The organism is Serratia sp. ID 25-353 (assembly GCF_054792795.1).
Window position 1 is genome coordinate 1 of the sequence record NZ_CM139236.1, and the last position, 230686, is coordinate 230686.

A 230686-nucleotide genomic window follows, 5' to 3' on the forward strand; every position below is an offset into this window, starting at 1 on the left:
GTGTCACTTTCGCTTTGGCAGCAGTGTCTTGCCCGATTGCAGGATGAGTTACCTGCCACAGAATTTAGTATGTGGATACGCCCATTGCAGGCGGAACTGAGTGACAATACCCTGGCGCTGTATGCGCCTAACCGCTTTGTGCTGGATTGGGTTCGCGATAAGTACTTAAACAACATCAATGGTCTGCTGAATGATTTCTGCGGCACGGACGCGCCTTTGCTGCGTTTTGAAGTCGGCAGCAAGCCGATCACGCAGGTGATCAGCCAGACCGTGACCGCCAGCGTCAGCAGCGCCCCTGCGGCCCCGGCGGCGCGCACGGCCGCGCCTTTGCGCCCGAGCTGGGACAACGCGGCGGCGCAACCCGAGCTCTCTTACCGTTCCAACGTCAACCCTAAACACACTTTCGACAACTTCGTCGAGGGTAAGTCCAACCAGCTGGCGCGCGCGGCGGCTCGCCAGGTGGCGGATAATCCGGGCGGCGCCTACAACCCTTTGTTCCTGTATGGCGGCACTGGCCTGGGTAAAACTCACCTGTTGCACGCGGTCGGCAACGGCATCATGGCGCGCAAGGCCAACGCCAAAGTGGTCTACATGCACTCGGAACGCTTCGTGCAGGACATGGTCAAAGCGTTGCAGAACAATGCCATCGAAGAGTTTAAGCGCTACTACCGCTCGGTCGACGCCTTGCTGATCGATGACATCCAATTCTTCGCCAACAAGGAGCGTTCGCAGGAAGAGTTCTTCCATACCTTTAACGCCCTGTTGGAAGGCAATCAGCAGATCATCCTGACCTCGGATCGCTACCCTAAAGAGATCAACGGGGTGGAGGATCGTCTGAAATCTCGCTTCGGCTGGGGGCTGACGGTGGCGATCGAGCCGCCGGAGCTGGAAACCCGCGTGGCGATCCTGATGAAAAAGGCCGACGAAAACGACATCCGCCTGCCGGGCGAAGTGGCGTTCTTCATCGCCAAGCGCCTGCGTTCCAACGTGCGTGAGCTCGAAGGGGCGCTGAACCGCGTGATCGCCAACGCCAACTTTACCGGCCGGGCCATCACCATCGATTTCGTGCGCGAAGCGCTGCGCGATCTGCTGGCGCTGCAGGAAAAGCTGGTCACCATCGACAATATTCAAAAGACGGTGGCGGAGTATTACAAGATTAAAGTCGCGGATTTGCTGTCCAAGCGGCGTTCGCGATCCGTTGCCCGCCCGCGCCAGATGGCGATGGCGCTGGCGAAGGAACTCACCAACCACAGCCTGCCGGAAATCGGCGATGCGTTTGGTGGCCGCGACCATACCACGGTGTTGCACGCCTGCCGGAAGATCGAGCAGCTGCGTGAGGAAAGTCACGACATCAAAGAAGATTTCTCCAATTTAATCAGAACATTATCTTCATAGCGCTATGAAATTTATCGTTGAACGTGAGCATCTGCTAAAACCGCTGCAACAGGTGAGCAGCCCGCTGGGCGGCCGCCCGACCTTACCGATCCTGGGCAACCTGCTGCTGCAGGTGACGGAAGGTTCCCTGCTGCTGACCGGCACCGATCTGGAGATGGAGATGGTGGCGCGCGTCGCCCTGTCCCAACCGCACGAGCCGGGCGCGACCACCGTGCCCGCGCGCAAATTCTTTGATATCTGCCGTGGCCTGCCGGAAGGGGCGGAGATCGCCGTCACGCTGGAGAGCGAGCGCATGCTGGTGCGGTCCGGCCGCAGCCGCTTCTCGCTGTCCACGCTGCCGGCGGCGGACTTCCCGAACCTGGACGATTGGCAGAGCGAGGTGGAGTTCAGCTTGCCGCAGGCGACGCTGAAGCGCCTGATCGAAGCCACCCAGTTCTCGATGGCCCATCAGGACGTGCGTTATTACCTGAACGGCATGCTGTTTGAAACCGAAGGCGAAGAGCTGCGCACCGTCGCGACCGACGGCCACCGCCTGGCGGTGTGCTCGATGCCGATCGGCCAACAGCTGCCGTCCCATTCGGTGATCGTGCCGCGTAAAGGGGTGATGGAGCTGGTGCGTCTGCTGGACGGCGGCGATTCGGTGCTGCAGCTGCAGATCGGCAGCAACAACATCCGCGCCCACGTTGGCGATTTCATCTTCACGTCCAAGCTGGTTGACGGCCGTTTCCCTGACTATCGCCGCGTCTTGCCGAAGAACCCGGATAAAACGCTGGAGGCCGGCTGCGATCTGCTCAAGCAGGCGTTTGCCCGCGCGGCCATTCTCTCGAACGAGAAATTCCGCGGCGTGCGGCTGTATGTCAGCCAGAACCAGCTGAAGATCACCGCCAACAATCCGGAGCAGGAAGAGGCGGAAGAGATCCTCGACGTCAGCTACGACGGCGCGGAGATGGAGATCGGTTTCAACGTCAGCTACGTGCTGGACGTGTTGAACGCGCTCAAGTGTGAAGACGTGCGCCTGCTGTTGACCGACTCGGTCTCCAGCGTGCAGATCGAAGACGGCGCCAGCCAGGCGGCGGCCTACGTTGTCATGCCAATGCGGTTGTGATCGATATCCGGGCTATCTTGCTTGCCATTTTACGCTTGGGCAGTGCTCGCAATCCTCACGTACTCTGTGTACGCTCCGGTTGCTGTGCGCTGTCCGCACGTAAACTGCCTGCGCCGATAACGCCCTTACATTGAGCGTAGTTTCCCGGTGATAGAGTTGGCATGGCATTAACGCGTTTATTGATTAAAGATTTCCGCAATATCGAGGCGGCGGATTTGGCGCTGGCGCCGGGATTCAACTTCCTGGTCGGTGCCAACGGCAGCGGCAAGACCAGCGTGCTGGAAGCGGTGTATACGCTCGGGCACGGCCGCGCCTTTCGCAGCCTGCAGGCCGGTCGGGTGATTCGCCACGACCAGCCGGAGTTCGTGCTGCACGGCCGCATAGAAGGTACGGAGCGCGAGCTGTTGGTAGGATTGAGCAAGAGCCGTCAGGGTGACAGCAAAGTACGCATCGATGGCAGCGACGGCCACAAGGTGGCCGAGCTGGCGCAGCTGCTGCCCATGCAGCTGATCACCCCCGAAGGTTTTACCCTGCTGAATGGCGGGCCGAAATTCCGGCGCGCTTTCCTGGACTGGGGCTGTTTTCATAACGAACCCGGTTTTTTCACCGCCTGGAGCAACCTGAAACGGTTACTGAAGCAGCGCAATGCCGCGCTGCGCCAGGTGAGTCGCTATGCGCAGATCCGCGCCTGGGATCAGGAACTGATCCCGCTCGCAGAGCGCATCAGCGAATGGCGGGCGGAATACAGCGACGCGATCGCCGCGGATATCACCGCGACCTGCGCGCAGTTTCTGCCTGAATTCGCCCTGAGCTTCTCCTTCCAGCGCGGCTGGGACAAAGAGAGCGACTACGGCGAGCTGCTGGAGCGCCAGTTCGAGCGCGACAGGGCGTTGACCTATACCGCGGTGGGGCCGCATAAAGCGGACTTCCGCATTCGTGCCGACGGCACGCCGGTAGAGGATTTGTTATCGCGCGGTCAGCTTAAATTGCTGATGTGCGCGTTGCGCTTGGCGCAGGGTGAGTTTCTCACCCGGCAGAGCGGGCGGCGTTGCCTGTATCTGATTGATGATTTTGCCTCCGAGCTGGACACCGGCCGTCGCCGGTTGCTGGCCGATCGCCTGAAAGCCACCCAGGCCCAGGTTTTTGTCAGCGCGGTCAGCGCTGAACAAGTGACCGACATGGCCGGTGAAAAGGGCAAGATGTTCCGCGTGGAACAGGGTAAAATAGAGGTTCAACCACAGGACTAAAATGAGCGAGAAACGTTGATGTCGAATTCTTATGACTCCTCAAGTATCAAGGTATTAAAAGGGCTGGATGCGGTGCGCAAGCGCCCGGGCATGTATATCGGCGATACCGATGACGGCACCGGTCTGCACCACATGGTATTCGAGGTTGTGGACAACGCTATCGACGAAGCGCTCGCGGGCCACTGTAGTGACATTCAGGTCACCATCCATGCCGACAACTCGGTATCGGTACAGGATGACGGCCGCGGCATTCCGACCGGCATTCACCCGGAAGAAGGGGTTTCAGCCGCAGAGGTCATCATGACCGTGCTGCACGCCGGCGGTAAATTCGACGACAACTCCTATAAGGTTTCCGGCGGCCTGCACGGCGTGGGCGTCTCGGTGGTTAACGCCCTGTCGGAGAAACTGGAGCTGGTGATCCGCCGCGAAGGCAAAGTGCACGAACAAACTTACAGCCACGGCGAGCCACAGGCGCCGCTGAATGTGGTGGGCGAAACCGAACAGACTGGCACCATGGTGCGCTTCTGGCCGAGCCACCAGACCTTCACCAATGTGACCGAATTCGAATACGACATTCTGGCCAAGCGTCTGCGCGAGCTGTCCTTCCTCAACTCCGGCGTGTCTATCCGCCTGAAGGACAAGCGCACCGACCGTGAAGACCACTTCCACTACGAAGGCGGCATCAAGGCGTTTGTCGAGTACCTGAACAAGAACAAAACCCCGATCCACCCGAACGTGTTCTACTTCTCGACCGTGAAAGACGATATCGGCGTGGAAGTGGCGCTGCAGTGGAACGACGGTTTCCAGGAAAACATCTACTGCTTCACCAACAACATTCCGCAGCGCGACGGCGGCACGCACCTGGTCGGTTTCCGTACCGCGATGACCCGTACGCTGAACAGCTACATGGAGAAGGAAGGCTACAGCAAGAAGGCCAAGGTCAGCGCCACCGGCGATGACGCGCGTGAAGGTCTGATCGCCGTGGTGTCGGTGAAGGTGCCGGATCCTAAGTTCTCTTCTCAGACCAAGGACAAGCTGGTCTCTTCCGAGGTGAAAACCGCGGTTGAAACGCTGATGAACGAGAAGCTGGTGGATTACCTGATGGAAAATCCAAGCGACGCGAAAATCGTGGTCGGCAAAATCATCGACGCGGCGCGCGCGCGCGAAGCGGCGCGTAAAGCACGTGAGATGACCCGCCGCAAAGGCGCACTGGATCTGGCCGGCCTGCCGGGCAAGCTGGCGGACTGCCAGGAACGCGATCCGGCGCTGTCCGAACTGTACCTGGTGGAAGGGGACTCCGCGGGCGGCTCTGCCAAGCAGGGGCGCAACCGCAAGAACCAGGCTATCTTGCCGCTGAAGGGGAAAATCCTCAACGTCGAGAAAGCGCGTTTCGACAAAATGCTCTCCTCGCAGGAAGTGGCGACGCTGATCACTGCGCTGGGTTGCGGCATTGGTCGCGACGAGTACAGCCCGGATAAGCTGCGTTACCACAGCATCATCATCATGACCGATGCCGACGTCGACGGTTCGCACATCCGTACGTTGCTGTTGACCTTCTTCTACCGCCAAATGCCGGAAATTATCGAGCGTGGCCACGTGTTCATCGCACAGCCGCCGCTGTACAAGGTGAAGAAAGGCAAGCAAGAGCAGTACATCAAAGATGACGAGGCGATGGATCAGTACCAGATCGCCATCGCGATGGACGGCGCCACGCTGCACACCAATGCCAGCGCACCGGCGCTGGGCGGCGAGCAGTTGGAGAAACTGGTGGCCGAGCACTACGGCGTGCAGAAGCTGATCGGCCGCATGGAGCGCCGCTACCCGCGCGCGCTGCTGAACAGCCTGATCTATCAGCCGACGCTGAACGAAAGCGACCTCAGCGATGAAGCCAAGGTGAAAACCTGGATCGCTTCGCTGGTGCAGGTGCTGAACGACAAAGAGCAGCACGGCAGCAGCTATGACTTCGTGATCTTCGAGAACCGCGAACGCCAGATGTTCGAGCCGGCGCTGCGCATCCGCACCCACGGCGTGGATACCGACTATAAGCTGGACTTCGACTTCATCCACGGCGGCGAATACCGCAAGATCTGCCAGCTGGGTGAGAAGCTGCGCGGGCTGGTCGAAGAGGGCGCGTTCATCGAGCGCGGCGAACGCCGTCAGCCGGTGGACAGCTTCGAGCAGGCGCTGGAGTGGCTGGTGAAAGAGTCGCGCCGCGGCCTGTCGGTGCAGCGTTATAAAGGTCTGGGCGAGATGAACCCGGAACAGCTGTGGGAAACCACCATGGATCCGGAAAGCCGCCGCATGTTGCGCGTGACCGTCAAGGACGCCATCGCTGCCGATCAGCTGTTCACTACGCTGATGGGCGATGCGGTTGAACCGCGCCGCGCCTTTATCGAAGAAAACGCCCTGAAAGCGGCGAACATCGATATCTGATGCGTTAATCGCTGTGAAATCCGCGCCGGGCGACCCGCGCGGATTTTTTTTGCGCCTTTTTTGGCGCTGACAGCCGAGGCTGAAACGCGTTAGCATGGGAAAAAACCACTGGGAGAAGCGTTGAATGGCTATTGAACTGATTGCGATCGACATGGACGGCACGTTGCTGGATCCGCAGCACCAAATCACGCCGGCGGTAAAGCAGGCTATCGCGGCAGCGCGGCGCAAAGGGGTGCACGTGGTGCTGGCCACCGGGCGGCCTTATGTCGGCGTGCAGGACTATCTGCGCCAGTTGGACATTCAGGGCCCCGGCGATTTTTGCATAACCTACAACGGCGCGCTGGTGCTGCGCGCGGCCGACGGCGCCTGCATCCTGCAGGAAACGCTGGGCTTCGAGGACTATCTGCACTTCGAGCAGATGGCGCGCGAGTTCGGCGTTCACTACCAGGCGTTCGATTTCGACACCCTGTATACCCCGAACAAAGACATCGGCAAATACACCATACATGAGGCGGCAATGACCGGTATCCCGCTGAAATACCGCAGCGTGGAAGAAATGGATCGCCAGATGCGTTTCCCGAAAGTGATGATGATCGACGAGCCGGAGTTGCTGGACCGCGCTATCGCGCGCATCCCGGCGGAAACGCGCGAGCGTTACACCATTCTGAAAAGCGCGCCTTATTTCCTCGAGATCCTGCACAAGAACGTCGATAAAGGGGCTGGGGTGAGAATGCTGGCCGAGCACCTCGGCGTGGCGCGGGAAAATATCATGACGCTGGGGGATCAGGCCAACGATACGGCGATGATCGAGTATGCCGGCGTCGGTGTGGCGATGGGCAACGCCATTCCCGAGCTGAAAGCGGTGGCGCAGTTTGTCACCAGCGCCAATACCGAAGATGGCGTAGCGCACGCCATCGAGAAGTTCGTGCTCAACGCCTGAGAACGCGGGGCGCTGCGGCGCCCCTTTATATTGCCGCCAACACCCCTTTGGCGATCTGCAGATCCTGAATCGCTAACCCGGTAAGATCGGCGATGGTGATATGCTGCGGCTCGCTTCGCAACCGCCCACCCTGTGCCAAGACGGCGCCCATTTCGACAATTGGCGTTGAAGTGAGCCTAGTTTGCCGATAAGCCGTCGCGATCTCGCCATAGTCAGCACATTGCGCCAGCGCATCGACCAGCAGCGCGTCTGCATTAGCCACCAGATCGGTCGCCAGCTCCTGCTTGCCGGGCGCGTCGGCACCCACGGCGGTGATGTGCGTGCCGGGCCGGATATCCGCCGCCTGCAAGATCGGTTCGCGGCTGGGCGTGGTGGTCACGATCAGCTGACAGTGCGCCGCCAGCTCTGCCGCGTCCTGCGTGGTCAGCACCCGAAAACCTTCGGCCTCGGCATCGCGCCGATACGCCGCCAGCGCCTGTTCGTTGCGGCCCCACACCCATACCTCGCGGCAATCGGTCACCGGTTTTAGACATTGCAGCTGTAGCCGCGCCTGCAGGCCGGTGCCGATCATGCCGATCGCCTGAATATGCGGCGGCGCGCACAGCTCGGCGGCGATGCGGCCGGCCAGGGCGGTGCGCAGTGCGGTCAGCCAGCCCTCATCCTGCAGCAGCGCCCGGGGTTCGCCGGTCTGGGCGGAGAACGCCATCACCAACCCCTGATTGCTGGCCAGGCCGCGTTCGGCGTTGCGATAAAAACCGGCGGACACCTTGACCACGAACAGCTCGTCGCCTTCCAGCCAGGCGGATTTGATGCAGCAATCGCCGGCGCCCTGTTCGAACAGGAAATGCTGCACCGGCGGCTGTTGCACCCGCCGCTGCGAATAGGCGATAAAACCCTGCTTCAGCAGCGGGGTTATAGCCTCGGCGTCGAACGCGGCGAGGATTTGCTGCCGATTAAAGATGTGCATCGGCGACGGCCTTGAGGTATTTCTCCAGCACGATGTTTTTACCGCACAGCACCACCGCCACTTTTTTCCCCTGGTATTCCGGCGCCAGCTTGATCGCCGCCGCCAGCGCCACGCCGGCCGCGCCTTCGATAATCCATCGATCGCTGGCGGCGATCCGGCGCATCGCGTGCTTGATCTCCGTTTCGCTGACCAGCACTTTGCGGTCGATCAGCTGTTGGCACAGTGGGAAGGTTATGGCGCCCGGCTCGACGCCACCGGCGGTGCCGTCGGACAGGGTTTCTTGCTCTTCCACCGGGAAGATGTGGCCCGCTTCCAGCGCGCTGTACATGCTGGTGGCGTTTTCCGGCCAGCAGGCGATAAGCTGTGTATTCGGCGACAATTGCCGCAGAACGGTACCGATACCGGCGATATAGCCACCGCCGCCCACCGCCACGAACACGGCGTCCAGGCCGGTGAGTTGTTCAACCAACTCCATGCCGCAGGTGCCCTGGCCGGCGATGACCTGCTCGTCGTTATACGGCGAGATATAGGTTTTTCCCTGTTCGCGGGCGGCCTGTTCCCCGGCCAGTTCGGCGTTCAGCGCATCGCCCGGCACCAATTCCACGGTGCCGCCCAGCGCGCGGATGGTGTCTAGCTTGATGCTCGCGGCCGTCTCCGGCGCATAAACCGTGACGCCAACGCCCATCAGTTGCCCCGCCAGGGCGACCGCCTGGCCGTGGTTGCCGGTTGAGGCGGCGATCACGCCGCGCCGGCGTTGCTCGCTATCCAGCAACCGCAGCTTGTTGCTGGCGCCGCGAAATTTAAAGGAGCCGGTGTGCTGCAGATGGTCACATTTCAGGTACAGCTCGCAGCCCAGCTGCTGTGAAAGCAGCACGCTGCGCTCCAATGGCGTGACCCGTACCTGAGGGCGCAGTTGCTGATGGGCAGAAACAATGGCATCGAAGAGGGGATTCATACCGACTCCAGAATATTTTGGACTTAAAAATCCAGTTTGTACTTTTTTGTATTTTTTGTAAACCCCGTCGCCCGACCGCCGGGCAACCCGGCCAGCCAGCGGCAACGGCTGGGGAAGATCATCGCGTTGGCGGTGAAAATAATCATTAACCTGTCGTTTAGCGACACGATTTTTTATTTATTTGCGTTAAGAAAGGTGCTGCCGCTGATTTATTTTGATGAAGGAAAAGATAATGAAAAAATAGCGCTCGTGGCATCCGCCGATACGGCATGGGCGCCGATGAGTTTCGCCGCCAGGAATGCGAGCGCCTAATCGGCCGCTTATTTCCTGCCGACGCCGTCGTTCGGCTTAAATGATAAGACGCTGAAAATAATTGCGTCATTTCGAACCGAAAAATCCTCCGGCCTTACCCTCGCAGGCCATGTGAAACGCTGCCGCCGATCCGGTAAGATGGCGACTCAGTGCCGGCATGCGCAGGAGAACCGCCATGAGCCATCGGGAAAAACAACTGACTTTCGACCCTCGCGGGCATCAGTTAACCAATATCAACGTCTGGACGCCGGACAGCCAATGGCTGGCTTATGACGTGCGCCCGCGCGGCGCCTCTTTCACCGGTCTGAGCATCGAGCGGGTCAACGTCGCCAGCGGCGCGGTGGAGGTGGTTTATCGCGCCCAGCACGGCGCCCACGTCGGTGTGGTCACGGTCAGCCCCGATGCGCCGGCGCGTTATGCTTTTATCCACGGCCCGGAGCACCCGGACAGCGCCTGGCAGTATGATTTTCACCACCGCCGCGGGGTGATCGTCAGCGAACCGGATCGCGAGTTGGCCATCACCCTCGACGCGCTGGATATCACCGTCCCCTATACGCCCGGCGCGCTGCGCGGCGGCAGCCATGTGCACGTTTTCAGTCCGGACGGCAGCCGCCTCAGCTTTACCTACAACGATCACGTCATGCATGAACGCGACCCGGCGCGCGATCTGCGCAACGTCGGGGTGGCCGTGCCGCTGCACGGAGTCAATCCGCCGAAACAACATCCGCGCGAGTATGACGGCAGCCACTATTGCGTGCTGGTCAGCGAGACGGTGCCGCAGCCGCAGCCGGGCAGCGATCAGATCAATCGCGCCTACGAAGAAGGCTGGATCGGCCGCGAAGGCTACCGTAAGGCCGACGGCAGCCGGCAGCGCTGGGCGCTGGCATTCATCGGCGATACGCTGTCCGCTGCCGGCGTGAAGCTGCCGGAGGTGTTTATCGTCGATCTGCCGGAGAACGATGCCGATTACGCCAGGGCGGGCGCTTTGCCGCTGCAGGGGACGGAAAGCGAGCTGCCGGCACCGCCGCACGGCGTCAGGCAGCGGCGAGTGACCTTTACCGGCGATCGTCGTTTTCCGGGCGTGGCCGGCGCGCCGCGCCACTGGCTGCGCAGCTCGCCGGACGGCAGCCAGATCGCTTTTCTGATGAAGGACGACGGCGGCGTGGTGCAGCTGTGGACGGTATCGCCGAACGGCGGGGAGCCGCGCCAGGTGAGCCGCAGCGAGCATGACATCCAGTCGGCGTTCAGCTGGCACCCGCAGGGCGGGACGATAGCCTTGGTGTGTGACAACAGCGTGATGCTGTGTGAGATCGCCGGCGGCCGCCTGCAGCGTTTAACGCAGCGCAGCGTGCAGCCGCCGTCGGGGGATGCCGTGGTGTTTTCACCGGATGGCAAGAAAGTGGCGTTTATGCGCGAGATAGCGGGTTTCAACCAGATCTTTGTGGTTGAGGTGTAAGGCGGGCCTGGCGGCCCGCTGCGTGCGTGATTAGTGGGTGGCGGTGCTGTCGTTGCCTTCGCCGGGATTGCCGGTTGCCGCCAGATTCTGCTGCTCGCTGCGCAGGATGCGCGCTTTTGGCGAGTCTGCGGTGGCGTCGTTGCCGGAACGCAGATAGTCGTAAGGCAGCAGTACGGTGTCCATCACCGCGGAGAACGGCAGATCCAGCGCCACCAACGGCATCATCGCCCAACTGGTGTTGTCGTCCTTCAGCATGTCCACGCTGGCGCGGGTGCCGGGATAGTAACCCTGATTCGGGCCGGTATGGCTCATCACGCTGGAGCAACCGCTGGTCGCCAACAACATGCAGCCCGTCGCTATCGCTTTCATCGTCGTCATTAATCCATCCTGCAGGGTTGCTGTTCCCCTAAATTAAGCTGATTTATAACATCCTGTTGCTGCTTTTAAAGAAGCAAAATCCCGCTCTGTGGCGGCTCTCTCACTTTAGTGTAAGTGGTAAAAAAACTTTCGCCTAATCGGTGCGAAGTTTTTTTGATCCTCGCCTGTTGAATTGATGAAATCAACCCCCATTTTATCATCAGAGCCGAATTGAGAATTCGCCGTAAGGGAATTCTGGCTTAATTAGCCTGTCCAGAGTGGAAGGCGTATTTATTTCAACCTCGCTGAAGTGCCTTAGGAGGCTGTTTTATGCGTAATTTTGATCTTTCCCCGCTATACCGTTCCGCCATTGGTTTCGATCGCTTGTTCAACGCGCTGGAAGCCGGTCAGAGTCAGGGCAACGGCGGTTATCCGCCTTATAATGTCGAGCTGGTGGACGAAAATCATTATCGCATCGCCATCGCGGTAGCCGGGTTTGCCGAGCAGGAGCTGGAGATCACCACGCAAGATAATCTGCTGATCGTGCGCGGGGCGCACAATAACGAACCGGCAGAAAAAACCTATTTATACCAGGGCATCGCCGAGCGTAATTTCGAGCGTAAATTCCAGCTGGCCGAACATATTCAAATTAAAGGTGCCAAACTGGAGAATGGCCTGTTGTATATCGACATGCAACGCATCGTGCCGGAAACATTAAAACCGCGCCGCATCGAAATTAAATAAATTTCCGTTTCGCCGGCAGGTACGCTGCCGGCAAATAATACCTAGCCTGCCGTCAGGGGGCTGAATAAACACATCTCGCTTAATGAAAGGAGTTGTTCCTATGCGTAATTACGATTTATCCCCACTTCTGCGTCAGTGGATTGGTTTTGATAAATTGGCCAGTTCAATGGGTGGCCAGGAACCCCAAGGGTTCCCACCGTACAACATCGAGAAAAGCGATGACAATCACTACCGCATTTCTCTGGCGCTGGCCGGTTTCCGGCAGAGCGAACTGAATATCGAGGTGGAAGGGCCGCGGTTGACCGTCAGCGGTAAACCTACGCCGCCGGAAAAACAGGTCGAATACCTGCATCAAGGCCTAGTGTGCAAAGAGTTCCAGCTGACCTTCACCCTGGCGGAGCATCTGCAGGTGTCCGAGGCCAAATTTGAAAACGGCCTGCTGCACATCGATCTGGTGCGTCAGGTGCCGGAAGCCTTGCAGCCGCAGCGCATCGCCATCGGCGCGACGCCGGAGCTGGAAGCCAAATAACCGACTGAAAAATGGTCATCATCATGCGGGGGAGATCCAGACGGGTCTCCCCCGTTGCGTTATGTGGCGCACGCCACAGTCCCCCTGACAGTCCGATGTCATAATCCTTGTTAATTGTGTGTCTTTGGCCGCAAATTCCCGATTCAACTTTGGCAAGGATGTGACCTATGAGCGATATCGCCCTGACCGTCAGCATGTTGGCGCTGGCGGCCGTCATTGGGCTGTGGATGGGGAACTGGAAGCTGTACGGCGTCGGGCTGGGCATCGGCGGCGTGCTGTTCGGCGGTATCCTGGTCGGTCACTTCGCCCAGAGCGGGCAAATCAGCCTGAACGGGGACATGCTGCACTTTATCCAGGAGTTCGGCCTGATCCTGTTCGTCTACACCATCGGTATTCAGGTCGGCCCCGGTTTCTTCTCTTCGCTGCGCGTCTCAGGTCTGCGCCTCAACGCTTTCGCGGTGCTGCTGGTGCTGACCGGCGGCGTCGTGGCGGCGGCGGTGCACAAGCTGTTCGACGTGCCGCTGCCGATCATCCTCGGCGTGTTCTCTGGCGCGGTCACCAACACCCCGGCGCTGGGTGCCGGTCAACAAATCCTGACCGATCTCGGTTCCGATCCGGCGTTGGTGGACGGGATGGGGATGGGCTACGCCATGGCCTATCCGTTCGGTATATGTGGCATTCTGCTGGTGATGTGGCTGATCCGGCTGTTTTTCCGCATCAATATCGAGCGCGAGGCGCAGGCGTTTGAAAACGGCCTGGGCAATCAGCGTGAGCTGCTGCACGCCATGAACGTGGCGGTGCGCAACCCCAATCTGCAGGGTATGGCGATCAAAAGCGTGCCGCTGCTCAACGGTGAAGCGATCGTCTGTTCGCGCCTCAAGCGCGGGGAGTTGCTGATGGTACCTGCGCCGCACGAGCGGCTGGAGCTTGGCGACTACCTGCACCTGGTGGGCAAACGCGAAGATCTGGAAAATGCCCGGCTGGTGATCGGCGAAGAGGTGGACGCCTCGCTGTCGACGCGCGGCACCGCGCTGCAGGTGGTGAGGGCGGTGGTGACCAACGAGCAGGTGCTGGGCAAGAAAATCCGCGATCTGAACCTGAAGCAGAAATATGACGTGGTGATTTCACGCCTCAACCGCGCCGGCGTGGAGCTGGTGGCCGGCAGCAACGTGACGCTGCAGTTCGGCGACATTCTCAACCTGGTCGGCCGGCCGGAGGCCATCGACGCGGTGACGGCAATCGTCGGCAACGCCCAACAAAAACTGCAGCAGGTGCAGATGCTGCCGGTCTTTATCGGCATCGGCCTCGGGGTGCTGCTCGGCTCCATTCCGCTGTTCGTGCCGGGCTTCCCGGCGGCATTGCGGCTGGGGTTGGCCGGCGGGCCGCTGGTGGCGGCGCTGATCCTGGGGCGCATCGGCAGCCTCGGCAAGCTGTATTGGTTTATGCCGCCGAGCGCCAACCTGGCGCTGCGCGAACTGGGCATCGTGCTGTTTCTGGCGGTGGTCGGATTGAAGTCGGGCGGCAACTTCATCGATACGTTGTTGCACGGCGAGGGGCTGACGTGGGTCGGATACGGCGCGCTGATCACCGCCATTCCGCTGCTGAGCGTCGGTATTCTGGCGCGCACGATGGGCAAGATGAACTACCTGACGCTGTCCGGCATGTTGGCGGGATCGATGACCGATCCGCCGGCGCTGGCCTTCGCCAACGGCCTGCATCCCACCAGCGGCGCCGCCGCGCTGTCTTACGCCACCGTGTATCCGCTGGCGATGTTCCTGCGCATCATGTCGCCGCAGCTGCTGGCGGTGCTGTTCTGGACGCTGTAGCGCTGCCCGACTACAGCCGGTAAGGCATTAACACGCCGTTGTCAGTGCCAAAATCTTTGGGGTTGCGGGAGATGAGCGTCCGGAACCCCACCTGCGCGGTGGCCCAGATAATGGCGTCCGGCAGCTTCACATGCTGTGAGTGGCGCAGTTCTACGGCGCGTTCGGCAACTTCATCGGTAATAGGCAGCAGCAGGAATTGCCCTAAAAACTGGCGCGTTTTCAGCTCCAGCGACGGCCCCTGCTTTTTGGCACCCACCATCACTTCCATCCAGGTGATGGCGCTAATAGCCGGGTTGATGTGGTATTCGGTCAGAACGTCTTTGGCTTGAGGAATGCCGTTGAGATAATCGATCAGGATATTGGTGTCGAATAACGCCCGTTGAGCCACCATTATTCCCACTCCTCGCGCTGACGATTTTCGTAGTCTACGCCATCGCCCATCGCCCCGGACCAGAGCCCGAAAGCACTGCTGGGATCTTCAACGTGGTTCTCCGTCAGATAACGGGATACGGCCTGACGGATGATTTCGGCCCGGGGAACGTGGCGGATATTTTTCAGATTGTCGAGCTGCCGCAGGTCTTCCTCAGGTAAATCGATCACGATGCGAGTCATCGCTAGCCCTCCCCAAAAAGATATACGATATATGCATCGTATATCTTTATCGGTCGATTTTCAATCAGCTGGCGTTAGCCTTCCTGATGCGCGCGTTCGATCTCTTCCGCCAGGATCGCCACGCCGCGCTCGATTTTCTCCGGGTCGGGCACGTAGTTCATGCGCATGCACTGGTGGGTGTGCGGCCAGTCGTGCTCCAGCCCCGGGAAGAAGTAGTGGCCCGGCACCATCAGCACGCCGCGTTTTTTCAGGCGCTGATACAGCACCTCGGTGGTGATCGGCAGATCTTTGAACCACAGCCAGAGGAAGATAGCCCCTTCCGGTTTGTGGATCAGGCAGCGCTCCGGCGACAGGTAACGGCGAATAATCTCGATGGTGTGCTCGACGCGCTGTTTGTAGAACGGGCGAATTACCTCGTTCGACAAGCGCAGCAGATCGCCGCGCGCGATCATTTCCGTCGCCATCGCCGGCCCCATGCTGCCCGGCGACAGGCTGATGATGCCGTTCATGTTGGTCAGCGCGGTGATCACCTTCTCGTCGGCGATCACGATACCGCAGCGTGAGCCCGGCAGGCCGAGCTTGGACAGGCTCATGCACAGGATGGTGTTCGGGTTCCACAGCGGCGTGGCGTCGCTGAAGATGATGCCGGGAAACGGCACGCCGTAGGCGTTGTCGATCACCAGCGGAATATCGCGCTGCTGCGCCAGCAGGTCGAGCTTCATCAGCTCTTCGTCGGTGATCACGTTGCCGGTCGGGTTGGTCGGCCGTGAAACGCAGATCATACCGATGTCGTCGCCGATAGTGAGGTGTTCGAAATCAACGTGATACTTGAACTGACCGTCCGGCAGCAGCTCGATGTTCGGTTTGGCGGAGACGAACAGCCCTTCGTCCAGCCCGGCGTCGGCATAGCCGATATATTCCGGCGCCAACGGGAACAGCACGCGGCGACGCGAACCGTCGGCGTAGCGGCCGGCGAACAGGTTGAACAAGTAGAAAAACGCGCTTTGGCTGCCGTTAGTCAGTGCAATATTCTGTGGCGAAATCTCCCAGCCGAGCTCGTCGCGCAGCAGATTGGCCAGCGCTTTCAGCAACGCGTCCTTGCCTTGCGGGCCGTCGTAGTTGCACAGCGCTTCGGTCAGTTTGCCCTGGTCGAGCATCTCCTGGCACAGCTGTTTGAAGTAGGCTTCCATCTCAGGGATCTGCGCCGGGTTGCCGCCGCCGAGCATGATGGCACCGGGGGTGCGCAGGCCTTCGTTCAGGTCGTCCATCAAACGGGTAATGCCCGCATAACGGGTAAATTTTTCGCCGAAAAGTGAGAAAGTCATAGGTGTAGCAGTACTGTTTCTTAGCAGGTAATCGCCCACCATACCGCCAGACAAATCCCGCTGCAATGCGGCCGACAAATCGACCAGTGGGCACAAATTTCTCTCCTTGGCCAATTTTCAGCATATTACGCTAGATTATTGTGACCGTTCGCCGGCCCATACCACCATCACCTTATCGTCGCCGAGCCGGCGGCTGAAGGCATAGTAGGCGGCGCCCGGCTGCGGGGTTTGCACGCCGCCGCCGATCGCCGGATGGCGAGCGCGGAACTGCCCCAACCGCTGCCAGTGGGCCAGCAGCGGGGCTTTTTCTCCCTGCAGCTCACGCCAGTTCATGTCGGAGCGGGTACCCTGCAGTGGATCGGAACCGGCTGGGCCGAGCGGACGGCCGCTTTCATCGCCGTAGTAAATCTGCACCGCGCCCGGTGCCAGCAACAACAGGTTCGCCGCCCGCTGTTGCAGCGGCAGCGAGCCTTTGGCGTCGCTGGCGAAGAACAGCCGGGTGTCGTGCGAAGAGAGGTAGCTCAGTACGTTGAAATCCTGCAGCCGTTCGGCCATCTGCCGGTAGGTGGCGTCGATATCGGCAAAGCAGCCCAACGCCTGCGACGCCTGATCCTGGAAATCGAAGTTGATCATCGCGTCGAAGCCGTTTTGGTAATAATCGCTTTTCATCACCCCGTGGCCCCAGGCCTCGCCGGTCATCCAAAACGGCGCATCATCCAGCGCCTGTTGCGGATGCTCCGCTTTCCACGCCGCCAATGCCGCCGTGGCACGCTGTTTCAACAGCGCCAGCGTCGGTTTTTCCACGTGCTTGGCGGTGTCGACGCGGAAACCGTCGATGCCGTAATCGCGCACCCACTGGCTGAGCCAGACGGTCAGGTAATCGCGGGTAGTGGCGCCGGGCATGTCGCGTGCGGCGGTGTCGGGCTTGTGGCGGTAGAACAGCGGCAGGCCGCTGGCGCCGGTCGCTTCGGTTTTGATGTCCGGCAGGAAGGCCAGCGACATCGTCAGATCGTCATAGCCCGGCGAGCCATAGTCGCCGATGTCGGTGCGGATCCAGTTTTTCCCCCACCATTGGCGCCAGCCCGCCTTGTCGCTGAAGTTGATGTAGTCGTTGAAGCTGTGCCAGTTTTGCCCTGGCCCGGGGCGCCAGTCGCCCCAGTTTTTCCCCAGGGTTTTCTCCACCTCCGCGCCTTGCAGATACAGCGAGCCGAAGTGGAACGCCTGCATATCCGCCAGCGTGGCGTAGCCGACGTGGTTCACCACCACGTCGAACAGAATACGAATGCCGCGCCGATGCGCCTGCTCGACCAGTGTGCGCAGCGCCTGTTCGGTGCCCATGTTGGCGTCGAGGCGAGTCCAGTCCAGCGCGTAATAGCCGTGATAGGCGTAATGCGGGAAATCACCTTTGGTGCCGCCGCCAACCCAGCCGTGGATCTGCTCCAGCGGCGAGCTGATCCATAAGGCGTTGACGCCCAGCTGCTGCAGATAATCCAGCTTCTGCGTCAGGCCGGCCAAATCGCCGCCGTGAAAGGTGCCTATTTCCTGCAGGCCGTCGCTGCGGCGCCCGTAGCTGTGGTCATTGGCCGGATTGCCGTTTTCAAAGCGATCGGTCAGCACGAAGTAGACCGTGGCGTTATGCCAGCTGAACGCCGCCGGTTTCGCCGTGGCGGCGGATTCCAGCAGCAACAAACCGCCGCTGGCGGCGGCGGGTTGCAGCGTGATTTTCCCCTGAGTCACCTGCGCCGTTTGGCCGGAATAGAAATCGCGCAGCGTTTCGCCTTCGGCGAAGGTGGAGGCGACGTCGACCGTGACCGGCTTGCCGTCCCAGCGCGGGCAGCTGCGGACGGCAACGGTGGCACTTTCCGGCGCGCTGTGCAGGCTGAGCTGCAGCGTCGGCGTGCCGCTGCGCGTGTCGATGCGCACCTGATAGTCGCCGGCGCGGAACTGCCGCCAGTTGACCGGCGGATGAGTGCCGCAGGGCTGCAGCGACAGCGTCTGGTTAAGTTTCACCGCCTCGGCCGGCTGCCAGCAGTGATTATCCTGATACAGCCGCAGCGGCAGCTGGCCTTTGGGCAGCGCGGCCTGGCTGGCGAACAGCCCGACGGCAGTTTCGTCGAAGGCCGGGAAACCCGGCAGCGTCCAGCCGGCCAGCGCCGAAGGCGACAGCAGTATCAACAAGGGCAGAGGTAACAGTTTCATGGCTCTCCTTACGCGCGGCAGGAAGCGTTTTTTCTCAGGGTAGCGCCCAGTGTGGCAAACGGTGAAAAAATGGCCTCCTCCCTGCGGGGGTTTTTCGGGGAGGAGAGGAAGGGCGGAGCGTTTTCGGATTGATTCGGCTTGGCTTTGCGCACGCGCTGCGGCAGATTAAACGATGAACATCAAAGGAGGTTAGCGATGACGGACAAAAACTGGCGAGAAGAGATCGTTCAGGCAATTCAGGATGCCGAATTGCAGCGCTTCGCCGAAGAACATCAGCTGCAGGCGCTGTTCGCGCCGCAGCAGGAAGAGCAACACGGCCGGTTATCTGCAGACCACCGGCCGCGCTGAGTTATTTCCGCAACAGCTGCGGGTTGACGCAGTTTTCTTTCACCGTGCCGGTCAGCGCGGCGATCAGGTTATCCACCGCGCAGGCGGCCATGCCGTAGCGCGTTTCATGGGTGGCGGAGCCGATGTGCGGCAACGCCACCACGTTCGGCATGCTGAGCAGCGGCGAGTTGGCCGGCAGCGGCTCTTTCTCGAACACGTCCAACCCGGCGGCGTGGATCACGCCGTTTTGCAGCGCTTCGATCAGCGCCTGCTCATCCACCACCGGCCCGCGGCCGGCGTTGATCAGAATGCCGCTTTTCTTCATTTTCGCCAGCTGATCGCGGCCGATCATGTGGAAGGTTTGTTCGGTCAGCGGCAGCGTGATGCACACGAAATCCGACTCGGCCAGCAGGGTATCCAGATCGCAGCGGCGCGCGTTAAAGCGCTGCTCCGCTTCTTCGTGCGTACGGCGGGCGTTGTACAGCACCGGCATGCCGAAGCCGAAATGCGCGCGCTGCGCCAGCGCCAGGCCGATACGCCCCATGCCGAGGATACCGATGGTTTTATGGTGCACGTCGACGCCGAACCAGTCCGGCCCGATGCTGCCGCGCCATTCGCCGGCCTTCACCCGCTCCGCCACTTCCACCACCCGGCGCGCGGTGGCCAGTACCAGGCTCATGATGGTGTCGGCGACGGTTTCGGTCAGCACCGTCGGGGTGTGCATCAGCAGCACGTTATGGGCGTTGAGCGCCTCGACGTCGAAGTTGTCGTAGCCGACGGAAACGGTCGAGGCCGCGCGCAGTTTGGGCGTCTGTTGCAGGAAGGCTTCGTCAATTTTACCGCCGGAACCGATGATCCCTTCGGCCTGCTGCAGCGCCTGGCGCAGTTCGTCGCGGTTCTCCGGCTGCAGGCCGTTGAAGGCGTGCACGGTGAAGTGCTGTTCCAGACGTTCATGCAGATCGGCGGGCAGGCTTTTGTACAATACGATAGAAGGCTTCATCACGAACTCCAGCTGGGCCAAAGGGGGCATGGCGCCCCCCCGGTTGGGTTAACAGAGAGAAAGTATAACCGGATCAAGCCAATTGCGGCTGGATCTCGTTGCGGGCGGGTTTGACGATCAGCGTCAGCACCACCGCCACCACCAGTGCGATGGCCATAAACATGTAAGAGGCCGCTGGGCTGCCTGTGGCGCCATTCAGATAGCCTACGAACCACGAACCGAAGAACGACCCCAGCGCGCCCATGCTGTTGATCAGCGCCATGGCGCCCCCGGCAACGTTTTTCGGCAGCATTTCCGGAATGATGGCGAAGAACGGCCCGTAGGGGGCGTACATCGCGGCGCCGGCGACCACCAGCAGGCCGTAGGAGATCCAGAAGTGGTTGGTGCCGACGGCGTAAGAGCCGAAGAACGCCAGCGCGCCGATCAGCAGCAGCGGCCAGACGAACAGCTTGCGGTTTTGCATTTTGTCCGACGCCCAGGAGACCACGATCATGGCGATGGTCGCCGCCAGGTAAGGCACCGCGGACAGCCAGCCGGCTTCCACCATGCCCATCTGCATGCCGCTGCGCAGGATGGAAGGCAGCCACAGCACGAAGCCGTACACGCCGATGCTCCAGGCGAAGTACTGCACGCACAGCAGGATCACGTTGCGCGAACGGAAGGCTTCGCCGTAGTTGCGCACGGCCTTGATGCCTTTCTGCTCTTCGTCCAGCTGCTGTTGCAGCGCCTGTTTCTCCTCGGCGCTCAGCCAGCCGGCCTGCGCCGGTTTGTCTTTCGCCAGCACCCACCAACAGAACGCCCAGATAACCGCCGGAATGCCCTCGATGATGAACATTTCACGCCAGCCGAAGGCGTGGATCAGGTAGCCGGACACCACCGACATCCACAGCACCGTCACTGGGTTGCCGAGGATCAGGAAGGTATTGGCGCGTGAGCGCTCCGATTTGGTGAACCAGTTGCTGATGTAGATCAGCATTGCCGGCATCACCGCCGCTTCCACCACGCCGAGGATAAAGCGGATGGCGGCCAGCATCGGGATATTGCTGACCACGCCGGTCAGCGAGGCGCAGCCGCCCCACAGGATCAGGCACCAGAAGATCAATTTCTTGACGCTGCGGCGTTCGGCGTAGATGGCGCCGGGAATTTGGAAGAAGAAATAACCGAGGAAAAACAGCGCGCCCAGCAGCGAGGCCATGCCTTTGGTGATGCCGAGATCTTCATTGATGCCGGCGGCAGAGGCGAAGCTGAAGTTGGCGCGATCGAGATAGGCCAGGCTGTAGGTGATAAACACGATGGGCATGATGTACCACCAGCGTTTGGCCGCGACAGTCGCTTTGTTCATGTTCAGTATCCTTCAGTGGTGTTGCATCCCCTTCGCCCGGCACGCTGGGCATGCAAGACGACGGGGCAGATGCTCTCCCGACGCGTCCCGGTTGTAGGGCCAGAGGCTGACGTCATGCGGAGAAGTCGTTTTTTTTATTGTTATTCGGCCAGCGCCGCGCGGGTTGGCAGGCCTTCGCTGTCGCCGATGGCCTGGATCGCCAGCGAGCCGATTTTGTTGCCGCGCTGCACCGCCTGTATCAGCGTTTTACCTTCCAGCAGGGCGCTGAGGGTGCCGACGGCAAAGCCGTCACCGGCGCCGACGGTATCCACCACGTTGTCGACCTTGACCGCGGCCACTGCCGCCTTGTCGCCGGCGGCGGTTTTAAACCAGGCGCCGTCCGGGCCGGTTTTGATGATCACCGCCTGCACGCCGCGTTCCAGATAGAAATCGGCGATGCCTTCCGGCGTCGATTGGCCGGTGAGGATCTGCCCCTCTTTCAGCCCCGGCAGCACCCAGTCGGCGGCGAACGCCAGCTGGTTCAGCTGCTCGATCATCACCTCGCGGCTGGGCCACAGCACCGGGCGCAGGTTGGGGTCGAACGAAATGGTTTTGCCCATGGCGCGCATCTCGCGCGCCGCATGGTGGCACAGCGCCAGCGACTGGCTGGACAGCGCCGCCGCCACGCCGCTCAGGTGCAGGTGGCGCGCGGAACCGAAATACTCACGGTCGAAATCGGCGACCGACAGGTGGCTGGCCGCCGAGCCTTTGCGGAAGTATTCCACGCTGGGATCGGTACCATCGGTGGTTTTGGATTTCACCTGAAAACCGGTGGGATAGTGGCCGTCGACCGTCACCTGCCGGTAGTTGATGCCTTCTTTTTTCAGCTGCTGCAGGGTGAAGCGGCCGAACGAATCGTTGCCGACGCGGCTGACCCAGCCGACGTTCATGCCCAGACGCGCCAAGCCGATCGCCACGTTCAATTCGGCGCCGGCGATGCGTTTGGTGAAGGTTTCCACTTCCGCCAAATCGCCGGTTTGCGCCGCCACGAACATCGCCATGGCTTCGCCCAGCGTGACCACATCCAGGGGCGCCTGCTGCGCCGTCGTTGCCGTTAACGTTGTCATCATGGGGTTACTCCGCACGCAAAATATTGACGTAATGGCGGGTGACGGCTTCCAGATCATCGCCCTGCAACGGGAATTCGATGCCGCGCGGCGCATCGTGCGGCAGGCGGGCCAGCAGATCGCGCCAGCTGCCGTCGGTATCGTCCAGCGCGACGGCGCGCCAGCCGCGCGGGCCTTGGGTGGCGGCTTTGACGTGCACGTAACCGACGTGGCGGGCCAGGCGCTCGGCGGCGGCGAAGGCGTCTTGCCCCACCCACAGCCAGTTGGCCATATCGAAGGTCATGCTGACCGGCAGGTGGCTATCTTCCGCGGCGTGGAAAAAGGCGTTCAGCATCGATAAAATGCCGCAGTCCGGCGTCTGATCGTTTTCGACCACCAGTTTGACCGGGTGTTGCTCCAGCGCCACTTTCAGCTCGGTAAAATCGAAGCCGGGGCGGAAATGGCCGAGGGACAGTTTCAGCTGGCGCGCGTTCAGCGCCTGTGCTTCTGCCAGCAGCGCCGGCAGGTTGGGGTTCAGCGTATGTTGCGGGGTGAACAGCGCCTCAGGGGCGGAGTAGACGGCGAACAGCTGTTGGCGTTCAATCTCTTGCGCCAGGGCCGGCAGGCTGTCCAATTCGCCGGCGGCGAACAGTTCGCGGCGGATTTCCACCCCGTCGGCGCCTGCTCCGGCGATGATGGGTAACAGCGCGCGCTGGCCGCCGTGTTGTTTGACGGTATCGATGCCGTAGGCGCCGGTGACCACGATGATTTCTGTTTTCATTTTGACTCCTGAGGCGGCATAGTCGCCGCCGCTGCTGTTACCGGTACGTTAAATGGAACCGGTTCCAGCGAAAAGCGACAGAGTGTAAAAATATGATCGCAATCACGAAGCTGAGCAAAAAACAGCCGATGAGGGCGGGGCGAGCAACGGCCCCGGAGAGGGTGGGTTAGCGGGTGGTGGAGCCGCGGACGATCAGCTCACCGGAGAACATCTGCTCGCCGCTGGGGGCGGCCAGGCCCTGAATGCGCTGCACCAGCCGCTCCAGCGCCGCGTGCCCCATTTGGTAGGTGGGCTGTCTTAGCGTGGTGATGCCGACGCCCGCCAGCTCCGCCCACTCCAGTTCGTCGAAGCCCAGCAGGCCGATGTCGTTGCCCCACTGGATGCCGAGCCGGCGCATGGCGCGCGCCACCTGCAGCGTCAGAGCGCCGTTGGCGGAGATCACCGCCTTGCGCATGCCGCGATGGCGGCCGCTGAAATCGCTCAGTACCTGCTCCAGCTTCTGCCGATCGTTGAGCGGCGTTTCGGCCTGCTCCGCCAACAGCGTGGGGTGCTGCGCCATGGTATGTCTGAAAGCGTGCAGGCGTTCGAGACGGGTATTGACCGTACCGAGCGGCTCGCTGAGGAACAGGATCGCTTCGAAACCTTGTTGCAGCAGGTGTTCGGTGGCGACGGTGGCGGCTTCGCGGTTGTTCAGGCCCACCACGTCGCAGGCGAAGTCGGGGATTTTGCGGTCGATCAGCACCATTGGCAGCATCGACTGTTGCAGTGTGGATAACGCTTCCTCGCGCATGCCGACCGCGTTGACCACGATGCCTTCCACCCGGTAACTGCTGAGCAGCTGCAGGTAGTGCTGTTCCTGATTGACTTCGTTGTTGGTGTTACACACCAGCAAGGTAAAGCCGTGCTGGCGGCAGGCGGCCTCGATGCCGCGCATCACGTCCACCGAATAGGGGTTGGTGATATCGGCGAGGATCAGGCCGATCAGGCGGGTCTGGCCGCCCTTCAGGCTGCGCGCCATTTGGCTTGGCCGGTAGTCGAGCTGCTGGATCGCCTGTTCGATGCGCTGTTTGAGATCGTCGGAAAGCAGGTGTTGTTCACCATTCAGATAGCGCGACACGCTGGTCTTGCCGGTTTTGGCGATGCTGGCCACATCGCTGATGGTGGCGCGCCCTGAGGCGCGCGTTGCCTTGCCTGTGCTCACAGCCGATCCCTCCTGCGGTTAATTGCCAAGGAGACTACCATACCCGATGTGCGGGCGGGAGTGTTGAAGGGTAAGGAGAAAATCGCAGGGAGGCGGCGGGGCGCCGGTGGCGCCCCGCACGGGATTACTGCAGCGGGCTGAGAGTGATCTCGACGCGGCGGTTTTGCGCCTTGCCTTCCGCGGTGCTGTTGGAGGCGATCGGGTTGTCCGGGCCGGCACCGGTGGTGCGGATACGGTTCGCCGCCACGCCCTGGGTGATCAGCGCGCTGGCTACGCCGTCGGCGCGCTGCTGCGACAGGTTCATGTTGAGCGAGCGGGAGCCGGTGCTGTCGGTGTAGCCGACAACGTTGACCGCGGTTTTCGGATACTCTTTCAGCACCATGGCGACGCCGGTCAAGGTGTTGGCGCCCGCCGGTTTCAACGTGGCGCTGCTGCTGTCGAAGGTCACGTTGTTCGGCATGTTCAGCACGATGTTGTCGCCCTGACGGGTGACGCTGACGCCGGTGCCTTTCATCTTGTCGCGCAGTTTGGCTTCCTGCACGTCCATGTAATAGCCTGCGCCGCCGCCGAGGGCTGCACCGGCCGCTGCGCCGATCAGCGCGCCTTTGCCGCGATCTTTTTTGGAAGAGGACAGCACGCCGACACCGGCGCCCAGTGCGGCGCCGAGGCCCGCGCCGATGCCGGATTTGCCGGCTTCGGATTCACCGGTGTAAGGGTTGGTGGTACAGGCCGACAGCGCGAGCGTGAGGCTCACGGCGCCGGCAATAATTGCAATGCGTTTTTTCATGTTCTTGTCCTTAATGGCATCAGAATCTGTACGCGCCGGCCCAAAACGGGGACGCAAAAAAAGTGGGTGACGCAGGGAGCCTGCGTCGCCGCGCTACCTATGACGCGCGCTTTCGCCGGCAGTTCCGGAGAAAAACGTGACAAATGATGAGCGCGGGAAAAGCTGGGGGAGTTATGCGGCAAAACGCCGGGCGGCGCTATGCAGCGGATTCCGAATTGTGCGCATCCGGGGTGCGGATGCGCCTTTTTTAAGCCTAATGGGTTGAATTTTCGACTGCCGACCAGTTCATGATCAGCGTATAGGCCTGGGTTTCTTCATTGAACAGGCGCTGTGTTATCTGAAAGCCGCGCCTGTGGTAAAACGCGCAGGCGCGCAGGTTCTGCTGGTACACCTCCAGGCTGAGCCGGCGGTAGCGCTGCTGCACGTGCGTCATCAGCGCCTGGGCGACGCCGCGACCGTGAAACGCCCGATCGACAAACAGGGCGCCGATGAACTGCTCATCCAACACGCTGATAAAGCCGACGATCTCGTCGTCATGCCAGCAGGCCCAGCTTTGTGCGCGCGGCAGGTAGTTTTCCCGCACCAGCGCGGCGCTCTCACGCCAGTACTTTTCCGCCACGAACGGATGGGCGGCGATGGTGCTGGGCAGCCACAGCGCCATCAGCCGTTCGATATCCTCCGGGCCACAGGGGCGGATCACCGTGGCTTTGGGTAGCACATGCACCCCGTCAGATGATCGTTCACCAGCCCGCTGGCCTGCATGAAGGCGTAACAAATGGTGGAGCCGATAAACTTGAAGCCGCGCTTCTTCAGCGCTTTGGACATGGCGTCGGACTGCTCGGTTTTGGCCGGCACCTGGTTCAGCGCCTGCCAGCGGTTGAGCTGCGGTTGGCCGCCGACGAAGTCCCAAATGAAGGTAACGAAATTCTCACCGGCCGCCTCCATCGCCAGATAGGCTTTGGCGTTGGTGATGATGGCTTCTATCTTGCCGCGGTGGCGGATGATGCCGCTGTCCTGCAGCAGGTTTTCCACGTCCTGTTCGGTCATGGCGGCGACCCGCTGCGGATCGAAACCGTGGAAAGCGCGGCGGTAGTTCTCGCGCTTTTTCAGAACGGTGATCCAGGAAAGGCCCGCTTGCTGCCCTTCGAGGCACAGCATTTCAAACAGCTCGCGCGCGTCGGTGGTGGGCGCGCCCCATTCCTTGTCGTGATACTCGAGATACAACGGATCGGCCGTCACCCAACCGCAACGTTCGTCTGCCATCCTGACTGTCCTTATGCTGTATTTATGAACAGTAATCATCGCTCGAAGCGCCGAACTTGGCAAGCCTCTGATTGTTTTGTCATCAGCCCGCTTGACGTGACGAAAAAGCCGACAATAGTTACTACATGGCCGGTGGAAAACCGGCCAACGATAAAAACGACATTGCCTTCATTTGCAGGCTCTCAGGAGTCGATTCATGCCTCTAAAAATAACGTGCATGCCCCGCCCGGCGGCGCTTGCAGTGGCGTTGCTTTGCAGTGTGACCCTTCCGGCTCAGGCGTACGATCAACTCTACGTCTTTGGCGACAGCCTGAGCGATACCGGCAACAACGGCCGGTTCACCTATGACGGCAGCCAGCACCTGCTGTACGACGAAGCGTTGGCGCAACGCATCGGGGCGGCGCTGGTGGCTTCGGACAACGGCGGTGAGAACTATGCCGCCGGTGGCGCCGTGGCGGTGCCGGGCCTGAACCCGGCCGACAACACCCAGGACCAGGTGCAGAGTTACCTGAACCGGGTCAACGGCCAGGCCGACGGCGACGGTTTGTATATTCATTGGATCGGCGGCAACGATCTGGCGGCGGCGGCACTGAATGCCGCTACCGCGCCCGGCGTGGCCTATAACAGCGCCGCCGCGGCTGCCGCGCAGGTGCATTCGCTGCTGAACGCCGGCGCCGGCACGGTGATCGTGCCGACGGTACCGAACATCGGTTCCACGCCGCAGCTGATGGAATTGATCATTCAACAGGCGCTGTCACCGGTGCAGGGGGCGGCGATTCAGGCGGCGTATGCCACGCTTAATTCGGTGGCGACACCGGACAACGCTTCACGCACGCAGGCGATCCATGCGGCATTGGCCGCTGCGGCGAAGCAGGGCAGCGCCATTCCTCAGGTGCAGCAGGCGATCGCCACGCAGCTTATCGCGGCGTATGACAGCCTGAGCGCGCAGGCCGCCCAGTTGACCGATTTCTATAATCAAAGTGAAGACCGTTTGTTGGCGCAGGGCGGCGGTAATATCGTGCGGGTGGACGTCAACAAGCTGTTCGCCGAAGCGATCGCCAATCCGGCGCAGTTCGGCTTCGCCAACACCGCCGGCATGGCTTGCCCGCCGGGCATTTCCTCGGCGGTCTGCCGCTCCGATATGCCCGGCTTCGACGCCAGCCAGTCCTATCTGTTCTCCGATCACTTCCACCCGAGCCCGCAGGCGCACCTGCTGATTGCGGATTATATCCAGGCGGTGTTGGATGGCCCGGCGCAGGTGGTGGCGCTGAATCAGGCGACGGCGGCGATGGCGCGCGACAGCCGCGCCACGCTCGACAGCCGCTTCCAGCAGCTGCGCCACGGCGACAACCCGCAGGGCTCGCTGGGCGTGTTCGGCGGTTATGCCGGCCAGCACTACGACTATGCCGATAACCGGGCAGCGGGGGACGGCAACGCCACTACCCACAACCTGACCGTCGGCGTGGACTATCAGTTGACCGACGGCTGGCTGATCGGCGCGTTGATCGCCGGTTCCAACGACGATCAGCATCCTTCCAGCCGCTTTGATTACAAGGCGCGCGGGCTGCTGCTGTCGGCTTTCAGTTCACTGGCGCTATTCGAGCATGGCTGGGTTAACGCCGATCTACACTATGCGACGATGGATTATGACGACATCCGCCGCAGCATGCGGCTGGGGCCGCTGACGCGCACCGAAACCGGTTCGACCACCGGCAAGCAGTGGGGCGCACGCGTGACCGCCGGCTATGACTTCCCGATCGCTTCTTACCTGACTACCGGGCCGGTGGCGCAGTTCGCCTGGGATTACAGCCGCGTTTCCGGCTACAGCGAAGACGGCGATGACAGCACCGCCATGCGCTTCAACGATCAAACCTACCACTCGCAGATCGGCGCGTTGGGCTGGCGGCTGGATACGCAATTCGGCGTGTTTAACCCTTATGCGGAAGTGAGTTATCAGCACCAGTTCGGCGACGACGTCTACCGCGCCGGTGGCGGCCTGAAATCGACGCAAACCTCGTTCACCCGCGACAGTGCGGGCCAGGACAAAAACTGGGTGGATGTCACGCTGGGGGCCAACATGCCGTTGACGGACAGGGTATCGGCCTTCGCCACCGTCTCGCAAACCGGCGGGCTGAGCAGCGGCGAGCAGTTTATGTATAACGTCGGCGTCAGCGCGCGTTTTTGAACGACTCGGACAGAGAATGGGGCTAATGGAAGGCGGGGTGGCAAGGCGGTGCCTGTGAGTGAGACTGTACTTTAGTACAACTATCATTTGTCGCTAAAAGCTCTTATCGTTGTTGCATAACGATAAATTATAGCGCCACAAAAAAAAACTGATCCTATAAAGGATCAGGTAGCCACTTGGCCAACACCAGGGAAAATTTTGGTTATTATTGTATATCCAAATCTCCACTGTCAATGGCTTTCTCCCTTCATCCTTGGATGAGGGGCGTTTTCGCCTGCCTGCCTTATCCCCCCATCCTCAACTCGACAGAGCACTTTTTGTCAGATTCATGTCATGATGCGGAGTTGTTATGGCTTTGTTTTGTTTATGTTTATTCGCTGTACCATGCCTTCTATCGGCCCTTCTTCAGTGAAGCGCTTATTTTACGATTAAATTAATTTCCCCTCCGAAATTATTTAAATTTACTCTTTAAGACGTATGGCCATTATTAACGCTTCCTATTATGCCTGCCAGATTAATTTACTTGGCAGCGCAACCGGGTTATACTCTTCTCCGTTTTATAGTATTGTTATTTCTTGAAGAGGATGGGTGAGTGTCTAACTTTTTTTTCAATAATGAAACCATTAATGCCTCTATAAAAGAAGAGTTAGAACGTGGTCTGAGTAAATACAATAATATAAAATATGCCTATGCTATAATGAATAAAAGAAATCCGGCTAGTTTCTCAATCATTTCCAATAGAACGGAGTGGTTTGAGTTTTATATTAAGAATAACTATCAGTTTATTGATCCTGTTTTGATTACCGCCTCACATAGAATTACCCCGTTTACCTGGGATAAAGATTTGGAAATAGGCGCAGGATTAAAGTTGCCAAAGATTTTTGATATGGCTAAGAACTACAATATTATTAATGGATATACTTTTGTCTTGCACGATCATCATCATAATCTGGTGGTGTTATCCATTATGCTAGATAAGCATTGCGATGCAGATGTTGAACAGCAGATTGACAATAATAAGGCCGAAATTCAAATGCTGCTGATCACCATGCACGGAAAAATGACGACGCTCTACCAGGAAATGAGCACGCCTGCTGACTTTGAAAAGATGAATCAGCGGGAGTTTTTCTCCAAGCGTGAAAATGAGATTATTTACTGGGCGAGCTTAGGTAAGTCCTACCAAGAAATTGCGCTTATCCTGGGAATAAAACTCACCACTGTAAAATATCACATTGGCAACGCCGTCAAAAAGCTTGGCGTCACCAATGCCAAACATGCCATCAGGTTAGGTGTGGAGCTGCAACTCATCCGGCCGCTTCTCGCTGACACGGAAGGATAATGGCCATGAATCCAAAGGGTTATCCCATTTTGTGGCGTGTTGATTGATGCGTGCTAGCAATCTGTTTCGGTTGGCATCGTCTATCGGCATGTAGATCAGGTAAATATTTTTATTCTTTTCGGAACATCCGGTTTTTACCACCGAGATATGCCAACCGGAACGTTGGAAAATGATGCGCATCGGGTGACTGATAATGGCGTAAATGCCTTCGTAGCCGCAGTTTCTTGCATAATTTATCATCGACAGAAAAAGCATGGCGCTAATCGGCGCTTGATGGAGTTGAAGTGCTTGAATGCGCGCCTTATCTATAAATAATCTGCTGGCTTCAACGTAATTTCCATCGGGGAGCTTTATATCGTTAAAATAAGTGTCGAACACGCCATCGCTGATCATGTTTGGGTATTTCGTTTCAATAAATCGCAAACTGCAAATGACGTGATTTTGGTAGGTGCCGAAAATATAGGTGGCGTGACGATTATCGTATTCGTCAAACTCCATGTTATTTTCACAATTAACGAGCCAGTCTAAACGGTCTTTAAACGTTTTTTTTCTTAAAGAGAACAGTTCTTTCGATCTGTTATCTGGCAGCAAATTATAGTCTACGTCAAAGAGCTCTATCATTTTCAATCTTTTTCCTAAGCGACTTAAATGGTTTTTTAGCTGCGGCTGTCATTTGTTCTCATTATACTACCAGAGTCACTATGGCAAGTAAATTTCAGCCGGTGCGGCATCGGCGAAAACAAAGTAAATATATAACACTGAATTATGTTTTTTTTCATTCCATTCACTTATTTGAATGTTTTTCAACACGTCTGTTGTATGGCGAAGAGGCGTTAAGCTGCCGGTAGTTAAAGCATGCAGGGTATGAAGCGGCATCTCTCTCAAGCAAGCCGATACCCGAGTCTGCCTCGCCCTCTGAGGACGGTGGCGGCGGTGCCGGGGATTTACCGCACTGATGTCGCCGGCGGTTTCCGTGGCTGAAGGGTGAAAATTCAGCGCTTCTCGCCCCGATTCGCACTTGTTGCCGGATTCTGGCTGTATATCTTACGGTCAAAGGGTATACTGGCGCATTCCATCTAAATCCACTTGTATCGCGTGCGAATTCAACATGCAAAAGTTTGATACCAAGACCTTCCAGGGCCTGATCCTGACACTGCAGGATTATTGGGCGCGCCAGGGCTGCACCATCGTTCAACCATTGGACATGGAAGTCGGCGCGGGAACCTCACACCCGATGACGTGCCTGCGCGCACTGGGGCCGGAGCCGATGGCTACCGCCTATGTGCAGCCATCCCGTCGCCCGACCGACGGCCGCTACGGTGAAAACCCGAACCGTCTGCAGCACTACTACCAGTTCCAGGTGGTGATTAAGCCATCGCCGGACAATATTCAAGAACTCTACCTGGGCTCGTTGAAAGAGCTGGGTCTGGATCCGACCATCCACGACATTCGCTTCGTGGAAGACAACTGGGAAAACCCGACGCTCGGCGCCTGGGGCCTGGGTTGGGAAGTGTGGCTGAACGGCATGGAAGTGACGCAGTTCACCTACTTCCAGCAGGTCGGCGGCCTGGAGTGCAAGCCGGTAACCGGTGAGATCACCTACGGTCTGGAGCGTCTGGCGATGTACATCCAGGGCGTGGACAGCGTATATGATCTGGTGTGGAGCAACGGCCCGCTGGGCGTTACCACCTACGGCGACGTGTTCCACCAGAACGAAGTGGAGCAGTCCACCTACAACTTCGAATACGCCGACGTCGACTTCCTGTTCTCCTGCTTCGAGCAGTACGAGAAAGAAGCCCAATCGCTGCTGGCGCTGGAAAAACCGCTGCCGCTGCCGGCTTACGAACGCATCCTGAAGGCGGGCCATACCTTCAACCTGCTGGATGCGCGCAAGGCGATTTCGGTGACCGAGCGTCAACGCTACATTCTGCGCATCCGCACGCTGACCAAAGCCGTTGCCGAGGCCTACTACGCTTCCCGCGAAGCGCTGGGCTTCCCGATGTGCAACAAGAAGAACGAGAACTAAGAGGCAGCCATGACTCAACAGACTTTCCTGGTGGAAATCGGCACGGAAGAGCTGCCGCCGAAGGCGCTTCGTTCCCTGGCGGAATCTTTCGCCGCCAACTTCACCGCCGAGCTGGACAACGCCGGCCTGGAACACGGTGACGTGAGCTGGTTCGCCGCACCGCGCCGCCTGGCGCTGAAAGTGGCCAACCTGAGCGCGGCGCAGGCCGATCGCGAAATTGAAAAACGCGGCCCGGCGATCGCCCAGGCGTTCGACGCCGAAGGCAAACCGAGCAAAGCGGCCGAAGGCTGGGCGCGCGGCTGCGGCATCACCGTCGATCAGGCTGAACGCCTGGTGACCGACAAGGGCGAGTGGTTGATGTACCGCGCCCACGTCAAAGGCCAGTCGGCGCAGCAACTGCTGGCTGGCATGGTCAGCACCGCGCTGGCTAAACTGCCGATCCCGAAACTGATGCGTTGGGGCGACTCCGACGTGCAGTTCGTGCGTCCGGTGCACACCGTCACGATGCTGCTGGGCGCCGATCTGATCCCGGGCACCGTGCTGGGCATCGACTCTGCGCGCACCGTGCGCGGCCACCGCTTCATGGGCGAAGCCGAGTTCACCCTCGACAACGCTGACCAATACCCGCAGATCCTGCTGGAGCGCGGCAAAGTAGTCGCCGACTATGAAGCGCGTAAGGCCCTTATCAAACGCGATGCCGAACTGGCGGCGCAGAAGATTGGCGGCAAGGCCGATCTGAGTGAAAGCCTGTTGGAAGAAGTGGCTTCGCTGGTGGAATGGCCGGTGGTGCTGACCGCCAAATTCGAAGAGAAATTCCTGGCGGTGCCGGCGGAAGCGCTGGTGTACACCATGAAGGGCGACCAGAAGTATTTCCCGGTGTACGACGCCGCGGGCAAACTGCTGCCGAACTTTATCTTCGTGGCCAACATCGAGTCGAAAGACCCGCAGCAGATCATCTCCGGTAATGAGAAGGTGGTGCGCCCACGTCTGGCTGACGCCGAGTTCTTCTTCAACACCGACCGCAAGAAACGCCTGGAAGACAATCTGCCGCGCCTGGAAACCGTGCTGTTCCAACAGCAGCTGGGCACCCTGCGCGACAAGACCGATCGTATTCAGGCGCTGGCGGGCTGGGTTGCCGGCCAGATCGGCGCCGACGTCAACCACGCCACCCGCGCGGGCCTGCTGTCGAAGTGCGACCTGATGACCAACATGGTGTTCGAATTCACCGACACCCAGGGCGTGATGGGCATGCACTACGCGCGCCACGACGGTGAGGCGGAAGACGTCGCCGTTGCGCTGAACGAGCAGTATCAGCCGCGCTACGCCGGCGATGCGCTGCCGCAGTCGCTGGTGGCCTGTTCCCTGGCGATCGCCGACAAGATGGACACCCTGGCCGGCATCTTCGGCATCGGTCAGCATCCGAAAGGCGATAAAGACCCGTTCGCGCTGCGCCGCGCCGCGCTGGGCGTATTGCGCATCATCGTCGAGAAAAACCTGCCGCTGGATCTGCAGACCCTGACCGAAGAGGCCGTGCGCCTGTACGGCAGCAAGCTGACCAACGCCAAGGTGGTCGACGAGGTGGTGGAATTCATGCTGGGCCGCTTCCGCGCCTGGTATCAGGAAGAAGGCCACGCGGTCGATACCATTCAGGCGGTGCTGGCGCGCCGTCCGACCAAGCCGGCCGACTTCGACGCGCGCGTCAAGGCGGTGTCTCACTTCCGTACGCTGGAAGCGGCGGCGGCGCTGGCTGCGGCCAACAAACGCGTCTCCAACATTCTGGCCAAGTCAACCGAAACGCTGAACGACAGCGTGCGCGCCTCGGTGCTGAAGGACGCAGCGGAAATTCAGCTGGCGACTCACCTGGTGGTGCTACGCGACAAGCTGCAGCCGTACTTCGCGGCGGGCAACTACCAGGAAGCGCTGGTGGAGCTGGCTGCGCTGCGCGAGCCGGTGGATGCGTTCTTCGATAACGTAATGGTGATGGCGGACGATGCGGAAGTGCGCGTGAACCGTCTGACGCTGCTGAGCAAGCTGCGCGAACTGTTCCTGCAGGTGGCGGATATCTCCGTGCTGCAGTAAGCGATTAACCGCTGTGAAAAGGCGCCTGCGGGCGCCTTTTTTTATTTCCGTTTCCTGGGTGCGAAGGCAAGGTCGCCTGGCGACTTGGGGGGCGACTTGACTTGGGGGGCGACTTGGGGAAATTGAAGCGTCCGGTCGCCGACGGCAATGAACCTCAGTGCGTTTTGCGCACGATTTTCAACCGCATCCGGCCGGGGCAATGCTCATCGCAAGCGGAATCGCGTATCGGAACGCCGCCAGTTGATCTATTCTTATAGGCGCACGGAGTGCGGAAAAAGGGGCGGAGTCCAATGAAAAAGCAGGTTTATAACAGGAGTTATGTCACATGGCGGTAGGGATCCAGAGCAGAGGTTTCGCGCGTTGGTTGGCACCGGTATTGGCATTGTTGGTGGTCATGCAATTGACCGCCTGCGGCGATAAAGAGCCGGAACAGCGCAAAGCATTTATCGATTACTTACAGAATACCGTGATGCGCAGCGGGGCGAACATCCCCACGCTGAGCGAAGATCAGAAGCAGAAGTTCGGCAACTATGCCGGTGACTACGCGATTTTGGTCGGTTTTTCTCAGCAGCTGTCCAAATCGGTCGGCGCCAGCCTGACCCCGGCGCTGGATCAGATTAATCAGATCCGCACCGCGCAGGACTACCTGAACAAACGCGACGCGCTGCAGCAATCGGTTGGGGCGTTGAACCTGCTGGGCCAGCAGATCCAGTCCGCCAAATCGCAGGCGGATACCGCCCGCGCGGCGCTGAAGCAGCCCGACGATCTGAAAGCGGTGTACAACCAGGCCTACGACAAGATCGTTACCGCACCGGCCAACGCCTTGATGCCGGCGATCCCGACCACTGCCAGCTTCGTGCAGGATCTGGTGCAGGTCGGCGATTTCCTGCAGAGCCAGGGCAATCAGGTCAGCTTCAACAACAACGGCGTGCAGTTCCGCACCGCGCAGCAGGTGGCGCAGTACAACACCATGATGTCGAATCTGGTGGCCAAACAGCAGAACCTGGTAAACGCGCAGAAAACCATTCAAAGCGTGACGCAATAACGCCTCCACGCACGCAGCAGGCCGGCATTGCCGGCCTGTTTTATTTCCCCTCAGCGTTTCCAATAGCTTGCTGGTTTATTGCTCAGGCTTCTGTACTACACTTCAATTAATCCATTCATTCGGCAATGTAGTTTTCTTTCATTCATCACTTCGCTAGTTCCCGGCGGGATGAGTGCTCACAGGGAAGATCAAACAGAGCGCCGCGATCGGGCGCTGCAGCCAAAAATAAATTGTGATGTTTATCACAATTTAAAAACAAACCACCAAGTTAAAAGTGTGATGTTTGTCACGTTATCTTGGGTTTTGAGGCGATTTTTTTCTCACTGTGCTTTTTTTACACGCCATAAATGTGATCTTAATCACTATAAAGGGTGGTTTGTTGGGGTGTTGTGTGTGATTTGTATCACAAAAAATTCGTGAAGTTCGCGTGACAAAAACAGCGTGATAGAGTCCGTTTCGCATACAGCGGCAACACGGCTGGATCGTCACAACAATAATCACGCGCTCTATTGTCAGCGCGTAACAATAGGGGTGTGTTTTATGTTTTCACCAGACATCAAGGTTAAAGTGCAAAACTTTGGCCGCTTCCTGAGCAACATGGTGATGCCCAACATCGGCGCCTTTATCGCCTGGGGGATTATCACCGCGCTATTCATTCCAACCGGCTGGCTGCCGAATGAAACCTTAGCCAAGCTGGTCGGCCCGATGATCACCTACCTGCTGCCGCTGCTGATCGGTTATACCGGTGGGCGGCTGGTGGGCGGCGATCGCGGCGGCGTGGTCGGCGCCATTACCACCATGGGCGTCATCGTCGGCGCCGACATGCCGATGTTCCTCGGCGCGATGATCGCCGGCCCGTTGGGCGGCTGGGCTATCAAGCACTTTGACCGCTGGGTAGACGGCAAGATCAAAAGCGGCTTTGAAATGCTGGTGAACAACTTCTCCGCCGGCATCATCGGCATGCTGCTGGCGATCCTGGCCTTCCTCGGCATCGGGCCGCTGGTGGAGGTGCTCTCCAAGCTGCTGGCGGCGGGCGTACACGTCATGGTGACGAACAACCTGCTGCCACTGGCGTCCATCTTCGTTGAGCCGGCGAAAATCCTGTTCCTGAACAACGCCATCAACCACGGCATCTTCTCGCCGCTGGGTATCCAGCAGGCCACGGAAGCCGGCAAGTCGGTGTTCTTCCTGATCGAAGCCAACCCAGGCCCGGGCATGGGCGTGCTGATGGCCTACATGTTCTTTGGCCGCGGCAGCGCCAAGCAATCCGCCGGCGGTGCGGCAATCATTCACTTCCTGGGCGGCATCCACGAAATCTACTTCCCTTACGTGCTGATGAATCCACGCCTGCTGCTGGCGGTGATCCTGGGCGGCATGACCGGCGTCTTCACCCTGACGATGCTGAACGGCGGCCTGGTTTCTCCGGCTTCTCCGGGTTCGATCCTGGCGGTGCTGGCGATGACGCCGAAAGGCGCCTACTTCGCCAACATTGCGGCGGTGTGCGCAGCCTTTGCCGTCTCCTTCGTGGTGTCCGCTTTCCTGCTGAAAACCTCCAAGGTGAAAGAGGATGACGATCTGGAAGCCGCAACCCGTCGCATGCAAGAGATGAAATCGCAGTCCAAAGGCGGCGCAGCGGCGCCGGCATCGGTCGATGGCGATCTGAGCACCGTGCGCAAAATCATCGTCGCCTGTGACGCGGGCATGGGCTCCAGCGCTATGGGCGCCGGGGTGCTGCGCAAGAAAGTGGCCGACGCCGGGCTGAAGAACATCTCGGTGACCAACAGCGCCATCAACAGCCTACCGGACGACGTGGATCTGGTGATCACCCACCGCGATCTGACCGAGCGCGCGATGCGCCACGCGCCGCAGGCCCAGCACATCTCGCTGACCAACTTCCTCGACAGCAAGCTGTACAGCGATCTGGTCGACCGTTTGCTGGCGGCCAACAAAACCAGCGACAACCAACAGAAGGTGCTGGGCGCGCTGGACGACAGTTTCGAAGCCGGTGAGCCTAACCTGTTCAAGCTGAGTGAGAGCAACGTGTTCCTCAACCTGCAGGCCAGCGACAAAGAGCAGGCGATCCGCTTCGCCGGCGAGCAGCTGGTGAAAGGCGGCTACGTCGAGGCGGAATACGTGCCGGCGATGCTGGAGCGCGAGAAACTCACCTCCACCTACCTGGGCGAGTCTATCGCCGTGCCGCACGGCACCATCGAGGCCAAAGACCGGGTGCTGCGCACCGGCGTGGTGTTCTGCCAGTACCCGCAGGGCGTGCGCTTCGGCGAGGAAGAGGATGAAGTGGCCCGCCTGGTGATCGGCATCGCCGCGCGCAACAACGAGCATATTCAGGTGATCACCAGCCTGACCAACGCGCTGGATGACGAGAGCGTGATTGAGCGGCTGGCGAATACCACCAGCGTCCAGGAAGTGCTGGACCTGCTCGGCGGCAAAAAAGCCGGATAACAGAATCATTTTAAAGGGTGCAGCTTGCTGCACCCTTCGACATTAAGAAGGTAGAGTTATGAAAGTATTACATTTTGGCGCAGGGAACATCGGCCGCGGTTTTATCGGCAAGCTGCTGGCGGACGCAGGGGCTGCGCTGACCTTCGCCGACGTCAATCAAACGGTGCTGGATTTGCTGAACAGCCGTAAAAGCTACGCGGTGCACGTGGTGGGTGAGCAAGAACGCGTGGAGAGCGTCAACAACGTCAGCGCCGTCAACAGCGGCAGCGAGGCGGCGGTGGCGCTGATCGCCGAGGCGGATCTGGTGACCACCGCCGTTGGCCCGCAAATTCTCGCCAAAATCGCCGGCACGATCGCTAAAGGGCTGGTGCTGCGTCATCAGCAGGGCAATGTGCAGCCGCTGAACATCATCGCCTGCGAGAACATGGTGCGCGGCACCAGCCAGCTGAAGCAGCATGTGTTCGCCGCGCTGCCGCAGGACGAGCAGGCATGGGTTGAGCAGCACGTCGGCTTCGTCGATTCGGCGGTCGACCGCATCGTGCCGCCGGCGGACAGTAACGACCCGTTGGAAGTGACGGTGGAAACCTTTAGCGAATGGATCGTCGATCAGACCCAGTTCAAAGGCCAGCCTCCGGCGATCGCCGGCATGGAGCTGACCGATAACCTGATGGCGTTTGTCGAGCGCAAGCTGTTCACCCTCAATACCGGCCACGCCATCACCGCCTACCTCGGCCAACAGGCCGGGCTGCAAACCATTCGCGACGCCATTCTCGACCCGGCGATCCGCCGCGTAGTGAAAGGGGCGATGGAAGAGAGCGGCGCGGTGTTGATCAAGCGCTACGGCTTCGACGCCGACAAGCACGCCGCCTACATCAACAAAATCCTCGGCCGCTTCGAAAACCCGTATCTGCACGACGACGTCGAGCGCGTAGGGCGCCAGCCGCTGCGCAAACTGAGCGCCGGCGATCGCCTGATCAAACCGCTGCTGGGCACGCTGGAATACGGCCTGCCGCACGCCAACCTGATCCAGGGCATCGCCGCCGCCATGAGCTACCGCAGCGAACAGGATCCGCAGGCGCTGGAGTTGGCGGAATTGCTGAACACGCTCGGGCCGAAAGCCGCGCTGGCGCAAATTTCCGGCCTGCCGGCGGAAAGCGAGGTTGTAGAAGAGGCCGTTGCTGTGTATAACGCCATGCACAAGTAGAATCGTGATGATGAACACCCGAGCGCAGCTTGCTGCGCTCCTGCAACCCGAGTTCGGCATCGACGGCCCTCCCCACGCCTTTCGAAAAGCGACGATGGAAGAAGCACAGGCATTTGAAAACCAGGTTCTGGAAAAGCTGAACGCGGGCAAAACGGTGCGCAGCTTCCTGATTGCGGCGGTAGAGCTGCTGGCGGAAGCGCTCAACGTGCTGGTGGTGCAGGTATTCCGCAAGGACGACTATGCGGTGAAATATGCCGTCGAACCGCTATTGTCCGGCAGCGGCCCGCTCGGGGAGCTGTCGGTGCGCCTGAAGCTGATGTACGGGCTGGGGGTGATCTCCCGCCACGAATATGAAGATGCCGAGCTGCTGATGGCGATGCGCGAAGAGCTGAACCACGACGGCTCGGAATACCGCTTCGTCGACGACGAAATCCTCGGGCCGTTCGGCGAGCTGCATTGCGTGGCCGCGCTGCCGCCGGTGCCGACCTTCCTGCAGCCGGGCGAAGCGGATGAAGCGCTGATCGCCATGCAGCGCCAGCGCTATCAGCAGATGGTGCGCTCCACCATGGTGCTGTCCATTACCGATCTGATCGCCGGTATCGGCGCCAAACAACCTTCCCGACTCTCTCCTCTCGGTCGCGGCTAAGCAAAGGCCGCGCGCCACTCGTCGAACAACAACCACAGCGCGGTGGCGGCCATCAGGCCGGACATCACGCCGTTGAAGGCGCGCAGCTTCCAGGTGACCCGCAGCGCGTTGCGCAACCGGTCGCCCAGCACCGCCCACAGCAGCACGCACGGCAGGTTCAGCAGCGCGAAGCCGGCGATGACCGACAGCGTATGGACAAAGGTGGCGCCTTCGCGCGGGGTGAACAGGATCGCCACGTTGATCACCATCAGCCAGGCCTTGGGGTTGACCGCCTGAAACAGCGCACCATTGAGCAGGCTCATCGGCTGCGCCTGCTCTTTGGCGTCCGGCGAGGCCGCCTGGAACAGTTTCCATGACAGCCACAGCAGGTAGGCGCAGCCGATCACCGCCAGCGGGAGGCGGATGACGCCGGCCCAGCTCAGCGCCAGCGCCAGCAGCGGGATAATGATCGCCAGCTGCACCGCACAGCCGACGCAGATGCCGAACAGCATCGGCAGGGTGCGGCGCAGGCCGAAGTTGACGCCCGACGAGGCCAGCAGCAGGTTGTTGGGGCCGGGGGTAATCGACATGACGGTGACGTAGCTGACAAAGGCGGAGTCCAGCATGACAGGTTCCTTGAAAATGGCGGTAATCACGAGAGGATCAGCATAATCGCTGCGATGGGATGGTGACAGAACCACAAATCGGATATTGTCATGGTTACAGTTGTGCAAAATGTAAACTGTACCCATTGCCTGGAGAGAAACTGTGACCCTGCTCGATGAAACCCCGGATACCCGTTACCTGCAGCTGGCGGATACGCTGGCCGAGGCCATTCGCCGCGGCACGCTACGGCCCGGCGACCGCCTGCCGTCGGTACGGCGCTGTGCGCAAACCCATCGCGTCAGCATCAATACGGTAGTGTCGGCTTACCGCACGCTGGAGGATCGCGGGCTGATCGAAGCGCGGCCGCAGTCGGGGTTTTACGTTCGCAGCACGCTGCCGGCGCTGAAGATGGCCTCGGCGCCCAGCGGGCGCATCGAACCGCCGGCGGACGATGTGCTGGCGCTGATCGACACCGTGTTTGCCGCCCAGCAAAACCCGGCTTTCACCAACATTGCGCTGGCCTGCCCGCAGACCAGCGATTTTTATCCCGGCGGCAAGCTGGGGCGCATGCTGTCCTCTCAGCTGCGCCGTCAGCCGGATCTGATCGGGCAGTATCCGTTGCCGCCCGGCAGCCTTCGGCTGCGTCAGCAGATCGCCCGCCGCTCGATGACGCTGGGCATGCTGCTGGAGCCGGGCGACGTGGTGTTGACCCACGGCTGCATGGAAGCGCTGCAGCTGGCGCTGCGCGTCACCACCAAACCGGGCGACTGCGTCGGGCTGGAGTCACCGACCTACTTCTACCTGCTGCCGCTGCTGGCCAGCCTGGGGCTGAAAGCGCTGGAAATCCCCACCGATCCGCAGCTGGGGCTGTCGCTGGACGCGCTGGAACTGCTATTGAACGAGAAGCGGCTGAACGCGGTGATCGCCATGCCGACGGTGCAAAACCCGCTGGGCTGCACTATGCCGCTGGCGGCGAAAAAGCGGCTGGCGCGGCTGATGAACGATCATCAGGTGCCGTTGATTGAAGACGGGCTGTATGCCGAGATCCAGTTCGGCGGCGCGCTGTCGCCGGCGGTGAAGGCGTTCGATCGCGACGGCTGGGTGCTGTTTTGCTCCAGCTTTACCAAAACGCTGGCGCCGGACTTTCGCGTCGGCTGGATCTGCGGCGGCCGTTTCCACGAGGCGTTGCGCAAGCTGAAAGCGGTGTCATCGATGTCCGAGTCGCAGCTGCTGTCGGAAACGCTGGCGACCTTCCTGGAGAGCGGCGGCTACGATCATCATTTGCGCAACCTGCGCAAGCGTTATGCGGCGCAGGTGGACGAGGCGCGGGCGCTGATCGCCCGGCATTTCCCGCGTGGCACGCTGGCCACGCAGCCGGCGGGCGGATTCGTGTTTTGGGTCGAATTTCCCCCCGGCGTGGACAGCGTGGCACTGTTCCATCAGCTGTTGGAGGAGCAGATTTGTTTGACGCCGGGCACCCTGTATTCCCCGAGCGGGCGCTACCGCAACGCGCTGCGGCTCTCCTGCTGCTACCCGTTCAACGCGCGCTACACCCAGGCGTTGGCCCGGCTCGGCGCCAGGGCCTGCGAGATGAGCGGCCTGCCGCCCGGCATTGCGCAGGACGGGTAACGGCGCGCGCCTTTTGCTACAATGCCGGTATCATTGATTAGCGTGCCATTTTGGGCACAACGGGCCAGAGACCATGAAAGAGAAAGAAAAGGCAGAGATCAAGCGCCTGAGCGACCTGCTGGACGCCTTGAACCACAAAGACGCCACCGTGATCCAACAGGGCAACCCTGAGTTGATCGCGCAGCACACCAAAGAGAAAGAGAAACTGGCGACGGAGATCGAACGCCTGAAAAACGTGCGTGGCGAGAAGCTGAGCGCCGAAGCGCAGAAGCTGAGCAAGCTGCCGTTCAGCCGCGAGATCACCAAGAAAGAGCAGGCCGATATGGGTGCGCTGAAGAAGAGCGCGCGCGGGCTGATCGTGGTGCACCCGATGACCGCGCTGGGCCGCGAGATGGGCCTGAAAGCGGTCACCGGTTACGCCAAGAAAGCGTTCTGAACCCCCGGGCATCAGACCTTGGTGGTGAAATACGCCTTGGTCTGATAGGGCACGGTGACCGTGTCCTGGCCCCGCAGTTCCTCTTCTTCCGCCACCAGCTGGCGCAACTGCTCGATAACCTGCTCCTGTTGCGGCTGCGGCAGCGCGGCGATAAAGCTGGTTGAACGCACCCGGTTGTAGATCACGTCCTCCACCGCGCCGCGGTGACCCAGCATAAACACCTGCTCCTGCAGCGGTTCAAAGCCTTTGAACGGGAAGAATTTGCGCCATTCGCCGGTATAGAAACGCGGCGCATCGCCTTCGTGGCTATCGACGATCTGATTCAATTTACGCACCCAACCGACGCGCGCATCGCGCATGTTCCACACCAGACCGAGTTTGCCGCCGGGCTTGAGGATGCGCTGGATTTCCGCCAGCGCCTGCGGCGTGGCGAACCAGTGGAAGGATTGGGCGCAGACCACCGCATCGACGGACTCGTCCGGCAACGGGATCGCCTCGGCGGTGCCCGCCAGCGTTTTCACCTGCGGCAGCGCCGCCGACAGTTTTTCCAGCATTTGCGGCACCGGTTCGACGGCGATCACCTGCGCGCCGGTTTCCAGCAGGCGCGGGGTAAACTTGCCGGTACCGGCGCCGAGATCGATGACCGTCATGCCGGCGTGCAGGCCGATAGTTTCACGCAGCCAGACGGCGATTTCCGGCGGGTAATCCGGCCGGCCTTTCACATAGCGATCGGCGTTGGCCTGATAGCCTTCGGCGGCGGCGTGATGAATCGAATGGATCGGGGTGGTCATTACCTGGCTCCTGGCTGAAAAAACGTGCGGCTACAGTATAGGCGGAAGAATAGGGTTAACGCGGCATTCGACGCACGTTTTTCATCTTTTCCGCCCGCGATTTCAACGGCCGAGCAGGCGGCGGTTGAAGTCTTCGAGGCGCCCTTCGGCAAGCCGCGTGAGCATGGTCTTGCTCCAACTGGCGGAGAGGCCGGCCACCGCCAACAGGCGGCGATACTGTTCCGCGTCGAACGGCATATGCCAGGCGATGGCGATGGCTTCGGCGACCGACACGTCGCTGTTGCGCGCCGCCAGCTCCAGCGGACGATCGCCGCTGACCGCGCCCGGCGACACCACCCAATACAGCCAGCCGCAGCGGCCGCTTTGCTGCATCAGCACCGAAATATCCTCGATGGCGAAGTGATAATTGAGCTTGAAGCACGGTGAGCGCGGCTGGGTGACCTGGATCAGCGCTTCGCCCCAGCGGAAGATGTCGCCCATAAACACATTGTGTTCGGTCAGCCCTTCGGTGGAGATGTTCTCGCCGAAGGCCGGGGCGCAAAACTGCTCTGCCTGTGCCGGAAACTGCTCGCGCCAGTGGGCGTAATGCTCGCGCGGGTAGTGGCACAGCGCGCGGTCCGGCCCGCCGTGGTAGCTTTTCTCGGCCTGTTCGTCGCCCTCCAGGCCGAGCGGCGTGAGCCGGATGGCGCCATCCACCTGGCGTTTGGCGATGGCGCTGGGGCGCCCGCCCTCATAGGGTTGAATATTACCGATGTAAACGTCTGGGTGATGCATGTGCGCCTCCGTGTCTCGCGTCGAGGGCTCAGCATAGCCTGAGTTGTGCCGGGGGGACATAACAACCCGCCCGAAAATCCTCGGGCGGGCGGCGGGGCGTCAGAAGGTGGTCCAGTTCTCTTCCGCTGCGGCGTTGGCGGCCGCGGGTTTTACCGCCGGCGCTTTCGGCGCGGCGGCTTTCACGGCGGCGGGTTCGGTCTGCTCCGCCAAACGGAACACCGAGACGCTCTGCAGCAGCATGTCGGCCTGTTCTTCCAGTGAGTCGGCGGCGGCGGCGGACTCTTCCACCAGCGCGGCGTTCTGCTGGGTGGTGTGGTCCATCTCGACGATCGCCTGGCCAATCTGGGCGATGCCGCGCGTCTGCTCATCGGAAGCGGCGGCGATCTCGGCCATGATGTCGCGCACGTGGGTGACCGAGCGGACGATCTGTTCCATGGTGTTGCCGGTGCTTTCCACCAGTTCGGTGCCGGTTTTCACCCGGCTGACCGATTCGGCGATCAGCCCTTCGATCTCCTTGGCCGCCTGGGCGCTGCGGCTCGCCAGGCTGCGCACTTCGCTGGCAACCACCGAGAAGCCCCGGCCCTGTTCGCCGGCGCGCGCCGCTTCGACCGCGGCGTTGAGCGCCAGGATGTTGGTCTGGAAGGCAATACCGTTGATCAGGGTGGTAATTTCGGCGATACGCTGCGAACTGCTGGAGATATCGCGCATGGTACTGACCACGTTTTCCACCAGCTTGCCGCCCTGCTGCGCCGTCTGCGAAGCGTCGGTGGCCAGCTGATTGGCGTGGTGGGCGTTGTCGGCGTTCTGTTTCACCGTGGCGGTCAGCTGTTCCATGCTGGCGGCGGTTTCCTCGACCGCCGCCGCCTGCTGCTCGGTGCGGGAAGAGAGATCGGTGTTGCCGGCGGCGATTTCCGCAGAGGCGGTGGAGACCTGGCTGACCCCCATCTGGATCTTCTCAATCATGGTGCGCAGGTTTTGGCTCATGGCCGCCACCGCGTTCAGCAACTGCCCCAGCTCGTCGCGGCGGGTGCTGGTCTGCGCCTGGCGCAGGTCACCGCCGGCGATGCGCTCCGCCATCGCCAGGGTGCTGTGCAGCGGACGGGTGATCTGCAGCGTGATGCGCCAGGCGATAAGCACCCCGGCGATGATGGCGATCAGGGTGGTGATGCCCATTTGCAGCTGCGCCAGATTGATGTTGTTGCGCGTCTGCACCAGCTCGTCCTGCATAAAGGCGTTGACCAGCATGCCGATCGCTTGCGCGCGTTCGCCGAGCTGCCGGCTGATCTGCTGCTCGTGCTCATAGGCCGGCAGGTAAGCCGCGATGCGGTTTTTGTAATCGTCCAGGGCGGCCAGCAGCGGCTGCAGCTGCGGGCGCTGCGCGTCGCTGACCCGGCGGCTCAGCGCGTTGGCCGCGTCGCGGGCGTCGTCGATGGCCGCCATCAGCGGGGCTTCGGTTTCCTTGTTCAGGCTCAGCAGCAGGCCGCGCGCGCCGTAGCGCACCTGGGTCAGCTTCTGGTTCAGTTGGATAAAGGCCAGCTGCAGATCGCCGTTGGTCAGTTGGCGTTCCACCTGGCTCAGGCTGGCCTGCACTTCCGACATGTTCCAGCTCTGGCGCACCGCGTCTTTCGCCGTGACCGCCTGCTCAAAGACTTTTTGCTGCTGTTGATATTCCCCGATCAGCGTCACCAGACGCTGCAGATCCTTGCGGCTTTGGGCGTCCCAGTCAAGCGCCTGCCCCTGGTCTATCAGTTTGACGGCGTTCTCAATATTGGCGCGGTTGTTCTGAATGTACTCCGGCCGGTAGGTCTGGCCGTACATGGCGCGGTTGTATTTGGCCTGGTTGATCTCCTCGTTCAGCCGGTTGCTGAAGTCGATGCGATCGGCGCGGGATTCGATGATGTGCAGATATTGCGCCCCGGTGCCGGCGATGACCACCGCCAACAGCAGCAACAACGCGAAGCCGAGACCGAGCTTTTTACCTACGGTGAGATGAGTGAACTTTCCTGCCAATGCTTGCAATGCCGCCATAGCGTTTTTCCTTCTCCGGGCGAACGTCAATTGAACAAACCATCGGCAAGAAGTGGTCAAACTTTAGCGGATTTCAGGCAAAAAAATACCCGCCGGTGGCGGGCATCTTCATCAACGGGGGCGAATTACTTCTTCGCGGCGAAGCGTGCGGCGGCTTCGTCCCAGTTGACCACGTTCCAGAACGCCTTGATGTAATCAGGACGTTTGTTCTGATATTTCAGGTAGTAAGCGTGTTCCCACACGTCCAGGCCGATGATTGGGAAACCGGAAGCACCGGCAACGGCTTCGCCCATCAGCGGGCTGTCCTGGTTAGCGGTAGACACCACGGCCAGTTTGCCGTCTTTCAGCACCAGCCAGGCCCAACCGGAACCGAAGCGGGTGGCTGCGGCTTTCTCGAACTCTTCCTGGAATTTCTCAACGCTGCCGAAATCGCGCTCGATGGCCGCTTTCAGATCGCCGCCCAGCGTGGTGCCGGTTTTCAGGTTTTTCCAGAAGAAGCTGTGGTTGGCGTGGCCGCCGGCGTTGTTGCGCATGAAGGTGCGTTTGTCGGCAGGCACTTTATCCAGATCCTGGATCAGCTCTTCAACGCTGTATTTGGCCAGCTCAGGGTAGGCTTCCAGCACGGTGTTGGCGTTGTTGACGTAGGTCTGGTGGTGTTTGGTGTGATGGATTTCCATCGTCTGCTTGTCGAAATGCGGTTCCAGTGCGTCGTAAGCGTACGGCAGGGATGGCAGTGAATAACTCATAATCATCATCTCCAGTGGTGTATGGGCGGCGCAAAGGGCGAGCACCGCGTAAGCAGTCGGATCATTATAGTTAATTAAATGATATTGAAAATGATTATCAATGCCCTGTGAACTGTGTGGTTAATGAGCGGGTCGCTGCGCTAACATACTGATAGAATAGGGCGGCGGGGGGCCGTGTCAAGCCGTCGATCCGGCGCGTGGGTTACTCTCTATACTGTAGGGAGCGCCAACGCCGAAATGTATCGAAATGTGCCAATGCGTTCACTGAATGAGCACGAGTGTGTAACAACCACAAGCACGCTGTGGTAATATGGCCGGCGTTCGTAGCAAGCATAACAACAGTGACATTCGCGTTTGCCGCGCTAGCGGGCAGGCGCATTTGAACAATGTGACAATCGAGAGTAAAGGAGACCCCCATGCAGGTCAGCAGAAGGCAGTTCTTTAAGATCTGCGCTGGCGGTATGGCAGGAACGACGGTGGCCGCGCTGGGCTTTGCCCCCGACGTGGCGTTGGCGGAAACCCGGCAGTACAAACTGCTGCGCGCCCGCGAGACCCGTAATACCTGTACGTATTGTTCCGTCGGCTGTGGGCTGTTGATGTACAGCCTTGGTGATGGCGCCAAGAACGCCAAAGAAAGCATTTTCCATATCGAAGGGGACCCGGATCATCCGGTAAACCGCGGCGCGCTTTGCCCGAAAGGCGCCGGTCTGGTTGACTTCATCCACAGCGAAAGCCGCCTCAAGTACCCGGAATACCGGGCGCCAGGGTCGGACAAATGGCAACGCATCAGCTGGGACGACGCCTTCACCCGCATCGCCAAGCTGGTGAAAGAAGACCGCGACGCCAACTTCATCAAAACCAACGATCAGGGCGTTACCGTCAACCGTTGGCTGACCACCGGCATGCTGTGCGCCTCGGCCGCCAGCAACGAAACAGGTTTTCTGTCGCAAAAATTTAGTCGCGCTCTCGGCATGCTTGCCGTAGACAACCAGGCGCGTGTCTGACACGGACCAACGGTAGCAAGTCTTGCTCCAACATTTGGTCGCGGTGCGATGACCAACCACTGGGTTGATATCAAGAACGCGAATTTGATTATCGTCATGGGCGGTAATGCGGCGGAAGCGCATCCGGTGGGGTTCCGCTGGGCGATGGAAGCCAAAATACACAACAATGCCAAGCTGATCGTGATCGATCCGCGCTTTACCCGAACCGCATCGGTGGCGGACTTCTACACGCCGATCCGCTCCGGGACCGACATCGCTTTCCTGTCGGGCGTGTTGCTGTATCTGATGACCAACAACAAGTTCAACCGCGAATACGTCGAGGCCTACACCAACGCCAGCCTGCTGGTGCGGGAAGACTTTGCCTTCGAAGACGGCTTGTTCAGCGGCTACGACGCGGAAAACCGCAAGTACGACAAAACCACCTGGAATTACCAGTTCGACGAGAACGGCTTCGCCAAGCGCGACGTCACGCTGCAGGATCCGCGCTGCGTGTGGAACATGCTGAAGCAGCACGTGAGCCGCTACACGCCTGACGTGGTGACCAACATCTGCGGCACGCCGAAGGACGATTTCCTCAAGGTGTGCGAATACATCGCCGAAACCTGCGTCGCGGATAAAACCGCTTCGTTCCTGTACGCCCTGGGCTGGACTCAGCACTCGGTCGGCGCGCAGAACATCCGCACCATGGCGATGATCCAGCTGCTGCTCGGCAACATGGGCATGGCGGGCGGCGGCGTCAACGCGCTGCGCGGCCACTCCAACATCCAGGGGCTGACCGATCTCGGCCTGCTGTCGCAGAGCCTGCCGGGCTACATGACGCTGCCGTCGGAGAAACAGACCGATCTCGAGACCTACCTGAAGGCCAACACGCCGAAGGCGCTGCTGCCGGGCCAGGTGAACTACTGGGGCAACTACCCGAAATTCTTCGTCAGCATGATGAAGACCTTCTACGGCGACAAGGCACAGAAGGACAACAGCTGGGGCTTTGACTGGTTGCCGAAGTGGGACAAAGGCTACGACGTGCTGCAGTACTTCGAGATGATGGCGCAGGGCAAGGTCAACGGCTACTTCTGCCAGGGCTTTAACCCGGTGGCGTCGTTCCCGAACAAAAACAAGGTAGTGGCTTCGCTGTCCAAGCTGAAGTTCCTGGTGACCATCGATCCGTTGAACACCGAGACCTCCAACTTCTGGCAGAACCACGGCGAGTTTAACGAGGTGGACCCTTCGCAGATCCAGACCGAAGTGTTCCGCCTGCCGTCTACCTGCTTCGCCGAAGAAAACGGCTCGATCGTCAACTCCGGCCGCTGGCTGCAGTGGCACTGGAAAGGCGCGGACGCCCCGGGCGAAGCGCTGAACGACGGCGAGATCCTGGCGGGCATCTTCAGCCGCCTGCGCGAGATGTATGCGCGCGACGGCGGTGCGGTGCCAGAACAGGTGCTGAACATGACCTGGGACTACCTGACGCCGGACAACCCGGCGCCGGAAGAGGTGGCGCAGGAAAACAACGGCAAGGCGCTGGCGGATCTACTGGATGCCGACGGCAAAGTGCTGGTGAAAAAAGGCGAGCTGCTCAGCTCGTTCGCGCAGCTGCGTGACGACGGCACCACCGCCAGCGGCTGCTGGATCTTCGCCGGCAGCTGGACGCCGGCCGGCAACCAGATGGCGCGGCGTGACAACGCCGATCCGTCCGGCCTCGGCAATACGCTGGGCTGGGCCTGGGCATGGCCGCTCAACCGCCGCATCCTGTACAACCGCGCCTCGGCGGACCCGCAGGGTAAACCGTGGGATCCGAAACGCCAACTGCTGGAGTGGGACGGCGCCAAGTGGGTCGGGGCCGATATCCCGGACTACAGCACCGCCGCGCCGGGCAGCGACGTCGGGCCGTTCATCATGCAGCCGGAAGGCATGGGCCGCCTGTTCGCCACCGACAAGATGGCGGAAGGGCCGTTCCCTGAACACTACGAGCCGTTCGAAACGCCGCTCGGCACCAACCCGCTGCACCCGAACGTGGTGTCCAACCCGGCGGCGCGCGTGTTCAAGGACGATCTGGCGGCGATGGGCAAATCCGACAAGTTCCCTTACGTCGGCACCACCTATCGTCTGACCGAGCACTTCCACTACTGGACCAAGCACGCGCGGCTGAACGCCATCGCGCAGCCGGAGCAGTTCGTGGAGATCGGCGAAAAGCTGGCGGAGAAGAAGGGCATCAAGCAGGGCGACACCGTGAAGGTCAGCTCCAACCGCGGCTACATCAAGGCCAAGGCGGTGGTGACCAAGCGTATTCGCACACTGCAGGTGCACGGCCAGGAAGTCGACACCATCGGCATCCCGATCCACTGGGGTTACGAAGGGGTGGCGAAGAAAGGCTTTATCGCCAACACGCTGACGCCGTTCGTCGGCGACGCCAATACGCAAACGCCGGAGTTCAAGGCGTTCCTGGTCAACGTGGAAAAGGTGTAACGGAGACGAATTATGGCCATGCAATCTCAAGACATCATTCGTAAATCCGCCACCAATGGTTTCACGCCGGCGCCGCGCGCCCGTGACCACCAGGAAGAAGTGGCCAAGCTGATCGATGTCACCACCTGTATCGGCTGCAAGGCCTGTCAGGTGGCCTGTTCCGAATGGAACGACATCCGCGACGAAGTGGGGCACAACGTCGGGGTGTACGATAACCCCGCCGATCTGACCGCCAAGTCGTGGACGGTGATGCGCTTCTCCGAGGTGGAGGAAAACGGCAAGCTGGAATGGCTGATCCGCAAGGATGGCTGCATGCACTGCGCCGATCCGGGCTGCCTGAAGGCCTGCCCGTCGGAAGGCGCGATCATTCAGTACGCCAACGGCATCGTCGACTTCCAGTCCGAGCACTGCATCGGCTGCGGCTACTGCATCGCCGGCTGCCCGTTCGACGTGCCGCGCATGAACAAGGACGACAACCGGGTGTACAAGTGCACCCTGTGCGTCGACCGCGTGGACGTCGGCCAGGAACCGGCCTGCGTGAAAACCTGCCCGACCGGCGCCATTCACTTCGGCACCAAGGAAGCGATGAAGCAGGTGGCGGCGGATCGCGTCAGCGAGCTGAACACCCGCGGCTACCAGAACGCCGGTTTGTACGATCCGGCGGGGGTGGGCGGCACGCACGTGATGTATGTGCTGCACCACGCCGACAAACCGCAGCTGTACCACGGTTTGCCGGACAACCCGAGCATCAGCCCGGCGGTGACCTTCTGGAAGGGCGTGTGGAAACCCCTGGCGGCCATCGGCTTTGCCGCCACCTTCGCGGCCAGCGTGTTCCACTATGTCGGCGTCGGGCCTAACCGCGTCGACGATGAGGACGAGCACGACGAGCCGCATGACGAGGAGACGCGCAAATGAGAAAGGAAAAGCCCATTCAGCGTTACAGCGCACCGGAGCGCATCAACCACTGGATCGTGGCGTTCTGCTTCGTGTTCGCCGCCATCAGCGGGCTGGGGTTCTTCTTCCCCTCCTTCAACTGGCTGATGAACATCTTCGGGACGCCGCAGCTGGCGCGCATTCTGCACCCGTTTGTCGGGGTGATCATGTTTGCCGCGTTCCTGCTGATGTTCCTGCGCTACTGGAAGCATAACCTGATCAACCGGGAAGATATCGTCTGGGCCAAGAACATCCACAAAATCGCCATGAACGAGGAAGTGGGTGACACCGGGCGCTATAATTTCGGCCAGAAGTGCGTGTTCTGGGCGGCGATTATCAGCCTGGTGCTGTTGCTGGCCAGCGGCGTGGTGATCTGGCGGCCGTATTTTGCGCCGTCGTTCTCCATTCCGCTGATCCGCATCGCGCTGCTGGTGCATTCGCTGGCCGCGGTCGGCCTGATTATCGTGATTATGGTGCACATTTACGCCGCATTGTGGGTAAAAGGCACCATTACCGCGATGGTGGAAGGCTGGGTGCCGGCGGCCTGGGCCAAGAAACATCATCCGCGCTGGTACCGTGAGGTCCGCGAGAAACGACAGGAAGATAAACCCTGATGAGTATCCGCATCGTTCCTAAAGAGCAGTTAGGGGCACAGCGTGAGAAGTCCACAACGGCGGAGAACATCCCGCCGTTACTTTTCGCCAACCTGAAAAGCCTGTACAGCCGCCGCGCCGATCGTCTGCGTCAGCTGGCGGTCGACAATCCGCTGGGCGACTACCTGAACTTCGCCGCCGAGCTGGCGCAGGCGCAGCAGCATGCGCTGCACGATAACCCGCTGCAGCTCGATCTGAGTGAAGCGCTGGCGCAGGGCGCCGCCAGCGGCAAACCGCCGCTCGATCTGAGCGTGTTCCCGCGCAGCGAACACTGGCGCAAGCTGCTGACGTCGCTGATCGCCGAGCTGCGCCCGCAGGCGCCGGAGCATATCCTGGCGGTGCTGGACAACCTGGAGAAAGCCTCGGCGCACGAGCTGGAGCTGATGGCCGACGCCTTGCTCAACCGCGAGTTCGGCAAGGTGGGCAGCGAGAAGGCGCCGTTCCTCTGGGCCGCGCTGTCGCTCTATTGGGCGCAGATGGCCAGCCTGATCCCCGGCAAGGCGCGCGCCGAATACGGCGAGCAGCGCCAATTCTGCCCGGTGTGCGGCAGCATCCCGGTCTCCAGCATGGTGCACATCGGCACCGTCAACGGCCTGCGCTACCTGCACTGCAACCTGTGCGAAAGCGAATGGCACGTGGTGCGGGTGAAGTGCAGCAACTGCGAGCAGACCCGCGATCTCAACTACTGGTCGCTGGACAGCGAACAGGCGGCGGTGAAGGCGGAGAGCTGCGGCGACTGCGGCACTTACCTGAAGATCCTCTATCAGGAAAAAGACCCGCAGGTCGAAGCGGTGGCCGACGATCTGGCTTCGCTGGTGCTGGACGCCCGCATGGAAGAAGAAGGCTTCGGCCGCAGCAGCATCAATCCGTTCCTGTTCCCGGCGGAGTAACCGCCCGGCCCCGTTCGCGCGGGGCCGGACCAGCAATTTCAGCACGGGCTTCTGGCATTCGCCCGGGCGAGTTGCTACGTTTAGGCCATAACGCGCCAAGCGAAAGGAACCACGATGTTAAACACCCTGGCAAAACTGACTGCGGTCGCCGTGTTGGCGGTTGGACTGGCGGCCTGCGACAACAAGGACGACACCAAACCGGCGGTGCCGCCACCGGACACCAAGCCGACCGTGACGCAGCCCGCGCCACCGCCGCCGCCTGCGCCGGTAGAAACCCCGCCCGCGCCAGCGGGGCTGAACGTGTCGCTGCAGAAGGGCAAAATCACCTTCGAGCTGCCGCCGGGCTTTAGCGATCAGACGCTGAACAGCGGCATCATCAACGACAGCACCTCCACCATTCAGCGCTTTCTCGACGGCAAGTCGCGCCAGAGCGCGGTCTCGTCCGAAGTGATCCCGCCGGACGGCATGAAGCTCAATACCAGCGACAAAATGCTGAAAGAGCTGGCGCAGAGCGCCATCACGGTGCTGGCCGAACGCTATCAGAATATCCAGACCACCAAAGAAGAGAACTTCAGCGTCGGCAAACAGAAGTTTCGCCGGGTGGATACCGAGCAGACCGTCAACGGGCAAAAGGTGGTCTCCACCCTGGTGTTGACGGTGTTCAACAAGCGGGTAGTGACGCTGCAAATGCTGTCGCCGGCCAAAACGCCGGAAGTGCATCAGGCGCTGGTGCAGCGGATTATCGATACCCTGGCGGTGAAGTAAGCGCATTGCGCCGTGGCCAGGACGAAGCGGAGGAGATCGGATGAAGCTTATCGGCAGTTACACCAGTCCCTTTGTGCGCAAGATTTCCGTGATGCTGCTGGAGAAGGGGATCGCGTTCGAATTCGTCAACGATCCGCCGTATGAGCCCGGCAGCCGGGTGAAGGAGCTGAACCCGCTCGCCAAGGTGCCGGTGCTGATCGCCGATGACGGCGAGGTGTTTTACGACTCGCCGGTGGTGGCCGAATACCTTGAGCTGCTGGCGGTGGAGCCGGCGTTTTTGCCGGCTGAACGCGCCGCCGCGCTGCGCGTTCGCCAGGTGGCGGCGCTGGCGGACGGCGTGACCGACGCGGCGGCGACCCTGTTTCGCGAAAGCCGGCGCGCGCCGGAAAAACAGGACGAAAACTGGATGCTGCGCCAGCGTGACAAGCTGACGCAGGGGTTGGATGCGCTCGAGGCGCTGGCGCGGGAAAAAACGTGGCTCAATGCCGAGCGGCTGACGCTGGCGGATATCGCCACCGGCTGCGCGCTGGGCTACCTCAATTTCCGCCGCATCCTGCCCAACTGGTGCGTCGAGCGCCCGGCGCTGGTCAAGCTGGCTGAACGCCTGTTCGCTCGCGAAAGCTTCGCCCGCACTGCGCCGCCCTGAACGTTCTTTTCTCCCCGCCGCGGCGGGGTTTTGCTATGCCGATACGTCTAAACTGAAAACCGAGCGACCATGAGCACTGAATCCCACCTTCTTTACAGCCAACTGCCCGCCATTGACCGCCTGCTGCGAGAACCCGCGATTGAACCGCTGGTGGCGCAGCATGGCCAGACGCTGATCGGCGAACTGCTGCGCCGGCTGCAGGCCGAGGCGCGCGCCGCTATCAAGCAACAGCAACGTTTACCCGCCTGGTGCGACGACTGGCCGCAGGCGCTGCGGGCGGAGCTGGCCCGGCAGCAACGCCCGGCTTTGCTGCCGGTGTTCAACCTCAGCGGCACCGTATTGCACACCAACCTCGGGCGCGCCCTGCTGGCGCAGCCGGTGAAGGAGGCGGTGAGCGCGGTGATGGGAGAGGCGGTGACGCTGGAGTACGATCTGGACGGCGCCGGGCGCGGCCATCGCGATCGGGCGTTGGCAGATCTGCTGTGCCGGCTGACCGGCGCGGAAGACGCCTGCATCGTCAATAACAACGCGGCGGCGGTGCTGCTGATGCTGGCGGCGATCGCCCCCGGCAAAGAGGTGGTGGTGTCGCGCGGCGAGCTGGTGGAAATCGGCGGTGCGTTCCGCATTCCCGACGTGATGCGCCAGGCCGGCTGCCAACTGGTGGAAGTCGGCACCACCAACCGCACCCATCTGAAGGATTACCGCCAGGCCATCAACGAGCAGACCGGCCTGTTGATGAAGGTGCACACCAGCAACTACAGCATTCAGGGCTTTACCGCGGCGGTCGACGAGGCCGAATTGGCGCAGCTCGGGGCCGAACAGGGCGTGCCGACCGCCACCGATCTGGGCAGCGGCTCGCTGATCGACATGGCGCAGTACGGCCTGCCCGCCGAGCCGATGCCGCAGAGGCTGCTGGCCGCCGGTATCGATCTGGTGACGTTCTCCGGCGATAAGCTGTTGGGCGGCCCGCAGGCCGGCATCATCGTCGGCAAAAAGGCGCTGATCGCTCGCCTGCAGCAGCATCCGCTCAAACGCGCGCTGCGCGTCGGTAAGCTGACGTTGGCGGCCCTGGAGGCCACGCTGCGGCTCTATCTGCAGCCGGAAAAACTGGCTGAACAGCTGCCGACGCTGCGGCTGCTGACCCGCCCGCAGCAGGAGATGCAACAGGCGGCCGAACGGCTGCTGACGGCGCTGGCGCCACGATTCACCGCCGATTTCGAGCTGCGCGCCGAACCGTGCTGGTCGCAGATTGGCAGCGGTTCGCTGCCGGTGGATCGCCTGCCCAGCTATGCGCTGACCTTCACGCCGCGCGACGGCCGCGGTGCCACGCTGGAAGCGTTGGCTGAACGCTGGCGCCGCCTGCCGCAGCCGGTGATCGGCCGCCTCGGCGACGGCCGGCTGTGGCTGGATCTGCGCTGTCTGGAACAGGAAGGGGCGCTAATCGACGCGCTGAGCGCCTCATGATCATCGCCACCGCTGGCCATGTCGATCATGGCAAAACCACCCTGCTGCAGGCGATCTCCGGGATCAATGCGGATCGCCTGCCGGAAGAGAAGCGCCGCGGCATGACCATCGATCTGGGCTACGCCTATTGGCCGCAGCTGGACGGCCGGGTGCTGGGCTTTATCGACGTGCCCGGCCACGAGAAATTCCTCGCCAATATGCTGGCGGGCGTCGGTGGTATCGACCATGCGTTGCTGGTGGTGGCCTGCGACGACGGCGTGATGGCGCAGACCCGCGAGCATTTGGCGATCCTGCGCCTGAGCGGTCGCCCGGCGCTGACGGTGGCGCTGACCAAGGCCGACCGGGTGGAGGCCGCGCGTGTCGACGAGGTACGCCGCCAGGTGCGCGACGAGCTGGCGCGCCAGGGCTGGCCCGATGCGCCGCTGTTTGTTACCGCGGCGGCGGCGGGAGAGGGCATCGAGGCGCTGCGCGCGCATTTGCTGGCGCTGCCCTCCGGCGAGCACGCGCTGACGCGCCGTTTTCGCCTGGCGGTAGACCGTGCGTTCAGCGTCAAAGGGGCGGGGCTGGTGGTGACCGGCACCGCGCTCGGCGGGCGGGTGCAGGTAGGAGATACGCTGTGGCTGACCGGCGCCGACGCGCCGGTGCGGGTGCGTGGCCTGCATGCCCAAAATCAGACCGTGGAGCAGGCGCAGGCCGGGCAACGCATCGCGTTGAACATCAGCGGCGATGTCGATAAAGACCGGATCGCGCGCGGCGACTGGCTGCTGGCGCAGCGTCCGCCGGAGGCGGCGGAACGCATTCTGGTGGCGCTGGAGACGGATCAGCCGATCCGCCATTGGCAGCCGCTGCATCTGCACCATGCCGCCAGCCACATCACCGGGCGCATTTCGCTGCTGAACGACGGGCTGGCGGAACTGATCCTCGATCGCCCGCTGTGGCTGGTGGAGAACGATCGGCTGGTGCTGCGCGATATCGGTGCGCGGCAAACGCTGGGCGCGGCCCGGGTGCTCAGGCTGAGCGCGCCCAAGCGCGGCAAGCGCCAGCCGGACTACCTGGCATGGCTGCAGGCCCTGGCGCAGGCGCAAGACGACGCGCAGGCGCTGGCGCTTGAGCTGCCGCACGGCGCGCTGTCGCTGCCGGCGTTCGCCTGGGCGCGTCAGTTGACCGACGACGGCCTGGCGGCACTGCTGGCGGACCGCGATCTGCTGATCGTCGGTGACCGGGCGCTGGCGCAGGAGCAGGTGCAACAGGCGGAGAGCCGCCTGTTGCAGGTGCTGGCGGAGTATCACCAACAGCACGCCGATCAGCTGGGACTGGGGCGCGCCCGCCTGCGGCGCATGGCGCTGCCTCAGCAACCTGAGGCGCTGGTGTTTATGATGATCGATCGGCTGCTGAAGGGCGGGGCGCTGCGCAATACGCGCGGCTGGCTGCACCTGCCGGAACACGGCCTGGCGTTCAGCGCCGACGAGGCGCCGCTGTGGGCGCGCATCGAACCGCTGTTTGGTGACGAGCCGTGGTGGGTGCGCGATCTGGCCAGCGAGCTGGGCGAAGAGGAGAGCCGGGTGCGAGCGCTGCTGCGCAAGGCGGCTCAGCTGGGCCATGTGACGGCGGTGGTGGTGGATCGCTACTACCTCAGCCGACGCATCGATCAGTTCGCGGCGCTGATCCGCGAGCTGGATGCGGAGCGGGGCGGCGCCAACGCCGCTGATTTCCGCGATCGGCTCGGCGTCGGGCGCAAGCTGGCGATCCAGGTGCTGGAGTTTTTCGATCGCAGCGGCTTTACCCGCCGCAAGGGCAACGAGCATCCGCTGCGCGACGGCGGGTTGTTCGGCAGCGAGTCCCCTAGCCGATAAATCTGACGGCGGCCCGGCTGACGTCGGGCGTTTGGGCGGCGAGAAACGCCTGTAAACGTTCGATCAGCGGCCGTTTCGCCGACTCCGCCGGCCAAACCAGATAGTAACCGTCGCCGGTGCGTACGGCGGCGTCACAAGGCAGCGCCAACACCCCTTCCTCAATGGTCCGCAGGCTCAGCGCCAGATCGCCGATCGAGATGCCGTGCCCGGCGATGGCCGCCGTATTGCCCTGTTCCAGCGAATCGAACACCTGGCCGCGCATGAGATCGATCGGGACTGCGGAACCGCTTTTTTGCAGCCAGCGCCGCCAGTCGCGCCGATCGGGCGAAGGATGGATCAGCGGGCAGGCGGCGAGATCGCACTGCCCGTCGGCGAGCAGCGCGGGGGCGCAAATTGGGATCAGCCATTCGTCGAACAGCTTGGCGGCGGCGGTGTTGGCGCCGAAATGGCCGTTGCCGAGCAGGATGGCGCAGTCGTAGGGTTCGCTGAAAAAATCCACGCTGTCGATGTCCATCCAGACGCTGGCTGCCTGCACCTCGAACGCCTGCGCCGTTTGCCGGAACCGGCTCAGGCAGTCCAGCAGCCAGCGCAGGGTCAGGGTGGAGGGCGCCTTCAGCCGCAGCAGATCGCGGTGGCTTCTGAACAGCTCGCAGGCTTGCTCGATGCGGCCAAACCCTTGCTGCAGCTCGGCGGCGAAGATTTTCCCCTGCGGCGTGACCTCGATACGCGGGCCGTTGCGCTGGAACAGCCGGCAGCCGAAGTGCTGCTCCAGCGTTTTAATGTGCTTGCTGACGGCGCTGGGGGTGAGATGCAGCTCGTCGGCGGCCAGCGTGAACGAGCCGGTGCGGGCGGCGCTCTCGAAGGCGCGCAGGGCGTAAAGCGGCGGAAGGGAACTGGCCATCGCGGCGTCTCTAATAATGAGTCTGATTCACAGTAAACGACAGGATTACTCCTTTTTCAAGGCGGGGGCGGCGGCATGATAATAGTGCGACGCCAACTGACTGAATGTGAGTGAAAAAAGATGAATCTGTCGTTACTGGCGGCGTATTTCGCCGCCATTTTTTTGCTGATCGCCACGCCGGGGCCGGTGGTGGCGATGGTGGCCAACACCGCGGCGCGCTTTGGCGCCCGGCGTGCGCTGTTGACCGCGCTGGGCAGCAACGGGGCCTCCTTGTTGCTGATCGGTACCGCCGCGCTGATTGTCACCGGGCTGTTCGCGGTGGATATGCGCATGCTGCAGTGGGTAGGCCTGCTGGGCTGCCTGTATATCGGCCGCTTGGCGATCGTCTCGCTGTATGAGGATTTATCCGCGCGAACCCCCGATGCGCAGCCCGTTGCGCTGCCGCAAAAACGCTCGGCGATCCTGAACGGTTTTCTGGTGGGCATCGCCAACCCCAAAGACATTATCTTCTTCGTCGCCTTTTTCCCGCAGTTCATTGCCGTCACCCCTTCGGTCGGCGCCAGCCTGACGCTACTGACCGCACTGTGGGTGCTGGCGGACTTCGCCATTTTGCTGGCCTATATCACCCTGCTGTCGGGAACGGCGCTGCAGCGCGCGCGGCGGGCGATCTCTGTCCTGTCGGCGTCGCTGCTGTTGGGGGTGGCGGTGATAGGGGTAGGATATGCGTTGTGGGCACTGTTTGGCTGAAGCCGCATAAAAAACGCCGGTCGGGAAACCGGACCGGCGTTTTATCGTGGCATTTAAGCCGCGCCGGTCGGCTGCGGCGTGGGGTCGCCGTTGCGGCGTTTGCCGATAAACAGCGCCACCAGCGTCAGCCAGCACAGGCCGCTGATGAGGTTGAACAGGTTGAACAGCCCGCTGCCGCCCCAGACGTAGGCGACCTTGGCCAGTTCGATGCCGACGGTGAACACCATCATGCTCAGCATGCCCATGGTGGCCGACACGGTGCCCTTGCTGACATTGCTGGAGAACAGCGTCAGACGGTACAGGCCGGCGTTGGCGAGGCCAATGCCGAAGGCGTACAGGCTCAGGCCGGCGGTCATCCACAGGTAGGCATGGCTGGAGAACTGGGTCGCCAGCGCGGCGATCAGCAGCCCCAGCAGCATCGGGCCTGCACCCAGCTTGATCAGGCGCTCCACGCTGTTTTTGCCGGTCAGGCGCGCCAGCGTCAGGTTGCCGAGGATCAGCGCGCCGAATACCGGGATTTGCAGCAGGCCGTAATCCAGCGTCGACAGCGACTCACCGCTGATCAGGATCACCGGCGACTGGGCGATCCAGGCCAGCAGCGGCAGGCTGGCGAAACCGATCGCCAGCGCGCCGCACAGGAAGCGGCGGTTGCCCAACACCTGGCGGTAGTCACGCCACAGGTTGGCGGCGGAAAACGCCTCGCCCTGCAGCGTGGCGGTTTCCGGCATCGCTTTCCACAGGCCATAGAAGGCGATGGCCGCCAGCGCGGCGAACAGCACGAACATGCTCTGCCACGGCGCGACGTGGATCAGCGCCGCGCCGGCCAGCGGCCCGAGCAGCGGGGCGATCAGCGCCACGTTGGCCATCAGTGCGGTGATCTTGATGCACACCGATTCTTCAAACGACTCCTGAATGGTGGCGTAGCCGACGGCGCCGATAAAGCACAGGCCGATGCCCTGCAGGAAACGCATGGCGATGAACTGTTCGATGGTGGTGACCAGCAGGATCGCCAGGCAGGCGACGATAAAGAACGCCACCCCGGCCAGCATCACCGGGCGACGGCCGCGGCGATCCGATAGCGGCCCGAGCAGCCACTGCAGGAAGATGCCGCCGGCCAGATAGGCGGTCATCGAGGTGGGTACCCACTCTTCGCCGGCGTTGAAATCCGCCACGACGGCCAGCATGCCCGGCTGAATCATATCGTTGCCGATATAGGTGGCGAACTCGAACAGCACCAGACAAAGAGGGAATAAAAGCGCCTGTCGGCCCAAACGTGCCGCAGGTGGTAATGTTGTTTTCATTTTATTGTACTGATAGTAAAAGAGAAAAAGTAACTGCCAGGGCGGGAGGCGCAAACTGAGCGAGTTGTGGCGGCTATTTTGCCGCCAATTGTTCACCTTCGCAATCATAAGGTGTTGTTTAAGTGCATTCTGATATTTCGCTTTTGGGTTGTCGCCGAACGCCGTGCCCGATAACCTCTTCTTAACCTATCAATATGACACAAGATCGGGCGAGCGTTTGAGCGAGAAAATCGGTTGGATAGACAATCTGCGGGCGATGGCGTGCATGATGGTGGTGATGATCCACGCCACCACCTATTACGTCACCAACGGCGCGGCGATAGGGCTGCACAACTGGGATATTGCCAACGTGCTAAACTCGCTGTCGCGCGTGTCGGTGCCGCTGTTTTTCATGATTTCCGGCTACCTGTTCTTCGGCGACAAGAGCGCCGGCCGGCGGCATTTCACCCGTATCGCCTGCTGCATTCTGTTCTACAGCGCCATCGCGCTGATCTATATCGCGGCCTTTACCAAGATCGGCTTCTGGCCGTCGCTGCGCGCCATCCTGCAAAAGCCGGTGTTCTACCATCTGTGGTTTTTCTATGCCATTGCGGTGATTTACCTGCTGTCGCCGCTGATCAGCGTCAAGCCGGTATCGCGCCGTTACCTGGCCGCCGCGCTGGTGGTGTTGGCGGCGATCGCCAACCCGAATACCGACAAGCTGACCTTCGGCAACGTGCACCTGCTGCCGGTTAACCTGTATATCTACGGCGATACCTTCTACTACCTGCTGTATGCGCTGGCCGGGCGGGCGATTGGCATGATGGGGGCGCGCGGGCGCGCCGTGGGCTGGCTGGCGGCGCTGGGATTTGTGCTGTGCGTAGCGCTGATCGCGCGCGGCACCAAACACCAGCTGTTCATCAACGGCAATTTCGCCGATACCTACTACATCTACAGCGGTCCGCTGGTGTTTATGGCGGCGGTGGCGCTGCTGGTGTGGGTGAAACACTGTTTGCCGCAGCCGATCGGCTGGCTGAGCGCGTTCTCCCGCCATTCGCTGGCGATCTACGGTTTTCACGCCCTGATCGTCAACGTGATGCGCAGCCGGCACCTGGATTTCACCGGCCACCCGCTGCTGGATATCTTCTGGGTGTTCGGCGTGGCGTTGGGTCTCAGCCTGCTGCTGTCTGTCGGCCTGCAGCGGCTGGATACCCGCCGGCTGGTGTCATAGTGGCGAGCGCTGACGCTGCTGGGCGCGGCGCAACTGCCGCCCGGAAGAAAAACCGGCCGCCAGCGCGGCCTTCTCCAACCCATATCCTTGCTGCAGGCGCTGTTGCGCCACCGCCAACCGCAGCTGCTCATGATATTCCCGCACGCTGATGCCGACGTGGCTGCGAAACAGCCGCGCCAGGTGGCGGCTGCTGACGTGCGCTTTTTCCGCCACCTGCGGCACCGACCAGTCGGCCTCCGGCTCGGCGGCCATCACGTCCTGCGCGCGGTGCACCGCCGGGTGCAGGTGGTTGCGGTAGCGCAGCCAGGGCGACAGCTGCGGATCGTCGCCGGCGCGGCGGAAATAGACCACCATATCGCGGGCGACGTCGCGCGCCCGGCCGGAGCCGCAGTGGCGGTGCACCAGGTGCAGCGCCAAATCGATGCCGGTGGTGATGCCCGCGCTGGTGTAGACGCCGCGATCTTCGACGAAGATACGGTTCTCTTTCACCTGCGCCGCCGGCGCCTGCCGGCGGATACGCTCGATGACGTCGTGGTGGGTGGTGCACTGATAGCCGTCGAGCAGCCCGGCCTGCGCCGCCAGCAGCGCGCCGGAACAGATGCACACCAGGGTGATGCGCTGCCGTTGCAGATCGGGCTGCAGCGTCGCCAGCCAGCGGCGCGCCTGCTCGGCCTCTTCCCCGGCGAAATAGCGCTGCGAATCGCCGACGCCCGGCAGCACCAGGATGGCGCCGTCTTCCAGGCATTCGGGCAACGGCTGCAGGCCGCTCAGCGTCATGCCGATGGAGCAGACGATCTGCGGCGCCGGGCTGAGATAACGCAGGCTGAACTGCCCCGCGAGACGCAGGGTTTCCGCCGGGCCGCTGACGTCCAGCGACAGCACGTTGGGCAACAGCAGAAAATAGACGGCCTGCGACATGGTTACTCCTGTGCGAGTTGCGCCAGCGCCTCATCCACGCTGGCGATGCGGGCGAAACGATCGACCAGTACGGTTTCAGTATGCCGCTTCAGCTGCGCGGGGGTAAAGACTTCGCCGTCGGGATGGCGCATCGGGAAGGTCAGCGTCGCCTCGGTGACGAAGGTCACCCGATAACCGAGATCGGACGCCACCCGTGTGGTGGTTTCGCAGCACTGCTCGGTGCGGATGCCGGAGACGATCAGGTGGTTGATATCCCGCTCGCGCAGCCAGGCGTCGAGGCCGGATTCGGTCAGCGCATTGTGCACATGCTTATGCACGGTGATATCCGCCTGGTGGGTGAGGAACGGCAGGCGCTGCACGTGGCCTGATGCCAGCGAGAACGGCCCCTGCGGCGAAACGTGCAGCACGTCGACCAGTGCCGCGCCGCGTTGTTGGCAGCCCGCGATCAGGCGGGTCAGCGCCTGCTGAAACGCCGGCAGATCGTCCTCCTGCCAGAATGGACGGTGCTGGAATGATTGCTGGACATCGATGATCAATAACGCGCTCTGTGACATTTTCGGCCCTCCGCCAGTGTGTGTAGCGACCATCTTGCGCCGCGCCTTACTCTGGCAGAAGGCCAAAAACGGCCATCATGATGACAACAGCGGACCGACCTTAGGCTTTGCTCACCTGGCCGGCCACCAGACGCCCCTGATGGAAGGTGGCGCTGCGCGCCGGCAGGCGGGCGACCGCCTCGGCGGAACAGCTGGCGTTGACCAGCACGAACTCGGCGGCGTCGCCGGCTTTCGGCCAGGCGCGCTGGCCCTTATCGTCCAGCGGCAGCACGCCGCCGGTGGAGATGGCCATGGCGCGCGACAGGTGATACTCGTCGGAGCCGCGGTACAGCTGGGCATACAGGTTAGCCTTCTCCAGAATGTCGCCGGTGCCGAACGGCGACCAGTGGTCGATCACGCTGTCGGTGCCGGTCATCACGAACACCCCTTTCTCGCTGAGCTGCGGCAGCGGCATCATCAGGCCGCCGATCGGCACCGTGGAGGCGATGGTGATCTGCTGCGCCGCCAGCCGGGTGGCGGTTTCCGCCAGTTCGCCCGGCGTCAGCGTGGTCAGGGCGAAAGCGTGGCTGATGGTGACTTTGCCGCGCAGCGCCGGGTTTTGCTCCACGGTGGCGATCATATAGGTGATGGCGGCGACCCCGGCCGGGCTGGTCTCATGCAGGTGGATATCCACGCCTTTGCCGGTATCGAGGGCGATCTGGAACATGGCGTCGAGCGATTTCTCCATCGCGCCGTCGACGTTGGTCGGATCCAGCCCGCCGACGTACTGCACGCCCATCTGCATCGCTTCGCGCATCAGCGCATCGACCTTGGAGTGCAACAGCCCGTGCTGCGGGAAGGCGACGATTTCACAGCTGAAGTCCGCCCGGTGGTTTTCCAGCGCGCGCTGCAGGTGTTCCAGGCTTTTCAGGCCGCTGATCGGATCGATATTGCAGTGGCTGCGCGCCACGGTGCTGCCTTTGGACTGCAGCAGGGCGATCAGATTTTCCGCCCGCTGCTGCGAGGTGGGTAGCAGTTTCGGGATCAGCGTCTGCTCCAGCGCGATCATGTCCATGATGGTCTTGCCCTGGCGCGGGCGCGGCGCCTGCCACGGGCCGCTGTAGAAGGTTTTGTCCAGGTGGATGTGCATATCGCGGAACGCCGGCAGCAACAGCTGGCCCTGCGCCTGATAGCGGGGCACGCCGGCGGGCAGGGGGGCGTTGGCGGCGTGAATGGCGGCGATCTTGCCGTCTTTGATCTCCAGTGTGTACAGCGCGGTGCGGGTGCCGATCACCGTTTCGCCGTCGTATTCAAAGCCGTCTTCCAGCCGCACCTCACTCAGGCAGTAGTGGCGATCGGTTAGGGTCATCGGTGCCGGTGCGCACTGCCCGTCGCCCGGTGACGTGGCCTGCGCCATGCCGCCCGTCAGGCCGATCACCGCGCAGGCGGTGGTGAGTTTGCCGGTTTGGCTGAGGAAGGCTCTGCGGCCCGGTTGTTGAGGGTTTTCCACGTTCGGTTCCTTAATCCAGAGGTGAGGGTGAAAACATCCCCCAATTTAGGAGAGGAATCGACCGGTTGGCAGCGACATTTGCCACTGGTGACTATTCGATTTGGTAATGATCGGCGTCTGCCGGCGTTTATTTCAACCCGCAAAACACCGCCAGCCGCTGGGCCAGCGCCAGCGTGGCGGCGGGGGCGCCGTCGCGGTAGTAGAGCGCCAGTTCGAAGCTGTCTATCGACGGCAATCCTTCGGCCTCGCCCAGCACCCGATGCGTGGGCAGACGGCAGCCGGCCGGCAGCAGGGTGACGCCCAGCCCGGCGGCGGAAGCGGCGGTTAGCGCCGCCAGACTGGCGCTGCTGTAGCCGATGCGCCAGCGTTTGCCGAGGTTGTCCAGCGCCTGGCACAGCTCGTCGCGGTACAGGCCGCTGAGCGGAAATACCGCCAGCGGCACCGGCGATTGCTCGATGGCCGGGAAGGCCAGGCTGTCCAACCACAGCAGCGGTTCCGGCCGTGCGGCGCGCGGCGGTTGCCGGCGGCGCTGCTTCACCAGGATCAGATCCAGCTCTTCACGCGCGTAGGCACTGTGCAGATCGGCGCTCAGGCCGCTGGCGACGTCCAGCCGCAGGTGCGGGTGCTCGCGGCTGAAATCGGCCAGCAGCTCGGTGGTGGGTACGGCGAAATCCTCCGGCATGCCGATCCGCAGCACGCCGTCGCGCCAGATGCCGGTCAGCGCGTCGTGGGCTTCTTCATTCAGCGCGATGATGCGGCGTGCGTAGCTCAACAGCTTGACGCCTTCTTCGGTCAGCAGCACCTGATGCGAGGAGCGCTCAAACAGCGGCTTGCCCAGCATCTCTTCCAGCCGGCGCACCTGCTGGCTAACGGTGGACTGCGACAAAAACACCCGCTCTGCGGCGCGGGTGAAGCTGTTGCTGTCGCATACGGCGACGAAGCTGAGCAGCAGCTGCGGATTGAACATCGGGTAGCGATTCATTTTCCCACTGTTGGCTATTTTATTATTTAATTTCCCAATACTAGCGGCGTTGCCTACAGTAACGCAACGCTGCGGCGATCGCGCTGTGACGCCGCACTCTTCATTTTGCAGTACCAGGAATATACCGTGTTAAATCATTCTGTTAATTCATCCTCTTCGCGCCGCTGGTTCAATCCCCTGCTGCTGGCGCTGGTGTTGATCGGCCTGAACATGCGGCCGCTGTTGACCTCGATTGGCCCGTTGCTGCCGACGCTGCGCCAGGCTACCGGGCTGAGCTTTGGCGGCGCGGCGCTGCTGACCACGCTGCCGGTGTTGATGATGGGCCTGATGGCGTTGGCGGGTGGCGCCATCAACCGGCTGTTCAGCGAACGCAGCGCCGTGGCGTTAAGTTTGTTGGCGATCGGGCTGGGCGCGCTCTGGCGCGAACTGGCCCCCGGCAGCGTGCAACTGCTGATGAGCGCGGTGCTGGGCGGGCTCGGCATCGGGGTGATCCAGGCGGTCATGCCCGGCATCATCAAGCATCATTTCCTCAAAAGCATGGCGCTAGTGGCCGGGCTGTGGTCGGCGGCGCTGATGGGCGGCGGCGGGCTGGGCGCGGCGATCACCCCGTGGTTGATGAGTGCGGGGCACGACTGGCACAGCGCGCTGGCCTGGTGGGCATTGCCGGCGCTGGTGGCGCTGCTGGCCTGGTGGCCGGTCAGTCGCGGGTTGTCGCGCCTGAGCGCGGCGGGTGAAAACCGCGGGCCAAGCCTGCTGCGCAACCGGCGCGCCTGGCTGCTCGGCGCCTATTTCGGCCTGATCAACGGCGGCTATACCAGCCTGATTGCGTGGCTGCCGCCGTATTACATGCAGCTCGGTTGGCAGCCGCAGGCCAGCGGTTCGCTGCTGGCGCTGATGACCTTCGGCCAGGTCGTGGGCGCGCTGCTGCTGCCGGCGCTGGCGCGCAATCATGACCGGCGGCCGCTGCTGCTGCTGGCGCTGATGATGCAATTGATCGGCTTTATCGGCCTGATTTACCTGCCGCAGACGCTGCCGTGGCTGTGGGTGCTGCTCTCCGGGCTGGGGCTGGGCGGCGCGTTCCCGCTGTGCCTGGTGCTGGCGCTCGATCACCTGCACCAGCCGGCGGCGGCCGGGCGACTGGTGGCCTTTATGCAGGGCGTCGGCTTCCTGCTGGCGGGCGTGACACCTTACCTTTCCGGCCTGCTGCGCGACTACAGCGGTGGCTTCGTGCTGGACTGGCAGATCCATGCGCTGCTGGTGGTGGTGCTGATCGCCATCACCTGGCGCTTCCACCCGCACAGCTACCGGCGGGCGTTCGCCGAATAATATTTCTGTCATTGCCGCTCCCTATAGTGACGTTGCTTTTACTTCTGGGCGATAACAACGAAAAGGGACAATGACATGCACAACACCAAAACCCGGCTGGCGCTGCTGGTCGGCTGCATGGCGCTGAGCGCCAACCTGTGGGCCGACGCGCAGCCGGTGCAAGCGACGTTGGCTGGGCATGCGCTGCTGCCGGTGAAATCCGCCGTTTCCACACCGAAGGACGCGCCGAGCGATCTGCAGCAGAGCGGCAAGTACACCAGCGGCAAACGCGTCACCGAGCTGGGCAGCGTGGCGGGCAAATCCGCCGATCGCCTGACCGGCCTCGGCCTGCCGATCGACGGTCAGCCGCTGCAGGGCCACTCCGGCATCAAACACATGCCCGACGGCACCTACTGGGTGCTGACCGACAACGGCTTCGGCAGTAAGGCCAATTCGCCGGACGCCATGCTGTACCTCAATCACTACAAGATCGATTTTAAAGACGGCACGGTCGCGCCGCTGAAGACGGTTTTCCTGCACGATCCGGATAAAAAGGTGCCGTTCCACATTATTAACGAGAGCACCGAGAAGCGTTATCTGACCGGCAGCGATTTCGATCCGGAAAGCTTCCAGTTTGCCGACGATGCCTTGTGGATCGGCGAAGAGTTCGGGCCTTACCTGATCAAGGCCGACCTGAACGGCAAGGTGCTGGCGGTGTTCGACACCCAGGTGGACGGCAAGGTGGTGAAATCGCCGGACAACCCGACGCTGACACTGCCGGGCGCGCCGGACGGCAAGCAGAACTTCCAGGTGGCGCGCTCCAAAGGCTTTGAAGGCATGGCCGCCTCGCCGGACGGCAGCAAGCTGTACCCGCTGCTGGAAGGGGCGCTGTGGGACGGCGAGCAGTTCGAGAACGTCGGCGGTAAACGCTACCTGCGGGTGCTGGAGTTCGACGTGAAACAGCAGGCCTGGACCGGCCGCAGCTGGCAGTACGTGCTGGAAGACAACCAGAACGCCATCGGCGACTTCAACATGATCGACGCCACCCACGGGCTGGTGATCGAGCGCGACAACGGCGAAGGTACGCCGGATAAAGCCTGCGCCGCCGGAGCGCCAACCGACAACTGCTTCAGCCAGGTGGCCAAGTTCAAGCGAGTGTATAAAATCGCTTTCTCGGACGCCAACGTCGGCAAACCGGTCGAGAAACTGGGCTATATCGACCTGATGAACATTCAGGATCCGCACAAGCTGGCGCGCAAGCCGCTGAACGACGGCGTGTTGACCTTCCCGTTCTTCACCATCGAGAACGTGGACGTGGTGGACGCCAACCACATCATCGTCGGCAACGACAACAACTTCCCGTTTTCCTCCAGCCGACAGCCCAATATGGCGGATGACAACGAGTTCATCCTGCTGGACGTGAAGGATTTCCTGAAGTAGCTCCCCCCGGCCGCCGAATCGCCGGCGGCCGCCATTTCCCGCTTAGCGCAGCGAACAAACTGCGCTATAATCAGCGCCTTGCTTCCCTCTTCTCCAAGGAAGATCCTCGTCCCCGGTGGGGCGGCCGGACTTCAAATCCGGTTGGGGCCGCCAGCGGTCCTGGGCAGGTTCGACTCCTGTGATCTTCCGCCAAAGTTTGTCCGGGTGGTTCCTGTAAAGTCCATTAAAATGCATAAAATCAATTGATTAAATTGTGTTTTTGTCCGCTGGTGTCCGAGTATAACCGCCTGAATCTGAGAAAAATGTGTATAATGTTGCGTATAATATTTTTATACACAGAATCCACTTATACACATGCTCCTAACTGACATACAAATTCGACGTTCCAAGCCGCAGGAAAAGCCCTACACCCTCAACGATGGTCAAGGCCTGTCTCTCCTTATAAACACTGACGGAAGTAAAGGCTGGCGTTTTCGCTATCGCTATGCCGGAAAAGCCAAGCTGATGTCCTTTGGTACCTACCCTTTGGTAACGCTGGCCGACGCACGAGAAAAGCGCGGAGAGGCCCGTAAGCAAGTTGCTAATGGCATTGACCCTATAGCAGAGAAAAAGGCGCAAAAGCTCGCTCAGAAGCTTTCTGTTGAGAATTCCTTTGAAGCTATTAGCCGTGAGTGGCACACGCACAAGGCTGACCGATGGACTCTGGCTTATAGAGAAGAAATCATGCGCACCTTTGAGCAGGATGTATTTCCGTATATTGGTCAACGCCCCATTGCCGAAATTAAGCCCCTGGAGCTGCTGGAAGTGCTGCGGCGCATTGAGAAGCGTGGGGCATTGGAGAAGACTCGCAAGGTACGCCAGCGCTGCGGAGAGGTCTTCCGCTACGCCATTATTACCGGTAGGGCAGAGTACAATCCTGCACCGGATCTCGCCAGTGCTCTGGCCGTCCCCAAACAAAAGCATCACCCGTTCCTTTCGGCCGAGGAACTACCTTACTTTGTTACGGACTTGGAAGGTTATACCGGCAGCATCATTACTAAAAATGCAGCGAAGATCGTTATGCTGACCGGCGTGCGCACGCAAGAAATGCGCTTTGCAACGTGGGAAGAGATCGATTTTGAGCGTGGTATTTGGGAAATTCCCGCCGAACGTATGAAAATGCGCCGCCCGCACATTGTGCCGCTCTCGACTCAGGTGGTTGAATTGCTTAAACAGCTACAACCGATAACCGGTCATTACCCTTACATTTTCATTGGACGAAACAATCGTAGGAAACCAGTCAGTAAGGAAAGTGTGAATCAGGTAATAGAGCTGCTGGGGTATAAGGGGCGAGCTACCGGTCACGGTTTCAGGCATACGATGTCTACTATTTTGCATGAGCAAGGGTTTGACTCTGCCTGGATAGAGATGCAGCTCGCCCACGTGGACAAGAACGGCATTCGTGGCACTTACAACCATGCTCAGTACCTTGAGAAGCGTCGTGACATGTTGCAGTGGTACGCCGATTTTATCGCGGGCTTGGCCCAACGGCCCCGCCGCCAATAAATCGTTAAACCCCCTGGCGCGCAATGCTACCCCCGCCTCGCCTGCGCGCTTTCTATGTCGCTTTTCATGCACCTGCATGAGGGGCCGCAGGCCGTGCCATTGCTGGGGCCACTGGGGGGTAAAAATGCAATTTTTTGCATGCAGATTCATGCACCCTATACATGCATGTGCTCTTTGGCGAAGGCTAGCCAGGAAAAGAGCTTATTTTCATAGTATCTGCGGCAGCATTTTCATCAGGTATCTCGAAAATGGATGTGCTGAGTAAAAGGTATCACTGCAGCAGTGATGACGTTTCATCCAGGCATGGTAGTAGATAAGGCTGTTTTTCAAATACCTCTCTATGAGCAATTCACAATGAAAGATTTTAGTTCCTGTAAAACTATTCACTACTGTTCACTTTCTTATAAAGATAATATAAATCAATAGATAAAGTGGTGATTAGTTGTTTTTTAGCTATTCACGAGTGTTCACTACTCTTCACCTATGAAGAAAAGTTCTCTTCTCTGGCTAGCCCCGTATTGCATGTTTTTCCCTCAACGTTTTTCTATACAAGCCCGTATCAGAATCACGGATTGTGGGTAATGCTGTTCTGAGGTTCGCCGTAAAAGACGCGACTACGAATGGCGTTCTATCAGGGAGTTTGAGCTGGTAGCTTTGTACGATACTTATCGGTATGCGGGGAGGGGGAGCGACGGATTTCCCCCCGGTCTATAAGGATGACAGGGGGAAATGTACTGTGAACTGCACGCAGTTAAACGGTTTCATCCCATAGAGTTAAACAGCTTTTGATAGGTTTCCATAATTCGCGCTTTATCCGAACTGATATAGCTCGCTTTTTCAATATACTGCAGCACTTCCCTGGCATGAACACCGGCTGCTGAGGCATAAAGGTCCGGCCATGCCTGGCTGAGCATCGCCATCCCCTTCAGCAACCTTAGCTGAACTTCTCGCATAGCGGCGCCATCGCGGGCAATCGGTGAGAAAAAGTCGTCAAGCAGGTTGAAGGTGGAAAGAGGAGAGATATGAATAGCCGGATAGCGAACGGTATTTTTCTGGTCTATATGTCGCCCATATTCCGACAGCACTCTTACCCCTCGTCCAATGACATCAATAGCTGTGCCCGGATCATTTACAGCCGGAGAGAGTGCTCGGCAGGCAATTTCTGCCAGTACGCATAGGCAGAATCTGGGATCCTGATTAAATGAACGCACATCTGAAATGCTGAGCGTTGACAATACATCAGGAATAAGTTTGCTGTTAGCGTTGTTGGTGACATACATCACGGGGTGCGAAGGATGCACAAAACTGCCAGGTTGGCCAACCAGATAGACATGAACGGGACTGTCGGAGAGTGCGGAGGCTAGCTTACCGATATCGATATGTTCAATGTAACCGATATCTTTCGGATAAACTGCAATCGTTCCCGCAGGTTGAGTGTCACTTTCAAGCCAGGGATACCCGCCTAAACAAGGATCCTGAGCCCGAGAAATGAAAGCTTCTATAGCGGTCCGCTCTACTCTGGCCGTTGTTTCTCCTACTCGGCCAAGAGATGTTAAATGCTGTATCCAGCGGAGAAGAGTTATTAAGATAAGGGCGATAACCACCAGAGTTACTGCAAATAAAATCACTCTGCCTCTTTCACCGTAAGCTCCCATGTTGAGTGCAATAATGCCGACAAGGCTGAAAAGAAAAGAACCAATGAACGTCGCCAGCACGTTTTGGGTCGTCACATCTTCGACAACCAGCCTGGTTGCTCGAGGAGTCACATTTGTTGTGGCAGAGCCATATGCTGTCACCATAATGCTCAAAGAGAACGTAGTAACTGCCAGCATACTGGACGCAAGAATGTTCAAGATATTGTCGACGGCTTCGGCCCCAACTTTTACTGAAAATGATGGTGGTATCATCGACTTAAAAAGGATCGAGATCAGTGCAGTGACAACGGCGGCTATGGCGAACAACGTCGCTCTAAACCAGAGCTTTTTAAAGGTTTGTCCCACTACCCATTGCCAGCGAGAAATCATTGCACGCTCCTTTTCGTCCTTTGTCAGAAAAGATTGCCCCAAGGGGCAATCTTTATCGAATTAGCGAACTAGATGCAGAAAATGAAGATGTTTTTCATACTGGTCAAGAATATCGTTGATTAATTGTTCCTGATTCCAGCCCATAACATCATAGTTCTGCCCACCTTCCTTCAGATAGACTTCGGCACGATAATACTTGTGTTGTTCGGCCTGTTGTTCATCATTATCCAGTGCGGCAAGCGCAAACGTGGGTGAATTATAGCCACGCAGTCTGACCTCATAGATGAAGTTGAGCTCATTTCCCAAATCAACTTCAAGATGAATGCGATCATCATGAGTGTCGTTGATGTGACTGAGTGTACCTTGCTTATTCAACTCTTCCTGGACCAGTCCCATTGCTGGTTGAATAACGTCATCCATGAAACGTTTGACGAGTGAGCGTTTAGGCAGGTAGGCAATATTACGCAATCTACGCTGCCATGGTATCGGATTACGCGCTGCCGTCGGCGCAATGGTAGCCATGCTTTGGCTCTCTTTTTTAGTAAGATCGCGGCGTAATGCCTTGAGCAATCCGTATATTGAAATCAGCAGGATCACCGAAAACGGCAGTGCGCTGGCAATCGTGACCGTTTGCAGCGCACTCAGCCCACCTGCGACCAGAAGTGCGATAGCGACAATACCCATCAACGATGCCCAAAAAATTCGCTGCCAGACCGGAGTATTGCTTGAGCCACCAGAAGCCAGAGTATCGACCACCATGGCGCCGGAATCGGCCGAGGTCACAAAGAAAACAATCACCATTGCCATGGCAATAAACGAAAGTACGGTAGAGAATGGAAAGTGCTCAAGAAAGTTAAACAGGGCCAGAGCCACATCCTGTTGCACGGTCGTTGCGAGGTCAGTTGCACCCTGAGTCATGATGAGATATATGGCGCTGTTGCCAAATACGGTCATCCACATAAGTGTGAACCCCGCAGGAACGAACAGGACACCAGTAACAAATTCTCGTATCGTTCTGCCACGAGAAACTCGAGCGATAAACATCCCCACAAAAGGAGACCAAGATAACCACCATCCCCAATACAATAATGTCCAACCGCCCAGCCAGTTGCTGGATTTAGGCTCATAGGCATACAGATTGAATGTTTTACTGACCAGCTCAGAAAGGTAGCCGCCTGTATTTTCGACGAAAGACTTTAACAACAAAACTGTTGGCCCTAATAGCAAGACCAGTGTCAGCAGCAATAAGGCCAAACCAAGATTAAGTTCAGAGAGTATGCGTATACCTTTATCCAGTCCGGAAACCACAGATATTGTGGCAAGCCCGGTAATGATAATGATCAATATAACCTGAACGGTTTCATTAATCGGAACGCCAAAGAGATGGTTAAGTCCAGCATTTACCTGCAATACACCATATCCTAAAGAGGTGGCCACCCCGAAGACGGTGCCAATAACGGCAAAAATATCGACAGCATGGCCGATGGGGCCATGTATGCGGTCACCAATTATAGGATAGAGAGCGGAACGAAGCGTGAGCGGTAGGCCATGACGATAGCTGAAAAAAGCCAGAATCAACGCTACAATTGCATAGATAGCCCAGGCATGAAGCCCCCAATGGAAAAACGTCAGGCGCATCGCTTGCTTGGCTGCTTCAATGGTTTCGGGCGATCCGACCGGAGGGGAAAGATAGTGCATGACAGGCTCCGCCACTCCAAAGAACATTAGCCCTATACCCATCCCGGCAGAAAAAAGCATCGCGAACCAGGAATGATAACTAAAATCAGGCTGAGCATGATCTGGCCCGAGTTTTATGTCACCATAACGTGATAGCCCGAGAAATGTTACGCTGAGAAGTATTAGTGCGACAGCCAAAATGTAAAACCAACTGGCATTTGTGAAGATTTGCTGTTGCAGGATTTTAAAATTCCTGTCAGCAATATCAGGGAAGATTGCTGCAAACGCGACTAGAAGAAAAATTAACAAAGCAGACGTGATAAATACCGCTTTGTTAATCTGGCTCTTTGACGTCTTTGGGATAGTATCGGTCTCACTCATATGTTTTGTTCATTCCATTTTGTGTAAACACGGCCCCAGATGAGAGGTGTAATCGACACTATTGTAGCAAGATTTCTCTTGTCTTTGCAGGTGACGTATCTATGGCGTGTGTGCCACAGTCGAGTGTTTTGTAATACAAAAACAGTTATAAGTAGATTGGTGGATTATATGGCTGAGGTGGCAAATAATAAGAAAACCCACTGAATATTGGGTTTTCTTATTGTCTTTACGTTATATTTTTCTATGGCATCAGTGATGTAAGGGTGAGTGGTGAACCGATTAATAGTATAAATAGCAGTAAGCTTCCAATGGTTATTGCAGTCGCTAAATCACTTTTCATAATGGATATCCCCGATGTTATTTGGTCAACGTGCCAACGAACTCTAAAGCGGTTCGATATAGCAGAAACTGATGGTTATCTGGCGTTTTTTCCATCTCTTTAACTAGCTGTGACAGGATGTTTGCTGTGTTGATAGTCCGTTTTCGAACGATGAGATCAATCACGCATCGACCGAGCACTTTCTCCATTTCATCCAACTGCTGTGCATCGTTGTCGGTAAGATAATGGATACTCATAATACCTCCAAAGCGAGCGACCTCGCTTCATTAGCCTGGGCAAGTACTTGAGTGTGGGCAAGCACTTGTCATAGGTTAAAGGATCTCCAACCAGTTGTTGTTTAATGGAAAGCCCGCTAGAGCGGGCTAAGAGAAGCCATTCCCACAAATCAAGTATTACAAGGGGGGACAACCCCGAATGACCCTTTTAGGTTAGGAGTATTCCTATTGTTGGGCAAGTTAGAATGAGGCTTGACTAGGAAGTTTGGGATAAACCTCATAAAAAAATCCCGCACTGAGGCGGGAAAGGTGATGATGCTAGCTACATGAATTTCCTGATTTTGACGATAAGAGGCTGTTTGTCGTCGATTGGCGACAGTACCCTACATAGAGAAGGTGAACAAGGATAAAGAGAGATGCTTAAGAAAATATAAGCTATGAAATTGGCAAAGTGAGAGCCATATACTAGCGGTGTTGGCCGCTAATGTGATGACTTTGCTAGTTTTTCAATGTTTTTTCGGCTGTTTTGACTCATTGGCTCGCAACGAAAGTAATGGCTGCGACCAGCAAGAAATGAAGAAGGATGCATCAATATAGACTGATTTGTCTTTTGGCCTAGCTTTCGAATAGCAGATGCAAAATGATTTCTGTACTAAACTAATCAGTAAATCCCGTTTACAACGGACGGTTTCGTGGGGCATTACTCTGAACTGGGTAAGGCAATCGGGAGGGCACCATGAGTTACCAACATATTGTGATTGCGGTTGATCTCAATGGAGAGAACCAGAGCATATTGGAAAAAGGCGCAGTGTTAGCCAATGCGTACAATGCGAAACTGTCATTAATTCATGTCGATATTCATCATGCGCCTTATTATTCGGCGTTGGGTCTCCAGACGAACCACTACAGCGGTGAAATGCCTGCTGAGGTTCAAATTAAAAAGCAGTTAGCGGATCTTGCACTCTGCTCATCTTATCCTATACCGGACGTCATTGTAGTTAGCGGCGAGTTGCTTCCTGAGTTGAAGAGAGAAATTCGTGAGCGAGGAATAGACTTACTCATTTTTGGCCACCATCATGATGTTTGGAGTAATATTTTTTCTACGACGCGTAAAGCGATTAATAATCTGGATGTTGATATTTTAGTCATTCCATTGCAAAGCGAATAGGAGGCTTTACGAACTATCAACACGTCGCCGTAGCAACATCACTGCTTGATGAGGAGCATATTCTTATCGGCAAAGGTGTTGAGCTCGCATCGACCCTAAGTGCAAAACTCTCTTTGATTTATGTCGACGAGAATCATTCATATTACTATTCTGAGCTAGGTCGCCCTGTGCAGAATTTTTCTGAGTCTCGCTTCGAGGAGAAGATAAGGCGTGAGATGATGCCTATTATTAAGGCTGCAAGTTATCCTATATCAGATATTATTATAAGACGTGGCGAGCTAACTTTTGAGTTGAAAGCTGCTGCGAAAGAGAAAGGTATCGATTTATTTGTTTTTGGTCATCACCAAGACATATGGAGTAATCTGTTCTCTTCCGCGAGAAATGCTATTAATGTACTTGGTACTGATGTTTTAGTTATTCCCTTGAAAAGTTAAGTGAAAACTGAGTGAATACGTCACTTTAAGACATAGAGAGACCTCACCGAGATATTCATTCTTGGTCGATATTATTATAGGTGGTTTGTGAACTTGCTTTAGGTCTCGAACGTTTCTCCCTATTAATTAACGAGCCATTCATCGTCGTTATACCTGCCGCGATGGCCAATAACGGTCAATATAGGTCAGCATGTCCATTTGATTGAAAAACAAACTAAAAAGCTCTCCCACCACACAACAACACCTTGTTGCCACCCCGGTAAATATTCACATAATAGGGCGCTACCGAAGTTCACACAGTCCCGGCCAGCGTTGGCCGGACACAAAGAGGTAGCGTTTTATGTTGACCGTTTCCACCCCCACTCCATCTACCCCGTCGCCGGTGCATCCTGGCGTCTATACCCCGCGCGAGCGCTTTATCCGTCTGCCTGAAGTGCTTTACGCCACCGGCCTGTCCCGCTCCACCGTGTACGAGATGATGAGCCGCCGGCAGTTCCCGGCTCAGGTCTCCCTCGGCGGTAAAAATGTTGCCTGGCTGGCCTCCGAGGTCGAACAGTGGATGGACGAACGTATTGCCAACCGTCATCAGGGGAGCGCCGAGTGATGCAGTTAACGCTGGGCCGATACAGTTTTACCCTGAGCGACAATGACGCCCGGTTTGTAGCGGAAGCCATCTTGTTGCAGCGCAAACACCCGGATATCGTTTTGCCTGAGCACCGCAGCGAAAAACACGGTGTGATTTGCCTGGCGAACCGGCAGGCTGAGCTGCGTCGTATCTGTGCCGACGAAGTGGTTGATCACAATGCGATCGATTGAACGTCCGGGGGCGTCTTACGGCTTGCCCCCACGTCCGGCCCTGCGCTATAGTCCTCCCGCTGCCGCAAAATCGGCAGCCGGGCGTAGGAACCCGTGTTTAATCTTGGCGACAAATGAACACGCGCCACGCGTGTTTTTTTATGTCACAGCCTTAGTGCGCTCATTTTTTGCGCGGTGGATGTTATGCTACCGCAGCAGTCAATCAATGGTGGCTCAGGCGGGGCAGCCTTCGGGCTGGCCGGTTTCCAAGGTTGCCGGTATTCCTACCCCCGTCTGGGCTACCACCATTGAGTGTAGGAACTCCGGTGGTAGCGGTAATTCGCTAACCTTGGAGGCTGCCGTTATGGCTACGACCCTCACCCCGACTCACCCTACATTCTGCTTTTTGTTTGCGGCCGTGCGCCGTTCTGCGTTGACGGCCACCCCGCGTATCGTGCGCACCGTGGCAGATAGCGAACGCAACGCCCGCCGTAGGCTTTCCCGTGATTACGTGTTGTCCTTTGCCGGTCGTCTGCCGGTTAAGGCGGTGGCATGAACACCCTGGCCGACCGTTACTACCGCGATACTCATTACCCTATCCCGCATGCCGATTTTCTGCGTCTCCAGCATGCGCACGCCACCGGCGTGCTGTTCCTTGACCTGCTGGATACCCTTGACCTCGGCGGGCAGCGCCCCGATGCCGTGCAACAGGCATCGTTTGCCTCGGTCATTGCCCTGCTGACTGACCAGCTCGGCCACGTCGTCAACACCTGTGAATCCCAAATCCTTGCCCGCATGGAGGCCACCGCCGCATGAACACTGCATCCTGTTTACCGATTGAAGTCCGTACCGCCGTTTTCCGCCGCGCCGTGGCGCAAGCCTACCTGGACACCTGCGCCTTTTACCGGGTGAGCCTCGGGTACACGCTGGACGAGCTGCAGATGACGATTGCCCTGCGCCTGGAAGGGCACTTTGTGCGTCAGTACGGTGCGGAGGATGGCATGGACATGGCGTGCACGATGTTGAGTGACATGGTGCAGCCGGACGTACTGGTGGCCGCGCCGCGCCTGACCGCGCTGGGGCAAAAGATGATGGACGAGCTGTGCTGTGAGCGCCTGTCGGCATCGCAGAACGCCACCGTACACTGAGGAGAAGAGCATGAGCGCCCAGTTCGTTTCCCAGACCGTACGCACCGCCACCGGCCACTGGCCGGTGATACTCCCGGCCCTCGGCATCGCCTTGCAGCCGAACGGCAAGCCGCAGCCGTGCCCGACCTGCGGCGGCAAAGACCGCTTCCGTTTCGACAACCAGGACGGGCGCGGCACCTGGTTCTGCAATCAGTGCGGGGCCGGTGACGGCCTCAACCTGGTGGAAAAAGCCCTGTCACTGTCTACCCGAGCTGCTGCCGAACAGGTGGCTGCCCTGATGGGGAATAGCGCCAGCGCCTTGCCACCGGCCGCTGAGAGCGGTCATTCACCACAAGACAAGGCCGAGGCCCAGCGCAAAGCCGCGCGACAGGCACAGGCTCTGGTGGCTGCCGCGCAACCTCAGACCGGCAATGCCTACCTGAGCGCCAAGGGCTGGCCGGAGGTGGACACTCTGACCTTGCAGGGCCAGCCGCTGCGCGTCGGCGGTATCACCTTCCAGCCCGGCGACCTCTTGCTGCCACTGCATAACGCCGGAGGCGAGGTGGTCAACGTGCAGTTGATTAACGCTAGCGGGGACAAGCGTATGTTGGCAGGCGGGCAGGTGAAAGCCGCTTGCCACACCCTGAGCGGCCCGGACAACGCGGTTATCTGGCTCACCGAAGGCTACGCCACCGGCCTCACCGTGCACCGCCTGACCGGTGAAACGGTGTGCGTGGCGCTGAGCGCCAACAACCTGGCGGCGGTGGCGGAGCAGCTGCGCAGCCACTACCCAGACGCACGGCTGCTGCTGGCGGCCGATAATGACCGCAGCGGCACCGGGCAGACCCGCGCCGCTGAGGCGGCACAATTGACCGGCGGTGTCCCGGCATTGCCGCCCACGGAGGGCGACTGGAACGACGTCTATTGTCAGCAGGGCGCTGAGTCCGCGCGCGCCCAGCTCCAGGCGTTCAGCCAGCCTTCGCAGCCGAGCCCGTTCGACACGCTGAGCGATGCTGACCTGAAAGCCATGAGCGCCAGCGAGAAAGCCGAGCTGTTGGCCGAGCACTACGGCAACACCCTGGCGGTGCCGCCGGTGGGAGAGGAGCTGTGCCGCTATACGCGTGGCGCCTGGCAGGTGCTGCCACACCGGCAACTGAGCCGGGAAATTGCCGCGCTGTTCCAGAAGGTGCGTGCGCCGTTCTCTGCCGCCGGTATCAACAGCATTTTGGACACCCTCAAACTGATGGTGCCGCAGATGGGCGACCCGGCCCGCCGGTTGATAGGTTTTCGTAACGGGGTGTTTGATACCGTCAGCGGCCAGTTCAGCGCCCACCGCCAGGAACACTGGCTGCGCACCGTCAACAGCGTGGACTACACCCCGCCGCGCGCCGGGGAGAACCTGGCCGACCATGCACCGCACTTCTGGCAGTGGCTGACGCGGGCTGCCGGGGGCAATCACGACAAGCAAGAGCGTATTCTCGCGGCGCTCTTTATGGTGCTGGCCAATCGCTATGACTGGCAGCTATTCCTCGAAGTGACCGGCCCGGGCGGCAGCGGCAAGAGCGTGATGGCGGCCATTGCCCGGCTGCTGGCAGGTAGTGATAACACCACCTCCGCCACCATCGATAACCTGGAGTCGGCGCGCGAGCGGGCCAGCGTGGTCGGTTACTCGCTGATACTCCTGCCTGACCAGGAGAAGTGGAGTGGTGACGGAGCAGGCATCAAGGCCATCACCGGCGGCGATGCGGTCGCCATCGACCCGAAATACCGCGACGCCTACGCGGCGCACATTCCTGCGGTGATTTTGGCGGTGAACAACAACCCGATGCAGTTCAGCGACCGCAGCGGCGGTGTCTCCCGGCGGCGGGTGATTATTACCTTCCCGGAGACGATACCGCTGGCCGAGCGCGACCCATTGCTGCTGGACAAAATCACCCAGGAGCTGGCGGTTATCGTGCGTCACCTGATGCAGCGCTTCGCCAAGCCGAACGAGGCCCGCACCTTGCTCCAGGCGCAGCAAAGCTCGGACGAGGCGCTGACCATCAAACGCCAGGCCGACCCGCTGGTTGATTTTTGCGGCTACCTGACGGTACTCGGCACCCCTGAAGGGATGATGATCGGCAATGCCAACATCACTCCGCCGAACCCGCGCCGCTACCTGTACCACGCCTACCTGTCGTTTATGGCGGCACGGGGCTATCAGCACGTGATGAACCTGACGGCCTTTGGCCTGGCGGTGCCGCAAACACTGAGAGAGTATGAGAAAACCCTGCTCAAGCGTAAAACCCGGCTGGGGATGCAGACCAATGTGGTATTGAGTGAAGAGTGCGAAGCGGACTGGCTGCCGAAGTGCGGTGCGGTGTGATGATCGGCCGGGCCGATCAATAGACCTTTATTGATCTGCCGAACCCATTGGACGCTCAATCGTTGCACCGCCTATAGTGACATTGAAAGATATGCAGCAACACCAGGGCATTACCTCGGTCGTCCTACGGCCGACCTCATAATGACAAGCGCTCCCCAAACCGGCTCAGGCCGGTTTTTTTGTGCCTGCATCTCTAGGTTACCATCAAAGCGTAGCACGGGGGTTACACCAAGTGAGATAAGGATGCTTATTTTTTTGTTTAAAATCAATGAAATGAATGGTGTTTATTGGTTGGCCTTTTGCAAGAAATCGGAAACATACTCTTGATTAAGAGGGTCTAAAAAATTTCGAAAGTATGCATTTAATAATCAACAGATTCCTTTGATGATGAGCGTTTTTATAGTGGCTGCAGTATTTGGCATTCAGCAAAAAAGTTCAAATATGCGAACCATTCCCCATAGTTATGCTTGCAAATGTCGATTTTTTACGACAGGTTACATATGTGTTAATTAGTTACGTGTTGTAACTATAAAACTTAACATAAAAAATCTCACGCTAGACGGCGCACCCCGGTGTTAAGCAGTTGAACAACTAACTTTACCGGGCATCAACGAAGGGGTTGGATTGCATGAATGAATTTGTCAATGCCGTCAACGGCGTGATCTGGAGCCAGGCGCTCATTTATCTGTGTTTGGGAACCGGCCTTTATTTTTCTTTGCGTACCCGTTTTTTGCAACTGCGTCATCTGAAAGGAATGGTACGTTTGATATTCCAGGGCAAAGCGAATGCCGCCGGGGTATCTTCATTCCAGGCGTTATCCATGACTCTGGCTGGGCGAGTGGGAACCGGTAACATTGCAGGGGTTGCGACCGCTATTACCTTCGGTGGTCCGGGGGCATTGTTCTGGATGTGGATGGTTGCGTTTTTGGGGGCCAGTTCGGCTTTTGTAGAGTCGACATTGGGTCAGGTTTATAAAGAGAAGTTGGATGGTGAGTATCGTGGCGGCCCTGCCTTCTATATTGAGAAAGGGCTGGGCATGAAGTGGTACGCCTGGATTTTTGCCCTCGCCACCATTTTCTCTTGCGGCGTGTTGCTACCGGGCGTACAGGCCAACTCCATCGGCGCCAGTCTGGATATTGCATTCGGTATCAGCCCAAATGTTACTGCAGCACTTATCGCTCTGTTGTTGGGGTTCATCATTTTCGGTGGGGTGAAGCGCATTGCGAGTTTTGCCGGTACCGTGGTGCCATTTATGGCACTGGGTTACATCATTGTGGCCTGCGTGATAGTAGCGCTCAATATTGACCAACTACCGGGTGTGATTCTGCTGGTCTGGAAAAGTGCGTTCGGTCTTGACGCCGGATTTGGCGCGATACTGGGGCTTGCGATCATGTGGGGTGTGAAGCGGGGTGTTTATTCCAATGAAGCCGCGCAGGGGACCGGCCCGCATGCGTCTTCCGCTGCTGCCGTCAGTCACCCGGCCAAGCAGGGGTTGGTGCAGGCGTTCTCTGTCTATATCGATACCTTGTTTGTCTGCTCCGCTACTGGCTTCATGTTGCTGATTACTGGCCTGTACAACGTTCAGGGGCCAGAGGGGGCAGCACTCTATACGGGAATTGCCGGTGTTGCCGCCGGACCAGGATATGTTCAGACTGCGATGGAAAGTATGATGCCTGGTTTTGGTAGCTATTTCGTTGCTATTGCGCTTTTCTTCTTCGCGTTTACGACCATCGTGGCTTACTACTATATTGCAGAAACCAATGTTGCCTACCTCAATCGTAAGATACATCGCCCCTGGCTTACCTTTGTGCTGAAAATCGGGCTGATGGCCTCGGCCGTTTACGGCACGGTCAAGACAGCGGATTTGGCATGGGGGTTGGGGGATATTGGTGTGGGGCTGATGGCGTGGCTGAACATCATCGCCATTTTGCTACTGCGTAAGACGGCGTTTACCTGCCTAAAGGACTATGAAAAGCAACTTGCCGAAGGTGTTGACCCTGTATTCAACCCTGAGACGCTCGGCATTGAACGGGCTGACTATTGGGTTAATAACCGCGCTGAGGTAAATCGGATTCGTGAAGCAACAGGCAACATTGATGAAAATGCAGGTTTTCCCGGAAGATAGTGCATCATGAGGGACTTACATCATCTGATTATGCTTTCAGTCAACCGGCTTAGGCCGGTTTTTATTGCCAACTGAAAACCACGTCCTGTGGGCGTGGTCATCAACGGGTTTTGGCTCTGCCTTATTGTCTTTGGATTTAAATCTCACAGAACTGGCATAGGCTTCTTTTTAAGGTTTTTGGTACGCCCTTCCAGGGTGAAATCAATGCCGCCTTCTATGAAGGCGGATTTTAACTTAAATTAAATGAATTAATTTCGAGCTGACTATAGTAAATAGTTTTGTGCCGTGTTCCGGCCAGGTACATCATGATGAATAAGTTAAGCATGTCCATAAGCTGCTCTGCTCATACTGCTGGGATGAAAACCGTACAGTGAATGGTTGGTTTCTGTGCAAGTTCGGATAGTTCGTCTTGGTATTAGATGTATTAGCCCAGACGTGAGCTGACAGCATTCTCTGGCAGCACACAATCAAGTCCAACAGTCCGCTCTGAGCGAGGAGCGGACGCCGGTGTGAAGTAAACAGGTGCCCGATAATATTAAGCGGAAAGATTACTTAACTCGTTTCCCCGTTTCGTCAATGACCTTTTCACCGTCCTCTTTGGTAAAAGAACCTTTCTGATCTTCAGGTAGAATATCCAGTACAATTTCTGAGGGACGACAAAGACGTGTGCCAAGTGGCGTCACTACAATCGGCCGATTAATTAGGATCGGATGCTGAAGCATAAAATCAATCAACTGCTCATCAGAAAATTTGTCTTCATCAAGACCCAACAGCTCATAAGGTTCAACGTTCTTACGCAGCAATGCGCGTACTGAAATCCCCATATCTGAAATCAGTTTGATCAGTTCTTTACGCGTCGGGGGCGTATCGAGATAATAAATAATGGTTGGTTCGTTACCGCTGTTGCGGATCATCTCCAGCGTGTTACGTGAGGTTCCACAGGCCGGGTTGTGATAGATGGTAATGTTGCTCATATCAATATCTCATTACAAAGTGACAGAGAGCCGCCATACCAGCGCGGCCAGAGTGATGAAAAGCACAGGCAGGGTCATGATTATGCCGGTGCGGAAGTAATATCCCCAGGTGATGGTCATGTTTTTTTGTGCCAACACATGAAGCCATAGTAAGGTTGCCAGACTACCTATCGGGGTGATTTTAGGACCTAAATCGCAGCCAATCACATTGGCATAAATCATCGCCTCTCTGACGATGCCGGTCGCAGCACTCCCGTCAATTGACAATGCACCAATAAGCACCGTTGGCATATTGTTCATCACAGACGACATGAACGCAGTCAGGAAGCCGGTACCGAACGTGGCAACCCATAAGCCTTTGTCTGCCAAAATATTGAGTACGGCAGAAAGATACTCAGTGAGTCCTGCGTTACGCAGGCCGTAGACGACCAGATACATACCCAGCGAGAAAATCACGATCTGCCAGGGCGCCCCGCGCAGCACCTTCCCGGTATTAATGGCACGGCCACGCTTTGCTACCACGAAAAGCACCGCAGCCCCAACTGCTGCTATCGCGCTTACAGGGATCCCCAGCGGCTCCAGAACAAAGAAACCGACCAGCAGGAACAGCAGAACAATCCAGCCCGCCCTGAACGTCTCAGGATCTTTAATCGCACTGGCAGGCATCTTGAGCAGTGAAACGTCATATCTGGCTGGGATATCGCGGCGGAAGAAGAGATGGAGCATAACCAGCGTGGCAGCTATGGCCGCCAGGTTCACAGGGACCATCACGGAGGCGTACTGTGTAAAGCCCAGGTTGAAGAAATCTGCCGAGACAATATTTACCAGGTTGGAAACTATCAGCGGCAGGCTGGCGGTATCAGCGATGAATCCTGCAGCCATGACAAAGGCCAGAGTCGTCGCCTGACTGAACCCCAGTGCGAGCAGCATCGCAATCACAATCGGCGTCAGTATCAGTGCTGCACCGTCGTTAGCAAACAGCGCAGCAACAGCAGCGCCAAGCATTACTATCCAGGTAAACAGCAGGCGGCCGCGCCCATTACCCCATCGGGAAACATGCAACGCGGCCCATTCAAAGAAACCGGACTCATCGAGCAGCAGGCTGATGATGATCACCGCAATGAATGCCGCTGTTGCGTTCCAGACGATATTCCAGACTACGGGGATATCATGAATGTGGATAACCCCTGTACCCAGAGCTAGTACGGCTCCGATACTTGCGCTCCAGCCAATGCTGAGGCCTCTCGGTTGCCAGATGACCAGGACCAGCGTCAGTATAAAGATACTCCCTGCCAAAATCATTTCAGGTTCCTTTGTATATGGTTATATGTATGTGATAAACATTTTCAACATGATGTGCATGCTGATTTTGACAACCATTCATCCACATCTTCTCTCATACACTGCCAGGACGTCGTGATCGTATCAGCCGCCCACGCCGGCATGTGGGGTGATAGGCGGTAGTGAATCCATTTGCCTTCCCGACGGTCAAGCACCAGCTCAGCTTCGCGCAGAATAGCCATGTGGCGAGAAATTTTGGGTTGTGACTCAGTGGTGGCCGCGCATATATCGCATACGCACAGTTCGCCGGACTCCCGGAGAAGCATGACAATGGCGAGGCGGGTTTCATCCGATAGGATTTTAAAAAGCTGAACAGGCCGTAGCATTTTTTACTCCGTTCCCTTTTGAATACACATATGATAAATCATATGTGTACATTTTGAAATCACCAGAATCTCCCGGAGGAGTAATAATGGAACACTTTCCTGCACTGAACGCTGATTGCTTCGATCAGCTGATTGCTGAACGCCTGCAGCTCCAGGAACCGCCACGCATTCTGATTCTGTATGGCTCGGTAAGAGAACGTTCTTACAGTCGTTTTGCAGCAGAAGAAGCGGGTCGCCTACTGACGGCGATGGGGGCGGAGGTCAGACTGTTTAACCCCTCAGGTTTACCCCTGCCGGATGATGCTCCGGAAACGCACCCTAAAGTCACCGAACTGCGCGGACTGGTCAGATGGTGTGATGGAATGGTGTGGAGTTCTCCTGAGCGGCATGGGGCAATGAGTGCGGTGATGAAAGCACAGATCGACTGGATCCCCTTAAGTGAAGGTGCGGTTCGTCCTTCACAGGGCAAAACTCTTGCGGTGATGCAGGTTTGTGGCGGCTCGCAGTCTTTTAATGCCTTGAACCAAATGCGTATTCTTGGACGCTGGATGAGGATGTTCACTATCCCCAACCAATCTTCAGTAGCCAAAGCTTGGCAGGAATTCGATGAGAACGGGCGGATGAAACCTTCGTCCTGGTATGATCGTATCGTCGATGTCGCCGAGGAGTTGTTTAAACTCACGCTGCTGCTCAAGGGGAAAACAGGTTACCTGGCCGATCGCTACAGTGAACGAAAGGAGAGCCATCAGGAGCTTTCATCCCGCGTCAATCAGGACAAAATATAACCTCTTTCTTATTGAGCTCAAAACGTCTGCTTTTGCACCGAGCTGACTTGTTGGCTTAGGCTAAGCTCTATGCTGTGACAATGCCAGCTCGAGTCTGAGCTAATACACGTTAGCATCATCAGCTACTTTATTAGGGGTAAATGCTCGTGGCTCGAATTGATGGACTTGAACTCGTTGGTAGGAGGGAAGATAGAAAATAATTTTACGTAGGTCTGCTGCATCAGACAGCTATACCAATAATTGGTAACAATCATGCCAGTACTGAGGGATAGATTTTTGTATCTGTCGTATCCTTATGCACTTAACATAGGCGGGTTCACTGCGGCAGGTAATTTGGACATAGTATGGTTAAAACCAAACAGATTTTAGTCGTCATTCATCTTTGTAGCTTTTTGGTTCTTCTTTATAGTCTGTCAATGATCCCACCACTGGCAGTAGCGCTATTGTATAAAGAAAAGAGCGTATTTTCCTTTTTCTATACGTTGGCGATCGCTGGCATTTCTGGTGCCTTGGGGTGGTTCACTACTCGGCAAGCGAAAGTGCAGCTACGCACCCAAGATGGTTTTCTGATTATCGTAATGTTCTGGTTACTGTTCTCTCTTATAAGTGCTTTGCCATTGTGGTTCGATAACACTCTGAACATTAGTTTGGCCGATGCGATGTTTGAAGGGGTATCCGGTATCACGACTACGGGGGCTTCAGTGCTTAACGATGTATCGGGCGTACCAAAGTCCTTTCTCTATTACCGTTCTCAACTCAATTTTATTGGAGGTCTTGGTGTCATTGTTCTTGCTGTGGCTGTATTGCCGTTGCTGGGGATCGGTGGCGCCAAACTTTACCAATCAGAAATGCCTGGCCCATTCAAAGAAGAGCGATTGACGCCTCGCTTGGCTGATACGTCGAAAAATCTATGGTTGATCTATCTCGGGTTGGGGTTAGCTTGTACCTTTGCATACCGAATGGCTGGTATGCCATGGTTTGACGCACTCTGTCATGGCCTTTCAACTGTTTCGTTGGGAGGCTTTTCCACTCGTAACGAGAGCTTGGGCTATTTCGATAGCTCTGCGGTAGAAATGGTCGGAGGCATTTTTTCTATCTTGGCTGCTATAAACTTTACCCTATATTTCGTTGTCGTTGGTCGCCGAAGCTTGAAGCCCCTATATCGTAATACGGAACTGCGTTTCTTCTTACTGGTACTATCTATTATTGCGGTGATCGTGTGTATTGAGCTTTATCGTTCCGGTATGTACGGTGTGAAAGATTCCTTTGTGCACGGTTTTTTTCTTACTAGTTCAATGATGACAGACAATGGCCTAGCCACTGCCGACTACGCTAAGATGCCTTCACATACCATCATGTTATTGCTGGCAGCCAGCTTTTTTGGCGGCTGCGTCGGTTCAACATGTGGAGGGATAAAAGCACTGCGCTTTTTGATCATGTATAAGCAAAGTAGGCATGAAATCAATCAACTAGTACACCCTAATGCAATTTTCACCATTAAGGTAGGCAATGTACCGATCCAAGATAGGGTTTTGCGTTCAGTATGGAGTTTTTTCTTCCTCTATATCTTATTCAGTTGTTTCTTTATCTGGCTGCTTAACCTGATGGGGTATGACATGATCACTTCATTCGCCACTGTTGCTGCCTGCATTAACAACATGGGGTTGGGATACGGTGAAACTGCTGCCGGATTTGGAACGATGAGCGATGCGGCCAAGTGGCTAATGTGTGCCGCGATGTTACTTGGGCGTCTTGAGATATATCCAATGCTTATCCTTTGCTCGCGGAATTTTTGGCGTTTCTGATTGTAGTGAGATTGAGTTATATATCCCAATAACTCTAATGCTTATCATGGTAAAGTCTTTTTCGTAAAGAGTGTTTTCGTTGAGGTTATATGATTATCTGGCGTGGCTTTACGTGGATGGATAATGTCGGTGACTGGTTGTGAGGCTATTCTATGAGCAAGGATGTAATTCAATGATATAAATTGGCCATCTAAGGTTTGGGCACCAAAGATGGCCATTTCATTTTTTAAATAATCGATTCTAATCTTTGTCTTGCCTGACTTGTCAGACGCTTAATACCTAGTGACTTTGCCATTTCCGAGACCTTGTTTTCACCTTCAATACTCAAAGCCAATGCGCGCAATTCTTCACTTGGTATTGCATCAACCTGGCGAACATCGGCATCGGTTGAAGGTAAACGGAAGGCATTCCAGTCGGCTCTTTGAGCTTCTGATAACCAGATAAAATCTTCACCAAAATGATCCGTCGCTACATGATAGTTTTGGTCAACAACCTCCATAACACGCTCTCGAATCAATCTACCTGCACGGCTAAAGCCATGTACACGCGCTATGCGCTGTACTAGCGTTTTATCTAGAAGAGGGGACTCAAGATTAATCACCTCTGCGATGAGTATTTTTAGCGTTTCATCGTACTCTGCGATATAGAATCTCTCTGGATCAATTTTTCCCTGCCACTCCTTCAATTCATTTATAACATACTTACATGTTTTTCCAACTTGAGCGGTTTCTAATGTCGCAGAATAAGCATATTTCAGTTCTGGCAATGGATCCTCTGCATCATCTTCCGCTGGTACTGGATGGATAATGGGTTTAATATGCTTACCAGAAACAGATCTTTCTTCATCATTAACAACCTGAATATATCCCTGCTCATCAGTTACGTCTGCACTACTATTTTCTATAGTGATTGGTTGATCCAGCTCATCTTTATCTGCGATTTTTTCTTCCGCAGTTCTGGATTCCTCCAACAGACCATTAATCGCCATATCTAGCCTTTCTAGTGCGCCTTCTTTATCAACCCACCATTCTGTTGACCATAGTCGAAGCAGTTTCCAGCCTAGCCCCTGCAGAATCGTACTACGAACTTTATCACGGTCACGAGCAGTGGCTGCGCTATGATAGGTAGCACCATCACATTCAATCCCCACTAAATAGTCTCCCGGTTTATCCGGATGCACGATACCCAAATCAATACGAAACCGTGATACGCCAATCTGTGGAACAACTTGCCATCCTTTTCTTCTTAGGCCATTTGCTACGGCCTCCTCAAACGGAGAGTCATAACTTCCTACCGAGCCGCGAACTGCTTGTGCCAGAGCTATCGGGCCGCGCTGAGCAAATTCAATAAAATGCTTCAGGTCAGCAACGGCTCGAGCGCTTGTACGATTGAGATCTATAAAGGAAGGCTCAAAAGAGCTAAACACCATCATTTCCTGACGTGCGCGTGTAACAGCAACATTAAGACGGCGCCAGCCCCCATTTCGGTTCAGTGGTCCGAAATTCATCGACATGGTATTAGCGCCCGGCTCTGTAGGGCCATATCCAATACCAAGCATAATCAGATCTCGTTCATCCCCTTGGACTGTTTCAAGATTTTTAACTACGACAGGCTCTTCCAGTTCAGGTTGGAAGAATGGCTCAATTTCAGGATGTATTTGTCTGGCGCGGTCTAATAGATCATTAATCAGTTTCTGCTGTTCCGTATTGAGAGTAATAATGCCAATAGATTTACCAGATGCGATAAATTTTTTATCCTTCAGACGTTTCACTGTTTCAGAGACAATTGCCTCTGCTTCGGCCTGGTTATGGCGTCCCTTACCTTTAGAATAGGTCCCTATTACTTTGCGCCACTGAACGGAACTTTGTTTGGTTTTAGATGAGGGGAAGGTGATCAGATTACCGTCGTAATACTGATGATTGGAGAATGCAATCAAACTTTCATGGCGGCTACGATAATGCCAACTCAGACTGTGGTTATACAGGCCTGCAGCCAGACATTCATCAAGAATGCTTTCCATATCTTCTTCAGTTTCATCGGTATCATTAGCCGCACGGTTGAAGAAACTGGTTGGTGGCATTTGTCGAGGATCACCTGCAATAACAACTTGTTTACCGCGGGCCATTGTACCAATCGCATCCCAAGGAGCTATCTGTGATGCCTCATCAAAAATCACTAGATCAAACAACGCCTGCTCTGAGGGCAAGAACTGAGCAACGGAGAGTGGGCTCATTAGCATGCAAGGAGCTAGCTTCGACATAGCATCGCCCATTTCAGCAGCCATTTGGCGAACTGGCTTATGACGCCGTGATTTCTGCAATTCATGTTTGAGCAGAGCAAAGCCCCCTTGCTTACTGACTTCATTTTTTGCAGGTATCACACCGCACAATCGTGCACGAATATAGCGAACCGAGAGCTTGGCAAGGCGGTCAGTGTGAATGCGGTACGCATCAATATCACTCATATGTTCTGCGGGTACAAAATTATGCAGCAGAGGTTCTGAGTCAATCACCCACGAAGCAAACCAGCGGCAATAAGCTGTCTCAAATAACTCCACCGCACTGATATCACTTGGGTCAAGTTGGATAATCGCATTGACCAGTGGCAATAAGCCTTCCCCAACGGCTTCTTCGCGAACTCGGCTCCAGTCACTCCAGGCTTTCAGAGATGATTGATGGTTCACGATGCCCAATGCGCAATCGCGAAGGGTTGCGATCTCCAAGTCATGTTCTAACGTTTTAATCAGATTACAGAATCTTGCTTTGGCTTCATTGAAAGCTGACACGGAGGCGAGCAGATTCTGGGTAAGCGTTGCAATAATGCCCTGAGAACCCAGTAAGTCATTAGCATCAATCAATAACGTTTTAACTGTGGAGCGAAGCTCTGCAAGTTGCTGAGGTGATGAAGCAAATCTACTTAATGCACTGCGAATGGTGTCGGCCAAGTCGAGGGTGTTCTGTAAGACGGAATAGTCAGTGTCAAGACCACGCCATCCCGGCATAGTAGAAGTCAAAGGTATGCTCTCTGACAATCTCTGAGATAGAATTTGAAGCTTTTCAATAATAGGAAGGTCAACGGATAGATCGGGAGTAGCATTAAGTAAATGTTGCCGGACCACCTCGAAAATAACTTTCTTACGGGCATGAGTTGCAAAAAACCAAAATTTCTTATCAGCCTCTGCAAGAGAGTTTCTGACCTGCAGAACATTTAAACTTTGCCAGTTATTTCCTGGATAAGTAACAGACAATTTTGATTTGGCTAATTCGATCTCTTTGAGAAGGCTGATTGCCATTTTCGTAGCTTCAATTCTACTAACAACATCTGGAGCGAACATAAAGCTCAGATCAGTACCTGCTGCTTTTGACAATGAATCGCAAAGAGATGCCAGTTGAACAAGTTTATCAGGTTCATTTGATTCTAAAATGATTCCTGTTGCTTTAATTAGGTCTCCTGCAGCATTTTCTAGGTGCTTAATGTTATCCGGAATGGTCAGAGCTTCAGCAATAAGCAACGATTGCCATCCATTAGTCCAGTCAGTCTGGTTTATGCTCCCAAAATGCAGGTGATGTTGCTTAAAGGCATTTCGATTGAGATCAAGACGTTTGGCGATTTCTCTGAATTCTGTCATTTGTTCAGAGGTATGCAATGTGCCTGTAACCCATGTGAATTGAGGTGTGACTATACTGGCATCTCTGATGACTCGTCCCATTGCTTGATGAAGTGTCAGTCCATTTGGCCATCGCTGATGCAATAGACGGACAACCTCATTTAACTTGTCACGTAGTCGTTGAACTTTGCTAGCTTCTTCTTCCCATTCACTGGTCGTGAGCATATCGCGGGCATCCCATGCTCGTTCCAGCTGTTTGAGAAAATCCATCTTTGACGTTTTACTGGAATGTAATTCCAGACAAAATTCGCCCAATCCTTGAGCTTCAAGTCTGCGATAGACCACATCAAGGGCCGCTTTTTTCTCGGCAACGAACAAAACACGTCTTCCTAGGGCCAGATTATGTGCAATCATGTTGGCAATTGTCTGAGACTTACCGGTGCCCGGAGGTCCATCCAAAACAAAATCGCGACCTTTTGCAGAAGCTACCACAGCGGCAATTTGCGAGGAGTCTGCGGGTAATGGCAGGAAAAGCTCTTGAGTGCTTATAGCATCATCAAGTCTATTGACCTCAATTATCTCCCCGTTCGTCTCAAGGGCAACATTTTCTTGACCCCGCTCGATAAGGTATTTTACTAGAGAACTTTGCATCAGTTGCGGTGCTCTATCGATGAGGTCTTTCCACATCAAATATTTTGCAAAGGAGAAAGTACCAATCACGACGTCACGAGTAACCTCAAAACCTGGCATATCACGTACAGCGCGACGTACCACATTCCAGATACCATCTACATCGATGCCACTTTCATCTGTAGGTAACTCGCCATCAAGGCCGTTGATAGTCAGTGCAAAGTCATTGTGCAATAACTCGAGTAAGGTAAGGTTAAAGCGCGGCTCTTCTTCCAGCAAACGCATAGTCACACCAGAAACTACACTTTTTCGGTCTAGCTGAATCGGTAATAGAATAAGTGGAGCTAAGTAATTTCTTGTATCTTCAGCTGATTTTTTCCATTTCAAGAAACCAATTGCAAGAAACAGGGTATTGGCTCCCCCTTCTTCCAAGTCGCTTTTTGACTTTCGATACAGATCAATAAGTGATGATTCCAGGCGTTCTTTTTCGAGAGGTGATACAACTTCACCACGCTCCAAAGCCTGTTGGGCATACTCCTCCCGGAGGTCTGCATTTGTTTGCTGGCGATATAATTCCGCATCACGCCCCCCCAACTCGAGGTCAGGTAATGAGACAATACGGATTCGTTTTCCCTCTGCCAGTTTGTCTTCTAGGTAACCGGGATTAGCGCATATCAGTCGAATACTTTTAGCACTGTCTGGTAAATGCAATAAGCGGTTACGGGTCGTCAAATCGAGTAGTTTACGTTGCCACTGTACGAGACGGCCAGCGGCATCTTTCGTACCTTCCATCTCTATGTCAAGTTCAAAAGAAGGAAGTACTGGTGCATCTTCAAAGCCATGTCGAACATTCGGTTCTGAATCTAACCGACTTTCTAAGCGAGTGCTCCCCAGAGCCAGAGGGCGAATCTTTTGCATACGTGCGCGACGGGTATCAATGGCTGCGTGAAACTCCTCTTCAGTAAGATGCTTTAAAGCTTCCTCGAAAGCTTGAGTAAAGGAAGGAGGCTGTGCTTTAGTAACCAACGTAGTTTCAAACACTACCATTTCTTTTAAATCAACACGTTTACGGACAGAAGATACGTCGTCAGTAACTAGTTGTGCAAACTCTTGCGGTTGAAGCCAGAAACCAGCGAAAGCATGCCCTTCGCTAAGGATTACCAGAGCATTGAGCCCCATTTGCTCCAGGGTAGAGGCAAATAATAGCGTTGTATCTAGGCAGGTAGCGACTTTACCTTCTAGAATTGCACCAGGTGTGCGAATTTTCTGACCGTTCCGCTCAAAACTGGCGGGGGGGAGTGCATAGCTGATATTCAGGTTACAAACAGCTGTCCATAGTGCAGAAGCCATTTCCCACACGCGCGTTCGGGATTTACTTTCATAGCCATCCAACGCATCTTTTTTCCCAGCACTGCGCAAGACATCAGATGTAGCTTTGATAAGGCGATCTACAGCAGGATCATTCGGCATAATGAAAGAGGGCAGCAGTTCGTACATTGCATTGCCACCCCATTCATTCTTCGCTAAAGCCTCGAGAGGATAATGAAGCGTGAAGAGCTCTTTGTCACTTTGCCGCAAAGTTAACGTGACTTCGCAAATCACACTTTCAGTAAGGTCAGCCAGCCATTCCGCATTGAGCCTTACATCTCGCTCACGAATATCAATCGATGAACCAGGCAGCAGGCAGTCAATATTCCATTGCTTTGCTTCCAGCACCGACGGCGCTGTTTGCAGGTGCAACGTTAGATTTTGGTAGGTTTGATCGGATTCGTTATGCAAGACAAGCTCACGTAACATCGGAACAGCATTCTGGTGGGAGGTGAAGCCCAATTTTTGCGCGATACTTACCTGCGCCGTGATGCTCATAATAGCGCCTCTTCTGCTGGAAAACTGTTAATATTCAATTTATTAAAGGTGTCATTCTTTTAAACAGGCAAAGGGGGGGGAAGTTGCTACGACAAAAATCAAAACCGCATAGCACAAAATCCAATAGCTGGATATTAATGCAAAATAAAAAGCAACTATATGTAAAATCCACCGTCAAGAATAACGCCATAAGAATAGTCTTAGCCTATTGATACCATAAAGTATAAAGCGTTACTAATCTATAGATGCAGCTGCGTTTGCTATGGAATGAAAGTCTTTTTTCTTCTATTTTATTGATATTAAAGTAAAAATGTTAATTGAGATTTATTGGTGTGATAATTGAAAAGCATTAATTTACTGATTTTATTAGAATATTTTTTCAACAAGTAGAACGATTTACAGACAAAATTAGCCACGTCTAATTTGGCGCTAAATAGTCGACGGAAAAACATATCTTGATAGCACGCTTAGGGGAACAAACATCTGTCTAGGGCAGTCAGACCCATAAAAACATAGACCTGATAATTGATTGATTTTTATTACTATTTTTCATTATCTAGCTATCAGAGCCTCATGAGCCTGATGATATTTGGATCACCACAGATACGAGTATGTAACTTCTGCAATCAGTACTAAGGGAAGTCAGAAGAGGGCGAATAGTCGAAGTGTTTCACCGCGAGATAATTACTTGCCCGATAATGTCGATTAAGACGCCATTATTGCTCCATCTAGCTCATTGGAAATATTATTAGAATAAATATAGTACCTCATGAAACCATATCGGTTGTGGGGTAGCTGTTATCACGAAACTAGCGTGTTACCCAATCGTTCAAGCCTGTTTTTGCGCGTATAGTTCAGGCTGTTCATCTGTAAATGAGCAGTAGTGCACACTGATGAGATGACTGCAAATGATGTAACTATATGAAATTAAATAATAAAAACAAAAAGTGAACAGGGTGTACAGTTTTCCTATAAATCATTTCTGCAGCGGGTTGAGCGTCTATTTAAATCTATACCCTAGAGTAGATTGGTGATTTCTGTGTATAGGTGAGTGTATATTATTACATGGTATATATATGTAATTTGTTAATAAACAATGTGTTGTGATTTTTTTTTCACTCCTGTGATCTTCCGCCATTCGACCTCTTCTGAACTCTCCCAGCGTCAACTAAATCCCCTTTAACCCCTTGTGTATAAAGCCTTCCTTGTATTCTTAAGCCAATAGGAATCTACTGGTATCAATATGCCCCTGGGGTCAGTCCATTACTAACTGAACGTTGTATCTAATCCTGGGGGCAGGTCAGCAAAAAGCGAACGTTTACAATATGGAAATACTGAAGTTAAGGAGGGTTGGCCAAAATAATTCAGCCAAGAAAATTATTTTTATAGCAAGGCCGAGTATATCGGCCTATTCAAGGATGGGGTTTGAAATAAAATTGTGTTACGAATCAAGGTTGTCTATAATAATGTTTTGATCTATAAATTTATATGTTTCAACATTAGGGTAAGGGCAAACAAAACGGAGTTTATCGTCAAGAATATCGCTGTAGAAATAAAATCCCATTATCTCACTTTCCGGTAAAGCCTCGCTCATTACCATCAAAGGGAATATTTTTGTTACAGCTATACTTTCGTTTTCCGTTAAATCGCTATGGGCAAGATACAGTTCACCAGAGATCATGGGTTCAGATGTCTTGATTTGTGCAGTCTTACTTGGATTAAGTCCTAAACCTTTTAGAATTTCCACCTCATTCATAAAAGTACTGCCATCAAATCTTGCTTTTATTGGTCTTATAAGTGTAGTCGCTTCAAAAAATTTCCGGTGTTCCAGTTGCATCGAATTGTTTAATCGCTGAACAGTTTCTTTTGCTGCTGTCACCGATGCGGCAGAAGGCAATCCTCTATGTGCAATATCATTTCTTAGGGTTGTAGCTTCACGAAGAAAATCAATCATATCATCGCAGCAAATTAAATTTACTATACCGCTATCAGGGGTGAGTGTTTTCTTATATTCTTTAAGTTGATAGTGTCCAAACCCCATAGTGATACTTGTTAATTCATTTCGACCTTTATAAAATATCTTTTTTGATGGTTTATTTTGTCCAAAAGCAAATGACAATAAATATAGTCCAAGATGTTCGAAAAACTTAATAAAAGCTTCACACTTTTCTCTTTCTTCAAATTTAGATTCAGCCAGCTCCCATAATATCGCTAGAGGTGTGGGCAACATTGAAGAGAACTCTTGCTCATATCGACTTGCTGCACTTAAATAAGGTAGTAACTGTTCTTGGGCTGATTTGAAATCAGAGAACACAGAGTTTTTGAGTAAAGACACTCGATTCAATACAGCCTCACACTCGATCCAAAACTCTATCAGCTTGGACTGATTTCCTACTGGAGGAAGTAAGAATCGGGCATTCAGCCATGATGACATACATATATTTAATGATAATCCAGATATGGACTTGAAATTACTTTCAAGCCAGTCTCTACCTTCTTCTTGCTGCAGGAATATATTGTAAAATTCAGGAATGAGTGTTTCGTGATGAAAGTCAAAGCGAGTAAGATTGGCCATTTTTCTTTTTTCGCTCAGTCCGGAGAATTCGGTTATTTTCCCTGTATATGTATCCAGGGTATAAAGTCCAGTGTCGTTTAATTTTACAATATCTTTAAAACGAACTAGACTTCCTTGAAGGGATTTATCTCTGGCATGATTCTTTTTAAAATATGATTGAAAGTTGATGTGATAGCCAACTGTCCCAACTTCACCATCTTTGCCGTCGCGCTTGTCGGCGTTAATCCATGCATCATTAACATGGGGTTGAACTTCGGTTTTAAAGTAACTCTCTATCAAGTTACTGGTAGCAATAGCAGAGTTTAAGGGCACGTTTTCGTTGTCACGTAAATCACCATCCTGCTCAAACTCCACCACTTCTCCTTTGTATGCAAATCGACCATATAGTGGCTGGGCTCTCTCTTTTAACAACGTTTTCACTACTGGCTCCGCCTCAGAGTTTTTAGTAGTGATAGCACTGATAAATTGTTTGTACTCTTTGGTCGTTAGCTTAACGCCTGCAGTGCTTATAGCGTCTTTCAGCGTAAACTTGAACTTATTAAAATCATTACTAACCAGCTCGTTACCACCTGCTTTAGAACTCAACGCCTTCTGAATTTGCTGTGCTTTCTCCATCAATGCGCGTTGGGCAAGCCATACATTGCTATCCAGTAGGCCTTTTATTTGCCCCTCTCTCAGCTCGGAAAACTCCGCTTTGATGATGGCACGGGCTTTTGCTCCGATCTCTGAGAAATCGCCGTAGTTATCGTTTTGCCACTGTGCAGAGAACTCTTCATACAAACGTTCCATTGGCGCATTAATTGGTTTTGTTGCAAAACGTAAAGTCGCAATGGCAGCGTCAGTAACCTGTGTAGACAAACGCAATGGGCGCTCAATGGTCAGGTGGCGATAGCCAAAATCGGTGTTGTTAAAGATTTTGCTGGCTAAGATTTTCGGCGCTTCGGTTTTAGCGGTGTCAGACTGACGGTTACGATTGGATTTTTGTTCGGGCGCTTTCTCAAGGTCTAACGCATCAAGATGAGTTGTATCGACTACTTCAAAATGGCCAAAAGTATGAGTGATTAGCTTGATATCCTCCTCACCCATCAGGTTACGCTTGGAGCCTAACGATTTACGCATCTTGCTACACAAGTTGGTGCTATCTATCAGTTGGACTTTACCTTTGCGCTCCGGTGTTTTTTTATTCGACAGAATCCACACATAGGTAGCAATACCGGTGTTGAAGAACATGTCCGTCGGCAGCGCGACGATGCCTTCCAGCAAATCAGCTTCCAGAATATAACGACGGATTTCACTCTCACCGCTACCTGCTCCGCCCGTAAACAGAGGTGAACCATTGAGGATAATGCCGATACGCCCGCCGCTATCGCGCATTTTGCTAATCATGTGCATCAGGAACAGCAACGAACCGTCAGATACGCGAGGAAGCCCGGGGCCAAAGCGCCCGTTATAGCCTTTATTTTGATGTTCGAGGTGAATATCGGCTTCAATTTTTTTCCAGTCCACACCAAATGGTGGGTGAGACAGCATGTAGTCGAACTGGTCCTGGGCTAATTGGTCATTAGAGAGAGTATTACCAAGCTTGATGCGGCTAACATCTTGACCTTTGATCAACATATCGGCTTTACATATAGCGTAAGACTCCGGGTTAAGCTCCTGACCAAATGCTTGTATTATCGCATTTGGGTTCAATTCGTGCACGTATTCCATGGCGGAAGAGAGAAAACCCCCGGTACCGACTGTCGGATCGTAAATGGAACAGACAATGCCGTCTTTACACAACGCGTTATCATCTTCCATAAGCACCAGCGATGTGGTTAAACGTACGATATCTCGTGAGGTGAAGTGCTCCCCAGCAGTCTCATTTGAGCTTTCGGCATATCGGCGTATTAGCTCTTCAAATACTAGGCTCATTTCATGGTCTGAAATAGTTTCCGCGCTAAGGTCGGTGGTTGCGAATTTCTTAACAACTTTGAACAGCAAGTTGGTTTCATCCAGTAGTCCAACAAACTCGCTAAATTTAAAGTGTTCAAAGATTTCGCGAACATTCTTCGAAAAGCAATGAACGTAGTTCTCTAGATTTGCTCTGACGCTACTATGATTCATTTGGCTGAGATCTGTCGGAGAGGTGTTGAAGAAAGGTAAACCACCTGGCAGAGCTGTCGTTTGAGTAGCACGGTATAAGAGCTTTTCCCGTTCTTCTTCCAGCATCTCTATATGTTTAATACGATTGAACTCGGCAACTATGATGTTTTTATTTGGCTCAAGCATGCACTCAAGGCGGCGAAGCAGAGTGAAGGGTAGGATCACTCGGCCATATTGAGATTGTTTGAAATCACCGCGAAGTAAATCAGCAATCGACCAAATGAAGGCCGCCGTTTGAGAGGAGTTGTAGTTGGCCATATAAAACTCTTAAATCAGTCCGATAAATAATGCACTGATTGTAATCTAATGTCTTCAAAGAGGAAGATCCATTCAACATAAATGTGCCCAATAGACGCGATCTGTGCCCCATTTGATTGATAAATCACAATATCAGTAGTGAATTGATTAGCAATCGATAATCATTTTTGTTCGAAAATTCAGTGTGTTAGATTCTCACTCATAGCTGTTTGAGCTCCTCCTTGAGGGGACTGGTTGCAAGGTGTGGCTATTAATCAGATCGACATGGGTGACTCGTTTCAGGCTAGTTGCAGTGCTCTGATTTTGTGGGCATTGGTGGCGTAAGGCGGCGAGAAGCATCACGCAGCTTGGCTAACCAGAGGAAAATTTATTCCTGCTCTGATACCGATTTTTCCTGTTGTTCATGGCTGGTTACTCTAGATTTCCGATAGCGAGCGAGTAGCCTGGCAGCTTGTTGGGCTAGATAGCGATCTAAATTGGTTATAAGTGTCTAGATTATCCGTGGCGATTCACACGCCCTCTTCCCGCCCAATTTCGAAATCTCATCGACGTTGCGGAAACCGTGGCTCAGGGAAATTTTAAGCAACAAGCCGAGCTGGTCCAGGCGTGTCCTGATGAAATCATCAGGTTCTCAATAAATTTCAATGAGATGGTCAATAAGTTCGCTTTATACGAACGTGAAATAAAAGCGTCACATGTGGCGTTGGCCCATGAGTTGCGTTCACCGTTGACCGGAGCTATGGGCCGCCTTCAGGGCATGATAGACAAGGTTTTTCCTGCGGGTCAGACACAGCTGAATATGGTGATGACGCAATTAAAAAATCTGAGTTATTTGACTGATTATCTGTATTTCCTTTCTCTGGCCAGTGCGGGCCAACTGAAATTAAGTAAAAACGTTTTTACTATCAATAGCGTGTTAAAGGAGAGAGTCGCCTGGCCCAAACCTCAATTGGAGGCTGCGGGCATATCCATCTTCATAGAGGAGGGTGGGCAGCTTCATTTTATTGGGGATGAATTCAGACTAGGTCAGGTATTCAGCATACTTATCGAAAATATGCTTCGTTATTGTAGCCAGGGCGATCGAATGTGCATTCGTCTCGAACAGACCGCACAGGAAATCGTGTTGGCTTTTCAAGATACGGGACCTGGAGTTGTACAGGATTATTTGCCGCAAATGTTTGAGCGCTTTACTCGCGGTGAGACTTCCCGCGCGCGCGATTCCGGCGGCAGCGGGCTCGGACTCTCCATTGCGAAAGCGATTTTCGCTGCCCATCATGGAACGATAAAGGCCAGTCTGCCGGCCGGCAAAGGGCTGTTAATCAAGATAAACTTGCCCCTGCCGGCGCAGGGAGCGGCTCACCGTTAGCGAGGCTTCTGGCGGCAGTGTCGTAATGCGCTGAAGGAGGAATTATGGGCGGTGAAGCCCCTCACTCCCTTTGCAAAAAGAACTGCTTGATGGTCTGCCGCAGCCAGCGGTGCGCCGGGTCGCGATCCAGGCGCGGGTGCCAGGCCTGCACGATAAACACCGATTCCAGCTCGAGCGGCAGCTCGATCTCCGCCAACGGCAGATGAATGTTGCTCACCCCCTGCAGCACGTGGCGCGGCAGCGGCAGGATAAAGTCCGATTTCATGGTCAACATCATCGCCGAATGAAAGCCCGGCAGGGTCAGGGCGACGTTGCGCTGTAGACCGAGATCGCGCAGCGCGTCGTCGATCGGCCCCTGCGTGCGCCCGCGGCGCGAGACGCTGATATGCGGGTAATGGGTCAGGGTTTCGGGCGTTACCCGGCCGATGATCGGGTGCCCAGGGCGCACCAGCGCCTGAAAGGTGCTGGTGAACAGGCTCTGCGTCTTAATTTCCGGGTGCCAGTCGCGCGAGGAACCGATCACCAGATCCACCTTGCCGCTGCGCAGCGCGTCATCTTCGCCGTCGCTTTCGGCGATAAACTTCAGGCCGCTTAGCGGCGCCATGTCCCGCAGCGTCTCCAGCAAGCCGCCCGCCAGCGAACCGATAAAAATGTCGTTGGCGCGAATGGTGAAGGTTCGGGTCAGCTTGCCGGGTTCGAATGCATCATTCGGTGCGATCAGCGCGGCGGCCTGTTCGATGATCTCGCCGAGCTGGCGTTTCAACTCCAGCGCACGCGGCGTCGGCACCAGATGCTTGCCGGCCCTGACCATGATCGGATCGTCGAACTGCCGGCGGATGCGCCCGAGAATGCGGCTCATCGCCGGCGCGCTCAGATTCATCTTCTCGGCGGCGCCGCTCACGCTACCTTCTTCCAGCAGCAGATTCAGCGCATAGATCAGGTTGAAATCAATTTTTTGCGGCATGGCCTCTCCGGTGGTGGTGCGCTCAATGGATTGCGTTTTGTGCAACTAGTTAATTACATGATTTCATTTTAAACAATCGAAATAAGTCCGGATACTGCCCACGACAACAAAGATTGAGGCTGAAACAGCAGGAGTGGGGAATGGTTGAGGTGTCTGTTACGCCGCACCACAAAAATCGATGGCTCGCCAGCGCCGGTGAAATCAACGGCCGCACCTGGCTGGGGCTGTTCGGCGTGTTTTTGGCGGTGATGGCCAGCGGCGTGGGGGAAAACGCCAGCAAGTTCGCGCTGGCGGATATACAGGGCGGCATGCTGCTGAGCTTCGATGCCGGCAGTTGGCTGACCACCTGTTACGTCACCGGCTTTGTGATCGGTTCCGGGTTCACGCCCTGTTTTTGGCCGACCTTTTCGCTGCGCCGGGTGGCGTTGACGATGTGCGGCATTTACCTGGCCGGTGGGCTGCTGACGCCCTGGTTGGGAGAACAGTATGGCGTGCTGCTGGCGGTGCGCAGTCTGCAGGGCTTCGCCGGCGGCGCGTTGCCGCCGATGCTGATGACGGTGGTGCTGCGTTTTATGCCGCCGCTGATCAAGGTGCTGGGGTTGGGCGCCTACGGCTGGGTCTCTGCCTGGAGCGCCACGTTGGGCGCCACCGCCGCCGCCTTCGCCTTTCACTGGGGCTGGAGCGGGTACTTCTACTGGAACCTGCCGCTGATGGCGATCGCCGCCGTGTGCATCGGCTACGGTCTGCCGCAGGATCCGCTGCGGCTGGAGCGCCTGCGGCAGTTCAACTGGCGCGGCCTGCTGCTTGGCGGCGTGGCGCTCGGCATGCTGACAGTGGGCATTTCTCAGGGGGAGCGCCTCGACTGGCTGAACTCGCCGCTGATCTACGTTTTATTATTGGGCGGCGGCGGATTATTGGCGTTATTTCTGATCAATGAATGGTATCACCCGCTGCCTTTTTTCAATTTGCAGCTATTAAGCAAAAGGAATTTGTCCTTCTCCTTAATTACGCTGGGTGGCGTACTGTTAATTATGGTGTCACTGGTTAATATCACGTCGGGATATTTATCCGCGATTCAGGGTTACCGTCAGGAACAAACCTCCGACTTAATGCTGTGGGTGGCGTTGCCGCAATTAATTACGCTGCCGATTGTCGCCATGATATGCAATACGCCGCGGGTGGATTGCCGCTGGGTACTGGCGATCAGCCTGCTGTTGATGGCCACCGCCTGCGTGCTGGCCGCCCAGCTGACGCCGGAATGGAACGGCGACACGTTTCGCGTCATCGCGCTGTTGCAGGCGATCGCTCAACCGATGGCGATCATCCCCCTGCTGATGCAGGCGACCGGTGGGCTGTTGCCGACCGACGGGCCGTTTGCGGCGGCCTGGTTCAACACGGTGAAGGGTTTCGCCGCCACCGCGGCCGGCGGCGCCATCGCGCTGCTCAGCCGGCAGCGCGGGGACTATCACGCCGGCACGATCGCCGACGGTTTTGGCTCGGCCTACAGCCGCGCATCGGGGTCGGCGGAGCAGTTGGCGCAGCTTGCCGCTCGGCAGGGCCACGTGCTGGCCAGCGCCGATCTTTATCTGTTGGTTGCCGGCCTGGCGTTATTACTGACCGCGCTGATTTTAGTTATGCCGACCCGTATTTATCCGCCGCGTTCGGTCGCTGCCTGACATTTTATCATCAGAAATAAATATTAAGTGGAGTCACTTTTATGGCTAACAAGAAAGTCGCCGTCGCCGTATTGGCGGTTACCGTCATTACGCTGGGGTTATTAATGAACAAATTCCTTATTAAAGAGACACAGCAGAATACCAACGACGCCTATATTCGCGCCGATATCTCGCGTATTTCTCCGCAGATTGCCGGTGAAATTGCGCAGGTGTTGGTCAGGGACAACCAGTGGGTCAAACAGGGGGAGTTGCTGGCGGTGATCGACCCGCGTGAATTCAACGTCGCGCTGGCGCAGGCAACGGCGCAGGAGCAATCCGCCCGCGCCCGGCAGGACGACGCCAGGGCCAACCTCACCCGGCAGAGCGCGCTGATCGCTGCCGCGCTGGCGGAGCGGCAGGCGGCGCAGGCGGAGCTGGCGTTTGCGCGCCAGGAGCAGAACCGCTATCAGAGAATGGCCAGCAGCGGCGCGGGTTCACAGCAGGCGGCGCAGCAGGCGACAACGCGGGTGCACACGCTTTCCGCCAATGTGGCGCAGGCGGAGGCGACGCTCAAAGCGGCGCGAAACATGGAGCAGGTGCTGCAAGCCAAGCTGGCGGACAGCGATGCCGAGCTGATGCTGGCGCAGGCGAAGAAAGCGATGGCTGAACTGAACCTGTCTTATACCCGCATCATCGCGCCGATCGGCGGCGTGGTCGGCAAGAAAAGCCTGCGGGTCGGGGAGTTCGTCAAACCGGGCGATGCGCTGCTGGCCATCGTGCCGCAGGACAAGCTGTACATCATCGCCAACTACCAGGAAACCCAGTTGGAAAACATTGCGCACGGGCAGTCGGTGGACATCCATATCGATACCTTTCCCGGACAAACGCTGAAAGGGCAGGTGGACAGCATTGCGCCTGCTTCCGGCGTCAGCTTCGCGGCCGTGGCGCCGGAGAACGCCACCGGCAACTTCACCAAGATCGTTCAACGCATCCCGGTGAAGATTGTGTTTGATATCAACAAAGAGCACGCCGCCTTGTTGAGCGCCCTGCGCGTCGGCATGTCCGCGGACGTCAGCATCAATACGCTGGACGGAGGCGTGCAATGAACAGGGCCGTGATCCCGCTGCTGTTGATGGCGCTGAGCGGCTGCCGGGCGGTAGGGCCGGACTACGCTCGGCCGCAGAACGCGTTGCCCGAGAGCTGGGGTGAGCAGGCCGGCGGCGGGGTGCTGCCGGTGGCTTGGTGGTCGATATTCAACGATGCGTCGCTGTCGCAACTGGTGCAGCGCGCGGCGGCCGGCAACCTGGATCTGCAGCTCGCCACGGCGCGCATGCAGCAAAGCCGCGCACTGCTGGGCGCGACAGAGGCGGCGCTGATGCCGGATCTGAGCCTGGACGGCGCCTATCAGCGCCAGCGTGCCACCTCGGTGGGCAGCATGGATCCGTCCGGCAACGGCGGAGAGGCGGATTATCATCTCTGGCGCGGCGGATTCAGCGCCACCTGGGAGCTGGACATGTGGGGCAAGCTGCGCCGCGCATCGGAAAGCGCGCGCGCCGGCTTCGCCGCTTCGCAGGAGAATCGGCGCGCGCTGCTGACGTCGGTGACGGCGGAGGTGGCGAGCGACTATCTGCGCCTGCGCGCCACGCAGCAGCAGCTGGCGGTAGCGCAGGAAAACCGCGCCACCGCGCTGCGTACGCTGCAACTGACGCAAAGCCGTTATCAAAGCGGTGCGGGCAACGAACTGGATATCGATCAGGCGCAGGTGCAATTGGCGCAGGTGGATGCCCTGCTGCCGGCGCTGTTCGGTAGGCAGGAACGCTTGATCAACGCCATCGGCCTGCTGCTGGGCGAGCGGCCGGGCGCGCTGAAAGCGATGTTGTCGCCAACGGGGCCGCTGCCGACGCTGGCGCACGCCGTGCCGATGGGCGTGCCGTCGGATCTGGCGCTGCGCAGGCCGGATATTCGCGAAGCGGCGGAGCGTTTGCATCAGGCGACCGCCGAGATTGGCGTCGCCACCGCCGACTACTATCCGCGCATCACGCTGACCGGCAACGCGGGCTATCAGGCGCTGGCGCTGGCGGATATGGGCAGTTGGTCCACGCATACCTTCGCCATCGGCCCCGCCCTGTATCTGCCGCTGTTCGACGGGGGGAAAATCACCCAGCGGGTGCGCCTGAGCGAATACCGGCAGCAGGAAATGGCCATCGCCTACCAGCAAACGGTGCTGCGCGCCTGGCATGAGATCGACGACGCGCTTTCCGGTTACCGCGCCCAGCAGCGCCGCCAGACGCACCTGGCCGAGGCGCTGGCCGCCAACCGACACGCGTTTGCGCTGGCGCGCGACAGCTATCTGAACGGCGCCAGCGATTTTATCCACGTTCTGAGCACGCAGCGCGCGCTGCTGGATCTGCAGTCCGCGCAAATTGTTGCTCAGGAGGAGACGGCGATCGCCGTGGTGAATATCTATCGAGCGCTGGGCGGCGGCTGGGAACACACCTACCCGTCTGCGGCGCCACAGGAGAAGGCTGATGCACAACACGCTGAATAAGATGGTCGACGAGATGCTGGAAAGGGATACCCGCCGCAAACGCGAGGCCCGGGTGAGCGCCGTGCGGCAAGTCACCGCCCGGATCCGCCGCATCACGTTGAGCGGCGACGATGTGGATAAGTTTATCGCCGATCCGCGCGCGCAGGAGCCGGCCTGCTGGGTCAAGGTGTTCTTCCCGTGGCGCGACACGCTGGCCGGGCGGGCTTATACCCTGAGCGGCATCGACAAACTCGCCCGCACCTTCGATATCGATATGGTGCTGCACGGCGAAGGCCCGGCGTCGAACTGGGCGCGCGACGCGATGCCGGGTGACAAGCTGGGGTTCGCCGGCCCTTGCTCCGGCGGCTTCCGGCTGTTGCCGCAAACTCGCTGGCTGCTGTTGCTGGGCGATGAGACCGCGCTGCCCGCCATGCGCACCATTCTCGCCTCGCTGTCTGCCCCGCTGCCGGTGCTGTGGTTCGCCGAAGTGGGCGATGCGCAGGAGATTCAGGATGTCGATTGCTCCTTTTTGCAGATGAACAGCTGGCAAATACGCACCCGGCATTTCGACAGCGTGATGAACAGCCCGCTGGTGCAGGCCGTCAGCCACTGCGAGCTGCCGGCCGGCGAAGGGCAGGTGTGGCTGGCCTGCGAACACCAGGTCGCCGCCTATCTGAAGGCGCGTTTTATCAACGAAATGGGCATCTCCCGCGCCGCCTTGTTTGCCAAAGGTTATTGGAAAAAGGGCGAAGCCAATTTCAAGGGCGCGATTTAACTCGGGCGAATGAGGATGGTTATGATTGAGAGAGTGTTATTGGCGGTGGACTGCTTTGAACACAGCGGCAACGCGCTGGATTTTATGGCGCGCCTGCAAGGCAGCATCGGCGGCGTGATCGTACTGACGGTGGTAGACAATGCCTTCACGCTTAGCCGCAGCGGCCTGCGTTTCGACAGCGACGAGCGTGAAGAATATCCCGCCGCCCAGCGCGAAGAGGCGCTGGCGGAAAAGCAGGTCGGGCAGGTGACGCGGGCGTTGAAACAGATGGGCTTCAACGCCCAGGGCCTGCTGGCTGCGGGGGCGCCCATCGAGGTGATCCCGGAACAGATGGCGTTGTTCAACTGCGATTTGCTGATCATCTCGCACCGCCACCTGTCTTCGTTGGGGCGCTGGCTGAACGCCTCCGTCACGCGCGGCCTGCTGGATGAGATTGGCCAACCGGTCTTGGTGATCCCGCGCTAAGCTATGGGTAAGGGCAGCCGCATGCGGCGGCGCGCGTTCGGCGACGAAGGCCGTACATACCGGAGGTCAACATGCGAAATCTGGAAGATCAACTTGCCGCTTATGCCGCCTATCACCGCGATGCGCGCAATATCGCCACGCATTTTATCGGCATCCCGTTGATCGTCATCAGCCTGCTGGCGCTGCTCTCCCGGCCGGCGTGGGGCGCGGGAGGGCTGCCGTTTTCGCCGGCCTGCGCGGTGGTTATTGTCGCGGCCCTCTATTACCTGCGGCTGAACCTGCGCCTTGGCATCATGATGCTGGCGTTGCTGCTGCTGTGCCTCGTGTTCGGCGCCTGGGTGGCGTCGCTGTCGACGGTGGCGTGGCTGAGCGTCGGTATCGGCGGCTTTGTCATCGGCTGGCTGTTTCAGTTTGTCGGGCATTTCTGGGAGGGGCGAAAACCGGCGTTTATGGACGACGTGACGGGCCTCATCATCGGCCCGCTGTTCGTGCTGGCGGAAGCCTGCTTCCTGGCCGGCGGGCTGCGCGAACTGCAGCGGAACATCGAAATGCGCTCGGGCAAAGTGCGCAATGAAAAGCGCTAAGCGATGCGGTGCCGATAGTCAGATAAAGAGCCTCTTTCATAGAAAGAGGCTGGATGGGCTCAGATTAGGCGTGTTGGATCAATTTCCAGGTGACGCCTTTGCCGCCATAGGGAGGCATGATATTGCCTTTAGCGATTGGCGCTGTGGTTGAGGGTTTGCCAACCACTTCCCACACACCGCTTTCCGGGCATTTCTGCCCTGTCGTGGCTGTAGTGCCAATAGGTGATTTAGACATACGATCTTTCCTTAATCAAAGCGGCGCCACCATAGCACCGCACATAAAGATATTTACATGTTCGCTTATATATTCAACCCATTGGTGTGAATATAGAGGATTGGTGTTTTCCCCATTCACTATTTGGATGCTTTGACTTTTTTATTTGTATTTTTAACTTTTAAGTATCAACTTATTTATAAATCAAATCCATGCTTGATAATTATTTTTAAATCTAATTGCTTTGATAATTTTTTATTAAATATTGTTTTATTTCATTGTGTTAGTTTTGTTTTCTGCACTCTGGTATTTATGGTGTTTATTTTTTCTTTATAATTCATATCCTAATTGTATAAAAATTAATTTGGTTGACCACTTTCATTACGCACCTCTTAGTCACGTCGTGAGGACTAACGTTTTCCACGCTATCGCCGATAACGCATAGTCAGTGAGTAATATCATAGGTTTTTCATTGGATTTACCCGAATATGGGATGCGGGGGATAAATAACCCAAATGCGGAGTGACTTTCCTGGTGCTTACCATTTAGACATACGATCGCCATTCTCCGTACGCATCACCGCGATCGTGGTAAAGCAATCTTGGTACCCTATGCCGATCTTGCCATGCACTTTTAACAAATTTGCAAAAGTCTTTTAGCCTCCCGCCTGCTTATCTTTGGTGTGATCAATGTCATACTTTCGGCATCTTAACTGTTCCCGCGCTTCGGCAGCGGTAAACCGGAGTTGTTGCATGAAAGTGAATTATCCCTTGTTAGCGCTAGCGGTAGGGGCGTTCGGCATCGGCACTACCGAATTCTCACCCATGGGCTTGCTGCCGACTATCGCCAAAGGGGTGGACGTCTCCATTCCGATGGCCGGCATGTTGATCAGCGCCTATGCCGTCGGTGTGATGGTCGGCGCGCCCCTGATGACGCTGCTGTTGTCGCACCGGGCGCGCAGAAGCGCGCTGATTTTCCTGATGGCGATCTTTACCCTGGGCAACGTGCTGTCGGCCATCGCGCCGGATTACACCACCCTGATGCTGTCGCGCATCATCACCAGCCTGAATCACGGCGCCTTCTTTGGCCTCGGATCGGTGGTGGCCGCCAGCGTGGTGCCGAAAGAGAAACAGGCCAGCGCCGTGGCGACCATGTTTATGGGGCTGACCATCGCCAATATCGGCGGGGTGCCCGCCGCGACCTGGCTGGGTGAAACCATCGGCTGGCGCATGTCGTTCCTGGCGACGGCAGGGCTGGGCGTGATCGCCATGCTGGGGCTGTGGTTCTCGTTGCCGAAAGGCAGCGCCGGCGCGCGCCCTGACGTGAAACGCGAGCTGTCGGTGCTGGTGCGGCCGCAGGTGCTGACCGCGCTGCTGACCACCGTGCTGGGGGCGGGCGCGATGTTCACGCTCTATACCTATATCTCGCCGGTATTGCAGCACATCACCGAGGCGACGCCGCTGTTCGTGACGACCATGCTGGTGCTGATCGGCGTCGGTTTCTCGATCGGCAACTACCTGGGCGGCAAGTTCGCCGACCGTTCCGAGAGCGCGACGCTGAAGGGCTTCCTGCTGTTGTTGGTGGCCATCATGCTGGTGATCCCGCTGCTGGCGCGCAGTGACATCGGCGCCGCGGTGAGCATGGTGATTTGGGGCGCGGCGACCTTCGCCGTGGTGCCGCCGCTGCAGATGCGCGTGATGCGCGTGGCCAGCGAAGCGCCGGGGCTGTCGTCTTCGGTCAACATCGGCGCTTTCAACCTGGGCAATGCGCTGGGCGCCGCCGCCGGTGGCGCGGTGGTCTCCGCCGGTTTGGGTTACAGCTTCGTGCCGGTGATGGGGGCGATTATCGCCGGGTTGGCGCTGCTGTTGGTGTTGTTCACCAGCCGCACCGCCGCAAAAGTCGCTTACGCCAACGGCTAAATACGCAGGTGCGGCGGGCCTGCTCGCCGCACCTACGCAAAGCCGAGCAGGCTGAACGCATCGTCCTGCGGGGCGTAACCCAGCAGGCGGCGGGTTTCTTCCAGCGATAAACGCGTGTAGCGGTTGTTGGAAACCCCGTGCACCACCGCATATTGCACCCCTTCGACGCGAATGCAGCGCTCCAGCAGATCGGCGGCGTCGCGATGGCTGAGAAACGCGCTCATGTCGCGGGCACTGAGCCGATCGTCCGGGCTGAGGGTGGTGAAGTTGGCGATACGCACCGACAGGGCGGAAAGCCCTTCCTGATGGGCGAAGTAGGCGGCAATGCCTTCGCCGAAGGCTTTGCTGGCGCCGTACAGATTCTTCGGCTTCGGCGCGTCGTCCGGGCGGATTTGATAATCGAGCGGATAGCCTTCCACCGCCTGTGCGCTGCTGGCGAACACCACCCGGCGGCAACCGGCGTCTTTCGCCGCGCGGAAGATATTGAAGGTGCCGAGAATGTTGTTGTCCATCAACGAGCCGCAGAAGTCGGCGTCGGGGGAGGGATCGGCCGCCAGGTGCAACACGGTGTCGATATTGGCGCAGGCCGCGCGGCAGGCGTCGAGATCGGCGATGTTGAAGCTGATGACTTCGTCGCCGGGCTGCAGATCGCGCAGCAGGCTGATATCCCGTTCCGCCAATCGTAGCGGGTAGCGATCGCCCATTGCCTGACGAAACGCCGTGGCTACCCGGCCGCCGGCGCCAGTGATCAGAATCCGTCCTACATCAGTACGCAACACCATGGTGACTGCCATCCCTACTTTCGATTAAGCGTTGACCAGTAATAATCCCCCGCGTGACTTTTGTCCAGTATTTATATTAGTCATGCTGATGCTTTATGCCGGCAATGGGCACGTTTTGCCGAGCGTTTCGACCAGGAAATTCATCACCGCGCGCACGGCGGCGGTGCGCGCCAAATCGGGATACGTCACCAGCCAAAGCTCGCGCGTTGGCGCGGCGCTCGCCGTGGGCAACGAAACCAGATTCGGATCGTTATCGGCGACAAACGTCGGTAAAACGGCGGCGCCTAACCCCGATCGTGCCGCTTGCTGCAATGAAAACAGATCGCTGGCCTGAAAGACCACGGGTCGCCCCTGTAACAGCTGTTGCAGCCATTGCTGATGCGGCTGCTGTTGGTAGTGATGGTCATAGGCGAGAAAGCGGCGCGCCGCATCGGGCAGTGCGGCGTGCTCTGGCGCGGCGTACAGCGCGTAGCGCATCATGCCGATGCGTTGCGTCAGCAGCTCCGGTTGCTGTGGGCGCACCATGCGCACGGCGATGTCCGCTTCGCCACGATCCAGCTCGGCGAGCGCGGACTCACCCGCCAGCGTCACGACGATTTGTGGGAAAGCCTGATTAAATTCGGTGATGCGCGGCGCGAGAATATGCGCGGCGATCGACGGCGGCGCACTGATGCGCACGTCGGCCTGGGGCATTGTGCCGGCGCTGCGCGCATGGCGGGCGATAGCCTGACTTTGCGCCTCGATCTCCGCCGCCAGCCCGGCAATCGCCTGCCCGTCCTGGGTCAACGGTGTGCTGCGCGGCAGCCGTACGATCAAACGCAGGCCGAGCGCCTGTTCCAGCGCCGCTACGCGTCGCCCGACGGTGGCGTGATCGCAACCCAACTCCCGCGATGCCGCCGACAACGAACCGGTGCGCGCCAGCGCCACGAAGTATTTTAAATCCTGCCAGTCAAACATCGGTGAATTCCTGCACATTGATGATGCGATTTTCGGGAATATTCACACGAATAACGGCGTGATTCAATGTGTGAACGTTTCCTTTTAAATTGAATTATTCAATTAGGATTTCTTATGAATTTGCGATTGCAGCAACGCACGGCATTGGTCACGGGCGCCAGCGAAGGGATCGGTGCCGGCATGGTCAGGGTATTGGCCGCTCAAGGGGTCAAGGTAGTGGCCACCGCACGACGCGGTGACCGGCTGCAGGTCTTGGCGGATGAGGTGGAACGGCAAGGGGCGGCGCGTCCGCAGGTGATCGTTGCCGATGTGACCGAGCCTGAGGCTCTCGCCCGTTTGGCGGCGCAGGCGCTGCGCCAAGTGGGGACCGTCGATATTCTGATCAACGCGGTCGGCGCGTTTCACCCCACGACGCTGAACGACAGCGATCGCAGCTGGGATGACGCCTTTGCTTTGAACTTCACGCCGGCTCGGCGGTTAACTCAGGCGCTGTTGCCGGCCATGCAGGCGCAAGGCTGGGGCCGGATTATCAACATCAGCGGCTCGATGGAGCCGCGCAACCTGAGCGCCGCCAGCGCCGCCAAGGGCGCATTGCATCTGTGGGCCAAAGGATTGGCCGGCGATGTGGCTGCGCAGGGGATTACCGTCAATACGTTACAGCCGGGGCGCATCAACAGTGAACAGATCCGCGAGCGCTTATACGCTTGTGATGAAGCGCGCCAGGCGTTCATTGCGCAACATATCCCGATTGGCTACTTCGGCGAACCGGAAGACATGGCCTATCTGGCGGCGTTTCTTTGTTCCCCGCTCGCGCGATATATCACCGGTGCGGTGATCCCGGTAGATGGTGGCATGCATTATTTCGCGCATTGAGGCCATTTTGTATAAGCGATCACAGTTCGGCAATTTGCCGGCGCAAAGCCTTGCCCCGGCAAAATCCGCGGTGTTAACGTCATAACTCAACCGATTTAGGGTTGTTACTGCTACGGCAGGCAAAACCTAAACCTCGCGTTTCTGTTCCCCGATGGGGCAGAGGCCGCGAGGTTTAGGTTTTTTTTTGCGCCGAATTCCGCCTCAGCGCCAGGCCAGCGCGGGGAGGGGAGCGGCAGAACGCGAAGTCTAAGGATAACCGTATGAAATATGACACATTAGCCAGTGAGATTTTGGCCGGCGTCGGTGGCCGCGACAATGTGAAAAGCCTGGTGCACTGCGCCACCCGCCTGCGTTTCAAGCTGCGTGACGACAGCCGCGCCAACGCGGCAGCGCTGAAGAAAAACCCCGGTGTCATCATGGTGGTGGAGAGCGGCGGCCAGTTCCAGGTGGTGGTGGGCAACCACGTGGCGGAGGTGTTCGACGCGGTCAATCGGGTCGGCGGGTTGGCCGAAGGTGCGTCGAACGGCAGCGATGCGGACGGTAAAAAAGACAACCTGCTCAGCCGCTTTATCGATCTGGTGTCCGGCATTTTTACTCCGCTGCTCGGGGTGATGGCCGCTTCGGGGATCCTGAAAGGTTTCCTGGCGCTGAGCCTGGCCTGCGGCTGGCTGCTGGAGAGCGGCGGCACCTTCAAAATGCTGTTCGCCGCCAGCGACTCGCTGTTCTACTTCTTCCCGATCATGCTCGGCTACACCGCCGGGAAAAAATTCGGCGGCAACCCCTTCGTCACCATGGCGATCGGCGGCGCGTTGACGCACCCGCTGATGATGGCGGCGTTCGAAGCGGCGCAGCAGCCGGGGGCGGTGCGCGAATACTTCTTCGGCATTCCGCTGACCTTCATCAACTACAGCTCGTCGGTGATCCCGATCATTTTCGCGGCCTGGGTATCCTGCCGCCTGGAGCCGCTGTTTAACCGGGTGATCCACAGCGCGCTGCGCAATTTCATTACGCCGCTGCTGTGCCTGGCGATCACCGTGCCGTTGACCTTCCTGCTGATCGGCCCGGCGGCGACCTGGCTCAGCCACCTGCTGGCCAACGGCTATCAGAGCATTTACGCCTTCAACCCGATCATCGCCGGCGCCTTTATGGGGGCGATGTGGCAGGTGTGCGTGATCTTCGGCCTGCATTGGGGGTTGGTGCCGTTGATGATCAATAACCTGAGCGTGCTGGGGCGCGACACCATGGTGCCGCTGCTGTTGCCGGCGGTGATGGGGCAGGTCGGCGCCACGCTGGGCGTGATGTTGCGCACCCGCGACGCCAAGCTGCGGGCGCTGTCCGCTTCGGCCATCGGCGCCGGGATCTTCGGCATCACCGAACCGGCGGTGTACGGCGTCACGCTGCCGAACAAACGCCCGTTCATCTTCGGCTGCATCGGCGGCGCGCTGGGCGGTGCGGTGATCGGCTACTTCCATACCTCGGTCTACTCGTTCGGCCTGGTGAGCGTATTCACCTTCGCGCAGATTATCCCCGGCGGCGGCATCGACGCCACGGTATGGGGCGCGATCGGCGGCACCCTACTGTCGTTCGTGTTTGCCGCGCTGGCCAGCTACCTGTTCGGCGTTGCGCCGGCGGAAGACGCGGCGCAGCCTGAAGCCGCCGCGCCGCTTAACCGCAAACAGGCCATTCTCAGCCCGATCGCCGGCGACATTGTGCCGCTGGATCAGGTGAACGACGCGACCTTCGCCAGCGGCCTGCTGGGGAAAGGGGTGGCGATCGCGCCGCAGCAGGGGCGCGTGGTGGCGCCGGTCAGCGGCAGCGTGGCGTCGCTGTTCAAAACCAAACACGCCATCGGCATCGAATCAGACGACGGCGCGGAGATTCTTATCCACGTCGGCATCGATACCGTGAAGCTGGACGGGGCGCATTTCACCGCCCACGTGCGGGAAGGTGAGCGGATCGCTCCAGGCGATCTGCTGATCGAGTTCGACCAGGCGGCGATCCATGCCGCCGGCTATGACACCACCACGCCGATCATCATCAGCAACAGCGATGACTACGTGGACGTGTTGACCAGCGGCCTGTCTCCGGTGCAGGAACAGGCGCCGCTGCTGACTTTATTACGCTAATTGAGGAGCAGGCGATGAACGGCAAGTTTCCGCAACATTTTCTGTGGGGCGGCGCGGTAGCGGCGAACCAGGTAGAAGGCGCGTATCAGGCCGACGGCAAGGGGCTGTCGACCTCCGATCTGCAGCCGCAGGGCATCTTCGGCGCCATTACGCCGCGCACGGCGGGCGACAGCGGCATCAAGGACGTGGCGATCGATTTCTATCACCGCTATCCGGAGGACATCGCGCTGTTCGCCGAAATGGGCTTCAAGTGCCTGCGCACCTCGATCGCCTGGACGCGCATTTTCCCGCAGGGCGACGAAGAGACGCCGAACGAAGCCGGGCTGGCGTTTTACGATCGGCTGTTCGACGAGATGGCGAAGTACGGCATTCAGCCGCTGATCACGCTGTCGCACTATGAAATGCCTTACGGCCTGGTGAAGCACTACGGCGGCTGGGGCGATCGCCGCACCATCGATTTCTTCGAGCGTTATGCGCGCACCGTGTTCGAACGCTACAAGCACAAGGTCAAACACTGGCTGACCTTCAACGAGATCAACATGTCGCTGCACGCGCCCTTCACCGGCGTCGGCCTGCCGCAGGAGAGCGACAAGAGCGCCATCTATCAGGCGATCCACCATCAGCTGGTGGCCAGCGCCAGAGCGGTGAAGGCCTGCCACGAGATCGTGCCGGAGGGCAAAATCGGCAACATGCTGCTGGGCGGCATTCTGTATCCGCTGAGCTGCAAGCCGGAAGATCTGCTGGAAACCCAGCGGCAAAACCGCGACTGGCTGTTCTTCGGCGACGTGCAGGCGCGCGGCTATTACCCGGCCTATATGCAGCGCTTCTTCCGTGAAAACGGCATTCAGGTGGCGATCACCGAGGAAGATCGGCAAACGCTGCGCGAAACCATCGATTTCATCTCGTTCAGCTATTACATGAGCGGCTGCGTCACCGCCGATCCGGCGCAGTACGAGACGGCGCGCGGCAACATTCTCGATATGGTGCCGAACCCGCATCTGGCCAGCTCGGAGTGGGGGTGGCAAATCGACCCGATCGGGCTGCGCTACCTGCTCAACGTGCTGTACGATCGCTATCAGAAACCGCTGTTCATCGTCGAGAACGGGCTGGGCGCCAAAGACCGCGTCGAAGCCGACGGCAGCATCCACGACGACTACCGCATCAACTACCTCAATGACCATCTGGTGCAGGTGGCGGAAGCGATCGACGACGGCGTCGAGGTGATGGGCTACACCAGCTGGGGGCCGATCGATCTGGTCAGCGCCTCGAAGGCGGAAATGTCGAAGCGCTACGGCTTCATTCACGTCGACAGGGACGATGCCGGCAACGGCAGCCTCGAGCGCCGCCGCAAGAAGAGTTTCTATTGGTATCGCGATGTGATCCACAGCAACGGCGCCAGCCTGAAAGACCGGCGCTAGCCTCTAAGCCCGGCGGCAAGCGCCGGGCGTTAACCTAACGTTATTCGCTGCTGTTCATGATGGGAAATTCTCTCCCAGGGAATGCTGTTGCCCGCAGTCAGCCGTTATGCGGAGAAATATAATAATGATGAAAAGCTTATTACCTCGTTCCATGACCCTGGCGGCGCTGGCGCTGCTCTGTAGCCAGGCGCAGGCGGAAACGCTGCAAACCGGCAAGGACGTCGAAGCCCCCACCGCCAAATGGGAAGGGGTGGCGCTCGGCTTTGAGCCGCCGCAGCCCGGGCTGTTGGGGGATATGCTGGGGATCAGGCCGATCCTGGAGGATCACGGCTTCCACTATAATCTCGGTTACCTCAGCCAGCTGTCGTATAACGCCGGCGGCGGTTACAACCACGACAAACAGGCGTCGTACATCGACCAATTCTCGTTGACCTTCAGCCAGGATTTGCAGGCGCTGACCGGCATTCCGGACGCGGCGATCGAAGGCAATATCGTCAACCGCAACCATGATAACAACCTGACCCGCGATCGCTTGCAGGATCCGCGCGTCGGCCTGACCGATCTGTCGCAGGAGAGCTTTGGCGGGCAGTCGATTACCCGGCTGGGCTGGTTGACCTTCAGCCGTTCCTTCCTCGATCGCCGGCTGCAGTGGCGCATCGGCATGATGAACAAGGTGCAGGATTTCGATCAGATCATTCCCTGCGATTTTCAGACGCTGACGCTGTGCGGCGGCAAGTCCGCCAACTCGTTGACCTGGTACAACTGGAACGTGCATTACTGGGGCACCACGCTGCAATACAAGCTGACCGACGGCCTGACCCTCAAGGGCGGCGTGATGGAGCAGAACCCGAGCGCCCCCAGCCGCAGCCACGCCTGGAGCTGGTCTACCAAGGGCAGCAAAGGCTTCCTGTTGCCGATGGAGCTGGAGCTGAAAACCCACGCCGTCAACCAGCTGCCGGGGGTGTATAACCTGGGCGTGCTGTTCACCAACGCGCGCCAGAGCGATCTCTATGAAGGGGTGTCCGGCGGGCCGGGCGCCAGCGATCCGCAGGGCTATCGCAGTCACGATCGCACCTGGTTCCTGTATACCGGTTTCAACCAGCAGGTGACGCGCCATGCGGATGACGTCAACCGCGGTCTGAGCGTGTTTTACAGCCTGGGGCTGGGAGATCAGCGCAGCAACTACCTGCACTGGTCTACCTCGACCGGTATTCGCTATCGCGGGCTGTTCGATGCGCGGCCGGACGACTGGCTGGGGCTCGGCGTCTCGGTGGTGAAGCTGAGCGACCGCTATAAAGACAATCAGCGTTATCTCAACCAGATGAGCGGCATCAGCGATTATCACGATCCGAACTACCGGCCGGTGCCGGGCCACTCGGTGACGGCGGAGCTGTATTACCGGGTTAACGTCACGCCGTGGTTGCAGCTGCAGCCGGGCCTGCAGTACTGGCATCACCCGGCGGGCGTCAGCGAGACGCAGGACGCCTGGGTGACGGCGTTGAAAACGGTGGTGACCTTCTGATCAGGCCGCGTCGCTCTCGCGGTAGCGCCGGCGGGCGTGTTCGAACCAGCTGGCGGGCACGTTGTGCGGTGGCTGCTGCAACCTGAGCAGCCCCTGTTCAACGATATGGCTGGCCTGGCGCCACAGCGTCGGGTCGCCTTCGGTCAGCACCTCCAGCAGGCGCTGTTTCTCGATCAGGTAGGTCTGGGCGAAGTGGCTGTCGTAGTCCAGCAGCGAGCGGGTGTTATCGATAAGGTCCGCCAGCTTGATGGTTTTGGCCTGCGGCGATGCGCCGGCGCTGTGGCGCCGATCGCGGTTTTTGCGCTCAAAGCGGTTGCCGTCCTCGGCGTGGCTGACGTTGGTTAACATCCGCACCAGCTCTGCCACCTTCGGCCCGAAATGGCTGTCGATATCGCCGAGGGTGGTGGGCGTGTCTTCTACCGTATCATGCAGCCAGGCGGCGGCCAGCATCTCTTCGGTGTGCGGTACGCTGCGCACCAGCTCCATCACCGCCTGCGGGTGGACGATGTACGGATCGTCGGTGTATTTGCGGCGCTGATCGATAGCCGCATGCGCCTTGGTGGCGTAGCGGCGCGCGCGTTCTGCAAGCGTGTTCGTCATTTCCTTTCCCTCCGAGCATCCTCTGCATGAAAAAAATGTAGCATACCTCACAAGAAATAGCTTGCGATTATATCGTGCGCTATCTATATTCACACACATGAAAAGCACCGAGACCGAACAACCCAAGGCGAAGAACCTGCTGCAGCTCGATCAGCAGCTCTGTTTCGCGCTGTACTCCGCCAATCTGGCGCTGCACAAAGTTTATCGCAAGCTGTTGAGCCAGCTCGAACTCACCTACCCGCAATACCTGGTGATGATGGTGCTGTGGGAGCGCGATCGGGTGACGGTATCGGATATCGGCGAGCGGCTGTTCCTCGATTCCGCCACGCTGACGCCGCTGCTGAAGCGGCTGGAAACCGCCGGTTTGCTGGTGCGTTATCGCGCCACCACCGACGAGCGGCAGGTGATCATCGCCCTGACCGAAGCCGGCCGCGCGCTGCGCGAGCGGGCGCAATCGGTGCCCGAGGCGGTGATGTGCGCCACCGACTGCAGCCTGGACGAGATCGTCTCGCTCAAACAGCAGCTGGAAAAGCTGCGCGGCAGCCTGATCGATCAGATTTGACCCGCCGCCGCCGGACGCAAGAACGGCGCGGGTGGTCTACACTGGTTAATAAGTGCCTAAAATAAGTAGTGCGCGATTTAATCGCAAAAGATAAATATGTGACCGGCTTTACCTCGTGGAAGCCGTAGTCATCTCGCCAACCAGCAAGAAGGAATGAACGATGTCTATTGAGAAAGTGGTTTACCGCGCTCACGCCACCGCAACCGGCGGCCGCGACGGCCGTGCGACCTCCTCCGACGGCGTGTTGGACGTGAAACTGGGCGTGCCGAAAGAGATGGGCGGCACCGGCGGCGAAGTCACCAACCCCGAGCAGCTGTTCGCCGCCGGTTACTCGGCCTGTTTCCTCGGCGCGCTGAAGTTTGTCGCGGCGAAAGAAAAGGTCAAAATCCCGGCCGAAGCCAAGATCGACGGCACCGTCGGCATCGGTGAAATCCCGAACGGTTTCGGCATCGAAGTGCAGCTGGATATCTCGCTGCCGGGCATCGAGCGCAGCGTGGCGGAAGATTTAGTGAAAAAGGCGCACGTGGTGTGCCCATACTCCAACGCCACCCGTGGAAATATCGATGTGACTCTGAACGTTAAGTAAGATTTTTGCCGAAATCTGGAAAAAATGGAGGGTTTATCCCTCCATTTTCTTGCGTGCCCTGCCTGAAAATCGCTCAAAAAAACGGTAAATTTTGTCCGTTTTGTGAGAATTCTCTTGATTATTACCCGCAAAATAACGCTTATTGCCGGTTGGCTGAACCAGAAGCCGCAATCAGTGTCTGACTGAGTCAGAACCGCTACACCGTCCCCGGAGCCACCGCGTTACATGAACAAAGTTAAATCGCTATCACAGCAGAATTTATCGTTATTGTTAGCGATCTATATCGGCATATTTCTAAACCTGTCCGTTTTCTATCGCCGTTTTGATTCGCTGGCGCACGGCATTCAGGGCATTAAGCTTATTTCGGCGGTGACGGAAGTCATCGCTATCGTCCTGTTTACGTTCTTCATCATGCGGCTGGTATCGCTCGGCGGCCGGCTGTTTTATCGCATCGTCGCCTCGCTGCTGGTGTTGATTTCGGTTGCCGCCAGCTACTACATGACGTTTTTCAACGTGGTGATCGGTTACGGCATCGTGGTGTCGGTGATGACCACCGACATCGATCTGTCGAAAGAGGTGGTTGGTCTGCATTTCGTGCTGTGGATGGTGGCGCTCAGCGCCTTGCCGCTGCTGCTGATCTGGAAAAACGGCCTGCGTTACACCCTGATCGAACAGCTGAAAACCCCTGGTCATCGCATCAAGCCGCTGCTGGTCTTGCTGGCGGTGGTGGCACTGGTCTGGCTGCCGCTGCGCATGCTGGACGACGAGCAAAGCGTGCAAGAGAAGCTCTCCAACGTCGATCTGCCGAGCTACGGCGGCGTGGTGGCGCACTCGTATCTGCCGTCCAACTGGCTGTCGGCGCTGGGGCTGTTTGCCTACACCCGTTATGACGAAAGTCAGGACCAGAGCACGATGTTCGATCCGGGCAAACACTTCACTTACGTACCGCCGGCGGATATCGACGATACCTACGTGGTGTTCATCATCGGCGAGACCACGCGCTGGGATCATATGGGCATGCTGGGCTATGAGCGCGATACTACGCCGCGGCTGTCTAAAGAGAAGAATCTGGTGGCGTTTCGCGGCGAGTCGTGCGACACCGCCACCAAGCTGTCGCTGCGCTGTATGTTCGTGCGCGAAGGCGGCACCGAAGATAATCCGCAGCGCACGTTGAAAGAGCAGAACGTGTTCGCGGTGCTGAAGGATCTGGGCTTCTCTTCCGAGCTGTTCGCCATGCAGAGCGAGGTGTGGTTCTACAACAACACCGAGGTGAACAACTATTCGTTCCGCGAGATGATCGCGTCCGAGAAGCGCAACGACGGCAAGGCGGTCGACGATATGCTGTTGGTGGATGAAATGAAGGAGTCGCTGGCGCGCTATCCGAAGGGCAAGCACCTGGTGATCCTGCATACCAAAGGCTCGCACTACCTGTACTCGCAGCGTTATCCGCGCAGCTATGCGCGCTATCAGCCGGAGTGTATGGGGGTGGATGATTCCTGCACCAAGGCGCAGCTGATTAATGCGTTCGACAATACGGTGCTGTATACCGACAGCTTTATCAGTAATGTGATCGACCAGGTGCGCGACAAGAAGGCGATCGTGTTCTATGCCGCCGATCACGGCGAATCGATCGGCGAGAACACGCACCTGCATGGTACGCCGCGCGAAATGGCGCCGCCGGAGCAGTTCCGCGTGCCGATGATCGTATGGGCGTCGGACAAGTTCCTCGAGAACCCGCAGCACCTCAGCGCCTTTGAGCAACTGCAGGCGCAGCAACGCATCGGCAAAACGCATCGCCACGTCGAGCTGTTTGACACTATCCTCGGCTGTCTCGGCTACACGTCTCCCGATGGTGGCATCGTGGATAAAAACAACTGGTGCCATCTGCCGCAGGATAAAACGGCGCCTGCCCGCCTGTAACCTCTCCCGCCGGGTGCCTGCCTTGCGCACCCGGTAATTTCACCCAATACATTCTCTTCATCAATTATTCCGGTGTGTGCATACGGTATACTTGCGCACTTCCCCTTCTAACCGGAGATTTCCATGACCCTGCGCGTGGCGTTTATCGACGATCATGACATTGTGCGTTCGGGCTTTGTGCAGCTGCTGTCGCTGGAGGCCGATATTCAGGTGGTGGGCGAGTTCAGCAGCGCAGCGCAGGCGCGCGCCGGCCTGCCGGGGCTGGAGGCGGAAATCTGCATCTGCGACATTTCGATGCCGGACGGCAGCGGGCTGGATCTGCTGGCGGACATTCCCTCCGGCATCCGCGTGGTGATGCTGTCGATGCACGATAACCCGGCGCTGGTGGAAATGGCGCTGGATCGCGGTGCCAGCGGCTTCCTCTCCAAGCGCTGCAAGCCGGAAGATCTGATCACCGCGGTGCGCACCGTCGCGGGCGGCGGCGTCTACCTGATGCCGGAAATCGCGCAGCAGCTGGCGCGGGTGAGGGTCGATCCGTTGACCCGCCGCGAGCGCGAGATCGCGCTATTGCTGGCGCAGGGCCAGGAGGTGCGCGAGATCGCCGCCGCCTTGGGGCTGTCGCCGAAGACGGTGCATGTGCACCGTGCCAATCTGTTCGCCAAGCTGGGCATCAACAACAACGTCGAGCTGGCCAGACGGATGCTGAACCTGTGACGCAGCGCCTGATCACCCAGCTGGCGCTGTTTTTCATCTACGCCGCCAGCGCGTTTTGCCTGTGGGGCATCGGCACCGCGCTGATCGACCCGCCCTGGCAGGCGCTGCTGCTGTTCCCGTTCGGCCTGCGCATGGGCATTTTGCTGCAGAGCCCGTACCGTTTTTGGCCGGGGATCCTGCTGGCCGATCTGCTGCTGATGGCGCTGCTGGCGGATCAGTTCGGTTACGGCCCGGCGCTGTGGGCGTCGGTGGCGGTGCTGGTGTTGACGGTGCTGCTCAGCCTGCTGGCCTCGCCGTGGCTGTTGTGCCATCAACAGAGCGACAGCGAATGGCGTTGGCCGCTGTTGCAGGGCGCGGTGGTCGCCGCCGCCGCCTTGCTGCAGGCGTTGGTATGGCAGCTGGTGAGCGGCGAAGGCGCCCGCGCCCTGCTGCTCGGCCTGACCGGCGGTTTCACCATCGCGCCGACCTGCCTGCTGTTGTGGCACTATCTGGCGCGCCAAATCTGGGTGCCGCTGGAACCGGGGCTGATCCACAAGCCGGTGGAGCTGCGTTTGGGCCACCTGGCCAGCTATCTGCTGCTGTTTGCGTTCAGCATCTGGCTGCAGCAACAGGTGAACGCCGCCGAGCTGCGGCGTTTCGCGCCGTTCTGCCTGGCCATTCCTATCGTGTTCATGTCTTACCGCTACGGCTGGCAGGGCGCGCTGTTGGCGACGCTGCTCAACGGCGTGGCGCTGATGGTCAACGAGCCGCCGCAGCCGGAGTCGCACCGCGATCTGCTGTTGTCGCTGCTGGCCCAAAGCCTGACCGGGCTGCTGCTGGGCGCCGGCATTCAGCGCCAGCGCGAACTGAATCAACAGCTGCGGCTGCGGCTGGCGGAGAATCGGCAGCTGGCGCGGGCGCTGGTGACGGCGGAGGAGCAAACCCGGCGCGAGGTGGCGCGCGAGCTGCACGATGAAGTGGGGCAGACCATCACCGTGATCCGCACCCAGGCCAGCATCGTCAAGCGCCTGGCGCCGGAACCGGCGGTGATCGGCTGCGCCGACACCATCGATGCGTTGGCGCTGCGGGTCTACGACGGGGTGCACGACGTGCTCACCCAGCTGTGGCCGGCGGCGCTGAACAACCTGCCGCTGTCGGCGGCGGTGGCGGCGATGCTGCGGGAGTCGCTGCCGCAGGACGCATCGCTGGTGAGCAGCCTGCAATGGCAGGTGCCGGACGAGCTGCTGGATGAAACGTTGAAAATCACGCTGTACCGGGTGTGCCAGGAGGGGGTGACCAATGTGTGCCGCCACGCCGGCGCCAGCCGCCTGGAGCTGGACGCGCGCCTGCAGCCGCGCAAAGGCGCCGCGCCGCTGATCGCCCTGACCATCCGCGACAACGGCGTGGGCTTCGAGGCGGAAAACCATCAGCCGGGGTATGGCCTGCGCGGCATGCAGGAGCGCATCAGCGCCCTCGGCGGCAGCCTGCGGTTCACCGCTGAACGGGGCGCCTGTTTGAGTGTGATCTTGCCCACAGTTTCACCGGCGCAAGCGCAAAACTAGGAAAAACTCCTAACCGCGTCGGGAATCCGGCGTAAGCCGCCCGCGCGCGCGAGGAGCATCATAGCGGCACTTTATTCAATCCTCTGAGGTTCCACATGTGGTCTTTCCTTAAAAGCCGCTCGGACGCGCCGCAGGTCACCGATCAACGGCAGATCGACGCCAGCTACAAATATTGGCGCATCCAGCTGATGTGCACCATGTACATCGGCTACGCCGCGTTTTACTTCACGCGCAAAAGCTTCAACTTCATCATGCCGGCGATGCTGAGCGATCTGGGCCTGACGATGTCCGACGTCGGCATCCTCGGCACGTTGTTCTACATCACCTACGGCTGCTCGAAATTCATTTCCGGCATGATCAGCGATCGCTCCAATCCGCGTTACTTTATGGGGCTGGGCCTGATCATGACCGGGGTGCTGAATATCTTCTTCGGCCTCAGCTCGTCGCTGCTGATGCTGGGCACGCTGTGGATCCTCAACGCCTTCTTCCAGGGCTGGGGCTGGCCGCCGTGCTCCAAAATCCTCACCAGTTGGTATTCGCGCTCCGAGCGTGGCGGCTGGTGGGCGATCTGGAACACCTCGCACAACGTCGGCGGCGCGCTGATCCCGCTGCTGGTGGGCTTTATCTCGCTGCACTTCAGCTGGCGTTACGGCATGATCATTCCCGGCATCATCGGCGTGGTGTTGGGGCTGCTGATGTGCTGGCGCCTGCGCGACAAGCCATCCACCCTGGGGCTGCCGAGCGTCGGCAAATGGCGCAACGACGCCATGGAGCTGGTGCAGGAATCGGAAGGCCAGGGGCTGAGCAACCGCGAGATCATCAAACGCTACGTGCTGACCAACAAGTACATCTGGCTGCTGGCGGTCTCTTACGTGCTGGTGTACATCGTGCGCACCGCGATCAACGACTGGGGCAACCTCTACCTGACGCAGGAAAAGGGCTATTCGCTGATGACCGCCAACTCGGCCATTTCGCTGTTTGAAGTGGGCGGTTTTATCGGTTCGCTGGTGGCCGGTTGGGGCTCCGACAAACTGTTCCGCGGCAACCGTGGCCCGATGAACCTGATCTTCGCCATCGGTATCTTCCTGTCGGTGGCGGCGCTGTGGCTGATGCCGGGCGTGACCTACCTGCTGCAGGCCTGCTGCTTCTTCGCCATCGGTTTCTTCATCTTCGGCCCGCAGATGCTGATCGGCATGGCGGCGGCGGAGTGCTCGCACAAGGATGCGGCGGGCGCGGCGACCGGTTTCGTCGGCCTGTTCGCCTACCTGGGCGCGGCGCTGTCCGGCTACCCGATTGCGCGGGTGATGGAGATCTGGCACTGGAACGGTTTCTTCGTGGTGATTTCCATCGCCGCCTGCCTGTCGGCGCTGTTCCTGCTGCCGTTCCTGCGTGCGCAGACGCCGGCGCTGAAACCGGCCAACGCCTGAGTAAAATACGCTGCGCAGCCCCCGGCGCAGCGCATTATGGCGCTTTTATCACCACTTGAAATGCAGGGGCAAAAAAGTGATTGACGCCTATAACCGCCAGCAGTAAGATGCGCCCCGCATCGGCGAGTAGCGCAGCTTGGTAGCGCAACTGGTTTGGGACCAGTGGGTCGGAGGTTCGAATCCTCTCTCGCCGACCACCATTCGAAAAACCTGCTTTTAAAGCAGGTTTTTTTTCGCCTGTCGTTTATGAGGATGAGTACCTCCGCAGGAGGTTCGAGCCTCGCGAAGCGAGACAACGTTGCTTTGGCAACGGCCCGCAGGGCGCGCATCAACGATGCGCGTAATCCTCTCTCGCCGACCACCATTCGAAAAACCTGCTTTTAAAGCAGGTTTTTTTTCGCCTGTCGTTTATGAGGATGAGTACCTCCGCAGGAGGTTCGAGCCTCGCGAAGCGAGACAACGTTGCTTTGGCAACGGCCCGCAGGGCGCGCATCAACGATGCGCGTAATCCTCTCTCGCCGACCACCATTCGAAAAACCTGCTTTTAAAGCAGGTTTTTTTTCGCCTGTCGTTTATGAGGATGAGTACCTCCGCAGGAGGTTCGAGCCTCGCGAAGCGAGACAACGTTGCTTTGGCAACGGCCCGCAGGGCGCGCATCAACGATGCGCGTAATCCTCTCTCGCCGACCACCATTCGAAAAACCTGCTTTTAAAGCAGGTTTTTTTTCGTCCGTCGTTTATGAGGATGAGCACCTCCTCCGACATTGCCGGCCTCGCTTTGTGGCGCGCGTCAATCCACCGTCCTCGTGAAATATATTTATCCTTTACGCTTAATTAATTCACACTCCTTATTCCCATTAGGTTCTTTTTCTCATATTTAAATAAATTCATGCTTGCCGAATAAAACCCGGTTGATAGCGCTCTTGTTTTCACGTTTTTTTACCTATAGTCTGAATGGACAACGCGGGATATGTTATTCCCGCCGCGTGGAAAATACCGTGACTATTTATTAATGTTAATCTTCGTGGATTATTGCGGAATCATTTCGCTCCGGCAATGCGTGGCGTCGATTAACTCTTTTATGTTTATCCTCTCGGAATAAAGGAATCAGTTATGCGCAAATTTAATAAACCGCTGTTGGCGCTGTTGATCGGCAGCACGCTGTGTTCCGCGGCGCAGGCCGCTGCGCCGGGCAAGCCGACCATCGCTTGGGGCAACACCAAGTTCGCCATCGTCGAAGTCGATCAGGCGGCCACCGCTTATAATAATCTGGTGAAGGTAAAAAATGCCGCCGACGTTTCGGTCTCCTGGAATTTATGGAATGGCGACACCGGCACGACGGCAAAAATTTTATTAAATGGCAAAGAGGCGTGGAGTGGTCCTTCAACCGGTTCTTCCGGTACGGCGAATTTTAAAGTCAATAAAGGCGGCCGTTATCAAATGCAGGTGGCACTGTGCAATGCCGACGGCTGCACCGCCAGCGACGCCACCGAAATTGTGGTGGCCGACACCGACGGCAGCCATTTGGCGCCGTTGAAAGAGCCGCTGCTGGAAAAGAATAAACCGTATAAACAGAACTCCGGCAAAGTGGTCGGTTCTTATTTCGTCGAGTGGGGCGTTTACGGGCGCAATTTCACCGTCGACAAGATCCCGGCGCAAAACCTGACCCACCTGCTGTACGGCTTTATCCCGATCTGCGGCGGCAACGGCATCAACGACAGCCTGAAAGAGATCGAAGGCAGCTTCCAGGCATTGCAGCGCTCCTGCCAGGGCCGCGAGGACTTCAAAGTCTCGATCCACGATCCGTTCGCCGCGCTGCAAAAAGCGCAGAAGGGCGTGACCGCCTGGGATGACCCCTACAAGGGCAACTTCGGCCAGCTGATGGCGCTGAAGCAGGCGCATCCTGACCTGAAAATCCTGCCGTCGATCGGCGGCTGGACGCTGTCCGACCCGTTCTTCTTCATGGGCGACAAGGTGAAGCGCGATCGCTTCGTCGGTTCGGTGAAAGAGTTCCTGCAGACCTGGAAGTTCTTCGATGGCGTGGATATCGACTGGGAGTTCCCGGGCGGCAACGGCGCCAACCCGAACCTGGGCAGCCCACAGGACGGGGAAACCTATGTGCTGTTGATGAAGGAGCTGCGGGCGATGCTGGATCAGCTGTCGGCGGAAACCGGCCGCAAGTATGAGCTGACCTCCGCCATCAGCGCCGGTAAGGACAAGATCGATAAGGTGGCTTACAACGTCGCGCAGAACTCGATGGATCACATCTTCCTGATGAGCTACGACTTCTATGGCGCCTTCGATCTGAAGAACCTGGGGCATCAGACCGCGCTGAATGCGCCGGCCTGGAAACCGGACACCGCCTACACCACGGTGAACGGCGTGAATGCGCTGCTGACGCAGGGCGTCAAGCCGGGCAAGATCGTCGTCGGCACCGCCATGTATGGCCGCGGCTGGACCGGGGTGAACGGCTACCAGAACAATATTCCGTTCACCGGCACCGCCACCGGGCCGGTTAAAGGCACCTGGGAGAACGGCATCGTGGACTACCGCCAAATCGCCAGCCAGTTCATGAGCGGCGAGTGGCAGTACACCTACGACGCCACGGCGGAAGCGCCTTACGTGTTCAAACCGTCCACCGGCGATCTGATCACCTTCGACGATGCCCGCTCTGTGCAGGCCAAAGGCAAGTACGTGTTGGATAAGCAGTTGGGCGGCCTGTTCTCCTGGGAGATCGACGCGGACAACGGCGATATTCTCAACAGCATGAACGCCAGCCTGGGTAACAGCGCCGGCGTTCAATAATCGGTTGCAGTGCGTTGCCGGGGGATATCCTTTCGCCCCCGGCTTTTTCGCCGCCGAAAGTTTTTTTACGCCGCACAGATTGTGGGCCTGCCCGGCGCAAAACGCGCTCATCGGACTCACCCTTTTGGGTAATCCCTCAGCATTTCCTCCTGTCTTTAACGGCGATCACAAAAATAACCGTTCAGATATTCATCATTCAGCAACAAAGTTTTGGCGTTTTTTAACGGAGTTAAAAACCAGTAAGTTTGTGAGGGTCAGACCAATGCGCTAAAAATGACCGCTTAGCATAAATTTTCATGCTGTAACTGTTAACAAAAGGTTTTTTTTATGTTTGTTTGCTGTTTCTCACAGTCTGCGTAAATCCCCACTGGTTATATTGACGACACCCCAAACAGTTGGCAACTTGATAGCCTCAGGGGTAAGAGCGAGAGTTGTTTGAGTGAATTCCACGCGCTCAGACGTCCCCGCCGCGATGCGTTCCATCCGGCATTCTCTCCTCGTACGCCTTCTGCCTTCGGGCGCCGATCGCACAGGCCACGCAATAAAAAATACAGGTCTGGCGGCAATTACACACATCACATCACACAATGGAGCACTAACGATGACACGTTCCTTGGGTAAATCGGGGATTCTGAAATTCGGTATTGGGCTGATCGCGTTGACCGTAGCGGCCAGCGTACAGGCCAAGACGTTGGTTTACTGTTCTGAAGGTTCCCCGGAAGGGTTCAACCCGCAGCTGTTTACCTCCGGCACCACCTATGACGCCAGCTCGGTACCGATCTACAACCGCCTGGTCGAATTCAAAATCGGCACCACCGAACTGCAGCCGGGCCTGGCTGAGAAGTGGGACGTCAGCGAAGACGGCAAAACCTACACCTTCCACCTGCGCAAAGGCGTGAAGTGGCAGAGCAACAAAGACTTCAAACCGACGCGCGATTTCAACGCCGACGACGTGGTGTTCTCCTTTGAGCGCCAGTTGGATGCGAACAACGCTTACCACAAAGTGTCCGGCGGCAGCTACGAATACTTTGAAGGCATGGACATGCCTAAGCTGATCGCCAAGATTGAAAAAGTGGACGACAACACCGTGCGCTTCGTGCTGAACCGCCCGGAGGCGCCGTTCCTGGCTGACCTGGGTATGGACTTCGCGTCCATCCTGTCCGCCGAATACGCCGACGTGATGATGAAAGCCGGCACGCCGGAGAAAGTCGACCTGAACCCGATCGGCACCGGCCCGTTCCAGCTGCTGCAATACCAGAAAGACTCCAAGATCCTGTACAAGGCATTCGACGGTTTCTGGGGCACCAAGCCGAAGATCGATCGCCTGGTGTTCTCCATCACGCCTGACGCCTCCGTGCGCTACGCCAAACTGCAGAAAAATGAATGCCAGGTGATGCCGTACCCGAACCCGGCCGATATCGCCCGCATGAAGCAAGACAAGTCCATCAACCTGATGGAACAGCCGGGCCTGAACGTGGGTTACCTGTCGTTCAACGTCGAGAAAAAGCCGCTGGATAACCTGAAGGTGCGCCAGGCGTTGACCATGGCGGTCAACAAGCAGGCGATCATCGACGCGGTTTATCAGGGCGCGGGCCAGGCGGCCAAGAACCTGATCCCGCCGACCATGTGGGGCTATAACGACGCGGTGCAGGATTACGCTTACGATCCGGTCAAGGCGAAAGCACTGCTGAAAGAAGCGGGCATGGCCGACGGTTTCAGCATCGACCTGTGGGCGATGCCGGTACAGCGCCCATACAACCCGAACGCGCGCCGCATGGCGGAAATGATCCAGGCCGACTGGGCCAAGATCGGCGTGAAAGCCAAAATCGTGACCTATGAGTGGGGTGAATACCTCAAGCGCGCCAAAGCGGGCGAGCACCAGACGGTGATGATGGGCTGGACCGGCGACAACGGGGATCCGGATAACTTCTTCGCCACGCTGTTCAGCTGCGCGGCGGCGAAAGACGGCTCCAACTACTCCCGCTGGTGCTACAAGCCGTTTGAAGATCTGATTCAACCGGCGCGCGCCGAATCCAACCACGACAAGCGTATCGAACTGTACAAGCAGGCGCAGGTGGTGATGCACGATCAGGCTCCGGCTCTGATTGTCGCACACTCCACCGTGTACGAGCCTGTACGTAAGGAAGTGAAAGGCTACGTCGTGGATCCGCTCGGTAAGCATCACTTCGAGAATGTCTCTGTAGACTGATTTCGACCGCTTTACCGGAGACGCACGAATGGACTTGCAGGGGCGCAACAGGTTTGCGCCCCTGCTGACCAGTCTCCGGCGTATGGCCGTCGAATCGTTCAAAGGCATGTGAGCGTTAATAAGCCTGGCGGACGATGAGCTGCCGGGCATTGATACAGAGAGTTCGGGATATGTTGCAGTTCATACTCCGACGTTTGGGGTTAGTTATCCCAACGTTTATCGGCATTACATTGCTGACTTTTGCATTCGTCCATATGATCCCCGGCGATCCGGTGACCATCATGGCCGGGGAACGCGGTATCTCCGCCGAGCGCCACGCGCAGCTGATGGCGGAAATGGGGCTGGACAAGCCGCTCTATCAACAATATTTCTCCTATGTGTCCAACGTGCTGCACGGCGATCTGGGCACCTCACTCAAAAGCCGCATCTCCGTCTGGAGCGAGTTCGTTCCGCGCTTTCAGGCCACGCTGGAGCTGGGCTTCTGCGCGATGCTTTTCGCGGTGCTGGTAGGCATCCCGGTCGGAGTGCTGGCGGCGGTCAAACGCGGCTCGGTCTTCGATCATACCGCGGTGGGCATCTCGCTGACCGGCTATTCGATGCCGATTTTCTGGTGGGGCATGATGCTGATCATGCTGGTGTCGGTGCAGCTTAACCTGACGCCGGTGTCGGGGCGCATCAGCGACACGGTATTCCTCGACGACAGCCAGCCGCTGACCGGCTTTATGCTGATAGACACCCTGATCTGGGGCGAGCCGGGCGACTTTATCGACGCGGTGATGCACATGATCCTGCCGGCCATCGTACTGGGCACCATTCCGCTGGCGGTGATCGTGCGCATGACCCGCTCCTCGATGCTGGAGGTGTTGGGTGAAGACTACATCCGCACCGCCCGCGCCAAGGGCGTGAGCCGCATGCGGGTGATCGTCGTTCACGCGCTGCGCAACGCGCTGCTGCCGGTAGTGACGGTGATCGGGCTGCAGGTCGGCACCATGCTGGCCGGCGCCATTCTGACCGAAACCATCTTCTCCTGGCCGGGACTGGGCCGCTGGCTGATCGACGCGCTGCAGCGCCGCGATTACCCGGTGGTGCAGGGCGGGGTGTTGCTGGTCGCCTGTATGATCATTCTGGTTAACCTGCTGGTAGACGTGCTCTACGGCGTGGTCAACCCGCGTATTCGCCACAAGAAATAAGGGGCGCTCTCATGTCTCAAATCACTGAGTCTGCAGTTAAAGGTGCGCCGAAGCCGATGACCCCGTTTCAGGAGTTCTGGCACTATTTCAAGCGCAATAAAGGGGCCGTGGTCGGCCTGGTGTATATCGTTCTGATGCTGGTGATCGCGCTCGGCGCCGGGGTGCTGGCGCCGCATGCGCCGGCGGACCAGTTCCGCGACGCGCTGCTCAAGCCTCCGGTGTGGCAAGAGGGCGGCAGCTGGCAATATCTTCTCGGCACCGACGACGTGGGCCGCGACGTGCTGTCGCGCCTGATGTACGGTGCGCGCCTGTCGCTGCTGGTCGGCTGCCTGGTGGTGGTGCTGTCGCTGATCATGGGCGTGATATTCGGCCTGCTGGCCGGTTACTTCGGCGGCGTGGTGGACGCGATTATCATGCGCGTCGTCGACATCATGCTGGCCCTGCCGAGCCTGCTGTTGGCGCTGGTGCTGGTGGCGGTGTTCGGGCCGTCGATCGTCAACGCCTCGCTGGCGCTGACCTTCGTCGCCCTGCCGCACTATGTGCGTCTGACGCGCGCAGCGGTGCTGGTGGAGGTGAACCGCGACTACGTCACCGCTTCGCGGGTGGCGGGTGCCGGCGCGCTGCGCCAGATGTTCGTCAATATTCTGCCTAACTGCCTGGCGCCTTTGATCGTGCAGGCTTCTCTCGGTTTCTCGAACGCCATTCTGGACATGGCCGCTCTCGGCTTTCTGGGCATGGGCGCGCAGCCGCCGACGCCGGAGTGGGGCACCATGCTCTCCGACGTGCTGCAGTTCGCGCAAAGCGCCTGGTGGGTGGTGACCTTCCCCGGCGTGGCGATCCTGCTGACGGTGCTGGCATTCAACCTGATGGGGGACGGTTTGCGTGACGCTCTCGACCCCAAACTCAAGCAGTAACAGAGGACGAGAGAGATGGCGTTATTGAATGTAGACAAGCTTTCGGTGCACTTCGGTGACGAAGGCACCCCGTTCCGCGCGGTAGACCGTATCAGTTACAGCGTGGAGCAAGGTCAGGTGGTCGGCATTGTCGGTGAATCCGGCTCCGGCAAATCCGTCAGCTCGCTGGCGATCATGGGCCTGATCGATTTCCCTGGCAAGGTGATGGCCGACAAACTGGAGTTCAACGGCCAGGATCTGCGCAAGATCTCCGAAAAAGAGCGCCGCCAGCTGGTGGGCTCCGAAGTGGCGATGATCTTCCAGGATCCGATGACCAGCCTGAACCCGTGCTATACCGTCGGTTACCAGATCATGGAGGCGCTGAAGGTGCATCAGGGCGGCAACCGCCGCACTCGCCGCCAGCGCGCTATCGACCTGCTGACCCAGGTGGGCATTCCCGATCCGGCCTCGCGGCTGGACGTGTACCCGCACCAGCTTTCCGGCGGCATGAGCCAGCGCGTGATGATCGCCATGGCCATCGCCTGTCGGCCGAAGCTGTTGATCGCCGATGAGCCGACGACCGCGCTCGACGTGACCATCCAGGCGCAGATCATCGAACTGCTGCTGGACCTGCAGCAGCGTGAAAACATGGCGCTGTTGCTGATCACTCACGATCTGGCGCTGGTGGCGGAAGCCGCACACCACATCATCGTGATGTACGCCGGCCAGGTGGTGGAATCCGGCAAGGCGGCGGAGATTTTCCGCGCGCCGCGCCACCCGTACACCCAGGCGCTGCTGCGCGCGCTGCCGGAGTTCGCCGCCGACAAGGCGCGGCTGGCTTCGCTGCCGGGCGTGGTGCCGGGCAAATACGATCGCCCGACCGGCTGCCTGCTCAACCCGCGTTGTCCCTACGCCAACGAGCGCTGCCGCAACGAGGAGCCGGAACTGCGCAGCATTCCCGGCCGTCAGGTTAAATGTCACACACCGCTGGATGATGCGGGGAGGCCGACCGTATGAGCCAGAATCAACCTTTACTGCAGGCGATTGACCTGAAGAAGCATTACCCGGTGAAAAAGGGCCTGTTCGCGCCGGAGCGGCTGGTCAAGGCGCTGGACGGCGTCTCCTTCACCCTGGAGCGTGGCAAAACGCTGGCGGTGGTCGGCGAGTCGGGCTGTGGCAAATCGACGCTCGGCCGTCTGCTGACGATGATCGAAGTGCCGACCGGCGGCGAGCTGTACTATCAGGGGCAAGATCTGCTGAAGCCGGACGTCTCGGCCGAGAAACTGCGCCGCCAGAAGATCCAAATCGTGTTCCAGAATCCTTACGGATCGCTCAACCCGCGCAAGAAGGTCGGGCAGATCCTCGAGGAGCCGCTGTTGATCAATACCTCGCTCAGCGCCGCCGAACGGCGGGAAAAAGCGCTGGAGATGATGGCGAAGGTCGGCCTGAAGACCGAGCATTACGACCGCTACCCGCACATGTTTTCCGGCGGCCAGCGTCAGCGTATCGCCATCGCCCGCGGGCTGATGCTGAACCCGGACGTGGTGATCGCCGATGAGCCGGTGTCGGCGCTGGACGTGTCGGTGCGCGCTCAGGTGCTGAACCTGATGATGGATCTGCAGCAGGAGCTGGGGCTGTCCTATGTGTTCATCTCGCACGATCTGTCGGTGGTGGAGCACATCGCCGACGAGGTGATGGTGATGTACCTCGGCCGCTGTGTGGAAAAGGGCAGCAAAGAGGCGATCTTCAACAATCCGCGCCATCCGTACACTCAGGCACTGCTGTCGGCAACGCCGCGATTGAACCCGGATATGCGCCGCGAGCGTATCAAGCTGACCGGCGAACTGCCCAGCCCGATGAACCCGCCGCCGGGCTGTGCGTTCAACGCCCGCTGCCGCCGCGCCTTCGGCACCTGCGTGCAGCTGCAGCCGCAGCTGAAACAGTACGGCGAGCAGATGGTGGCCTGCTTTGCGGTCGATCAGGACGAACATCCGGGGGCGTAAGGCGCCGAACGTCACCGCTTAAATTCACGCCGGCTTCACGCCGGCGTTTTTTATTATTCAATCAAAGGGTTAATAAGTAGAGGGCGCCATAGTCCGTTGTTTTAATTAATTCCCTAATTAAATCCTGATAAATGTTATTTTTTTAAGAATCTTCGCATGAGAATAATAATCGAATAATAGAATTTAACGGCTTGTTGTTAATAACATTCTATCGGTCGAGCGGCTTCACTGTTTTATTATAAGTAGCCCAATAAAAAAGCACGCCGCCGGCGTGCTTTGGGTGGATGAGGCCGCGTTTATTGCGGATAAGGCACCCAGTCGCCGCCATTCAGGCGAATGTAGGGCTTGCCCTGATACTGCATCACGATGGCGTTGTCGTTTTCGGAGATGACCGGGGTCTGCGGCAGCCCCTGGGTCAGCGCCTGCCAGTCGACGCTGGATTCGCTGAAGACCTTGCCGTCCACCAGGCGCGACACCAGTTCAGACAGCGCCAGATAGCTGCTCGGCGTTTTGATCTGCAGCGGGCTGCCCTGATGCGGCGCCTTCATGCCCACCAGTTTGATGCCGACCGGCGTATGGGTGATGTTCGGGCTGGGAATATCGCGCAGGCCAGACATCTGCATCTTGTCGCCTACCAACGCCGCACCGTGTTCCGGCACGATCACCACCACCACTTTGCGGCCGGATTTCTCCAGTTGCTCGAGGAAGGTGTTCAGCTGATCGAACAGCTTCTGGGCGCGCGGCTGATAGTCGGCGCTTTTGTTGGAACCGACGAAGCGATTGCCGTCGTGCAGCGGAATGATGTTGAAGAAGGTGGCTGTGCGGCCGTCACCGCCTTTTTGCTGCTGATCCAGCCAGCGGGTCAGCAATTCGAGATCGTTATAAATCGGCTCGCCGTCGAACGACGTCAGCTCGTTGCCGACGCCGGCCTGCGACATCAGCGGCGCCTGCATGTCGCCCTGTTCACGCAGTTCTTTCAGGAAGTTGCCGAATACCCCGGAGTGATCGAGCATCAGCTGTTCCTTGAAGCCGAGCTTCGCCAGGTTGTCGAACAGGTAACACTGCTGGTTCACCGGCTGATACAGATCGTGATGCGAAAGCTGGCCGCAGCTGGCGCGCAGCAAACGGATGGCCGCCGGGCCGCTGTAGGCGGTGGCCGAGTTGAAGCTGTCGAACATGATGTCCATTTTCGACCACAGCGGGTGATTCTGCAGGTTGACCGCGTCCATATCGGCCCAGGCCAGCGAACAGATGTTGATCACCAGCAGATCGAACGGCTGGGCGTCGGCGGGCAAGGTGGCCGGGAACGCGGTAGCGCGACCTTTTTCCCGCTCGTAGAACTGATTCAGGTAGGCCGTCAGGTTGGCGCTGGTCGGCGGCAGGCTGTCTGCCGGCGCAGCGTCTCCCGCCGCCGGCGCCGACGTGGCCGGCGTATTGGCGCCGCCGGCTGAGGCCGTGGAGGGGGCGGGCAGCAGTGAGACCGCCGGCCCGGCGATGTTGACGATATTGAGCCACACCAGCGCCGCCACGGTGAACACCGTGACGCGCACCCACTGCGCGACGAACAGGTAGGCGATAAGCAGCACGAAGGCGGCGCCGACCATCTGCCAGTTGATAAAGCGGTTGATCAGCTCCAGCAGATATTGGGCGCTGAAGCCGGCCAGCTGCGAACCCTGGCTGAGAATGCTGTTGATGCCCGGCAGCCAGGTGTCGTGGTAGAACAGCGCGATGCCGATCGGGATAGCGAGGTAGTGACGCCAGCGGTGCAGGCGCTGCGACGGGATCGGCATCAGCAGAAACGCCATGAACACCAGGTTCGGCAGCGCGTGGAAGTTCAGGTAGCCGAACCACAGCAGGCCGAATTTGGCCAGAAAATAGAGGTTCCAACCGCCCAGCCCACGCCAGTAGCGCCACAGAGCGTTATCGGGTTGCGTCTTCGAGTTTGGATTCATGGCTGCTTCTTACGTTTAATCTGAGATGAGGAGCCTGTGCGCACCCATAAACCGGCGGATTTCAAATAGCGCGGCGATAACAACAGGTTTTGCCAGTATTGACGCAAATGCGGAAAACGCCGGTGAAAGGCGTAGCCCAGCGGAATGAAGATCAGCGCGCACAGCAGGATCAGTTGCACGATGTCGTTAAGGTTCAGCATGCGGGGTCTCCTGCGGGCCGAGCGGCAGCGTGAGGGCGACCGGCTGCCGCCGTTCTGCGGGCACCTCGGCCGCTTTCACGCTGGGGCGCGGCGTGGCGCCGGCGGTGCCGGTGGCCGAAATCTGCCAGCGGCCCTGGGCCATGCGTTTGATTTCCGAAATGATATCGACGTCCTGGTGCCATACCACCCGGTTGCTGAAGGCTTCGTCCACCGGCAGGCGGAAAATGAACTTCAGCGCGGTATCCAAATCGTTGATGCGGCAGGTGGAGAGGAACAGCACCAGCCGCCCCTGCACCACGGTCATCACGTCGCCGAAACGCCGCAGGTGGCACAGGGTCATCGCCTGTTCGGCGCGCAGGCCGGTGGCCGGCCGCAGCGCCACCATCACCCCTTTGCCGTCCTCGGGCAGCAGCGTGTTGCCCATCAGCGACAGCACCGCCTGACTGAACGGTTCCGGCCGCATATAGCCTTTGAGCTGCAGCGGGCGCAAGCCGGCCAGCAGCGCATCGATGTCGGCGGGCACATGGCGTGAGAAGCGCTGCCCCTGAATGCCCTCGAGCATGGTCAGAAAACGCGACAGCGGCGCAACGTGCGGCACGATAAGGTTGGCGCCGCAGGCCAGCAGCAGGCGTTCGTCGCTGTAGCGCAGGCTGGCGCTCATCTCGCGCACCGCGATTTTCAGGCCACTACCGCGGCTGCGGCGCAGGGTGTGGATCTGGTGCGCCAGGTGATCGATTTGGTCGCTTTGGTACAACGCGAAAATCAACGTCGCCGAGAGCCTCAACATGCCGTGCTGCGCCAGTTCGTCGTTGTTCTCCAGCAGCTGCCAGTTGGCGGACAGCGGCGGCGCGCCTTCCAGGATGCTGCGCTCGGCCAGATACAGGCCTTCGTCGCTGCGCAAGGCGGTGGGGGAGGGTTGGCTATTTTCATCCTCGCCCTGCCAACCGCCTTCTGCGGCGTACAGCGTCAGCAGCTGATTGGCGTTGATGCCGTTTTCGGTGCTCCACCAGTTCACCAGGTATTGCGCGCTGTCCTGCTGCCATTGCAGGCTGGACAGGCCGTTCAGGATGCGATGCTGCGCGCTGAGCTGCCCCTTGAGCTTATTGATGCCGCCGCCGTGGCTGAGGATCAACAGCGTACACCCCTGCCGCCGCAGCCACGCGGCGAGGGCGCGGGTCCACTCGCGCAGCTCTTCGGTGGTGAAGGTTTGCCACAGGCTGGCGTGGGCCAGCAGGATAAGTAAGCGATTTTGCGGCCGCAGGGCGCGCATCAGATCGTCGCTCAGCTGCGTCAGCGCGGCTTTTTTCTCCGGTAATTGATACAGCGGCAGTTTCTGCAAAGCAGGCGAAGCCAGCTCGGCCAGCAAGCGATCGGGTTTATCGCCGCTGCAGATCAGGGCGACTTTGTGGGTGGCCGGCTGGGCGGCGATGACCTGGCGACACAGCAGCGCGGCGTCGCTTTGCCTGTCGATATTGATCCAATACAGCCCGGGGGCCTGCATCACCGACAGCTCTTCCCAAATCTGCCGAATGCCTAGAGAAAAAGAGTGCGCCATAGGATGTGTTCTACTTTCGTTGAAAGCCGACTAAAGGCGTTTATATTTAAAGATAGCCATTTTTGCTCTGGCAATAACAAATCTCCGACGCTCCACAACAATATTTGTTGAGAATCATCTTATTGCCTCTCTCTTTTTGTATCGTTGCTATAGTTAATTAACATAGCCTATTTTCGCCAAGGCGGAAAAATGAATAACGCATCCACCCATTTTCGTGCAGCGGCGCCTGGGGAGAGCCAGGATGACCTGCAGGCGCTCAGTCAGGCTTTTTCATTGCCGAAATTAAGCTATGTCGATATTTCGCGGCAGGAGCGGTTAACGCAAATGATGACGCGCTGGCCACTGTTGGCCGAATTGGCGCAGACCACGGGGAGCCACTGATCTATGCCGGTGATCGCGCTGCAAGGGTTGCGGGGTGGAATGGGGACGACGTCGGTCACGGCGGCGCTCGCCTGGGCGTTGCAGCAGCTGGGCGAGTCGGTGTTGGCGATCGATTTCACGTCGGACAATCTGCTGCGCCTGCATTTCAACACGCCGTTCGAGCTGGCGCGCGGCTGGGCCCGCGCAGAGCGGGACGGCGGGCGCTGGCAGGAAGGGGCGCTGCGTTATTGTGAAAACCTCGACTTTCTGCCCTTTGGCCGCCTGAATGCGCTGGAACGGCTGGAAGTGCAGAGTCAGTGTCGGGAGCAGCCGGAACGCTGGCGCGACAACGTGCGCCAACTGATCGCCGGCGATCCGCAGCGCTGGATCCTGCTGGATGTCCCGGTCGGGGACGGCGTTCTGGCGCAGCAGGCGCTGCAGCTTGCCGACAGCGTGTTCGTGCTGTTGAACCCCGACGCCAACTGCCAGGTACGGCTCCATCAGCAGACGCTGCCGAACGACTGCCGTTTCCTGGTCAATCACTACTCCTCCGCCAGCCAGCTGCAGCAGGATCTGCATCAGCTGTGGCTGCAAACCCTGAGCGGTCTGCTGCCGGTGGTGATCCACCGCGACGAAGCGTTGGCGGAAGCGCTGGCGGTCAAACAGCCGTTGGGCGAGTACCGCCCCGAGAGCCTGGCGGCGGATGAAGTGCTGACGCTGGCCAACTGGTGCCTGATCAACCTCAAACGGGGCGTTGCGCCATGAGCCGGGTGCTGAGCCTGCTGCTGGTGCCGCCGGTGCGTCAGGCGGTGCAGACGCGCTACCGCGGCTATCGGCGCAACGGCGCGTCGGCGCTGACCGCCTTTTTCGCCACGCTGCTGGTGGCGTTGGGCTGGCTGCTGCTGCGCTTCGAATCGCCGGCCTGGCAGCGCGTGCGCGCCGGCCGCGCTTATTGGTTCCCGCATCTGTCCGCCGATCGCCCGCGCCCGGCGGATGCGCTGCGTTATCTGCTGCAGGGGCTGTGGCTACTGCTGTTTCGCAGCGGCCGCGCGCCGGTGCAGCGCGACTATTTTGCTGGTTGGCGGCGGCTGCAGCAGCGCTACGCCGACGGGCTGCAAGGCCTGCCGCAACGGCTGAAGAACGCCGGCGTGGAGCAGCGCTCGGTGGAGCGCCTCGGCCGCATGAGCCGCGGTATGCGGCGCGCGCTGTTTATCCTGGTCAGCGTGCTGGCGGCGATCCTCGCCATGCTGTGCATCTCGCAGCCGTTCGATCTGCCGGCGCAGTTCGTGTTCGTTCTGCTGCTGTGGGGGATCGCGATGGTGGTGCGCCGGGTGCCGGGGCGCTTGCCGGGGTTGATGCTGATCGTGCTGTCGCTGACTGTATCCTGTCGCTACTTGTGGTGGCGCTATACCGCCACGCTGAACTGGGACGACCCGCTCAGCCTGGTCTGCGGCCTGTTGCTGCTGGTGGCGGAAACCTACGCCTGGGTGGTGTTGGTGCTGGGCTATTTCCAGACCGTCTGGCCGCTTAACCGCCAGCCGGTGCCGCTGCCCGCCGATAGCGCCACCTGGCCGACCATCGATCTGATGGTGCCGACTTACAACGAAGATCTCGGGGTGGTGAAGCCCACCATCTACGCGGCGCTAGGCATCGACTGGCCGAAAGAGAAGGTGAACATCTATATCCTCGACGACGGCAACCGCCCTGAATTCCGGGCGTTCGCTGACGAAGTGGGGGTGAAATACATCGCCAGGCCGACCCACGAACACGCCAAGGCCGGCAACATCAACAATGCGCTGAAGCAGGCCACCGGCGAGTTCGTGGCGATCTTCGACTGCGACCACGTGCCGACGCGCTCCTTCCTCCAACTGACCATGGGCTGGTTCTTCAAAGACAAAAAGCTGGCGATGCTGCAAACCCCGCACCACTTCTTCTCGCCGGATCCGTTCGAACGCAACCTCGGCCGCTTCCGACAGACGCCCAACGAGGGCACCTTGTTCTACGGGCTGGTGCAGGACGGCAACGACATGTGGGACGCCACCTTCTTCTGCGGCTCTTGCGCCATTCTGCGCCGCAGCGCGCTGGACGAGATCGGCGGCATCGCGGTGGAAACCGTCACCGAAGACGCCCACACCTCGCTGCGCCTGCACCGGCGCGGGCACACCTCGGCCTATATTCGCATTCCGCAGGCCGCTGGGCTGGCGACCGAGAGCCTGTCGGCGCACATCGGCCAGCGCATTCGTTGGGCGCGCGGCATGGTGCAGATCTTCCGGCTGGACAACCCGCTGCTGGGCAAGGGGCTGAAACTGGCGCAGCGCCTATGCTACGCCAACGCCATGCTGCACTTCCTGTCGGGCATTCCGCGACTGATCTTCCTCACCGCGCCGCTGGCGTTTTTGCTGCTGCACGCCTACATCATCTTCGCACCGGCGCTGGCGATCGCGCTTTATGTGCTGCCGCACATGATCCACGCCAGCCTGACCAACTCGCGTATCCAGGGGAAATACCGCCATTCGTTCTGGAGCGAAATCTATGAAACCGTGCTGGCCTGGTATATCGCGCGGCCGACGACGGTGGCGCTGTTCAATCCGCACAAGGGCAAATTCAACGTCACCGCCAAGGGCGGGCTGGTGGAGGAGGAGCACGTCGACTGGGTGATCACCCGGCCTTACATGTTCCTGGTGATCCTGAACCTGGCCGGGCTGGCATTCGGCGTCTGGCGGTTGGCCTATGGCCCGACGGACGAGGTGATGACGGTGATCATCAGCCTGGTGTGGGTGCTGTACAACATGACGATTCTCGGCGGCGCGGTGGCGGTAGCGGTGGAGGCCAAGCAGGTGCGTCAGGCGCATCGCGTGGAAATCGCCATGCCGGCGGCGATCGCGCGCGCCGACGGCCATCTGTATCCCTGCACGCTGCGCGATTACTCCGACGGTGGCGTGGGCATTGAGATGCGGGTGGAAAACGCGTTGAAAGACGGCGACAAAGTCTCGCTGCTGCTCAAGCGCGGCCAGCAGGAGTACAGCTTCCCCTGCGTGGTGACGCGCGCCTTCGGCAACAAGGTGGGGGTGCGCCTGATCGACCTCTCCACCCGGGAACACATCGATTTCATTCAGTGCACCTTCGCCCGCGCCGATACCTGGGCGCTGTGGCAGGACGGGTTCCCTGAAGACCGGCCGATCGAAAGTCTGCGCGACGTGCTGGCGCTGGGCTTCCGGGGGTATGTACGCATGGCGGACTACGCGCCGCCGCTGGTGCGCGGTCTGCTGGTCGGGGTCACGTCGCTGACCGCCTGGGTAGTGTCGTTTATTCCGCGCGGCGTCGGCAGGGATCCGACCTTGGGTCAACAAGAAACAGTGGGTTAGCTGCGAGTTCAACCGCCCGCTCACTCGCCCGGTGAACAGGCTCCAACATTGATGATGATACGATGACGAGAAAAATAACCTGGTTAACTGCTCTGGCCTTAGGCATCAGTACCCTGTCGCAGGCCGAAACCGCCACCGTGCCGACCGTGGCGGCCCAGCCGCCGATCGCCGCGGCGGCCGATACGACAGCCCCGCCACCGCCGGCCGCCGCGCCGCAAGATCCGAATGCGCCGGTGCGCGACGTGTCGCTGTCGTTTGCGCAGATAGCGCCGCCGCCGGGCACCTTTATCCTGCGCGGCACCCGGCCGGACGGACAGATCGAATTCGGCGTGCGCAGCGATGAAGTGGTCTCGCAGGCGATGCTCGATATGGAGTTTACGCCGTCGCCGGCGCTGATCCCGGTGGAGTCGCACGTCAAGGTCTACCTGAACGACGAACTGATGGGTGTGACCACCCTCGCCAAAGAGCAGCTGGGCAAGCCCAATCGCATCCAGATGGCGATCGATCCGCGCTATATCACCGATTTTAACCGCGTCCGGTTGGTGTTCGTCGGCCATTATCAGAACATCTGCGAAAACCCGGCCAGCACCTCGCTGTGGCTAGACGTCAGCAAATCCAGCGCGCTGAAGCTGCGTTTCCAGACGCTGCCGGTGAAAAACGAGCTGTCGCACTTCCCTGAGCCGTTCTTCGACAGCCGCGATAATCGGCCGCTGACGCTGCCGATGGTGTTCGCCGGCCAGCCGGATCTGGCCCAGCAGCGCGCGGCGGGCATTCTGGCGTCCTGGTTTGGCAGCAAGGCACAGTGGCGCGGGCAATCCTTCCCGACGCTGTACAACGCGCTGCCGACGCAGCACGCGGTGGTGTTCGCTACCAACTCGCAGCGCCCGGATTTCCTGCGCGATTATCCGGCGGTCAACGGCCCGACGGTGGAGATGATCAGCCACCCGGACAATCCGTACGTCAAACTGCTGCTGATTCAGGGACGTGACGACAACGATTTGATCACCGCGGTGAAGGGCATCGCGCAGGGCAACATCCTGTTCCGCGGCCAGAACGTGACGGTGGACAAGGTGGAGCAGCTCGCGCCGCGCCAGCCTTACGACGCGCCGAACTGGGTGCGCACCGATCGGCCGATGACCTTCGCCGAGCTGCAGCAATACGCCGAACAGTTGCAAACCAGCGGCATCGAGCCCGGCCCGATTTCGCTGACCATGAACCTGCCGCCGGATCTGTTCCTGATCCGCAGCACCGGCATCGACATGCACCTGAAATACCGTTACACCGCGCCGCGCATTCAGGACGGTTCGCGGCTGAGCGTCAGCCTGAACAACCAGTTCGTGCAGGCGTACTCGCTGGTGCCGGAACACGAGCAGGGCGCGCAGCTGCTGCGCCTGCCGCTGACGCAGGGGCTGCTCGACTCCGACAAGAACGTCAGTATTCCGGCGCTGCGGCTGGGCGCCACCAACCAGCTGCGCTTTGACTTCGATTACACCACGCTGCTGGCCAGCGGCGCGGAAGGGCGCTGCGAAACCTACTCCTTCACGCAAAACCATGCGGTGATCGACGGCGCGTCTACCATCGATTTCTCCGGCTACCGCCACTTTATGGCGATGCCGGACCTGCGCGCCTTCGCCAACGCCGGCTTCCCGTTCAGCCGCCTGGCGGATCTGTCGCAAACGCTGGTGTTGGTGAACCAGAAACCGCAGCCGGCGCAGGTCAGCGCGCTGCTGAACGCGCTGGGGGTGATCGGCGCGCAAACCGGCTACCCGGCGCTGGCCTTCACGCTCAGCGACGACTGGTCGCAGGCCAAGGATCGCGACGACGATATCCTGATGGTCGGCACCATCCCGCCGGAGCTGCGCGACGACAAGAAAATCAGCCTGCTGGTGGACGCGACCCAAAGCTGGGTGAAACAGCCGACGCGGCAGCCGCCGCTGCCCAGCGCGGAAGTGCTGGCAGAAGATACCAAACCGGACAGCAAGACCACCGTCAGCTCCGAGGGGGCGATGTCGGCGATCATCGGCGTGCAGTCGCCGTTTAACGACCAGCGCAGCATCGTGGCGCTGCTGGCGGACAGCCCGCGCGGCTATGAGCTGCTGAACAATGCCTTGCTGGACAGCGGCAAGCGCGCCGCGGTGTTCGGCTCGGTGGCGGTGATCCGCGAATCGGGGGTCAACAGCCTGCGCGTCGGCGATATTTACTATGTCGGCCACCTGCCGTGGTGGGAGCGGCTGTGGTATGCCCTCTCCACCCATCCGGTGCTGCTGGCGGTGATCGCGGTGGTGCTGGTGGTGATCCTGGGGCTGATGCTGTGGCGCGGCCTGAAGGCCTTCAGCCGGCGTCGTCTGGCGCCTGAAGATCGGGATTGACGGCGGTGAGCGCGATGTTGCAACGCCTGTCGCTCGGCATGCTGCTGCTGTGCGCGTTCAGCGCGGTGGCGGCCTGCGAGTGGCCGGGCTGGCAACAGTACAAGCAGTACTACATCAGCCCGCAGGGGCGGGTGATCGATCCGAGCAGCCTGAACAAAATCACCACCTCCGAGGGGCAGAGTTACGGCCTGTTCTTCGCCCTGGTGGCCAACGACCGGCCGACCTTCGATCGGCTGCTGGCCTGGACGGAGAACAACCTGGCGGCGGGCGATCTCAGCGCCCGTTTGCCTGCCTGGCTGTGGGGCGAGAGCGACGACAAGCAGTGGAAGGTGCTGGACGCCAACTCGGCGTCGGACGCCGATCTGTGGATTGCTTACAACCTGCTCGAGGCTGGCCGCCTGTGGAAAAGCCGGCGTTATCAAACCCTGGGGACGCTGCTGCTGCAACGCATCGGCCGCGAGGAAGTGGCCGACATTCCCGGCCTGGGCCTGATGCTGTTGCCGGGCAAAGTCGGGTTCGTGGCGGAAGATCGCTGGCGGTTGAACCCCAGCTACCTGCCGCCGCAGCTGCTGGCGCGTTTTGCGGCGTTGAACGGCCCGTGGCGCGCGATGCGCCAGGTCAACCAGCGGCTGTGGCTGGACACCGCGCCGCACGGTTTCTCACCGGACTGGGTGGTGTGGCGGGTCGGCGCCGGCTGGCAGCCGGATACCGTCAAGCCGAACGTCGGCAGCTACGACGCCATTCGGGTTTATCTGTGGGCCGGCATGCTGGCGGACGACGATGAGTACAAGGCGGCGCTGCTCGAACGCTTCCAGCCGATGGCGCAGCTCACCGCCAAACAGGGCGTGCCGCCGGAAAAAACCGATACCGCCAGCGGCAAAACCACCGGCACCGGCCCGGTCGGCTTTTCTGCCTCGATGCTGCCGATGTTGGTGACGCAGGCCGAGGCGCTGGCGACACAGCGGCAACGCATCAGCGAACATCCGCCGGGTGACGACGCCTATTTCAGCGCCTCGCTGACGCTGTTCGGTCAGGGGTGGGATCAACAACGTTATCGCTTTAATCGTCAGGGTGAATTGCAACCCTCGTGGGACGGCCAATGCACAACTTCAAAATAAACTGGCTGAATTTGATTCCGCTGAGCCTGGCGATGTTGCCGCAGGCGCGCGCTGCGGAGGCTGTGGCGCCGGAACAGTGGTTGCTGGAACAGGTGCGTATTGGCGAGGCCGGCAACAAGGACGATCTGGTGCGCCAGTCGCTGTACCGGCTCGAGCTGATGGATCCGAACAACCCGGACGTGATCGCCGCGCGCATGCGTTTGGCGCTGCGGCAGGGCAACATGGCGCTGGCGCAGCAGCAATTGGACAAGCTGAAAACCCTCGCGCCGCAGTCCAGCGCCTATCGCCAGGCGCAAATGAATATGCTGCTGACGCAGCCGGAAACCCGGCAAAAGCTGCAGCAGGCTCGCCTGATGGCGACCGCCGGCCGGTTGCCGGAGGCCAAGGCGCAGTACGATGCGCTGTTCCACGGCGAGCCGCCGACGCTCGAGTTGGCGGTGGAGTATTGGCGGCTGGTGGCGCGCTTGCCGGGGCAGGAAGCGAAGGCGTTGAAGCAGCTGCAGGCACTGGACCAGCAATATTCCGGCAACGTGGCGCTGCGCATGTCGCTGGCGCGCATGCTGTTCAGTCAGAACCAGGACGCGCAGGCCTATGAACTGCTGCAGAAGATCGCCGCCGATCCGGCCGGGCGCGGCGATGCCGCCGATCTGTGGCTGGATAAGGTCAAAGCGATACCGGTCAGCGCGCAAAGCGTGGCGGCGCTCAACCGTTTCCTCGGCGTGTTCGACACCGGCGATCAGGCGACCAGCGCCCGTGAAGAGCTGGCCAGGCAGCAGAAACTGTTGGCCGATCCGGCGTATCAGGCACGGGTGCGCGGCCTGGCGCAGGTGGATAAAGGCGGCAGCCGGGCGGCTATTCCGGCGTTGCAAACGGCGTTGGCGGCGACGCCGAACGACGCCGAGGTGCTGGGCGCGCTCGGCCAGGCTTATTCGCGCGCCGGCAACCGCCCGCAGGCGCTGAAACTGTTCCGACAGGCGCTGGCCGCCGACAAGAACGGCTACGACAGCGGCAAGTGGCAAAGCCTGATCAAGAGCACCGGCTACTGGCTGGCGATCGACGAGGGCGACAAAGCGCTGAAGGCCGGCAATCTCGCGCTGGCCCGGCAGAAATATCAGCAGGCGCGCCAGCTCGACGACAGCGACGGTGATGCGTTTATCGGCCTGGGCGATGTGGCGGTGGCGAGCAAGGATGACGCCGCGGCGGAAGGATTTTATCAGCAGGCGCTGCGGCGCGACCCCGGCAACGGCAGCGCGCTGCGCGGCCTGGTGAATCTCTATCAACGGCAGTCGCCGGAAAAAGCGCTGGTCTACCTCAACGGCCTGCCGCGTAGCCAACAGGCCAAGCTGCGCAGCACCCTCGACGGACTGCGGCTCGATATGTTGAAGCAGCAGGCGGAGACGCTGGCGGCGCAGCAGCAGTGGCAGCAGGCGGCGGACATCTACCGCCGTGCTCAGTCGATGGATCCCGACGACGTCTGGCTGACCTATCGCTATGCGCAGGCGCTGCGTCAGGCCGGGCAGCCGCAGCAGGCGGACGCTCTGTTCCGGCAGCTGGCGCAGCGTCAGCGTGCCAATCCGCAGCTGACCTACGCCTATGCGCTCTACCTTTCCGGCAGCGATCGCGACGACCAGGCGCTGGCGCAGCTCAATACGCTGCCCGCCGCGCAGTGGAACGACAACATGCGCGAACTGGCGCAGCGGCTGAAAATGCAGGCGGTGATCGCGCAGGCCGAACGGCTGCGGGCGGCCGGTGACGAACCGGCGGCGGAAGCCTATCTGCGCCGTCAGCCGGCGGACACCCGCCTCGATTTGCTGCTGGCCGACTGGGCGCTGGCGCGCGGGGAGTATGCGGCGGCGCTGGATGACTATCAGCGGGTGAAACGGCGTGAGCCGAACAACCCGGATGCACAGCTGGGCGAGATCGAAGCTTATGTGGCGCAAGGGGATCTGGACGCGGCGCGCCAGCGGCTGAAAACCGAACCGCAGCCGCAGGACGCTTCGCTCAACAGCCAACGTCGTGTCGCCAACGCCTGGGGCGCGGTCGGCGATCCGCAGCAGGCCGAAGCTATCTTCGACCGACTGAAAACGGCGGCGGCTTCGGAGCCCGTCGGGCAGACCAAGGCGCTTGTTTACCGTGACGCCGCCCGGCTGGAAAGGGCTCAGCAACAGCCTGAGCGGGCACAGCAGGATTATCGCCAGGCGATGGTAGCCGGCGGCATCACGCCGACGCTGCCGCAGGACAATGACAGCTACACCTATTTGACGCGCAATAATCCGAACGACGACTGGCTGAAACGCGGCATTCGTTCCGACGCCGCGGATCTGTACCGGCAGCAAGACGTGAACGTCACGCTCGATCACGATTACTGGCGCTCGAGCGGCACCGGCGGCATTTCCGACTTCAATGCACACGACACCATGCTGCAGGTGGACATGCCGCTGTATGACGGACGCGCCTTCTTGCGTACCGACACCGTGCAGCTGGATGCCGGGCGTTTCTCGACCGACGGCAGCGGCCACTATTACGAGACTTTCGGTACCTGCAACACGCAAGGGTGCCGCGGCGATGAACACCAGAAAACCACCGGCACCAGCGTGGCGGCCGGCTGGAAAAACGATCGCTGGGCCGCCGATATCGGCACGACGCCGATGGGCTTCGAGGTGGTCGACTGGACCGGCGGCCTGGCCTACAGCGGCGACTGGAACCACATCGGCTGGACGCTGGCGGCTTCGCGGCGGCCGATCTCCAGCTCGCTGCTGGCGTTTGGCGGCGCCAAAGACCCGAATACCGGCATTACCTGGGGCGGCGTGCGCGCCACCGGCGTCAGCCTGAGCGCCAGCTACGATCGCGGCGAGGCGAACGGCGTGTGGGCCGATCTCAGCGCGCACCAGATTACCGGCAAGAACGTGGCGGACAACCAGCGACAGCGGTTGATGGCCGGCTACTACTACAAGCTGATCAACGAAGACAATCGTCGTCTGAGCGTCGGGCTCAATACCATGCTGTGGCACTACCAGAAGGATTTGAGCGGCTATTCGCTGGGACAGGGCGGCTATTACAGCCCGCAGCAATATCTGTCGCTGTCGCTGCCGGTTAACTATCGCCAGCGCACCGAGAACTGGTCGTGGGAGCTGGGCGGTTCGGTTTCGCTGTCCCATTCGAAAACCGACAGCCAGCGCCGCTATCCGCTGCAGGGGCTGATCCCGGATTCACTGCCCGATAAGTTCGCCGTTGAGGACGGCGGCGCCTCGAGCGGCGTCGGTTATACCCTGCGGGCGATCGTCGAACGCCGTCTCAGTTCGCACTGGACGCTCGGCGCCGGTATCGACATTCAACAGGCGAAGGACTATACGCCGAGCCATGCGTTGATTTATCTGCGCTATTCCCTGGCCGGTTGGCAGGGTGATCTCGATTTGCCGCCGCAGCCGCTGACGCCTTACGCCGACTTCAAGTAACCGGGAGGGGAAAGATTCGGAGTGTCGGACGCCGGGGAGTTTTGTTACCCTGTGTCCGGGTCGCGTTTGTTCGCTTTAGGAAAAGACTGAAACCCGCGATTTTCTTGGTTTTGCCTGCGGCATAGCCAGATAAAAACAGCCGATGATCGAGTATACTCAGCCCGGTTCGAGGGGGCGGGTGAGAGTCAGCCCCCTTTTTTGTTTCAGCCCGATTTCACGGAGAGCAGGTTTGCGGGTCAGGCGTTCGTTAACGATTAAGCAGATGGCGACGGTGTCCGGTGTGGCGCTGGTCACGATCTGCATCTTTATCGTGATCCAGTTATTCCACTTTGTGCAGCAGCGCAGGGATGACTACGCCCAGCAACTGGAGAATATCGCTCACTCCGTGCGCCAGCCGCTGGCGGAAGCGGTGCTGCGCATGGACGTGCCGGAAGCCAAAAGGGTGCTGAACACGCTGTTGCCGGTCGGCATTCTCAGCCGGGCGGATATCGTCTTGCCGAACGAGTTTCAGGCGCTGCACGCCAATTTCCCGCCGGAGCGGCCGGTGCCGACGCTGATCGCCCGGCTGTTTGAGCTGCCGATCCAAATTTCCGTGCCGCTCTATTCGCTGGAGCGGGTGCCGGCCAATCAGCAGCCGCTGGCCTATCTGGTGCTGCAGGCCGACTCGTTCCGCATGTACCAGTTTATCCTCAGCATTTTGTCGACCATGCTCTCGACCTACCTGCTGCTGGCGCTGATCCTGTCGGTGGCCATCACCTGGTGCATGAACCGGCTGATGGTGCACCCGCTGCGCGCGATGGCCAAGGAGCTGGAAAACATCTCGCAGGACGAAGCGCCCTATCACCAGCTGATGCTGCCGGCGCTGCACCAGGACGACGAGCTTGGCCTGCTGGTGCGCAACTACAATCGCAATCAACAGACGCTGGCCAAGGCGCATGCCGACATGAGCCGCCTCAGCACCCGCCATCCGGTGACCGAACTGCCGAATCCGGCGTTGCTGAATGCGTTGCTGGAACAGCATATCGCTTCCAGCCTGCGCCCCGAGCGTTTTAACCTGCTGGTGATCGGCATCGAGACGCTGCATGAAGCCTCTGGAGTGATGAGCCCGGCGATGCGTGAAGCGCTGCTGTTGGCGCTGGCGAAGAAGCTGCGCGGCTGCATCGACGAAAACGGCGTGCTGGCACAGCTGAGCAATACCGAATTCGCCATTCTGGCCAAGGGCATCGAGCGGCCGTTCCACGCCATGCAGCTGGCGCGGCGCATCATGGCGGAGATCAACGCGCCGTTGACGCTGGAAGGTCTGGCGCTGCGGCCCAACGCCAGCATCGGCATCGCGCACTACCTCAATCAGGGGGAGAGTGCGGAACAGCTGCTGCGCAGCGCCACCTCGGCGATGATGTCCGCGCACCGCGAAGGAAAAAATCAGATCCTGTTCTTCGAGCCTAGCCTGACGGAACGCACGCAGAAGCGGCTGACGCAGGAGAGCGAGATCCTGCACGCCATCGAACAGCGGCATTTCACGCTGTTCCTGCAGCCGCAGATCGACATGCAGTCCAACGAGGTAATCGGCGCCGAAGCGCTGCTGCGTTGGCAGCAGTATGACGGCAGCTATACCTTGCCGGCCGACGTCATCCCGCTCGCGGAAGAGCTGGGCGTGATTGTGCCTCTCGGCAACTGGGTGCTGGAAGAATCCTGCCGTATCTTGGCGGACTGGCAGCTACGTGGCATTGCGCTGCCGCTGGCGGTCAACGTTTCCGGTATTCAGATGCAGGATGAAGCGTTCGTCCCGCATCTGAAAAACCTGCTGGCGCAGTATCGGATAGACCCGCGCAAGCTGCTGCTGGAGATCACCGAGACGGTACGCATCGACGATCTCGACCGCGCGCTGGCGCTGCTGCGCGAGCTGCACGATCTGGGGCTGTCGATCGCGCTGGACGACTTCGGCATGGGCTACTCCAGCCTGGAGTATCTCAATCGCTTGAAATCCCTGCCGATCGATTTGATTAAAATCGACCGCAGCTTCATTCAGGGGCTGCCGGCTGACGATGCGATGGTGCGCATCGTCAGTTCGATCTCCGAAGTGCTGGCGTTGCCGGTGATGGCCGAAGGCGTGGAAAACGCCGAGCAGCGCGATTGGTTGCTGCAGCACGGCATTCGCAGCGGGCAAGGATTCCTGTTCGCCCGTCCGTTGCCGCGCGAAGCGTTCGAAGCCGAGTTTTGCCGCGCGGCGCCGTAAGCGCCGCGTTTACCTTTCCGGTACTTTTCCCCGTCCGAAAATCGCTATCTCTCCTCTACCTCTTTTGCGTTAGTGCAAACAAAGGCTTACGCAATTTTCAGCTTTGCACCCGGACTGACGCGTTTCAGCTCTTAAATTCACATCAACTCCCAGGGGCGGGTGCAACAAATTATTTCCATGTTGTTAAGTGGGTGTTATTTTCCGCGCAAGCAATGAACAGGCTGGATTTTTAGACTGCTGCCTGGTGCGTGTCTTCCCCCCATAGGATGTTCATATGAAAACAACGATCTTTAAGAGCCTCTATTTTCAGGTGCTGACGGCGATTACGCTGGGTATCCTGCTTGGCCATTTCTACCCTGACCTCGGCGCCGAGATGAAACCTCTGGGCGATGGCTTCGTCAAACTGATCAAGATGATTATCGCCCCGGTGATTTTCTGCACCGTGGTAACCGGCATCGCCGGCATGGAAAGCATGAAGGCGGTGGGCCGCACCGGTGCCATCGCGCTGCTGTATTTTGAAATCGTCAGCACCATCGCGCTGATTATCGGCCTGGTGATCGTCAACCTGGTGCAACCGGGCGCCGGCATGAACGTCGATCCCGGCACGCTGGACGCTAAGGCGGTGGCCGTCTACGCCGAGCAGGCGCAGCAGCAGGGCATCATTCCGTTCCTGCTGGACATCATCCCCGGCAGCGTGATCGGCGCGTTTGCCAGCGGCAACATTCTGCAGGTGCTGCTGTTCGCGGTGCTGTTCGGCTTCGCCCTGCATCGTCTGGGTGATAAGGGGCAGCTGATCTACAACGTGATCGACAGCTTCTCGCGGGTGATTTTCGGCATCATCAACATGATCATGCGCCTGGCGCCGCTCGGGGCCTTCGGTGCGATGGCGTTTACCATCGGTAAATACGGCGTCGGCACCCTGGTGCAACTCGGCCAGCTGATCGTGTGCTTCTACATTACCTGTATCCTGTTCGTGGTGGTGGTGTTGGGCAGCATCGCCCGCGCCAACGGCTTCAGCATCTTCAAATTCGTCAACTACATCAAAGAAGAGCTGTTGATCGTGCTGGGGACCTCGTCGTCCGAGTCCGCGCTGCCACGCATGCTGGATAAAATGGAGAAGCTGGGCTGCAAGAAATCGGTGGTGGGCCTGGTGATCCCGACCGGGTACTCCTTTAACCTGGACGGCACGTCTATCTACCTGACCATGGCCGCGGTGTTTATCGCGCAGGCGACCAACACCCACATGGATATCATGCACCAGATTACTCTGCTGGTGGTGCTGCTGCTTTCCTCCAAAGGCGCGGCGGGCGTGACCGGCAGCGGCTTTATCGTGTTGGCCGCCACCATCTCCGCCGTTGGCCACCTGCCGTTGGCCGGGCTGGCGCTGATCCTCGGCATCGATCGCTTCATGTCGGAAGCCCGCGCGCTGACCAACCTGGTGGGTAACGGAGTGGCGACCGTGGTGGTCGCGAAATGGTGTAACCAACTGGATGAGAAACAGCTGAAAGACACGCTGAACAACAAAAACGCCGGCGCGGACAAAACGCAGCCTTCCGCCTGATATTGGCGGCAAATCACCGGCCGCAGCCGCGGCCGGTGAGGTACAACCCCTGCCTCGTAACGATTTCTTGCATTAAAAAACCCGCTATCTATTATTTTTCACTCTAATGAGTGACATCCGCAAAGGCGCGCGGTCTAACACGATGGTACACTTTCTGCTTTCCGCCCCACTGTGAAACTCAGGGCGTATTTTTATGATTCCATTGAATGGAATACACGCATTTGCATAAGAAATTGGATAGTCATTAAGTAGGGGTTCACATGCAGGGCACCAGAATTCATCTTATAGTTGGTGGGCTGCTATTGGCTGCCGCCAGTAGCAGCGTGCAGGCTGAAGCACTACAACCCGATCCTGCCTGGCAGCAGGGGGCGCTGGCCAACGGGTTTTCATGGCAGATTCTCGATACGCCGCAGCGGCCAAGCGACCGCGTGGAACTGCGGCTGATCGTCAATACCGGCTCTCTGGTGGAGTCTTCGCAGCAGACCGGCTTCGCCCATCTGCTGCCGCGGCTGGCGTTGGCGCGAAGCGAAAGCTTTACCGCGCCGCAGCTGCGCGCCCTGTGGCAACAGAGCGTAGATAACGAGCGGCCGCTGCCGCCGGCGATCGTCTCGTATGATTTCACCATGTATAACCTCAGCCTGCCGAACAACCGGCCAGACCTGCTGAAAGAAGCGCTGGCCTGGCTGGCGGACACCACCGGCAAACTGGCGATCGACGAGCATACGGTGCACGCGGTGATGAATTCCACCATCAATCCGGTCGGCACTTTCCCGCCCAATACCCAAGACGTCTGGTGGCGTTACCGCCTGAAAGGCTCGACGCTACTGGCGCACGATCCTGCGCAGCCGGCGAAACGGCCGGTGAACCTCGAGCAGCTGAAGAAATTCTATCAACAGTGGTATACCCCGGACGCCATGACGCTGTTCGTGGTCGGTAAGATTGACAGCCGCAGCTTGGGCGAGCAGATCAACAAGGCGTTCTCGCCGCTGCAAGGCAAACGTGAAACCCCGGCCCCGATGCCGACGCTGACACCGCTGCCGCAGCAGCCGGTGAGCCTGATCAGCGAGCAGGTGAAACAGGATACGCTGTCGATCATGTGGGATTCGCCGTGGCACCCGATTCGCGATTCACAGAGCCTGCTCCGTTACTGGCGTGGCGATCTCGCCCGCGAGGCGCTGTTCTGGCATCTTCAGCAGACGCTGGAAAAAAGCGACCAGAAGAGCCTGCATCTGGGCTTTGACTGTCGCGTGCAGTACCAGCGCGGGCAGTGCGCCATCCATCTGGATACGCCGAACAACAACCTGAACGGCAGCCTGGGCTTTATCGCCCGCGAGCTGGCCAACGTGCGTGACAACGGCCTGTCCAAAGAGGAATTCGATGCGTTGCTGGCGCAGAAAAACGATCAGCTGAGCAAGTTGTTCGCCACCTACGCCCGCACCGATACCGATGTGCTGATGAGCCAGCGCCTGCGTTCGCAGCAGAGCGGGGTGGTGGATATCGCACCGGAGTTGTATCAGAAGCTGCGCCAGGAGTTCCTGTCCAGCCTGACGCTGGAGACGCTGAATCAGGCGCTGAAGCTGCAGCTTTCTCAGGAGGCGACGCTGGTGCTGATGCAGCCGAAAGGCGAGCCGGAAATGAGCATGAAGCAGCTGCAGGAAACCTATGACGGCATCATGATGCCGGCGCCGGCGGTGGTGACGGAAGAAGCCAAACCGGCCGACACCGCGGTGGCAGCGCCGGCGACGGACGCCAGCGCGCAATAATTAGCCGCAGGCAGGGGGCTCAGGCCCCCTCAGTTGCGGTATAGCACCTTGATGATGTGGTAACCGAACTGGGTTTTGACCGGGCCGTAAGGTTTGAGCAGCGGGATGCTGAACACCGCTTTATCGAACGCTGGCACCATCGCGCCTTTGTTGAATTCGCCCAGCGAGCCGCCGTTGCGTTTTGACGGGCAGCTCGAGTATTTGCGCGCCAGCGTGTCGAAGCTGACGCCGCGCTTCAGCTTGGCCAGCAGCTCGTTGGCCAGCTTTTCATTGTCTACCAGAATGTGCAGGGCGCACGCCGTTTTTGCCATGGTATTGCCTTTGTCGATGCGAAAATTGCGCTGATTATACCCGCTAAATCTCATCGGCGCTTTCTGCTACAATTCCCTTCCACGTTTTACAGCCGAGCAAGCCAGCACCATGCGATTAAACCCCAGCCAACAACAAGCCGTCGAATTCGTTACCGGGCCCTGCCTGGTGTTGGCCGGTGCCGGTTCCGGCAAGACGCGCGTTATCACCAACAAGATAGCCCACCTGATCCACCATTGCGGCTATCAGGCGCGGCACATCGCCGCCGTAACCTTTACCAACAAGGCCGCGCGCGAGATGAAAGAGCGCGTGTCGCAAACCCTGGGGCGCAAAGAGGCGCGCGGGCTGATGATTTCCACCTTCCATACGCTGGGGCTGGAGATCATCAAGCGGGAATATGTGGCGCTGGGGATGAAGTCCAACTTCTCGCTGTTCGACGATCAGGATCAGCTGGCGCTGTTGAAAGAGCTGACCGAAAAATGGCTGGAAAGTGACAAAACGCTGGTGGCGCAGCTGATTTCGACCATCTCCAACTGGAAAAACGACCTGATCGATCCTCAGCGAGCGGCGGAGCTGGCGCGCTCGGAGCGCGACAAGCTGTTCGCCCACTGCTACGGCCTGTACCACGCCCATATGCGGGCGTGCAACGTGCTGGACTTCGACGACCTGATCCTGTTGCCGACGCTGCTGTTGCAACGCAACGAAGAGGTGCGCGAACGCTGGCAGCAGCGCATCCGCTACCTGCTGGTGGATGAGTACCAGGATACCAACACCAGCCAGTACGAGCTGGTGAAGCTGCTGGTGGGCAACCGCGCGCGCTTTACCGTGGTGGGTGACGACGACCAGTCGATCTACTCCTGGCGCGGCGCGCGGCCGCAGAACCTGGTGCTGCTGAAGGAAGATTTCCCGGCGCTGCAGGTGATCAAGCTGGAGCAAAACTACCGTTCCAGCGAGCGCATTCTGAAGGCGGCCAACATTCTGATCGCCAATAACCCGCACGTGTTTGAAAAACGGCTGTTTTCCGAGCTGGGATATGGCGAAGAGCTGAAGGTGGTGACCGCCAACAACGAGGATCACGAAGCCGAGCGGGTGGTGGGGGAGTTGATCGCCCACCACTTCGTGAAAAAGACCCACTACGGCGACTATGCGATCCTGTACCGCGGTAATCACCAGTCGCGGGTGTTTGAAAAGATGCTGATGCAGAACCGCATTCCGTACAAGATTTCCGGCGGTACGTCGTTCTTCTCGCGCCCCGAGATCAAGGATTTGCTGGCCTACCTGCGCGTGCTGACCAACCCGGAGGACGACAGCGCCTTCCTGCGCATCGTCAATACCCCCAAGCGCGAGATCGGCCCGGCGACGCTGCAGAAGCTCGGCGAATGGGCCAACCAGCGCAACAAGAGTTTATTCCACGCCAGTTTCGATCTGGGGCTGAGCCAGCACTTGACCGGTCGCGGGCTGGAATCGTTGCAGCGTTTCACCCACTGGCTGGGCGGCATCGCCCAACAGGCGGAACGTGAGCCGGTGGCGGCGGTGCGCGATCTGATCCGCGGCGTGGATTATGAGAGCTGGCTGTTTGAAACCTCGACCAGTCCGAAGGCCGCCGAAATGCGGATGAAGAACGTCAACACGCTGTTCGGCTGGATGACGGAGATGTTGGAAGGCAACGATCTGGACGAGCCGATGACGCTGACCCAGGTGGTGACGCGCTTCACCCTGCGCGACATGATGGAGCGCGGCGAAAGTGAAGAAGAGCTGGATCAGGTACAGCTGATGACGCTGCATGCCTCCAAGGGGCTGGAGTTCCCCTACGTGTTCCTGGTGGGCATGGAAGAAGGCCTGCTGCCGCATCAGAGCAGCATCGATGAAGACAATGTCGACGAAGAACGGCGTTTGGCCTATGTGGGGATCACCCGCGCGCAAAAAGAGCTGATTTTCACCCTGTGCCGCGAGCGCCGTCAGTATGGCGAGCTGGTGCGGCCGGAGCCGAGCCGCTTCCTGCTGGAGCTGCCGCAGGACGATTTGGCGTGGGAAACCGAGCGCAAAGTGGTGAGCCCGCAGGAGCGGATGCAGAAGGGACAGAGCCATCTGGCCAATATCCGCGCCCAGTTGGCCAAGGCTAAAGGCGGGAATTAAAAAGACAGGGCTAGATTACTGACAAAGGAGGAAAAAGCGTGGTTTTTCCTCCTTTGTGGTTATCAGCCGAAAATCAATGAATTGATTTTCCTTATTTTTTATATGCTGTCTTCTGAAACTTGGCAATGTCATCAGGTTTGCCATTAACCTCAGGCGCTCATCGCGCCCTGGTCATTTTAACGTTGTTCTTCCAACCGCAGCGTCCAGTGGACGTAGCTCTGCCAGTGGCTTTCCTGCTCCAGCGCCTCGGCGCGCAGCGGATGCTGTTCCAACCAACCCGGCGGCAAGATCACCGTCAGTTCATCGTCCTGATTGGCGCGTAAACGCACCGCCGGCAGCGTGTCGTCGCGGCGGCGGCTGGCGAAGATGATCGCCAGGCGCAAAATGCGGCACAGACGCTGCGCAGTACGCGGCGGCAGGGCGTTTTGCTGGTTCAACAGCGACAGGTCGAGAGGGTTGCTCTGGTTTTGCAGCAGGGTGGCCAGCAGTTTTTTCTGCGCCGGGGTAAAGCCGGGTAAGTCCAGGTGGCGGATCAGGTAGGCGGCGTGTTGCGGCGCCTGCTTGAAATCGACGCTAAGGCCGAGTTCGTGGATCAGGCTGGCGCTGTGCAACAGCTCGCGACATCGTGCGTCCAGCTGCCACTCGTTGGCGACCTGCTGTGAGAAATTGGCGGCGAGCTGGCTGACGCGCTCGGCTTGCTCGGTGTCGATCAGGTAACGGCGCTGCAGGTTGCGGATGGTGCGGATGCGAATATCCTGCTCCACCGGCAGATGCAGCATGCCGTAAACCAGGCCTTCACGCAGCGCCCCGCCGGCCAGCATCATGCTCTCGATGCCCAGCTCCTGGAAGATGGCCAACAGAATGGACAGGCCGCTCGGGAAGACCAGCGCGCGCTCCAGCGTCAACCCTTCGATCTCCAACTCTTCCAGCTTGCCGCACTGAATGGCGCGCTGTTTCAGCTGGCGCAGCTTGGGCAGGGTGATGCGTTCATCCATGCCTTGCGCCACCATGATTTCCTGCAGCGCTTGCACGGTGCCGGAAGCGCCGACGCAGATCTGCCAACCTTGCTGGCGCAGCTGCGGTGCGATCGGCCGCACCATTTCGCGTGCGGCCTGTTCGGCGCGCTCGAAGTTTTCTTGCCCAAGATTGCGATCGCTGAAGTAGCGCTCCAGCCAGGTGACGCAGCCCATCGACAGACTATACAGCTGCGATGCCTGTGCGCCGGTGCCGGTGACCAGTTCGGTGCTGCCGCCGCCGATGTCGACGACCAGCCGCTGCTCCGGCCCGCCGGTAGTGTGCGCGACGCCGTGATAAATCAGCCGCGCCTCTTCTTCGCCGCTGATCACCTGCACCGGGCAGCCGAGGATTTGCTCGGCGACCTGCAGGAACTCATTGGCGTTAGACGCCAGGCGCAGCGTGGCGGTAGCGACGACGCGGATCTGCTCGCGCGGGATGTCCTGCAGGCGTTCGGAGAACAGCCGCAGGCACTGCCAGCCGCGCTGCATGGCCTCATGCGACAGGTGATTGTTCTGATCCAGCCCGGCCGCCAGGCGCACCTTGCGCTTGATCCGCGCCAGAGTCTGAATGCTGCCGGCCACCTCGCGCACCACCAACATGTGGAAGCTGTTGGAGCCGAGATCGATGGCAGCATAAAGCGTGCTGGAGCTGAGCATGGCAATCAGCTCGGGCGTTTACGGTTGTTGCGCGGCGCGCCGCCGCGACGAGGCGCGGAGTTGCGACGTGGGCCGTTGCCGCCGCGCGGGCGCGACAGGCGCTTCGGCGCCGGCAAATCGGTCAGCAGCGCATCGCTGTTGTACTTGCTCACCGGAATGCTGTGGTCGATATAGGTCTCGATCGCCGGCAGGTTGAGCGCGTACTCTTCACATGCCAGGCTGATGGAGTGGCCGCTGGCGCCTGCACGGCCGGTACGGCCAATGCGGTGCACGTAATCTTCGCAATCGTCAGGCAGATCGTAGTTGAAGACGTGGGTGACGGCAGGAATGTGCAGACCGCGCGCGGCGACGTCGGTGGCGACCAGAATATCGAGGTTGCCTTTGGTGAAGTCGTCGAGGATGCGCAGGCGTTTTTTCTGCGCCACGTCACCGGTCAGCAGGCCGACGCGGTGACCGTCGGCGGCCAGATGGCCCCAGATGTCTTCGCAGCGGTGCTTGGTGTTGGCGAAGATGATGGCGCGATCCGGCCACTCTTCTTCGATCAGCGTCTGCAGCAGACGCATTTTTTCTTCGTTGGACGGGTAGAACAGCTCTTCTTTAATGCGGTGGCCGGTTTTCTGTTCCGGTTCCACTTCAACATATTCGGCGTTGTTCATCTGCTCGAAGGCCAGTTCGCGTACGCGATAGGACAGAGTGGCGGAGAACAGCATGTTCAGGCGTTGATCGGCCGTAGGCATACGGCGGAACAGCCAACGGATGTCTTTGATAAAGCCGAGATCGTACATGCGATCGGCTTCATCCAGCACGACGACCTGCATCGCGCCGAGATCGACATAGTTCTGCTTGGTGTAATCGATTAAACGGCCGGTGGTGCCAATCAGAATGTCCACGCCGCTTTCCAGCACTTTCAGCTGTTTGTCATAGCCGTCGCCGCCGTAGGCCAGGCCCAGTTTCAGGCCGGTGCTCTGGGAGAGCGCTTCTGCATCGGAGTGGATTTGCACCGCCAGTTCACGCGTAGGCGCCATGATCAAGGCGCGCGGCTGATTGGTCTGGCGATCCTGTTTCGCCGGGTGAGTCAGCAAATAGTGAAAAGTAGACGCCAAAAACGCCAGCGTCTTTCCGGTACCGGTTTGCGCCTGACCTGCAACGTCACGCCCGGAGAGCGTGAGCGGCAATGCTAACGCCTGGATGGGCGTGCAATTGTGAAACCCTTTTTTCTCAAGGGCTTCAAGGACTAACGGGTGCAGGGCGAAGTCGGAAAACTTCTGTTCGGTCAAGTGTGTTTTGCTCATAGTGTGGTAGAATATCAGCTAACTATTGCTTTACGAAAGCACATCCGTTGAAATAAACGCGGTGCATTAAAATCACCTTGAGTTGGTTAATGCTACACCAACAAGGTAGACATAATCCTGTGGAGTAGAACATGAGCGATAAAATTATTCACCTGACTGACAGCAGCTTCGAAGCTGACGTGCTGAAAGCGGAAGGGCCGATCCTGGTCGATTTCTGGGCTGAATGGTGTGGGCCGTGCAAGATGATTGCTCCGATTCTGGATGAGATTGCCGAAGAGTTCGAAGGCAAACTGACCATCACCAAGCTGAATATCGATCAGAACCCGGCTACCGCGCCTAAGTACGGTATCCGTGGCATCCCTACGCTGTTGCTGTTCAAGAACGGTGAAGTGGCCGCGACCAAGGTTGGCGCGTTGTCCAAAGGTCAGCTCAAAGATTTCCTGAACGCGAATCTGTAATCGGGCGGGAAGCCCCGTATCAGGCGCCTGGCGGTGATGTTCAATTCACCGCTAGACGCCTGCCAAGAAGCGTGTTAAGTTTAACCACACTGCATATAGAACTTGCCCGAAGTTTTAAATCTAAAGAGTTTGAATCTAAAGCTATACTCTGTGTCGAACCACTGGCGTTGAAAGTAAACTGAACTCAGCCCGTGTTTTGGCAATCAAACGGTTTTGCAAAAATCATTTTTAAGGTACCTTCGATCTTCAACCGTCAATGCGTGCGCCCGATGTAAGCCATTTCTTACCGCGACGGCTCTGCGCCCGGTGATCGAACGTCCAGTAAACAGGCACGCATTTCGCTGCCATACCATTCACGATACAAGTTCGAGACATACCCCGAGTTTAAGAACCCACCACTATGAATCTTACCGAATTAAAGAATACGCCGGTTTCTGAGCTGATTACTCTCGGCGAAAATATGGGGCTGGAAAACCTTGCCCGCATGCGCAAGCAGGACATTATCTTCTCCATTCTGAAGCAACATGCGAAAAGCGGGGAAGATATCTTCGGCGACGGCGTGCTCGAGATATTGCAGGATGGATTCGGTTTCCTCCGCTCTGGAGACAGTTCCTACCTCGCCGGTCCCGACGACATCTATGTATCCCCTAGCCAAATCCGCCGTTTCAACCTCCGCACAGGTGACACCATTTCCGGTAAGATTCGTCCGCCAAAAGAAGGCGAGCGCTATTTTGCCCTGTTGAAAGTCAACGAAGTCAACTACGACAAGCCGGAAAACGCCCGCAGCAAGATCCTGTTCGAGAACTTGACGCCGCTGCACGCCAATTCCCGTCTGCGGATGGAGCGCGGCAACGGCTCGACCGAAGACCTGACGGCGCGCGTACTGGACCTGGCGGCACCGATTGGCCGCGGCCAGCGCGGCCTGATCGTGGCACCGCCGAAAGCCGGTAAAACCATGCTGCTGCAGAACATTGCGCAGAGCATCGCTTACAACCACCCAGACTGCGTGCTGATGGTGCTGCTGATCGACGAACGTCCGGAAGAAGTGACCGAGATGCAGCGCCTGGTGAAAGGCGAAGTGATCGCATCGACCTTCGACGAACCGGCTTCGCGCCACGTGCAAGTGGCCGAAATGGTAATCGAGAAGGCCAAGCGCCTGGTTGAGCACAAGAAAGACGTGATCATTCTGCTCGACTCCATCACCCGTCTGGCGCGTGCCTACAACACCGTGGTACCGGCTTCCGGCAAGGTGCTGACCGGTGGTGTGGACGCCAACGCCCTGCATCGTCCGAAGCGTTTCTTCGGTGCGGCACGTAACGTGGAAGAGGGCGGCAGCCTGACCATCATCGCGACCGCGCTGGTTGATACCGGTTCGAAGATGGACGAAGTGATCTACGAAGAATTTAAAGGTACCGGCAACATGGAATTGCACTTGGCGCGTAAAATCGCCGAGAAACGCGTATTCCCTGCGATCGATTACAACCGCTCCGGTACCCGTAAAGAAGAGCTGCTCACCACCTCCGAAGAGCTGCAAAAAATGTGGATCCTGCGCAAGATCATTCACCCGATGGGTGAGATTGACGCGATGGAGTTCCTCATTAATAAGTTGGCGATGACTAAAACCAACGATGAATTCTTCGATATGATGAAACGCTCATAATTCGTTAAAAAATTCGCTGAACGCCACGCCTAGTCGTGGCGTTTTTTGCTTTTGGCGGATACGATAAGTAGCAGTAATGGAAAAGTAAGTTGTTTCCTCGACTTATTGAGAATTCATCTTGTTTGTCGGTCGGCTCTGCGCCGGTCGGCTTTGCTGCTGTCGTTTTGTCAGCTGATGCGAAGAAAATAGGCATGAATCACCGTTGTCATAGGAAATGACCGAAAGGTGGCGGGGGCCGATGGCACAAGCTATTGCCCGTGGTAAGCTGCCTTATCTTCTACAGAGATCTGTTAACTGTGAACTTACTCACTATGAGTACTGAAATTCTATTTGTTTTCCTGTTTTCTTTGGCTTTTCTCTTTGTTGCCCGCAAGGCGGCAAAACGTATTGGTCTGGTAGATAAACCCAATTATCGCAAACGCCATCAGGGGCTGATTCCGCTGGTCGGCGGTATTTCCGTTTATGCCGGATTGTGCTTCGCGTTTTGGATTTCGGAACAACCTATCGCGCACGCCAAGCTTTATCTTACCTGCGCCGGCATTCTGGTGTTTGTGGGCGCGCTCGACGATCGTTTCGACATCAGCGTTAAAATCCGCGCCTTGGTGCAGGCGTTGGTCGGCATTGCCATGATGGTGTTCGCCGGTCTGTATCTGCGCAGCTTCGGCCATGTGCTGGGCGACTGGGAGATGTTGCTGGGGCCGTTCGGCTATCTGGTGACGCTGTTCGCGGTATGGGCGGCGATCAACGCCTTCAACATGGTCGACGGCATTGATGGCTTGCTGGGTGGGCTGTCGTGCGTCTCCTTCGGCGCGCTGGGTCTGTTGCTGTACCTGAGTGGCCACCATGAGATGGCCTTCTGGTGCTTTGCGATGATCGCCACCATCGTTCCCTATATTTTGCTCAACCTCGGCATCCTCGGCCGCCGTTATAAGGTGTTCATGGGGGACGCCGGCAGTACCCTGATCGGCTTTACCGCCATTTGGCTGCTGCTGCAAAGCTCGCAGGGTAAGGCACACTCGATTAACCCGGTGACCGCGCTGTGGATCATCGCTATTCCGCTGATGGACATGATAGCAATCATGTATCGTCGTTTACGCAAGGGGATGAGCCCCTTCTCTCCCGATCGTCAACATATTCACCACCTGATCATGCGCGCCGGCTTTACGCCGCGGCAGGCTTTCGTGTTGATCACCCTGGCGGCCGCATTGCTGGCGGCGGTTGGCGTGATCGGCGAACGCCTGACTTTTATCCCAGAGTGGGTTATGTTGGCATTATTCTTGCTTGCTTTCTTCCTGTACGGTTACTGCATCAAGCGCGCCTGGCGGGTTGCGCGGTACATTAAGCGTATCAAGCGTCGCCTGCGGCGTTCGAGCGATAACAAGCAAGTATCTTAACCAGAGGCTTTTTGGCTGTGATGAATCCAGAAACAACGTCTGACAAGCATATCCCGACGGTGGATAACGAACTCGATATCCGCGGCCTGTGCTGCACCCTGTGGCGTGGCAAACCGTGGATTATCGGCATTGCGGTGCTGTTCGCGGCGGTCGCGTTGATCGTCTCTTATCTGGTTAAGCAAGAGTGGAGCGCGACCGCAATCACCGATAAGCCCACGGTGAATGCGTTGGGCGGTTACTACTCCCAGCAGCAGTTCCTGCGTAATCTGGACGTGCGCACGCTGCCGGCGACGGCCGGCGATCAGCCGAGCATCGCGGATGAAGCTTACAATGAGTTCATCATGCAGCTGGCGGCTTACGATACGCGTCGCGATTTCTGGCTGCAGAGCGATTACTACAAGCAACGTCAGGAAGGGGATGCCCGCGCCGATGCGGCGCTGCTCGACGAGCTGATCAACAACATCCTGTTCACGCCGCGCGACGACAAAAAAGTGCCGAACGACGGCGTGAAGCTGACGGCGGAAACCGCTGCGGACGCCAACCGCCTGCTGCGTCAATACGTGGCCTTCGCCAGCCACCGCGCTGCCCTGCACCTGAATGAAGAGATTCAGGGGGCGTGGGCCGCTCGCACCACCTCGATGAAAGCGCAGGTTAAGCGCCAGGAAGCGGTGGCGGAGTCGGTTTACAAGCGCGAGCTGAACACCACGCAGCAGGCGCTGAAAATCGCCGAAAGCCAAGGGATCAGCCGCACGCAAACCGACACTCCGGCCGAGCAACTGCCGGATTCGGATCTGTTCCTGCTGGGCCGGCCAATGCTGCAGGCGCGTCTGGAAGGCCTGCAGGCCTCCGGCCCGACCTATGACCTGGATTACGATCAGAACCGCGCGATGCTGGCGACGCTGAACGTTGGCCCGACCTTGGATGAGAAGTTCCAGACCTATCGTTATTTGCGCACGCCGGAAGAGCCGGTAAAACGCGACAGCCCGCGCCGGGTCTTCTGGCTGATTTTGTGGGGCGCGATGGGCGCCTTGGTTGGCGCGGGTGTTGCCTTGGCGCGTCGGCCGCGTAGTTAAAAAATAATATAATAATCTGATGCAGGGCGCGTGAGCGCCCCATTCGCAGGCGGGGCCTGCGATTAACCGACCAAAAGAGATTCGCTGTGAAAGTGTTGACTGTTTTCGGCACCAGACCTGAAGCCATTAAAATGGCGCCGCTGGTACATGCACTGGCCCAGGATGAGGCCTTTGACGCAAGAGTCTGCGTAACGGCACAGCATCGTGAGATGTTGGATCAGGTATTGCGGTTGTTTGAGATCACGCCGGATTACGACCTGAACATCATGAAACCCGGCCAGGGGTTAACGGAAATCACCTGTCGCATCCTGGAAGGGCTGAAAGGGGTGTTGGAAGACTTCAAACCGGACGTGGTGCTGGTGCACGGCGATACCACTACCACGCTGGCGACCAGCCTGGCGGCGTTCTATCAACGCATTCCCGTTGGGCATGTCGAGGCCGGGCTGCGCACCGGCAATCTGTATTCTCCGTGGCCGGAAGAGGCCAACCGCAAACTGACCGGCCATCTGGCGATGTACCATTTCGCGCCAACCGAAAACTCGCGACAAAATCTGTTGCGCGAGCTGCTGCCGGACAACCGTATTTTCGTGACCGGCAATACGGTGATCGATGCGCTGTTCTGGGTGCGTGACCGTGTGATGAGCGATGCCGCGCTGCGAGCTGACCTGGCGCAGCGTTACCCGTTCCTCGATGCCGACAAGAAACTGATTCTGGTCACCGGCCATCGCCGCGAAAGCTTTGGCGGCGGCTTTGAGCGAATTTGCAGCGCGCTGGCGGAGATTGCCCGCAACCATCCGGAAGTGCAGGTAGTGTATCCGGTGCATCTCAATCCGAACGTCAGTGAGCCGGTGAATCGCATCTTGAAAGGTATCGACAACGTCATGCTGATCGAGCCGCAGGATTATCTGCCGTTTGTCTATTTGATGACTCAGGCCTATATGATCCTGACCGATTCCGGCGGTATTCAGGAAGAGGCACCATCGTTAGGCAAACCGGTGCTGGTGATGCGCGACACCACCGAACGCCCGGAAGCGATAGATGCGGGCACGGTACGCCTGGTCGGCACCGATGTAGCCAAAATTGTTGAAGCGGTGACCCGGCTGTTGACGGACGAAAGCGAATATCACGCGATGAGTCGGGCGCATAACCCATACGGTGACGGACATGCCTGTCAGCGTATCCTCGAAGCTTTAAAGAATCATCAGGTGACACTATGAGTTTTGACACTATTTCGGTTATCGGCCTGGGTTATATCGGCTTGCCAACGGCGGCGGCGTTCGCTTCCCGCAAGAAAAAAGTGGTGGGTGTAGATGTTAACCAACATGCGGTAGATACCATTAACCGCGGTGCGATCCACATCGTCGAGCCGGATCTGGACAAAGTGGTCAAGGACGCCGTCGACGGCGGTTTCCTGCAAGCGGTGACCAAACCGCTGGCGGCCGATGCGTTCCTGATCGCGGTGCCTACGCCGTTCAAGGGCGATCACGAGCCGGATCTGGCCTATGTCGAAACGGCGGCGAAATCGCTGGCGCCGGTGCTGAAAAAAGGCGATCTGGTGATCCTGGAGTCCACCTCGCCGGTAGGTGCCACCGAACAGATGGCGGAATGGCTGGCACAGGCGCGCAGCGATCTCAGCTTCCCGCAACAAGCGGGCGAAGCGGCGGACGTGAATATCGCCTACTGCCCAGAGCGCGTACTGCCGGGGCAGGTGATGGTGGAACTGATTCAAAACGACCGGGTGATCGGTGGCATGACGCCGAAGTGCTCGGAACGTGCCAGCGCGCTGTACAAGATTTTCCTCGAGGGCGAATGCGTGATCACCAACTCGCGCACTGCCGAGATGTGCAAGCTGACGGAAAACAGCTTCCGCGACGTGAATATCGCCTTTGCCAACGAATTGTCGTTGATTTGCGCCGAACAGGGGATCAACGTCTGGGAACTGATCCGCCTGGCGAATCGCCATCCACGGGTGAATATTCTGCAGCCGGGGCCGGGCGTCGGCGGTCACTGTATCGCCGTCGATCCGTGGTTTATCGTGGCGCAGAACCCGCAGCAGGCGCGCCTGATCCACACCGCTCGCCTGGTGAACGACGGTAAACCGTTGTGGGTGGTCGACCGGGTGAAAGCGGCGGTGGCCGATTGCCTGGCCGCCACCGACAAGCGCGCGTCCGAGGTGAAAATTGCCTGCTTCGGCCTGGCCTTCAAGCCGAATATCGACGATCTGCGTGAAAGCCCTGCGGTGGAAGTTGCCCATTTGATCGCTGAATGGCACGTCGGCGAAACGCTGGCGGTGGAACCGAACGTCGAACAGTTGCCGAAGTCGCTGACGGGTCATGTGACGTTGACGCCAATCGCTGAGGCGTTGCAGCAGGCCGATGTGATCGTGATGTTGGTCGATCACCAACAGTTCAAGGCCATCCGGCCGGAAGATGTAAAACAAACATGGGTTGTTGATACCAAAGGAGTATGGCGTTGAAACGTATTTTAGTTACCGGTGGTGCCGGTTTCATTGGCTCCGCAGTTGTGCGGCACATCATCGAGGCCACCGGCGATAGTGTGGTGGTGGTGGATAAGCTGACCTATGCCGGTAACCTCGAGTCGCTGGCGGTGGTGGCCGAGAGCGAGCGCTATGCTTTCGAGCGGGTCGACATCTGCGATCGCGCCGAGCTGGATCGGGTATTTGCCCAGTATCAGCCGGACGTAGTGATGCACCTGGCGGCGGAAAGCCACGTCGATCGCTCTATCGACGGCCCGGCGGCCTTTATCGAGACCAACGTGGTTGGCACTTACACTATGCTGGAAGCGGCGCGCCATTACTGGCAGCCGTTGGCGGCGGAGAAGAAGCTGGCTTTCCGTTTCCATCATATCTCCACCGACGAAGTGTATGGCGACCTGCACGGCACCGACGATCTGTTTACCGAAACCACACCGTATGCGCCGAGCAGTCCGTATTCCGCCTCCAAAGCGTCGAGCGATCATTTGGTGCGTGCCTGGTTGCGCACCTACGGTCTGCCGACCCTTGTGACCAACTGTTCGAACAACTACGGCCCTTATCACTTCCCGGAGAAGTTGATTCCGTTGGTGATTCTGAATGCGGTAGCCGGCAAACCGCTGCCGGTATACGGCAACGGCGCGCAGGTGCGCGACTGGCTGTATGTCGAGGATCACGCGCGCGCGCTCTATCAGGTTGTGACCGAAGGCGTGGTGGGCGAAACTTACAATATCGGTGGCCATAACGAGCGCAAGAATATCGAAGTGGTGCAGACCATTTGCGATCTGCTGGAAGAACTCGCGCCGAATAAGCCGCAGGGCGTGGCGAACTACCGCGATCTGATCACTTACGTGAAGGATCGCCCTGGCCACGATATGCGTTATGCCATCGACGCCGGCAAAATCGATCGTGAGTTGGGCTGGCGGCCGCAGGAAACCTTCGAAAGCGGCATTCGCAAGACGGTGGCCTGGTATCTGGCTAACGAAACCTGGTGGCGCCGGGTGCAAGACGGTTCTTATGCCGGTGAGCGTTTGGGGCTGTCAGATTAATTTAACGCCGCGTCGCTTTGCGCCGGCGCGGCGGGTTTTGGAGTAAGTATGAAAGGTATTATTCTGGCTGGCGGTTCCGGTACGCGTCTGCATCCGATTACTCGTGGCGTGTCCAAGCAACTGCTGCCGATTTATGACAAGCCGATGATCTATTACCCGATGTCGGTACTGATGTTGGCGGGGATCCGCGACATTTTGATCATCTCGACTCCGGAAGATCTGCCGTCCTTCGAGCGTTTGTTGGGTAACGGCGAACAGTTCGGCGTCAATCTCAGCTACGCTGCGCAGCCTAAGCCGGAAGGTCTGGCGCAGGCGTTTCTGATCGGCGAGGAGTTTATCAACGGCGATTCTTGCTGCCTGGTGTTGGGAGATAACATCTTCTTCGGCCAATCTTTCAGCCCGAAATTAAAAACCGTCGCGGCTCGCACCGAAGGTGCCACCGTGTTCGGTTATCAGGTGATGGATCCCGAACGCTTTGGCGTCGTGGAGTTTGACGAAAATTTCCGCGCGCTGTCGATCGAAGAAAAGCCGAAGAAACCGAAATCCGATTGGGCGGTGACCGGCCTGTACTTCTACGATAGCCAGGTGGTGGAGTTTGCCAAGCAGGTGAAGCCTTCCGAACGCGGCGAGCTGGAAATCACCAGCATCAACCAGATGTATCTGGAGCGTGGTGAACTGACCGTCGAGCTGTTGGGGCGTGGTTTCGCCTGGCTGGACACCGGGACTCACGACAGCCTGCTGGAAGCCAGCAGCTTCGTGCAGACGGTAGAAAAGCGCCAGGGCTTTAAAATCGCCTGTCTGGAAGAGATCGCCTGGCGTAACGGCTGGCTGGATGACAAGGGGTTGAAACGCGCCGCCACCTCATTGTCCAAAACGGGCTACGGCAAGTATTTGCTGGATCTGCTGCATGCGCGTCCACGCCACTATTGAGCCTTTGTCATGGGAAAGCGAGTTTTTCGCACTAGACAGCGCGAAACTCGGCTTCTCCTCCTCGGCTCCGGTGCTTGTCGAAGCCGATCTGGCGGCTTATACCTTGGTGCAGGCCAAAGTCCCCGCTCAGCAGCTTGCATTGGCGGATAGTCTCGCCGGCTTGGGATTTCGTCTGGTTGAGGGTGAGGTCGATCTGGTCCTGGCTCTTGAGCGTGAACGAGCGGCGGAACCCGGCGACGGAGCCCAGACTTCCCGTCTGGCAACCGAGTCCGATATCCCGGCATTGCGTGCCGCGGCGGCTCAGGCGTTCACCGTCAGCCGCTTTCGCGCACCTTGGTATCAACCTGATGACAGCGGCCGGTTTTATGCTTTGTGGATTGAAAAGGCCGTTTTAGGCACGTTCGATCATCAGTGCCTGTTGGCTCTGGACAACCAGGGGCAACCCGAAGGCTTTGTCAGCCTGCGTGACATTGGCGGTCAGGAAATGCGTATCGGCCTGCTGGCGGCTTTCCCTGGCGCATCCGGCCGGGGCGTGGGCGCCAGGCTGATGGCCGCGGCGATCGCCGAATGTCGGCAGCAGGGGATGCAGCGCCTGCGGGTTGCGACCCAGATAAGCAATATCGCCGCATTACGACTCTATCAACGACAGGGTGCCGTGATTGAAAGCACCGCGTATTGGTTATACAGAGGTAGACATGATTCCATTTAACGCTCCACCGGTTGTTGGCACTGAACTGGAATATATGCAGGCTGCCATGGGCAGCGGCAAATTGTGCGGCGACGGCGGTTTCACCCGTCGCTGCCAGCAGTGGATGGAACAGCGTTTCGGCAGCGCGAAAGTGTTGTTGACGCCTTCCTGCACCGCGTCGTTGGAAATGGCCGCCATCTTGCTGGATATTCAGCCGGGTGACGAAGTGATCATGCCGAGCTTTACCTTCGTTTCTACCGCCAACGCCTTTGTGCTGCGCGGCGCTAAAGTGGTATTCGTCGACCTGCGTCCGGACACCATGAACATCGACGAAACCAAAATCGAAGCGGCGATCACCGATAAAACCCGCGCGATTGTGCCAGTGCACTATGCTGGCGTTGCCTGCGAGATGGATACCATCATGGCGCTGGCGAAGAAATATAACCTGTTCGTGGTGGAAGACGCCGCGCAGGGCGTGATGTCGACTTACAAAGGCAAGGCATTGGGCACCATTGGCCATATCGGCTGCTTCAGCTTCCATGAAACCAAAAACTACACCGCCGGCGGCGAAGGCGGCGCGACGCTGGTGAACGATCCGGCCTTGATCGATCGGGCGGAAGTCATCCGCGAAAAAGGCACTAACCGCAGCCAGTTCTTCCGTGGCCAGGTCGATAAATATACCTGGCGCGACATCGGTTCCAGCTATCTGATGTCTGACCTGCAGGCCGCCTACCTGTGGGGCCAGTTGGAAGTGGCGGAACGCATCAACCAGCGCCGTTTGGCACTGTGGCAGAAGTACTACGACAGCTTCCTGCCGTTGGCGCAGTCAGGGCGCATCGAGTTGCCGATCGTGCCGGCGGACTGCGTGCATAACGCGCATATGTTCTATATCAAGCTGCGTGATATCGAAGAGCGCACGGCCTTTATCGACTACCTGAAGGAAGCCGAAATCATGGCGGTGTTCCACTATATCCCGCTGCATGATTGCCCGGCCGGTGAACAGTTCGGTCGCTTTGCCGGTGAAGATCGTTACACCACACAGGAAAGCGCGCGCCTGGTGCGTTTGCCGCTGTTCTACAATATGTCTGATGTCAATCAGCGTACGGTAATCAATACCATTCTGAGCTTCTTCGCCTGATATGTCGTTGGCAAAAGCATCGATATGGACCGCCGGCTCCACGCTGATCAAAATCGGCGTGGGGCTGTTGGTAGTGAAACTGCTGGCGGTGGCGTTTGGCCCCAGCGGGGTGGGGCAGGCGGGTAACTTCCGCCAGTTGATTACCGTGCTGGGCGTGCTGTCCGGCGCGGGCATTTTTAACGGCATCACCAAATACGTGGCGGAGTACCACCAGGATCCGCAGCGTCTGCGTCTGGCGGTGGGCACCGCGTCGAGCATCGTGCTGGTTTTTTCGACCTTGCTGGCGCTGGTGTTTCTGTTCGCTGCCGAACCGATCAGCATTGGGTTGTTCGGGCATGCCGATTACGTCGATGTAGTGCGCGCCGTCGCCTTCATTCAGATGGGCATCGCCTACGCCAACCTGTTCATGGCGGTGCTGAAAGGCTATCGCGATGCGATGGGCAATGCGCTGGCGGTGATCGGCGGCAGCCTGATTGGCGTGGTAGCTTATTACCTGTGCTTCAAGCTGGGGGGCTATGAAGGCGCGCTGGCGGGGCTGGCGCTGGTGCCGGCGTTGGTGGTGTTGCCTGCCGGGCTGATGCTGTGGCGGCGCAAAACGCTGCCGCTGCGCTATCTGGCGCCGCGTTGGGACAAACTCGTGGCCGGCAACCTCGGCAAATTCACCCTCATGGCGTTGATCACCTCGGTGACGCTGCCGGTGGCCTACGTGATGATGCGTAACCTGTTGGCTGCCCATTACGGCTGGGATGAGGTGGGGATTTGGCAGGGCGTCAGCAGCATTTCCGATGCCTATCTGCAGTTCATCACCGCTTCGTTTACCGTCTATCTGCTGCCGACGCTGTCGCGGCTTACGGACAAGGGCGCTATCTCGCGGGAGATCGTGCGCTCGCTGAAATTCGTGCTGCCGGCGGTAGCGGTGGCGAGCTTTACGGTTTGGGTGCTGCGCGATTTCGCTATTTGGCTGCTGTTCTCGGACAAGTTTGTTGCCATGCGCGATCTGTTTGCCTGGCAGCTGGTGGGCGACGTGCTGAAAGTCGGGGCCTATGTGTTCGGCTATCTGGTGATCGCCAAAGCGTCGCTGCGCTTCTATATCCTGACGGAAGTCAGCCAGTTTCTGCTGCTGACGCTGTTCTCGCACTGGCTGATCCCGCTGCATGGCGCGCTGGGGGCGGCTCAGGCCTATATGGCAACCTACATCGTGTATTTCGCGCTCTGTAGCTGCGTGTTTCTTATTTATCGTAGACGAGTATGACCACACTGATTCACGTTCTGGGATCCGATATCCCGCATCATAACCAGACGGTGCTGCGCTTCTTCAACGACGTGCTGGCGCCGCGTCTGCCTGCTGAGCAAACGCGGCATTTTATGGTGGCGGCCAAGGATGTGGCGGCACTGGGAGATTTCCCCGCCCTGAACATTGAGCCCTACGCAGACAAGAAAAGCCTGGCGGCAGCGGTCATCGCCCGTGCCCAGGCCGATCGCGATGCGCGCTTCTTCCTGCACGGCCAGTTCAATCCGGGGCTGTGGCTGGCGCTGTTGAGCGGCAAGATCAAGGCGCGTCAGGTCAGTTGGCATATCTGGGGCGCCGATCTGTATGAAGACGCCACCAGCTGGAAATTCCGTCTGTTCTATCTGCTGCGCCGCATTGCGCAGGGGCGAGTAGGGAATGTGTTTGCCACTCGCGGCGACGTGATTCACTACCAGCAGCGCCATGCGCGGGTGCCAGCCTCGCTGCTGTACTTCCCGACCCGCATGGATCCGGCGCTGACCGACGTTCACGTCGAGAAAAACCTGGCCGGGCCGATGACGATTCTGGTGGGTAACTCCGGCGATCGCAGCAATCGGCATATCGAAGCGCTGAGGGCGATTCATCAGCAGTTCGGCGCCGACGTGCGCGTGATCCTGCCGATGGGTTATCCGGCCAACAACGATGCCTACATCGAGCAGGTACGCGCCGCCGGGTTGCCGCTGTTCGGCGAGAAAAACCTGCAGCTGCTCACGCAGCAGGTGGCGTTCGAGGACTACCTCAATATTCTGCGCGCCTGCGATCTGGGCTATTTCATTTTCAATCGTCAGCAGGGGATTGGCACCCTGTGCCTGCTGATTCAGTTCGGCGTGCCTTTTGTGCTCAGCCGGCAAAACCCGTTCTGGCAGGATTTGGCGGAACAGCATCTGCCGGTGCTGTTCTACGGCGATTCGCTGGACGAGGCGGTGGTGCGCGAAGCGCAGCGTCAGCTGGCGGCGGTGGTTAAACAGGCGATCGCCTTCTTCAATCCGAACTATGTCGACGGCTGGCAGCAAGCTCTGGCGTTGGCGGCGGGAGAAAGCTCATGACGTTGGCGCAATTCGGCGGCCTGTTTGTCGTCTACCTGGTCAGCCTGACGTTTATCCTGACGCTGACCTACCAGGAGTTTCGGCGCGTGCGCTTTAACTTCAACGTCTTCTTCTCGCTGCTGTATTTGCTGACGTTCTATTTCGGTTTTCCTTTGACCTGCTTGCTGGTGTTTCAGTTTGACGTCGAGGTGGTGCCGGTGGAGTTCCTGTTGTACGCCCTGCTGTCGGCGACGGCGTTTTACGCCATCTATTACGTCACTTACAAGACCCGGCTGCGCAAGCGCCGCGCCCAGCCGCGCGCGGCGCTGTTTACCATGAACCGGGTAGAGACTCATATGACCTGGGTGCTGCTGGCATTGGTGGCGATCGGTACCGTTGGGATCTTCTTCATGCAGAACGGCTTCTTGCTGTTCAAGCTCAATTCCTACAGCCAGATCTTCTCCAGCGACGTGTCTGGCGTGGCGCTCAAGCGGTTCTTCTACTTCTTCATTCCGGCGATGCTGGTGGTCTATTTCCTGCGGCAGGATCTGCGTGCCTGGTTCTTGTTCCTGGTGGCGACGGTGGCGTTCGGTATTCTGACCTACGTGATCGTCGGCGGCACCCGCGCCAACATCATCATCGCCTTCGCGCTGTTCCTGTTTATCGGCATCGTACGCGGCTGGATCACGCTGTGGATGCTGGCGGCGGCGGGCATATTCGGCGTGGTCGGCATGTTCTGGCTGGCGTTGAAGCGCTATAGCCTGGATGTCAGCGGCGCGGAAGCGTTCTATACCTTCCTCTACCTGACCCGCGATACCTTCTCGCCGTGGGAAAACCTGGCGCTGCTGCTGCAAAATTACGACAAGATCGATTTCCAGGGCCTGGCACCGATCTTGCGTGATTTCTACGTCTTTATCCCAACCTGGCTATGGCCGGGCCGGCCGGACGTGGTGCTGAACTCGGCCAACTATTTCACCTGGGAAGTGCTGAACAACCACTCCGGGCTGGCGATTTCGCCGACGTTGATCGGTTCGCTGGTGGTGATGGGCGGCGCGCTGTTTATCCCGCTCGGCGCGATTCTGGTGGGCATGATCATCAAGTGGTTCGACTGGTTGTATGAGTTGGGCAAAACCGAGCCGAACCGCTATAAGGCGGCCATTCTGCAGGGGTTCTGCTTCGGCGCGGTGTTCAACATCATCGTGTTGGCGCGCGAAGGGGTGGATTCATTCGTGTCGCGCGTGGTGTTCTTCTGCATTATTTTCGGCGCCTGTCTGGTGCTGGCGAAGTTGCTGTATTGGCTGTTCGATACCGCCGGGTTGATCAAGGCCAGAGTGACGCGCACTCGCGCGCTGACGTCTCCGCCTCGGGCCAACGGTCTTTTGTAAGGGTAATGAGAACGATGGAAGCAAAGATTTCGGTGCCGCAGTATGAGCTGCGCGGTTTCAGCCTGTGGGGCTTTCGCGATATGGCGCACTGCATGGACTTTTTGTTCGACGGCGGCCGGGTAAAACAGGGCACGCTGGTGGCCATGAATGCGGAAAAGATCCTGAAGGCGGAAGAGGACCAGTCGCTGCACGCGTTGCTGGATGAGGCGGAGTACAAGTACGCCGACGGCATCAGCATGGTGCGTTCGATTCGTCGCAAATACCCGGCGGCGGACGTTTCGCGCGTTGCGGGCGCCGATCTGTGGGAAGCCTTGATGCAACGCGCCGGCCGTGAAGGTACGCCGGTCTTCCTGGTCGGCGGCAAGCCCGAAGTCTTGGCGGAAACCGAGCAAAAGCTGCGCAACCAGTGGAATGTTAACCTGGTGGGCAGCCAGGACGGCTATTTTAAACCGGAGCAGCGAGAGGCGCTGTTCGAGCGTATTCGCGCCAGCGGCGCCGCTATCGTGACGGTGGCGATGGGATCGCCGAAGCAGGAGATCCTGATGCGCGACTGCCGCACAGTGCATCCGCAGGCGCTGTATATGGGCGTGGGCGGCACCTACGACGTCTTTACCGGCCATGTGAAGCGTGCGCCCAAGGTGTGGCAGAACCTCGGTCTGGAATGGCTCTACCGCCTGCTCAGCCAGCCCAGCCGCATCGGCCGGCAGTTGAAGCTGTTGAAGTTTGTCGGCTACTACTACAGCGGCAAGATGTAACCCCTCATCCGGGGCGGAAAGTGCTGTTCCGCTCCGGTCTGCTGTACCAATAATCTGCTTTTGCGCGTTTCTCCCGCATATCTATAACCCTCGGCCCTAAACGCCGTCGCATTTATTCCATAAAGTTTTAAATTGCGGTTTGCTTATAGCGGCGAAATGCGAAACGATACCGCCCGGAAATTATCCCTGGCCGCTGAAGCCTGATGCGACAGCGCTGAACGATGTCCTTCTCACGGTAACTTCGCTCCGACTACCCGTTGATGCCAACCCGATCGGCAGGGGATGATTTATTCTTTTAATAATGACAATAACGACCGGCAGCAGCCGGCAGGCAAACACAACCCGAGAAAAATTATTGAGGATTTATGGCACACAAAGAGAAACCGCAAGGGCTACACCGGGGCCTTGAGGCCCGGCATATCGAGCTTATCGCTCTGGGGGGCACCATCGGTGTCGGCCTGTTTATGGGATCAGCCAGTACGCTGAAATGGGCGGGGCCGTCGGTACTGCTGGCTTACATCATCGCCGGGCTGTTCGTGTTCTTCATTATGCGTTCGATGGGGGAGATGCTGTTCCTTGAGCCGGTCGCCGGGTCGTTTGCCGTTTACGCGCATAAGTACATGAATCCCTATTTCGGTTATCTGACCGCCTGGGGCTACTGGTTTATGTGGATTGCCGTCGGTATTTCTGAGATCACCGCCATCGGGGTGTATGTGCAGTTCTGGTTCCCGGAAATACCGCAGTGGGTGCCGGCGCTGATTGCCGTGGCGATGGTAGCGCTGGCCAACCTGGCGGCGGTGCGCCTGTATGGGGAGCTGGAGTTCTGGTTCGCCATGATCAAGGTCACCACCATCATCGTGATGATTCTGGTGGGGTTGGGGGTGATCTTCTTCGGTTTCGGCAACGGCGGTGAACCTATCGGTTTCGCCAATTTGACGGCGCACGGCGGTTTCTTTGCCGGTGGCTGGAAAGGCTTCCTGTTTGCGCTGTGCATCGTGGTGGCGTCCTATCAGGGGGTTGAGCTGGTGGGCATTACCGCCGGGGAAGCCAAGAATCCGCAGGTGACGCTGAAACGCGCGATCAACAATATCCTGTGGCGCATCCTGATCTTCTATGTCGGCGCGATCTTCGTCATCGTTACCATCTTCCCGTGGAACGGCATCGGCACTACCGGCAGCCCGTTCGTGCTGACCTTCGCCAAGATCGGCATCGTCGCTGCCGCCGGCATCATCAACTTCGTGGTGTTGACCGCCGCGCTTTCCGGCTGCAACAGCGGCATGTACAGCGGTGGCCGCATGCTGTACGCCCTGGCCAAGAACCGCCAACTGCCGGCGGCGCTGACCAAGCTTTCCGCCAGCGGCGTGCCGGTGAACTGCATCGCCGTCACCATCGCCTGTCTGTTGGTGGGTTCCGCGCTGAACTACATCATCCCTAATCCGGAGCAGGTGTTCGTGTATGTCTACAGCGCCAGCGTGCTGCCGGGCATGGTGCCGTGGTTCGTGGTGCTGATAAGCCAGCTCTATTTCCGCCGCGCCCATAAGGAAGCGATCAAAACCCACAGCTTTAAGTCGATCATGTTCCCGTATGTGAACTATCTGACTATCGCTTTTCTGGTTTGCGTGCTGGTCGGCATGGGAATCAACCCGGATACGCGAATTTCCCTGTTGGTCGGGGCGATTTTCTTAGCGGGCGTCAGCCTGTGCTACTTCGCTTTCGGCATGCACAAGAAACATCATCCGGCTGAAAATCGGGTAGAAACGCGGCAATAAACGGTGAAAAGGGGCTACGGAGTGCGCTTTCCTGCGCGGGAGTGAGCAAAGCGTAATCAAACGCAACATTTCTGCGAAAAAGCACTAGACAGAATTGGCGTAAATCCGTAGTATCCCCTCCCGCAACGGCGCTACGCGCCCGTAGCTCAGCTGGATAGAGCGCTGCCCTCCGGAGGCAGAGGTCTCAGGTTCGAATCCTGTCGGGCGCGCCATTAAGTTTGTGCGCAGGAGCTGCGGTGGTAACATCGTGAGTAAGAAGTAGTAATGGTGGCTATAGCTCAGTTGGTAGAGCCCTGGATTGTGATTCCAGTTGTCGTGGGTTCGAGTCCCATTAGCCACCCCACTTCCTAAGAAGTGAAGATTTAGCAGTATTTTGTGACAGTGCGAAGGTGGCGGAATTGGTAGACGCGCTAGCTTCAGGTGTTAGTGTTCTTACGGACGTGAGGGTTCAAGTCCCTCTCTTCGCACCACGCAAAATATCTGATAAATATAAGATTTATATGGACAACGGTCTGATAAATCGGGTAGTATGAGCAACACAAATCGGCGAGTAGCGCAGCTTGGTAGCGCAACTGGTTTGGGACCAGTGGGTCGGAGGTTCGAATCCTCTCTCGCCGACCACTTTCGAAAAACCTGCTTTCTAAAGCAGGTTTTTTTTCGTCTGTCGTTTATGAGGATGAGTACCTCCGCAGGAGGTTCGAGCCTCGCGAAGCGAGACAACGTTGCTTTAGCAACGGCCCGCAGGGCGCGCATCAACGATGCGCGTAATCCTCTCTCGCCGACCACTTTCAAAGAAACCGACGCAAGTCGGTTTTTTTACGCCTGTAGTTTATGAGGATGAGTACCTCCGCAGGAGGTTCGAGCCTCGCGAAGCGAGACGAGAAGGCAGGCCCGCGCAGCAATGCGCGGGCTTTTTGCGTATCTAAGGATGAGCATGTTGCCTCTGCCGACAAACGTGTTGGTTTTCAGCGACAACGGCATCCCGCGCTGTCGTCAGGTTGAGACAAATAATTCATTGATTTAAAAAGATAAAATTGGCTTTGGCTTAAGTCGTCGTTTTGAGGCGACAACTTGATAAAGGCCGTTAACAAGGAACGCCAGAGAGTAGTTTTTGACGGGAAAGGGAGAGTTAAATAAAAAATCAATATTTTCAATATATTGAACTCTATTTTCCTATGAGGGAGCCTCAATTTAAAAGTTGGCACGCCAAATGCAATATCTATAGCGTAGATGCTCATTCCACCTCTTATGTTCGCCTTAGGCCTCATAAACCCTGGGAATGACGCAGAGCCGATTTAGGGTGCCTATCGCCCACGAGAACGATGACTAACCCGTCATCACGCTCAGGGCAGAACGTTGAGTGAGGCACCGCCCCTGTTGTCCTAGACCTGATTGCTTCTTTATACACTTGCCCTACGGCAAGTGTTTTTTTTGCGCCACAGAAAACCCCGGGGCAAAAAAAAGCGCGGCATCGGGGCCGCGCTTTTCTCACTCACTCGGGCAGGGCGTTATTCGCCGCCGTTCTGTTTCAGCGTCAACATCAGCCCCTCACGGCGCATCTGCGCCGCCTCATCCGAACGATGCAGTTTCTCCAGCGTATCGGCTAACCAGGCGTAGTCGTAAGCATCCGGGCGCTGTTTCAGCGCTTCACGGAAGGCGTCGGCCGCTTGCTGCCACTCGCCGTGCTTCATCAACAGCTGCCCCAGCGTGCTGTTCAACAGCGGCGTCGCGCCGTGTTGTTTCATCTGCTGACGCAGCGCTCTTTCCAACTGCTCGGGGTTGCCGGATTTGAGCCGCGGCAGCAACAGCACCAGGCGCTCGTCGTATTGGCGCTTCAGGCTGTCGAGCACAATCTCCTGCGCCAGTTCGTGGTCGTTGCATTCGATCAGGTGTTCCACCATCGCGATTTGCAGCGGCACCTCGTGACGCGTCTTGCGGCTCTGATCTTTCCACCAGCGCTTCAGGCCTTCACTGCCTTCGTCCGCCATTGCCTGATTCATCAGACCGATGTAAGCCTGCTGCTGCAACGCCAGTAGTTGTTCTTCGCTGTGCAGTTCGATTTTACGCATCGACGGCAGCACTTCCAGCAGTGACGCGTAGGCGCCGGTGCGCAGATAGGCTTGTTCCGCCAGACGCAACACTTCCGGATGACGTGGCGCCTGATTCAGCAGGCGATCGACACCGTGGCGCGCGGCGTGGTTCTCGCCCTGCGCCAGCTGGATGCGAACCCGGGTGATATCCACCGGCAGTTGATCGGTGTCGGCCGCTTCGGCAGCGCGCTCCAGATACTGATTGGTGCGGAAGTCGTCGCCGCGTTGCTGTGCGGCCTCGGCGGCCAGCAGGTAGTTCACCACCGGCTGTTCGGCGTGGTCGGCGTTGCGCGTCATTAGCTTCTCAACCTGCTTGTAGTCGCCTTCCGCCAGCTTGATCAGCGCGGCTTTGGTTTGCTGGCGTGCGCGGGTGCGCTTGCGGCCGATAAACCAACCGCGCGTGCGGGCGCCGGTACGGAAGAGACGGCGCAGGATCCACTCGATCGCCAGCAGCACCACGAACAGCAGCACCAGCATAATCACCAGGCCGGTGACGCTGGTTTCGATATTGTAATTGTCGGTCTGGATCAGCACATAGCCCTGATGCCCGGCCAACATCGGCCCGAGCACCACGCTGGCGATCACCACCAGGAACAGAAATAACACGCGTAACATGGCTTAACCCTCCTGGTGAGCGGCAGGGGACTGGGTCATCAGGTTGCGCACCCGGGTCTGCATCACTTTTTCCAGCAGCGGCTGGCTTTTCAGCTGATCCGGCACGTCCATCGAGATCGACTGTTGGCTCAGGCTGTCCAGCTCTTCCAGGAAGGCTTTGGTCGCTGGATCGGTGGTGTCGAAGTAAGCGCGCACCCAGGTAGAGACAGTTTCCAGAGACTGCTTGTAGGTCTCGTTCTGGTGGCGCGGGATGGCCTGCGCGGCCACCAGCAGGCGCGAACGGATATTTTCGCGCAGGTAGATGTCCTGGTTCGGCGCCAGCAGCGGCTCGGCGCTGGTATCGCGGCGGCGGATGGTAATGAAGTCGGCCATGAAATTGCGCCAGCTCTTGGCTAGGTTCTGCCGCCATTCGCCGATCGAACCGGAGAGCTCGCTGCTGTTTTGATCCATCGGCGCTTCGTCGGTGTCGTTGTCCGCCAGACGCAGGTTATCCACCTGATTGGACAGCTGATTGACCTTGAGGATGATGCCGTCGTAATCGACCTGGGTCAGTGTAGCAAGTGTGCTGATGTCTTCGGTAATGGCGCGGCGTACCTCGAGCAGGCTCGGATCGTTCATGTCCGCCAGGCTGGCGTCGGCGCTTTTCAGCAGCGCGGCGGCGCTGGTCACGTCCTGATCGCTCCACAGCTTGCGGCCGGCCATTTTCACCAGAAAATCGGCCTGCGCCAGCAGCCAGGTTTTGGCGTCGCTGCCGGAGATGGTCGCTACTTTTTCCTGCAGTTCGCTCAGTTGGCGCGCCAGGTTCGCCTGCTCGCGATCGGCGGCGTCCAGGGTTTTACCCTGCTGCTGCAACAGGCCTTCCAGCGCATTTCTTTCCTGCTGCTGGCTCTGTTTCACGCCTTCAAGCTGCTGCTGCAGCGCCTGATTGGCGGCGATCAGCTGTTGCGCTTGCTTGTGCGTGTGGTAATAGCCGCCCGCGCCGAGGGCGATGACCAGCACGATAGCGATCGCGCCGAGCACCGGGCCGGTATTCTTGCCTTTGCGGCTGGCAGCGGCTGGCTGCTGGGAGCTCTCAACCGCGTTGGTTGGCTCTTCAACCGGGGCGGATGGGGTATTTTGTTCCGTCATAGTGGCACATCCCATAGTCAGATTATTGTAGCGCGCGGATCAGCGCGTCATTATCGGCGTTGTCAGCTACCCGAATCGTACGCCAGCCCAAGTCCCGGGCGAGGGTAGCCAGGCGTTCGCTCACTACTACCAGGCGGCAACGCAGCAGCCATGAAGAACGATAGTAATCAGGAACTAAAGTATAGAGCTGTTGTAACATTTCACCGCTGGTCACCACCAGCGTATCCACACCGGCACGCTGCCAGTGGGCGCTTTGCTCGCTGCCGTCGTAGTGCACCGGGCTGCGTTGATAGCATTCATAATAGCTGACGTCGGCGCCGCGCTCGCTCAGCGTCGTGCCCAGCAGCTCACGGCCGCCGTTGCCGCGCAAAATCAACGCGCGTTTGCCCGCCAGTTTTTGCAGCGCCGGCAGCAGCAGCAGCGTTTCGCTGATCTCGCGTTCGCGCGGGTATTCCACCGGCAAACTGCTGATGCGGTGCAGCGCCAGCCCGGTGGTGCGGCCGATAGCGTAATAGGCCAGGTGCGCGGGCCAGCTCAGCCCGGCGCGGCCGATGACAGAATCGGCGTAGTTCACCGAATGCTGCGACAGCACGAACACCAGATCGCCTGCGCCAAGCTGCTGCAACGCCTGCGGCAGCTTAGGCAGATCGCCGCCGGGGGCGAAGTCGATCAGCGGTGCATGATAGGCAACCCGGCCGAGTGCGCGCAGCCGGCTCACTAACCGCTCGCCCGAAGGCGATGGACGGGTTACCAGGATCGTCATGCCGGCGGATTTCCCTGGTAAACCTCGCGCAGGATCTCGCGCGCGCCGCGCGCCAGCAGCTCTTCCGCCAGCTCAACGCCCATCCGTTCGGCCTCGGTGGCCGGCCCGCGGCGTTCGCCGCGCACCATCTGGCTGCCGTCCGGCGCACCAACCAAGGCACGCAGCCACAGGCTGTCGCCATCCAGTTCGGCATAGCTACCGATCGGCACCTGGCAACCGCCTTCCAGACGGGTGTTCATCGCCCGTTCGGCGCGCACGCGGGTTTCGGTAGCTGCATGGTTCAGCGGCGCCAGCAGCGCGCGGGTGACGCTGTCGTCGAGGCGGCATTCAATGCCGACCGCGCCCTGGCCGACCGCCGGCAGGCACTCTTCGGCGCTCAGCGGGCTGCGGATGCGTTGCTCCAGCCCCAGGCGTTTCAGACCGGCCACCGCCAGAATAATCGCGTCGTAGTCGCCGTTGTCCAGCTTGGCCAGGCGAGTGCCGACGTTGCCGCGCAGGTCGCGCACGATCAGATCCGGGCGGCGTTCACGCAGCTGGCACTGGCGGCGCAGGCTGGAGGTGCCGACCACGCTGCCCTGCGGCAGTTGATCGAGCGAGGCGAAACGATTGGAAACAAAAGCGTCGCGCGGATCTTCGCGTTCGCAAATGGTGGTCAAACCGAGGCCGGCAGGGAAATCAACCGGCACGTCTTTCATCGAGTGCACGGCGATGTCGGCGCGGCCTTCCAGCAGCGCCAGCTCGAGTTCTTTAACAAACAGGCCTTTACCGCCGACTTTCGCCAGCGGCGTATCCAGAATAACGTCGCCGCGCGTCACCATCGGCACCAACTCGACCTGCAGGCCGGGATGGCTGGCCATCAGACGTTGCTGCACATAATGTGCTTGCCAGAGTGCAAGCGGGCTTTGTCGGGTGGCAATTCGAATAATTTTGTCTAACATGCTTGTTACCGTTTTTATATTTCGCCATCCATCCTACCACTGAGAGCCAATACTGTCAGTGCAAGAAGCCGGAGGCGGAAAAAGGACAACGGAATCAAAGGGACGTGTGATGTGCTTTGGGGCAGTTAACACTGCGGGTAAATCGTTTAGGGAAGCGCTACAATAATTGTGAAGCGTTACCTCCTTTACGGTCAATCAGCAAGGTGTTAAATTGATCACGTTTCCAGCAATAAGTCGCCAAATATTCTTCTTACACTAACGGCGCTTATGGAATACGGGTTTTTTTCTAAACACCGGGATAATCAGGCGAGACGTCTTGTACCTCTACATCGAGACATTGAAGCAGAGACTGGATGCGATCAATCAGCTACGCGTCGATCGCGCCCTGGCGGCTATGAAGCCCGCGTTTCAACGGGTATACAGTCTGCTGCCCACCTTACTGCACCACCACCACCCGCTGATGCCGGGTTACCTGAACGGTAACGTTCCCCACGGCATTTGCCTCTACACGCCTGATGAAACTCAACAAGATTACCTGAACGATTTAGAAGACAAATGGGGTAGCCCGTTTGACAAACCGGCCAGCGGCGAGCTGCCGATCACCGGCGTCTATTCGATGGGCAGCACCTCGTCTATCGGCCAAAGCTGCAGCTCGGATCTCGACATCTGGGTCTGCCACCAGTCCTGGCTGGACAACGAAGAACGCACCCGCCTGCAACAAAAATGCAGCCTGCTTGAGAAGTGGGCCGCCTCGATGGGGGTGGAAGTCAGCTTCTTCCTGATCGACGAAAACCGCTTCCGCCATAATGAAAGCGGCAGCCTGGGCGGCGAAGACTGCGGCTCGACGCAGCATATCCTGTTGCTCGACGAATTCTATCGCACCGCGGTGCGCCTGGCCGGCAAACGCATCCTGTGGAACATGGTGCCGGGCGAAGAAGAAGCGCACTACGATGAATACGTGCTGTCGCTGTACGCGCAGGGGGCGCTCACGCCGAACGAGTGGCTGGATCTCGGCGGCCTGAGTTCGCTGTCGGCGGAAGAGTACTTCGGCGCCAGCCTGTGGCAGCTGTACAAGAGCATCGATTCGCCTTACAAGGCGGTGCTGAAGACCCTGCTGCTGGAAGCCTATTCCTGGGAATACCCCAATACCCAGCTGCTGGCGACCGACATCAAACACCGGCTGCATCAGGGTGAGATCGTCAGCTTCGGGCTCGACGCCTACTGCATGATGCTTGAGCGCGTGACCCGTTACCTGACCGACATCAACGACACCACCCGCCTCGATCTGGCCCGCCGCTGCTTCTACCTGAAAGTGTGTGAAAAGCTGTCGCTGGCCAAGGCCTGCGTCGGCTGGCGGCGCGAGATCCTCAGCCAACTGGTCAGCGAGTGGGGCTGGAGCGAAGAGCGTCTGGCGATGCTGGACAACCGCGCCAACTGGAAAATCGAGCGAGTGCGCGAAGCGCATAACGAGTTGCTCGACGCGATGATGCAGAGCTACCGCAACCTGATCCGTTTCGCCCGCCGCAACAACCTCAGCGTCAGCGCCAGCCCGCAGGATATCGGCGTGCTGACCCGCAAACTGTACGCGGCGTTCGAAGCGCTGCCCGGCAAGGTGACGCTGGTGAACCCGCAGATTTCGCCGGACCTGTCGGAAAACGATTTAACCTTTATTCACGTGCCGGTTGGCCGCGCCAACCGCACCGGCTGGTACCTGTATAATCAGGCGCCGGCTATGGATTCGATCGTCAGCCATCAACCGCTGGAATATAACCGCTACCTGAACAAGCTGGTGGCCTGGGCCTATTTCAACGGCCTGCTGACCCCGCAGACCCGCCTGCACATCAAGAGCGGCAACCTGTGCGACACCGCCAAGCTGCAGGAACTGGTGGCCGACGTTTCCCATCACTTCCCGCTGCGCCTGCCGGCGCCGACGCCGAAAGCGCTGTATAGCCCGTGCGAAATTCGCCATCTGGCGATCATCGTCAACCTGGAAAACGATCCGACCGCCGCCTTCCGCAATCAGGTGGTGCACTTCGATTTCCGCAAGCTGGACGTGTTCAGCTTCGGCCAGCAGCAACAGTGCCTGGTGGGGAGCATCGATCTGCTGTACCGCAACTCCTGGAACGAAGTGCGTACCCTGCATTTCAGCGGCGAGCAGTCGGTGCTGGAAGCGCTGAAAACCATTCTCGGCAAAATGCACCAGGACGCCGCGCCGCCGGAGTCGGTGGAAGTGTTCTGCTACAGCCAGCATCTGCGCGGCCTGATCCGCACCCGTATCCAGCAGCTGGTGTCGGAGTGCATCGAGCTGCGCCTGTCCAGCACCCGCCTGGAGCCCGGTCGCTTCAAGGCGGTACGCGTCGCCGGGCAGACCTGGGGGCTGTTCTTCGAGCGCCTGAGCGTATCGGTGCAAAAGCTGGAGAATGCGGTGGAGTTTTACGGCGCCATTTCCAACAACAAGCTGCACGGCCTGTCTATCAAGGTGGAAACCGATCAGGTGCATTTGCCGCCGGTGGTGGATGGCTTCGCCAGCGAGGGGATCATCCAGTTCTTCTTCGAAGACACCTCAGACGACAAGGGCTTCAACATCTATATTCTGGATGAGTCGAATCGGGTAGAGGTGTATCACCACTGCGAGGGCAGTAAAGAGGAGCTGGTGCGCGACGTCAGCCGCTTCTATTCCTCGTCGCACGATCGCTTCACCTACGGCTCCAGCTTCATCAACTTCAATCTGCCGCAGTTTTATCAGATCGTGCAACTCGATGGGCGCACGCAGGTAATCCCGTTCCGCAGCAATGTGCTGTCCAGCCTGTGCGTGACGGTGGCCGATGGCGCCGCTCAGCCGCTGAAACAGCAGTTCCAGCTGCATTGACGCCGCAAGGGCTCGGTTGCCGAGCCCTGCTTAGCCTCAGGAAAAACGCAGTTCCTCGCCGGCCTGCGCGCTGGCCGCTTCGCTGAGCAGCTGATAAAACGGCTGCCCGCTGCGATCGCATAGCCAAACGCCGTCGCGGTAGTTGAAGTGGTAACCGCCGGCCTTGGTGGCGAGCCACACTTGGTGCAGCGGCTCCTGGCGGTTGATGACGATTTTGGTGCCGTTTTCGAAGCTCAGCGTCATTACGCCGCCATTGGTTTCGTAATCGATATCCGCATCGCCGTCAAAATCGTCCAGTGTCTCTTCAATATTCAACATCAGCTGGTCGGCCAACTGGTGAAACTCGCTGTCGTTCATATTCAATTCCTATTGCTTTTCATGATCCACCTGCGATTATAGAGACCTTGGACGCATGAATTACAGGCATTAATGCAAATGAAAAAACAACTACGCTATGCGCTGATGGCAGTTCTGGTTACCGGCCTCGTCGGCTGTGGTCTGAAAGGCCCGCTTTACTTCCCGCCTGCCGATCCCGCCAGCCAGAAACCGGCCAAGCCGCCGGTGCAAACGGGCGATCAGGTGCAAAAGAACCAGCAGGAGCAGTCTGGCTCTCAGCAAAAACCGTCGATGGTCGACCAGTAACACCCTGTTTGCGGTAGCGAACGCCGCCGCAAAATCAAGACGGATAGCGCGTCCAGATAGCGGAGTATGATATGCAGTTCTCCAAAATGCATGGTCTGGGCAACGACTTTATGGTGGTCGATGCCGTTACACAGAATGTCTATTTTTCACCTGAGCTGATCCGCCGGCTGGCCGATCGGCACCTGGGCGTCGGCTTTGACCAGATGCTGGTGGTAGAACCGCCTTACGATCCCGAGCTGGATTTTCACTACCGAATTTTCAACGCCGACGGCAGCGAAGTGGCGCAGTGCGGCAACGGCGCGCGCTGCTTCGCGCGCTTTGTGCGGTTGAAAGGGCTGACCAACAAACGCGACATCCGCGTCAGCACCCAAACCGGGCGCATGGTGCTCAGCGTCACCGACGACGATCGGGTGTGCGTCAACATGGGTGAGCCGAACTTCGACCCGCAGGCGGTGCCGTTCCGCGCCGCCAAGGCTGAAAAGACCTACATCATGCGCGCGGCGGAACATACCGTGCTGTGCGGCGTGGTGTCGATGGGCAACCCGCATTGTGTTCTGCAGGTGGACGATGTAAAAACCGCCAAGGTGGAGCTGCTCGGCCCGGTGCTGGAAGGGCATGAGCGCTTCCCGGAACGAGCCAACATCGGTTTTATGCAAGTGGTCAGCCGCGATCACATCAAGCTGCGCGTTTACGAGCGCGGCGCCGGCGAAACGCAGGCCTGCGGCAGCGGCGCCTGTGCGGCGGTGGCGGTGGGGATCCAACAGGAATTGCTGTCAGAAGAGGTGCATGTAGAACTGCCGGGCGGCAGCCTGCATATTCGCTGGAAAGGGCCGGGCAACCCGCTGTTTATGACCGGCCCGGCAACCCATGTCTATGACGGATTTATTCATCTATGAAAAGCGTAGAAGAACAGAGCGTCGCCGGCCTGGCGCTGGATGACGACACCGTGATGCAGTACCTGCTGCAGAACCCGGATTTCTTTATTCGCAACGCGCGCCAGGTTGAGCAGATGCGCGTGCCACACCCGGTGCGCGGCACCGTTTCGCTGGTGGAATGGCATCTGGCCCGCCAGCGCAATCACATCGAACGGCTGGAAGAAGAGATCACGCTGTTGATGGAGCAGGCCAGCGCCAACGAAGGGCTGTTCGCCAGGCTGCTGCACCTGCAGGCCGATCTGGCCACCGCCGACAGCCTGCAGGACATGCTCAACCGGCTGCAGCGCTGGGCGCGCGGGTTCGGTTTGGCTGGCGCCACGGTGCGCCTGTTCGCCGAGCGCTGGAATATCGGCGCGCCTTCCGATTTTACCCACCTGGCGCTGACGCGTTCGGCGTTCGAGCCGTTCCGCATTCAGCGGCTGGGCAGCGAACAACACTACCTCGGCGGCCTGAACGGCCCCGAACTGCTGCTGCTGTTGCCGCAGGCCAAACAGATTGGCCAGATTGGCTCGGTGGCGCTGTCGATGTTGGGCGACGACGGTGAACTGGGCATGGTGATCTTCAGCAGCCGCGATACGCAACACTATCAGCAGGGCATGGGCACGGTGATGCTCAATCAACTGGCGCGCATGCTGCCGGAGCTGCTGGAACGCTGGGTCGAACGCGCATGACGCCGATTGCGCCCAGCCTGCAGCAGCCGGTGGACGCTTTTCTGCGTTATCTCAAGGTAGAACGGCAACTCAGCCCGCTGACGCAGCTCAGTTATTCGCGCCAGCTGGCGGCGCTGATGCGCCTGGCGCAGGAGATCGGCGTCACCGACTGGGCGGCGCTGGACGCCGCCCGGGTACGCATGCTGGCGGCGCGCAGCAAACGGGCCGGCCTGCAGTCTGCCAGTCTGGCGCTGCGGCTCTCTTCGCTGCGCAGTTTCCTCGACTGGCTGGTCAGCCAGGGCGTATTGCACGCCAACCCCGCCAAAGGCATCCGCACGCCGCGCAGCGGCCGCCATCTACCGAAAAACATCGACGTTGATGAAATGAACCAGCTGCTGGAGATCGATCTCAACGATCCGTTGGCGGTGCGCGATCGCGCCATGCTGGAGGTGATGTACGGCGCCGGTCTGCGCCTCTCCGAACTGGTGGGGCTGGATTGCCGCCATGTCGATATGGCCGCCGGCGAGGTGTGGGTGATGGGGAAAGGCAGCAAAGAGCGCAAATTGCCGATCGGACGCACCGCCGTCACTTGGCTGGAACACTGGCTGGCGATGCGCGATCTGTTCGGGCCGGAAGATGACGCGATGTTCCTGTCCAATCAGGGGCGGCGCATCTCGACGCGCAACGTGCAAAAGCGCTTCGCCGAATGGGGCGTGAAACAGGGCGTCAACAGCCATATCCACCCGCACAAGCTGCGTCACTCCTTCGCTACCCACATGCTGGAGTCCAGCGGCGATCTGCGCGCGGTGCAGGAGCTGCTCGGCCACGCCAACCTGACCACCACGCAAATTTATACCCACCTCGACTTTCAACATCTGGCGAACGTGTACGATGCCGCGCATCCGCGTGCCAAACGGGGGAAATCCTGATGCATTTTTATCGCCCGCTGCGCCCGCTGGCGGCGCTGACTTTCGATCTGGACGATACGCTGTATGACAATCGCCCGGTGATTAGACAGACCGAACAACAGTCGGTGGCCTTCCTGCAGAGCTACCATCCCGGCCTGAACAGCTTCCAGTCGGCGGATTTCCACCGCCTGCGCCAGGAACTGCGTGAGCAGGATCCGGAGATCTACCACGATGTCACCCAGTGGCGCTGGCGCGCCATTCATCTGGCGCTGAGCCGGCAGGGGCTGCGCGATGCCGACGCGGCGATCGGGGCCGATGCGGCGATGCAGAACTTCGCGCTGTGGCGCAGCCGCATCGAGGTGCCGGAAGCGACCCACGCCACGCTGAAGGCGCTGGCCGCGCGCTACCCGCTGGTGGCGATCACTAACGGCAACGCCGATCCGGCGCAGTGTGGCCTGGACGGTTACTTCCAGTTTGTATTGCGCTCCGGGCCGGATGGGCGCGCCAAACCGTATCAGGACATGTATCACCTGGCCGTCGAGCGGCTGGGCGTGGCGCCCGAGCAGATCCTGCACGTGGGCGACGATCTGACCACCGACGTCGCCGGCGCGCTGCGCGCGGGGCTGCAGGCCTGTTGGATCAACGATCGGCAACGCTGCCTGATGCAGGCCGCCGACAGCCGTCTGCTGCCGCATATTGAGATTTCGCAGTTGGCATCGCTGACAGCATTGTTATAATCCCTGCCAGAACTCTGTATAAATTTCCAGTGAAAAACCCGTCACCGGCGGGTTTTCCCTTAACCATTAGTGGTGCCTATGGACGTCTCCGATCTGCTCGACAGCCTGAATGAAAAACAACGTGAAGCCGTGGCGGCGCCGCGCAGCAACCTGTTGGTTCTGGCCGGGGCGGGCAGCGGCAAGACACGGGTGCTGGTGCATCGCATCGCCTGGCTGCTGTCGGTGGAGAACTGTTCGCCGTATTCGATCATGGCGGTGACCTTCACCAACAAGGCGGCGGCGGAAATGCGCCACCGTATCGAACATCTGATCGGCACCAGCCAGGGCGGCATGTGGATCGGCACCTTCCACGGCCTGGCGCACCGTCTGTTGCGCGCCCACCACCTGGAAGCCAACCTGCCGCAAGATTTCCAGATCCTCGACAGCGACGACCAACTGCGGCTGCTCAAGCGCATCATCAAGGCGCTGAACGTTGACGAGAAGCAGTGGCCGCCGCGTCAGGCGATGTGGTACATCAACGGCAAGAAAGACGAGGGTCTGCGCCCGCAGCACGTCGAGACCTACAACAACCCGGTAGAGGCCACCTGGCTGCGCATCTACCAGGCCTACCAGGAAGCCTGCGATCGCGCGGGGCTGGTGGATTTCGCTGAGTTGCTGCTGCGCGCACACGAGCTGTGGCTGAACAAGCCGCATATCCTCAACCACTACCGCGAACGTTTCACCAACGTGCTTGTGGACGAATTCCAGGATACCAACAGCATCCAGTACGCCTGGATCCGCCTGCTGGCGGGCGGCAACAGCAACGTGATGATCGTCGGCGACGATGACCAGTCGATCTACGGCTGGCGCGGCGCGCAGGTGGAAAACATCCAGCGCTTCCTGAAGGACTTCCCCGGCGCGGAAACCATCCGCCTGGAGCAGAACTACCGTTCCACCAGCAACATCCTGAAAGCGGCTAACACCCTGATCGCCAACAACGACGGGCGCATGGGCAAAAACCTGTGGACCGAAGGCGGCGAAGGCGAGCCGATTTCCATCTACTGCGCCTTCAACGAACTCGACGAAGCGCGCTTCGTGGTCAACCGCATCAAGACCTGGCAGGACAACGGCGGTGCGCTGAACGACTGCGCCATCCTGTACCGCAGCAACGCCCAGTCGCGCGTGCTGGAAGAGGCGCTGCTGCAGACGGCGATGCCGTACCGCATCTACGGCGGCCAGCGCTTCTTCGAACGTCAGGAAATCAAGGATGCGCTGGCTTATCTGCGCCTCATTTCCAACCGCAACGACGATGCGGCCTTCGAGCGCGTGGTCAACACCCCGACGCGCGGCATCGGCGATCGCACCCTCGACGTGGTGCGCCAGGCGGCGCGCGATCGCCAGCTGACGCTGTGGCAGGCGACGCGCGAGCTGATGCAGGACAAGGTGTTGGCCGGCCGTGCCGCCTCGGCGCTGCAGCGTTTCATCGAACTGGTGGAGTCGCTGGCGCATGAAACCGCCGATATGCCGCTGCACGTGCAGACCGACCGGGTGATCCGCGATTCCGGGCTGTTCATCATGTATGAGCAGGAGAAGGGCGAAAAGGGGCAGGCACGTATCGAAAACCTTGAGGAGCTGGTGACGGCGACGCGTCAGTTCAGCTATCAGGACGAAGATCAGGATCTGATGCCGCTGCAGGCGTTCCTGTCGCATGCGGCGCTGGAGGCGGGCGAAGGCCAGGCCGACGCCTATCAGGACGCGGTGCAGCTGATGACCCTGCACTCCGCCAAGGGCCTGGAGTTCCCGCTGGTGTTTATCGTCGGTATGGAAGAAGGCATGTTCCCGAGCCAGATGTCGCTGGATGAAGGCGGCCGTCTGGAGGAGGAGCGCCGTCTGGCCTATGTGGGCGTAACGCGCGCCATGCAGAAGCTGACGCTGACCTACGCCGAAACGCGCCGTCTGTACGGCAAAGAGGTTTACCATCGGCCGTCGCGCTTTATCGGCGAACTGCCGGAAGAGTGCGTGGAAGAAGTGCGCCTGCGCGCCAGCGTATCGCGGCCGGTCAATCACCGCCGCATGGGCACGCCGATCAGCGAGAACGATACCGGCTACAAGCTGGGCCAGCGCGTGCGCCATCCCAAGTTTGGCGAAGGCACCATCGTCAATCTGGAAGGCAGCGGCGAGCACAGCCGGCTGCAGATCGCCTTCCCGGGCGAGGGCATCAAGTGGCTGGTGGCGGCCTACGCTCGCCTGGAAACGGTATAAAGAGAGGGGGGAGTTGCAGGGGCACGCCCCTGCAATCGTTCATTATCCGTGAGGGTAGCGATCGCCGACCTGCGCGGTGGCATACCAGCGCATCACCGTTTCGGTGCCTTCGCCGCCTTCCTGTGGCGCCCATTGCATGCAGTCCTCTTCGGTCAGCGCCTGATACGGGCCCTGCTTCACTTCGAACACCACGCCGCCGGCATCGACCGACAGCACCGCATGCCAGGTAAATGCCGGCATCTCCAGCACTTTGGTTTCTTCGCCGAGCAGGGTGCGCTGCGTCACCACGCCGTCATCGTTGAACTGCAACACGACAAAACGGCCGCGCAGCGGCGTCAGCAGCTCCCAGGTTTGCGGGTGGCGGTGTGGGCGGATATAGGTGCCGGGTTCCATGGCGATCGCCAGGCGTTGCACTGGGTCGCTCAGCTCTTCGTGTAAGGTGCGGTGCGCGCGCAGGCGGGCCACGCTGGCGGCCTGTTCGCTCATCGCGGTCAGTTCATGGGCGGTAATCTGTTTCATCGTTTAAATCCGCATGCTTGTCGTACCATCAGGGTGATGTCATCTTAGCAACATTCTTGGTGGCGGTAAGCGATCGCCGCGACTTTTTCAGTACGGTTTACGCGCCATTTCTGCCATTGATCATCGTGATGATTTGTTGCGCAATTATCCCGCCTAACGTGTTGACAGGCTTTTTCTTCTCGGCGTAACATGCGCGCACTATTATCATTGAGGACAGACGCCTTGGACACACCCAGTAGATACTGGCTCACTGACCTGCGCCGCAGGTATAACTTCTAAGGCTCTCCGTTTTTGCTGATAGCCTTCGTGGTTGTCGGCGACCCCGCAAAGCGTCGCTATGAGTCAGATCTCTTCATGGTCTGAAACAAATCGGTGATACGCATCCCCTCTGTTTCTGTGCTTCAACGCGTTGTCCACACCCGTTACCTTCACGGAGTTTTGGCACATGCTGAGCGCTTTTAAATTAGATAACCGCCGCTTGTCCCGTCTGGAGCTGGACGACTCGGATGATCTCACGTCATCGCTGTGGGTTGACCTGGTCGAGCCGGAAGAGGGCGAGCGTGAGCGCGTGCAGAATGAGCTGGGACAAAGCCTGGCGACGCGTCCCGAACTGGACGACATCGAAGCCTCCGCCCGTTTCTTCGAAGACGAAGACGGTCTGCATATCCACTCCTTCTTCTACTTTGAAGATGCGGAAGATCACGCCGGCAACTCCACGGTGGCGTTCACCATCCGCGACGGCCGCCTGTATACCCTGCGCGAGCGTGAACTGCCGGCGTTTCGCCTGTACCGCATGCGCGCCCGCAACCAGACCATGCTCGAAGGCAACGCCTACGAACTGCTGCTGGATCTGTTCGAAACCAAGATTGAACAGCTGGCGGACGAGATAGAGAACATCTACAGCGATCTGGAACAGCTCAGCCGGGTGATCATGGAAGGGCATCAGGGCGACGAATACGACGCCGCGCTGTCGACGCTGGCGGAGCTGGAAGATATCGGCTGGAAGGTGCGTTTGTGTCTGATGGATACCCAACGCGCGCTCAACTTCCTGGTGCGCAAGGCGCGTCTGCCAACCGGCCAGCTGGAGCAGGCGCGTGAAGTGCTGCGCGACATCGAATCCCTGCTACCGCACAACGAATCGCTGTTCCAAAAGGTGAACTTCCTGATGCAGGCGGCGATGGGCTTCATCAACATCGAACAGAACCGCATCATCAAGATCTTCTCGGTGGTGTCGGTGGTGTTCCTGCCGCCTACGCTGGTGGCTTCCAGCTACGGCATGAACTTCGAATTCATGCCGGAACTGAGGTGGTCATTCGGCTATCCGGGCGCCATCACCTTGATGATCCTGGCCGGTCTGGCCCCATACCTGTACTTCAAGCGCAAGAACTGGCTGTAACCCGGCGGCGCCGGGCTCAGCGCAGCTTGCGCTGGGTGTAGAGCGCGTCGAGGGTGAACAGGATCAGCGCCGCCCAGATAAAGCCGAAGGTCACCAGCTTATCCTGGCCGATGGTCTCACCGTAGAAGGTGACCGCCAGCAGGAACATCAACGTCGGGCCGAGATACTGGAAGAAACCCAGCGTCGACAGGCGCAACCGGGTAGCCGCCGCGGTGAAGCACAGCAGCGGTACGGTGGTGACGATGCCGGCGGCGACCAACAGCAGGTTCAGCGACCACGGGTTGGCGCTCAGGTGGCTGGTGGGGCTGTCGGCGAACAGGAACAGATAGGCCGCCGCCACCGGCAGCAGCCACAGCGTCTCAATCAGCATGCCGGTCTGGGCGTCGATGGCGATTTTCTTGCGCAGCAGGCCGTAGAAGGCGAAGCTGAACGCCAGCCCCAGACCGATGATCGGCAACGAGCCGAACTGCCAGAGCTGCACCAGCACCCCGGTGAACGCCAGCGCCACCGCCACCCACTGCATGCGGCGGAAGCGCTCGCCGAGAAACAGCATTCCCAACAGCACGTTAACCAGCGGGTTGATGAAATAGCCCAGGCTGGCTTCCAGCATATGGTGGTTGTTCACCGCCCAGATGAACAGCAGCCAGTTGCCGCCGATCAACAGCGCGGTGACTGCCAGCAGCAGCAGCCGTTTGCGGTTTTGGCAGGCGGCGCGCACTTTCGGCCAGTTGCGGCCCAGCGTGATCAGCGCCAGCATGAAGAAAAACGACCAGATGATCCGGTGGGTGAGGATCTCGTCCGCGGATACTTGCTGGATCAGTTTGAAATAGGCCGGGGCGATGCCCCACATAAAATAGGCGGCCAGGGCGAAGAAAATGCCCTGACGCGTTTGCTTTGCGTCCATGACGTCACTCGGGTGGGGAACGTAAGATGCGGTGAGTGTACTGAAGACGCTCACCGCACACAATCATCAGCCGACCAGATAGGTGGCGGTGGCGGTCGCGATATGCAGGCCGTCGTGGTTATGCAGTTCTACGCGCGCGACGGCGACCTTGTTGCCGCTGCGCAGCACGCTGGCGGAGGCGACGAAGTGCTCGCCGCGGCCGGGGCGCAGATAGTCGACGCGCAGATCGATGGTGCCCATGCGCGACAGCTTGGCGGCGATCTCTTCTTCGATCAGCGGCTCCATGCGCGTCAGCACGCCGCCGGCGCAGGCCAATCCGGCGGCGACGTCAAGCACCGCGGCGATCACGCCGCCGTGCAAAATCTCCTGTGCGGCGTTGCCCACCAGCTTGCGCTGGTTGGTGAAGCTCAACTCGACGTAATCATCGTCGAAGCGGCGCAGCTCCAGGCCAAGCTCGCGGTTGAACGGCATGTGGTAGACAAAGATTTCGCCGATCTTGCGGCGGGCGGCTTCCAGGGTCAGTGCTGTGGTCGACATAGCGGGTTTCCGTTTTTCTTTTGCGTTTTAAAGGAGCTAACTGGTCAGTCCAGGTTAATGGAATGTTGATTTTATGCTTAACCTTTGTTGCTTTCCAGACTATTCCAATAAAACCGGCCTGCGCTGCGGTAAAGCCTCCTTTGTGTGTAAAATGGCCTGATTTTTTCCGGGATTGCCCTTTTTCGTTGGAGTGAGGAGAGGTTATGCGCATTTTGTCAGGGATCGTTTCCGCCACGCTGCTGATGCCGGCGCTGGCATTGGCTGAGGAAGCCAAAGAGCAGCAGATTCACGATAAGCCGGCGGTGCGCGGCAGCATTATCGCCAACCTGCTGCAGGAGCACGATAATCCGTTCACGCTGTATCCTTACGATCCCAATTATCTGCTGTATACCGACACCAGCGATATCAACAAAGAAGCCATCAAGACGTACAACTGGGCCGACAAGGCGCGCAAGGACGAGGTGAAATACCAGCTTAGCCTGGCGTTTCCGCTGTGGCGGGGCATTGCCGGCGACAACTCGGTGCTCGGCGCGTCTTATACTCAGCGCTCCTGGTGGCAATTGTCCAACCGCGGCGAGTCTTCACCGTTCCGCGAGACCAACTACGAGCCGCAGCTGTTCGTAGGGTGGGCGACCGATTACCGCTTTGCTGGTTGGACGTTGCGCGATATTGAAATCGGCGTTAACCACCAGTCTAACGGCCGCTCTGATCCGACGTCGCGCAGCTGGAATCGCGGCTATGCGCGGCTGATGGCGCAAAACGGCAACTGGCAGGTGGATCTCAAGCCCTGGTTCCGCTTCTCGGAGAGCTCGAGCAACGATGACAACCCGGACATCACCAAATACATGGGATACTACCGGTTGAAGGTCGGTTACGCCTGGGGCGACAGCGTGTTCAGCGTCGACAGCCACTATAACTGGAACAGCGGCTACGGCGGCGCGGAGCTGGGCTGGAGCTATCCGATCACCCGCAACGTGCGTTTCTATACCCAGGTGTTCAGCGGCTACGGCGAATCGCTGATCGACTACAACTTCCGGCAGACACGGGTGGGCGTTGGTGTCATGCTGAACGATATTATGTAATCATACCCGGTGGGTGTGTACCGATGAAAAAATGGGGAAGTGTGTGTCAACCGCAGCAGTGATTAACAGAGAGTTGCTGGCCGAGCAGGTATTGCGCGATACCTTCGGCTACCAGCAATTCCGTCCGGGCCAACAAACGATTATCAACGCCGCGATCGGCGGGCAGGATTGCCTGGTGGTAATGCCGACCGGCGGCGGCAAGTCGTTGTGCTACCAAATCCCTGCGCTGGTGATGGACGGCCTGACGCTGGTGGTTTCCCCGCTGATCTCGCTGATGAAGGATCAGGTCGACCAACTGTTGGCCTACGGCGTTTCCGCCGCCTGCTATAACTCGACGCAAACCCGTGAGGAGCAGCTGGACGTCATGGCCGGCTGCCGCAACGGCACCATCAAGATGCTGTACATCGCGCCGGAACGGCTGATGATGGAAAGCTTCCTCAACCTGCTCGACCACTGCCCGCCGGCGATGCTGGCGGTGGATGAGGCGCACTGTATTTCGCAGTGGGGCCATGACTTCCGGCCGGAATATCGCGCGCTGGGTCAGCTGAAACAGCGCTTCCCGTCGATGCCGGTGATCGCGCTGACCGCCACCGCCGACGAGTCCACCCGCGGTGATATCGTGCGCCTGCTGTCGTTGCAGGACCCGCTGGTGCAGGTCAGCAGCTTCGACCGGCCGAACATCCGCTACACGCTGGTGGAAAAATTCAAACCGCTCGATCAGCTGTGGCGCTTCGTGCAGGATCAGCGCGGCAAGAGCGGCATTATCTATTGCAACAGCCGCGCCAAGGTGGAAGACACCGCCGCGCGTCTGCAAAGCCGCGGGCTGAGCGTCGGCGCCTACCACGCCGGGCTGGACAACGATCGCCGCGCGCAGGTGCAGGAAGCGTTCCAGCGTGACGATTTGCAGGTGGTGGTGGCTACCGTCGCCTTCGGCATGGGCATCAATAAACCCAACGTGCGCTTCGTGGTGCATTTCGACATCCCGCGCAATATCGAATCCTATTATCAGGAGACCGGCCGCGCCGGGCGCGACGGCCTGCCGGCCGAAGCCATCCTGCTGTACGATCCGGCCGACATGGCCTGGCTGCGCCGCTGCCTGGAGGAAAAACCCGCCGGGCAGCAGTTGGACATCGAGCGCCACAAGCTGAACGCCATGGGCGCGTTCGCCGAGGCGCAAACCTGCCGCCGTCTGGTGCTGCTCAACTACTTCGGCGAAGGCAAGCACGAGAACTGCGGCAACTGCGACATCTGCCTCGATCCGCCCAAGCGCTACGACGGGCTGGAGGACGCGCGCAAGGCGCTGTCCTGCGTGTACCGCGTCGGCCAGCGCTTCGGCCTCGGGTACATCGTGGAAGTGCTGCGCGGCTCCAACAACCAGCGCATTCGCGAATACGGTCACGACAAGCTGCCGGTGTACGGCATCGGCCGCGATCAAACCACCGAACACTGGACCAGCGTGCTGCGCCAGCTGATCCACCTGGGTTTTATCACCCAGAACATCGCCATGCACTCGGCGCTGCAATTGACCGAGGCGGCGCGTCCGGTGTTGCGCGGCGAGGTGGCGCTGCAGCTGGCGGTGCCGCGTATCCAGAGCCTGAAGTCGCGCGGCAGCGCCAACCAGAAATCCTACGGCGGCAATTACGATCGCAAGCTGTTCGCCAAGCTGCGCAAACTGCGCAAGTCGATCGCCGACGAAGAAAATATTCCGCCCTACGTGGTGTTCAACGACGCCACGCTGCTGGAAATGGCCGAACAGATGCCGATTAAGGCCGGCGATCTGCTGAGCGTCAACGGCGTCGGCCAGCGCAAACTGGAGCGTTTCGGCGCGCCCTTTATGGCGATGATCCGCGACCATCTCGACAATGATGAAGACTGAGGGCGATAAATCATGCTGATGCTGTTTCTCACCGTGGCGCTGGTGCATCTGATTGCGCTGATGAGCCCGGGGCCGGACTTCTTTTTCGTGTCGCAAACCGCCGCCAGCCGCTCGCGCCGCGAGGCGATGATGGGCGTAGTCGGCATTTCGCTCGGCATCGTGGTGTGGGCCGGCGTGGCGTTGATGGGGCTGCATCTGATCCTGCAGAAGATGGCCTGGCTGCATCAGATCATCATGGTCGGCGGCGGCATTTACCTGTGCTGGATGGGGTGGCAACTGCTGCGCTCCGCGCGGGCGCAGCAAGCGCAGCCGGCGGCGGAGGCCCAGGTGGCGTTGCCGAAGGCCGGGCGCAGCTTTATTCGCGGTTTCCTGACCAATCTGTCCAACCCGAAAGCGGTGATCTATTTCGGCAGCGTGTTCTCGCTGTTCGTCGGCGACAGCGTCGGCGCCGGGGCGCGCTGGGGGCTGTTCTTGCTGATCGTCGCCGAGACCTTCGTCTGGTTCAGCCTGGTGGCGGTGGTGTTTGCGCTGCCGGCGATGCGCCGCGGCTATCAGCGGTTGGCCAAGTGGATAGACGGGGTGGCGGGCGTGCTGTTTACCGGCTTCGGGTTACACCTGATCTTTACCCGTTGACCGGCAGTGAAACGCCAAAGGCCGAGCAGCGATGCCCGGCCTTTTTTGTCAGGCTTTGCGGGCGGTCGCCAGCAGCCCCGCCACCAAAATGAACAGCGAACCGAACACCCGGTTAAGCAGTTGCATCTGGCGCGGGGTTCTCAGCCAGCCGGCGATGCGCGTCGCCAGGGTGGCGTAACCGATCATCACCAGAATATCCACCACCACGGTGGTGACACCGAGCACCAGATACTGCTCGGCCTGCGGCTGATTAGGCAAGATAAACTGTGGGAACAGCGCGGCGAGAAACACGATGCTTTTCGGGTTGGTCAGGTTGACCAGCACCGCACGGCGGAACAGACGGCGGCGCGGCATGCTGCCCGCCAGCGCATGCAGATCCAGCGCCCCGGCGGCGCGCCATTGCTGGATGCCGAGCCACACCAGGTAGGCGGCGCCCAGCCATTTCAGCAGTTCGAACGCCAGCAGCGATTGAGAAATCAGCGCGCCGAGGCCGATGCCCACCAGCACGATGTGCGCGCTCAGCCCGACCTGCAGCCCGGCGATCGATGCGGCGGCGCCGCGATAGCCGTGGCTGATGCCGGTGCTCATGGTATTGATGGCGCCTGAGCCGGGGGACAGGCTGAGGATAAGCGTGGTCAGCAGGTAGGTTAACCACCAGTCCAAGGTCATGGTTCTCGGCTCCCTGAAAGTGTCGTTTTGTGCCACAATGCGCCGAGGCGGCGCCGTTTTTTGTAAGAATTGAATCACAATACGCTAGTATGATTTCTTGTGCCAGCGGTCACATTTTCCGCCGGCCCCACAGGGAAAACGCTCTCGATGACCTCGTTCACTCTCAGCTCCGATGACTGGTTAACGCGTGAAACGCAGTTCGCTGCCTTCGCCACCGGGCCGCTGCTGGACTTCTGGCGGCTGCGGGAAGAAGGCGAGTTCGGCGGCGTGGACGGCGTGCCGATCCGCTTTGTGCGTTTTCGCTCCGCACGGCATCAGCGGGTGGTGGTGGTCAGCCCCGGCCGCATCGAAAGCTACGTGAAATACCCCGAGGTGGCCTACGATCTGTTCCACTGCGGTTACGACGTGGTGATCGTCGATCATCGTGGCCAGGGGCGCTCCGGCCGTTTACTGGCGGATACGCACCGCGGTCATGTGGTAAACTTCGCCGACTACGTGGACGATTTCGAGCAGCTTTGGCAGCGCGAGGTCGAATCGCGCGCTTATCGGCAGCGCTTCGCGCTGGCGCATTCGATGGGTGGCGCGATCCTGGCGCAGTTCCTGCAGCGTCGGCCGCAGGCGTTCGACGCGGCGGCGTTTTGCGCGCCGATGTTCGGCATCCAGTTGCCGATGCCGGGCTGGCTGGCCGACCGCATTCTCGACTGGGCGGAGACCCGCCCGGCGATCCGCGACTATTACGCGGTGGGCACCGGCCAGTGGCGGCCGCTGCCCTATGTGGTTAACGTGTTGACCCACAGCCGCGAACGCTATCGGCGCAGCCTGCGCTATTATGCCGATTACCCCGAGCTGCAGGTGGGCGGGCCGACCTACCATTGGGTGCGGGAGAGCATTCGTGCCGGCCGGCAGATTATCGCTCAGGCCGGGGAGATAACAACGCCGCTGTTGCTTTTGCAAGCCGGTGAGGAGCGGGTGGTCGACAACCGTTCGCACCAGGCTTTTTGTCAGGCTCTGTCAGACGCGGGGCGCCCTTGCGAAGGGGGGCTCCCGTGGGTTATCAACGGCGCACGCCATGAGATCCTGTTCGAGCGGGACGCGATGCGCGCCGAAGCACTGAACGCAATCCTGCGCTTCTTTGCTCAACACTTAGGCGGCGCGCTGCCGCCGACAACTCCATCAGAGGTTAGAACATAACGCTATGTATCACGTCGTCGCTTCCGATTTAGATGGCACGCTGCTGTCTCCTGACCATACCCTGTCGCCGTACGCCAAAGAAACGCTGAAGTTGCTGACCCAACGCGGCGTGCATTTCGTGTTCGCCACCGGCCGCCACCATATCGACGTGGGGCAGATCCGCGACAGCCTAGAGATCAGCGCCTTTATGATCACTTCCAACGGCGCGCGGGTGCATAACACCGCCGGCGAGCTGATTTTCAGCCATAACCTGGACGGGGATATCGCCCGCGATCTGTACGGCATGCTGCACGACGATCCGGAGATCACCACCAACGTCTACCGTAACGACGATTGGTTTACCAACCGCGAAAGCCCGGAGCAGGAAGAATTCTTCCAGGAGTCGGTGTTCAAATATCAGCTGTTTGAGCCGGGCCTGCTGGAAACCGACGGCGTCTGCAAGGTTTACTTCACCTGTGAAGATCACGAGCGTTTGCTGCAGGTGGAAGACGCCATCAACGCGCGCTGGGGCGATCGGGTCAATGTCAGCTTCTCGTTCCCGACCTGCCTGGAAGTGATGGCGGGCGGCGTGTCGAAAGGGCATGCGCTGGAAGAAGTGGCCAAGATCATCGGCTATACGCTGCAAGAGTGCATCGCCTTCGGCGACGGCATGAACGATCTGGAGATGCTGTCGATGGCCGGCAAGGGCTGCATCATGCGTGATGCGCATCAGCGCCTGAAGGATATGCTGCCGGAGCTGGAAGTGATCGGCTCCAACGTCGATAACGCGGTGCCGCACTACCTGCGCAAGATGTTCCTCTGAAATAACCAGGGCGCCTTACGGCGCCCTTAAAGTAAATAATAAACCGGATGATATTGCCGAGCGTAAAGAAGGCAATATCTAAAAGAACAAGGAAAATTAATTTATTGATTTTCGACTGATATCCACAAAGGAGGAAAAACCACGTTTTTTCCTCCTTTGTCAGCAATCCAAGGGCGCCTTGCGGCGCCCTTGTTATTACTTGTGCTGGCCCTGCTTCTGCAAGAACTGCACGCCCTTGTCAGGGAAGTCGGTGAACACGCCGTCGACGCCGGCCTGGTTGTAGATCACGTCATACAGCTGGTTCACGTCGGTCACGTATTTCGGCAGCGCATCGGCGCGGATGGTGAACGGATGCACCGCCAGCTTGCTGGCGTGCGCTTCTTTCACCATGTCGGTCAGCACGATATGGCCCGGCTTGGATTTATCCGCTACCACCAGCATGTGGTAGTCCGGTCCGATACCGTCGGCATACTGAGCGATTTTCTTCATCGCGCCCGGTTTGAACATCCAGTCGTAGTCGTATTCTACCCACTTGCCGTCGGCTTTCTGCTCGTAGGTTTCCTGCCAGTCGTTATAGGCGATCAGCTGCACCAGCTTCAGGTCCATACCCAGCTTCGGCTCCAGCTCGTTCTTGATACGTTTGAGCTCGTTGGCGTCGAAGCACTGCAGGTAGACGTTGTCGTTTTTGCCGGTATAGCCGTACTGCTTGAGCACCGCCAGCACTTTGCTGGAGATGTCTTTGCCTTCCTGTTTGTGGAACCAAGGCGCCTTGATTTCCGGGTAGATGCCGATGTTCTTGCCGGTCGAATGGTTCAGACCCTGCACGAACTCGATCTCTTCCTGGAAGGTGTGTACGCGGAAGTCGGATTTGCCCATCGGGAAGCGGCCAGGATAACCCTGTACCTTCTTGCCGTTTTCGATTTCAAAGCCTTCGGTGAACTTCAGCGATTTGATCTCCGCCAGCGTAAAGTCGATGGCGTAGTAGCGGCCGTCTTTGCGCGCGCGGTCCGGGAAGCGTTCGGCGACGTCGGTGACGCGATCGAGGTAATGATCGTGCAACACCACCAGCTCGTTGTCCTTGGTCATCACCAGATCTTGTTCGAGGTAATCGGCGCCCTGGGCGTAGGCCATCGCTTTCGCCGGCAGGGTGTGTTCCGGCAGGTAGCCGCTGGCGCCACGGTGGGCGATCACCACTTTGTCCGCCGCCTGTGCGGCGCTGACCATCGAGGTGGCGAGAATGATCCCTGTCAGCAGGGCTTTGACTTGAGTCCGCATTCCGTTTTTCTCCGTGTTGTTGGGGGCAGGGTAGTAAAAAGGCCGCAGGGCGGCCTTTAAATCATGCAAAAGTCGTGTGACGCTTAACCGCGCTTGGCGGCGATTTCCGCGTGGTGTTTCTTTTCGTTCAGCATGGTCAGCAGCAGCAGGATAACCGCCAGCACGCCGCCGCCGATCATCACCATGAAGCCGCCGTCCCAACCGAAGAAGTCCACGGTGTAACCGACGATGGCGCTGGCCGCAACCGAGCCGCCCAGGTAGCCGAACAGGCCGGTGAAGCCCGCGGCGGTGCCGGCGGCTTTCTTCGGTGCCAGCTCCAGCGCGTGCAGGCCGATCAGCATCACCGGACCGTAGATCAGGAAGCCGATGACCAGCATACAGATCATGTCCACGGTTGGGTTACCGGCCGGGTTCATCCAGAACACCACGGTGGCGATGGTCACCAGCGTCATGAAGAACACGCCGGTGGCGCCGCGGTTGCCTTTGAACACTTTGTCCGACATCCAGCCGCACAGCAGGGTGCCCGGGATACCGGCGTATTCATACAGGAAGTAGGCCCAGGAAGATTTGTCCAGCGCGAAGTGTTTCACTTCTTTCAGGTAGGTCGGCGACCAGTCCAGAATGCCGTAACGCAGCAGATAGACGAACACGTTGGCGACCGCGATGTACCACAGCAGCTTGTTCGGCAGAATGTACTGCATGAAGATCTGCTTGGCGGTCAGCTCTTCTTCGTCTTTTTCGCTGTAGTCGTCCGGATAGTCGTTTTTGTACTCTTCAATCGGCGGCAGGCCACAGGATTGCGGGGTGTCGCGCATCAGGGCGAAGGCGATCAGGGCCACCAGGATGGCGCCGAAGGCCGGCATGTACAGCGCCGCGTGCCAGTCGTTGAACCAGGCCATACCCAGCAGGAACAGCAGCGGCGGCAGGCCGCCACCCACGTTGTGGGCGCAGTTCCAGATGGAAACGATGCCGCCGCGTTCTTTCTGCGACCACCAGTGCACCATGGTGCGGCCGCACGGCGGCCACCCCATGCCCTGGAACCAGCCGCACAGGAACAGCAGAACGAACATCACCGCGATGCTGGAGGTGGCCCACGGCACGAAGCCCATGAACAACATCACCGCCGCCGCCAGGATCAGGCCGGCGGGCAGGAACACCCGCGGGTTGGAACGGTCGGAGACCGAGCCCATGATGAATTTGGAGAAGCCGTAGGCGATGGAGATGCCTGACAGCGCGAAGCCGAGGTCGCCGCGGCTGAAGCCTTGTTCGATCAGGTAAGGCATGGCCAGGGTGAAGTTCTTACGCACCAGGTAGTAGGCGGCGTAACCGAAGAAGATCCCCAGGAAAATTTGCCAGCGCAGCTTACGGTAGAGCGGATCTACCTTATCGCTCGGCACACGGGCGGTGTGTGCGGCCGGCTTAAAAATACTCAACATGAGCGCCTCCGATGGCTTTATCTGTTATCACATCAATATGACCTTTTACGTTCATTTGATGATTGAGCGGATATCGAATGTGGTGTTTTTGTGTTCCATAACGAGCGCCATTGTCGACAAATACGCCTGGTGTCGCTGTGACGAATGGCGCAATTGTTACACTTTCATGAAACCACGGCGGATTTTGAGCGATTCGTTAACGTTATGAAATAGAAAAACGTCCAAAAATCGTGATTATGATCACATTGATGGTTTTTTGTGGTCATTTTTATTTCGTTTTATGTTCGTTATTGTTCCTTATCAAACAAAGACCCTAATAACCGTGGCTCAATAGGCTCATAACTACCGATCCTGAGGGAGCGACATGAGCAGCTATTTTGACGGCGGCGAAACGGATGTGATCATCATCGGCGGCGGCGCCACCGGCGCAGGCATTGCCCGCGACTGTGCGCGGCGCGGCTTGCGTTGCATTTTGCTGGAGCGCCACGACATCGCCACCGGCGCCACCGGCCGCAACCACGGTTTATTGCACAGCGGTGCGCGCTATGCGGTGACCGACGGCGAGTCGGCGCGCGAGTGCATCGAAGAAAACCGCATCCTGAAACGTATCGCTCATCACTGTATCGAGCGCACCAATGGGCTGTTCATCACCCTGCCGCAGGACTCGCTGGACTATCAGCAACAGTTTATCGCCGCCTGTCGCCAGGCCGACATCGACGCCGAGGCGATCGACCCGCAGCTGGCGCTGCGGCTGGAGCCGGCGGCTAACCCGGCGCTGATCGGCGCGGTGCGCGTGCCGGACGGCACCGTCGATCCTTTCCGGCTGACCGCCGCCAACATGTTGGACGCGCGCGAACACGGCGCGCAGATCCTGACCTACCACCAGGTGGTGGGATTGTTGCGCAGCGGCGATCGGGTGACGGGCGTGCGCGTTTACGACCATCAGAATCAGCGGCGTTATGAGCTGCATGCGCCGGTGGTGGTCAACGCCGCCGGCATCTGGGGCCAGCAGATCGCCGAATACGCCGACTTGCGCATCCGCATGTTCCCGGCCAAAGGGGCGCTGCTGATCCTCGGCCACCGCATCAACAACATGGTGATCAACCGCTGCCGCAAACCGGCAGACGCCGACATCCTGGTGCCGGGCGACACCATCTCGTTGATCGGCACCACCTCGACCCATATCGACTACGACCAAATTGACAACATGCTGGTGACCCCGCAGGAGGTGGACATTCTGATCCGCGAGGGGGCGCTGTTGGCGCCCATCCTGGCGCAGACCCGCATTCTGCGCGCCTACGCCGGGGTACGGCCGCTGGTGGCCAGCGACGACGATCCCAGCGGGCGCAACGTCAGCCGCGGCATCGTGCTGCTCGATCACGCCGCTCGCGACGGGCTGGAAGGGTTTATCACCATCACCGGCGGCAAGCTGATGACCTACCGCCTGATGGCAGAGTGGGCCACCGACAAGGTGTGCGACAAGCTCGGCGTAAACCGCCCGTGCACCACCGCGCAAGACGCGTTGCCCGGATCCCGACAGTCGGCGGAGGAAACGGTGCGCAGCGTGGTTTCACTGCCCGCCAGTATTCGCGGCTCAGCAATTTACCGCCACGGCGATCGCGCCAGCCAGGTGCCGGCGGCCGATCGGCTCGACACCAGCCTGGTGTGCGAATGCGAGGCGGTGACCGCCGGGGAAGTGCGCTATGCGGTCAACTCGCTGACCGTCAATAACCTGGTGGATCTGCGCCGCCGCACCCGCGTCGGCATGGGCACCTGCCAGGGCGAACTCTGCGCCTGCCGCGCCGCTGGGCTGCTGACGCGCTTTAACGTCAGCACGCCGCAGCAATCCATCGCGCAGCTGTCGCAGTTCCTCAACGAACGGTGGAAAGGCGTACGGCCGATCGCCTGGGGCGACGCGCTGCGCGAGAGCGAATTTACCAGCTGGGTTTACCAGGGGTTATGCGGGCTTGAGGCCCAGGTCGACAAAGAGCAGGAGGCGGATGATGCGATTTGACGTAGTGGTGATTGGCGGCGGCCTGGCGGGCCTGAGCTGCGCCATTGCCGTAGCCGAACAGGGCAAGCGCTGCGCGGTGGTCAGTTCTGGCCAGAGCGCGCTCTACTTCTCCTCCGGCTCGCTCGATCTGCTGGCGAGATTGCCGGACGGCACGCCGGTCGAGATGCCGCTGGCGGCGTTACCGCAGCTGGCGCAGCAGGCGCCGCAGCATCCGTATGCCCTGATCGGGCCCGGCCGGGTGGCGGCGCTGTCCGCCGCCGCGCAGCGGCTGCTGGAGCGCTGCGGGCTGAACCTGCAGGGCGAGGGAGCCAATAACCATCTGCGTATTACGCCGCTCGGCACACGCCGTGCCACCTGGCTCAGCCCGCAGGCGATCCCGACGCTGCCGCTGACCGGCCAACTGCCGTGGCGGCGCATCGCGGTGATCGGCATCGAAGGATTCCTCGACTTCCAGCCGCAGATGGCCGCCGACTCCCTGAGCCGCGAGCTCGGCGTAGAGACGGAGGTGGCCTATCTGCACATGCCGGCGCTGGACCGATTGCGCAATAACCCCAGCGAGTTCCGCGCGGTAAACATCGCCCGGGTACTGGATTTGATGGAAAGCCTGCCGCCGATGGCCGAAGAGCTGCGGCGGCTGGCGGGGGAAGCCGAGGCGCTCTTCCTGCCTGCCTGTCTGGGCCTGGAGGACGATGCGTCGCTGGCGGTGTTGCAGGATGCGGTCGGCAAGCCGATCCGGCTGCTGCCGACGCTGCCGCCTTCGGTGCCCGGCATGCGCTTGCATCAGGCGCTGCGGCGGCGTTTCCAACAGCTGGGCGGCGTTTTCATGCCTGGCGACAGCGTGCTGCGCGCCGAGTGTGAAGCCGGCCGCGTCACCGGCCTGTATACCCGCAACCACGGCGATATTCCGCTGCGGGCGCAGCAGGTGGTGCTGGCCAGCGGCAGCTTCTTCAGCAACGGGCTGGTGGCGAATTTCGACGGGGTGCGCGAGCCAATCTTCAAGCTGGACGTACACAGCCGCGCGGATCGCGCCGACTGGAGCCGGCGCGAGCTGTTTGCACCGCAGCCTTATCTGCAGTTTGGCGTGCGCACCGACGGCAGGCTGCGGGCGATGAAACAGGGAATGCCGTTCGACAATCTGTATGCCATCGGCGCGGTCGCCGGCGGCTACGATCCGCTGCAGCAAGGCTGCGGCGCCGGCGTGTCATTGATCGGTGCGCTGCACGTCGCGCAGCAGATCGCCGCGGAGGAAAACGCATGAGCCTGCATCAGGACCACAGCTTTGAAAGCTGCATCAAATGCACCGTCTGCACCACCTACTGCCCGGTCGCCAAAGTGAACCCGCTCTATCCGGGGCCGAAACAGGCGGGGCCGGACGGCGAGCGGCTGCGGCTGAAAGATCCGGCGTTGTACGACGAAGCGCTGAAATACTGCACCAACTGCAAACGTTGTGAAGTGGCCTGCCCGTCCGACGTCAAAATCGGCGATATCATTCAACGCGCCCGCGCCGACTTCGCCCAGAACAAGCCGACGCTGCGCGATGCCATCCTCAGCCACACCGACATCATGGGCTCGCTGTCGACGCCGTTCGCGCCGATCGTCAACGCCGCTACCGGGCTGAAACCGGTGCGCAAGCTGTTGGACAAGGCGCTGAAGATCGATCACCGTCGCGAACTGCCGAAATACTCGTTCGGCACCTTCCGCCGCTGGTACCGGCAACAGGTGCAGGCTCAGCAGCGTTATGCCGAGCAGGTGGCGTTTTTCCACGGCTGCTTCGTCAACTATAACCATCCGCAGCTGGGCAAGGATTTGATCCGGGTGTTCAACGCGCTGGATATCGGCGTGCAGCTGCTGAAACGCGAGAAATGCTGCGGCGTGCCGCTGATCGCCAACGGGTTTATCGAGCAGGCCAAAAAGCAGGCCAGGGTCAACGCCGAATCGCTGCATGAAGCGGTGCTGGAACGCGGCATTCCGGTGGTGGCGACCTCATCGAGCTGCACCTTCACCCTGCGCGACGAATACCCGCATCTGCTGGACGTGGACACTACCCCGGTGCGCGATCGGGTGGAGTTGGCGACACGCTATCTCTATCGCCTGATCAATCAGGGACGCAGCCTGCCGCTGCAGCACACGCCGCTGCGGGTGGCTTATCACACGCCTTGCCATATGGAGAAAATGGGCTGGACCGCCTACACCCTGGAGCTGCTGCGGCAGATACCGGGGCTGGAGCTGGTGGTGCTGGATTCGCAGTGCTGCGGCATCGCCGGCACCTACGGGTTTAAATCGGAGAACTACGCCACTTCGCAAGGTATCGGCGCGCCGCTGTTCCGGCAGATCGAAGAGAGCGGGGTGGATCTGGTGGTGACCGACTGCGAAACCTGCAAATGGCAGATAGAAATGTCCACCAGCAAGCGCTGCGAACATCCGATCACCTTGCTGGCGCAGGCGCTGACGTAAAAACGAAAGGGCCGGCAAGCCGGCCCTCTGTGGGATTACTGCTTCAGCTTCAGGGTGGAGATGATGCCTTCGGCTTCGGTCTGCGCCTGCTGCTGATTGTCCGCCGGCAGCGTCACCTGAATGGTCAGCATGTTGTTGTTCAGCGAACCGATCAGGACGGAGGAATAAGCTTTTTCACCGCCGCTGGTGATGATGCTGTCCAACTGACGCAGCGGCACGCCGTTGACGTCGAGCGCTTTGTTGGTGATCACCTGCAGGTTGGCGTCACGCGCGCGCTGGGTATTCTCCAGGCGCTTGGCCAGGGTCTCCAGGCTGTCGGCGGTCTTGTCGCCCAGGATGACGATCACCGCGCGCTGGCCGGTGCTGTCTGCGTAAACATGCATGTTGTTGGCCTGGTTGCCCAGCTTGCCGCTCTGATCCGCCATGCCAACCGGCAGGGTGAACGCCAGTTTACCGTCCAGCAGGCTGACCTGCTGCCCAGCCGGCGCGCTGGCCGCTGCGCCGTCTGGCGCTGCCTTGGTGTCTTTGGTGTTGCCGTCGCAGGCCGCGAGGCCAAGCGCCAGCAGGCTGATACCCATCAATTTCGCTACTTTACGCATCGGGCTTCCTTCTTCCTTTCCGGTAGGGATTCACTGTCGTATCGCAACCTATTCCAGGTTGAAATGCAAGGCAGATGTTGTCACAAGTTTTTTTCCAGTAATAGCCGATAATCAGCCACTTCGCCTATCTTTTCCAGCTGAACAATCTGATAGTGATGGGCGAGCAGCATCGTCAGCATGGCGCGGAACCGGTTACGGGTTTTGACCGTCAGTTGGCGATAGCCCTGCGCCCGCGCCCAGCGTTCCTGTTCGGCCAACAAGGCCTGCGCCACGCCGTGGCGACGGCATGTCGGCAGCACGCCACCCAGCCAGCTGTAAAACACCGTTTCCTGCCGTTGATAACCGAGTTTGAAACCGGCCGGCTGCCCGCCTATCTCGGCGATCAACAGGCTGGCGGGGGCGGCACCGATACGCCGCTGCAGATCGGCCAGGCTATGCAGGCCGCCGAATTCGGGGATGCGTTGGTAAAGGCGGTGGATTTCTTCGAGCGTGGCGGTGCGGACGATTGGGGTCATGAGCGGCCTCCAAAGGATAGGGCCGCCCAGAATAACACGACTCAGCTCGGCTGCAGGCTGCCGCTGCGCGCTGCGATGCGTTTGAGCAGCATGTTCAGCAACACGCCGTACATCGGCAGGAAGAACAGTAGGCAGATCATCACCTTGAAACTGTAATCCACCAGCGCGATCTCCACCCAGTTATTGGCCATGAAGGGATCGCTGCTCTTGTAGAAGGCGATGAAGAAGAACGCCAGCGTATCGCTGATGTTGCCGAAGAACATCGCCGCCGCCGGCGCCACCCACCAGGCGCTGCGCTGGCGCAGGCGGTTAAAGACGTGAACGTCGAGGATCTGGCCGAGTACGTAGGCCATAAAGCTGGCCACGGCAATGCGCGCCACGAACAGGTTAAAACTGCCCAGCGCCGCGAAGCCCTGCCATTCTCCCTGATAGGTGACGGTGGAGATCACGTAAGAGATGAACAGCGCCGGCACCATCACCGCCAGGATAATCCGCCGCGCCAGCGGCGCGCCGAAAATGCGCACGGTCAGATCGGTTGCGAGGAAGATAAACGGGAAGGTAAAGGCGCCCCAGGTGGTATGGAAGCCGAAAACGGTGATCGGCAGCTGCACCAGGTAGTTGCTGGAGGTAATGATGGCGATATGAAACAGCGAAAGCCAGACCAACGCCGTGAAGCGCTGCTGTGCGGTAAACGAATACATATTGTAGCCTTTTTAGCAGTGGGGTGAGGGAACCCAGTGTGTCTTGTCAAAACAGCAAAAAACGCTGCGCGGCGGCATGATACGCGTTTGCGCAACCAATGCAATGGTTAAATTTAACGCAAACGTTAACGCATCTTGCGCAGAAAAACTACCGGCGTAAACTAGGCGCTAATGAGATGCGGCGAGCGTTCGCCGATCGTTTTTGAACGAGAAAAATTGCATGACTGACTTATTTGCCCAGGCAGACCAGACGCTCGACGCGCTGGGCCTGCGTTGCCCGGAACCGGTAATGATGGTGCGTAAAACCGTGCGCCATATGGACAACGGCGAAACGCTGCTGATTATCGCCGACGATCCAGCCACCACCCGCGATATTCCGGGGTTCTGCCGCTTTATGGAGCATACGCTGGTGGCGCAGGAGACCGAGCAGGCGCCATACCGTTATCTGCTGCGTAAAGGTGTATAACGGCGACACGGTCGTGTTGATGAAGGAAAAGTCCCTTTCCCCGAAATGACAACGGGCGCGCTATGCCGCGCCCGTATTGCTTTCCGAACTTAGCTGCGCTTTTTCAACAGCCGCAGCGCGTTGGCGGTGACCAGCGCGGTGGCGCCGGAATCGGCCAGCACCGCCAGCCACAAACCGGTCAGCCCCAGCAGGCTGGTGATCAGGAAGACCCCCTTCAGCCCCAATGCGATGGTGATGTTCTGCCGGATATTGGCGTGGGTGGCGCGCGAGATGCGGATCATCTCCGCGACGCCTACCAGCCGGTTGTGGGTTAGGGCGGCGTCGGCGGTTTCCAATGCCACGTCGGTGCCGCTGCCCATGGCGATGCCGATGCTGGAGGCCTTCATCGCCGGGGCGTCGTTGATGCCGTCGCCGATCATCGCCGTCGGGCGCAGTTCGCTCAGTTCGGTGACCGCGCTGACCTTATCTTCCGGCAGCAGGCCGGCACGATAGTCGAGGCCCAGCTCGCCGGCGATCGCCGCGGCGGCGCGCGGGTTGTCGCCGGTCAGCATCACGCCGCGAATACCCAGCGCGTTCAGTTCGGCTATCGCCTGTTTGGCGTCGCCGCGCAGCGTATCGCGCAGCGCCAGCAAGCCGATGGGCGCGCCGTCTTCCAGCACCACCACCGCCGTTTTGCCGGCGTTTTCCAGCTTGTCTACCTGGCTCTGCCATTGAGCGTCGAGCTGGCCCGGTGCCAGCTTGCCCGGCGCGCTGATCAGCACGGTCTTGCCGTCCACGATCCCTTCCACGCCGACGCCGGCCAGCGCGCGGCGCGCCTGCGCCAGCGGCAGCTCAGTCCCGCTTTCGGCGGCGCGGTTGATGATCGCCTGCGCCAGCGGGTGATGTGAACCGGCTTCCACCGCGGCGGCAAGCTGCAGCAGCCGCTGTTCGGTGCGCGCGCCGATCGGCAGCACGTCGGTCACCGTCGGCTTGCCTTCGGTCAGGGTACCGGTTTTATCGAAGGCGATGGTTTGTATCTGGCCCAGCTGTTCCAGCGCCGCACCGCCTTTAATCAGCGCGCCGCGCCGCGTGGCGGCTGCCAGCCCGGATGTAATGGCCGCCGGAGTCGAGATCACCAATGCGCATGGGCAACCGATCAGCAGCAGCGTCAGGCCGCGATAGATCCAGGTATCCCACGGCTGCGAGAACAGCAGCGGCGGCAGCAGGATCACCGCGACGGCCAGCAGCATAATGGCCGGGGTGTAATAACGGCTGAACCGATCGAGGAAGCGTTCGATCGGCGCGCGGCGCTCTTCGGCCTCTTCAATCAGCTGCAAAATGCGGTCGATGGCGTTTTTGCCGGGCTCGGAGATCACCTTCATCTGCGCCGCCTGATCGACGGACAGGCTGCCGGCGGCCACTTTCTCACCCTGTTGGCGCTCGACCGGCACCGACTCGCCGGTCAGGGCGCTTTCGTCGAAGCTGGCGAACGGATTGAGCAGCTCGGCGTCGGCCGGCAGGCGCCCGCCGGGCGCGATTTCAATCACATCGCCCGGACGCAGGCTGGCGACCGGCACGCGTTTGCGCTCCGCACCTTGCAGCAGCAGCGCATCTTCCGGCACCAGCTCCATCAGCGCCGTCACCCCGCGCCGTGCGCGGTTGGCGGCGTAGGATTCCAGCAGCTCACCGACCATAAACAGCAGCAGCACCATCGCCGCCTCGGCGGTGGCGCCGATGAACAGCGCGCCGATGGCCGCCACGCTCATCAGCGTTTCGATGGCGAACGGCGTGCCGGAACGAATCAGACGCAGCGCCTTGGTGGCGACCGGCGCCAATCCGACCAGCGTGGTGGCGATAAAGGCGATGCGGCCCAGCTCCGGGTTAACCCGATCCAGCACCCAGCTGACGATCATCAGGGTGGTTAACAGCAGCAGCGGTGCGAATTCGCCGAAGCGTGAGGTTTTCGGCGCGGGGGCTTTGGCGGTCTGGGTGCCGAGCAGGGTAAAGCCGGCTTGGGCGACCGCGTCCTGGATCCGCAGGCTGATGTCGGACTGTGCGTCGACCACCAGTTTTTCGGTGGCGAACAGCACGCGCACGCTGTCGACGCCGGGGAGTGAAATGACGGCATTTTCGATTTTCTTGGCGCAGCTGGGGCAGTCCATGCCGGTGACTTTCCAGCTGAAACGTTGGCTACCGGAAGGGGGAGCGGCGGCCAGCCTGTCGCTTTCCTCGTCCGGATCGTCGGGTGCGGCGGTGCAGCTGCCGCTATCGCCATGATCGTGATGGTGGTGGGCGTGTTCGGCCTGTGCGGCGGCGTTTTTCGGCTCGCTGCTGCAGCCATGTTGAGTTTTGCTGTGGCTGTGGTTGCAGCCGCATCCGCCTTCGGCGTGGTGATGTTCCTGATGATTATGGTTTTGCTGATTGTGCATAACGTCCCCCTTCGGGCTGTTAAACGGGTTTGCTCAGCTGACTCTACACCCTGGAGTCAACTCCAGAGTCAAGCGCCGGATGAGAATTATTGCTAACGGCGTTCGGGCCTATAAAGGGGTATTCATTCAATAATGAATAATGCGAATTTTAATCTATCGGCTTTTCTTATCCTCTATTGGGATGAAAAGGCTCGCCTCCGTTAGTTTAAATAAGAAAATAATATTCCTATAGAAACTAAAAAATCGCGCGACCTAATAATAAAGAGTTATTAATCTATAACGCTTTAGCAAAATTTACCCTTTTCCCTGTGCGAAGCCAGCATGATTCGCTTGAGTCTGCAGGCCGCATTACTATTGAAGTTTGGTGCCAACTTATCCTCATCAAGTTTCATTTGTTTTGTAAATAATCCTAAAAAGCAGCATAACAAACTTTCGTTGCGATAATAAATGGTTGATTATTTTATGTGCAGTTTTGCGGCCCTGCCTATAATTGGAATCGATTACCATTTTTAATGGCGATCTTATTTGCTGATATATATGCATTAATTCTACCTAACACACTGCCGGTAACGGCGCATAAGCCCCTTCCAGCAAGCTTAAGGTTCATTAACCGTGGCTTACGGGGAGGTTATGTCTATCTGTCTGATTGATATCAATCAGGTAATGAGTGGAATCGAACCAATGCAATCTACTAAAAAGGCAATTGAAATTACTGAATCCAGCCTTGCAGCCGCAACAACCGGCTACGATGCTGTAGACGACCTGCTGCATTATCATGAGCGGGGTAACGGGATTCAGATTAATGGCAAGGATTCATTTTCTAACGAGCAAGCTGGGCTGTTTATTACCCGCGAGAATCAAACCTGGAACGGTTACAAGGTATTTGGCCAGCCGGTTAAATTAACCTTCTCCTTCCCGGACTATAAGTTCTCTTCCACCAACGTCGCCGGCGACACCGGGCTGAGCAAGTTCAGCGCGGAACAGCAACAGCAGGCTAAGCTGTCGCTGCAGTCCTGGGCCGACGTCGCCAATATCACTTTCACTGAAGTGGCGGCCGGTCAAAAGGCCAACATCACCTTCGGCAACTACAGCCAGGATCGCCCAGGCCACTATGATTACGGCACCCAGGCCTACGCCTTCCTGCCGAACACCATTTGGCAGGGCCAGGATCTGGGCGGCCAGACCTGGTACAACGTCAACCAATCCAACGTGAAGCATCCGGCGACCGAAGACTACGGTCGTCAGACGTTCACCCATGAGATTGGCCATGCGTTGGGCCTGAGCCACCCGGGCGACTACAACGCCGGTGAGGGTAACCCGACCTATCGCGACGTCACCTATGCGGAGGATACCCGCCAGTTCAGCCTGATGAGCTACTGGAGTGAAACCAACACCGGTGGCGACAACGGCGGCCACTATGCCGCGGCTCCGCTGCTGGATGACATTGCCGCCATTCAGCATCTCTATGGCGCCAATCTGTCGACCCGCACCGGCGACACCGTGTACGGTTTTAACTCCAACACCGGTCGCGATTTCCTCAGCACGACCAGCAACTCGCAGAAAGTGATCTTTGCAGCCTGGGATGCGGGCGGTAACGATACCTTCGATTTCTCCGGTTACACCGCGAACCAGCGCATCAACCTGAACGAGAAATCGTTCTCCGACGTGGGTGGCCTGAAGGGCAACGTCTCGATCGCCGCCGGGGTGACCATCGAGAACGCTATCGGCGGTTCCGGCAACGACGTGATCGTCGGTAACGCGGCCAACAACGTGCTGAAAGGCGGCGCAGGTAACGACGTGCTGTTCGGCGGCGGCGGGGCGGATGAGCTGTGGGGCGGTGCCGGCAAAGACATCTTCGTGTTCTCTGCCGCCAGCGATTCCGCTCCGGGCGCTTCAGACTGGATCCGCGACTTCCAGAAGGGGATCGACAAAATTGACCTGTCGTTCTTCAATAAAGAAGCGCAGAGCAGCGATTTCATTCACTTCGTCGATCACTTCAGCGGCGCGGCCGGCGAAGCGCTGCTCAACTACAACGCTTCCAACAACGTGACCGATTTGTCGGTGAACATTGGTGGCCATCAGGCGCCGGACTTCCTGGTGAAAATCGTCGGCCAGGTAGACGTCGCCACTGACTTTATCGTGTAACGCAGCAACGGAACGCCCGGCGCAGTCTCGGCCGGGCGTAATGCGGGAGCCCGGTATGAAAGGTACTTTAACGCGCACCGCTTTGGCGGCGGGCGGCATGATGATGACAAGTGCGGTCATGGCCGGCAGCCTGGCGTTGCCGACCGCGCAGTCGCTGGCGGGGCAATGGCAGGTGGCCGATAGCGAACGCCAATGCCAAATCGAGTTTCTGGCGAATGAGCAAAGCGAGACCAACGGCTATCAGCTGGTGGATCGGCAACGGTGTCTGCAAAGCGTGTTTGCGGCGGAAGTCGTGGGCTGGCGCCCGGCGCCGGACGGCATCGCGCTGCTGCGGGCGGATGGTAGCACCCTGGCCTTCTTCTCGCGCGACGGCGATCTGTATCGCAATCAGCTGGGCGCCGACGATGCCCTGACGTTGAAAGCGCTGGCTTAATGAAGAAACGGGTTCGGCGCACCGAACCCGTGGCAGAGAGTTACAGGTAGAGCGAACGCACGATCAGGAAGTGGCCGGAGAAGTAACAGAAGGCCACGATGGCGTCCGCCGCGCGGAAGGTGAAACGGTAGCGGTTGAGCAGCCAAACCACGTTGGCCAGCAGCAGCAGCGAGGTGCCGGTCAGCAACGAGAAGCCGAAATCGGTACTGCGCAGGAAATATTGCTCGCCCGCCAGCCAGACCATTAGCAGCGTCATCGCCACGTAGGTGGCGATCGGCCAACGCATCTCTTCCAGCCGGGTCCAAAGGGTGGCCAGCAGCAACGCGCCGATCGCCAGCAGCGCCAGCGGCAGCGGCCAGAACAGACTGAACGTCATCTGGCTGGCGAAGCTCAGGGTATACAGCAGGTGGGACAGGAAAAAGGCGCCGATGGCGTACAGCACCCGCTCGCGCGGCAGCAGGAGCAGCGCGTCACCGATCAGCGTCGCCAGCAGGCCGAGCACGATCAGATAACCTGCTGCGCCGAGCACCGGCGCCTGCCAGGCCAACAGCAACAGCAGCAGCAGCGTGACGGGTTTGAACACCCAGCGCTGCCAGCGCGGGCCACGGTAAGAGGCGTCGACGAACAGCCAACCGGAAAAGAATACGGCAAGGAACGGCCAACTCATTTATGTCTTCCTTATGCATGAGGGAGCCGCAATAACCGGCTCCAAACTGTCACCAATGTCACTTCTTCATTTCAGTGTAGGTAGCCTGCCGACGATCGACAATGCTTTCTTGAGAATGCTATGTTTACGCCGATTTGGCCGTGAAGGAAATGGGAAACCGATGAGCAAGCCACCGTTGTTTTTTGTCGCCGTGATTGCGTTGATTGCCGTGCTGGCCACGCAACGCTATTTCAAACAGCGCCAGCAGGAGGCGGAAAACGATCGTGCGCCGATGCGCAGTCTGCAGGTGACGGTGAGCGACAAGCGCAGCTTCCCGGTCGCCAAGACCCGTGCGCCGCAGCGCGAACCGCTGGTCAATGAGCCGATGTATTACGAGGTGGTGTTCAGCCCGAACCAGGGCGGTGAAGATATCCAGCTGCGGCTGAAACAGTGGCAATACAACCCGATAGAAAAAGGCGCGCAGGGCACGTTGAACATGCAGGGCACGCGCTTCGTTTCTTTCACCGTTCAGCCGTAGCGGTCACTTTTTCTTGATGGGTGGCTGTTTCTTCTGCCAGGCCAACAGCTCGAACACGCCAAAGATAAAGATCTTGGCTTCTTGCCAGTAGCTGATTGGCTGATCCTTCGGCTGGGTGGATTTCAACAGCACCAGCTGCAGGCCGTGCATCACCACCATAAAGAACAGCGCCACGTCGATGAAATACTTCAGCGGCTTGGGAAACGGGTGGAACAGGTTAGAGAGCAGGAAGCCCCATACGCACAGCATCAGCAGGCGGCCCAGATTAATCAGCATGGTCGGTTTTCTCTTGCGAACGAATATAAAGGCGATAAGCCACCTGGCCGGCGACCTTCTCCCGGTGCAGCTGCCAACTGGCAGGCACGTCCGCCGCGGCGTTTTCCACCTCGGCTTCTACATAGATCCAGGCCTCGTCGGCCAGCCAGCCTCGCTGCTCCAGCAGCAAGGCGGTCTCCGACAGCAGGCCTTTGCGAAACGGCGGATCGAGGAACACCACGTCGAACGGTTGGCCCTCGCCCGCCAGCCAGCTCAGCGCGTTGGTGTTGATAACCACCCCTTTGCCCTGCAGCAGCGCCAGATTTTTTTCCAGCTGCTGCGCCACCGGCCGTTCGAATTCCAGCAGCGTGGCGCTGCCGGCGTAGCGCGACAGCGCTTCCAGCCCTAATGCGCCGCTGCCGGCGAAACAGTCCAGACAGCGCGCGCCCTGAATCACCGGCGCCAGCCAGTTGAACAGGGTTTCACGCACCCGATCGGTGGTGGGGCGCAGCCCCGGGCTGTTCGGCACCGGAAGCTTGCGACCGCGCCATTGGCCGCCGATGATGCGGATCTGTCCGGCTGCGGCCTGGGGCGGTTTTTTGGCCGCCGCCCGTGGCGAGAGTCTTGTCATAAGCGTTGTTTGATTTCTTTTACGGCGCGGGGCCGCAGAGGTTAACGAAAAGTTGTCCCTATTCTACCGGTGACGGGCGTCGGGGGGAACGGTAAAACTTTGTTGTCTGATTTCACACCGGAAAGCATGCCGGATGCGTGTTGCTGCGCGAGGGAAAGTGATAGACTCGGCGGATTATTGTCAGCATATATCCTTCAGGTATGTAGGGTAAGCGAGCCTTCGGTACGGAGTAGAGTCATAACATGGCAAAAGATAAGAAACGTGGGTTTTTCTCCTGGCTGGGCTTTGGCCAGAAGGAAAAGGAAGAAGAGCAACAGCAACCTGAGCAGCCGGTAGAGCAGGCGGAGCCTCAGGCTGCGGAGACGCCGGCTGAACCGGCCGCCGCCAAGCTGGATGACAAGCTCCCCGCCCAGGAATCTGAACCTGCCGCCTCCGTCGACACCCCGGGAGAGTGGGATAACGGTCAGGCCGGCGAACCCATCGCGGAAAACCTGCCGGCGGCGGCTGAACATCCGGCGGCGCCGCACGCGTTGGCCGAAGAGATCGTCAGCGTCACCGAGCAGGTGGTGGCGCAACAGCAGCCGGTCGTCGAACCCGAGCCGGTTGCCGAACCCGAGCCGGTCGTTGAGCCTGAGCCGGTCGTCGAACCCGAGCCGGTTGTCGAACCCGAGCCGGTCGTTGAGCCCGAGCCGGTTGTCGAACCCGAGTCGGTCGTTGAACCCGAGCCGGTCGTTGAGCCCGAGCCGGTTGTCGAACCCGAGTCGGTCGTTGAACCCGAGCCGGTTGTCGAATCTGAGCCGGTCGTTGAGCCAGAGCCAGTTGTTGAGCCAGAGCCGGTCGTTGAACCTGAGCCGGTTGTCGAACCGGAACCGGAAGAAGAAAAGCCGCTTGAACCTGTAGCGCCGGCCGCTGCGCAAGAGCAGGAGCGCCCGACCAAAGAGGGCTTCTTTGCTCGCCTGAAACGCAGCCTGCTGAAGACCAAGCAAAACCTTGGCTCCGGCTTTATGGGGCTGTTCCGCGGTAAAAAGATCGACGACGACCTGTTCGACGAGTTGGAAGAACAGCTGCTGATCGCCGATGTCGGCGTGGATACCACGCGCAAGATCATCACCTCCCTGACCCAGCACGCCAGCCGCAAGCAGCTGAAAGACGCCGAAGCGCTGTACGGCAAGCTGAAGGAGGAAATGTCCGAAATTCTGGCCAAGGTCGATCAGCCGCTGGATGTCAGCGGGAAAACCCCGTATGTCATCCTGATGGTCGGCGTGAACGGCGTGGGTAAAACCACCACCATCGGCAAGCTGGCGCGCCAATTCCAGGCGGAAGGCAAGTCGGTGATGCTGGCGGCGGGGGATACTTTCCGCGCCGCGGCGGTGGAGCAGCTGCAGGTGTGGGGCGAACGCAACCGCATTCCGGTGGTGGCGCAGCATACTGGCGCGGATTCCGCATCGGTGATCTTCGATGCGGTGCAGGCCGCCAAGGCGCGCGGCGTCGACGTGTTGATCGCCGATACCGCCGGACGTCTGCAGAACAAATCGCACCTGATGGAAGAGCTGAAGAAGATCGTCCGCGTCATGAAAAAACTGGACGACCAGGCCCCCCATGAGGTTATGCTGACGCTCGATGCCAGCACCGGCCAGAATGCGGTCAGTCAGGCGAAATTATTTAATGAGGCCGTGGGCTTAACCGGCATCACGCTGACTAAACTGGACGGTACCGCCAAGGGCGGGGTGATCTTCGCCATCGCCGATCAGTTCGGTATCCCGATTCGCTATATCGGCGTCGGGGAAGGCATCGAAGATTTGCGGCCGTTTAAGGCTGACGATTTTATTGAGGCACTTTTTGCCCGAGAGGATTAATACGGATGATTCGCTTTGAACAGGTCAGTAAAGCTTATCTGGGCGGACGGCAAGCGCTGCAGGGGGTCGATTTCCATCTGCGCCCGGCGGAGATGGCGTTTCTGACCGGCCATTCCGGCGCGGGGAAAAGTACCCTGCTGAAACTGATTTGCGGTATCGAACGGCCCAGCGCCGGCCACATCTGGTTTGGCGGCCACGACATCAGTCGTTTGAAAAACCGCGAGGTGCCGTTCCTGCGTCGGCAGATCGGCATGATCTTCCAGGATCACCACCTGCTGCTGGATCGCACGGTGTATGACAACGTGGCGATGCCGCTGATCATCGCCGGTGCCAGTACCGAAGACATCCGCCGCCGCGTTTCCGCCGCGCTGGACAAGGTCGGTTTGCTGGATAAAGCGAAGAACTTCCCGATTCAGCTGTCCGGCGGCGAGCAGCAGCGCGTGGGCATTGCCCGTGCGGTGGTGAACAAGCCGGCGGTGCTGCTGGCGGATGAACCGACCGGTAACCTGGACGACGCGCTGTCGGAAGGCATTTTGCGCCTGTTTGAAGAATTCAACCGCGTCGGCGTCACTGTATTAATGGCGACGCACGACACCGGGCTTATCGCCCGTCGCAATTACCGCATCCTGACGCTGAGCCAGGGCCGCATGCAAGGGGGCGCTCACCATGGCCAATAACGCAAAAACCGCCAAGAGCAAGGCGCTGCGCGGCGGCTGGCGCGAACAGTGGCGTTACGCCTGGATGAACGCCATCAAAGACATGCTGCGCCAGCCGTTGGCGACGCTGTTGACGGTGATGGTGATCGCCATCTCCCTGACGCTGCCGAGCGTGTGCTACATCGTGTGGAAAAACGTCAGCACCGCGGCCAGCCAGTGGTATCCGACGCCGCAGCTGACGGTCTACCTGGATAAATCGCTCGATGACGACGCGGCGCTGAAAGTGCTCGACGCCATCAAGGCGGAAGCCGGCGTGGAGAAGGTGAATTACCTGTCGCGTGAAGAAGCGCGCGGGGAGTTCCGCAACTGGTCGGGCTTTGGTGGCGCGTTGGACATGCTGGAAGAGAACCCGCTGCCGGCGGTGGCCATCGTCACGCCGAAGATGAGCTTCCAGAGTTCGGATACCCTCAACACCCTGCGCGATCGCGTGGCGGCGGTGCAGGGCGTGGAAGAAGTGCGTATGGATGACAGCTGGTTTGCCCGCCTGGCGGCACTGACCGGGCTGGCGGGCCAGATCGCGGCGATCATCGGCGTGCTGATGATCGTGGCGGTGTTCCTGGTGATCGGCAACAGCGTGCGTCTGAGCATCTTCAGCCGTCGCGACACCATTAACGTGATGAAGCTGATCGGTGCCACCGACGGCTTTATTCTGCGGCCGTTCCTCAACGGCGGGGCGATGCTGGGCTTTGCCGGCGCGCTGCTGTCGCTGGTGCTGTCCGGTGCGCTGGTGTGGCAGCTGGAGTCGGTAGTCGCCGGGGTAGCCAAGGTATTCGGCACCACCTTCACCCTGCACGGGCTGGGCTGGGATGAGGCGCTGCTGCTGCTGATCATCTCCGCGATGATCGGCTGGATCGCCGCCTGGCTGGCGACGGTGCAACATTTACGCCGATTTACACCACAGTAAGATTTTTTTGGTATACTCTTCTCCTGCTGCTTTTGATCGCGTTGCGGGAGAAGAGTGACCTCAAGCGAAGTCAGCACCATCCCTCTCTTCTTAGCGCACAAATTCCCTATCGGCCTGCACCCTCGTCACGTATTGTCGGCAACAATGCTTGCGAAAAAGGGTGAACTTTTAGGGCGGAGTACGGTCAAAAATTGCAGCAAATGTTAAGGTGCCCGGCGTGTGGAACCGCTTTTGCTTCAGCAACTGCCGTAGAATCAATCATTTCCCCGCTGTAATAATCACCTGCATGATTTTGTATTCTCATAGAGAGGGTTTGAATGACCAAAGAAATGCAAACTTTAGCCTTAGTACCCCAAGGTAGCTTGGAAGCCTATATCCGGGCAGCCAACGCCTATCCGATGCTGACGGCAGAGGAAGAGCGGGAGCTGGCTGAACGGCTGCATTATCAGGGCGATCTGGATGCCGCTAAGCAGCTCATCCTGTCTCACCTGCGCTTTGTCGCTCATATTGCCCGCAACTATTCAGGCTATGGTCTGCCACAGGCGGACCTGATTCAGGAAGGCAATATCGGCCTGATGAAAGCCGTTCGCCGCTTCAACCCTGAAGTCGGCGTGCGTCTGGTTTCCTTTGCGGTGCATTGGATTAAGGCGGAAATCCACGAGTACGTATTGCGCAACTGGCGCATCGTGAAAGTGGCGACCACCAAAGCGCAGCGCAAGCTGTTCTTTAACCTGCGCAAAACCAAACAGCGTTTGGGCTGGTTCAACCAGGACGAAGTGGAGCTGGTGGCCCGCGAGCTGGGCGTAACCAGCAAAGACGTGCGCGAGATGGAATCTCGCATGGCGGCGCAGGACATGACGTTCGATCCGACTCCGGACGACGAGGCTCGCGATGGCCAGTCGATGGCGCCGGTGCTGTACCTGCAGGACAAGAGCTCGGACTTCGCCGAAGGCATCGAGGAAGATAACTGGGAAAGCAACGCCGCAGACAAACTGGCCTATGCGCTGGAAGGTCTGGACGAGCGCAGCCAGCATATCATCCGCGCCCGTTGGCTGGACGACGACAACAAGTCGACGCTGCAGGAGTTGGCCGATCAGTACGGCGTTTCCGCCGAGCGCGTGCGCCAGCTGGAAAAGAATGCCATGAAGAAATTGAAAATGGCGATCGAAGCCTGAGTCGATGCGATATTCGAAAAAAAGCCCGGCAAGCCGGGCTTTTTCATGCCTGAAATTCGGCGTTATGGCACCACGGCGGCGAAGTCCGGCGCCGGGCAGTCGTAGCCGAATTTCGCCGCCCACGGGTAGCGGGTGCCGGTGTTGATGTAGCGCTGATAAAGCGCCCGGCCGGTCTTGGCGTCGCGCTTGATAACCCAACTGGCGGCGTTACACAGCACGGCGGCGTAGGCCTGGCTTTTCGGCGGCAGCAGATCGGCCGCCTGTTGCGCCAACCCCACCGCCTGCCAACGGTAGTGCAGGAAACGGTTGTCCTGCGCCGGCAGCGCCGCCTTGGCGCGCGCCGCTTCTGCGCTGTCGATCCAGCTTTTATGCTTCAACTCGCGAGTATCGAACGCATCCCCCAGATAGGAATAGCCGGCGCCATAGATGGCGTAGTCCGGTGTCATCTCATAGCCGGTAAACTCCAGCCCCTGGGCGCGCAGCAGGTTGGCGGCGCGATAGTAAGCCTGCGCGCGCGTCAGCGGCGCGGCGGATTTATCCTGGGCGGCCTTCAACTCATCGGCGTACTGCTGCGCCGCTTGCCGGTAGTTGGGGATATCGAAATAGGCCTGCGCTTCCACGGCCCGCCCAGCGCGCATCAGCCGCCGCGCCAGCAGTTCGCGCAGCTGCACTTCCGGCGTGATTTGCTGGCCGTCACCGTAGTCGTCCGGGTTAACCGGTTTGAGCGGCGTCGTCGGCGCCGGGGCGTGCTTATCGACAAAGCCTTTCAACTCATCGACGGTCAGCACCCGCTCCGCCACATCGGCCACGTCGGCCCAGTAGATCGCCTTGCCGCGATACAGCAGGTCCATCGCCTGCAGATAATCGCCGCGGTTCAGCGCCAGGATGGCCTGTTCACCGGCCACCCGGCACTCGGGGACGATGGTTTCCGCGACAAAGTCGGCGTTGCGCTGTTCGCCCCAGCTTTCGTCGGCGGGGAACGCGCTTGCCGCCTTGGCGTAGGCGGCGGTGGCGGCTTTCACGTCACCGTCGCGCAGCGCCATTTTGGCGCGCAGCCACCACGCCAGGCCGCTGTCGCCGGCGTTTTTCAGCAGGCTTGCCGCCATCGGGTACTGCCCGGAACGGTAGGCCAATGCCGCCAGCCGATCGCTGCCGGCGAAGCCGCTTTTCACCGTGCCGTCCAGCAGCGTCAGGATCTGGCTGATGATCTGTGCGGAGCGGCCGTTGCCGTCGGTATCCGCCATTTGCAGGTTGCCGCTGCGGGCGAACAGTTCAATGGTCACCAGCTGTTGGATTAAGGGATCGCCGATAACCTGCTTCAGCGTTTCAAGATGGTCGGGATTGACCAGGAAGCTGGAGACGTACTGCAGCGACTGCCCGCCGCTCGGATCGCCCTGCGCCGCCTGTTGCGCGTACAGGTGGGCGGCGGGGGCGACGTCACCCAGCCACAGATGGATGCGCGCCTGCTGCCCGAGGCTGCTCAGCGCCAGCTGATCGGGATCGGCGGCGCCGCTTTTCACCCGATCGATCACCTGCTGGAACGCCGCCAGCGCCTGTTCAAGTTCGGCTTTAGGCGGATGCTCGGCGGCGGGAGCCGCTTCACCCGATTCATTCACCGGCGTACCGTGGTCAGCCATCAATACCCGCCCAAGCGAATACTGCGCCCGCAGCCCCCAGTCATCCTGCTCGGCGGCCGGGAGCTTCAGCACCTGCTGGAAATAGTCTGTGGCGCGCGGATCGTGGCTGGCGAAAGCGACGGCGCCCAGTTGATAGAGACGCGCGGCGTTGGACAATCCCTGCGTATTGACGGCGTCAGCTTCTTCCACCGTTTTGGCGGCGCGCATTTTACCGATCGCCACCGTTTCCGGCGATTGCGGCATCGGTTTCGGCGGCATCGGCGGCGGCGGGGCTTGCCAGTGCGGCAACTGTTTATCCGTCGGCACCAGCCGGCCGGCTTCGAAGGCGAAATTGCCCTCCGGCATATACAGCAGAGTACCGTTGCGGTCGATCAGCAGCCGGTTAGGGAAATCCGGGCCGCAGGCATAGCCGTTCAGCGGCAGCGCTAGCGCGGCGCCGATCAGCATGGCCAGCGGAAGAAGGCGGCGGGTGTTCCGTGCCGCGCGCGAATCAAGGTGTGACAAGGGTGCCTCCTGGCGTCAGTTGTTGGCAGCGCAGCCAGCCCAGCGGCCGGGATTGCCCGGCGCGCAGTTGGTCGCCGCTGATGCGGATAAAGCGTTGCCGTTGCGGTGCGGATTCCAGCCGGTAGTTGCCGACCGCGTCCGCGGCCAGGCAATCGTCGGCGCGGATGACCACCTCTTGCGGCAGCGGGGCGTCCACCGGCCCGTTGTTATGAATTATCAGATCATACAGCCCGTTTTGCTGTGGCTGAGGCCTAAATTTTACCTGCCAGTCGACGTTCAGCGGCTGCCGTTCGATCACCGTTCGCAGCGTGGCGAGCGACCAGGCGCGTCGATCGTCCGTCAGCGGCAAGCGGAACCAGATAATGCCGCGCAGTCGGGGCGGCGTTTGCTGCGCCAGCGTCTGCAGAAAATCGGCGATCTGCTGCGGTGCGACCGCCAGCTCGCGGCCGTTGCCCGCCACGCGCAGCGAGGATTCGCTCTCCACCTGCGCACCCTGTGCATCAAACCCCAGCAGCGCCATGCCATAGGCCGGCAGCGCGATGCGAAACGGCTTCGGTGTGACGGCGGCGTACTGCCGCACCCAGTGCAGCGCCAAGGGGCCGTCAAACAGCCCCTGCTGCGGCGAGAGCACGGCATGCACCTGCAGGACGGAGCTATCGGCCTGTTGCAGTACGCCGGGCAGGTCGGGTGAGCCGATCCAGGCCGGCAGGGCGGTGATGCCGAGTTGCAAAGCGGCGGGCAGCCGTTGGCGTAGCTGCTGCAGAAAGCGTTGGTAGCTCGGCAGGCGGGCGGTGGCGGCGTCATGATCGATCTCGACGCCGGTGACGGGCAGCCCGGCCGCCTGCCAGCGCTGGGTGAGCGCCAGCAGCCGCTGGATAATGGCTTCTTGGTCCAGCTGCGGCAGTTGGCCGTCGAGGCGGGCCACCAGCCAGAGCGGGCGGCCGTCCTGCCTCAGCAAGCTGAGATCGGCCGGGATCTCCCGCCAGCCCTCGCGCGGATGCACCTGCAGCGCCAGCACGCGTAGCCCACCGAACAGATCGCGGCTGTGCGCCAGCGCATCGGCGTGCTGCGGCGTCCAGACCCGCTGCCAGACATAAACCTGCTGATCCCAGCCTGCGGCCAGGCGCAGCGCCTGCTGGCGCCCGAGGAGCGCGGCCGCCAGCCCCAGCGCAATCAAGATCAGCGCCGCCAGCCGGCGTTTCATTTTTGCCAGAGATCGCCCTGCGGTGCGAAGCCGCAGGCGCGCATGAAGTTATCGACTTCCCCACGTTCGCGCGGTGCCAGGCCTGCGGTCGACAGCTGCCAGTGGGCGACCTGCGGCAGCTGACGCTGCGCATCCTGCACCAGATAAAGACCGACGCCGCGGCGGCGCGTCACTTCGCGTACCAGCAGGTCCTGCAGCTCGGCGCGGTCGTCCTGCAGCGCGATTTTCACCGCCCCCAGCAGCCGCTCGTTGAAGCGGGCGGCGAACAGCGCCTTGTCGTCGCTCAGCCAGCGCTGCCACTGTTCCGGCTGCTGGTGCGGCCAAATTTTACCGAGGTCGATAAGGTCTTGCGGGGACAGCGCGGTCAGGCGCTCGATGGTCAGTTTCATGCAGAATTTCCGCGCAGCTAAATGATGCCGACAGTGTAATAGATCTTGTGCAGAGCGTTGTGTAAGTTTTTCTGTACGATTACTGTGCAATATGTTTTTTGCACGGGGCATTTTCCGAGTAAATAGTTAGTAAACGGATTGTTAACCAGCACAACGCACTACGCCTCAAGGTAAAGAGCGCAGATTTAATTCGAATTTTATCCTGTTTACACCGCTTGTTTCTGCCGGATGAAGTTGATTTGCAGAAGAAAATTCCTGTTTAATGGCATGAAAAATAAAGTCTTATTAGAAAATAATGCCGACAAAACGCCTAAATCATTATTACTTATAACAAAAGCGGTCAATAACGATCGGGCGCAGGCAAACACAACAGGTACGTTCACAACGACAGATGGGGATTTGCGGATGAAATTAACAACAGGTAAGGCACTGCTGGCGGGTTGTATTGCGATGGCCATGAGCCAGACGGCCATGGCGAAAGACATCAAGGTGGCGATCGTCGGGGCGATGTCCGGCCCGGTCGCGCAGTATGGCGACATGGAGTTTACCGGCGCGCGCCAGGCGATTGCCGACATCAACGCCAAGGGCGGCATCAAGGGCGACAAGCTGGTCGGCGTGGAATACGACGACGCCTGCGACCCGAAACAGGCGGTTGCGGTCGCCAACAAGGTGATCAACGACGGCATTCGCTACGTGATCGGCCACCTGTGCTCCTCGTCCACCCAGCCGGCGTCCGATATCTATGAAGACGAAGGCGTGATCATGATTACCCCGGCGGCCACCAACGCCGATCTGACCACCCGTGGCTACAAGATGATCATGCGCACCACCGGCCTGGACTCGGATCAGGGCCCGACCGCCGCCAAATATATCCTCAGCGACATCAAGCCGAAGCGCATCGCCGTGGTGCACGACAAGCAGCAATATGGCGAAGGCCTGGCGCGCTCGGTGCGCGACAGCCTGAAAAAACAGGGCACCGAAGTGGCGATGTTCGAAGGCATCACCGCCGGCGACAAAGACTTCTCCACCCTGGTGGCGCGCCTGAAGAAAGAAAATATCGACTTCGTGTACTTCGGCGGTTACTACCCGGAAATGGGCCAGATCCTGCGTCAGGCCAAGCAGGCCGGGTTGACCACCCGCTTCATGGGGCCGGAAGGCGTGGGCAACTCCTCGCTGTCCAACATCGCCGGAGCCGCTTCGGAAGGCATGCTGGTGACGTTGCCGAAACGCTACGATCAGGTGCCTGCCAACCAGCCGATCGTCGATGCGTTGAAAGCCAAGAAGCTGGATCCGACCGGCCCGTTCGTCTGGACTACCTATGCCGCGCTGCAGTCGCTGACCACCGGCATGGCGCGCAGCGGCAGCCAGGAACCGGCGGACATCGTCAAGGATCTGAAAACCGGCAAGCCGGTGGAGACCGTGATGGGGCCGCTGAGCTGGGATGACAAGGGCGATCTGAAAGGCTTCGAGTTCGGCGTGTTCGAGTGGCATGCCAACGGCACGTCCACACCGATCAAATAAGCCATAATGATTAGGGTGGGGCGCGGCTCGCTGCGCCCGGCGGGTCGGCTTGCCGGCCCCGTCTCCCTTTACCCGTCGGTTCTCCGCCGGCGGGTTTCGCAGCCAAGGGTTCAGAGTATGTCAGAGCAACTCCTCTATTTTCTGCAGCAGATGTTCAACGGCTTAACGTTGGGCAGTACCTATGCATTGATCGCCATCGGTTACACCATGGTTTACGGCATCATCGGCATGATCAACTTCGCCCATGGCGAGGTGTACATGATCGGCAGCTATGTCTCCTTTATCGTGATCGCCGCCCTGATGATGCTCGGCATCGACGTCGGCTGGTTGCTGATCGGCGCCGCGTTCCTGGTCTCGATCGTCATCGCCAGCGCCTACGGCTGGAGCATCGAGCGGGTGGCCTACAAGCCGGTGCGCAACTCCAAGCGCCTGATTGCGCTGATCTCGGCCATCGGCATGTCGATATTCCTGCAAAACTACGTCAGCCTGACGCAGGGCTCACGCGATCTGGCGCTGCCCAGCCTGGTGACCGGCCAGTGGGTACTGGGGGAAAGCAACGGCTTCGCCGCCACCATCAGCACCATGCAGCTGACCATCTGGCTTGTAACCTTCCTGGCGATGCTGGCGCTGACGCTGTTTATCCGCTATTCGCGCATGGGGCGCGCCTGCCGCGCCTGTGCGGAAGACCTGAAGATGGCCAGCCTGCTGGGCATCAATACTGACCGAGTGATCTCGCTGACCTTCGTCATCGGGGCGGTGATGGCGGCGGTGGCCGGAGTGTTGCTCGGCCAGTTCTACGGCGTCATCAACCCTTACATCGGGTTTATGGCCGGCATGAAAGCCTTCACCGCGGCGGTTCTGGGCGGCATCGGCAGCATTCCCGGCGCGATGATCGGTGGCCTGGTGCTGGGCGTGGCGGAAGCGCTGACCTCCGCCTACCTGAGCACCGAATACAAAGACGTGGTGTCGTTCGCGTTGCTGATCGTGGTGCTGCTGATCATGCCGACCGGCATCCTCGGGCGTCCGGAGGTTGAGAAAGTATGAAACTCAATCTGCTCAATGCGCTCATCGCCACGGCGGTGCTGTTCGTGATGGCGTCGTTCCTGATGGGCATGCAGCTCAGCCTGGATGGCACCAAGCTGGTGGTGCACGGCGCGGCGGAAGTGCGCTGGATGTGGATCGGCATCGGCTGCGTCATCGTCTTTTTCTTCCAGCTGTTGCGCCCACTGCTGCAGCAGGGATTGAAAAAAGTCTCCGGCCCGGCGTTCGTGTTGCCGAGCTTCGATGGCACTACGCCGCGGCAAAAGCTGCTGGCGGCTCTGCTCATCGTCGCGGCGGTCGCCTGGCCGTTCCTGGTGTCGCGCGGCACGGTGGATATCGCCACCCTGACGCTGATCTACGTGATGCTGGGCCTCGGCCTCAACGTGGTGGTGGGTTTGTCCGGTCTGCTGGTGCTCGGCTACGGCGGTTTCTACGCCATCGGCGCCTACACCTACGCGCTACTGAATCACTACTACGGCCTCGGCTTCTGGGAGAGCCTGCCGCTGGCGGGCATCGTCACCGCCGCCTTCGGCTTCCTGCTTGGTTTCCCGGTGCTGCGGCTGCGCGGCGATTATCTGGCGATCGTGACGCTCGGCTTCGGTGAGATCGTGCGTATCCTGCTGCTGAACAATACCGAGATCACCGGCGGGCCGAACGGCATCAGCCAGATCCCGAAACCGACCTTCTTCGGCCTGGAGTTTAACCGCAGCTTGCGCGACGGCGGCTGGGATACCTTCCATAACTTCTTCGGCCTGAAATACGATCCGAGCGATCGCATCGTGTTCCTGTACCTGGTGGCGCTGCTGTTGGTGGTGCTGACGTTGTTCGTCATCAACCGCCTGCTGCGCATGCCGCTGGGGCGCGCGTGGGAAGCGCTGCGCGAAGACGAGATCGCCTGTCGCTCGCTGGGCCTCAGCCCGACGCGCATCAAGCTGACCGCCTTTACCATCAGCGCCGCTTTCGCCGGGTTTGCCGGCACGCTGTTCGCTGCGCGCCAGGGGTTCGTCAGCCCGGAATCCTTCACCTTCGTCGAGTCGGCCTTCGTGTTGGCGATCGTCGTACTGGGGGGCATGGGCTCGCAGTTCGCGGTCATTCTGGCGGCGATCCTGCTGGTGGTGTCGCGCGAGCTGATGCGCGACCTGAATGAATACAGCATGTTGCTGCTGGGTGCGCTGATGGTGTTGATGATGATTTGGCGGCCGCAGGGACTGTTGCCGATGAAACGGCCGCAGCTGAAGCTGCAGGCGGCGGACATTCACGCGGGCAAGGGGGAGCAGGCATGAGCGTTCAACCTTTACTGCAGGTGGAAGGCCTGTCGATGCGCTTTGGCGGGCTGCTGGCGGTCAACAACGTGGCGTTGACGCTGAACGAGGGCGAAATCGTGTCGCTGATCGGCCCCAACGGTGCCGGTAAGACCACGGTGTTCAACTGCCTGACCGGTTTTTACCGCCCGACCGGCGGCACCATCAAATTGCGCGATCGCCACCTGGAAGGGTTGGCGGGGCAGGCCATCGCCCGCATGGGCGTGGTGCGCACCTTCCAGCACGTGCGGCTGTTCCGTGAAATGACGGTGATTGAGAACCTGCTGGTGGCGCAGCATCAGCACCTGAAAAGCGGCGTGTTCGCCGGGCTGTTGAAAACCCCGGCTTTCCGCCGCGCCGAAGCCGAGGCGCTGGCGCGAGCAGCGGAGTGGCTGGAGCGCGTCGGCCTGCTGGAGATGGCCAACCGTTCGGCGGGCAACCTAGCCTATGGGCAGCAGCGGCGGCTGGAGATCGCCCGCTGCATGGTGACCCGGCCGGAGCTGCTGATGCTGGATGAACCGGCTGCCGGCCTCAACCCGAAAGAGACCGACGAGCTGGACCACCTGATCGCCGAGCTGCGCGATCGGCATAAGGTATCGGTGCTGCTGATCGAGCACGACATGAAGCTGGTGATGGGCATCTCCGACCGCATTTACGTGGTGAATCAGGGCACGCCGCTGGCGCAGGGCACACCGGCGGAGATCCGCAACAACCCGGACGTGATCCGGGCTTATTTGGGCGAAGAATAATATGTTGTCATTCAATCAGGTATCCGCCCATTACGGCAAAATTCAGGCGCTGCATCAGGTCAGTTTAACGATCAAGCAGGGTGAAATCGTGACGTTAATCGGCGCCAACGGCGCCGGTAAAACCACGCTGCTCGGCACCCTGTGCGGCGAGCCCCGCGCCAGCGAAGGCAGCATCGTCTTTCAGGACCAGGACATCACCCAGTGGCAAACCTCGCGCATCATGCGCGAAGCGGTGGCGATCGTGCCGGAAGGGCGGCGCGTCTTCTCGCGCATGACGGTAGAAGAAAACCTGGCGATGGGCGGCTTCTTTGCCGATCGCCAGCAGTATCAACAGCGTATCGAACGGGTGTTCACTCTGTTCCCGCGCCTGCTGGAGCGCCGAAGCCAGCGCGCCGGCACCATGTCCGGCGGCGAACAGCAGATGTTGGCCATCGGCCGCGCGCTGATGAGCCAGCCGAAGCTGCTGCTGCTCGACGAGCCCTCGCTCGGGCTGGCGCCCATCATCATCCAGCAGATCTTCGACATCATTCAGCAGCTGCGGGAAGAGGGCATGACCATCTTCCTGGTGGAGCAAAACGCCAATCAGGCGCTGAAATTGGCGGACCGCGGTTATGTGCTGGAAAACGGCCGCGTGGTGTTGGAAGATACGGGGGCTGCATTGTTAGCCAACGAAGCAGTGAGGTCGGCGTATCTGGGCGGTTAATCCGCCCCCCTACGAATTAAAATAATCAGGTACGAGAAGAAGAAATGAAGACAGAAGGGTTACTCGCGCAGCGCATCGTTAACGTAAAAAGTTCGGCCATCCGTGAATTGCTTAAGCACAGCAAGATGGAACACGTCATTTCGCTGGCGGGCGGCATCCCCTCTGATGCGCTGTTCGATTTCGAAGGATTGCGCATTGCCACTCAGCAGGCGATCACCGAACAGCCGAAAAGCGCGTTCCAGTATGGCCTGACCGAAGGCAGCCCGCTGCTGCGTGAGCGTATTTGCGCGCTGTGCGCCGAGCGCGGCGTCACCGCTGGCGCGGACGAGGTGATGGTCACCGCCGGCTCTCAGCAGGCCCTGGATTTGGTGATGCGCGCCATCGTCAATCCCGGCGACGTGTTCGTGGTGGAGCGCCCGACCTACCTGGCGGCGCTGCAAACGCTGGAACTGGCGGAAGCCCACATCATGTCGGTCTCGTCCGACAGCGACGGCATGGTGGTGGAAGAGCTGGCCGAGCTGCTGAAAACCCAGCGCATCAAGGGCGTGTACGTGGTGCCGAACTTCGGCAACCCCAGCGGCATCACCCTGAGCGCCGCGCGCCGCGAACTGCTGGTGAAGCTGGCCGCCGAACATAACTTCCTGATCATCGAAGACGATCCTTACGGCGAGCTGCGTTTCACCGAAGAGCGCCACCCGACGCTGCATCAGGTGTCGCAGCAGGTGCTGGGCAACACCGACCACATCATCTATACCTCGACCTTCTCCAAGATCCTGGCGCCGGGCCTGCGGTTGGGCTGGGCGATCCTGCCGCCGTTCCTGCTGCATAAAGTGGCGATCATCAAGCAGGCGGCGGATCTGCACGCCAGCGCGCTGTCGCAGAGCATCGTCGAATGCTACCTTGGCCTGGATCGCCTGCCGGCGCAGATCGACAAGATCCGCGCCGCCTACAAGCAAAAGGGCGAGATCCTGGCCGGTTTGGTGGAGCAGGAGTTGGGCGACTACATCACCTTCGATAAGCCGAAGGGCGGCATGTTCCTGTGGGCGCGTTTCCGCCAGCCGTTCAACGCCACCGAATGGCTGAACACGACCTTGCAGCAGGGCGTGGTGTTCGTGCCT

The 230686-nt window shown here is 59.1% G+C and carries 190 protein-coding genes, 6 tRNA genes, 4 other RNA genes and 1 pseudogene (1 of these 201 cut by a window edge); 134 read left to right on the top strand and 67 right to left on the bottom strand.

Annotation, left to right across the window (positions count from 1 at the left end; genetic code table 11):
• From dnaA to yidA, 5 genes are all read left to right on the top strand, one after another.
• Entirely contained in the window at window positions 1-1395 is a 1395-nt protein-coding gene (gene dnaA, locus ACYF6X_RS00005; RefSeq protein ID WP_071826153.1) for a chromosomal replication initiator protein DnaA, read from the top strand.
• A gap of 4 nt (window positions 1396-1399) precedes the next feature.
• A complete protein-coding gene (gene dnaN, locus ACYF6X_RS00010; RefSeq protein ID WP_107227539.1) occupies window positions 1400-2500 on the top strand; it encodes a DNA polymerase III subunit beta in 1101 nt (366 codons plus the stop codon).
• A gap of 161 nt (window positions 2501-2661) precedes the next feature.
• A complete protein-coding gene (gene recF / locus ACYF6X_RS00015) occupies window positions 2662-3747 on the top strand; it encodes a DNA replication/repair protein RecF (protein WP_130018606.1) in 1086 nt (361 codons plus the stop codon).
• Between the two features lie 18 nt (window positions 3748-3765).
• The gene (gene gyrB / locus ACYF6X_RS00020) at window positions 3766-6180 is read left to right on the top strand and encodes a DNA topoisomerase (ATP-hydrolyzing) subunit B (protein WP_107227537.1); all 2415 of its coding nucleotides are present in this window, start codon (window positions 3766-3768) and stop codon (window positions 6178-6180) included.
• Between the two features lie 124 nt (window positions 6181-6304).
• The gene (yidA, locus tag ACYF6X_RS00025; protein ID WP_063989169.1) at window positions 6305-7120 is read left to right on the top strand and encodes a sugar-phosphatase; all 816 of its coding nucleotides are present in this window, start codon (window positions 6305-6307) and stop codon (window positions 7118-7120) included.
• A 25-nt stretch (window positions 7121-7145) separates the two neighbouring features.
• Here yidA and ACYF6X_RS00030 read toward each other — a convergent pair whose 3' ends face one another.
• The gene (locus ACYF6X_RS00030; RefSeq protein ID WP_130018607.1) at window positions 7146-8087 is read right to left on the bottom strand and encodes an ornithine cyclodeaminase family protein; all 942 of its coding nucleotides are present in this window, start codon (window positions 8085-8087) and stop codon (window positions 7146-7148) included.
• The gene (locus ACYF6X_RS00035; RefSeq protein WP_130018608.1) at window positions 8074-9042 is read right to left on the bottom strand and encodes a threonine/serine dehydratase; all 969 of its coding nucleotides are present in this window, start codon (window positions 9040-9042) and stop codon (window positions 8074-8076) included. The genes ACYF6X_RS00030 and ACYF6X_RS00035 overlap by 14 nt, the downstream gene beginning before the upstream one ends.
• 36 nt (window positions 9043-9078) lie before the next feature.
• Here ACYF6X_RS00035 and ACYF6X_RS00040 point away from each other — a divergent pair, with 36 nt between their 5' ends.
• Both ACYF6X_RS00040 and ACYF6X_RS00045 read left to right on the top strand, forming a co-directional pair.
• Window positions 9079-9354, top strand: coding sequence for a hypothetical protein (locus ACYF6X_RS00040; protein ID WP_130018609.1), 276 nt, complete (start codon window positions 9079-9081; stop codon window positions 9352-9354).
• A gap of 175 nt (window positions 9355-9529) precedes the next feature.
• Window positions 9530-10810 carry a DUF3748 domain-containing protein gene (locus ACYF6X_RS00045; protein ID WP_130018610.1) on the top strand — a complete coding sequence of 427 codons (1281 nt, stop codon included), beginning with the start codon at window positions 9530-9532 and terminating at the stop codon, window positions 10808-10810.
• 30 nt (window positions 10811-10840) lie between these two features.
• On the opposite strand, the gene ACYF6X_RS00050 is transcribed toward ACYF6X_RS00045, so the two are convergent.
• Window positions 10841-11188, bottom strand: a complete 348-nt coding sequence (locus ACYF6X_RS00050; RefSeq protein ID WP_016929593.1) for a YceK/YidQ family lipoprotein — start codon at window positions 11186-11188, stop codon at window positions 10841-10843.
• A 309-nt stretch (window positions 11189-11497) separates the two neighbouring features.
• Here ACYF6X_RS00050 and ibpA point away from each other — a divergent pair, with 309 nt between their 5' ends.
• The 3 genes from ibpA (at window position 11498) to ACYF6X_RS00065 (ending at window position 14266) form a co-directional block, all read left to right on the top strand.
• Entirely contained in the window at window positions 11498-11911 is a 414-nt protein-coding gene (gene ibpA, locus ACYF6X_RS00055; protein WP_004933919.1) for a small heat shock chaperone IbpA, read from the top strand.
• A 100-nt stretch (window positions 11912-12011) separates the two neighbouring features.
• Window positions 12012-12440, top strand: a complete 429-nt coding sequence (ibpB, locus tag ACYF6X_RS00060) for a small heat shock chaperone IbpB (protein ID WP_004933922.1) — start codon at window positions 12012-12014, stop codon at window positions 12438-12440.
• 167 nt (window positions 12441-12607) lie between these two features.
• Window positions 12608-14266, top strand: a complete 1659-nt coding sequence (locus ACYF6X_RS00065; RefSeq protein WP_130018611.1) for a putative transporter — start codon at window positions 12608-12610, stop codon at window positions 14264-14266.
• Window positions 14267-14276: 10 nt separating this feature from the next.
• Here the strand turns inward: ACYF6X_RS00065 and ACYF6X_RS00070 are convergent, their stop codons facing one another.
• The 4 genes from ACYF6X_RS00070 to ACYF6X_RS00085 form a co-directional block, all read right to left on the bottom strand.
• Window positions 14277-14657: a type II toxin-antitoxin system VapC family toxin gene (locus ACYF6X_RS00070; RefSeq protein ID WP_063989163.1), complete on the bottom strand. Its 381-nt coding sequence runs from the start codon at window positions 14655-14657 to the stop codon at window positions 14277-14279.
• Complete coding sequence (locus tag ACYF6X_RS00075; protein ID WP_063989162.1) at window positions 14657-14878, bottom strand: ribbon-helix-helix domain-containing protein; 222 nt, start codon at window positions 14876-14878, stop codon at window positions 14657-14659. Before ACYF6X_RS00075 ends, ACYF6X_RS00070 begins: the two co-directional genes overlap by 1 nt.
• A gap of 74 nt (window positions 14879-14952) precedes the next feature.
• Entirely contained in the window at window positions 14953-16203 is a 1251-nt protein-coding gene (locus ACYF6X_RS00080) for a valine--pyruvate transaminase (RefSeq protein ID WP_004933935.1), read from the bottom strand.
• A gap of 135 nt (window positions 16204-16338) precedes the next feature.
• Complete coding sequence (locus tag ACYF6X_RS00085) at window positions 16339-18402, bottom strand: alpha-amylase (RefSeq protein ID WP_107227532.1); 2064 nt, start codon at window positions 18400-18402, stop codon at window positions 16339-16341.
• A gap of 195 nt (window positions 18403-18597) precedes the next feature.
• Here ACYF6X_RS00085 and ACYF6X_RS00090 point away from each other — a divergent pair, with 195 nt between their 5' ends.
• Window positions 18598-18750, top strand: coding sequence for a hypothetical protein (locus ACYF6X_RS00090; RefSeq protein ID WP_165384406.1), 153 nt, complete (start codon window positions 18598-18600; stop codon window positions 18748-18750).
• 1 nt (window position 18751) lies between these two features.
• Here ACYF6X_RS00090 and ghrB read toward each other — a convergent pair whose 3' ends face one another.
• The 8 genes from ghrB to ACYF6X_RS00130 all read right to left on the bottom strand — a co-directional run bounded on the left by ghrB (window position 18752) and on the right by ACYF6X_RS00130 (window position 26188).
• On the bottom strand, window positions 18752-19729 hold the full coding sequence (ghrB, locus tag ACYF6X_RS00095) for a glyoxylate/hydroxypyruvate reductase GhrB (RefSeq protein ID WP_063989160.1): 978 nt from the start codon (window positions 19727-19729) through the stop codon (window positions 18752-18754).
• A 73-nt stretch (window positions 19730-19802) separates the two neighbouring features.
• The gene (locus tag ACYF6X_RS00100) at window positions 19803-21071 is read right to left on the bottom strand and encodes an MFS transporter (protein ID WP_055317378.1); all 1269 of its coding nucleotides are present in this window, start codon (window positions 21069-21071) and stop codon (window positions 19803-19805) included.
• A 140-nt stretch (window positions 21072-21211) separates the two neighbouring features.
• The gene (locus tag ACYF6X_RS00105; protein WP_063989205.1) at window positions 21212-22177 is read right to left on the bottom strand and encodes a sugar kinase; all 966 of its coding nucleotides are present in this window, start codon (window positions 22175-22177) and stop codon (window positions 21212-21214) included.
• A 7-nt stretch (window positions 22178-22184) separates the two neighbouring features.
• Window positions 22185-22937, bottom strand: a complete 753-nt coding sequence (locus ACYF6X_RS00110; protein ID WP_130018612.1) for a sugar phosphate isomerase/epimerase family protein — start codon at window positions 22935-22937, stop codon at window positions 22185-22187.
• Between the two features lie 166 nt (window positions 22938-23103).
• Window positions 23104-24138 (bottom strand): LacI family DNA-binding transcriptional regulator, encoded by a 1035-nt coding sequence (locus tag ACYF6X_RS00115; protein ID WP_130018613.1) that lies wholly within the window; start codon window positions 24136-24138, stop codon window positions 23104-23106.
• Window positions 24139-24262: 124 nt separating this feature from the next.
• On the bottom strand, window positions 24263-24925 hold the full coding sequence (locus ACYF6X_RS00120; protein ID WP_033631402.1) for an OmpA family lipoprotein: 663 nt from the start codon (window positions 24923-24925) through the stop codon (window positions 24263-24265).
• Window positions 24926-25178: 253 nt separating this feature from the next.
• Window positions 25179-25625 carry an N-acetyltransferase gene (locus ACYF6X_RS00125; RefSeq protein ID WP_063989158.1) on the bottom strand — a complete coding sequence of 149 codons (447 nt, stop codon included), beginning with the start codon at window positions 25623-25625 and terminating at the stop codon, window positions 25179-25181.
• Window positions 25622-26188 (bottom strand): DNA-3-methyladenine glycosylase I, encoded by a 567-nt coding sequence (locus tag ACYF6X_RS00130; protein ID WP_033631404.1) that lies wholly within the window; start codon window positions 26186-26188, stop codon window positions 25622-25624. Before ACYF6X_RS00130 ends, ACYF6X_RS00125 begins: the two co-directional genes overlap by 4 nt.
• 196 nt (window positions 26189-26384) lie before the next feature.
• Between ACYF6X_RS00130 and ACYF6X_RS00135 the strand changes: the two genes are divergently transcribed.
• Together ACYF6X_RS00135 and ACYF6X_RS00140 are read left to right on the top strand one after the other, a co-directional pair.
• Window positions 26385-28373 carry an autotransporter outer membrane beta-barrel domain-containing protein gene (locus ACYF6X_RS00135; RefSeq protein WP_063989157.1) on the top strand — a complete coding sequence of 663 codons (1989 nt, stop codon included), beginning with the start codon at window positions 26385-26387 and terminating at the stop codon, window positions 28371-28373.
• 592 nt (window positions 28374-28965) lie between these two features.
• Window positions 28966-29712 (top strand): helix-turn-helix transcriptional regulator, encoded by a 747-nt coding sequence (locus tag ACYF6X_RS00140; protein ID WP_063989156.1) that lies wholly within the window; start codon window positions 28966-28968, stop codon window positions 29710-29712.
• On the opposite strand, the gene ACYF6X_RS00145 is transcribed toward ACYF6X_RS00140, so the two are convergent.
• A complete protein-coding gene (locus ACYF6X_RS00145) occupies window positions 29659-30333 on the bottom strand; it encodes an acyl-homoserine-lactone synthase (protein ID WP_063989155.1) in 675 nt (224 codons plus the stop codon). The two genes, ACYF6X_RS00140 and ACYF6X_RS00145, sit on opposite strands and share 54 nt — an antisense overlap.
• Window positions 30334-30820: 487 nt before the next feature.
• Between ACYF6X_RS00145 and glyQ the strand changes: the two genes are divergently transcribed.
• The 6 genes from glyQ (at window position 30821) to ACYF6X_RS00175 (ending at window position 39172) form a co-directional block, all read left to right on the top strand.
• The gene (gene glyQ, locus ACYF6X_RS00150) at window positions 30821-31738 is read left to right on the top strand and encodes a glycine--tRNA ligase subunit alpha (RefSeq protein WP_043140757.1); all 918 of its coding nucleotides are present in this window, start codon (window positions 30821-30823) and stop codon (window positions 31736-31738) included.
• Between the two features lie 9 nt (window positions 31739-31747).
• Window positions 31748-33817, top strand: coding sequence for a glycine--tRNA ligase subunit beta (glyS, locus tag ACYF6X_RS00155; RefSeq protein WP_107227529.1), 2070 nt, complete (start codon window positions 31748-31750; stop codon window positions 33815-33817).
• A gap of 325 nt (window positions 33818-34142) precedes the next feature.
• On the top strand, window positions 34143-34862 hold the full coding sequence (locus tag ACYF6X_RS00160; protein WP_126178836.1) for a DUF3053 domain-containing protein: 720 nt from the start codon (window positions 34143-34145) through the stop codon (window positions 34860-34862).
• A gap of 540 nt (window positions 34863-35402) precedes the next feature.
• Window positions 35403-37322: a PTS mannitol transporter subunit IICBA gene (locus tag ACYF6X_RS00165; RefSeq protein ID WP_038875977.1), complete on the top strand. Its 1920-nt coding sequence runs from the start codon at window positions 35403-35405 to the stop codon at window positions 37320-37322.
• A 58-nt stretch (window positions 37323-37380) separates the two neighbouring features.
• Window positions 37381-38526 carry a mannitol-1-phosphate 5-dehydrogenase gene (locus ACYF6X_RS00170; protein WP_107227526.1) on the top strand — a complete coding sequence of 382 codons (1146 nt, stop codon included), beginning with the start codon at window positions 37381-37383 and terminating at the stop codon, window positions 38524-38526.
• Between the two features lie 94 nt (window positions 38527-38620).
• On the top strand, window positions 38621-39172 hold the full coding sequence (locus ACYF6X_RS00175; RefSeq protein ID WP_016929575.1) for an MltR family transcriptional regulator: 552 nt from the start codon (window positions 38621-38623) through the stop codon (window positions 39170-39172).
• Here the strand turns inward: ACYF6X_RS00175 and ACYF6X_RS00180 are convergent.
• Window positions 39169-39777 carry a LysE family translocator gene (locus tag ACYF6X_RS00180; RefSeq protein WP_025304783.1) on the bottom strand — a complete coding sequence of 203 codons (609 nt, stop codon included), beginning with the start codon at window positions 39775-39777 and terminating at the stop codon, window positions 39169-39171. The genes ACYF6X_RS00175 and ACYF6X_RS00180 overlap by 4 nt on opposite strands.
• Window positions 39778-39919: 142 nt before the next feature.
• On the opposite strand from ACYF6X_RS00180, the gene ACYF6X_RS00185 reads away from it, so the two are divergent.
• Together ACYF6X_RS00185 and ACYF6X_RS00190 are read left to right on the top strand one after the other, a co-directional pair.
• On the top strand, window positions 39920-41386 hold the full coding sequence (locus tag ACYF6X_RS00185; protein ID WP_038875970.1) for an aminotransferase-like domain-containing protein: 1467 nt from the start codon (window positions 39920-39922) through the stop codon (window positions 41384-41386).
• A 73-nt stretch (window positions 41387-41459) separates the two neighbouring features.
• On the top strand, window positions 41460-41822 hold the full coding sequence (locus ACYF6X_RS00190; protein ID WP_004933989.1) for a YibL family ribosome-associated protein: 363 nt from the start codon (window positions 41460-41462) through the stop codon (window positions 41820-41822).
• Window positions 41823-41833: 11 nt separating this feature from the next.
• Here ACYF6X_RS00190 and ACYF6X_RS00195 read toward each other — a convergent pair whose 3' ends face one another.
• From ACYF6X_RS00195 to sodA, 4 genes are all read right to left on the bottom strand, one after another.
• Entirely contained in the window at window positions 41834-42613 is a 780-nt protein-coding gene (locus ACYF6X_RS00195) for a class I SAM-dependent methyltransferase (RefSeq protein ID WP_060424323.1), read from the bottom strand.
• A gap of 102 nt (window positions 42614-42715) precedes the next feature.
• Window positions 42716-43387 carry a 6-hydroxyaminopurine reductase gene (gene yiiM / locus ACYF6X_RS00200; protein ID WP_460924878.1) on the bottom strand — a complete coding sequence of 224 codons (672 nt, stop codon included), beginning with the start codon at window positions 43385-43387 and terminating at the stop codon, window positions 42716-42718.
• A gap of 99 nt (window positions 43388-43486) precedes the next feature.
• Entirely contained in the window at window positions 43487-45415 is a 1929-nt protein-coding gene (locus ACYF6X_RS00205; protein ID WP_060424318.1) for a methyl-accepting chemotaxis protein, read from the bottom strand.
• A gap of 125 nt (window positions 45416-45540) precedes the next feature.
• The gene (sodA, locus tag ACYF6X_RS00210; RefSeq protein ID WP_004934003.1) at window positions 45541-46161 is read right to left on the bottom strand and encodes a superoxide dismutase [Mn]; all 621 of its coding nucleotides are present in this window, start codon (window positions 46159-46161) and stop codon (window positions 45541-45543) included.
• Between the two features lie 416 nt (window positions 46162-46577).
• Here sodA and fdnG point away from each other — a divergent pair, with 416 nt between their 5' ends.
• The 8 genes from fdnG (at window position 46578) to selB (ending at window position 56829) form a co-directional block, all read left to right on the top strand.
• The gene (gene fdnG, locus ACYF6X_RS00215; protein WP_107227524.1) at window positions 46578-49625 is read left to right on the top strand and encodes a formate dehydrogenase-N subunit alpha; all 3048 of its coding nucleotides are present in this window, start codon (window positions 46578-46580) and stop codon (window positions 49623-49625) included.
• Window positions 49626-49637: 12 nt separating this feature from the next.
• Window positions 49638-50540 (top strand): formate dehydrogenase subunit beta, encoded by a 903-nt coding sequence (fdxH, locus tag ACYF6X_RS00220; protein ID WP_073532632.1) that lies wholly within the window; start codon window positions 49638-49640, stop codon window positions 50538-50540.
• Window positions 50537-51172 carry a formate dehydrogenase cytochrome b556 subunit gene (fdoI, locus tag ACYF6X_RS00225; RefSeq protein ID WP_004934017.1) on the top strand — a complete coding sequence of 212 codons (636 nt, stop codon included), beginning with the start codon at window positions 50537-50539 and terminating at the stop codon, window positions 51170-51172. The genes fdxH and fdoI overlap by 4 nt, the downstream gene beginning before the upstream one ends.
• On the top strand, window positions 51172-52101 hold the full coding sequence (gene fdhE / locus ACYF6X_RS00230; RefSeq protein ID WP_033639080.1) for a formate dehydrogenase accessory protein FdhE: 930 nt from the start codon (window positions 51172-51174) through the stop codon (window positions 52099-52101). The genes fdoI and fdhE overlap by 1 nt, the downstream gene beginning before the upstream one ends.
• 114 nt (window positions 52102-52215) lie before the next feature.
• The gene (locus ACYF6X_RS00235; RefSeq protein WP_130018614.1) at window positions 52216-52866 is read left to right on the top strand and encodes a DcrB-related protein; all 651 of its coding nucleotides are present in this window, start codon (window positions 52216-52218) and stop codon (window positions 52864-52866) included.
• 40 nt (window positions 52867-52906) lie between these two features.
• Window positions 52907-53512 (top strand): glutathione S-transferase, encoded by a 606-nt coding sequence (locus ACYF6X_RS00240; RefSeq protein ID WP_063989145.1) that lies wholly within the window; start codon window positions 52907-52909, stop codon window positions 53510-53512.
• A 69-nt stretch (window positions 53513-53581) separates the two neighbouring features.
• On the top strand, window positions 53582-54976 hold the full coding sequence (gene selA / locus ACYF6X_RS00245; protein ID WP_130018615.1) for an L-seryl-tRNA(Sec) selenium transferase: 1395 nt from the start codon (window positions 53582-53584) through the stop codon (window positions 54974-54976).
• Window positions 54973-56829 carry a selenocysteine-specific translation elongation factor gene (gene selB / locus ACYF6X_RS00250; protein WP_130018616.1) on the top strand — a complete coding sequence of 619 codons (1857 nt, stop codon included), beginning with the start codon at window positions 54973-54975 and terminating at the stop codon, window positions 56827-56829. Before selA ends, selB begins: the two co-directional genes overlap by 4 nt.
• On the opposite strand, the gene ACYF6X_RS00255 is transcribed toward selB, so the two are convergent.
• Window positions 56819-57730, bottom strand: coding sequence for a LysR family transcriptional regulator (locus ACYF6X_RS00255; RefSeq protein WP_130018617.1), 912 nt, complete (start codon window positions 57728-57730; stop codon window positions 56819-56821). The two genes, selB and ACYF6X_RS00255, sit on opposite strands and share 11 nt — an antisense overlap.
• A gap of 120 nt (window positions 57731-57850) precedes the next feature.
• On the opposite strand from ACYF6X_RS00255, the gene ACYF6X_RS00260 reads away from it, so the two are divergent.
• A complete protein-coding gene (locus ACYF6X_RS00260) occupies window positions 57851-58477 on the top strand; it encodes a LysE family translocator (protein WP_130018618.1) in 627 nt (208 codons plus the stop codon).
• A 53-nt stretch (window positions 58478-58530) separates the two neighbouring features.
• On the opposite strand, the gene ACYF6X_RS00265 is transcribed toward ACYF6X_RS00260, so the two are convergent.
• Complete coding sequence (locus tag ACYF6X_RS00265; RefSeq protein WP_063989204.1) at window positions 58531-59778, bottom strand: MFS transporter; 1248 nt, start codon at window positions 59776-59778, stop codon at window positions 58531-58533.
• A 217-nt stretch (window positions 59779-59995) separates the two neighbouring features.
• Between ACYF6X_RS00265 and ACYF6X_RS00270 the strand changes: the two genes are divergently transcribed.
• Entirely contained in the window at window positions 59996-60988 is a 993-nt protein-coding gene (locus ACYF6X_RS00270) for an acyltransferase (protein ID WP_130018619.1), read from the top strand.
• Here the strand turns inward: ACYF6X_RS00270 and ACYF6X_RS00275 are convergent.
• The 4 genes from ACYF6X_RS00275 to ACYF6X_RS00290 form a co-directional block, all read right to left on the bottom strand.
• Window positions 60983-61906 (bottom strand): GlxA family transcriptional regulator, encoded by a 924-nt coding sequence (locus tag ACYF6X_RS00275; RefSeq protein WP_130018620.1) that lies wholly within the window; start codon window positions 61904-61906, stop codon window positions 60983-60985. The genes ACYF6X_RS00270 and ACYF6X_RS00275 overlap by 6 nt on opposite strands.
• 2 nt (window positions 61907-61908) lie before the next feature.
• Window positions 61909-62460 carry an isochorismatase family protein gene (locus tag ACYF6X_RS00280; protein WP_060441240.1) on the bottom strand — a complete coding sequence of 184 codons (552 nt, stop codon included), beginning with the start codon at window positions 62458-62460 and terminating at the stop codon, window positions 61909-61911.
• 100 nt (window positions 62461-62560) lie between these two features.
• On the bottom strand, window positions 62561-63949 hold the full coding sequence (locus tag ACYF6X_RS00285) for an amidohydrolase family protein (RefSeq protein ID WP_130018621.1): 1389 nt from the start codon (window positions 63947-63949) through the stop codon (window positions 62561-62563).
• A 127-nt stretch (window positions 63950-64076) separates the two neighbouring features.
• Complete coding sequence (locus ACYF6X_RS00290; RefSeq protein WP_130018622.1) at window positions 64077-64931, bottom strand: LysR family transcriptional regulator; 855 nt, start codon at window positions 64929-64931, stop codon at window positions 64077-64079.
• 210 nt (window positions 64932-65141) lie between these two features.
• Between ACYF6X_RS00290 and ACYF6X_RS00295 the strand changes: the two genes are divergently transcribed.
• From ACYF6X_RS00295 to ACYF6X_RS00310, 4 genes are all read left to right on the top strand, one after another.
• Window positions 65142-66257: a cyanate transporter gene (locus ACYF6X_RS00295; protein WP_063989203.1), complete on the top strand. Its 1116-nt coding sequence runs from the start codon at window positions 65142-65144 to the stop codon at window positions 66255-66257.
• 75 nt (window positions 66258-66332) lie between these two features.
• Entirely contained in the window at window positions 66333-67676 is a 1344-nt protein-coding gene (locus ACYF6X_RS00300) for an esterase-like activity of phytase family protein (protein ID WP_130018623.1), read from the top strand.
• A 97-nt stretch (window positions 67677-67773) separates the two neighbouring features.
• Window positions 67774-67868 (top strand) — tRNA-Sec (locus ACYF6X_RS00305).
• 162 nt (window positions 67869-68030) lie between these two features.
• Complete coding sequence (locus ACYF6X_RS00310) at window positions 68031-69221, top strand: tyrosine-type recombinase/integrase (RefSeq protein ID WP_130018624.1); 1191 nt, start codon at window positions 68031-68033, stop codon at window positions 69219-69221.
• A 761-nt stretch (window positions 69222-69982) separates the two neighbouring features.
• Here ACYF6X_RS00310 and ACYF6X_RS00315 read toward each other — a convergent pair.
• From ACYF6X_RS00315 to ACYF6X_RS00325, 3 genes are all read right to left on the bottom strand, one after another.
• On the bottom strand, window positions 69983-71245 hold the full coding sequence (locus ACYF6X_RS00315) for a DUF2254 domain-containing protein (RefSeq protein WP_060431162.1): 1263 nt from the start codon (window positions 71243-71245) through the stop codon (window positions 69983-69985).
• A gap of 60 nt (window positions 71246-71305) precedes the next feature.
• A complete protein-coding gene (locus tag ACYF6X_RS00320; RefSeq protein ID WP_021504134.1) occupies window positions 71306-73303 on the bottom strand; it encodes a BCCT family transporter in 1998 nt (665 codons plus the stop codon).
• 357 nt (window positions 73304-73660) lie between these two features.
• On the bottom strand, window positions 73661-73879 hold the full coding sequence (locus tag ACYF6X_RS00325) for a biofilm development regulator YmgB/AriR family protein (RefSeq protein WP_021504133.1): 219 nt from the start codon (window positions 73877-73879) through the stop codon (window positions 73661-73663).
• A gap of 715 nt (window positions 73880-74594) precedes the next feature.
• On the opposite strand from ACYF6X_RS00325, the gene ACYF6X_RS00330 reads away from it, so the two are divergent.
• The 9 genes from ACYF6X_RS00330 (at window position 74595) to ACYF6X_RS00370 (ending at window position 81872) form a co-directional block, all read left to right on the top strand.
• Window positions 74595-75026 carry a universal stress protein gene (locus tag ACYF6X_RS00330; protein ID WP_126191878.1) on the top strand — a complete coding sequence of 144 codons (432 nt, stop codon included), beginning with the start codon at window positions 74595-74597 and terminating at the stop codon, window positions 75024-75026.
• Between the two features lie 65 nt (window positions 75027-75091).
• Window positions 75092-75460, top strand: a complete 369-nt coding sequence (locus tag ACYF6X_RS00335) for a universal stress protein (RefSeq protein ID WP_242512582.1) — start codon at window positions 75092-75094, stop codon at window positions 75458-75460.
• A gap of 340 nt (window positions 75461-75800) precedes the next feature.
• Window positions 75801-76064, top strand: a complete 264-nt coding sequence (locus tag ACYF6X_RS00340; protein ID WP_130018626.1) for a helix-turn-helix transcriptional regulator — start codon at window positions 75801-75803, stop codon at window positions 76062-76064.
• Window positions 76064-76276 (top strand): hypothetical protein, encoded by a 213-nt coding sequence (locus tag ACYF6X_RS00345; protein ID WP_233091110.1) that lies wholly within the window; start codon window positions 76064-76066, stop codon window positions 76274-76276. The genes ACYF6X_RS00340 and ACYF6X_RS00345 overlap by 1 nt, the downstream gene beginning before the upstream one ends.
• Complete coding sequence (locus ACYF6X_RS00350; protein WP_130018628.1) at window positions 76263-76811, top strand: host cell division inhibitor Icd-like protein; 549 nt, start codon at window positions 76263-76265, stop codon at window positions 76809-76811. Before ACYF6X_RS00345 ends, ACYF6X_RS00350 begins: the two co-directional genes overlap by 14 nt.
• The gene (locus ACYF6X_RS00355) at window positions 76808-77071 is read left to right on the top strand and encodes a hypothetical protein (RefSeq protein WP_015376559.1); all 264 of its coding nucleotides are present in this window, start codon (window positions 76808-76810) and stop codon (window positions 77069-77071) included. Before ACYF6X_RS00350 ends, ACYF6X_RS00355 begins: the two co-directional genes overlap by 4 nt.
• The gene (locus ACYF6X_RS00360; RefSeq protein ID WP_043147841.1) at window positions 77068-77403 is read left to right on the top strand and encodes a DUF5375 family protein; all 336 of its coding nucleotides are present in this window, start codon (window positions 77068-77070) and stop codon (window positions 77401-77403) included. Before ACYF6X_RS00355 ends, ACYF6X_RS00360 begins: the two co-directional genes overlap by 4 nt.
• A 10-nt stretch (window positions 77404-77413) precedes the next feature.
• The gene (locus ACYF6X_RS00365) at window positions 77414-79747 is read left to right on the top strand and encodes a primase-helicase zinc-binding domain-containing protein (protein ID WP_130018629.1); all 2334 of its coding nucleotides are present in this window, start codon (window positions 77414-77416) and stop codon (window positions 79745-79747) included.
• A gap of 628 nt (window positions 79748-80375) precedes the next feature.
• Entirely contained in the window at window positions 80376-81872 is a 1497-nt protein-coding gene (locus tag ACYF6X_RS00370; RefSeq protein ID WP_130018630.1) for an alanine/glycine:cation symporter family protein, read from the top strand.
• Window positions 81873-82420: 548 nt separating this feature from the next.
• Here ACYF6X_RS00370 and arsC read toward each other — a convergent pair.
• The 3 genes from arsC to ACYF6X_RS00385 are packed head-to-tail and all read right to left on the bottom strand — an operon-like array spanning window position 82421 to window position 84513.
• On the bottom strand, window positions 82421-82846 hold the full coding sequence (gene arsC / locus ACYF6X_RS00375; RefSeq protein ID WP_076741158.1) for a glutaredoxin-dependent arsenate reductase: 426 nt from the start codon (window positions 82844-82846) through the stop codon (window positions 82421-82423).
• 12 nt (window positions 82847-82858) lie between these two features.
• The gene (locus tag ACYF6X_RS00380) at window positions 82859-84148 is read right to left on the bottom strand and encodes an arsenic transporter (RefSeq protein WP_130018631.1); all 1290 of its coding nucleotides are present in this window, start codon (window positions 84146-84148) and stop codon (window positions 82859-82861) included.
• A 44-nt stretch (window positions 84149-84192) separates the two neighbouring features.
• A complete protein-coding gene (locus tag ACYF6X_RS00385; RefSeq protein WP_076741156.1) occupies window positions 84193-84513 on the bottom strand; it encodes a transcriptional regulator in 321 nt (106 codons plus the stop codon).
• Window positions 84514-84599: 86 nt separating this feature from the next.
• Between ACYF6X_RS00385 and arsH the strand changes: the two genes are divergently transcribed.
• Window positions 84600-85298, top strand: a complete 699-nt coding sequence (gene arsH, locus ACYF6X_RS00390) for an arsenical resistance protein ArsH (RefSeq protein ID WP_076741155.1) — start codon at window positions 84600-84602, stop codon at window positions 85296-85298.
• Window positions 85299-85642: 344 nt separating this feature from the next.
• Window positions 85643-87103, top strand: coding sequence for a TrkH family potassium uptake protein (locus tag ACYF6X_RS00395; protein WP_076741154.1), 1461 nt, complete (start codon window positions 85643-85645; stop codon window positions 87101-87103).
• A gap of 226 nt (window positions 87104-87329) precedes the next feature.
• On the opposite strand, the gene ACYF6X_RS00400 is transcribed toward ACYF6X_RS00395, so the two are convergent.
• Entirely contained in the window at window positions 87330-93206 is a 5877-nt protein-coding gene (locus ACYF6X_RS00400; protein WP_130018632.1) for a DUF3320 domain-containing protein, read from the bottom strand.
• A 2722-nt stretch (window positions 93207-95928) separates the two neighbouring features.
• A pseudogene (locus ACYF6X_RS00405) lies at window positions 95929-98184 on the bottom strand (type I restriction-modification system subunit M); the annotation flags it as partial.
• 562 nt (window positions 98185-98746) lie between these two features.
• Between ACYF6X_RS00405 and ACYF6X_RS00410 the strand changes: the two are divergent.
• A complete protein-coding gene (locus ACYF6X_RS00410) occupies window positions 98747-99550 on the top strand; it encodes a sensor histidine kinase (RefSeq protein ID WP_242512575.1) in 804 nt (267 codons plus the stop codon).
• A gap of 61 nt (window positions 99551-99611) precedes the next feature.
• Here ACYF6X_RS00410 and ACYF6X_RS00415 read toward each other — a convergent pair whose 3' ends face one another.
• Window positions 99612-100514: a LysR family transcriptional regulator gene (locus ACYF6X_RS00415; protein ID WP_130018482.1), complete on the bottom strand. Its 903-nt coding sequence runs from the start codon at window positions 100512-100514 to the stop codon at window positions 99612-99614.
• Window positions 100515-100654: 140 nt separating this feature from the next.
• Between ACYF6X_RS00415 and ACYF6X_RS00420 the strand changes: the two genes are divergently transcribed.
• From ACYF6X_RS00420 to ACYF6X_RS00445, 6 genes are all read left to right on the top strand, one after another.
• Complete coding sequence (locus ACYF6X_RS00420) at window positions 100655-102190, top strand: MFS transporter (RefSeq protein ID WP_130018481.1); 1536 nt, start codon at window positions 100655-100657, stop codon at window positions 102188-102190.
• A 41-nt stretch (window positions 102191-102231) separates the two neighbouring features.
• Window positions 102232-103275 (top strand): HlyD family secretion protein, encoded by a 1044-nt coding sequence (locus ACYF6X_RS00425; protein ID WP_063989120.1) that lies wholly within the window; start codon window positions 102232-102234, stop codon window positions 103273-103275.
• Window positions 103272-104717, top strand: coding sequence for an efflux transporter outer membrane subunit (locus ACYF6X_RS00430; protein ID WP_063989119.1), 1446 nt, complete (start codon window positions 103272-103274; stop codon window positions 104715-104717). Before ACYF6X_RS00425 ends, ACYF6X_RS00430 begins: the two co-directional genes overlap by 4 nt.
• On the top strand, window positions 104698-105471 hold the full coding sequence (locus ACYF6X_RS00435; RefSeq protein ID WP_130018480.1) for a siderophore-interacting protein: 774 nt from the start codon (window positions 104698-104700) through the stop codon (window positions 105469-105471). The genes ACYF6X_RS00430 and ACYF6X_RS00435 overlap by 20 nt, the downstream gene beginning before the upstream one ends.
• A 21-nt stretch (window positions 105472-105492) precedes the next feature.
• Window positions 105493-105936, top strand: a complete 444-nt coding sequence (locus tag ACYF6X_RS00440) for a universal stress protein (protein WP_033636596.1) — start codon at window positions 105493-105495, stop codon at window positions 105934-105936.
• Window positions 105937-106007: 71 nt separating this feature from the next.
• A complete protein-coding gene (locus tag ACYF6X_RS00445) occupies window positions 106008-106520 on the top strand; it encodes an Mpo1 family 2-hydroxy fatty acid dioxygenase (RefSeq protein WP_130018479.1) in 513 nt (170 codons plus the stop codon).
• A gap of 64 nt (window positions 106521-106584) precedes the next feature.
• Here ACYF6X_RS00445 and ACYF6X_RS00450 read toward each other — a convergent pair whose 3' ends face one another.
• Entirely contained in the window at window positions 106585-106755 is a 171-nt protein-coding gene (locus tag ACYF6X_RS00450) for a hypothetical protein (protein WP_165384400.1), read from the bottom strand.
• A 731-nt stretch (window positions 106756-107486) separates the two neighbouring features.
• On the opposite strand from ACYF6X_RS00450, the gene ACYF6X_RS00455 reads away from it, so the two are divergent.
• On the top strand, window positions 107487-108653 hold the full coding sequence (locus ACYF6X_RS00455; RefSeq protein WP_063989117.1) for an MFS transporter: 1167 nt from the start codon (window positions 107487-107489) through the stop codon (window positions 108651-108653).
• A gap of 32 nt (window positions 108654-108685) precedes the next feature.
• Here the strand turns inward: ACYF6X_RS00455 and ACYF6X_RS00460 are convergent, their stop codons facing one another.
• Window positions 108686-109435, bottom strand: a complete 750-nt coding sequence (locus ACYF6X_RS00460; protein ID WP_063989116.1) for an NAD-dependent epimerase/dehydratase family protein — start codon at window positions 109433-109435, stop codon at window positions 108686-108688.
• A gap of 93 nt (window positions 109436-109528) precedes the next feature.
• Complete coding sequence (locus ACYF6X_RS00465) at window positions 109529-110392, bottom strand: LysR family transcriptional regulator (protein WP_130018478.1); 864 nt, start codon at window positions 110390-110392, stop codon at window positions 109529-109531.
• A 114-nt stretch (window positions 110393-110506) separates the two neighbouring features.
• Between ACYF6X_RS00465 and ACYF6X_RS00470 the strand changes: the two genes are divergently transcribed.
• The 4 genes from ACYF6X_RS00470 to ACYF6X_RS00485 all read left to right on the top strand — a co-directional run bounded on the left by ACYF6X_RS00470 (window position 110507) and on the right by ACYF6X_RS00485 (window position 116331).
• The gene (locus ACYF6X_RS00470; RefSeq protein WP_130018477.1) at window positions 110507-111265 is read left to right on the top strand and encodes an SDR family NAD(P)-dependent oxidoreductase; all 759 of its coding nucleotides are present in this window, start codon (window positions 110507-110509) and stop codon (window positions 111263-111265) included.
• Window positions 111266-111525: 260 nt separating this feature from the next.
• Entirely contained in the window at window positions 111526-113391 is a 1866-nt protein-coding gene (gene bglF, locus ACYF6X_RS00475) for a PTS beta-glucoside transporter subunit IIABC (RefSeq protein ID WP_107227506.1), read from the top strand.
• A 14-nt stretch (window positions 113392-113405) separates the two neighbouring features.
• A complete protein-coding gene (locus ACYF6X_RS00480; protein WP_038875902.1) occupies window positions 113406-114809 on the top strand; it encodes a glycoside hydrolase family 1 protein in 1404 nt (467 codons plus the stop codon).
• 151 nt (window positions 114810-114960) lie between these two features.
• Window positions 114961-116331, top strand: coding sequence for a carbohydrate porin (locus ACYF6X_RS00485; protein ID WP_369803993.1), 1371 nt, complete (start codon window positions 114961-114963; stop codon window positions 116329-116331).
• Here the strand turns inward: ACYF6X_RS00485 and ACYF6X_RS00490 are convergent, their stop codons facing one another.
• Window positions 116332-116931, bottom strand: coding sequence for an HD domain-containing protein (locus ACYF6X_RS00490; protein WP_049274352.1), 600 nt, complete (start codon window positions 116929-116931; stop codon window positions 116332-116334).
• A 97-nt stretch (window positions 116932-117028) separates the two neighbouring features.
• On the opposite strand from ACYF6X_RS00490, the gene ACYF6X_RS00495 reads away from it, so the two are divergent.
• The 16 genes from ACYF6X_RS00495 (at window position 117029) to dppF (ending at window position 132780) form a co-directional block, all read left to right on the top strand.
• Window positions 117029-117493, top strand: coding sequence for a MarR family winged helix-turn-helix transcriptional regulator (locus ACYF6X_RS00495; protein ID WP_049202597.1), 465 nt, complete (start codon window positions 117029-117031; stop codon window positions 117491-117493).
• Between the two features lie 160 nt (window positions 117494-117653).
• Window positions 117654-118079: an organic hydroperoxide resistance protein gene (locus tag ACYF6X_RS00500; RefSeq protein ID WP_460924899.1), complete on the top strand. Its 426-nt coding sequence runs from the start codon at window positions 117654-117656 to the stop codon at window positions 118077-118079.
• 225 nt (window positions 118080-118304) lie between these two features.
• Window positions 118305-119999, top strand: a complete 1695-nt coding sequence (gene eptB / locus ACYF6X_RS00505; RefSeq protein WP_063989111.1) for a kdo(2)-lipid A phosphoethanolamine 7''-transferase — start codon at window positions 118305-118307, stop codon at window positions 119997-119999.
• A gap of 123 nt (window positions 120000-120122) precedes the next feature.
• A complete protein-coding gene (uhpA, locus tag ACYF6X_RS00510) occupies window positions 120123-120713 on the top strand; it encodes a transcriptional regulator UhpA (protein ID WP_038875895.1) in 591 nt (196 codons plus the stop codon).
• Window positions 120710-122254, top strand: a complete 1545-nt coding sequence (gene uhpB, locus ACYF6X_RS00515; protein WP_130018476.1) for a signal transduction histidine-protein kinase/phosphatase UhpB — start codon at window positions 120710-120712, stop codon at window positions 122252-122254. Before uhpA ends, uhpB begins: the two co-directional genes overlap by 4 nt.
• A 95-nt stretch (window positions 122255-122349) precedes the next feature.
• Window positions 122350-123681 carry an MFS transporter gene (gene uhpC, locus ACYF6X_RS00520; RefSeq protein WP_107227505.1) on the top strand — a complete coding sequence of 444 codons (1332 nt, stop codon included), beginning with the start codon at window positions 122350-122352 and terminating at the stop codon, window positions 123679-123681.
• Between the two features lie 120 nt (window positions 123682-123801).
• Window positions 123802-123878, top strand: a tRNA-Pro gene (locus ACYF6X_RS00525).
• 35 nt (window positions 123879-123913) lie between these two features.
• Window positions 123914-124042: non-coding RNA, RtT sRNA (locus ACYF6X_RS00530), on the top strand.
• A gap of 35 nt (window positions 124043-124077) precedes the next feature.
• Window positions 124078-124206, top strand: a non-coding RNA gene (locus ACYF6X_RS00535) — RtT sRNA.
• 35 nt (window positions 124207-124241) lie between these two features.
• Window positions 124242-124370: non-coding RNA, RtT sRNA (locus ACYF6X_RS00540), on the top strand.
• 423 nt (window positions 124371-124793) lie between these two features.
• Complete coding sequence (chiA, locus tag ACYF6X_RS00545) at window positions 124794-126485, top strand: chitinase ChiA (protein WP_063989108.1); 1692 nt, start codon at window positions 124794-124796, stop codon at window positions 126483-126485.
• Window positions 126486-127086: 601 nt separating this feature from the next.
• Window positions 127087-128694, top strand: coding sequence for a dipeptide ABC transporter periplasmic-binding protein DppA (gene dppA, locus ACYF6X_RS00550; protein WP_063989107.1), 1608 nt, complete (start codon window positions 127087-127089; stop codon window positions 128692-128694).
• 170 nt (window positions 128695-128864) lie between these two features.
• Window positions 128865-129884, top strand: coding sequence for a dipeptide ABC transporter permease DppB (dppB, locus tag ACYF6X_RS00555; protein WP_038630050.1), 1020 nt, complete (start codon window positions 128865-128867; stop codon window positions 129882-129884).
• Between the two features lie 11 nt (window positions 129885-129895).
• On the top strand, window positions 129896-130798 hold the full coding sequence (gene dppC / locus ACYF6X_RS00560; protein WP_063989106.1) for a dipeptide ABC transporter permease DppC: 903 nt from the start codon (window positions 129896-129898) through the stop codon (window positions 130796-130798).
• Between the two features lie 15 nt (window positions 130799-130813).
• Window positions 130814-131794: a dipeptide ABC transporter ATP-binding protein gene (gene dppD / locus ACYF6X_RS00565; protein WP_004934132.1), complete on the top strand. Its 981-nt coding sequence runs from the start codon at window positions 130814-130816 to the stop codon at window positions 131792-131794.
• Window positions 131791-132780 carry a dipeptide ABC transporter ATP-binding subunit DppF gene (dppF, locus tag ACYF6X_RS00570; protein ID WP_015376237.1) on the top strand — a complete coding sequence of 330 codons (990 nt, stop codon included), beginning with the start codon at window positions 131791-131793 and terminating at the stop codon, window positions 132778-132780. Before dppD ends, dppF begins: the two co-directional genes overlap by 4 nt.
• Before the next feature lie 296 nt (window positions 132781-133076).
• Here dppF and bcsG read toward each other — a convergent pair whose 3' ends face one another.
• Genes bcsG through bcsE form a run of 3 tightly spaced genes read right to left on the bottom strand, consistent with a single transcriptional unit; the run spans window position 133077 to window position 136487 of the window.
• Window positions 133077-134732 (bottom strand): cellulose biosynthesis protein BcsG, encoded by a 1656-nt coding sequence (gene bcsG / locus ACYF6X_RS00575; protein WP_063989105.1) that lies wholly within the window; start codon window positions 134730-134732, stop codon window positions 133077-133079.
• Window positions 134729-134932, bottom strand: coding sequence for a cellulose biosynthesis protein BcsF (bcsF, locus tag ACYF6X_RS00580; RefSeq protein WP_004934139.1), 204 nt, complete (start codon window positions 134930-134932; stop codon window positions 134729-134731). Before bcsF ends, bcsG begins: the two co-directional genes overlap by 4 nt.
• On the bottom strand, window positions 134919-136487 hold the full coding sequence (gene bcsE / locus ACYF6X_RS00585; protein ID WP_063989104.1) for a cellulose biosynthesis protein BcsE: 1569 nt from the start codon (window positions 136485-136487) through the stop codon (window positions 134919-134921). Before bcsE ends, bcsF begins: the two co-directional genes overlap by 14 nt.
• A gap of 189 nt (window positions 136488-136676) precedes the next feature.
• On the opposite strand from bcsE, the gene bcsR reads away from it, so the two are divergent.
• The 9 genes from bcsR to ACYF6X_RS00630 all read left to right on the top strand — a co-directional run bounded on the left by bcsR (window position 136677) and on the right by ACYF6X_RS00630 (window position 152714).
• The gene (bcsR, locus tag ACYF6X_RS00590) at window positions 136677-136868 is read left to right on the top strand and encodes a cellulose biosynthesis protein BcsR (protein ID WP_063989103.1); all 192 of its coding nucleotides are present in this window, start codon (window positions 136677-136679) and stop codon (window positions 136866-136868) included.
• A 3-nt stretch (window positions 136869-136871) separates the two neighbouring features.
• Entirely contained in the window at window positions 136872-137612 is a 741-nt protein-coding gene (bcsQ, locus tag ACYF6X_RS00595) for a cellulose biosynthesis protein BcsQ (protein WP_063989102.1), read from the top strand.
• Window positions 137609-140212 (top strand): UDP-forming cellulose synthase catalytic subunit, encoded by a 2604-nt coding sequence (gene bcsA, locus ACYF6X_RS00600; RefSeq protein ID WP_130017543.1) that lies wholly within the window; start codon window positions 137609-137611, stop codon window positions 140210-140212. Before bcsQ ends, bcsA begins: the two co-directional genes overlap by 4 nt.
• Before the next feature lie 62 nt (window positions 140213-140274).
• A complete protein-coding gene (bcsB, locus tag ACYF6X_RS00605) occupies window positions 140275-142581 on the top strand; it encodes a cellulose biosynthesis cyclic di-GMP-binding regulatory protein BcsB (RefSeq protein ID WP_130017542.1) in 2307 nt (768 codons plus the stop codon).
• Window positions 142582-142586: 5 nt separating this feature from the next.
• Window positions 142587-143699 (top strand): cellulose synthase complex periplasmic endoglucanase BcsZ, encoded by a 1113-nt coding sequence (gene bcsZ, locus ACYF6X_RS00610; protein ID WP_130017541.1) that lies wholly within the window; start codon window positions 142587-142589, stop codon window positions 143697-143699.
• Window positions 143681-147154 (top strand): cellulose synthase complex outer membrane protein BcsC, encoded by a 3474-nt coding sequence (gene bcsC, locus ACYF6X_RS00615; protein WP_130017540.1) that lies wholly within the window; start codon window positions 143681-143683, stop codon window positions 147152-147154. The genes bcsZ and bcsC overlap by 19 nt, the downstream gene beginning before the upstream one ends.
• A 229-nt stretch (window positions 147155-147383) precedes the next feature.
• A complete protein-coding gene (gene hmsP / locus ACYF6X_RS00620) occupies window positions 147384-149390 on the top strand; it encodes a biofilm formation regulator HmsP (protein ID WP_207221078.1) in 2007 nt (668 codons plus the stop codon).
• A gap of 274 nt (window positions 149391-149664) precedes the next feature.
• Window positions 149665-150951: a dicarboxylate/amino acid:cation symporter gene (locus tag ACYF6X_RS00625; RefSeq protein ID WP_063989097.1), complete on the top strand. Its 1287-nt coding sequence runs from the start codon at window positions 149665-149667 to the stop codon at window positions 150949-150951.
• 260 nt (window positions 150952-151211) lie between these two features.
• The gene (locus tag ACYF6X_RS00630; protein WP_063989096.1) at window positions 151212-152714 is read left to right on the top strand and encodes a M16 family metallopeptidase; all 1503 of its coding nucleotides are present in this window, start codon (window positions 151212-151214) and stop codon (window positions 152712-152714) included.
• Window positions 152715-152743: 29 nt separating this feature from the next.
• Here the strand turns inward: ACYF6X_RS00630 and ppiC are convergent, their stop codons facing one another.
• A complete protein-coding gene (ppiC, locus tag ACYF6X_RS00635; protein ID WP_004934175.1) occupies window positions 152744-153025 on the bottom strand; it encodes a peptidylprolyl isomerase PpiC in 282 nt (93 codons plus the stop codon).
• Between the two features lie 109 nt (window positions 153026-153134).
• Between ppiC and rep the strand changes: the two genes are divergently transcribed.
• Complete coding sequence (gene rep, locus ACYF6X_RS00640; protein ID WP_063989095.1) at window positions 153135-155159, top strand: DNA helicase Rep; 2025 nt, start codon at window positions 153135-153137, stop codon at window positions 155157-155159.
• 176 nt (window positions 155160-155335) lie between these two features.
• On the opposite strand, the gene ppx is transcribed toward rep, so the two are convergent.
• Complete coding sequence (gene ppx / locus ACYF6X_RS00645; protein WP_063989094.1) at window positions 155336-156832, bottom strand: exopolyphosphatase; 1497 nt, start codon at window positions 156830-156832, stop codon at window positions 155336-155338.
• 5 nt (window positions 156833-156837) lie between these two features.
• Window positions 156838-158124: an ATP-dependent RNA helicase RhlB gene (gene rhlB, locus ACYF6X_RS00650; protein ID WP_063989093.1), complete on the bottom strand. Its 1287-nt coding sequence runs from the start codon at window positions 158122-158124 to the stop codon at window positions 156838-156840.
• Window positions 158125-158255: 131 nt separating this feature from the next.
• Between rhlB and trxA the strand changes: the two genes are divergently transcribed.
• The 20 genes from trxA to ACYF6X_RS00750 all read left to right on the top strand — a co-directional run bounded on the left by trxA (window position 158256) and on the right by ACYF6X_RS00750 (window position 176012).
• On the top strand, window positions 158256-158582 hold the full coding sequence (trxA, locus tag ACYF6X_RS00655; protein ID WP_004934187.1) for a thioredoxin TrxA: 327 nt from the start codon (window positions 158256-158258) through the stop codon (window positions 158580-158582).
• A gap of 400 nt (window positions 158583-158982) precedes the next feature.
• Window positions 158983-160242 carry a transcription termination factor Rho gene (rho, locus tag ACYF6X_RS00660; protein WP_004934188.1) on the top strand — a complete coding sequence of 420 codons (1260 nt, stop codon included), beginning with the start codon at window positions 158983-158985 and terminating at the stop codon, window positions 160240-160242.
• A gap of 296 nt (window positions 160243-160538) precedes the next feature.
• Window positions 160539-161636 (top strand): UDP-N-acetylglucosamine--undecaprenyl-phosphate N-acetylglucosaminephosphotransferase, encoded by a 1098-nt coding sequence (gene wecA / locus ACYF6X_RS00665; protein ID WP_049233749.1) that lies wholly within the window; start codon window positions 160539-160541, stop codon window positions 161634-161636.
• A gap of 20 nt (window positions 161637-161656) precedes the next feature.
• Window positions 161657-162709, top strand: coding sequence for an ECA polysaccharide chain length modulation protein (gene wzzE, locus ACYF6X_RS00670; RefSeq protein ID WP_063989092.1), 1053 nt, complete (start codon window positions 161657-161659; stop codon window positions 162707-162709).
• 86 nt (window positions 162710-162795) lie between these two features.
• The gene (wecB, locus tag ACYF6X_RS00675; RefSeq protein WP_063989091.1) at window positions 162796-163926 is read left to right on the top strand and encodes a non-hydrolyzing UDP-N-acetylglucosamine 2-epimerase; all 1131 of its coding nucleotides are present in this window, start codon (window positions 162796-162798) and stop codon (window positions 163924-163926) included.
• Window positions 163923-165185 (top strand): UDP-N-acetyl-D-mannosamine dehydrogenase, encoded by a 1263-nt coding sequence (wecC, locus tag ACYF6X_RS00680; RefSeq protein ID WP_130017539.1) that lies wholly within the window; start codon window positions 163923-163925, stop codon window positions 165183-165185. Before wecB ends, wecC begins: the two co-directional genes overlap by 4 nt.
• Window positions 165176-166249 carry a dTDP-glucose 4,6-dehydratase gene (gene rffG, locus ACYF6X_RS00685; RefSeq protein WP_172837467.1) on the top strand — a complete coding sequence of 358 codons (1074 nt, stop codon included), beginning with the start codon at window positions 165176-165178 and terminating at the stop codon, window positions 166247-166249. Before wecC ends, rffG begins: the two co-directional genes overlap by 10 nt.
• Window positions 166250-166297: 48 nt before the next feature.
• Entirely contained in the window at window positions 166298-167179 is an 882-nt protein-coding gene (rfbA, locus tag ACYF6X_RS00690) for a glucose-1-phosphate thymidylyltransferase RfbA (RefSeq protein ID WP_063989089.1), read from the top strand.
• Window positions 167157-167888: a dTDP-4-amino-4,6-dideoxy-D-galactose acyltransferase gene (gene rffC, locus ACYF6X_RS00695; protein ID WP_130017538.1), complete on the top strand. Its 732-nt coding sequence runs from the start codon at window positions 167157-167159 to the stop codon at window positions 167886-167888. Before rfbA ends, rffC begins: the two co-directional genes overlap by 23 nt.
• A complete protein-coding gene (gene rffA, locus ACYF6X_RS00700; protein ID WP_063989087.1) occupies window positions 167875-169005 on the top strand; it encodes a dTDP-4-amino-4,6-dideoxygalactose transaminase in 1131 nt (376 codons plus the stop codon). The genes rffC and rffA overlap by 14 nt, the downstream gene beginning before the upstream one ends.
• A gap of 1 nt (window position 169006) precedes the next feature.
• Entirely contained in the window at window positions 169007-170257 is a 1251-nt protein-coding gene (gene wzxE / locus ACYF6X_RS00705) for a lipid III flippase WzxE (protein ID WP_107227497.1), read from the top strand.
• Window positions 170254-171339, top strand: a complete 1086-nt coding sequence (locus ACYF6X_RS00710; protein WP_130017537.1) for a TDP-N-acetylfucosamine:lipid II N-acetylfucosaminyltransferase — start codon at window positions 170254-170256, stop codon at window positions 171337-171339. The genes wzxE and ACYF6X_RS00710 overlap by 4 nt, the downstream gene beginning before the upstream one ends.
• Entirely contained in the window at window positions 171336-172703 is a 1368-nt protein-coding gene (gene wzyE, locus ACYF6X_RS00715) for an ECA oligosaccharide polymerase (RefSeq protein ID WP_130017536.1), read from the top strand. Before ACYF6X_RS00710 ends, wzyE begins: the two co-directional genes overlap by 4 nt.
• A 14-nt stretch (window positions 172704-172717) precedes the next feature.
• Window positions 172718-173458 (top strand): lipopolysaccharide N-acetylmannosaminouronosyltransferase, encoded by a 741-nt coding sequence (gene wecG, locus ACYF6X_RS00720; RefSeq protein ID WP_130017535.1) that lies wholly within the window; start codon window positions 172718-172720, stop codon window positions 173456-173458.
• Between the two features lie 365 nt (window positions 173459-173823).
• Window positions 173824-175227 carry a bifunctional threonine/serine APC transporter ThrP gene (gene thrP, locus ACYF6X_RS00725; RefSeq protein ID WP_025304867.1) on the top strand — a complete coding sequence of 468 codons (1404 nt, stop codon included), beginning with the start codon at window positions 173824-173826 and terminating at the stop codon, window positions 175225-175227.
• A 135-nt stretch (window positions 175228-175362) separates the two neighbouring features.
• Window positions 175363-175439 (top strand) — tRNA-Arg (locus ACYF6X_RS00730).
• 55 nt (window positions 175440-175494) lie between these two features.
• Window positions 175495-175570 (top strand) — tRNA-His (locus ACYF6X_RS00735).
• Between the two features lie 40 nt (window positions 175571-175610).
• A tRNA-Leu gene (locus tag ACYF6X_RS00740) sits at window positions 175611-175697 on the top strand.
• 74 nt (window positions 175698-175771) lie between these two features.
• Window positions 175772-175848 (top strand) — tRNA-Pro (locus ACYF6X_RS00745).
• Between the two features lie 35 nt (window positions 175849-175883).
• Window positions 175884-176012: non-coding RNA, RtT sRNA (locus tag ACYF6X_RS00750), on the top strand.
• A gap of 723 nt (window positions 176013-176735) precedes the next feature.
• On the opposite strand, the gene hemY is transcribed toward ACYF6X_RS00750, so the two are convergent.
• Genes hemY through hemC form a run of 4 tightly spaced genes read right to left on the bottom strand, consistent with a single transcriptional unit; the run spans window position 176736 to window position 180761 of the window.
• Window positions 176736-177932 carry a protoheme IX biogenesis protein HemY gene (gene hemY, locus ACYF6X_RS00755; protein WP_063989082.1) on the bottom strand — a complete coding sequence of 399 codons (1197 nt, stop codon included), beginning with the start codon at window positions 177930-177932 and terminating at the stop codon, window positions 176736-176738.
• Window positions 177933-177935: 3 nt separating this feature from the next.
• Window positions 177936-179060: a uroporphyrinogen-III C-methyltransferase gene (hemX, locus tag ACYF6X_RS00760; RefSeq protein WP_063989081.1), complete on the bottom strand. Its 1125-nt coding sequence runs from the start codon at window positions 179058-179060 to the stop codon at window positions 177936-177938.
• Window positions 179061-179082: 22 nt separating this feature from the next.
• Complete coding sequence (hemD, locus tag ACYF6X_RS00765; protein WP_063989080.1) at window positions 179083-179823, bottom strand: uroporphyrinogen-III synthase; 741 nt, start codon at window positions 179821-179823, stop codon at window positions 179083-179085.
• Complete coding sequence (gene hemC / locus ACYF6X_RS00770; RefSeq protein WP_063989079.1) at window positions 179820-180761, bottom strand: hydroxymethylbilane synthase; 942 nt, start codon at window positions 180759-180761, stop codon at window positions 179820-179822. The genes hemD and hemC overlap by 4 nt, the downstream gene beginning before the upstream one ends.
• Window positions 180762-181077: 316 nt before the next feature.
• Between hemC and ACYF6X_RS00775 the strand changes: the two genes are divergently transcribed.
• Window positions 181078-183630: a class I adenylate cyclase gene (locus tag ACYF6X_RS00775; protein ID WP_019452546.1), complete on the top strand. Its 2553-nt coding sequence runs from the start codon at window positions 181078-181080 to the stop codon at window positions 183628-183630.
• A gap of 36 nt (window positions 183631-183666) precedes the next feature.
• Here the strand turns inward: ACYF6X_RS00775 and cyaY are convergent, their stop codons facing one another.
• On the bottom strand, window positions 183667-183987 hold the full coding sequence (gene cyaY / locus ACYF6X_RS00780; protein WP_015376263.1) for an iron donor protein CyaY: 321 nt from the start codon (window positions 183985-183987) through the stop codon (window positions 183667-183669).
• Window positions 183988-184065: 78 nt separating this feature from the next.
• Here cyaY and lptM point away from each other — a divergent pair, with 78 nt between their 5' ends.
• The 6 genes from lptM to uvrD all read left to right on the top strand — a co-directional run bounded on the left by lptM (window position 184066) and on the right by uvrD (window position 189743).
• Window positions 184066-184272 (top strand): LPS translocon maturation chaperone LptM, encoded by a 207-nt coding sequence (lptM, locus tag ACYF6X_RS00785; RefSeq protein ID WP_301336322.1) that lies wholly within the window; start codon window positions 184066-184068, stop codon window positions 184270-184272.
• A gap of 71 nt (window positions 184273-184343) precedes the next feature.
• Window positions 184344-185168: a diaminopimelate epimerase gene (gene dapF, locus ACYF6X_RS00790; RefSeq protein WP_063989077.1), complete on the top strand. Its 825-nt coding sequence runs from the start codon at window positions 184344-184346 to the stop codon at window positions 185166-185168.
• Window positions 185165-185878 carry a DUF484 domain-containing protein gene (locus ACYF6X_RS00795; RefSeq protein WP_049203609.1) on the top strand — a complete coding sequence of 238 codons (714 nt, stop codon included), beginning with the start codon at window positions 185165-185167 and terminating at the stop codon, window positions 185876-185878. Before dapF ends, ACYF6X_RS00795 begins: the two co-directional genes overlap by 4 nt.
• Entirely contained in the window at window positions 185875-186786 is a 912-nt protein-coding gene (xerC, locus tag ACYF6X_RS00800) for a tyrosine recombinase XerC (protein WP_016929495.1), read from the top strand. The genes ACYF6X_RS00795 and xerC overlap by 4 nt, the downstream gene beginning before the upstream one ends.
• A complete protein-coding gene (yigB, locus tag ACYF6X_RS00805; RefSeq protein WP_038874105.1) occupies window positions 186786-187502 on the top strand; it encodes a 5-amino-6-(5-phospho-D-ribitylamino)uracil phosphatase YigB in 717 nt (238 codons plus the stop codon). The genes xerC and yigB overlap by 1 nt, the downstream gene beginning before the upstream one ends.
• Before the next feature lie 78 nt (window positions 187503-187580).
• Window positions 187581-189743 carry a DNA helicase II gene (uvrD, locus tag ACYF6X_RS00810; RefSeq protein ID WP_033649640.1) on the top strand — a complete coding sequence of 721 codons (2163 nt, stop codon included), beginning with the start codon at window positions 187581-187583 and terminating at the stop codon, window positions 189741-189743.
• Between the two features lie 42 nt (window positions 189744-189785).
• On the opposite strand, the gene ACYF6X_RS00815 is transcribed toward uvrD, so the two are convergent.
• A complete protein-coding gene (locus tag ACYF6X_RS00815; protein ID WP_063989075.1) occupies window positions 189786-190262 on the bottom strand; it encodes a WbuC family cupin fold metalloprotein in 477 nt (158 codons plus the stop codon).
• A gap of 445 nt (window positions 190263-190707) precedes the next feature.
• On the opposite strand from ACYF6X_RS00815, the gene corA reads away from it, so the two are divergent.
• Entirely contained in the window at window positions 190708-191658 is a 951-nt protein-coding gene (corA, locus tag ACYF6X_RS00820; protein ID WP_063989074.1) for a magnesium/cobalt transporter CorA, read from the top strand.
• A 16-nt stretch (window positions 191659-191674) separates the two neighbouring features.
• Here the strand turns inward: corA and rarD are convergent, their stop codons facing one another.
• Both rarD and ACYF6X_RS00830 read right to left on the bottom strand, forming a co-directional pair.
• Window positions 191675-192562 (bottom strand): EamA family transporter RarD, encoded by an 888-nt coding sequence (rarD, locus tag ACYF6X_RS00825; protein ID WP_025304876.1) that lies wholly within the window; start codon window positions 192560-192562, stop codon window positions 191675-191677.
• 66 nt (window positions 192563-192628) lie between these two features.
• The gene (locus ACYF6X_RS00830; protein ID WP_004934267.1) at window positions 192629-193099 is read right to left on the bottom strand and encodes a thioesterase family protein; all 471 of its coding nucleotides are present in this window, start codon (window positions 193097-193099) and stop codon (window positions 192629-192631) included.
• 203 nt (window positions 193100-193302) lie between these two features.
• Between ACYF6X_RS00830 and pldA the strand changes: the two genes are divergently transcribed.
• From pldA to rhtC, 3 genes are read left to right on the top strand one after another with little or no spacing between them, the layout of a single operon-like run.
• Complete coding sequence (pldA, locus tag ACYF6X_RS00835; protein ID WP_063989073.1) at window positions 193303-194181, top strand: phospholipase A; 879 nt, start codon at window positions 193303-193305, stop codon at window positions 194179-194181.
• A gap of 43 nt (window positions 194182-194224) precedes the next feature.
• Window positions 194225-196057 carry an ATP-dependent DNA helicase RecQ gene (gene recQ / locus ACYF6X_RS00840; protein ID WP_033636658.1) on the top strand — a complete coding sequence of 611 codons (1833 nt, stop codon included), beginning with the start codon at window positions 194225-194227 and terminating at the stop codon, window positions 196055-196057.
• Window positions 196058-196069: 12 nt separating this feature from the next.
• Window positions 196070-196690, top strand: a complete 621-nt coding sequence (gene rhtC, locus ACYF6X_RS00845) for a threonine export protein RhtC (RefSeq protein ID WP_016929486.1) — start codon at window positions 196070-196072, stop codon at window positions 196688-196690.
• Between the two features lie 48 nt (window positions 196691-196738).
• On the opposite strand, the gene rhtB is transcribed toward rhtC, so the two are convergent.
• Window positions 196739-197359: a homoserine/homoserine lactone efflux protein gene (gene rhtB / locus ACYF6X_RS00850; protein ID WP_025304879.1), complete on the bottom strand. Its 621-nt coding sequence runs from the start codon at window positions 197357-197359 to the stop codon at window positions 196739-196741.
• Between the two features lie 147 nt (window positions 197360-197506).
• Here rhtB and pldB point away from each other — a divergent pair, with 147 nt between their 5' ends.
• Together pldB and yigL are read left to right on the top strand one after the other, a co-directional pair.
• A complete protein-coding gene (gene pldB, locus ACYF6X_RS00855; protein ID WP_130017534.1) occupies window positions 197507-198550 on the top strand; it encodes a lysophospholipase L2 in 1044 nt (347 codons plus the stop codon).
• A 4-nt stretch (window positions 198551-198554) separates the two neighbouring features.
• On the top strand, window positions 198555-199352 hold the full coding sequence (gene yigL / locus ACYF6X_RS00860) for a sugar/pyridoxal phosphate phosphatase YigL (protein ID WP_063989071.1): 798 nt from the start codon (window positions 198555-198557) through the stop codon (window positions 199350-199352).
• Window positions 199353-199547: 195 nt separating this feature from the next.
• Here the strand turns inward: yigL and glpQ are convergent, their stop codons facing one another.
• Both glpQ and glpT read right to left on the bottom strand, forming a co-directional pair.
• A complete protein-coding gene (glpQ, locus tag ACYF6X_RS00865) occupies window positions 199548-200627 on the bottom strand; it encodes a glycerophosphodiester phosphodiesterase (RefSeq protein WP_019452531.1) in 1080 nt (359 codons plus the stop codon).
• 83 nt (window positions 200628-200710) lie between these two features.
• On the bottom strand, window positions 200711-202063 hold the full coding sequence (glpT, locus tag ACYF6X_RS00870; protein ID WP_063989070.1) for a glycerol-3-phosphate transporter: 1353 nt from the start codon (window positions 202061-202063) through the stop codon (window positions 200711-200713).
• Between the two features lie 364 nt (window positions 202064-202427).
• Here glpT and glpA point away from each other — a divergent pair, with 364 nt between their 5' ends.
• Genes glpA through glpC form a run of 3 tightly spaced genes read left to right on the top strand, consistent with a single transcriptional unit; the run spans window position 202428 to window position 206531 of the window.
• On the top strand, window positions 202428-204077 hold the full coding sequence (gene glpA, locus ACYF6X_RS00875) for an anaerobic glycerol-3-phosphate dehydrogenase subunit A (RefSeq protein ID WP_130017532.1): 1650 nt from the start codon (window positions 202428-202430) through the stop codon (window positions 204075-204077).
• Window positions 204067-205335, top strand: coding sequence for a glycerol-3-phosphate dehydrogenase subunit GlpB (gene glpB, locus ACYF6X_RS00880; protein WP_107227493.1), 1269 nt, complete (start codon window positions 204067-204069; stop codon window positions 205333-205335). The genes glpA and glpB overlap by 11 nt, the downstream gene beginning before the upstream one ends.
• On the top strand, window positions 205332-206531 hold the full coding sequence (gene glpC, locus ACYF6X_RS00885) for an anaerobic glycerol-3-phosphate dehydrogenase subunit GlpC (protein ID WP_063989067.1): 1200 nt from the start codon (window positions 205332-205334) through the stop codon (window positions 206529-206531). Before glpB ends, glpC begins: the two co-directional genes overlap by 4 nt.
• 35 nt (window positions 206532-206566) lie before the next feature.
• Here the strand turns inward: glpC and ACYF6X_RS00890 are convergent, their stop codons facing one another.
• The 3 genes from ACYF6X_RS00890 to ACYF6X_RS00900 all read right to left on the bottom strand — a co-directional run bounded on the left by ACYF6X_RS00890 (window position 206567) and on the right by ACYF6X_RS00900 (window position 208346).
• Window positions 206567-207130 carry a DcrB family lipoprotein gene (locus ACYF6X_RS00890; protein ID WP_025304887.1) on the bottom strand — a complete coding sequence of 188 codons (564 nt, stop codon included), beginning with the start codon at window positions 207128-207130 and terminating at the stop codon, window positions 206567-206569.
• 80 nt (window positions 207131-207210) lie between these two features.
• A complete protein-coding gene (locus ACYF6X_RS00895; RefSeq protein WP_063989066.1) occupies window positions 207211-207645 on the bottom strand; it encodes a GNAT family N-acetyltransferase in 435 nt (144 codons plus the stop codon).
• A 41-nt stretch (window positions 207646-207686) separates the two neighbouring features.
• The gene (locus ACYF6X_RS00900; protein ID WP_060424186.1) at window positions 207687-208346 is read right to left on the bottom strand and encodes a 7-cyano-7-deazaguanine/7-aminomethyl-7-deazaguanine transporter; all 660 of its coding nucleotides are present in this window, start codon (window positions 208344-208346) and stop codon (window positions 207687-207689) included.
• Window positions 208347-208566: 220 nt separating this feature from the next.
• Between ACYF6X_RS00900 and tusA the strand changes: the two genes are divergently transcribed.
• Window positions 208567-208812, top strand: coding sequence for a sulfurtransferase TusA (tusA, locus tag ACYF6X_RS00905; RefSeq protein ID WP_025304890.1), 246 nt, complete (start codon window positions 208567-208569; stop codon window positions 208810-208812).
• Window positions 208813-208901: 89 nt separating this feature from the next.
• Here the strand turns inward: tusA and ACYF6X_RS00910 are convergent, their stop codons facing one another.
• A complete protein-coding gene (locus ACYF6X_RS00910; RefSeq protein WP_130017531.1) occupies window positions 208902-211220 on the bottom strand; it encodes a zinc/cadmium/mercury/lead-transporting ATPase in 2319 nt (772 codons plus the stop codon).
• Between the two features lie 681 nt (window positions 211221-211901).
• Here ACYF6X_RS00910 and ACYF6X_RS00915 point away from each other — a divergent pair.
• Both ACYF6X_RS00915 and ACYF6X_RS00920 read left to right on the top strand, forming a co-directional pair.
• On the top strand, window positions 211902-213365 hold the full coding sequence (locus tag ACYF6X_RS00915; protein WP_130017530.1) for a serralysin family metalloprotease: 1464 nt from the start codon (window positions 211902-211904) through the stop codon (window positions 213363-213365).
• Window positions 213366-213420: 55 nt separating this feature from the next.
• Window positions 213421-213798 (top strand): AprI/Inh family metalloprotease inhibitor, encoded by a 378-nt coding sequence (locus ACYF6X_RS00920; RefSeq protein WP_063989063.1) that lies wholly within the window; start codon window positions 213421-213423, stop codon window positions 213796-213798.
• Between the two features lie 40 nt (window positions 213799-213838).
• Here the strand turns inward: ACYF6X_RS00920 and ACYF6X_RS00925 are convergent, their stop codons facing one another.
• The gene (locus tag ACYF6X_RS00925; protein WP_063989062.1) at window positions 213839-214465 is read right to left on the bottom strand and encodes a lysoplasmalogenase; all 627 of its coding nucleotides are present in this window, start codon (window positions 214463-214465) and stop codon (window positions 213839-213841) included.
• 160 nt (window positions 214466-214625) lie between these two features.
• On the opposite strand from ACYF6X_RS00925, the gene ACYF6X_RS00930 reads away from it, so the two are divergent.
• The gene (locus ACYF6X_RS00930) at window positions 214626-214982 is read left to right on the top strand and encodes a DUF2500 domain-containing protein (protein WP_130017529.1); all 357 of its coding nucleotides are present in this window, start codon (window positions 214626-214628) and stop codon (window positions 214980-214982) included.
• A 3-nt stretch (window positions 214983-214985) separates the two neighbouring features.
• Here ACYF6X_RS00930 and ACYF6X_RS00935 read toward each other — a convergent pair whose 3' ends face one another.
• Together ACYF6X_RS00935 and rsmD are read right to left on the bottom strand one after the other, a co-directional pair.
• On the bottom strand, window positions 214986-215258 hold the full coding sequence (locus ACYF6X_RS00935) for a DUF1145 family protein (RefSeq protein WP_004934327.1): 273 nt from the start codon (window positions 215256-215258) through the stop codon (window positions 214986-214988).
• Entirely contained in the window at window positions 215248-215868 is a 621-nt protein-coding gene (gene rsmD / locus ACYF6X_RS00940; RefSeq protein WP_063989060.1) for a 16S rRNA (guanine(966)-N(2))-methyltransferase, read from the bottom strand. Before rsmD ends, ACYF6X_RS00935 begins: the two co-directional genes overlap by 11 nt.
• A gap of 242 nt (window positions 215869-216110) precedes the next feature.
• On the opposite strand from rsmD, the gene ftsY reads away from it, so the two are divergent.
• From ftsY to rpoH, 4 genes are all read left to right on the top strand, one after another.
• Window positions 216111-217724, top strand: coding sequence for a signal recognition particle-docking protein FtsY (gene ftsY, locus ACYF6X_RS00945; protein WP_406880197.1), 1614 nt, complete (start codon window positions 216111-216113; stop codon window positions 217722-217724).
• 5 nt (window positions 217725-217729) lie between these two features.
• Complete coding sequence (gene ftsE, locus ACYF6X_RS00950) at window positions 217730-218401, top strand: cell division ATP-binding protein FtsE (protein ID WP_004934337.1); 672 nt, start codon at window positions 217730-217732, stop codon at window positions 218399-218401.
• Complete coding sequence (gene ftsX, locus ACYF6X_RS00955; protein ID WP_033636680.1) at window positions 218391-219344, top strand: permease-like cell division protein FtsX; 954 nt, start codon at window positions 218391-218393, stop codon at window positions 219342-219344. The genes ftsE and ftsX overlap by 11 nt, the downstream gene beginning before the upstream one ends.
• 317 nt (window positions 219345-219661) lie before the next feature.
• Window positions 219662-220519, top strand: a complete 858-nt coding sequence (gene rpoH, locus ACYF6X_RS00960; protein WP_004934345.1) for an RNA polymerase sigma factor RpoH — start codon at window positions 219662-219664, stop codon at window positions 220517-220519.
• Window positions 220520-220581: 62 nt separating this feature from the next.
• Here rpoH and ACYF6X_RS00965 read toward each other — a convergent pair whose 3' ends face one another.
• The 3 genes from ACYF6X_RS00965 to panM are packed head-to-tail and all read right to left on the bottom strand — an operon-like array spanning window position 220582 to window position 224253.
• A complete protein-coding gene (locus ACYF6X_RS00965; RefSeq protein ID WP_406880200.1) occupies window positions 220582-222603 on the bottom strand; it encodes a hypothetical protein in 2022 nt (673 codons plus the stop codon).
• A 43-nt stretch (window positions 222604-222646) separates the two neighbouring features.
• Entirely contained in the window at window positions 222647-223864 is a 1218-nt protein-coding gene (locus tag ACYF6X_RS00970) for a DUF3142 domain-containing protein (protein WP_130017527.1), read from the bottom strand.
• A complete protein-coding gene (gene panM / locus ACYF6X_RS00975; RefSeq protein WP_063989056.1) occupies window positions 223861-224253 on the bottom strand; it encodes an aspartate 1-decarboxylase autocleavage activator PanM in 393 nt (130 codons plus the stop codon). The genes ACYF6X_RS00970 and panM overlap by 4 nt, the downstream gene beginning before the upstream one ends.
• Before the next feature lie 405 nt (window positions 224254-224658).
• Here panM and ACYF6X_RS00980 point away from each other — a divergent pair, with 405 nt between their 5' ends.
• From ACYF6X_RS00980 to ACYF6X_RS01005, 6 genes are all read left to right on the top strand, one after another.
• Complete coding sequence (locus ACYF6X_RS00980) at window positions 224659-225774, top strand: branched-chain amino acid ABC transporter substrate-binding protein (protein ID WP_063989055.1); 1116 nt, start codon at window positions 224659-224661, stop codon at window positions 225772-225774.
• A gap of 117 nt (window positions 225775-225891) precedes the next feature.
• Entirely contained in the window at window positions 225892-226818 is a 927-nt protein-coding gene (gene livH / locus ACYF6X_RS00985; protein WP_015376290.1) for a high-affinity branched-chain amino acid ABC transporter permease LivH, read from the top strand.
• The gene (locus tag ACYF6X_RS00990) at window positions 226815-228098 is read left to right on the top strand and encodes a high-affinity branched-chain amino acid ABC transporter permease LivM (RefSeq protein ID WP_025304903.1); all 1284 of its coding nucleotides are present in this window, start codon (window positions 226815-226817) and stop codon (window positions 228096-228098) included. Before livH ends, ACYF6X_RS00990 begins: the two co-directional genes overlap by 4 nt.
• A complete protein-coding gene (gene livG / locus ACYF6X_RS00995; RefSeq protein ID WP_063989054.1) occupies window positions 228095-228865 on the top strand; it encodes a high-affinity branched-chain amino acid ABC transporter ATP-binding protein LivG in 771 nt (256 codons plus the stop codon). The genes ACYF6X_RS00990 and livG overlap by 4 nt, the downstream gene beginning before the upstream one ends.
• Window position 228866: 1 nt before the next feature.
• Window positions 228867-229568 carry a high-affinity branched-chain amino acid ABC transporter ATP-binding protein LivF gene (gene livF, locus ACYF6X_RS01000; RefSeq protein ID WP_063989053.1) on the top strand — a complete coding sequence of 234 codons (702 nt, stop codon included), beginning with the start codon at window positions 228867-228869 and terminating at the stop codon, window positions 229566-229568.
• Window positions 229569-229612: 44 nt separating this feature from the next.
• Window positions 229613-230686, top strand: the 5' portion of a protein-coding gene (locus ACYF6X_RS01005) for an aminotransferase-like domain-containing protein (protein WP_130017526.1). 114 nt of this gene lie beyond the right edge of the window; only the first 1074 of its 1188 coding nucleotides appear in the window; it begins with the start codon at window positions 229613-229615; the stop codon falls past the right edge of the window.

Coding starts and splice junctions, on each gene's coding strand:
- dnaN (WP_107227539.1), top strand. CDS start 1,400: ATGAAATTTATCGTTGAACGTGAGCATCTGCTAAAACCGCTGCAACAG.
- recF (WP_130018606.1), top strand. CDS start 2,662: ATGGCATTAACGCGTTTATTGATTAAAGATTTCCGCAATATCGAGGCG.
- gyrB (WP_107227537.1), top strand. CDS start 3,766: ATGTCGAATTCTTATGACTCCTCAAGTATCAAGGTATTAAAAGGGCTG.
- yidA (WP_063989169.1), top strand. CDS start 6,305: ATGGCTATTGAACTGATTGCGATCGACATGGACGGCACGTTGCTGGAT.
- ACYF6X_RS00030 (WP_130018607.1), bottom strand. CDS start 8,087: ATGCACATCTTTAATCGGCAGCAAATCCTCGCCGCGTTCGACGCCGAG.
- ACYF6X_RS00035 (WP_130018608.1), bottom strand. CDS start 9,042: ATGAATCCCCTCTTCGATGCCATTGTTTCTGCCCATCAGCAACTGCGC.
- ACYF6X_RS00045 (WP_130018610.1), top strand. CDS start 9,530: ATGAGCCATCGGGAAAAACAACTGACTTTCGACCCTCGCGGGCATCAG.
- ACYF6X_RS00050 (WP_016929593.1), bottom strand. CDS start 11,188: ATGACGACGATGAAAGCGATAGCGACGGGCTGCATGTTGTTGGCGACC.
- ibpA (WP_004933919.1), top strand. CDS start 11,498: ATGCGTAATTTTGATCTTTCCCCGCTATACCGTTCCGCCATTGGTTTC.
- ibpB (WP_004933922.1), top strand. CDS start 12,012: ATGCGTAATTACGATTTATCCCCACTTCTGCGTCAGTGGATTGGTTTT.
- ACYF6X_RS00065 (WP_130018611.1), top strand. CDS start 12,608: ATGAGCGATATCGCCCTGACCGTCAGCATGTTGGCGCTGGCGGCCGTC.
- ACYF6X_RS00070 (WP_063989163.1), bottom strand. CDS start 14,657: ATGGTGGCTCAACGGGCGTTATTCGACACCAATATCCTGATCGATTAT.
- ACYF6X_RS00075 (WP_063989162.1), bottom strand. CDS start 14,878: ATGACTCGCATCGTGATCGATTTACCTGAGGAAGACCTGCGGCAGCTC.
- ACYF6X_RS00080 (WP_004933935.1), bottom strand. CDS start 16,203: ATGACTTTCTCACTTTTCGGCGAAAAATTTACCCGTTATGCGGGCATT.
- ACYF6X_RS00085 (WP_107227532.1), bottom strand. CDS start 18,402: ATGAAACTGTTACCTCTGCCCTTGTTGATACTGCTGTCGCCTTCGGCG.
- ACYF6X_RS00090 (WP_165384406.1), top strand. CDS start 18,598: ATGACGGACAAAAACTGGCGAGAAGAGATCGTTCAGGCAATTCAGGAT.
- ghrB (WP_063989160.1), bottom strand. CDS start 19,729: ATGAAGCCTTCTATCGTATTGTACAAAAGCCTGCCCGCCGATCTGCAT.
- ACYF6X_RS00100 (WP_055317378.1), bottom strand. CDS start 21,071: ATGAACAAAGCGACTGTCGCGGCCAAACGCTGGTGGTACATCATGCCC.
- ACYF6X_RS00105 (WP_063989205.1), bottom strand. CDS start 22,177: ATGACAACGTTAACGGCAACGACGGCGCAGCAGGCGCCCCTGGATGTG.
- ACYF6X_RS00110 (WP_130018612.1), bottom strand. CDS start 22,937: ATGAAAACAGAAATCATCGTGGTCACCGGCGCCTACGGCATCGATACC.
- ACYF6X_RS00120 (WP_033631402.1), bottom strand. CDS start 24,925: ATGAAAAAACGCATTGCAATTATTGCCGGCGCCGTGAGCCTCACGCTC.
- ACYF6X_RS00130 (WP_033631404.1), bottom strand. CDS start 26,188: ATGGCAGACGAACGTTGCGGTTGGGTGACGGCCGATCCGTTGTATCTC.
- ACYF6X_RS00135 (WP_063989157.1), top strand. CDS start 26,385: ATGCCTCTAAAAATAACGTGCATGCCCCGCCCGGCGGCGCTTGCAGTG.
- ACYF6X_RS00145 (WP_063989155.1), bottom strand. CDS start 30,333: ATGATAGAGCTCTTTGACGTAGACTATAATTTGCTGCCAGATAACAGA.
- glyQ (WP_043140757.1), top strand. CDS start 30,821: ATGCAAAAGTTTGATACCAAGACCTTCCAGGGCCTGATCCTGACACTG.
- glyS (WP_107227529.1), top strand. CDS start 31,748: ATGACTCAACAGACTTTCCTGGTGGAAATCGGCACGGAAGAGCTGCCG.
- ACYF6X_RS00160 (WP_126178836.1), top strand. CDS start 34,143: ATGGCGGTAGGGATCCAGAGCAGAGGTTTCGCGCGTTGGTTGGCACCG.
- ACYF6X_RS00165 (WP_038875977.1), top strand. CDS start 35,403: ATGTTTTCACCAGACATCAAGGTTAAAGTGCAAAACTTTGGCCGCTTC.
- ACYF6X_RS00170 (WP_107227526.1), top strand. CDS start 37,381: ATGAAAGTATTACATTTTGGCGCAGGGAACATCGGCCGCGGTTTTATC.
- ACYF6X_RS00175 (WP_016929575.1), top strand. CDS start 38,621: ATGGAAGAAGCACAGGCATTTGAAAACCAGGTTCTGGAAAAGCTGAAC.
- ACYF6X_RS00180 (WP_025304783.1), bottom strand. CDS start 39,777: ATGCTGGACTCCGCCTTTGTCAGCTACGTCACCGTCATGTCGATTACC.
- ACYF6X_RS00190 (WP_004933989.1), top strand. CDS start 41,460: ATGAAAGAGAAAGAAAAGGCAGAGATCAAGCGCCTGAGCGACCTGCTG.
- ACYF6X_RS00195 (WP_060424323.1), bottom strand. CDS start 42,613: ATGACCACCCCGATCCATTCGATTCATCACGCCGCCGCCGAAGGCTAT.
- yiiM (WP_460924878.1), bottom strand. CDS start 43,387: ATGCATCACCCAGACGTTTACATCGGTAATATTCAACCCTATGAGGGC.
- ACYF6X_RS00205 (WP_060424318.1), bottom strand. CDS start 45,415: ATGGCGGCATTGCAAGCATTGGCAGGAAAGTTCACTCATCTCACCGTA.
- sodA (WP_004934003.1), bottom strand. CDS start 46,161: ATGAGTTATTCACTGCCATCCCTGCCGTACGCTTACGACGCACTGGAA.
- fdxH (WP_073532632.1), top strand. CDS start 49,638: ATGGCCATGCAATCTCAAGACATCATTCGTAAATCCGCCACCAATGGT.
- fdoI (WP_004934017.1), top strand. CDS start 50,537: ATGAGAAAGGAAAAGCCCATTCAGCGTTACAGCGCACCGGAGCGCATC.
- fdhE (WP_033639080.1), top strand. CDS start 51,172: ATGAGTATCCGCATCGTTCCTAAAGAGCAGTTAGGGGCACAGCGTGAG.
- ACYF6X_RS00235 (WP_130018614.1), top strand. CDS start 52,216: ATGTTAAACACCCTGGCAAAACTGACTGCGGTCGCCGTGTTGGCGGTT.
- ACYF6X_RS00240 (WP_063989145.1), top strand. CDS start 52,907: ATGAAGCTTATCGGCAGTTACACCAGTCCCTTTGTGCGCAAGATTTCC.
- selA (WP_130018615.1), top strand. CDS start 53,582: ATGAGCACTGAATCCCACCTTCTTTACAGCCAACTGCCCGCCATTGAC.
- selB (WP_130018616.1), top strand. CDS start 54,973: ATGATCATCGCCACCGCTGGCCATGTCGATCATGGCAAAACCACCCTG.
- ACYF6X_RS00255 (WP_130018617.1), bottom strand. CDS start 57,730: ATGGCCAGTTCCCTTCCGCCGCTTTACGCCCTGCGCGCCTTCGAGAGC.
- ACYF6X_RS00260 (WP_130018618.1), top strand. CDS start 57,851: ATGAATCTGTCGTTACTGGCGGCGTATTTCGCCGCCATTTTTTTGCTG.
- ACYF6X_RS00265 (WP_063989204.1), bottom strand. CDS start 59,778: ATGAAAACAACATTACCACCTGCGGCACGTTTGGGCCGACAGGCGCTT.
- ACYF6X_RS00275 (WP_130018620.1), bottom strand. CDS start 61,906: ATGTCGCAGGCCGTCTATTTTCTGCTGTTGCCCAACGTGCTGTCGCTG.
- ACYF6X_RS00280 (WP_060441240.1), bottom strand. CDS start 62,460: ATGTCACAGAGCGCGTTATTGATCATCGATGTCCAGCAATCATTCCAG.
- ACYF6X_RS00290 (WP_130018622.1), bottom strand. CDS start 64,931: ATGAATCGCTACCCGATGTTCAATCCGCAGCTGCTGCTCAGCTTCGTC.
- ACYF6X_RS00295 (WP_063989203.1), top strand. CDS start 65,142: ATGCGGCCGCTGTTGACCTCGATTGGCCCGTTGCTGCCGACGCTGCGC.
- ACYF6X_RS00300 (WP_130018623.1), top strand. CDS start 66,333: ATGCACAACACCAAAACCCGGCTGGCGCTGCTGGTCGGCTGCATGGCG.
- ACYF6X_RS00310 (WP_130018624.1), top strand. CDS start 68,031: ATGCTCCTAACTGACATACAAATTCGACGTTCCAAGCCGCAGGAAAAG.
- ACYF6X_RS00315 (WP_060431162.1), bottom strand. CDS start 71,245: ATGATTTCTCGCTGGCAATGGGTAGTGGGACAAACCTTTAAAAAGCTC.
- ACYF6X_RS00320 (WP_021504134.1), bottom strand. CDS start 73,303: ATGAGTGAGACCGATACTATCCCAAAGACGTCAAAGAGCCAGATTAAC.
- ACYF6X_RS00325 (WP_021504133.1), bottom strand. CDS start 73,879: ATGAGTATCCATTATCTTACCGACAACGATGCACAGCAGTTGGATGAA.
- ACYF6X_RS00330 (WP_126191878.1), top strand. CDS start 74,595: ATGAGTTACCAACATATTGTGATTGCGGTTGATCTCAATGGAGAGAAC.
- ACYF6X_RS00340 (WP_130018626.1), top strand. CDS start 75,801: ATGTTGACCGTTTCCACCCCCACTCCATCTACCCCGTCGCCGGTGCAT.
- ACYF6X_RS00345 (WP_233091110.1), top strand. CDS start 76,064: ATGCAGTTAACGCTGGGCCGATACAGTTTTACCCTGAGCGACAATGAC.
- ACYF6X_RS00350 (WP_130018628.1), top strand. CDS start 76,263: ATGCGATCGATTGAACGTCCGGGGGCGTCTTACGGCTTGCCCCCACGT.
- ACYF6X_RS00355 (WP_015376559.1), top strand. CDS start 76,808: ATGAACACCCTGGCCGACCGTTACTACCGCGATACTCATTACCCTATC.
- ACYF6X_RS00360 (WP_043147841.1), top strand. CDS start 77,068: ATGAACACTGCATCCTGTTTACCGATTGAAGTCCGTACCGCCGTTTTC.
- ACYF6X_RS00365 (WP_130018629.1), top strand. CDS start 77,414: ATGAGCGCCCAGTTCGTTTCCCAGACCGTACGCACCGCCACCGGCCAC.
- ACYF6X_RS00370 (WP_130018630.1), top strand. CDS start 80,376: ATGAATGAATTTGTCAATGCCGTCAACGGCGTGATCTGGAGCCAGGCG.
- arsC (WP_076741158.1), bottom strand. CDS start 82,846: ATGAGCAACATTACCATCTATCACAACCCGGCCTGTGGAACCTCACGT.
- ACYF6X_RS00380 (WP_130018631.1), bottom strand. CDS start 84,148: ATGATTTTGGCAGGGAGTATCTTTATACTGACGCTGGTCCTGGTCATC.
- ACYF6X_RS00385 (WP_076741156.1), bottom strand. CDS start 84,513: ATGCTACGGCCTGTTCAGCTTTTTAAAATCCTATCGGATGAAACCCGC.
- arsH (WP_076741155.1), top strand. CDS start 84,600: ATGGAACACTTTCCTGCACTGAACGCTGATTGCTTCGATCAGCTGATT.
- ACYF6X_RS00395 (WP_076741154.1), top strand. CDS start 85,643: ATGGTTAAAACCAAACAGATTTTAGTCGTCATTCATCTTTGTAGCTTT.
- ACYF6X_RS00400 (WP_130018632.1), bottom strand. CDS start 93,206: ATGAGCATCACGGCGCAGGTAAGTATCGCGCAAAAATTGGGCTTCACC.
- ACYF6X_RS00415 (WP_130018482.1), bottom strand. CDS start 100,514: ATGCCGCAAAAAATTGATTTCAACCTGATCTATGCGCTGAATCTGCTG.
- ACYF6X_RS00420 (WP_130018481.1), top strand. CDS start 100,655: ATGGTTGAGGTGTCTGTTACGCCGCACCACAAAAATCGATGGCTCGCC.
- ACYF6X_RS00425 (WP_063989120.1), top strand. CDS start 102,232: ATGGCTAACAAGAAAGTCGCCGTCGCCGTATTGGCGGTTACCGTCATT.
- ACYF6X_RS00430 (WP_063989119.1), top strand. CDS start 103,272: ATGAACAGGGCCGTGATCCCGCTGCTGTTGATGGCGCTGAGCGGCTGC.
- ACYF6X_RS00435 (WP_130018480.1), top strand. CDS start 104,698: ATGCACAACACGCTGAATAAGATGGTCGACGAGATGCTGGAAAGGGAT.
- ACYF6X_RS00440 (WP_033636596.1), top strand. CDS start 105,493: ATGATTGAGAGAGTGTTATTGGCGGTGGACTGCTTTGAACACAGCGGC.
- ACYF6X_RS00445 (WP_130018479.1), top strand. CDS start 106,008: ATGCGAAATCTGGAAGATCAACTTGCCGCTTATGCCGCCTATCACCGC.
- ACYF6X_RS00450 (WP_165384400.1), bottom strand. CDS start 106,755: ATGTCTAAATCACCTATTGGCACTACAGCCACGACAGGGCAGAAATGC.
- ACYF6X_RS00455 (WP_063989117.1), top strand. CDS start 107,487: ATGAAAGTGAATTATCCCTTGTTAGCGCTAGCGGTAGGGGCGTTCGGC.
- ACYF6X_RS00460 (WP_063989116.1), bottom strand. CDS start 109,435: ATGGTGTTGCGTACTGATGTAGGACGGATTCTGATCACTGGCGCCGGC.
- ACYF6X_RS00465 (WP_130018478.1), bottom strand. CDS start 110,392: ATGTTTGACTGGCAGGATTTAAAATACTTCGTGGCGCTGGCGCGCACC.
- ACYF6X_RS00470 (WP_130018477.1), top strand. CDS start 110,507: ATGAATTTGCGATTGCAGCAACGCACGGCATTGGTCACGGGCGCCAGC.
- bglF (WP_107227506.1), top strand. CDS start 111,526: ATGAAATATGACACATTAGCCAGTGAGATTTTGGCCGGCGTCGGTGGC.
- ACYF6X_RS00480 (WP_038875902.1), top strand. CDS start 113,406: ATGAACGGCAAGTTTCCGCAACATTTTCTGTGGGGCGGCGCGGTAGCG.
- ACYF6X_RS00485 (WP_369803993.1), top strand. CDS start 114,961: ATGACCCTGGCGGCGCTGGCGCTGCTCTGTAGCCAGGCGCAGGCGGAA.
- ACYF6X_RS00490 (WP_049274352.1), bottom strand. CDS start 116,931: ATGACGAACACGCTTGCAGAACGCGCGCGCCGCTACGCCACCAAGGCG.
- ACYF6X_RS00495 (WP_049202597.1), top strand. CDS start 117,029: ATGAAAAGCACCGAGACCGAACAACCCAAGGCGAAGAACCTGCTGCAG.
- ACYF6X_RS00500 (WP_460924899.1), top strand. CDS start 117,654: ATGTCTATTGAGAAAGTGGTTTACCGCGCTCACGCCACCGCAACCGGC.
- eptB (WP_063989111.1), top strand. CDS start 118,305: ATGAACAAAGTTAAATCGCTATCACAGCAGAATTTATCGTTATTGTTA.
- uhpA (WP_038875895.1), top strand. CDS start 120,123: ATGACCCTGCGCGTGGCGTTTATCGACGATCATGACATTGTGCGTTCG.
- uhpC (WP_107227505.1), top strand. CDS start 122,350: ATGTGGTCTTTCCTTAAAAGCCGCTCGGACGCGCCGCAGGTCACCGAT.
- chiA (WP_063989108.1), top strand. CDS start 124,794: ATGCGCAAATTTAATAAACCGCTGTTGGCGCTGTTGATCGGCAGCACG.
- dppA (WP_063989107.1), top strand. CDS start 127,087: ATGACACGTTCCTTGGGTAAATCGGGGATTCTGAAATTCGGTATTGGG.
- dppB (WP_038630050.1), top strand. CDS start 128,865: ATGTTGCAGTTCATACTCCGACGTTTGGGGTTAGTTATCCCAACGTTT.
- dppC (WP_063989106.1), top strand. CDS start 129,896: ATGTCTCAAATCACTGAGTCTGCAGTTAAAGGTGCGCCGAAGCCGATG.
- dppD (WP_004934132.1), top strand. CDS start 130,814: ATGGCGTTATTGAATGTAGACAAGCTTTCGGTGCACTTCGGTGACGAA.
- dppF (WP_015376237.1), top strand. CDS start 131,791: ATGAGCCAGAATCAACCTTTACTGCAGGCGATTGACCTGAAGAAGCAT.
- bcsG (WP_063989105.1), bottom strand. CDS start 134,732: ATGAATCCAAACTCGAAGACGCAACCCGATAACGCTCTGTGGCGCTAC.
- bcsF (WP_004934139.1), bottom strand. CDS start 134,932: ATGCTGAACCTTAACGACATCGTGCAACTGATCCTGCTGTGCGCGCTG.
- bcsE (WP_063989104.1), bottom strand. CDS start 136,487: ATGGCGCACTCTTTTTCTCTAGGCATTCGGCAGATTTGGGAAGAGCTG.
- bcsR (WP_063989103.1), top strand. CDS start 136,677: ATGAATAACGCATCCACCCATTTTCGTGCAGCGGCGCCTGGGGAGAGC.
- bcsQ (WP_063989102.1), top strand. CDS start 136,872: ATGCCGGTGATCGCGCTGCAAGGGTTGCGGGGTGGAATGGGGACGACG.
- bcsA (WP_130017543.1), top strand. CDS start 137,609: ATGAGCCGGGTGCTGAGCCTGCTGCTGGTGCCGCCGGTGCGTCAGGCG.
- bcsB (WP_130017542.1), top strand. CDS start 140,275: ATGACGAGAAAAATAACCTGGTTAACTGCTCTGGCCTTAGGCATCAGT.
- bcsC (WP_130017540.1), top strand. CDS start 143,681: ATGCACAACTTCAAAATAAACTGGCTGAATTTGATTCCGCTGAGCCTG.
- ACYF6X_RS00625 (WP_063989097.1), top strand. CDS start 149,665: ATGAAAACAACGATCTTTAAGAGCCTCTATTTTCAGGTGCTGACGGCG.
- ACYF6X_RS00630 (WP_063989096.1), top strand. CDS start 151,212: ATGCAGGGCACCAGAATTCATCTTATAGTTGGTGGGCTGCTATTGGCT.
- ppiC (WP_004934175.1), bottom strand. CDS start 153,025: ATGGCAAAAACGGCGTGCGCCCTGCACATTCTGGTAGACAATGAAAAG.
- rep (WP_063989095.1), top strand. CDS start 153,135: ATGCGATTAAACCCCAGCCAACAACAAGCCGTCGAATTCGTTACCGGG.
- ppx (WP_063989094.1), bottom strand. CDS start 156,832: ATGCTCAGCTCCAGCACGCTTTATGCTGCCATCGATCTCGGCTCCAAC.
- rhlB (WP_063989093.1), bottom strand. CDS start 158,124: ATGAGCAAAACACACTTGACCGAACAGAAGTTTTCCGACTTCGCCCTG.
- trxA (WP_004934187.1), top strand. CDS start 158,256: ATGAGCGATAAAATTATTCACCTGACTGACAGCAGCTTCGAAGCTGAC.
- rho (WP_004934188.1), top strand. CDS start 158,983: ATGAATCTTACCGAATTAAAGAATACGCCGGTTTCTGAGCTGATTACT.
- wzzE (WP_063989092.1), top strand. CDS start 161,657: ATGAATCCAGAAACAACGTCTGACAAGCATATCCCGACGGTGGATAAC.
- wecC (WP_130017539.1), top strand. CDS start 163,923: ATGAGTTTTGACACTATTTCGGTTATCGGCCTGGGTTATATCGGCTTG.
- rffG (WP_172837467.1), top strand. CDS start 165,176: ATGGCGTTGAAACGTATTTTAGTTACCGGTGGTGCCGGTTTCATTGGC.
- rfbA (WP_063989089.1), top strand. CDS start 166,298: ATGAAAGGTATTATTCTGGCTGGCGGTTCCGGTACGCGTCTGCATCCG.
- rffC (WP_130017538.1), top strand. CDS start 167,157: ATGCGCGTCCACGCCACTATTGAGCCTTTGTCATGGGAAAGCGAGTTT.
- rffA (WP_063989087.1), top strand. CDS start 167,875: ATGATTCCATTTAACGCTCCACCGGTTGTTGGCACTGAACTGGAATAT.
- wzxE (WP_107227497.1), top strand. CDS start 169,007: ATGTCGTTGGCAAAAGCATCGATATGGACCGCCGGCTCCACGCTGATC.
- ACYF6X_RS00710 (WP_130017537.1), top strand. CDS start 170,254: ATGACCACACTGATTCACGTTCTGGGATCCGATATCCCGCATCATAAC.
- wzyE (WP_130017536.1), top strand. CDS start 171,336: ATGACGTTGGCGCAATTCGGCGGCCTGTTTGTCGTCTACCTGGTCAGC.
- wecG (WP_130017535.1), top strand. CDS start 172,718: ATGGAAGCAAAGATTTCGGTGCCGCAGTATGAGCTGCGCGGTTTCAGC.
- thrP (WP_025304867.1), top strand. CDS start 173,824: ATGGCACACAAAGAGAAACCGCAAGGGCTACACCGGGGCCTTGAGGCC.
- hemY (WP_063989082.1), bottom strand. CDS start 177,932: ATGTTACGCGTGTTATTTCTGTTCCTGGTGGTGATCGCCAGCGTGGTG.
- hemX (WP_063989081.1), bottom strand. CDS start 179,060: ATGACGGAACAAAATACCCCATCCGCCCCGGTTGAAGAGCCAACCAAC.
- hemD (WP_063989080.1), bottom strand. CDS start 179,823: ATGACGATCCTGGTAACCCGTCCATCGCCTTCGGGCGAGCGGTTAGTG.
- hemC (WP_063989079.1), bottom strand. CDS start 180,761: ATGTTAGACAAAATTATTCGAATTGCCACCCGACAAAGCCCGCTTGCA.
- cyaY (WP_015376263.1), bottom strand. CDS start 183,987: ATGAACGACAGCGAGTTTCACCAGTTGGCCGACCAGCTGATGTTGAAT.
- lptM (WP_301336322.1), top strand. CDS start 184,066: ATGAAAAAACAACTACGCTATGCGCTGATGGCAGTTCTGGTTACCGGC.
- dapF (WP_063989077.1), top strand. CDS start 184,344: ATGCAGTTCTCCAAAATGCATGGTCTGGGCAACGACTTTATGGTGGTC.
- ACYF6X_RS00795 (WP_049203609.1), top strand. CDS start 185,165: ATGAAAAGCGTAGAAGAACAGAGCGTCGCCGGCCTGGCGCTGGATGAC.
- xerC (WP_016929495.1), top strand. CDS start 185,875: ATGACGCCGATTGCGCCCAGCCTGCAGCAGCCGGTGGACGCTTTTCTG.
- yigB (WP_038874105.1), top strand. CDS start 186,786: ATGCATTTTTATCGCCCGCTGCGCCCGCTGGCGGCGCTGACTTTCGAT.
- uvrD (WP_033649640.1), top strand. CDS start 187,581: ATGGACGTCTCCGATCTGCTCGACAGCCTGAATGAAAAACAACGTGAA.
- ACYF6X_RS00815 (WP_063989075.1), bottom strand. CDS start 190,262: ATGAAACAGATTACCGCCCATGAACTGACCGCGATGAGCGAACAGGCC.
- corA (WP_063989074.1), top strand. CDS start 190,708: ATGCTGAGCGCTTTTAAATTAGATAACCGCCGCTTGTCCCGTCTGGAG.
- rarD (WP_025304876.1), bottom strand. CDS start 192,562: ATGGACGCAAAGCAAACGCGTCAGGGCATTTTCTTCGCCCTGGCCGCC.
- ACYF6X_RS00830 (WP_004934267.1), bottom strand. CDS start 193,099: ATGTCGACCACAGCACTGACCCTGGAAGCCGCCCGCCGCAAGATCGGC.
- pldA (WP_063989073.1), top strand. CDS start 193,303: ATGCGCATTTTGTCAGGGATCGTTTCCGCCACGCTGCTGATGCCGGCG.
- rhtC (WP_016929486.1), top strand. CDS start 196,070: ATGCTGATGCTGTTTCTCACCGTGGCGCTGGTGCATCTGATTGCGCTG.
- rhtB (WP_025304879.1), bottom strand. CDS start 197,359: ATGACCTTGGACTGGTGGTTAACCTACCTGCTGACCACGCTTATCCTC.
- pldB (WP_130017534.1), top strand. CDS start 197,507: ATGACCTCGTTCACTCTCAGCTCCGATGACTGGTTAACGCGTGAAACG.
- yigL (WP_063989071.1), top strand. CDS start 198,555: ATGTATCACGTCGTCGCTTCCGATTTAGATGGCACGCTGCTGTCTCCT.
- glpQ (WP_019452531.1), bottom strand. CDS start 200,627: ATGCGGACTCAAGTCAAAGCCCTGCTGACAGGGATCATTCTCGCCACC.
- glpT (WP_063989070.1), bottom strand. CDS start 202,063: ATGTTGAGTATTTTTAAGCCGGCCGCACACACCGCCCGTGTGCCGAGC.
- glpA (WP_130017532.1), top strand. CDS start 202,428: ATGAGCAGCTATTTTGACGGCGGCGAAACGGATGTGATCATCATCGGC.
- glpB (WP_107227493.1), top strand. CDS start 204,067: ATGCGATTTGACGTAGTGGTGATTGGCGGCGGCCTGGCGGGCCTGAGC.
- glpC (WP_063989067.1), top strand. CDS start 205,332: ATGAGCCTGCATCAGGACCACAGCTTTGAAAGCTGCATCAAATGCACC.
- ACYF6X_RS00890 (WP_025304887.1), bottom strand. CDS start 207,130: ATGCGTAAAGTAGCGAAATTGATGGGTATCAGCCTGCTGGCGCTTGGC.
- ACYF6X_RS00895 (WP_063989066.1), bottom strand. CDS start 207,645: ATGACCCCAATCGTCCGCACCGCCACGCTCGAAGAAATCCACCGCCTT.
- ACYF6X_RS00900 (WP_060424186.1), bottom strand. CDS start 208,346: ATGTATTCGTTTACCGCACAGCAGCGCTTCACGGCGTTGGTCTGGCTT.
- tusA (WP_025304890.1), top strand. CDS start 208,567: ATGACTGACTTATTTGCCCAGGCAGACCAGACGCTCGACGCGCTGGGC.
- ACYF6X_RS00910 (WP_130017531.1), bottom strand. CDS start 211,220: ATGCACAATCAGCAAAACCATAATCATCAGGAACATCACCACGCCGAA.
- ACYF6X_RS00915 (WP_130017530.1), top strand. CDS start 211,902: ATGCAATCTACTAAAAAGGCAATTGAAATTACTGAATCCAGCCTTGCA.
- ACYF6X_RS00920 (WP_063989063.1), top strand. CDS start 213,421: ATGAAAGGTACTTTAACGCGCACCGCTTTGGCGGCGGGCGGCATGATG.
- ACYF6X_RS00925 (WP_063989062.1), bottom strand. CDS start 214,465: ATGAGTTGGCCGTTCCTTGCCGTATTCTTTTCCGGTTGGCTGTTCGTC.
- ACYF6X_RS00930 (WP_130017529.1), top strand. CDS start 214,626: ATGAGCAAGCCACCGTTGTTTTTTGTCGCCGTGATTGCGTTGATTGCC.
- ACYF6X_RS00935 (WP_004934327.1), bottom strand. CDS start 215,258: ATGCTGATTAATCTGGGCCGCCTGCTGATGCTGTGCGTATGGGGCTTC.
- rsmD (WP_063989060.1), bottom strand. CDS start 215,868: ATGACAAGACTCTCGCCACGGGCGGCGGCCAAAAAACCGCCCCAGGCC.
- ftsY (WP_406880197.1), top strand. CDS start 216,111: ATGGCAAAAGATAAGAAACGTGGGTTTTTCTCCTGGCTGGGCTTTGGC.
- ftsE (WP_004934337.1), top strand. CDS start 217,730: ATGATTCGCTTTGAACAGGTCAGTAAAGCTTATCTGGGCGGACGGCAA.
- ftsX (WP_033636680.1), top strand. CDS start 218,391: ATGGCCAATAACGCAAAAACCGCCAAGAGCAAGGCGCTGCGCGGCGGC.
- rpoH (WP_004934345.1), top strand. CDS start 219,662: ATGACCAAAGAAATGCAAACTTTAGCCTTAGTACCCCAAGGTAGCTTG.
- ACYF6X_RS00965 (WP_406880200.1), bottom strand. CDS start 222,603: ATGCTGATCGGCGCCGCGCTAGCGCTGCCGCTGAACGGCTATGCCTGC.
- ACYF6X_RS00970 (WP_130017527.1), bottom strand. CDS start 223,864: ATGAAACGCCGGCTGGCGGCGCTGATCTTGATTGCGCTGGGGCTGGCG.
- panM (WP_063989056.1), bottom strand. CDS start 224,253: ATGAAACTGACCATCGAGCGCCTGACCGCGCTGTCCCCGCAAGACCTT.
- ACYF6X_RS00980 (WP_063989055.1), top strand. CDS start 224,659: ATGAAATTAACAACAGGTAAGGCACTGCTGGCGGGTTGTATTGCGATG.
- livH (WP_015376290.1), top strand. CDS start 225,892: ATGTCAGAGCAACTCCTCTATTTTCTGCAGCAGATGTTCAACGGCTTA.
- ACYF6X_RS00990 (WP_025304903.1), top strand. CDS start 226,815: ATGAAACTCAATCTGCTCAATGCGCTCATCGCCACGGCGGTGCTGTTC.
- livG (WP_063989054.1), top strand. CDS start 228,095: ATGAGCGTTCAACCTTTACTGCAGGTGGAAGGCCTGTCGATGCGCTTT.
- livF (WP_063989053.1), top strand. CDS start 228,867: ATGTTGTCATTCAATCAGGTATCCGCCCATTACGGCAAAATTCAGGCG.